Origin of the sequence: Larkinella sp., assembly GCF_965227735.1 — a bacterium.
In the GTDB taxonomy this organism is placed as follows: Bacteria; Bacteroidota; Bacteroidia; order Cytophagales; family Spirosomataceae; genus Larkinella.
In genome coordinates, this window is the sequence record NZ_OZ245776.1 from 3171676 (window position 1) to 3402361 (window position 230686).

A 230686-nucleotide genomic window follows, 5' to 3' on the forward strand; every position below is an offset into this window, starting at 1 on the left:
GAAACCAACAAGGCCGTTCAAACCTCCTTGAGCATTAACAACCAGGCGGTTGTGGCTTATGTTACCAACGGCACCAGCGGTTTATTCATCAACGGTGCCAAAGTGATCACGCCCGATGTAAAGGCCGCTAACGGCATCATGCATGTCATCGACCACATCCTGTTGCCCCCCCCAACCGGCAGCGGTGGCAGCCTGGTAGGCGTGGTTCAGGCCGATACGAGCCTCTCATTGCTGGGTGTTGCCGCCTTGCGGATCGCCACCGTTAACCCGACGCTGGCGGCCGTGTTGACGGGAACACAACCTTACACGACGTTTGCGCCCACCAACAACGCGTTTCGGGCATTGAAACTCAGCACGGCCGATACGATCAATAAAGTGCCGGTGACAGCCCTAACCGCCATTCTGGCCAATCACGTCGTAGCGGGTCGGCTCTATTCCAATAATTTAACCACGGGTGAGGTAACGGCGTACAGCACCGGCAAACTGACGGTAACCACGACCGGCACGACGGTGACCGTGAAGAGCAAAGGACTGGCGTCGCCGGCCACTGTCACCAGCGCCAACAGAACCGCAACCAACGGCGTTGTTCACAAGATCGATAAGGTGTTGCTGTAATCTGCCCGCCGTATGGTTCCGAAAATTCTGCTGGGTTTACTGGTCTTTATCGTCGTTGCCGTCGCCGTTCTGCTGACGATTGGTTATTTGATTTCCGCACCCGGATACAAAGGACCGGTTACCGACCATTTCGATGGGAAACAATTTCATAATTACAACGGTGCGAAAGCCAAAGGCTTGATGGAAGCCCTCGAGTGGATGTTGTCGGGCAGCGACAAAAAACCGTGGGGTGCTTTCCACAACGAACCGCCCGGCCCTCCCCCACCCGGCCGCGTTGGCGGCTCTCCGGTTCGGGTTACGTTTGTCAATCACTCGACGGTTTTGCTCCAGTTCGACAGCCTGAATGTGCTGACGGATCCGGTTTGGTATGAGCGCACCAGCCCTTTTCAGTGGGTGGGTCCGGCGCGAAACCGCCCGCCCGGCATTCGTTTCGAGGATATTCCCAAAATTGACATCCTGCTGCTGAGTCATAACCACTGGGATCATCTGGACATCGAGACGGTTCAGAAACTTTGTCGGCGCGACCAGCCCAAAGTCTATTGCCCGCTGGGCGTGAAAGCTTTTCTGGAAGAAAAGGGTTGCCAGAACGTGACCGAAATGGACTGGAATGACTCGCTGGCCTACAACGACAGCACCACGATCCACTGCGTTCCGGCGCAGCATTTCTCCGGGCGGGGCATGTTCGACCGTGACGCCACACTCTGGTGCGGTTTTCTGATCGATAGCCGGGCCGCCGGAAAGTTGTATTTTGTCGGAGATACGGGTTACGGTCCGTTTTTCAAAAAAATCGGGGAGCAGTTTGGTCCCATCCGGCTTGCGCTGATTCCGATCGGTGCCTTTCGGCCCACCTGGTTCATGTCGCCCATTCACTGCTCGCCCGCCGAGGCTGTCCGGATTCACGACGATATTCGGTCGCAACAGAGCGTGGCCATTCATTACGGCACCTTTCCGCTGGCCGACGACGGCGAAAACGAACCCGTCGAAGAGCTGCGTAAAGCCCTCACCACCAAGCCTGAACTGGCGACGCGTTTTTGGACCTTACGGGAAGGGGAAGGCCGGTTGGTACCGTAATTTTTACCGGTCGTTGCAACGGTTTTTCAAAAGGTGGGGTCATGGATACAGTTACACCTTATCAATTCAATTTTAATTGCGAGCATGAATTCTAAACATCTGAGTGCGCTTATTGCCTTGTTTCTGGCGGTCGGACTGGTTTCCTGTATGAATAATCTCAACGATCCGAGTGCCGGCACGGTGGAACAAAACATCCAGCAAATCAAGGATCATTTGACAGCTAATCAATTACAGGATCAGGTAACGTCAACCCTTTCAGGGCTATATTATATTATTACGCCCTCGACCTCGACCGCCAAAGTTGCGACGCCGAACGAGGAACTGGAGTTTACCTACACGCTGTCTTACATCGATCCGACCACGAAAAAGGCGATTTTGATTGACAGCGCCAACGCAACCAAACCGGCTTATATTCCTTTTCTGGCCGGCGTGGTCGTTCCAGGCCTGGAAGAAGGCTTTTTGTTGATGAAAGAAGGCCAGACGGGCCGGTTTTTTATGCCTAACAACCTGGCCTTTGGCAGCAATACCCGCGAAAATAAAATGCCGGAGTACAGTGCGGTTATTTTTGACGTCAAGCTCAATCGTTCCCGCTCCCAAATTCAGCAGATGGGCGATTATGCTACGCTTAAAAAGCTGCCGCGCCCGGACACGATCGCATTAGCACAAGGCTCTGATAGTGTTCGGGTCTACCGGCTTTCCAAAGGAACCGGAGCGCGGATCACGGCCGGACAAACCGTTACCGTCGCCTATACCGCTAACACCCTGCGAGGAACGGCTCCTTTTGACAAAAGTGACTCCCTGACAATCAAACTGGGTTCCGGACAATACATCGTTGGTTTTGACAAAGGGATTTCTCTGCTTTCGGTTGGCGACAAAGCCCTGCTGGTTTTCCCGTCCGGAATCGGTTATGGCGCACAGGGTAGCTCCGATTCCAAAGGCTATTACGTCGTGCCTCCCTATGCACCACTGGCCTTTGAAATAACCGTTAAATCGGCCAAGTAAATTGACGGTTTACGGTTTACGGTATTCAGTTTACGGTGGCTGACGCACGCTTATGCCATTTAATGCGTCAGCCACCGTAAACCGAATACCGTAAACCGAATACTGTAAACTGAATACCGTAAACCGAATACCGGTTTTAGGCGTTTTTCTGCCCTTCAACCGCCAGTAAATACAACTGCATGGATTCGCCGGTCGTGGCAATCCACCGATCATAGTCTTCGATGGCGACCGTCCGGTCTTCTTCCGAAATATACCCGTCTCTCACCAGTTGCGGTCCGCGCAGATGGGCCACTTCCGACCAGATTCGGCTGGTTTCCACAAAGGTCGCATCCTCTTTTTTGCTGATTTCAAATTGCGGCTCAATCGTTATTTTTTCGAAACCAATCCGCAGAAACTGGTCTTTCAAGTGGTCGGCAATGGCATTGTCGAAACCGGCTTCCTGCCGCCATTTCAGAAACGCCCCGTAGAATTTCGTCAGGGTTTCGGGCGGTTCGGGCGTCCATTCCACCTTTTCGTGATTGTAGTCCAGCACGGCCAGCACCCCACCCGATTTCACCCATTTTGCCATCCGGGCCAGGGCTTCTTCCGGGCGGGCGAGCCATTGCAACACGCGGGCACAGGTGACCAGGTCGAACTGTTCGTCGGTTTCAAAATCGTATACATCCGCCGTTTGAAAGGTGAGTTGGGGAAAATTGCCAGCCTGTTGGCGGGCCTGCACAATCAGAGTTTCGCTGGGATCGATGCCCACCACGTGACCCTGCGGCCCCACCCGTTCGGCCATACCGCGCGTGATGGCTCCGGAACCGCAGCCCACATCCAGCACCGACAGGCCCGGTTTCAGGTGTTTCAACAAATTCCGGTTGGCATTTTCAACGGTTCGGCGATCCAAAACCGGGTTGGCAGCCTTTGGCATTTCAGCCCGGCTGGTGGCAGTTTGATTTGACATGAGCCGAAAGTACGGATTGGTTTTTATCTTGGATAAATGAACAGATAAAATACAAAATAATACTTGATTATTGCAATAAAAGTCTATACCTTCATTCTACACCATTCCCCGATACGATCATGAAAAAGCTTCTGATTTTATGCGTCGTCATGGCTGGCACGGTTCTTCCCGGATGGGGACAGAACGATCAGGTGGCCATCAAAAAGGTTCTTTACGATGAGACGGAGGGTTTCTTCAAGCGAGACAAAGAAAAATGGGCGGATTGCTGGGCACACACACCTTACATCTATTTTGCGGCTAATTTATACGGCGGAGACTTTACCCTGATCAAAGGGTGGGACAACATGGAAAAGCAGTTCAAGAGCCAGTTCAACAGCTCCAGACCAGCCGACAGCGTGTCCATCTACAATACAAATTACGAGATACATCAGAACGGAAAAATGGCCTTTGTGTGGTATGACCAGATGCTGATCGACAGCCACGGCAAAACCACCTCGAAAGAATCCCGGGTGGTTGAAAAAATCGGTGGAAAATGGAAGATCATTCACGTCTGTGCCCTCACCAATCTGAACAATCAAACGGCGCAATCCGGTAAATAAAGTCAAAACCGTCCCTGATAAAACTTCCTGACGAATCGCGTTGTTATGCTTTTGCCGGTGTCTCTTTTGCCCGGCAACGGGTATGAGCAATGCAGCAAACACGACACAGAACGAATCATTTCATGACATTATCCGGGGCGACAAGCCCGTGCTGGTCGATTTTTACGCCGACTGGTGCGGGCCTTGTAAAGTATTGGCCCCCACGCTGAAGCAACTCGCCGAACGAACCGGCGACAAACTGCGCATCATCAAAGTGGATGTCGACAAAAGCCGCTGGGCTTCCGGCACCTACCAGATTCAGAGCGTTCCGACGATGATTTTGTTCCACAAGGGGAAAATCATCTGGCGGCAATCGGGGGTGCTGCCGCTTCAGAAGCTGGAAGCAATGGTGCGGCAGGTTACGGGTTAACCGGCCGCCGGAAAGTGATGGCAATACCGAGCAGAATGATGATTCCGCCCAGAACCATCTGAAACGTTATTTTCTCGTCGATAAACAGCCAGGCTAGAAAACCGGTCACGATAGCCTGGCTGAGCAGACTCAGCGAAACCCGTTGTGCATCGATTTTCTGGAGCGCATGGCTGACTGCAATCCAGCCCAGAAGCTGGCAAACCACCGCCTGAACCACGAGAGAACCCCAGATCCGGGGTTCGAAGCCCCACAGCGGTTCGCCCAACGCGACGCACAGCAACACTAGATACAGGCTCGACACCGTCATGCTCGAAGCCATGAAGTTCAGAATCGGGACTTTATCCAAAACCGTCTTGCTGACGACAATATACCCGGCATAGAACAGCCCCGACAGAACAGCCAGGAAAAACGCGCGGTCGAACTGCATGGTCAGGAACACGTCGACGCCCATCAAAAGGACGAGTCCAACCAGCGCCGTTGCCGTACCGATCCAGAAGTATTTCGTCGGTTTGTCGGGAAAAAACAGGAACGTGCCGATTCCCACCCAGATGGGCGACAGGTTGGTGAGCAAACTCGCCTGCGTGGCGGTCGATTCCTGAATAGAGAGGTTCCAGACGACGATGTCGGACGCAAAAAACAGCCCGCACACCAGAATGGGTTTCCAGTAGCGCAGTGTTTTAGCCTGCCATTTTCCAGTCAAAAGTACGTAAGGCCAGATCAGCACCGTGGCAATGCTCATGCGGTAGAACGCATCGCTAATGCCGGAAATCGGCGTGGCCCGGATGAGAACCGGGAAAATACTGATGCAAAGAATACCAATAATCAGACTCAGGCGGGAAGACATTACCGGTTTGGGGATAATTTCAGGGGACCGGCAAAGGTAGTCATCGGATTCCGCTCCGGCAATCGAACCGGCGGTCACGGCTGGCGATTCCCCAAAAACCGTCGTTGGTCAGGCTTTCTGCACCAATTCCGTCGAACTGTTCCGAACGTTGATTTTGTGGAGAAAAAACAGCTTCATCGTCCGTTCGAGGAGCAGACTGGGGCTGGGTGTGATGAGGTAATCAGTGGTGGTTTTGATGGCGATGACGATGCCCTCGGCCAGGTGGTCGTCGATGAGTTGCCGGAGCGGAACGCCCTCATAATCTTTCGATAACTTGCCAATTTCCATGACATCGACAATGGAACCGCTTTCGGCATAGCCTGTCAGGTATTCCAGGAAATCCATCACGTCGGGGCGGCTCACGATGCTGGCCATGTGGGCACCCCCAATTTTATCCGGCATCACAACCTTATTGGCCCCGGCTTTGCGCAATTTATTCAGCGCCGAGTGCTGCGACGCCCGGCTGATGATGGTCAGTTTCTCATTCAGACTCCGGGCGCTCAACACGATAAAAACGTTATCGGCGTCGGTGGGCAGAGCGGTCAGCAATGCCTTCGCCCGGTCGATGCCGGCTTTCTGGAGCGTTTCATCTTCGGTAGCATTGCCGATCAGATACAGCAGCGATGCGTTTTTAGTCATATACGACCGAACACGTTCCTCGTTTTGCTCGATGACTACAAACGGCACTTTGTTCTGGCGCAGCGTGATGGCCGCTTCCTGCCCGTTTCGCCCCAGCCCACACAGAATCACGTGGTTGGTGAGTTCATCAATCTGTTTGACCATTTTCCGTTGTCTAAAATAGTTGATCAATTCGCCACTGGCGACGTATTGCGTAATGAGTGCCAGGGCATAAGCGAACGTGGTAAAGCTGGAAATCAGCAGAAAAACCGTGAAAAGCCGTCCGTTGGGCGACAACGGTTTTACCTCTGTGTAGCCCACAGTGGTAATCGAAATAACCGTCATGTACAGGGCATCGATGAAGTTGTACGCTTCAATATACATATACCCGCCAATCCCCATGAACGATATGGCAATAATGATCAGAAAGGGGAAGAGAAGGGAATACCGCTGACGGCCGTTGAACATACTATCCGAAAAGATATATAATTCCAAAAATACTAATTTTTACAGAATATAAACAACACCAATCTATATTCCATAAAATTATATATTGATAAATGTAACCAATACCAACAATACAACTACTTAACAACTCACCTTGGCATCACACAACAATTTTTTTAAGAATTCCCCCTAAACTGCTATATTTCGCCCCATCCCCCGTAACCTTAAAACCATCATGCTTGCCTACATCTTTGCGGTCCTCACGACCGTATTTTTCATCGGTTTAACCTTGTTTACGGCTTCCAAACCATCGCTGGTTGGCGAAAACGCCATGGGTTACGGGCTGGGCCTGTTCTTTTGGGGAGCCGGGTTTGTTCTGACCAGTTTGATTCTAACGATTACCCTAAACGTCCGGGGCGGTTTTGACTGGGTTGCTCAGGCAGGCGCCCGGACTCCGCTGGTTTTCTTTGCCTGGCTGGTGGTGGCATTGGCCACGTTTTTTTGTGCGGCATTCAAATGGGAGTGGCACAGCGATACGCTCTATCCGGCTTTTTTACACGGGTTGGCCGTCCGGCAGGGGCAGTTCTGGATACCGCTGTTGTGGCTGATCCCCTGTCTTCTCTCGCTTCCTTCCGCTGGTTCTTCGCTGGTTCCGGTCACCCTTCTCAAGGGTTCGTTTTGGGTGGGGATGGGCCTCAGTGCCGTATTTTCCGGCGGTTTACTCGTGGGATACTTTCGCGAAGCGGCCCAGTCTGCTGAGGTCGAAATGGCCCAGCGAGCCGAACAGGAAGACCGCCTTCATCGGGAGAATCTGGAGACGATTGCGGCTCAGAAAGTCGATGATCCGATTGTCAACCTGCTGGGGTATTCCGGCCGGTACCAGCCCGATGACGTCAAGCAGGCGGCTCTGGCCAAGATTAAAGCGCATCCGAACTGGGAAGCCGAACTGATTGCGTTGCTGGATAGTGATTGGCGGTATAAGGAGGTCTATTATTTTCTGGATGGCAACGCGGTGGAGCATCCCGAGCAGTTTGTCGGCCCCCTGAACGCAAGCATCGGTCGGCTATCGGACACCATTCGGTCGGACATCAAAGACAGCAACAACCTACAGCATTGGAGCTTCGATATGTACGGCATCGACCAGCTTCTGCGCGCCCTTGACGGGCAATTCCTGAACCGAAGCCTTGATTTTCACCCCAACATCGTCAAGCTCCAGCAAGCTCTGAATACGCCCAAGCCCGAGCGGTTTAAAGACGTCCGGTTTTCGATCACCGGCACCGTAGATCAGTGGCTGGCAGCGCATAAGAAATAAGGGGGCGGTTTTATGGAATACGGTAATAGGTTCGCCAAGTCCAACAGATCGGCCCACGATTTCAATCGTGGGTTTCGGGAAGGCTGAAAATGGAAACCGTTTTAACGGTTTGGAGAAGCGAAACCGTTGAAACGGTCTCATGAATCGTGGATTTCTTCTTGCCCCACGGTTAAAACCGTGGGCTATCAACCGTTACGCTTAAACGGATATGGTTATACCGGATTTACGCTAAATCCGGTATAACAATCACCAAGGTTTTTTTCAGATCTTTATCCCAGCAGTCGGCTTTCTCGACAATGACACCTTTGTACTTTCCTATCGCCAGTTTCAGGTTGGACTTTGGTTTCGGTTTTCCGGGCAGGGCTTTAGTAAATTTGGCCGCAGTTTTCATGATCGTCTCTACCTTCAATTTGCTAAGCTAACGCAAAACTGCAATATCCGGCTGTTTAGCCAATGAGTGAAAATTTTAAAGCCGGCCCCAAACATCGTTAGGACCGGCTTTAATTACTTTAGGAAAATCGGATTCTCAACTCCCACAAGCCTCACAATCATCCTTATTATCAATCGAACACACCATCGCGGCATAGGCGGTTTCGGCGTCGCTGACCAGTTGCGGATGAGCGGCTGCGCCTTCCTGGGCGTATTTTTCGTAGTTCAACGGTTTTTCCATCGTTTCGGCCAGAACCGGCTCCAGTTGCGACTCGGCCTGCTTTTCCACCGTAAACTGGATGGCGTCGGCAGCGGCCTTCGTGCGGAGGTAATACATCCCGGTTTTCAGTCCGCGCTTCCAAGCGTGGAAGTGCATCGACGTCAGCTTGCCGAAGTTGGCATCCACCATGTGAATGTTCAGCGACTGCGACTGGCAGATGAACGCACCGCGATCGGCGGCCATGTCGATGACGGTTTTCTGTTTGATCTCCCAAACGGTTTTGTACAGATCCTTGATGTTCTGTGGAATACCCGGAATGTTCTGCACCGAGCCGTTGGCGGCAATCAGCATGTTTTTCATCCGGTCGTTCCACATGCCGAGTTTCACGAGGTCGCGCAGCAAATACTTGTTGACCACCACGAACTCACCCGACAATACGCGACGGACGTAGATGTTGGACGTAAACGGCTCGAAACACTCGTTGTTGCCCAGAATCTGGCTGGTCGAAGCCGTTGGCATCGGTGCCAGCAGCAGCGAGTTCCGAACGCCGTGCTGAACCACTTCTTTCCGCAGCGATTCCCAATCCCAGCGACCCGAATCCGGCGTAACGCCCCACATGTCGAACTGGAAGATGCCCTGCGAAATCGGCGAGCCTTTCCAGGTTTCATACGGGCCGTGTTGTTTCGCCTGTTCCATCGACGCCGTCATGGCGGCAAAATAAATCGTCTCGAAAATATCCTTGTTCAGCTGCTTCGCTTCCTCCGATTCAAACGGCATCCGCAGCATGATAAACGCATCGGCCAGCCCCTGAACGCCCAGTCCGATGGGGCGGTGGCGCATATTCGACCGACGGGCCTCTTCGACCGGATAGTAGTTGATGTCGATGATCTTGTTGAGGTTCTTGGTCGCAACCCGCGTGATCTCATACAGTTTCTGGTGATCGAAACGCGAAATCCCATCGGCCCCTTTCACAATGTACTTCGGCAACGCAATCGACGCCAGGTTACAAACCGCCACTTCGTCGGGTGCCGTGTACTCGATAATTTCGGTGCACAGGTTCGACGACTTGATGGTACCCAGGTTCTTCTGGTTCGACTTCGAGTTGGCGGCATCCTTGAACAGCATGTAGGGCGTTCCGGTTTCGGTTTGCGATTCCAGAATTTCGTACCACAGATCCTGTGCCTTCACTTGCCGGCGATACCGGCCTTCGCGCTCGTATTGTTCGTAGAGTTCAACAAAAGCCTCCCCGTGGGTATCCGCCAGGCCGGGGCATTCGTGCGGACACATCAGCGACCAGACATCGTTGTCTTCCACGCGTTTCATGAACAAGTCTGGCACCCACAGGGCGTAGAACAGGTCACGGGCGCGGTTTTCTTCCTTGCCGTGGTTTTTCTTCAGTTGCAGGAAATCAAAAATATCGGCATGCCAGGGTTCCAGGTAAACCGCAAAAGAGCCTTTGCGCTTTCCGCCCCCCTGATCGACGTAGCGGGCCGTGTCGTTGAACACGCGGAGCATCGGAATGATCCCGTTCGAGGTTCCGTTCGTTCCTTTAATATACGTACCTGTTGCGCGGATGTTGTGAATGCTCAAACCAATTCCACCCGCCGACTGCGAAATCTTGGCGGTTTGCTTCAGGGTGTCGTAAATACCTTCGATGCTGTCATCCTGCATTGTCAGCAGGAAGCAGCTCGACATCTGCGGTTTGGGCGTTCCGGCGTTGAACAGCGTCGGGGTGGCGTGTGTAAACCACTTTTCCGACAGCAAGTTGTAGGTTTCAACGGCCGCTTCGACGTCGTTCATGTGAATTCCGACGGCCACGCGCATCAGCATGTGCTGCGGACGTTCGGCGATCTTGCCTTCCATCTTCAGCAGATACGATTTTTCGAGCGTTTTATAGCCAAAATAATCGTAGCCGTAATCGCGGTCATAAATGATCGTAGAGTCAAGCAGGGCGGCATTTTTCCGAACCACGTCATACACTTCCTTGGAAATCAGGGCTGCGTTTTCACCGGTTTTGGGGTCAACGTAGTTGTACAGCCGCTTGATGGTTCCCGAGAAGGACTTGTTGGTTTCTTTGTGCAGGTTGGAGATCGCCATGCGGGCGGCCAAAATCGCATAATCCGGGTGGCGGGTGGTCATCGAAGCCGCTGTCTCAGCCGCCAGATTGTCCAGTTCCGTCGTCTTGACGCCGTCATAGATCCCGTTCACCACTTTCATCGATACTTCGATCGGCTGAACATAGGCCGGATCTAAACCGTAGCACAATTTTTCGATCCGTGCGGTGATTTTGTCGAGCTTGACCGATTCCCTGCGGCCGTCACGCTTGAGTACGTACATAATATGATATGGAATGTTGTAAAGTAGATATATAGGATATGATGCCTCTCGATTGATTGCTTAAAGGTACTAAGCAGTACTACAACAAAGCAAAGCGGAATGTTCACTCATGCTCTGTCAACTTGGAATTATTAAAACAGATGGCTGTGTTAAGAAACTGTTAAGACCTTACGCAGAATAACTTATCGAAAGCCTACCGGAAATAGGGTCTAAAAAAGTTGATAGGCTAAAATTAGCAAACGGTATGTACCTGCTGCTAAAACTCTGATTGTTACTGAATTGTTACCCAAATTACCAAAAAAGCAACAAAAATTCAACCAAGAGTAACATACTTTTTTTGATTTAAACAAAAGCGGACGAAGTGGTTGGAATCCAGTCATAAACTCTTTACCTTTGCACTCCTTAAATCCACCGACCTGTTCCGAATGGGCTGGTGGTGAGACCGTTCCAGAACTGATTTATTTTATAATATTACCATTGTCATGAAAAAAGGCATCCATCCGGAATATAGAGACGTCGTATTCTGGGATCTGACCAGCGATCACAAATTTCTGAGCCGCTCGACCATTCAAACGAAGGAAACCATCGAATTTGAAGGCAACACCTACCCGGTTGTGAAAGTCGAAGTAAGTTCGGAATCACACCCGTTTTATACCGGCAAGAACGTTCTGCTCGACACTGCGGGTCGCGTTGATAAATTCCTGAAACGGTACGGTAAGAAGTAATCCTATCGACACCTGAAAAAGCCGCCATCAGACCATTCTGATGGCGGCTTTTTGTTTTCTTTACGTGTAACTTAGCGGTACGATGAAAATATTGATACTCGGTGCCACGGGTCGCACGGGAAAAGAATTGCTCGATCAGGCTTTGAAAGCCGGTATTTCCGTTCACGCGCTGGTTCGGGATATCGATAAAGTGAAAATGACCTCCCGCAACCTCAGGCTGTTCGAAAGCAAGAAGCTCGACCGAACGGCGCTCCGGCTCGCCATGCTCGGCTGTGATGCGGTTCTGAGTACCCTCAACATCTCCCGAACCTCCGATTTTCCGTGGAGCAGTCTGCGAACGCCGAAGGACTTTCTCTCCAGCACGATGCGCAACGTGCTCGAAGTCGCCAATGAACTGCACATCAAACGCATCATTGTCACCACCGCCTGGGGCGTCAACGAAACCAGGAAAGACATTCCCGCCTGGTTCCGGTTCTTCATCAACTACAGCAACGTGGGCGTCGCCTACCGCGACCACGAGCGTCAGGAGCAGCTATTGGCCGCTTCGTTGAGCGACTGGACGGCGGTTCGCCCCGTCGGACTGACGAATTCAAAGAAGCACAAACAAGTCCGGATTACGATTAACAACGATCCCAAACCCAACCTGACCATCAGCCGCTCCAACGTCGCCCGGTTTATGATTGAGATTTACAAAACCGGTGATTATCTGAAAGAAGTGGTTACGATTTCGGAGGTGTAGAAACTCGTACCCCACAAATCAGCGTTCCGGGCTACCTGCGCCTTTGATGCCGGTGTTTTTGACCACAAACAGATAGCCCGCCAGCGGTTGTTCGGCCAGTTCCTGCTGGCTTAATCCGGTTTTGGCGGAGGTGATGTACAAGTCGTCCAGCGACGTGCCCCCGAACGTACAGGACGTAATCCGGGCGGCAGGCAAGTCGATCTGCTGAAGCCGTTCGCCGGTGTTGGGGTTGCAGCGAACCACCTTCCAGCCATCCCAAAGCGCAATCCAGAGCATGCCTTTTTCGTCGATGGTCATGCCATCCGGAAAACCGTCTGCTTCCTCAAACTGAATGACCACCCGTTTATTGGTAATCGTACCCGTGTGTACGTCATAGTCGTAGGCCACCACCTGCCGGGTTGGCGAGTCGATGTAATACAGCAGCCGGTGGTCGAGGCTCCAGGCCAATCCGTTGGAACAGGTGACGTTGTCGACCTTGACCGAAACCGAATGATTTTGATCCAGCATGTACAACGCTCCCGCACCGGGTTCGTCGGCAATCGACATGGTTCCCGCCCAGAACCGTCCAGCCGGGTCGCATTTTCCGTCGTTGAACCGGTTGCCGGGCAAATGACCTTCCGGATCGGCAATTGGAACGACAGTTTCATTTTCCAGCGAAATGGTATGAAAACCGTGTTGAAGCGCGGCAATCCAATCGCCGGAAGGTTGAATGGCAATGGCTCCCACCATCTGCCCGGTTTTGAAAACCCGGTGTTCTCCGCTGCCCGGATCGAAGGAATGGATTTCGCCCGGCAGAATGTCCACCCATAAAATTCGTTGCTTTTCCGCATCCCAAACCGGGCCTTCGCCCAATTGGCAGGAATGATCGAGGACGGTTTCCCAGTTGTTCTGATTCATATTTTCGTTGGGTTTACGGTTTTTTGGGTTTACGGTTTTCAGTATTCGGTTTACGGTGGCTGACGCAAGCCTAAAAAGCACGCGTCAGCCACCGTAAACCGAATACTGAAAACCGTAAACTATTTGCCGTAAACTATTTTAAGCATACCGGATGTAAAAGTATAGAACCATCGCGGTAACTATCGCCCACCAGATAAAAGGATTTCGCAAACCGCGCTGCTGGTCGCGTTCGGCGGGGAGCAGCGAGAGGCTTTCTTTGTTCCAGATCAGGCCCGCCAGTTCGGCCTCAGGCTTGGGTTTAGTCACCAGACTGACGAGCACGCAGAGCAACATGCAGGTCCAGAACACGATGCCGGTGCGGTTGAAAAACGGCATCGTCGGAAAAATCATTTCGAGGGCAATGGAAAGCGGAATGGTCAGAATACCAGCGGTTAGTGCGCCCGCGTGGGTGGTGCGTTTCCAGAGAATACCGAGCAGAAACATCACCGCAATGCCGGGGGTGAACAGCCCGTAGGCATTCATCAGATACAGAAAAACCGGTTTATCGGACTGGGTCATGAACAAACCCGTGCAGAGAATGCCCAGCACGATGATCGTTGCCCCGGCAATTCGGCCAAACCGTACGGCCTGAACGTCCGACGCGTCTTTTCGAAAATAGGTCAGGTACACATCCACCGTCAGAATCGTGGTGCAGGAGTTGATGGCCCCGGAAAGGTGCGACATCACCGCCGAAATCAGGCCCGCCATCACCAGCCCAACCAGGCCCGCCGGGAGCAGGTTCTCGACCAGCGTGGGAAAGAGCAGATCCGGTTTTTCGAGGTTCGGGAATAATTTGGGCGCCACCAGCGCCGGAACGGTAATGATGATCGGAATGAGGAATTTCAGGTAATCGCCAAAAACGACGCCCATCCGTGCATGCCACTCGTTTTTGGCCGCCAGCACCCGCTGAACGATAAACTGATTGGTCGCGCAGTAGAAAATACTGATGCACAATGTGCCACCGAGGTACATCGTCCACGGAAAATCCGGGTCGTTGGCAGGCAGAATGAGATCCCAGTCTTTGGACGTTTCCATGACGGCATCAATCCCGCCAGCCGCGTTGACCGTGGCAACCGTCAGCGCCACCCCGCCCAGCACGAGGACAATCAGTTGCAGCATTTCGGTCCAGATCACCGCCCGTAAACCGCCCGCGATGGTGTAGATACCCGTAAAAACCGCCAGTACTAGGATGCTGGCAATGACCGGAATTCCCAAAAGGGAGTGCAGGGAAAGCGCGCCCAGATACAGAACAGCCGCAATTTCCACGAAAACGTAGGTCAGTAAAATCAACGTGGCATAAGTGGTTCGGGCGGCCGCGCCGAATCGTTTTTGTAAAAATTCGGGGATCGTGTAAAAACCGTTGCGGATGTAAAACGGCAAAAAAATCCAGAGCAAGGCATTGAACCCGATCAGGATGGCCCCCCACTCCATGGCAATGGCGACAAAGCCCCGGCTGTAGGCCACGCCCATCGCACCCACCAAATGGTGGCTGCTGATGTTGGACGCAATGATGCTGCCGCCGATCATCCACCAGGGCAGTTTGTCGCCCGCCAGAAAATAATCGCGCTTGGTTTGTTTGCCCTTGCGGGAGGCATAAATGCCCAATGAAATAACGCCCAGGATGTAAACGCCAAAAATAATCAGGTCAAGCGTCGATAGATTCATGTTGGAGTAATGAACGGGTAATACGGGTAGCTTTTTCGGTCAGCAGTTCCAGCGAGCCTTTTTCAAAGGGAGATTGCCAGACGGGATAAATATCTTCAGCGTATAGATCTTTGGGGGGAAGATAGCCCGTCGAACCGTTCACGATGTTCATCACGGCGACGGCATTCGGGGCCAGTTCTGCCCGCAGTTTCTGCTGAAATTCGGAATAGGCTTCGTTGGGCTGCCCCACCAGAACGGAATCGCCCAGCCGCCAGATCCAGAGCGGCATGTGGGTCGAATCGCCATCGCCGACGGTTTTCCGAATACCGCGTCTTCGCCAGATCCGTTCTTTCAGCACGTTGTCCTGACATTCGGCCCATTCCGTTTCGATTTCCGCCAGCGACGGCAGCGGTTTTAACGGCAGTTCCACCTCGATCATCTCAACCGAAAGGGCCGTAGAAGGCTCATAGGCTTCTTTCTTCCAGACCGCCAGGGGTGCGCCCGACTCGACGATGCCTGCAAACGAAAGTTGTTTTTTGGGTGGTAAAATCGCTTCCAATGCAGACAAAACCGCATACCCCAACTGCCGCCCGTAAGCATCCGCAATACTGACATCGCCGACGTATTGCTCGCGCGGAGCCAGTTCTCCGCAGGCACCCAGCAGAAACAACATTGGTGCGTCGGTGGTCTTCTCCACGACTTCGCGCAGGGCACCGATGTAGTCGGGCGAAATCAGGCGGTTTTCCCAGGCCAGTGTTGTCGGATGGCAGGCGTAATTGACGAGCGTTCCCAGCGTTTGATTGTTCTCATTGGCGATTTGCCCGACAAGCAGCGTGTCGTCGGCATCTTTTTCGGGATTCCAACCGCAGATAAACCGGTCTTGATCGGCGTCTGGCAAATCCCGGTTGCTGGCTAGATTGCATTTCCCATAGTTCCAGGTCAGCGTGGCCGATTCTGCATTGGACAACGCCGTTTGGATGGCCTGAATCGCGTTCGTCTGAATAAACCGAAGGTACGGTTCCACAAGGTGACCACCCGTTTTCGACGCATCATCGCGGCTGAGGCTCGGCCCGGCATGGGTGTGCGACAGGCAGAACATCAGCCGTGACGGATCAAGTGATACGGCTTCCAGAATCCCGTTCCGCAAAAACCGCTCGTCGTCGGAACTGCGCCACCAGCCCAAATCGGCCCCAATCAACACCAGCGGTTTCTCCTCGCTGGAAGTCTGGAACGTCACGCAGGTCAACATGAGCGGGCGGTGAATGCCCTCGGCGGCTTCGTGCGTAGCGGCTCCCCAGTTGCGGGCGTAAATGCCGACTGGTGGCGTAATATCTTCCTGCGCCACACCGATCAAACCGGTGAAGGAGGATTGCTTATAATCAGGGTATTTTTGCGATTCCATTCAACAAGAATTTAATGCATTTTATAATTGTCAGCCCACGGTTTTAACCGTGGGGCCAGAAACGAAATTGGCGAATTAACGATAACCGTTTTAACGGTTTGAAAATCCTGAAACCGTTAAAACGGTTAATGCACGTCGATTTTCATTCGCGATCCCACGGTTAAAACCGTGGGCTGTTATTTCAATTATTGACATTGCAATCAGGTTTTACGGGTTAATGACCGTTCGATTTCTTCCAACGATTTTCCTTTCGTTTCGGGAACAGTCAGGAGGATGAATACGAAATAAATCAGCAGTAAAACCGCATAGATTCCGAACGTAAGCGGCATTCCAAACTGCGATTTCATGACCGGAAACGAACCGATCACGACAAAATTGGCCATCCACAATGACAGGGTTGCCAGCGACATTGCACTGCCCCGAATGCGATTGGGAAAGATTTCGGAAAGAATCACCCACGTAACCGGGCCGATGGTGGCGGCATAACCGGCAATGAACAGCAGAATAAAAAGCAAAGCCCAAAAGCCGGGAAGCTGAAAATAGAAGGCGAAAGCCAGGGCCAGAATATCGGCGGCCAAAAAAGCTGATCCCATCAACAGCAGTTTTTTGCGACCCATTTTATCGATGGTGGCAATGGCGACGAAGGTGAATAAACAGAGGATAATGCCTAACAAAACTGATTGCAGAAAAGCCGAATCTTCGGCGATCCCGACTTGCTTAAAAACTTCGGGTGCGTAGGCGACGAGTGGCCCGCCAATCTGGGAAAAGAACGCAACAACGATTCCGATCAGGACAATAACAAAAACGTCTTTCCGGAATAAATAGCGGAGATCTTCCTTCCTGATCGCAGAAAAACTGGTGCGGATGGTTTTGCTTTCGGCTTCGGCATACGCACTGCCGCCAATCTGAGCCAACACCGTCCGGGCTTCATTCTCCCGGTTTTTACGGATCAACCAGCGCGGACTTTCGGACACGAAAAACAAACCGAGAAAGAACAACAACGCGGGGACGGACTGCGACGAAAACATCCAGCGCCAGTTATCATCGCCCGTGGAAAGCAGCAGATAATTGGCAAGATAAGCCAGCAAAACGCCGATCGTTACGGCCAGTTGATAGAACGAAACCAGCCGCCCGCGCCAGGGAGCCGGGGCCATTTCGGCAATGTAGATCGGGCAGACCAGAGCGGCACAGCCGATGGCGATGCCGCTTGCGATTCGGAATGCGACAAAAACCGGAAAAGTCGTGGCCCAGCCGGTGCCGACGCCGGTGATGGCAAACAGAAAGGCACTGACTAACAGCATCTTTTTCCGCCCGGCCAGATCGCTCAATCGCCCGGAGAACAACGCTCCGATGGCGGCCCCAACGCTGATGCAACCCACCGCCCAGCCGGTTTGCAGGTCGTTCAGTTGAAAATGTCGACTGAAAAAATGAATCGTTCCCGAAATGATGGCCGTATCGAACCCGAACAGGATTCCACCCAAAGCCGCTATCGCATTGATTCGGTAGATATAGACTTTATTATACGCAAAATCGCCGGAAGAAAACGCGTCGGTTGCCGTGAGTACCAAAGCCATCGTTAGTGTCTGGTTTATGGTTTATCGTCTATGGTTTTCGCCGTTTTTCTCCCAACCAGACCCATTAATTTTTCGCCTTGGCATTTTCTACGCTCAGAAACTGCGTCGTATTTTCGAGAATACCGGACGCATCATCATGGTGAAGTAAAGCATCATCCGGCACCGTTTGCAAAGGCGTAATGCTGGAAGGTGTTTCGGTGATATAGGGCGGATTGGTTTGCCGGTTATACGCCGAAATGAGCGACCAGCGGGCGGTATCGGACAAATTCGCTTCCGATCGGTGAAGAATATTGCTGTGGAAAAAGAGCAAATCGCCCGGTTTTAATTCGACATACACCAATTCCATCGTTTGCAAGGCGAACTCCACATATGGCATGGAAGCCCCGACCTGTTCGCCGGAAAAACCGTGTTCGACGCGGCCCATTTTGTGCGACTTTTTAATGACCTGCAAACAGCCATTTTCCTTCGTCGCTTCCGTTACGGCCACCATCACCGAAATCATCTGATCCGGGAATAAATAACCGTTTTTGTACCAGTAGCCGTAATCCTGGTGCCATTCCCAGGCGCCACCGACCTTCGGTTCTTTCTGCATCAGTTTAGAATGAAAATGACAAACCGGCGCCTTTCCATCCAGCAGTTTATGTACGGAATCGACTATGCGCTCGCTGCGGGTCAGCAGGCCATAGACATCATTTCCCGGCGTAAACCACAAGGCCAGTTTCGTTTTTTTACCGGCTTTATCGTCCAGGTCAAAACTGTTTTTTCGGATCGCTTCATCTTCCACCGCAACCCGGTATAGTTTCGCCACTTCGTCGGCGTTTAAAAAACCGGGAATGATCAAATAGCCATTTTCCTGATAAGCGTCAACCTGTTCGTCGGTCAATCTAAAGGCCATAGTCGTAGAGTTTAAGTCAATAAGGAAAGTCCGCCATCCATCAGCAATGTGCTGCCCGTCATGTGCTCATTATCCGGGTGGCAAAGCTGAACGATCTGTCTGGCAACCGCTTCGGCACTGATCAGTTTTTTTACCGGAACCTGATTCCGGGCCACCTCGCTCGACGCCGGATCTTCTTCCCAAAACCGCGCGCTCAAACCGGCATTGACGTAACCGGGCGCGATTTCGTTCACCAGAATCTGGTGCGGGGCCAGTTCCAGCGCCAGACACTGGCAGAGCATCCGGAGACCGGCTTTAGAAACACAGTAGGCCGGAATGTGCGGATGCACCGCGTGGGCGGCCCAACTCCCGACGAACACCACCCGCCCCGGAAGCTGGTGGGCCAGCAACCGGGCGGTGGCACTTTGGGTTAGGTAAAAAGCTCCGTTCAGATTGACATTCAGCTCGTTGACCCACTGACTCGGTGTGATCTCGTGAATACCGGCTGGTGTAACCGTGGCGGCATTGGCAATGACGAGATCCGCCACGCCAAGGGTATTTTCGACCGCCAGCACCCAGTTCTGCACGGCGCTGGCGTCCGTCACATCGACCTGCGTGTAGTGGCTGATTATGTCAAATTGCCTCAGTTCGGCCAGAAATGCTTCCGCCTTCGTCGGTGGAGCGATGTCGCCGATGGCAATGGCGGCCCCGTTCCGGGCAAACTCCAGCGCGGTCGCCCGGCCAATGTCGCCCAGTCCGCCACTGATCAAGACGGTTCGGTTTGTAAATACTTTGTCCACGCTACCTACCTACGGTTTAAATCTTTCACGTAACGTCATGCTTTCATTCGGCTAACCCTGTCTGTTTCCTGTCTGTTTTTGTTTACCCCGGAGGGGTAGCCTGTTAATAGCTGGAGTTAAGCCACCAAATTTAAGCCCCGGCAGGGGCGCCCTAAAGGGATTCTTGTATGTATTTAGGACGCCCCTGCCGGGGCTTAGATAGCGCCTTGTAAACGATTTTTCTATTAACAGGCTACCCCTCCGGGGTAAAACAAAAGCATATAGGATTAGCCTATCCTCAAAACTGCCCTTTGGGAATTTCAGGGTGGTCAATTTTTACCAATCGCCCACGCTGCCGTCTTTGTAAAAAGTCCGCTGCAGCACTTCCTGCTGGAACGGATGTTTTTTCACTTCGTCTTCGTCGATTTCGATGCCCAGCCCCGGACGCTGATTCGGAAAGACAATCCGGCCTTTTTCCTGAACGGTGAACCCTTCGCTGACCACATCGACCCGCCAGGGAACGTCGTTGTGGACACTTTCGCAAATGATGTAAGATGGTGTGGAAAAGCCGAATTCGATGGAGGCTGCGGTGCTGACCGGCCCTTGTGGATTGTGCGGGGCGATGGAAACCCGGTAAGCTTCGGCCAGGGCCGCAATCCGGCGCACCTCGCTCAAACCGCCACAGTGCGTAATATCGGGTTGAATGACGCTGACGGCCCGTTTTTCGAGCATTTCGCGGAACGCGTGAACGCCAATCAATCGTTCGCCACTGGCAATCGGTGTTTTAACAGCCCGCTGAATCAGCGCAATATCGTCCATCGTTTCGGGCCAGCACGGTTCTTCGAAAAAGTATAACCCGTACGGTTCCAGCGCTTTGGCAAACTGCATCCCCATGCGCGGAGACGGGCGGGCGTGGCAATCGACCATGATGTCGATTTCGCTGCCGACGGCTTCGCGCATGGCTTTGACGCAGGCTTCGGCGTAATGAACGGGTTTCAAACCTTCCAGCGACATGGTTTCGGGAACCGCCATCGACTTAAACGCCGTAAAGCCGTCGGCTACCGCCTGTTGCGCCAGCTCGCCAAACCGGTTGGCATCGTCGGGTTTGGTCTGGTAGAAATCTTCCATTTTTCCGCCCCCCAGGTGGCAATACAGCCGGATGTAGTCCCGAACGCGGCCGCCCCAGAGTTCATGACACGGAACCCCGTGGATTTTGCCGAGAATATCCCAGAGCGCAATATCGATGCCGCTGATGGCGGTGCCGCGCACAATGCCGTTGCCGTGCCAGAAATGCTGGCGGTACATCATCTGCCAGAGGTGTTCGATGCGCCGGGGATCTTCGCCGATCAGCAGTTGCGACAGGTCTTCGATCGCCCCCACCACCGAGCGCGTGTGCCACTCGAGCGTCGCTTCGCCCCAGCCCCACAAACCGGGTTGATCGGTAATCACTTTCACAAAAATCCAATTCCGCATCCGGGCATGGCAAACCTGTGTTTCAATGGCCGTAATCTTCATTTTATTCGGTACTGTTAATCAGGCGATTTGGGTGGACAGCGTTTTTTTGAACAGGTGGTTGACCACATCCTCGGTTCGTTCCAGGGTTTCCTCAATGTCCTGAACCGTGTGGGCAAACGAAATGCTACCCTGTTTGATCGGCAGCGGAAAGTTGAAAACGCCTTTCTCGATCAGTTTCACGCGGTACGTTTTATCCAGCACGAAATCATGGTGTTCGGCAATATCGTGAAAATCGACGGGGGCATGATCCATGAAATACAGACAATAGGCCGATCCCTGCCGCGCCAGGTGGAAAGGCCGTCCCGTCGATGCGAAGATCGTATTCAAACCGTCTTCCAGCATCTGACCGAGCATATTGACGTGTTTGTAGACGTTATGCACCGGCGAAAGCAGTTTTTTGAGGGTGGCAATGGCGGCTACGGTGGTCAGCGGAAAGGCATTGTAGGTTCCCGCAATCAGCACCCGTTTGGCTTTGTCGGGATGAATAAAGTAGTCCAGGTATTCTTTTTTACCGCCAATCACGCCCAGCGGATAGCCATTGGCAACGGCTTTTCCGAACGTACTTAAATCCGGTTGTATGCCACAAAGGCTCTGGTAACCACCGATGGCGTGGCGAAAACCGGTTTTTACTTCGTCAAAAATGAGCAAAAACCCGTCTTCATCGGCCAGTTGCCGCAGTCCTTCCAGATAACCGGGTTGCGGTTTGACGATGCCGACATTCTGCAAAATGGGTTCAATAATCAGACAGGCCACCGGATGCCGCTTCAACACGTAGCGGACGGAGTCGAGGTCGTTGTAGTTAATGATGTGGACGAGCGATTTATGAACCTCCGGAATCCCCGCCGAAAGCGCATCGAACGGATACTCACCGGGGCTGACGCGCGGCCCCACGTCGGCGAGGCTGCTGATGACGTTGCAGGCCACGTCGTTGTGCCAGCCGTTGTAGCCGCCCTGAATCACGATGACGTGATCGCGGCCCGTGACGGCGCGGGCAATCCGCATGGCGTGGTAAGTAGCTTCGGAGCCGGTGGACGTGATCTGGAGACTTTCGACGGAAGGCACGCTATTGCAGAACAACTCCGCAAACTGCCCTTCCAGATCGGTTGGTCCCGCGCCCATCAAAACCGTCTGTTCGCCCAGCGCCTGCCGAACGGCTTCGTTGATGTCCGGATCGTTGTGACCGAGGAACGTAGCCGCAAAACCAGCCTGATAATCAATGTATTCATTTCCTTCGATATCCCACACCCGGCTACCCGACCCTTTGGTAAAGCAGATATTGGGGTCCGATTTCCGGTTGAGCGATACGACTCCACCGGGTATCCACTGCTCATTGGTTTTGAGAATTTCCTGCGATTTCGGCCACTTGTTCATTGTCAATTCAGGTTGATACAGTTGATGTTTTTATGTTTACGGTTTACAGTTTTCGGTGGCTGACGCATTCCATGCTCGTCATTCAACATTCGATATTCATTATTCGATATTGAAAAATGCGTCAGCCACCGTATACCGTAAACCGAATACCCCTTTAATCGAAACTCGGGATTTTCAAATATTCGCCATCTTTCAGAGCCGATTGGTGGGCGACGATTCCGGGCGCGGTGTAGGCCAGGGCTTCGTGAATGTTGACCAAGGGCGAGCGGTTGTTGACGATGGCGTCGATGAATTCGTGGGTGATAAACGTGTGCGAACCGCCGTGACCGCTGTCGTGCCGCATGGGGGCCGGTAGCATGTCGGTTTCCCACCACTTTGGCTGTTTAAACGTCTCGGTGGTGTTTTTGGCCACCTGAAATCCGCCGTGATCCAGCCCTTCTTTGGCATCTGACCGAACAATAATCGATTCGCCGGGTTCGGCCTGGGGCATGAAAAAGCTCATTTTTTCGCCCCGCCATTCGCCCCGTTCCACGTTCCGCAACGCCCCCCGCCAGTTCACTTCCACCCGAAACGGCGTATCCTTATTGGTTTTGAAAAAAGCGGTTTCGTTCCAGAACGGGTTTTTGTAGGGATTTCCTTTCAGAACCGGGCTGTTGTCGCCCCAACCCATGCCGCTAACGTGCGTCAGGCGCTCGCCGGTGACCGAAATCAAAAACGAGGTGCAGTGCGTCGGGTACAACATCGGCGGCAGGCCGTGACGCCAGGTCGGTTTGCCGTTTTCAAAATACAGAACTTCCAGACCGGGGTGGTTGTATTCGGCAGCCGCACTAAACAAGGCTCCGAACTCCCCGGCTTTATACATTTTCCGAACCGAAATCGTGCTCTGCATGAAGGCGCTGGTTTCGGCCATCATGTAGGTCAGCCCGGATTTCTTGACGGCATCCCGCAGTTTGGCGCAATCTTCCAGGTTCAAAGCCGCCGGAACGGCGCAGAGAACGTGTTTCCCGGCTTTCAGCGATGCCAGCACGTGACTGGCGTGATCGGGTGCGGGTGTGGCCAGAAAAACCGCTTCGACTTTAGGGTCCTGCAGCAGCTTGTCCAGCGATTCGTAGCTTTTTGTACACTTGTACGTTTTCATCAGCGCATCCCGACGGTCGGAACGCAGGTCGCTGACGGCTTCGACGGTACAGTTCGGATGTTCGTGGAAATAAAAACCGAGACCAAACCGACCACCGATAATGCCAATCCGTACTTTCCGATCCGCTGACAATGGGCCCGCGAACGCAAACCGGGATGACACCGACAGCGCGGCTGCCGAGGTTCCGGCTATACTCAGGAATTTGCGACGATTGAGAGAATTATTCATACAGTAAAGAATAAATTTGCCCCTAATCCCCTGAAGGGGACTTTCAGATCCGGATGCGTCGGCGTCCAAGTCCCCTTTAGGGCCGGGCCGTCGATACGGATTAGGGGCGTTAAGGGTTAGTCAAACTTTACACATTCCAAAGCTTATACTGCGGAATTTTCAGCGTTTCCCCATTTTTCAGGGCCGACTGGTGGGCGACGATGCCCGAAACCGTCAGGTTCAGCGCCATGACGATGTTGACAAGCGGGTGACGATCCTGCAAAATAGCCGTCAGAAATTCGTCCGTCAGCCGTCCGTGCGAGCCACCGTGACCGCCGGATTCGACACCGGGAGGCAAGGCGGGCCGAACCAGATCGGGCAGATTTTTCTCCAGCCCTTCGTATTTGCCGTAAAACGATCCTTTCTGTCCGCGAACACGGCCCCGTTCGCCGTGGTCGCCGGGCGTGTCCCAACTCACCGCCATCCGCGACGAACCGCCTTCGCTGGTGCGGAACATCGCGATTTCGGAGCCAAACGGGTTGTTATACCGGTTGCTGCCGGGCTGCATTTGCCTGGAAATACTCGGCATACCCAGGCAGGAAACTTCGGTGAAACTGCCGTTGGTGACGCCCACATAATACGCGTTGGAGTGGGTCGGATAATACTGCGGAGGCAAACCGACGCGCCACTCTTTGTAGGATGGCAGTGGATCATCCATGTAGTGATAATATTCACCTTCCGAATAAACCAGTTTGCCCAAACCGCCCGCGTTATATATCTGGCGCATGGCGTACAGATCTTCGTGGAAACAGGACGTTTCGAACATCATGTATTTTTTGCCGCTGGCCTTCACCGCTTCATACAGCCGGTCGGCATCTTCCAGCGAACCAAAAACCGCCGGAACCGCCGTGGCTACATGTTTGCCGTGCTGAAGGGCCAGAATGGCGTGTTTAGCGTGGCTCGGCGCATCGGTGGCAATGAAAACCGCTTCGATGCTGTCGTCTTTGACGAGTTCTTCGAGCGACGGATACGTTTTCGAGCAATTACACGCCTTCGCCAACTGAGCGCAGCGATCGGGAAACAGATCGCTCACGGCGACAATCTCGACGTTGGGATGGTTCTGGAAACCAAACTCCGCTCCGAATTTACAGAGACCGTAGCCGACAATGCCGACCCGGATTTTGCGGTCCGAAACCGGCACCCACTTTTTGGTTGCGCTGGCGGTTTCCTGCGTCCGTTCAAATCCCTGAATAGCCGGTTTTCCGGCAGCGGCCTGCACGGGTTGCTTACCGGTCGAACAGCCGGGCAAAATGCCCAGGGCGGTAACACCCAGCCCAAGCGATTGCAGAAACGAACGGCGGTTGAAAGGGCTGGTTTCCTTTGGGTTCAGTGACGTCCCGTCCGATGCTCCGGACGAAGCCTGCGGGTTGTTGTTAGGGTTAATCATAGCGGAAATAGTCAGAATAAATCAGAAATTAATACCCCGGATTTTGTTTGAGTGTCGGTTTCCCTTCTGTTGTGCTCAAATCGATCTGGGCCTGCGGAATGGGATAAAGTTCGTTCTTTCCTTTTGTGAAAAAAGCCCCTTTCATGTAATCCTGATTAAAGTACTTCGGAACAGCCGCTTCGTACTTCAGGTAGTTGTTCAAAAGCGTCGCCATGTAGCCTGTGCCGTTGTCGTAGCGTTGCAGATCGAAAAACCGGTGGTGTTCCAGCGCCAGTTCAAGTTTCCGTTCAAACCGGACGGCCTCCCGGGCAAACTCCTTGCCTTTCTGAACGAACTGCCCGGTATAGAGTCCCACCTTGTAGTTCGCTGCCGGTTCGTTGGTAAATCCTTTCAACGGGGCCGCATTGTCAATGTATTTCTTCACAAAACCGGCCGGATTGGCTGCCCGCGCCCGAATCTGGTTGACGTAGGCTTCCGCCTGTGCCAGACTCCCGATTTCCACTTCGACCTCAGCCGCCCAGAGCAGCACATCCGCAAAACGAATCAGGCTGTAGGGGTTGTTGGTGTTCGCATTTTCGCGATCGGTGGCGATGCGGGCCTGCCAGGCAATGTTCTTGATGACGCTATACGGCCCACCGGTATTCTGCTGCCGAATCCAGGCCATGCCCGGGTGGATGCCCCAATCCAGATACGGTATGCCCCGGCGGCCTACCACCCAGTCCAGCCGCGCGTCGAGCGTACCGGCGTAGGGTGTAAACGCTGCCGACGATTGCAACCCCTGGTCGTTGGTAACCAGGTTTTTATTGTACGAATCGATCAGCGGCAATCCGTTGGCATCGGTTTGGTAGGCATTCACCAGGTCGAACGAAGGCTGCAACCAGCCGTAGCAACACGACGGCGGACCGCCAAATGGGCCGTTATACATATCGGCGGCATTGCCGTTAGAACCGTTGGCACCGTCATAAACCGACATCTGAACGGTAAAAACCGCTTCGGGTCCGTGTTTTTTATCGGTTCTGAAATTGTCGAAATACTGTTCGGCCAGCGCGTACTTCTTGCCATTGGATGTTACGCCACTGGCGATGATTTCGGCCAGCAACGGTTTGGCTTCCGTGAATTTCTGCTGGAATAGATACACCTTCGCCAGAAAAGCTTTGGCCGCCCATTTGTTGGCCCGCCCGACATCGGATTTGGTCGGTGTCAGGTTGTCAGCCGCGTATTTAAAATCCGCTTCAATTTTAGGCCAGATCGGGTCGGTATTCGAGACGTTGTAATTCCCGGCGTCATAGCCAATCGACTCATCCACAAACGGTACATTGCGCCACAGTTTGGCCGCTTCAAAATGGTACACACCCCGCAAAAAGATGGCTTCGGCCTTGGTCTGGGCCGCTTCGTCGGCCGTTAGTTCGGTAACCTTGGGTAGTAAACGCAGGACATCGTTGGTTCGCTGAACGGCAGCATACAGAAACTGCCAGCGTTCGTTGGTCGACGAACTGGTCGGATCGTGGGTATAGGCTTCGTAGGAAGCCAGTAAACCGTTCGGCTCCGTTCCCACGTGTGCATCGTCGGACGCCATACTCGACAAAACCGTCGGGCTGCTCCAGAAACTCCCGCCCGTGGCGCCTACGCCGTCGAGCAGTGAATAAGCGCCAATCAGAACCCCTTTAATGCCCGACTTATTCGCCAGGGTACTTTCGCTGATCGAACCGATGGGTTGTTTTTCCAGATACTCTTCCGTACAGGCTGACAACGACAAGAGCGATACCAGACAGCCTGTTAAAATCGGTTTTAGATAATTTCTTTTCATGATTTCTATTTTTTAACAGGAGGTGTTTTAAAAGGATAGATTGACGCCGAAAAGAAAATTCCGCTGGTTGTTCGGGTAATTCCCAAAATCGACCCCAAAAGCCGAACTACTGCCGCCTAACTCCGGATCGAGTCCGGTATATTTTGTAATCGTAAACAGGTTAGCCGCCTGCGCATAGACCCTCAGTTTACCAATGCCTGCTTTTTGTAAAAGCGTTGGTTTCAGCGTATACCCCAGGATTAACGACCGCATCCGCAAGTAAGAACCGTCCTCCACAAAATAAGAATTTAACGCGCCGGATGTGCTTAACGATGTACCGGTTTCGATGATGGGGACCGTGGTGTTGGTATTCTGCGGTGTCCACGCATTCAACAATACGTTGCTTTTATTTCCGACATAACCGGCATAAAAATGGGTATACGAGCGAATGGTGTTGACGATTTCATTGCCCTGTGAGCCGTAAAAAATAGTGGACAGATCAAATCCTTTGTAATTTAGTCCCAGGTTGATTCCGTACGTAAAATCCGGATTTGGACTACCCAGAAAGGTGCGATCGGCGGGTGTAATCACGCCATCGCCGTTGACATCCCGGTATTTAAAACGGCCGGGAGCCGCACCACTTTGTGCGGGCGATTCCGACACTTCGCTTGCTGAATTGAACAGGCCCAGAACGTCATAGCCGAAGAAAGAACTGACGGCCTGCCCCTCCTGATTCCGAACCAGATTGCCCATCCCCTGCAAACTCGATACCTCAAAATAGCCCGGATTCGGAATGTCGACCACCATGTTTTTATACGAAGTGATATTGGCTCCAACCGAAAACTGCAGTGCGTTGGCAATCGTACCGCGGTAGGTCAATGACGCGTCGACCCCCTTGTTTTGAATATCGCCAATATTGACCACGGGCGCTGTTGCACCGCCAACCGTGGCCGGCAGCGGCTGCGTGAAAAGCAAGCCATTGATGGATTTCTTGTAATATTCGACCGAAACGTCCAGTTTGTTGTTGAATAGACTGGCGTCAAAACCCAGATTGGAGACGATGTTTTCTTCCCAGCCCGCATTCGGGTTGCCAATCCGGGTTTGGATAAATCCTTGTTGAACCGTATTGCTGGTTCCGGCGATGTCGTAGTAGGCCGTGCCATAACCGCCACCGTACAAGCTGAAGGCATTTTCGGGTGCCACGTTGTTCTGAGAACCCAGAATACCGTAACTTCCCCTGATTTTCAGGTCACTCAGCCAACTGATGTCTTTCATAAAGGCTTCGTTGGAAACCCGCCAGCCCAGCGAAACGGATGGGAACACGCCATACCGTTTTTCGCTACCGAAGCGAGAAGAACCGTCCCGGCGAATGGTGGCACCAATAAGATACTTGTCGTTGTAAGCGTAATCGACCCGACCGAAAATAGAAAACAGGCTGTTGATGTAGGCGTTGCTGAAATTGGTAACCCCGGTGGTTCCGTTCCCCAGAATCAGGTAGTCATAATTCGTGGAGAAAAACCGCTGCGAACTCCCGCCAACACCCCGACCGGAGCTTTTAATGGCTTCCGATCCCACCAACGCCTGAATCGAATGTTTGCCAAGCTGGGTCTCGTATTTGAGCGTGTTGGTCCACGTTAGGGTGCTGTTAAAACTGGCATTCTCCGAATAACTGTTCGGACTGCTGTTGCCCTGTTTATTCTCGTATTGTGTAAAATTAAAACTCTGACCGTAGTTGTTATCGATCGTTGCACCAAAGCTCGTACGGGCCGTAAAATTTTTCAGAAAATCTACTTCGGCATACGCATTGCCGACGATATTCCACGAATTGGAACGGTTGTTAATATTCCGTTTCTGCATGGCTACCGGGTTCTGGTTACTTCCCAGGCCCGGTCCGGCAAATGTACCTCCGTAATTGCCTTTAATGTCGTAAACCGGGATGATGGGCATCATTTTATAAACCGCCGAGAGCGTACCAAATTCGGACTGATTTCCAAACCCGGGGCTATCCCGGTAAAATACGTTGGCATTCTGACCAATCCGGATATTTTTTCCCACTTTAAAAGCCGTGTTGACCCGCGCCGAATACCGTTTCATGTACGTTTCAATCAGCGTTCCCTGCTGGTTGATATAACCAAGTGAAAGCAAATAGTTCGATTTGTCGGTCCCTCCGCTGGCGGTCAGGTTATGGCTCGTCATGGGTGCGGGTTTAAAGAGTTCATGAAACCAGTCAGTACCGGTTTTATTGACTTGCTGAATCAGATAATTATTGGCGGTATTAATCGGGTCGTAACTGTATTTGGACGGATCAACGGCCGGGTCCCCGGCTTTGGCAACCCCGGCAACACCCGGTCCTGCATACAAATAGTCCGGCATTCCGTTAGCAAAAAGAATATTATTGGGTGTGGCAATGTTCACCACTTTCATAAAATCCTGGGCGTTCAACAGGTCGAAGGGATTGCCGGGCAGAGGCATCTGCATCCCGTAATAGGCATCATACGTGATGGTGGGCTTACCGGATTTACCCTTTTTCGTGGTTACGATCAACACCCCGTTGGAACCCCGAACCCCGTAAATAGCGGCCGCACCGGCGTCCTTTAACACCTGAATCGACTCGACATCGTCGGCGCTGATGTTGTTCAGATCGGCCTGAATCCCGTCGACCAGCACCAGCGGCTGCGTATTACCGAAGGACGTGACGCCCCGAACAAAGATGTTGCTGCTCGCGCCCGGAACTCCCGACGTGATCACATTGACCCCGGCAGCCTGTCCCTGCAGCGCCTGAACCGCCGAACCGGCCGGAAATGATTTCACGGCTTTCATATCGACCACCGCCACCGAACCCGTAATGTCTTTCTTCCGCTGGCTGGAATATCCGGTAACAACCACTTCGTTAAGCAACTGCAAATCAGACGTTAAACTAACATTTATTATCGTCTGGGAATTCACCGTAACCTCTTTGGTTACGTAGCCGATAAACGAAAAAATCAGAACATCGCTCGGTTTGGCACTGATGGTAAACTGTCCATTGGCACCCGTGGCCGTTCCCCGGCTGGTTCCTTTGATAACGACGTTAACACCGGGCAAGGTCGCCTGACCATTATTGTCTACAACTGTTCCCTGGATTTCCCGGGCATCCTGTGCGGACACCTGCCCGTATGTACCGAGGAAAAAGGCAAGCAGCAGGACAAAGCACGGCCCTATCTGGTAAAACTTTCTTCTTTTCATACACCAATACGTTTTGAGGTTGATTAAGAGGTCTTGACTCACTACTTAGCAATCGTACGCGGGGAAACTCACTAGCTCAGGCCTTTTTTAGCAACTGAATAATGGATACAGACTTACTTCGAAAAGAGAATCGTAAACAAATCCCGCATCAGATGATCCAGGCTTGGTGTAAAGTCGATGGCTTTAACGGGCTTTTATGCCCTGGTAGTTCACCTTCATCCAGTCAGGGCAGAACATAAAAGAAACGTGCATTCGGTTTATTAGAACTCAGTCAGGAAACGAGCCGAGGTACTGAATACCTTAATTATGCTTACAAATATATAGTCAATTTGTTAACAAAAAAATATTCTATTCTTTTTTTTCAGTTTATACGAATTGTGTAGAACTGCCGGACCGATACGCCGGTTTTCCGAAGCGGAGCGTTCAGTGGCAGAAGTTTACAATAAGGGCTTCAGAAAGGGCAGAAATGCTGGAAGGGAGCGTTTATTGGCAAAACGAAGCAGTCGGATTTGGAGGAGAAAGGGGTAATCGGAAAAAAAAGAGGAACAAAAAAATAGACCTCAGTCGAGGTCCAGCGTAGCGACTTCACCGCGGATGAGGTGTCGGGTGAGCGTTTCTTCGGCGAGTTTGAGGTCTTTTTCTTTCAGGGCTTTCAGAATCTGCCGGTGTTCCATGTCCGTAAGTTCATAGTCGTCCATGTGGGTCTGGGCTTGCCCTAACTTCTGATGAAAAAGGGGAATATTGCCGGATTGGTACAGATTCCGGAGTTTTTCGTTGTCGGCACTATCGATTAAGGTTTCGTGGAATTTCACGTCGGCTTCGCAGGCTCCACCGAAATAACCGCGCTGAATCATGGACGTAAAGTCCTCACAAATTCGCTCCAGTTCGTCGATGTGTTGCTGGTCTATTTTTTGAATGGCCAACCGGATCGCACCCAGTTCCAGAATTTCCCGCAACTCCCGAATCTGCTGAATGTCGGCAGCAATGAGAGACTTCACAAAAAAACCGCCTTTTTCACCCAAAACCACCAACTGCTCGCCCAGAAGCCGGGTGAGGGCTTCCCGAATGGCCATGCGGTTTACTTCCAGTTTGCCAGCCCAGACATCTTCTTTGAGCCGCATTCCGGATACAAGCTGGTTAGACAGGATTTTTCTTCTTAGTTCAGTATATGCTTTATTGGCCAGTGAATCTTCTTTCATTCGATTTTCAATGTAAACGAGATCAGTACCCTAAAGTAAACAAAAATACATTTATTGTAAAGTTAACCAATAATTTGAGAGCCGCAAACACGATAAAAGAAAGGCCTTGATGGCAGAATAACGGGAATGGAAGGTCCTATTTAATACCTCAGTGCTGGCTCAACCACTCAAAATAATCTTTTTCAACCGCGGCCCCGTTGTAGAATTTGTCAATAACCTTGCCACCGGAACCGTAGGTCAGCTTGTGGAACGTGTGATCGTGGTTCGGATAAGCCCGGAGCGTCAGGTTGGTCTTACCCCGCCGGGCAAACGCCAGCGGTAAAACATCATTGGAAGTAGCCCCGACGTCGGCGGTGCCATACAGAATGCAGATCGGGATGGTCAAGGCCAGCAAAAAATCCGGGTTGTGGCCGTGAGAAAACGAGTACATGGTTCGGTTGGGATCGCCTTCCACTGCGCTGGTGTTCAGAGAATCACGGCAAAGAGCCGCCCATTCGTTTTGCAGGGCTTCGACCCGGCGCTGCGCTTCCTCCTGCGTGTATTCTCCCGTATACCCTTTCATTCGCTCGGTGCGCAAAATGGATTGAAAACGACCCTCCAGATTGCCCGAAAAACCAATCAGCTGCGTGACCTGCGGGTTGGTATAAGCGGTTTTGATGGCCACATGATAGCCTTCCGAACCACCGGCAATAACGACCCTTTTCGGATCGGCCCAGGACTGGCTCAGCACAAACCGCAGGACGGCGTTCGTCTGATCGACGTAATAGTCAAGATAGTTACGGCTTTGATAGGCCGCCGGATACATGCCGGTTTTGGGAGCAGACCGGCGGCTGAACAAGGTATCCAGGTACGCGTCGTCAACGACCAGCGGAATACCGGGTTTGGCAATCATGATGCTGTAATAGTCCGCTTCGTGGTCGTAACAGGTCCGGGGCAGTTCCGTTAAAGCCGGTCGGTTCGTCTTCGGATTGATCGTGAACAACGGAATGGGTAACGACCCCTGCCGAAAGAGAAAAATGGGCTTCCGTTTGTTCAGTTCTCCCTTTTTAGCGACGACGGCAAACGTGATGGAATCGCCCTTGAAAGGAATGGTAAAAACCGTGTAGTCGCCCAGCGAGCGTTGCGTGGGCTGGGAAAAAGCCGGACTGGTCAGCAGGGCAACCAGAAGAAAAGGAAGAAAATGGTTCAAGGCCAAGTCGAATTTCATAAGCTGGCAAAGATAAAAGGAGCCTCCAGCCTTCTCCAAGTTAAGGTTTGTTAAATGAATAAGTTCGTCTGATAACTCTGCTATCAGGTGCGTAAACGGTAGTTGATAATCCGGGCCTTTATTTCTACCTTAACCATTCCGATTCACCGGAAAATTGTCTATTCCAAACCTGCTGATTGTTTATGCAAAGTCGTACCGGCGAAAGTCAACATCCGCGTCCTGCTTCCACGCTCTACAGCGAAGACCTGGCCCCCATTCCGGTGGACAAACGCACCTGGACGACCTGGAATTACGCGGCCCTGTGGATCAGCATGAGCTTGTGCATTCCAACCTATATGCTCGCCAGCTCGCTCATCGAAGGCGGCATGAACTGGTGGCAGGCCATTCTGACCATTTTTCTGGGCAATACCATTGTGCTGGTTCCGATGGTATTAAACGGACACGCAGGAGCCAAATACGGGATTCCGTTTCCGGTGCTGGCGCGGGCCAGTTTCGGCACCAGCGGGGCCAACATCCCGGCCCTGCTCCGCGCCATCGTGGCCTGTGGCTGGTTTGGCATTCAAACCTGGATCGGCGGTTTTGCGCTTTACCAGATGTTCCGGCTCTGGATACCGGCCCTGGAAACGCTACCCCCGGTTTTCCCGGCGTCTTTCGGGCTCCAAACCGGCCCCGCAATCTGCTTCTTTCTGTTCTGGCTGCTCAATATGTACGTTATTTACCTCGGTGTCGAAAGCATCAAGAAGTTGCTCGTTTTCAAAGCTTTCTTTCTTCCGGTGGCCGCGCTGGCGTTGTTGTTCTGGGCGATTTCGGCCGGAAACGGGTTGGGTCCTATTCTGGAACAGCCTTCCAAATTTGTCAATACCGCCGATTTCTTCGCGTTTTTCTTTCCGGCCTTAACCGGCATGGTCGGTTTCTGGGCCACGTTGTCGCTGAATATTCCCGACTTTACGCGCTATGCCAAAAGCCAGCAGGCGCAGATCAAAGGGCAGATTATCGGACTGCCGCCGTCGATGACACTGTTCTCGTTCATCGGCGTGGTGGTCACCTCGGCCACGACGATTATTTACGGCAGCACGATCTGGGACCCGCTCGTACTGGCGGGGAAATTCGAGAACAAACTCATCGTCAGCCTGGCCATGATTGCGGTGGCAATTTCGACCCTGGCCACCAACATTGCCGCCAACATGGTGAGTCCCGCCAACGATTTTGCTAACCTGGCGCCCGCCAAAATCAACTTCCGAACGGGTGGTTACATCACCGGCGTCATCGGGATTCTGATTTTTCCGTGGAAACTCATCGCCGATCCGAGCGGCTATATTTTTACCTGGCTGGTCGGTTATTCAAGTCTGCTCGGGCCAGTTGGCGGCATCATGATCGCGGATTATTTCTTTGTCCGAAAACAGCAATTAATCACTTCTGAATTGTACAGCGCGACCGGTATGTATAGCTATAAAACCGGTTTTAACCCGGCCGCTCTGGTCGCTTTACTGCTGGGAATTTTGCCCAACGTACCCGGTTTTCTGACCACGATCCAACTAATTCCGGCCGACAGCGTTCCGGCCTGGATTTCGCACCTGTACAATTATGCCTGGTTTGTCGGTTTTCTGGTCAGCGGCCTGGTTTATCTGGTCATGATGCGCTCATACCAACCTCTCCCTTCTAACGAACTCCCGCATGTCGCTTTTGATTAAAAACGGACGGATTATCACGGCGACCGACGCGTATGTCGCTGATCTACTGGTGGAAGGTGAAACCATCCGCGCCATCGGAAAGGACTTGTCGTTTCCGGCCGACGAAACCATCGACGCCACCGGCCTGCTGGTTTTCCCCGGCGGCATCGACCCGCACGTCCACCTGGACATGCCATTCATGGGCACGTTTTCGAGCGATACCCACGAAACCGGAACCCGCGCGGCACTCCACGGCGGCACCACGACCGTCATCGATTTTGTCCTGCAAAAACAGGGGCATTCCCTGAAAGACGCCCTGGCCGACTGGAATTCGAGAGCCGAAGGAACCGCCGTGGGCGACTACAGTTTTCACATGGCCGTCACCGACTTCAACGAAAACACCCGCGCCGAAATCCAACAGATGATTGAAAATGAAGGCATTACGTCATTCAAAACCTTCATGGCGTATAAAGGTGCGCTGATGATCGACGACCGGCAGATGGTGGCCCTGATGCAGGAAGTGAAAAAACAGGGCGGCATGGTAACCGTTCACGCGACCAACGGCGACGTGATCGACTACCTTGTGGCCAAACACCGGGCGGAAGGCAAGCTGGCTCCCTTGTATCATTACCTTTCGCAGCCGGAAATGACCGAAGCCGAAGCCAGCGGCCGCTTTGCCGACATGGCCGACTACACCGGTTGCCCCGCCTACATCGTTCACCTGACCTGCGAGGGCGCACTGAACGCCGTTCGGAATGCTACTCGCCGGAACCAGAAACTGTTCGTGGAGACCTGCATTCAGTACCTGATTCTGGACGCGTCGCTCTATGAAAAAGATTTTGAGGGCGCCAAGTGGGTGATGAGTCCGCCCCTGCGGGAGAAAAAAGACCAGACGACGCTCTGGGCCGGTATCAACCAGGGGCTGGTGCAGGTCGTAGCAACGGATCACTGTCCCTTCATGTGGGAGCAGAAATTGATGGGCAAAGACGACTTTTCAAAAATTCCCAACGGCCACCCCGCCATCGAAAACCGAATGGAGTTACTCTACAGCGAGGGGGTTCATACCGGAAAAATTACGGAGAATAAATACATCGAAGTAGCCTGCACCAATCCGGCAAAAATCTTCGGTTTATTCCCGAAAAAAGGCACGATTGCGGTCGGAAGTGACGCCGATCTCGTCCTGTTCGACCCGACTGAAAAACATACGATTTCGGCACAAACGCACCACATGCATGTCGATTATTCGGCGTATGAAGGCTGGGAAATAACCGGAAAAGTAAAAACCGTCCTGCTACGCGGGAAAGTAGTTATTGACAACGGGAACTGTCTCGTTGAAAAAGGATACGGGCAATTCATCAAACGAAATAAAGTCAGCGGAACGATTTAAATCACACCATTATGCCACGAATGATCCGATCGGGATTGATCCAGATGAGTCTGCCGCTGACGGAAGGCGAAGGCACGATTGCAGAAATTAAAGAAGCGATGGTGCAAAAACACCTGCCGCTAATCGACGAAGCCGGGCAGAAAGGCGTCCAGATTCTATGCCTTCAGGAAATCTTCAATACGCCCTATTTCTGTCCCGGACAGGACCGGGAATGGTACAAATCGGCGGAAACCATTCCGGGGCCGACCATCGACCAAATGGCGGAGTACGCCAGAAAATACAGCATGGTGATGATCGTTCCCATTTTCGAGAAAGAGCAGGCCGGTGTCCTGTACAACACGGCGGCTGTGATCGACGCCGACGGAACGTATCTGGGCAAATACCGCAAGAACCACATTCCGCACACCTCCGGTTTTTGGGAGAAATTCTTCTTTAAACCGGGCAATTTGGGCTATCCGGTTTTTCAGACCCGCTACGCCAAAGTTGGCGTTTACATCTGTTACGATCGTCATTTTCCCGATGGAGCCCGGTGTCTGGGATTAAATGGCGCAGAAATTGTATACAATCCATCGGCAACGGTGGCAGGTTTGTCGCAGTATTTGTGGAAGCTCGAACAACCCGCCCACGCGGCTGCCAACGGCTATTTCATGGGCTGCATCAACCGGGTGGGCGAAGAAAAGCCCTGGAATCTCGGCCGGTTTTATGGCTCGTCGTATTTCGTGGATCCGCGCGGGCAAATCTTCGCGACGGCTTCGGAAGATCAGGACGAATTGCTGATCGCCGATTTTGATCTCGATCTGATCGAAGAAGTCCGCAGCGTCTGGCAGTTCTTCCGCGACCGACGACCGGAGACGTACAACAAATTGGTTGAACTTTAACGAAATGATGGATTATGAATGATGAACGATGAATGGCCGACGCGTAAAATTCATCGTTCATCATTCATAATCCATCATTAAAAAACATGTCAATCGTCAATAACCGCTTAACGGCAGAAAAATACGGGGAGAATTTCAGTGATATTCATCCGCCGTTCGAAACGCGCGATGCGGCTTTGGTGGAAGCCAACCGCTGCCTGTTTTGCTACGATGCACCGTGTATTAAAAGCTGTCCGACAAGTATCGATATTCCAAAATTTATCCGGCAGATTACGACCGATAATCTCAAAGGATCGGCTCATACCATTCTCAGTGCCAACATCCTGGGTGGTGGCTGTTCAAAAGTCTGCCCGGTCGAGAAGTTATGCGAGGGTTCGTGCGTCTACAACCTAATGGACGAACCGCCCATTCCAATTGCCAAACTCCAGCGGTTTTCTACCGAAAAAGCCATTGCGGAAAAGTGGCCGCTGTTTCAGCGAAAACCGTCTACAAGTAAGCGAGTCGCCGTGGTTGGAGCGGGTCCGGCGGGCTTGAGCTGCGCCCACGTACTGAGCCGCGAAGGCATCGACGTGACGGTTTTCGAAAAGGAAAGCAAAGGCGGGGGGCTGATGACGTACGGCATTGCGGCTTATAAGGTAACGCCCCAGTTCTGCGAGGATGAGGTCGATTTCATCACGTCGCTGGGCGGTATTGCGATCCACTACAACGCCGAACTGGGCAAAACCGTCTCGCTGGCCGACTTACAGCAAACCTACGACGCGGTTTATCTGGGCATTGGCGTCGGACTGGCCCGGCAACTGGACATTCCCGGCGAAACCCTCAACGGCGTCGAAGATGCGATCCGGTTTATCTACGACATCCGGACCAATGGGTATTCCTCCGTGCCGGTGGGAGATAAAGTAGCCGTGATTGGCCTGGGCATGACCGCTATTGATGCCGCAACGCAAGCTAAACGACTGGGAGCCAGCGAGGTGACCATCGTCTACCGCCGAACACAGGCCGAAATGCCCTGCACGGAAGCCGAGTTGAATCTGGCGAAACTGGACGGCTGTCGGATCGTCTGGCTGGCCGCTCCGCAGGAAATCATCGGCGAAAACGGGCAGGTTACACAACTGATTTGCAGCCTGATGCAACTGGGCGAACCCGACGCCAGCGGCCGCCGGTCGCCCATAGAAACCGGAGAAACAATAACACTGGACGTTGACATGGTGATCAAAGCCGCCGGACAAATGCCGTTTGAAGCCTTAGTCAGCGCGAATCACCTGGAGAACTGGAAAGGCAAAATTACGATTAACGACGCGTGTGCCACCAACCTCCGGGGCGTTTTTGCGGGCGGTGACTGCGTCAATGGTGGCAAGGAAGTCGTCGACGCGGTTCAGGCCGGGAAAGACGGCGCTAAAGCGATTCTGGAATTCTTAAAATAGTTTACGGTTTTCCGTATTCGGTTTACGGTGCGGTTCCCCGCCGGGACTGACGCGCGCTTTCCAACAGATTATCATTGCGTTCGCTGGAATGCGTCAGTCCCGGCGGGGAACCGCACCGTAAACCGAATACGGAAAACCGTAAACCCATAAACTCAACCAACTCCTCCTATGGCGGATTTATCGGCAAATTTCCTCGGCATCAAATCGCCCAACCCGTACTGGCTGGCGAGCGCTCCACCGACGGACAAAAAATACAACGTGCTGCGGGCGTTTGAAGCCGGCTGGGGTGGCGTGGTGTGGAAAACACTGGGCAGCCAGATCAAAAACGTGTCGTCGCGCTATTCTTCCGTCGATTACAACGGTAACCGGATGATGGGGTTCAACAACATCGAGCTGATTTCGGACCGGCCGCTGGCCATCAACCTCCGCGAAATTGCCGAATGCGTGCGCCTTTTCCCCGACCGGGCGATGGTGGTTTCGCTCATGGCCGACAACAGCCGGGAAAAATGGCACGAGCTGATTGCGCAGGTGGAAGACACCGGCGCCCACGGTCTGGAGCTTAATTTTGGCTGTCCGCACGGCATGAACGAACGCGGCATGGGCGCGGCCGTTGGGCAGGACCCCGAAATTGCCCGGATGGTGGTGGAATGGGTGATGGAAAAAGCCACAATTCCGGTGATTACCAAACTGACGCCCAATGTCCATTCGGTGGTGCCATCGGGCCGGGCATCGGTGGAGGGCGGCACCAACGGGCTTTCGCTGATCAACACCATTCAATCGATCACCGGTGTCGATCTCGACACGCTGGTGCCCAATCCGTACGTTGCGGGGCAATCCGTTTTTGGCGGTTATTGCGGCCCGGCCATCAAACCGATTGCGTTGAAAATGCTCACCACCATCAGCCAGGATCCGATCACGTCGCGGGTGCCGGTTTCGGGCATTGGCGGCATCAGCACCTGGAAAGATGCCGCCGAGTTTCTGCTGCTGGGGGCTACGACGGTGCAGGTGTGCACGGCGGTGATGAAACACGGTTTTCGGATTATCGAAGACCTGTGCGAGGGGCTCAGCAACTGGATGGACGAAAAGGGCTTTAAAACGTTGAATGATTTTATTGGCAAATCCGTACCCACCATTACGCATTGGGAAGATCTGGACATCAACTACCACATCGTGGCGAAAATTAACCCCGATAAGTGCATTCATTGCGGGCTGTGTTACATCGCCTGCGAGGATACGTCCCACCAGTCGATCAGCCTGGCCTATGGCAAACCGTATAATACATATTCCGTCATCGAGGAAGAATGTGTCGGCTGCAATCTCTGCAAACTGGTTTGCCCGGTCGATGATTGCATCACGATGGTGGAGCAACGGAAGGGTGATGAATACGTCAACTGGAAAGAATTTCAACGGCGCGGCCTCCCTTTGAACGATCATTAACGACTAAAAAGCGGACTATTCCGCCAAAAAATAATCCAACAATTGCCGCAAAGAGCCCGCAAAATCGGTCTTTGCGGCTTTTTTTTCATTCTTCGCATATTTTTTTACCCTCAGAGTGAAAACTACCGGGAAGAAACCGTTACTTTACAACTCAATTTTTATTCTTGAAAATCATGCCAACGGGTACAGTTAAGTTTTTTAATGAGAACAAAGGATTCGGGTTTATTGTACCTGATGACTCAAGTGGAGACATTTTCGTTCACGTGTCTGCCTGCCAGGACCAACTGCGGGAGCAAGACAAAGTCACTTACGAAGTAGAGCGCGGCCCGAAAGGGTTGAATGCAACGAACGTTAAGCGGGCCCGGTAACCAACGGCCGGTTAGCTTTCAGGGATTATTATTTTTAAAGGCTAACCGGCTTTCTCCTCTTCTTTCCCAGCAAAGTGGCACGCGAGCATTCATTGCTTTCATATTTTCTTGTGTCCACTCCCACCGAAATCATTTAGCGGCTTTTTGACTTTGTCAGCGTAGTTTTTGCGTTGGTCAAATTGGCATGTCCATTCTTTTTCATTTTGAATCGAATGCCTGCAATAGCAATCATCCCTACGGGATGGATGATCAAATCCACCAATCCGTAGGGATGATTCCTATTGTAGATGAAGAAGGATTATCAATCCCAATAATCCCGTGCCGGTTCAAGCAGAAAACGATGGGTCACCATCAGGCCGTTGTCCGGCTCACCTTCGACTTGATGAATTGGAAAATAATCGGAGCAATCGACAAACCGATGATGCCAAAAATGACCAGCTCAAAGTTATTTTTTATAATCGGCAAATTACCAAACAGATAGCCGAGCATACTCACGCCCACGACCCATAAAATGGCACCGGCTACGCAATAGCTGATGTATTTGCCATAGTTCATACTTCCTGCACCAGCGACGAATGGCGCGATCGTGCGAACGATGGGAATAAACCGGGCCATGATGACGGTTTTTCCGCCGTGTTTCTGGTAAAAATTCTCGGTTTCAGTGATGTATTCCCGCTTGAAGAAGAGAATTCGTTCGCGCATTTTGATCTGGTTACCAAGGACTTTTCCAACGAAATAATTGACATTATCGCCCAGCAAGGCCGCCACAATCAGCAACGGAATCATGATTTTCATGTCCAGCGAACCGGTCGAAGCCGCGAGGGCTCCGGCGGCAAACAGCAGCGAGTCGCCCGGCAGCAGCGGCATAACGATCAATCCGGTTTCTACGAAAATGATCAGAAACAGAATCGCATAGGTCAACGTGCCGTATTCATTGATGATGTCGGCAAGGTGTTTGTCCAAATGCAAAAAAAAGTCGAGAACCGACTGGAGGAATTCCATAGGGGTGATTTCTTGGTTGATTAATGCGACGGTTCCTGGCCGGTTTTCAGCCCGAGTCCGTTCAGAAAATGAGAAAAAGTATCCCCACGAAGACCTAACCGAATGGTTTCCAATGGAATGGCTTCATTGGGGGAAATATTACCAAGATTGACATTGGCACCCAGCAGCTTCACAAACCACACCTGCTGTTCTTTCTGGGGGGCTTCCCAGATGATTCGGTCGGACGGAATTTGTGTCAGGATTTCTTCCACCAGCCCCTGCCGAACTTCCCCGCTGGCCCGAAACAGGCCGACGGTGCCGCCTTCGCGGGCTTCACCGATTACTTTCCAGGCACCTGCTTCCAGTTCGGCCCGCATCAACTGAATCCATTTGTAAGGCGGGATGATCTTGGCCTCGTCTTTCGACCCTACTTCCGACAAAACCGTTACCTGGGTAGCCAACTGACGAATGTACGCACATTTGTCGTCCTGGTTCATCTCGATGGAGCCATCTGATACTTCGGCATACTGTAAATCGAAGGTATCGAGCAATCGCCGGTAGTCGTCGAACTGGTTTCGGATCACAAAAGCTTCAAACAGCGTTCCGCCAAAATAGGCCGGGATGCCGGCATCTTTATAAACCTGCAGTTTCTCTTTCAGATTGGGCGTTACGAATGACGTAGCCCAGCCTAACTTCACAATGTCGACGTGGGCGGCCGATGTGGATAAAAAATCTTCGACCTGTCTGATACTAAGCCCCTTGTCCATAACCATCGTCAGGCCGTCCTGCCGGGGTTTAACGGTCCGTTCCGGAATGTGGGAAAGCGTATAATTCATTTTGAGGGGAAAAGCGTGTTAGCGCAAAAAACGCCCAAAAGTAACACAAGTCCGGCTACCTCCCAAGAAAATCCACGGAATATAGTTCATTAAACCGTTTTCTACTTGGTTAAATGCTATTTTTGTAAAAATAGTCCCGCTTATGTCGACTCCCGAAACCAACCCCCGGCTGCAATTCTTCCGCTCCATGATCGGCCAGGCTATGGCCCAGAGCCCCTCGCCCCTCGGTCGCTGGCTGAACGGCACGCTGCTGGCTGCCGAAGAAGGATCCCTAACGGTGGAATACGAAGTCCGGGAGGACATGACCAATCCGATGCGGATTCTGCACGGTGGAGCCGCTTCGGCCATCATCGACGAACTGATTGGCACGACGGTTTACGCCCTGGGCCGGGAAAATCTGTATACGTCGGTGAATCTGAACGTCGATTTTCTGCACAGCGCCCGGCTGGGCGAAACCGTCACGGCCCGGACTCAGGTGGTGCGGGCGGGTAAAAACATCGTTCATGCCGAATGCCAGATCACGGCGGCCGATGGCAAAATCATCGCCAAAGCATCTTCAAATTTGATTCAGACCTCGGTGAAGCATTAACTTCAATATTCGTTATTCGGAATTCAATATTCGTTGTTAAGATTCATGAATATCGAATATTGAATAACGAATATTGAATAACGAATAGCGAATATTGAATACCGAATAACGAAATCAGAATAACGAACCCCATAAACCGTAACTACACCGGCAGCGGATTCAGATCCGGGTTTTTGCGCTGGTGCCAGTACGGATAAATCGGCTCCTTATTGCTGGCAGCATCCAGCCGGGCCACCTGCTCCTTCGATAGGTTCCAGCCAATGGCGCCCAGATTCTGAGTCAGTTGTTCTTCCGTTCGGGCACCGATCACGATGCTCGAAACCGTCGGGCGTTGCAGCAACCAGTTCAGGGCCACCTGGGCGACGGTTTTACCGGTTTCGGCCGCCAGTTCGTCCAGCGTATCGACAATCGTAAACCAGTAGTCTTCCGGAATCACCGGACCCTCGCCCCCTCCCTGCGCAATCCGGCTGTCGGCGGGTGCGGGATTGCTCCGGCGGTATTTGCCCCCCAATCGTCCGGCCGCCAGCGGACTCCAGACCACCGTTCCAACCTTCTGATCCAGCGCGAGCGGCATCAATTCCCACTCAAATTCACGACTCAGCAGCGAGTAATACGCCTGGTGTGTCACGTATTTCGACCAGCCGTAGCGTTCGGAAACCGACAGCGATTTCATCAGATGCCAGCCGGAGAAGTTGGAACAGCCGATGTAGCGCACTTTTCCGCTCTGCACCAGATTGTTCAGCGCACTCAGCGTTTCCTCCACGGGCGTGTTGCCGTCAAAACCGTGCATGTAATAGATGTCGATGTGATCGGTTTTTAACCGGCGCAGGCTGTCTTCGCAGGATTTGACCAGGTGAAACCGCGACGAACCAAAGTCATTTGGCCCATCGCTCATTTTAAAAGTCGCTTTGGTCGAAATCAGGGCCTTATCGCGCAAACCGCTCAGGGCCTTGCCGAGAATTTCTTCGGACATCCCTTTTGAATACACGTCGGCGGTGTCGAACAGCGTCAGACCGGCATCCAGACAACGATTGACCATCCGGGTGGCTTCTTCGACCTGCGTGCTGCCCCAGGCTTTAAAAAATTCGGTGCCGCCCCCGAACGTGCCCGTTCCAAAACTCAATACCGGAACCTTCAGCCCCGATGCGCCTAATTGTCTGTATTCCATAGCAATGAAGAATTAAAAAAAAATAAAGGTTATTTCGCGGAGATCAGCAGAGAAAACAGGGAGGTGCGCAGAGATTTTTAATATACTCCGCTTAACTCCTTTTTCTCTGCGTAGTTCTGCGAAATAACGATTCCCATTCCGTCAATTTAATAAACGAAACAAATATATCACGATTTGCATCACCCGGTTTCTTTCCCACAACGGCTGTCTTACAAATAGAAATTGTAAGTCTACCCCGGAACGCTTAATTTGAGGAGCCAAACCACCCTTTGCCCCACTGCTGCCCGATTTCTATGGAAATAGCTTCTTTTCTGATTGTCTTTTTTATGGTGCGGTACATCCGGACTTCACTCCAGACAGCCGTGCGGTTTCCGGAGTGGGAAAGAATCCTGGTGATCGTCCAATACGCGGCATCCGGTTTGTTGGCGGCCGATGTCTTTCTCGATTCCAGCATTACCAAATGGCTCTGGCATGTGATGTTGCTCGGCATGGTTGGAGCGGCTTATCTCCTGAAAGATTTCCGGCCGGTTCGCAACGTCTGGCTGGCGGTTGGCCCCTACATCCTGGTTTCGCTGTTCAAAGACATTGCAAAATTAATCGATTCGGATTTTTACGAATCCATTAGTACGGTTGTCGAGATCGCCGAGGTCTTTACGCTGGTGTGGCTAATTGCGACCTGGGTCAGTACGCAACGGCAGCAGAAAGCCCTCGAAAAAGAACGTCTGAAACGACTCCAGGAAGAAGAACAAAGTCGGATTATTGCCGGTCAGAACGTGATGCTCGAACAGCTTGTGGCAGAACGGACGGCCGAACTGACCCGCCAGAAAGAAGAACTCGAACAAACCCTGACCGAACTGAAAGCCACGCAGGATCAACTGATTCAGCGCGAAAAAATGGCCTCGCTGGGGGAACTGACCGCCGGCATCGCCCACGAAATTCAGAACCCGCTCAACTTCGTCAACAACTTTTCGGAAGTGTCGGTGGAGTTGATCGAAGAGTTGAAGGAAGAACGCAGACGGGAAGACCGGGACATCGAACTGGAAGAAGAACTGCTGACCGACCTGACGCAAAACCTGCAAAAAATTACGCACCACGGCAAACGGGCCGACTCGATTGTGAAGGGGATGCTGCAACACTCGCGCACCAGCACACCCCAGCGGGAACCCACCGACCTCAACAACCTGGCCGACGAATACCTGCGGCTGGCATACCACGGTTTGCGGGCCAGCGACAAGTCCTTCAATGCCACGCTGATCATGGATTTCGACGAGCACCTGGGCAAGGTTTCCGTGGTGCCGCAGGATATGGGCCGGGTGCTGCTCAATCTGTTTACGAATGCCTTTTATGCCACGGAACAAAAACGAAAAACCGGTCTGGCGGGCTATCAGCCCACGGTGCAGGTCAGCACGAAACGCCTGTCCGATGAGCAGATCGAAATCCGGGTGCGCGACAATGGCTGCGGGATTCCGAAAACCGTTCTGACTAAAATTTACCAGCCGTTTTTTACAACCAAACCCACGGGTCAGGGAACCGGTCTGGGCCTGTCGCTGAGCTACGACATCGTTACCAAAGGCCACGGCGGAGAACTGACCGTCGAAACCGAAGAAGGTGAGTTTACGGAGTTCATCATTCAGTTACCGACATAAAGGCCGAGTTTGCGTACCTTTGAGAATAAACCCTTTTTATTTTTTTTACTAAATACGCCTGAGATGAAAGTACTGGTGGTAGATGACGAAACGGACGTACAGATACTTTTTGAACAACGCTTTCGGCGCGAGATCCGCGCGGGTGAACTCCTGTTCGCTTTTGCCCATTCGGGCGAGAAAGCCCTCGCTTACCTGAACGAACATCCTTCTGAATATGTACTGATTTTGTCGGACATCAACATGCCCGGCATGAGCGGTCTGGAATTGCTGCGCCTGATTAAAACCACGTATCCGGCCCCTCCGCCCGTTGTGATGATGATCACGGCGTATGGCGATAGTGAAAGCCACGACCAGGCGATGCAGCTCGGAGCCGATGCGTTTCTGACCAAACCGCTTGACTTTAACAACCTGAAAGAAAAACTCAAAAGCGCCCTATGAAGTCTAAAATTCTGGTCGTGGATGACGAAACCGATCTGGAACTGCTGATCCGGCAAAAGTTTCGCCGGCAAATCCGCGAACTGCAATATGAGTTTGTTTTTGCTTTCAATGGCGTTGATGCGCTGGTCAAACTCCAGCAGCATCCCGACATTGATGTCGTGTTGAGTGATATCAATATGCCCGAGATGGATGGTCTGACGCTGCTGGAAAAACTCGGCGAGGTCAGCCCGTTGACCAAAACCGTGATCGTCTCGGCGTATAGCGACATGGCCAACATCCGGACGGCCATGAACCGGGGCGCGTTCGATTTTATCTGTAAACCGGTCAATTTTGAAGACCTGGACGTGACGATGCAAAAAACCATCCGGCACGTAGCGCAACTACGGGATACGCTGAAAGCCATCAAGGAAAACAACATTCTGCGGATGTACGTCGATGAATCGGTGCTCAACTTCATGGACCGCCGGGAGTTTGAATCGTCGCTGATGGTAAATGAAACGGTTCAGGCGACGGCGGTTTTTATCGACATCTGCGGGTTTACGGCCATCACGGAGCGCGAAAGTGCCGATACCGTTGTGAAGCTGATCAATCTGTATTTCGACGTGATGGTGAAGGAAATCATCGCCCAGGGCGGTTTTGTCGATAAATTTATGGGCGACGCCATCATGGCGGTTTTCCGGGGCGACTACCACCTCGACCGGGCCATCGAAGCCGCACTGGCCGTCCGGAACCACATCGAATCGATGGAGGAAACGCTTCCCGACGAACCCATTTATACGCCCAAAGTGGCCATCGGCATCAATACGGGTGAAGTGATTTCGGGCAACATCGGCTCCGCCACGCTCCGGCGGCTCGATTACACCGTCATTGGCGATGTGGTCAATACTGCCCAAAGGCTCCAGTCGTATGCCCAGGAAGGGCAAATCATCATCAGCGATGCCGCCTACCAGTTGGTCAAAAATTCCTTTCGCTGTGAGCCGCTGGGCGAAGTTTTGCTAAAAAATAAAGCGAATCCGGTGGCGGTTTATGCGGTGATCGAATAACTGCGAATTTTATTCACGTCGATTTTGAACCGGTTGGCACCCGGATTCTAACCCTTCATCCCCTTTTTTTTCCTCTTCGATTAAACAGCACTTGTTTACTAAACGCTGTTCAGTACATTTGTAACGTTAATTAACAACTATGGGAATTGTTGAGCGGAAAGAGCGCGAGAAAGAGGAAATGCGGAAACTGATTCTGGAAGCAGCCCAAAAGCTGTTTTTAGAAACCGGTTTCGAAAAGGTAAGCATTCGGAACATTGCGGATGCCATTGAATACAGTCCGGCGACGATTTATCTGTATTTCAAGGATAAAAATGACCTGCTGTATGCCATTCATAACATCGGTTTTCAAAAAATGATCGAAGAATTTCAGCCAGCACTTCGTCTGGCCGATCCCTTTGATCGGCTGGTTGAAATGGGTCGCCGGTATTTTCGGTTTGCGTTCGAAAATCCGGAGTTTTTTGACCTGATGTTTATTATGACAGCTCCAATTGAAGCGATGGCCTGCCGCGACGATATTTGGGATGAAGGAAAAATTGCCTTTGGGCTGGTCGTGAAATGCGTTCAGGATTGCATCGATACGGGTGTATTTAAAACCCGTGATGCTGAAGTTGCCTCCATGATGATCTGGAGCATGGTGCACGGTAATACGGCACTTTTCCTGAGGAAACGCCTGGAAATGTTTGAGGAAGACCGGCGGAAAGAAATAATGGAAGAAGCCTTTAACCTCTTTGTCGAAACGATCCGGAAGGGACTATAAAAAAATTTGCCACTCTGGTGAACAGTGTTAATTATATAATATATGGTCAAAAAAATACGAATCGGCTACTTGCTGACTCTCATTCTGACAACCACTTCGCTGCTCAGTTCTGCCCAGACGGCAGAAATCCCTTCGGCCATTCTGAACGCTTACATTCAGGAAGGTTTACAAAGCAACCTCGCGCTGAAACAGGAATCCCTGGAAATCAGCCGCGTAACGGAATCGATTAACCAGGCAAAAGCCCTCTTTTATCCCCGGCTGACGTTCAACCCGACCTATTCGCTGGCGGCTGGCGGTCGGCGGCTGCAGTTTCCGGTCGGCGATTTGCTCAACCCGGTGTATGCTACGCTCAATCAGCTCGCCGGTTCCGACCGCTTTCCCACCAACATCCCGAATGTCAACGAACTGCTGGCGCCCAACAATTTCCACGACACCAAACTCAGCGTTCAGTACGCGGTTTTCAACACCGACATTCAGTATAACTACCTGATTCAAAAAGATTTACTATCCGCCCAGGAAGCCCGCAAGCGCGTGGTCGAAAACGAGTTGCGGTATACCATCGCCACGGCCTATTACCAGTATTTACAAACACTCGACGCGTTCCGGATCTACGACAACAACCGGGCGGTGTTGCGTGAACTGGGAAGACTGAACGAAAAACTGGTCGCCAACAATGTGGCCACCAAAGACGTTGTGACCTCGACACGCTACGAAATCAGCAAGATTGATCAGCAACTGGCCGTTGCCGACAAAAACCGCCAGAGCGCCAAAGCATATTTCAATTTTCTGCTCAACCGCGACCTGACCGCCGACATTCAGGTCGATTCGCTGCTGACCAGAACCTTGCCCCCGGCTCCTCCCGCGCTGGGTGAGTTGCAGCAAACCGCCCTGCAAAGCCGCCAGGAATTGAAGCAACTCGGTGGCTCGCTCCGGGCTTCGCAAAATGCCATTAAAATGAACGAAGCTTCCCTCAAATTACCCAATGTGTACGTTGGTGGAAATGCTGGTTTTCAGGGATTTGGCTACACCTTTAGTAACCAGGCCTATGTGGTGGGGCAGGTGGGTTTGTCCTGGGATTTGTTCAAGGGCTACGAAAAACGTTCGAAAGTACAGCAGGCCAAAATCCAGACGGAGCTCGTGCAAACGAAGATGACGGAAGTTGAAAAACAGATTCAGTTGCAGGTCTTGCAGGCCTATTATGAACTGGATGCGGCCAACGAAAGCCTGAATGCCACCCAAACCGGCCTTGCCAATGCCGAACAGACCTTCCGGCTTGTCGACAGCAAATACCGCAACGGGCAGGCGCTGCTGGTGGAATACCTGCGGTTCCAGAACGACCGGTTAACGGCTCAGATTCAGCAGGTTCTGACGCGCTATGATGTCTTGTTAAAACGGGCCGCGCTGGATCGGGTAACGGCCATTCAATAACACCCGCTTTAACTTCCCATTCGCCATTTACACGATTACTGCACCGATTATAAACTTACTTATTCCAATGAAAGTCATTCAGTATTTTCTAATCATGCTTCTGGCGGGTGGGCTGTTGGCCTGCGGCACCAAAGCCGAAGAAAGCCGGGAAAAGAAACCGACGACACAAACCGACGATATGGCTATACCGGTCAAACTGACCAAAGTCGAGTCGGTGATTCGTTCCGAGCCGGTGGTGGCATCGGGGCTGGTTTCGTCGTCGGAAGAAGCTAAACTGTCGTTTAAAATTGGCGGTATTATTCAAAAAATGTACGTCGATGAAGGCCAGCCTGTTCGGAAAGGGCAACTGCTGGCGACGCTCAACCTAACGGAAATCAACGCCCAGGTGAGCCAGGCGCAGTTTTCGAACGAAAAAGCCGAACGCGACCTCAACCGCGTCAAAGCCTTGTATGCCGACACAGCCGCCACCCTCGAACAATTGCAGAATGCCACGACGGGCCACGAAGTTGCCAAACAGAACCTGACCATCGCGCAGTTCAACCAGAATTACGCCCAGATCCGGTCGACGGTGGATGGCACAGTGACGCGCAAACTGATGAACGAAGGCGAATTTGCCCCGGCGGGTGGGGCGGTTTTCATGATCTCGTCGACCCGGAAAAACGACTGGATCGTGCGGGTGGGCGTGGCCGACAAGGACTGGGCGCGGCTGAAAGTGGGCAATCGTGCCACCATCACGCTGGAAGCCTATCCCGACCAGACGTTTGTGGGTACCGTGAGCGAAATGGCCCAGGCCGCCGATCCACAGAACAAGCTCTACGATGTAGAAATCCGCATCAACCCCGGCGCGGTCAAGTTTGCACCCGGTTTGTTCGCCAAAGTGAGCCTGCAACCCGCCCAGAGCCGCAGTTACGCGCTGGTCCCGATTGAAGCCATCGTGGAAGGCAACGGCAAAGACGGTTTCGTTTTCGTCTTGTCTGATGATCAGAAGCACGTCCGCAAAATACCGGTGCAGATCGGCTTCATCGACAACGACAAAGTTTTGTTAACGAACGGCTTATCGGGAATATCAAATGTGGTAACGGCCGGTTCAGCCTATCTCACCGAAACTTCAACCGTCGTTCTCCAATAACCCCTCTGATCAACTCTGATTTCCTCTGATCAACTCTGTGTAACAGCAAAATTATTACACAGAGTTGATCAGAGATCATCGGAGGTTATCGGAGAAAACACTTCCACTATGAACTTATCCGAATTTTCCGTCAAAAACTGGCAGTTCATGCTGGTGCTGTTCATCGCCGTGGTGGCGCTGGGCGTCAACTCGCTGTTCAACATGCCACGGGGCGAAGACCCCGAATTTACGGCTCCCTCGTTTGCCGTGGTGATCGTGTATCCCGGCACCGACGCGCAGGATATGGAAGAACTGGTGGTCGATCCGGCCGAAGCGCGTTTTAACTCCCTGGACGACATCAGCCACGTTATCACCACCATCGACGACGGTCTGGCGGTTTTGCGGGTGGAGTATGACTACAGCGTCGATCCGGATGAGAAATACCAGGAGATGGTGCGCGAAGTCAATGCGCTCCGGGCGCAACTGCCAACGGACATTTTCAACATCGAAATCCGCAAATTTTCACCAACCGACGTCAGTATCGTTCAGGTGGCTTTGCAGTCGGAAGTGGCTTCCAACAAAGAACTGGGCGACTATGCCGACGCGCTGAAAGAACGGCTGGAAAAAGTCAAAAGTCTGAAAGGCGTCGAAGACTGGGGGTATCCGGCCAGCACCGTCCGCATTTCGCTGAATATCGAGCGGATGGCGCAGGAAGGCATTGCGGTGAATCGGCTGATTGGCGCGTTGCAGGCCGAAAACCTGAACATTCCGGGCGGCAGCCTTCAGGCCGGTACACGAAAATTCAATGTCAAAACCAGCGGGGATTACCAGTCGCTGGACGAAATCAAAAATACCGTGGTTTCGACCAACGGACAGAAAATCATTTACCTCCGCGACATTGCCGACGTCGATTTCAATTACGAAGACGAAACCCACATCACCCGCCTGAACGGACACCGGGCGGTTTTGGTCACAGCCGGTCAGAAGCTCGGCGAAAACATCGCGAAAGTGGGCGAACAATTGAACCCGGTCATCGAGGATTTCGCGAAAACCCTGCCGACCCACATCAAGCTCGTCAAAAACTTCGATCAGGCTGCCAGCGTTAACGCCCGGCTGAGCCGGTTTGCCAAAGATTTCGGCATCGCCATTTTGCTGGTTGCCCTGACGCTGCTACCGCTCGGCATCCGGGCAGCCATCGTCGTCATGATTTCGATTCCGCTTTCATTGTCCATCGGCCTTTCGCTGCTGAACATGTTCGGCTTCAGCATCAACCAGTTAAGCATTGTCGGATTGATCGTCGCGCTGGGTATTCTGGTCGATGATTCGATTGTGGTGGTCGAGAACATCGAGCGGTATCTGCGCGACGGTTTTTCCCGGCGGGAAGCCGCGATCAAGGCAACCAAACAGATTACGCTGGCCGTCATTGGCTGTACGGTTACGTTGATCTTGGCTTTTCTGCCACTCATGTTTTTGCCCGAAGCATCCGGCGATTTCATCCGTTCGCTGCCCACTGCTGTGGTCACCACCATTCTGGCATCATTGCTGGTTTCGCTGACCATTGTCCCGTTTCTCTCCAGCCGAATCCTGAAAGAAGAGCACAATCCGGAAGGTAATATTTTCATGCGGGCCTTGAAAAAACTCATCAGTGGCTCATACAGTCGCCTGTTGCACAGGGCCTTGCGTCATCCGGTTATCACGCTGCTGGGCGCACTGGCGATTTTTGGTGGTGCTTTGTCGCTGGTTCCGAAAGTCGGTTTTGCGCTTTTTCCGGCGTCCGAAAAACCGCAGTTTCTGATCAACATCGAAACGCCCGAAGGCACCAGTTTGCAGGAAACCAACCGCGTGGCCCGCTACGTCGAGAGTCAGTTGGGTAACGAACCGGAGGTCAAGTATTTTACGACCAACGTCGGCAAGGGCAACCCGCGGATTTACTACAACATCATTCAACGGAACGAGGCTACCAATTTCTCCCAGTTTTTTGTTCAACTGCACGATATGCCGCCAGTTCAAAAACGCCGACTGATCGACAAGCTGCGGGAGAAATTCAAGTTCTATGCCAATGCCAAAATTGAGGTCAAGGATTTTGAGCAGGGTCCCGACCAGGAAGCGCCGGTGGCCATCCGGGTGTTTGGCGAAAACCTGGACACGCTCCGAACCGTGGCCGCCGATGTGGAGAAAGTGCTGAAAACCACGCCCGGTTTAATTTACATCAACAATCCGCTGGCGACCCGTAAAACCGACCTGCGCGTCAAAATCAACAAGGAAAAAGCCGGGATGCTCGGCATGTCGGTGGCCGACATTAACCGCACCATCCGGCTGGCCATTGCGGGCTTGAATGTGGGTGTGTTCAAAGACGAAGCGGGCGACGATTTCCTGATCAACGTCACGTTGCCCAAAGGAAAGGTAGCAGACGTACGCGTACTTAATAACCTCTATGTGAATACACTAACGGGTGGATCTGTCCCCCTGCGCCAGATTGCCGACCTGCAATTCGAGACCTCGACCAACCAGATCCGGCACTACGACAAGGACCGCTACGTTACGGTTACCGGTTTTGTCAAAAGTGGTTATCTGGTCGATAATGTCTACAACGAAGTCATTAAGAAACTGGATGCCCTGAAGTTTCCCAGCGATTTTCGCTACAAAGCGGCTGGGGAGCTGGAAAGCCGGGAAAAATCGTTCGGCGGTTTGGGAACGATCATTCTGATTACGGTTTTCGGTTTTCTGGCGGTCTTGATTCTGGAATTTGGCACCTTCAAAAGTACGCTGATCGTGTTGTCGGTCATTCCGCTGGGCATCATTGGGGCCATTGCGGCCCTGTTGCTGTCGGGCAATCCGTTCTCATTCGTGGCCGTCATCGGTCTGATTGCGCTGATCGGTATCGAGGTCAAAAACTCCATTCTGCTGGTCGATTTCACCAACCAACTCCGGGAGCAGGGAATGCCGCTGATCGAAGCCATCGAGCAGGCGGGTGAAATTCGCTTCGTACCCATCGTTCTGACCTCGCTCACGGCCATCGGTGGTCTGATTCCGCTGGCCATCGAGGGGAACCCGCTTTATTCGCCCCTGGCATTGGTATTGATTGGCGGGTTAATTAGCTCAACCCTTCTCTCGCGGATTGTGACACCGGTATTGTATAAATTGCTACCGCCCCGGGTTGATATAAAAGCACCCGCGGTTGCAGAAGAAGCAGAATTAATTTAATAATTAACCAAACAGAATAAGAAGTAACATTCCTATTTTAATCTATCGAAAATCTAAAAATGGTAAACGATAAGTTACCGTTTTTAGATTTTCGCTTTTAAAAGTGTAATTTTAAATTCTTTTTGAAAGAATTCTTTGCAAGAATTATGAAAATATTTTTGCGGCTTTATTGCAGTTCACGGAATATTTACTAATCTTTGTCATAATCAATAGGGCTTATCATAAAAATAAAGACTATCACCAGTAGCGATAGTCTTTATGGCCTTTGTAGTTATTACTTAAAACACCTTGATTAAAAAAAATGAGGCTGTCATATTTTATTTAATCCAAGCGAAGCAAATATACGGTTCAGCTATTGATTTATAGTTGCTAAAAAGCAATTTATTCGCCAAAAAACTTTTTTCCTAGCACTCTTTATTCAACAATCCGGTCTTTATTTTCTGTCCCCTCACTCTGCTTAGGGTAAACCGGGACAGACCCAGATATGAAGCAATATGCTTCAGGGGCATCTTGGCGCAGATTGTGGGGTACTGCTCACAGAATTGATAATAGCGTTCTTCAGCGTTGAGCATCCTCAGAGACCGGATTCGCTCGTCAAAAATAACAAGATATTTCTCGCAAATAATTCTTCCGATCACATTCGTAACCGGGTATTTATAATACAACCGCTGTAAATCGGGATAGGACAAAAAAACAAGTTCTGAATCTTCCATCAACTCGATTGTTTCTGAGGACGGAATTTGGTTTAAAAAGCTCGGGATCGATAACACCATATCGCCCTCAGCCGCAAGCCCGGATGTTACTTCTTTTCCATCTAAGTAATAATAGCTACGCGCAAGTCCTTTTCCAATGTAAAATAACTTGTCGGCCGTTTTTCCGATCGATAGAAGATGAGTTCCTTTGGGAAATTTTTTTACCAATAGATATTGGCGGATAAACCGTATTATTTCTTCATTTATCGGATAGGCTTCCAGTAAAGACGCAATAAATCGGTCGTAGAGTTCTTCTTTCATGGAGCCAGGGAATAATAGTAAAAAAGTTACTCGTCGCAGAAGTAGACGTAAGTACGGGAATGAAGTCACACGTTTCATAAGAAAAAATGGCTCATATTCTATATTTATTGAGTATTCGGTCATATAAATATTCAGTTGAAATTAAACGGTAACAATTCTCTGCCTCTTTTTCAGCAAGACGCGAAACAAGGATCTAGAATTTGCGTTAACTAGACAATCAAATTACCCACTGCATGTTCCTTTTTTTTGCACTCCGGTTCCTGGTATTTCATTCTTTTTCAGCGGAAACGAAACTGGTGGTTGATGTTCAGAATATCAGACACCCTACCGGACAAATCCGGGTTGGCCTATACAAGCCCTGCACCGACTTTCCGACCGGCTGCAAACCCCTTGTTAGTCATCAGGTTGACGTAACCGGAAACACCGCCCGCATCACGTTTAACGTGAAACCCGGCGACTATGCCGTTGCCCTTTTCCACGACGTAAACGGCAACGGCCAGTTGGATAAAAAGATGTTTGGCATTCCGAAAGAGCCCTATGGATTCAGCAACAATTTCCGTCCAAGCCTGTCAGGACCTGCATTTGACGACTGTCGGGTCCGTGTCGAGGAGTCGGAAAAAAAGATTTCAATAAAATTAATCTGAGTTCGAAAGTTTTTTTTAGTAACTTTACCCGGCAAATAACCTATCGTGTTTATTTGCTATGAGCTTAGACTCCTCGAAATTTCTCTACGAAGCGCTTACTTACGACGACGTTCTTCTTTTGCCTGCTTTTTCGGAGGTTCTCCCCCGCGATACACAGACAACTACCCAACTTACCCGCAACATCCGGCTGAACATTCCGCTCATTTCGGCGGCCATGGACACCGTTACGGAATCCGATCTCGCCATTGCGATGGCGCAGGAAGGCGGTATCGGGATCATCCACAAAAACATGAGCATCGAGCTACAGGCGGAGCAGGTTCGGAAAGTAAAACGCTCGGAAAGTGGCATGATTATCGACCCGATCACGCTCATGGAAGGCGCCACGCTCGCCGATGCGCACCAGATTATGCGTGAATTCAAAATCGGTGGCATTCCCGTCGTCGATGCGTCCAATAAACTCATCGGGATTCTGACCAACCGCGATCTTCGCTTCCAGACGGAACTCTCGAAACCCGTTACGGATATCATGACCCGGGAAAATCTGATTACGGCCCGGGAAAAAATCACGCTCGAAGAAGCCGAAAGCATTCTGCAACAGTATAAGATTGAGAAACTGCCGATCATCGACGATCAAAATCACCTCGTCGGCCTGATTACCTACAAGGATATTCTGAAAAAGAAAAGTCACCCCAATGCCTGCAAGGACGAGCTGGGCCGGTTGCGCGTGGGGGCCGCCGTGGGCGTTACGCACGACCTGATCAAGCGCATCGAGGCCCTGGTGAAAGCCGGGGTGGATGTCATCAGCGTCGATACGGCGCACGGTCATTCGCAGGGCGTTATCGACGCCGTCCGGGGCATCAAAGAACGGTTTCCGAAACTGGAAGTGATTGCGGGCAACGTGGCTACGGGCGCGGGTGCCAAAGCACTGGCCGATGCCGGTGCCGATGCCGTTAAGGTGGGCGTTGGGCCGGGAAGTATCTGCACGACCCGGATCATTGCCGGTATCGGGATGCCGCAGTTGACGGCGGTTTACGAATCGGCGAAAGCGTTGAAAGGCACCGGTGTTCCGGTGATTGCCGACGGCGGTATTCGCTTTTCGGGTGATATTACGAAAGCCATCGCGGGTGGTGCCTACACCGTCATGGTGGGTTCGCTGCTGGCCGGAACCGAAGAAGCGCCGGGCGAAGTGGTGCTGTACGAAGGACGCCGGTTTAAAACCTACCGCGGCATGGGCTCCGTCGAAGCCATGGAAGAAGGGTCGAAAGACCGGTATTTTCAGGATGCCGAAGACGATATCAAGAAGCTCGTGCCGGAAGGTATCGTGGGGCGGGTTCCCATCAAAGGCCGGGTAGCCGAAATCATCTACCAACTGGTGGGTGGTTTGAAAGCCGGTATGGGCTACTGCGGAGCGAAAGACATCGAAACGCTGCAAGACGCCAAGTTCGTCAAAATCACGTCGGCCGGGGTTCGCGAAAGCCACCCGCACGACATTCAGATTCAGAAAGAAGCACCGAATTATTCATCCCGGTAAGCATGGCCCCTACAGACTCGTGTCTGTAGGGGTCTTTTTTTGAAATACTACCCCGCAGTTTTTCAAGGCAGACAATAAAAACCGGGTTCGCCCGTTATGAGAAAACAATCCCAGACGATCTACGAAGTCACAATTCTGTATATTGGCTCCCTCAATGCGCTCCGCCAGCGCGATCCTTTCATCGTTTTCTTCTCGAATCTTAAAAAAGCCGTTGAAACCATCATTGGTCAATTAGCCTTGAATGGCTGGCCGATCAAGGTGAATTATACCGCCGTTTACCGCAGTTTGAAGCAACGCGGCAGTTATCAGTGTGATTTCGACGTGGCCGGTGCCAAAGTATTCCGCATCCGCATCGTCCCCCAAACGCTGAATCCGGTGCTGACCACCATGGGTATTGACGAAAAACCGGCGGAACCAACGCGAAAAAAGTAGTGCCGATCACGGCTGCGAGCTCATACGCGGGGAATACGAAGGAAAATCTGACGCTAATTTAGTGGGTTACGGGTCGGCTTCCGTTCCAGACAAAAAACCGTCTATGGTGCCATTAAGCTACTTTATACCCCAATAGAGTCGCTTTTCCGAAAACTCCCGGTTCACCGCAATGAAACTGATTCAGAAATTGTTACTATTCTATGGCGCAAACCCCTAATTTTGCGTTACGTATTGAAACATTCGTTTAATAGACATTTAGAATGATTAACCTCATAACCAAGAGCATTACGAAACTCTTCGGTACCAAGTCGGATCGGGACATGCGCGACCTGCTCCCGTATGTCGACAAGGTGAACGCCGAGTTTCAGAAATTACAGTCTTTATCCAACGACGAACTCAGGAATGTGACCACTGAGCTGAAGCAGATCATCGCGCAGCGGTTACAGCCTATCGATACCCAGCTAGCCGATCTTCATCAGCAGGTTACAGACCAGCCCGACATGGACGTGGATGCGAAGCAACGCATCTTCAACCAGGTCGACAAGCTGGAAACCGACCGGAACAAGGAACTGGAAGTGGTGCTGCTCGATATTCTTCCCCAGGCGTTTGCGGTCGTGAAAGAAACCGCCAAACGATTGAAAGAGAATGAACAACTGGAAGTAACGGCCACGGAGTTCGACCGCGAATTTGCTACCCGCAAAAAACACATTACCATTCAGGGCGACAAAGCCTACTGGGCCAATAGCTGGGATGCCGCCGGAACGCTCGTAAAGTGGGATATGGTTCACTACGATGTGCAGATCATCGGGGGGACGGTTTTGCACCAGGGCAAAATTTCGGAAATGGCCACCGGGGAAGGAAAAACGCTGGTCGCTACCTTCCCGGCTTATCTGAACGCCCTGGCCGGACGCGGGGTCCACATTGTAACGGTCAACGATTATCTGGCCAAACGCGACTCCGAGTGGATGGCGCCTTTGTTCGAATTCCACGGCATGCGCGTCGATTGCATCGATAAGCACCAACCCAATTCCTTTTCGCGGAAACAGGCCTATCTGGCCGATATTACCTACGGTACGAACAACGAATTTGGCTTCGATTACCTGCGCGACAACATGGCGCGTGGTACCGACGAGCTGGTTCAGCGGAAACACCACTACGCGATGGTCGATGAGGTCGATTCGGTGTTGATCGATGATGCCCGGACGCCGTTGATTATTTCCGGCCCGGTGCCGCGCGGTGACGAACAGGATTTTGCCGAACTCAAACCGCGCGTGGCCCGTGTGGCCGAGGTGCAGCGGAAACTGGTGCAGGACTTTCTGAACGAAGCGAAGAAGAAAATTGCCGCCGGCGACGAAAAAGAAGGCGGGCTGGCCTTGTTCCGCGCCCACCGGGGTCTGCCCAAATACAAACCGCTGATCAAATACCTCAGCGAAACCGGTATCAAGGCGGTTTTGCAGAAAACCGAGTCGATTTACCTGGCTGAAAACCAGAAATTGATGCCCGAAGCCGACAAACCGTTGTATTTCACGATCGACGAGCGGCACAACAGCATCGATCTGACGGAAAAAGGCATCGACTACATCACCGGTTCCGGCGAAGATCCCAACTTCTTCATCCTGCCCGATTTGTCGATTGACATCAACAACATCGAGAAAAGTACTGAACTGGACGAAAAGGAGAAGATTCTCCACAAAGAAGCCCTGATTCGCGATTATTCGGTCAAAACCCAGCGGATCAATACCGTCAACCAGTTGCTGAAAGCCTACAGCCTGTTCGAAATCAACGTCGATTACGTCATCATGGATGGCAAAATCAAGATTGTCGATGAGCAGACGGGCCGGATCATGGAAGGTCGGCGGTGGTCGGACGGTTTACACCAGGCCGTTGAAGCCAAAGAAGGTGTAAAAGTAGAAGACGCTACCCAGACGTATGCGACGGTTACGCTCCAGAATTACTTCCGGATGTATCACAAGCTGGCCGGGATGACCGGTACGGCCGAAACCGAAGCGTCGGAATTCTGGACGATCTACAAACTGGACGTGGTGGTGATTCCGACGAACCGGAGCATCGTTCGGAAAGATGAAGAAGATAAAGTCTACCGCTCGGTTCGGGAAAAATACAACGCCGTGGTTGACGAGATCGTCGCACTCGTTGAGAAAGGCCGCCCGGTGCTGGTCGGAACGACCTCGGTTGAAAACTCGGAGTTGTTAAGCCGGATGCTGTCGCTGCGCAAAATTGCGCACCAGGTTCTGAACGCCAAGCAACACCAGCGGGAGGCCGAAATTGTAGCCGAAGCCGGAAAACCGGGAACCGTAACGATTGCTACCAACATGGCCGGTCGGGGAACAGACATCAAGCTGACGCCGGAGTCACGTGCGGCAGGCGGTTTAGCGATTGTCGGTACGGAACGGCACGAATCCCGGCGCGTCGACCGCCAGTTGCGCGGTCGGTCGGGTCGTCAGGGCGATCCCGGAACCACGCAGTTTTTCGTGTCGCTGGAAGATAGTTTGATGCGGCTTTTCGGGTCCGACCGGATTGCCAAAGTGATGGACCGCATGGGTCTGGAAGAAGGCGAAGTGATTCAGCACTCGATGATTACGAAGTCCATCGAACGGGCGCAGAAAAAAGTCGAAGAAAACAACTTCGGGATTCGGAAGCGGTTGCTGGAATACGATGACGTGATGAACTACCAACGCGAGGCCATCTACAAACGCCGTCGGAACGCCCTGTTTGGCGACCGGCTGGCGCTGGACATTGCCAACACGATGTATGACGTCTGCGAAGATCTGGCCAACAACACCGAAGGCAACTACGACGAACTGGCCCTGCAAACGCTGACGGCACTCGGTTTTGAGGTCAGCATGAGCCGCGAAGAGTTCAGTCGACTGAAACCGAAGGAACTGGCGCAGAAGTTATACGAAGAAGCCGACAAGCACTACCACGAAAAAAACAACGCCATTCGGCAGAAAGCGCAGCCGGTTCTGCAATCCATTCTGGCCGAGCGGGGTGCCACCATTCAGGACATTGTGGTGCCGTTCTCCGACGGTCTGCGCGAACTGACGGTGGTCAACAACCTCCGCCGAACCGTCGAAACGGAAGGTCGCGAGTTGATCACGGAAATGGAAAAAGCGGTTTCGCTGTCCATCATCGATCAGGAGTGGAAAGAACACCTGCGCGAAATGGACGACCTGAAGCAGTCGGTACAGAACGCGGTTTTTGAACAGAAAGACCCGTTGCTGGTCTATAAATTTGAGTCGGTCGAGTTGTTCAAGCGGTTTTTGAGCAAGGTCAATTTCGACACGATCAGTTTCCTGACGAAAACCGACATTCCGGGTCAGGAAGCCGAAGAGGTGCAGCAGGAAGTTCGGCAGGCGCCCAAAAACCCGCGTCCGGAGCCGCAGCCGGAACTGCACACCAACAAAGAAGATCACGAAGAACCCGTAGCCGGAGGGCCGGAAGAATACGCCCGCAAGATGGCCACGGCAGAGAAACAGGCACCGGTTCGGGCCGTCAAAATTGCCAACCGCAACGAGAAAGTGAGCGTTCAGTACATGGACGGCACCATCAAGCGGGACGTCAAATACAAGGTCGTCGAGAACGACGTGCAAAGCGGCCGGGCGGTTTTGATTGAATAAAAGTTTTCGGTATTCGGTTTACGGTTTTCAGTGGCTGACGCACGCAATCAGAACGCGTCAGCCACCGTAAACTGAAAACCGAATACCGTAAACCTAAAAAATATGTTAGCCCAGCCAAAACCGTATTACGACCGGGGCGGCAAATTTATGTTGTACCGCAATTTTTCCACTTTTCAGGAATACATTCTGGTGGACTCCGAGCAGATTCGGGTGGAAGCCTGGTATAAACCGGAAAACGGCTTCTGGACGTTGCGGCAGGAAACCGGCGCGGTAGATGATTCCCTGACCATTCAGACGCTCGATCTGACCCTCCCACTACGGGACATTTACGAACAAACCGTTGGTTTGCAGAGTTAAGAATACCGCAGATGCCCCCTTTTCAGGTGCAAATTCGTGTAGTTACAATAAACTTTTAAAATATTTTACAAATCCAATAAAGAAAGAAAGATTTTGTAGTATTGTTCCAATTTTCAATACTACGCTTTCCCGGAAATACTTAATTTTCGGTGTGGAATCGCTAAAGTTGATTCCCTTCTTTACTTTCGTATGATGTATATTCATGCAGTTAGCCATTACTTTCCCAGCGAAGTAGTTGGCAACGAACACTTTACCCGGCTCAATGGATTATCGAGCGAGTGGATTACCGAACGTACCGGCATTCGGGAACGTCGCAAAGCGGCACCCGACGAAAATACAAACACGATGGCCCTGGAAGCCGTCCGGCGGCTGTTCGACCAAACGGCGATTGACCCTTCTCAAATAGACCTCATTGTAGGTGCGACTTATACGCCATACGATACCATCGTCACCCTGGCTCACGTTGTCCAGCACAATCTGGGCGTTCCCGATATTCCCGTCATTTCGGTGTCGACGGCCTGCTCCTCGCTGATCAACGCCGTCGAGGTTGTTGAGGGGTATTTTGCAATGAATAAAGCAACATTGGCTGTGGTGGTGGTTTCGGAACACAACACGGCCTACAACAACGAGACGGATACCGTATCGGGGCATTTGTGGGGCGATGGCGCGGCTGCCTTGTTGATCTCGAAAGAACGGATCAGCGACGAAGACATGACGATCCACACCATCATTACGGGCGGAGCAGCCACCAGCGGCAAGGCAACGACCGGCGTGATGCTGAAACCACTCGAGCAGGGCGTTCTGATGCCCCACGGTCGTGACGTCTTCATCAATGCCTGCCTCTATATGCCCAAAGTCAGTTTGCAGGTGCTGGAGAAACACAACCTGACCATCGACAATGTGGATTACCTGATTCCGCACCAGGCCAATCTTCGCATCAGTCTGAATGTCATCAATACCCTGAAACTCCCCGAAGCGAAGCTACTTTCCAACATTCAGAAGCTGGGGAATACCGGCTGTGCGGGTTGCGCCATCGCACTATCCGAAAACCGGGCTCTTTTCAAAAAAGGGCAGAACATTGTGCTGACGGTTTTCGGAGGAGGCTACTCGTTCGGAGCCATGCTGGTGGAAGTGTAATAGATAGAATGAAAAATATTAAATGATGAATGTTAAATGCAAAAGTGCTGGCCTGGAAAACACTTTTACATTTAACATTCATCATTTAATATTTTTCATTCCTTTTCCTCCTCCTAATTCGCCGTTGAAGACGACGGAGCCGAATTGTTTTTCCAGGTATTGTTCCGTGGATTAATATCCGGCATTTGCTCATCCGGATCGATGGTCACCGAGCGGATGGGAGCCGTGGTCGGTTGTTTGAAACTCCAGCTACCACCGCGCTGCCAGATTTCGACCGGCAGATTGACCCGTGTTTTATTTCCGCCCACTTCTTCTACTTCAATAATAACCGGCATGGCCCACTTTTCCAGATTTTCGATGGTGATCACCGCGCCTTTCTGCGGGTCTTGCTCCACATACCGGACGTCTTTCACCGACTGATCCAGCTTCCAGTTTTCATAAAAATACCCGCGCCAGAACCAGCCCAAATCTTCGCCGGACGCATCCTCCATCGTCCGGAAAAAATCATAGGGCGTCGGGTGCTTGAAGGCCCAGCGGTGTACGTAGGTTTTGAAGGCATAATCGAAGCGCTTCGGCCCCAGCACCACATCACGCAGCAGTTTCAGGCCCATTCCCGGTTTATAGTATCCCATAATGCCTAAACTCATCGGTTGCAGCACATCGGGCGTGGTCATAATGGGCTCGTCGATGTTGAACAGAGCCGGGGCAATGTCGTGCATCGTTCCTTTCGGTCGATTGTATTCTCCTTTGTTGAATTTCTCGGTGGAAAGCATATTGATGAAGGTATCGAACCCTTCGTCCATCCAGGCAAACTTTCGCTCGTTGTTGCCCACGATCATCGGAAACCAGTTATGCCCAAATTCGTGGTCGGTAACGCCCCAGAGGGCATCTTTCCGGTCGCGCCGGTCGCAAAAAATAATACCGGGATACTCCATACCGCCCACAATACCGGCGACGTTGGTGGCCACCGGATACGAGTACTCAAAGAGGTAATCCGAGTAAAATTCAATACTGCCTTTGACGTATTCCGTCGAACGGTTCCAGGAATCGTCGGTGGCACTTTCAACGGGGTAAACCGACATGGCCAAAGCTTTTTTTCCACTCGGCAGATTGATCCGGGCAGCATCCCACACAAACGCCTTCGACGTTGCCCAGGCCACATCCCGGGCGTTCTGGCAGCGGAACCGCCACGTCAGCCGTCCCGCTTGCTTCGGTCGGCTTTGCGGATCATTCACCTCGTCTTTCGACCGCAGCAAGACGGTTTTATCACTGTTCCGGGCCTGCGCCAGTCGTCGCTGCTGATCGGGCGTCAGCACCTCCTGCGCGTTCAGCAACTCGCCGGAACCAACCACAATGTGATTCCACGGCACGTCGATGGCGTATTCGTAATCCCCGTATTCCAGATAAAACTCCCCGGCCCCGAGGTAGGGCAACACATTCCAGCCTTCGATGTCGTCATACACGCACATCCGCGGATACCACTGCGCCATTTCGTAAATCAACCCGTTGCGGGTCGGCTGGGTACCCATGCGGTCGGAACCGTAGGCCGGGATTTTGAAGGAATACGCTATTTTGATTTTCACCACATCACCGCCGGGTTTCAGCGGTTCGGCCAGCCGCACCTGCATCCGCGTGTCGGTAATCAGATAGTCGACGGTTTTGGTTTTTCCCTGATCGATCGTGACGGACTGAATGGCATACCCGCCGGAGAAGCCCGCATTTCCGTAGCGACCACCGCGGAGGGGCGTTGTTTTGGCAGCCCGGGAAGTGTCCGAAAACGCGTTCTGATCGAGCTGAAGCCAGAGGAACGGCAACGCTTCGGGGCTGTTGTTTTTGTAGGTGATTTCGACTTCTCCACTCAGAACATTCTTCTCATCGTCCAGACGAACGTTAATTTTGTAATCGGCCCGGTTTTGCCAGTAACGCGGCCCGGGCGCTCCGCTTCCCGCCCGATAATCGTTTCCGGGCTGCATATTGAACAGCGGATGAAAGAGTTCGTGGGCGTCGTAAGTTGAGTTTGTCTTCGACTGGGCATGGACTTCTGCAATCGAAATCAGGATGCCAATAAAAAAAAGGAGTTTGTTCATGAAGTTGATTCGAATGTGTTCCCGGCTTACGCAGTAACACGGGGTAATAGATAATAACGAGACGAGTGCGACTGTCCTGATGTGCTTTCCGAGATTAATTCTCCAGCAAGGCCGAAACCGTCGGTGGTTTCGACAGCAATTCCGGGCGAACCAGCAAATAGCTGCCCGGCTCCGGGGCTTCCAGACGAACAAACTGACTGGCATCTGCTCCAGACATGAAGGCCGCAAAACCGCGATCGCCGGCAAAATATGCTTGCATGTCTTTTGTCATCAGGATGAAATTGACGTTCTTCTCATTTAAAAACTGTCCAAAGTCGGTATTAGGTTGGTAAAATTCTACCGGAACCCAGCGCGGTTTCTGTTCCTGGCTATACAGGAACACCCGATACCAGTCCCGCTCCAACGTTGATACCGGCCCATTCATAGAAAGCGACTGAATAAACCGGATGTTGTCAGCCACCGGCGTAGGGCGGAGTTCTTCCTGCTGCCGAACAGTCTGGTAAATCACCCAAATCATCATCAGACTCACCAGGCTTCCCATCCAGACCCATGGCTGAACAATGCGTAATTTGATGTATCCCAATAAAAAAGCAACGATAATAATCAACCCGAAGGCGTGGAAATACAGGTAATGATTTCGCGGAAAAACCAGCACCACGGATGCTATCGAAGGGAAAAGCAAAATAAAAAGAGCCAGTTCCTTGCTGTTCAGCCGAATGGATTTGGTAGCCAGTCGCCGGAACGTGCCCGACAAATCGAGCAGACCGAATACAACAACGACCAGCAAACCCAACAACCACCATTTCCGGTAGGGCGAGTTCAGGTTCATCAAGGGTGTTTTGAAAAACAAACCGTTCAACATTCGGAACTCCGCGGTCGCCGTGTTGACAACATTCGTCCATAAATGCCTCAAAACCAAGTCAGGATGGACAAAAAAAGCCGCACTCATCGACTTGACATCACGCCCGAACACACGCTCAACCAATTTGAACTGTTCCGAAATCGGAATGTCTATGGGCCGGTTGTTCCAGGTGTTGTAATTGATGCTGAAGTGTTGAGCGAACGCGTCAAAACTGCGATTGGAACCCTCCTGGCTCTGCGCTAATGGATTGCCAAAAAGCAATCGCATGGCAATTACCAACACAGCGAAGCTCAAAAGGCCGGAAAACGAATTCAGGGTCAGCTCCCGGCTGCGGTATTTCCGGGGAAAATACGTTTCAATGGCTACAACGACCGCGGTCATCATGGAAATATAAAACTCCGGCCGAACATAGGAACATACGAGAGCCGTTAAGGCAGTAATCAGCAACACATTCCTCGTCGACCACTCCCAGGCCTGCACCACACACAAACCGCCCAGAATCAGACAGAGCGTAAAAGCCGAAATCCGGGGATCAAGCTGTACATTCAGGGCTGAAAACTGAAAGCAGAGCGCGCAGAAGAGGCTGACGATAAATCCCGACTTCCGCAGGTAAAGATACAAAAACAGCAAGGACCCGGTCATGAGGATCAACAACCGCCAGTTGAGGTAAAACAAAACCAGGGTATCATTGGTAAACGCCTGCAGGGTCTTCAGCCAGGCCGCATAAAAGGTTCCCCACTGCGCCAGATAGGGGGCAGGCGGAAAGGTGTAGGTCAGGCTGGAAGCCAGGTAAGTCATTTCGTCGCCGAAGGTTACATCATACCGCAACGGGAGGTCGTAGGTAAGCGCCAGGCCGGAACCAATCATCAGGAAAATCCCCGTTAACGGCCACAGGAGTCGACTTTTCATGACTTCATCGCTAAAGCTTCGTAGAGTATTTCGGCCGGATGTTTGGCCTTGCGCCCCGTTCCATCCTTAATCTGGTGGCGGCAACTGGTTCCGGCTGCGGCAATGATGACTTCCTCCGTTTGCTGGCGAACCGTCGGAAACAAGACCAGTTCTCCGATTTTCATCGATACGTCGTAATGCTCCGCTTCGTAACCGAACGACCCGGCCATGCCGCAGCAGCCCGACGGAATCAGGTGGACGGTATAATTTTCGGGCAGCGACAGCATTTTTTTCGACGGCACCAGCGACGATACCGCTTTCTGCTGACAGTGTCCGTGCAGTTTGATCAACCGTTTTTCAGTCGTGAACGCACTTTTCGAAATGGCTCCTTTGTCGATTTCGCGGGCAATAAACTCCTCAAAAGTCAGCGCACTTTCGGCAATCCGCCGGGCATCGGCCACCATCGACTCATCGACCAGATCCGGATATTCATCCCGAAACGTCAGAATCGCCGACGGTTCGATGCCTACCAACGGCGTTTCGATCGTAATCAACGCCTTCAGCAGCTCAACATTCTTTTCGGCCAGCCTTTTAGCCTGCCGCAACAAACCTTTCGACAAAGCCGCCCGTCCGCTTTCGCCGTGTTCGGGAATGATCACCTCATAACCCAGTTTTTTCAACAGCAAAACCGCTTTTTTACCTACTTCTACGTCGTTGTAGTTTGTAAACTCATCGCAGAAAAGGTAAACTTTCCCAGCCGTTCCCACGCTTTTCTCAGTGCCTTTCGCCCACCTCCGTAACGTTGTGCTATGGAGCAGCGGCATCGTCCGGTCGGGGTGGAACCCGATCACCCGGTTGGCCACCCGCCGAAGCGATTCCGTGCCCAGCACCGCGTTATACGCCCACGGAACCAGCGACGCCAGCCCCGACAGGCTTGCAAAATTGGCAATCAGCCGACTGCGCACCGGCACGCCGTTGGCATCGTGGTAATGCTGGAGGAACTCCATTTTCAGCTTGGCCACATCCACATTCGACGGACATTCGGCCTTGCAGCCCTTACAGGCGAGGCAGAGGTCATACACCTCTTTAATCTCTTTGTTGTCGAAGCGGTTTTCTTTCGGCGACAGCGTCAGCATTTCCCGCAGAATATTGGCCCGCGCCCGGGTCGTTTCCTTTTCGTTGCGGGTTGCCATGTAGCTCGGACACATCGTTCCGCCCGAGATTTCGGTTTTCCGGCAATCGCCGGAGCCGTTGCACTGCTCGGCGTGTTGCAAAACCGTCTGATCCTGAAACCGGAAAAACGTCTTGAAATCCGGGGTTTGCTGCCCGGCTTCATACCGCAGAAACGTATCCATCGGGGGCGTTTCCACGATTTTACCGGGATTAAAAATACCGTACGGGTCCCAGGCCTGCTTGAGTTCCCGCATCAGCTCGTAGTTTTTTGGCCCCACCATGAGCGGAATAAACTCGCCCCGGAGTCGTCCGTCGCCGTGTTCGCCCGAGAGCGAACCGTCATATTTTTTCACCAGCCGGGCAATTTCTTCGGCAATCAGCCGGTATTGCCGGTGGCCTTCTTCGGTTTTGAGGTTAATAATCGGGCGCAGGTGAATTTCGCCCGAACCGGCGTGGGCGTAATGCACCGCCGACATGCTGTGTTTGGTCAGAATCGCGTTGAAATCACGGATGTAGTCGGGCAAATCGTGTACATCGATGGCCGTATCTTCGATCACGGCAACGGCTTTGGCGTCGCCCGGCAGGTTCGCCAGCAACCCCAGCCCCGCCTTCCGCAAGGTCCAGATTTTTTTACCATCCTCGCCGTACAAAACCGGAAAGTGGTAGCCCAAACCGGCCGCCCGCATCTCCGCTTCCATTTCAACCGCCCGCTGTGCAATGTCTTCCCGATTGGCCGCCCCCAGTTCTACCACCAGGATCGCCCCCGGATCGCCCTGAACGAAGAAACGGTTTTTGCGCTGCTCGATGTTGTCTTTCGTACATTCCAGAATGTAGTGATCGATCAGCTCGACGGCGCGGGGCTGGTATTTGAGCGCAATCAAATTGGCCCGCAACGACTCATCGACGTTGTTGAAATGCACGCATACCAGCCCCAGTTCTTTGGGAGGCAGCGGCACCACATTCAGCTTGATTTCGGTCAGAAAACAGAGGGTTCCTTCCGAACCGGCAATGAGTTTGCAGAAGTTGAACGGCTCGGATCCTTCCGTGAAAGGGGCCGTTTCCAGCAGTTCATCCAGCGCATAACCCGTATTCCGCCGTTCGATGCTGCGTTTTGGAAACTGCCGCCGGATTTCGGCCTGGTTGTCCGGATTCGCCAGGATCTCGTTGGTTTTCAGGTAAATTTTATCCAGCAGCGACGCACTGCCATTTTTGTGCATACCGGCATCGATCCGTTGGGTAAACGCAGCAGTTTCCAACGGGCCAAATTCGGCTTCGCTCCCATCGGCCAGCAGCGCTTTAACGGACAGGACATGTTCCCGCGTCGAGCGGTAGACCACCGAGTTGGAACCACAGGAATTATTCCCAACCATGCCCCCGATCATCGCCCGGTTGGCCGTTGAGGTTTCCGGACCGAAAAACAGGCCGTACGGTTTCAGAAAGAAATTCAATTCGTCACGAACCACGCCCGGCTGCACGCGCACCCAACGTTCCTGCTCGTTAATTTCGAGAATTTTAGTAAAGTTTTTGGAAACATCGACGATAATTCCGTTGCCGACTACCTGCCCGGCCAGTGAGGTGCCAGCCGTACGCGGAATGAGCGAAGTGCGGTTTTCACGGGCAAAGGCAATCAGCGTTTTCAGATCATCGACCGACTTCGGAATGGCGACCGCCAGCGGCATTTCGCGGTAGGCCGATGCATCGGTAGCATATAACGTCCGTTGGGTGGTATCGGTGTAAAATTCACCGTCTAACTGGGCAGAAAGTTGTTGTAGCGTCTCCTGATTGACCATAAGAGTCTTCGTCCAAAACCGGACAAAGTTAATTTGCAAAAAAAATCGGGTTCCCGACCTTAAAGGTACAAATTTTTCCAGTATGGAGTCCGAAACCGGTAAATACCAGACAGTAATCCATATTTAAATAGTGCTATTTAATCCCCGGCCCGGCCTACCGGGAAACGCTTCATAGCGAACCCTTTACCGTATTCAACTACGGACCGCTATGCAATTTAGGCTACCGCTTCTGCTGGATGCCTGCCGAAGGGAATTCCTGTAGTCCGTTACCGTAACAATTCAGTAGATAATTTTCAGCTTTTATCCATTGTATTATAAAGATTATTTATTGTAATTTGCTTAATCAGTTCAGAAATATGTTCTATAAAATCTCACCACGGTACTATATACGTAAAAAATGACAGAGACCCGGTCGAACAGTAACCCTACTGATTGATTGGGTTTTACTCATTTGTGCTGCGCTGAAATTTCATTGTATCATGGTTCTGCATCTGCTTACCAATTTCATTTCACCTATTCTAATTTGTTAACCTATGATGGATCACTTTATCAGATTCAATCATGAACGTAAAGAAGTAAACGGCCCTGAAAATGCAAGGGTGTTTCAAGTCAGACAACAGGGTTTGTTACCAGCCTTTTTGTTATCATTTGCGTTCATTCTCTGCCTGGGATTCAGCCAGGCATTTGCTCAGGAGCGGACGGTCACCGGAACCGTTACGTCATCGGAAGACAAGGTTTCATTACCGGGTGTTACCGTTCAGATCAAAGGAACAACCCGCGGCACCAATACCGATGCCGAAGGAAAGTATTCCCTCACGAATGTTCCCGACAACGCCACGCTGGTTTTTAGCTTCATTGGGCTGCAAAACCAGGAAATCGCGGTGGGCAACCGCTCCGTTGTCGATGCCATTCTGACTTCCGACACCAAATCGCTGGAGGAAGTGGTCGTCGTTGGCTACGGTACGGCCAAGCGCAAAGACCTGACCGGCTCGGTTCAGCAGGTAACCGCCAAGGAGTTCAACCCCGGTATTGTTCCGAATCCGTTGCAGGCCATTCAGGGCAAAGTGGCCGGTTTGGTGATTACGATGCCTTCGGGTGACCCCAACCAGGCACCGACCGTTCGTTTGCGGGGCTACACCTCGCTGGCGGGTGGCAGCGATCCGCTGTATGTGGTCGATGGTGTGATCGGCGTTCCCATTCAGACGGTTTCTCCGACCGATATTGAGTCGATGGACGTTCTGAAAGATGCTTCCGCAGCCGCTATTTACGGTTCACGGGCGGCCAACGGCGTCATTATCGTGACGACCAAACGCGGTAAGTCCGGCAAGACTACGATCACGTTCAACAATTATGTCGGCGTTGAAACCATCTCGAACCGGTTGGATTTGCTGGATGGCCCGGGCTATCGGGATGCTGTTACGCAGCTCAAGGGGGCCAGTGCGCTGACCGCAGACCGAATCCGGTTTCCAGCGGGCAACTACAACACCGACTGGGTAAAGGAAATCACCCGGACGGGCGTGACGACCAACCACGATCTGGCCATTTCGGGCGGATCACCGGCCTTCAGTTACCGGGGATCGCTCAACTACATTGGCCGCGACGGGATCATCAAAAACACGGGTTTTGATCGGGTAACGGCCCGCATCAACCTGGATCAGAAGGCCCTCGATAACCGCCTGAACATCCAGTATAACCTGTCGGTGACCAACACCAACTCCAAACTGAACGACGATGCCATCATCGCCCGGGCGGTTACGTTCCTGCCCACCCTGCCCGTTACCGATCCGACGGGCGCCAACAACGTGGGTGGTTATTACGAAGTAGGCGGTAGTTTCGACCTCTTCAACCCCGTTGCCATGCTCAACAACCAGCGTTTCGATCAGCAAAAGCGGTTATTGATCGGTGGGGTCAACCTGCGCTACGAGATCATCGACGGGCTGACGCTGGGCGTCAACGGCGCTTTCCAGAACGAGAATACCGACGAAAGCCGCTCACGCGACCGCAGCATCAAGGCCTTCCAGACGACCAATGGCGAAGCCTACCGGAAGATGGATCAGGTCAACAACAAACTGCTGGAACTGACCGCGACGTATACCAAAGCCTTCGGCCAGAACAACAGCAACTTCAATGTACTGGGCGGTTATTCTTACCAGAACATTATTTATGACGGTTTTCAGGCCCGTAACGCCCAGTTTCTGACCAACACGCTGTCGTACGACAACCTAGGGCTGGGAGCCGGTACGTTGCTGAGTCCGGCGTCCAACTACGCGACCTCCTACCGGAATGCCACCACGCTGGCGTCTTTCTTTGCCCGGGCTACGGTGAACATGAACGACAAATACAACCTGACGGCCACCATACGGCGCGATGGTAGCTCGAAATTTGGGGCCAACAACAAATGGGGTCTTTTCCCATCGGTGGGCGCGGGCTGGACGCTGACAAACGAGGATTTCTTCCCGAAATCGACCACCCTGAACTACCTGAAGCTGCGCCTGGGCTGGGGACAAACCGGGAACTCGGAAGGCTTGAAACCGTATCAGTCGCTCCAGTTGTATGGCCAGAAAGGCACGTATTACGATGGTGGGGTGGCCGACTTCCTGCCGGGCTACGGGATTACCCAGAATGCCAATCCGAACCTGAAATGGGAAGTGCTGACCACGTCCAACGCCGGGTTGGATTTTCAGTTGTTGAATGGCCGTTTCTCGGGTACGCTGGAGTTCTACAGCAAGACGACCAAAGACATGCTGTACCGGTATTCGGTGCCAGCCGATGGGGTTAAATACTTCACCAACTTCATCTGGGCCAACGTAGGCACCATGCGGAACCGGGGTATCGAGCTGTCGTTCGGGGGCGACCTCATCCAGAAAGACAACTTTAGCTGGACTTCCCGCATCGTGGGGGCGTATAACAAAAACACGATTGTCAACCTGAAAAGCGACGAATTCGACTCCGGTCTGATCCGTTTCAATGCCTTTGGTGGCCGGGGTCTGTCGGATGTATTTGCTTCGTACCTCTGGCCGGGCCGTCCGCTGGGTGAATTCAACAACGTTCCGACGTTCGTGAATTACACCGCCGACGGCAAGGTGTTGCTGAAACCGGGTACGGGCGATCAACCCACCACCGACGTCAGCAAGGCCGATGCGGCTACAGGAATCAACACGCAGAACCCCATTGCTCAGGGCAACCCGCAACCGTTCCTGACCGGTTCGTTCATCAACTCGTTTACGTACAAAGGATTCGACCTGAACTTCCAGATTCGGGGTTCGTTTGGCAACAAAATTCTGAACAACCTGCGCTCGAACCTGATGATTCCGGGATCGATCCTGGAAACCAACATGCTGAACGGCGTAGCGGATCTGCCAAAAGATTATGGTACCAATGTGCTGTCGACTTACTGGCTCGAAAACGGAACCTATGCCCGTCTGGATAACTGGCAAATCGGGTACAACATCCGGACTGGAGGCAAATACCTGTCGGCTGCCCGGGTCTACCTCGGTGGGAATAACCTGTTTACCCTGACGAGCTACAAAGGGGTCGATCCTGAACTTCAGGTGAAAGCGGATTTGCAGAACGAAAGCCAGGCACCCAACAACATCGGGATGGATTTTAGCAATATCTATCCCAAAACCCGTTCGTTCCAACTGGGTGTTAACCTGACGTTTTGACCGTTGTTAATCAACTAACTACTACGAAAATGTTTAATTCAACCATACGAGTTTGGGGCGTTTGCCTGGCTCTGCTGCTGGCAGGCCAGGCCTGTACGAACCTCGACGAAAAAACCTACGACGTTATTCCGACCGACCAGTTTGGCCAAACGGCGGCCCAGCAAGCCGCGCTGATCGGTCCGCTCTACAGTGGTCTGGCTGATTATTACGGCAACAGTGCCGGTTTGAACGCGGTAACGGACGAACAGATTGTTCCAACCCGGGGTGGTGACTGGAAAGACGGCGATAACTGGAAACGGCTTTATCAGCACACCTGGGACCCGACGACCGACAACGGCCAGTTCAACGGCCCCTGGACCTGGTGTTACAACAACATCACGTCCATCAACCAGCAACTGGGTTCCATTACGGACGAAAACGTGAAAGCAGAGCTTCGGGCGCTGCGGGCTTTTTTCCACTACAAGGCAATGGATATGTTCGGTAATGTCATCATTGCCGATCAGGTGGGAACCTCAACACCGGCTCAGAAAACCCGGACCGAGGTGTTTACCTGGATTGAGAAAGAGCTGCTGGAGGTATACCCCAAATTGAGTTCAACCGTGGGCGGTGTCTATTATGGCCGTTTCAACAGACCGGTGGTGAACATGATTCTGGCGAAGATGTATCTCAACGCGCAGGTCTATACCGGTACGGCCCGCTGGGCGGATGCCGTTACGCGTTGCGATAGCATTATTATGTCGGGTAAATTTTCCCTGACGGCTGATTTGCTGGACAACTTCAAAGTACAAAACCAGAACTCGCCCGAAATTATCCTGGCAACGCCGTTTGATAACTCGAAACGGGGTGGTTTTAATGTCCACATGGCAACCCTGCACTACAAGCACCAGTTGACCTATAACCTCCCGGCCTCTCCCTGGAATGGCTACGCAACCGTGGTTGAGTTTTACAACTCGTTCACGGCGCAGGATTTGCGCAAAAAAATGTGGATCGTTGGTCAGCAGTATGACGCCAGTGGAAAAGCGCTGGATGACGATGGTATTCCCCTGGTCATTACGCCGGACATCCCTGCCTTCGAAATGCCGGCGGGACCGGCTGGTCGGCTGGCCGGAGCCCGGAGCCAGAAATACGAGATTCAGAAAAACAACACCACCAATGACATGAGTAACGATTTCGTTATTTTCCGCTTGGGTGATGTCTATCTGATGCGTGGAGAAGCCAACTTCCGGCTGGGCAGAACGGCCAACGCGCTGGCAGATTTCAACGTGATCCGCAAACGGGCGGGCGTTCCCGACTACACAGCCGCTCAACTCACGCTGGATGAAATTCTGGCCGAGCGGGGCCGCGAACTGGCCTGGGAATACCACCGCCGTCAGGATCTGATCCGGTTCGGGCAGTTCACCAAAGCGTGGCGTTTCAAACCCGCTTCGGAAAAATACCGGGAGTTGTTCCCGATTCCGAGGGATCAGATTTCGCTGAACCCCAACTTAAAGCAAAATCCAGGTTACAATTAGTGAAAAGCCTTTTCCTGTAAAAAGCCCGGGGTTTCCGGGCTTTTTCTGTTTTGCTCAATTGCGGTTTTGGGGCGGTTTTGCCTCTGAACTCTGCCTTGCGCCTTTTGCCCCCGACCCCTAAAGGGGCACGGACGCTGAACAATCCGGATGAAAATTCGTTCCGTGCCCCTTTAGGGGTCGGGGGCAAAAAGTGCAAGGCAGAGTTCGGAGGCAAAATCAGAGGGTGTTTGGCTGGATAAAACCGCCAGCTAAAAGCAATTTATTGAGTACCTTTAAGTCGTCATTCGACAGTTCGCTACGGTTCATGCGCTATCTGGTTTTCTTTTTAGTAGTAGGATTTCTTGTCGGTTGTGGTGCTGCGGATCCGCCATCGGAAGAGCGGCTTTTTGAAAAACTACCGCCGGAAACAACCCGCATCAATTTCACCAATTCGGTCGTCGACGATCCGGATTTCAACATTTTCAATTACCGGAATTTCTACAACGGCGGGGGCGTCGCCATCGGCGATGTCAACAACGACGGGTTTCCGGACGTTTTCCTGATTGCCAACATGGGCGAAAACCGCCTGTATCTCAACCAGGGAAAACCGGGTGCCGCTTCGCTGGCATTTGAAGACATTACGGCCCAAGCCGGTGTCGCCGGCAAACGGGCCTGGAGTACGGGCGCAACCTTTGCCGATGTCAATGGCGACGGCTGGCTCGATTTGTACGTCTGCAACGCCGGCATTCGCCCCGGCGACGACCGGGGCAATGAGCTGTTTATCAACAACGGGATTGGTAAAAACGGTACGGTGACCTTCACCGAAAAAGCCGCCGACTACGGCCTGAATGACCACGGTTTTTCGACCCACGCGGCTTTTTTCGACTACGACCGCGACGGCGATCTGGATATGTATCTGCTTAACAACAGCTTCATGCCCGTCGGGAAATTGGGCTATGCCAACATCCGTTCCGAACGCGATTCGCTCGGCGGTCATAAGTTGTTTCGGAACGATGGCACCCGCTTTGCCGACGTCAGCGAGAAAGCCGGGATTTATGGTAGCCTGATCGGTTTTGGCCTCGGCATCACCATTGGCGATGTGAACGACGACAACTGGCTGGACATTTACATTTCCAACGATTTTTACGAACGGGATTACCTCTACCTCAACAACCACGACGGCACCTTTCGGGAGTCGGTGAAAGACGCCATGCCGCACCTGAGCCTGTCGTCGATGGGCGCCGATGTGGCCGATATCAACAACGACGGCCGATTGGATATTTTCGTGACGGATATGCTGCCGGGCAACGATGTACGGTTGAAAAAGAATTCCTCTTTCGAGAATTACGACTTGCAGGAAATCAAACTGTCGCGGGATTTCCATTACCAGTATATGCAGAACATGCTGCACCTGAATCAGGGCAATGAGCCGGGGAAAACCGCCATTCCGATGTTCAGCGACATTGCCCGGTTTTCCGGCGTTCACGCCACCGACTGGAGTTGGGGCGCCCTGATTTTCGACATGGACAACGACGGCCGGAAAGACATTTTTGTCGCCAACGGCATTGCCAAAGAAGTGACCGATCAGGACTTCATTCACTTTCTGGCCGACCGGGAAAACATGGCCCAGATTGCCCGCCAGCGCGCTTTCAACTTCAAGGAGTTTCTGGATAAAGCCCCCTCCGAACCCATTCCCAATTACGCCTTCCGAAACGATGGCGACCTGAGCTTTTCCAACCAGGCCGCCAGCTGGGGATTGGGCGAACCGGGTTTTTCGAATGGCGCGGCTTACGGCGATCTCGACAACGACGGCGATCTGGATCTGGTGGTTAACAACGTCAACTCGCCGGTATCGGTTTTCAAAAATTTATCGGTCGAGAACCAGAAAACCAACTTCCTGCGGGTGAAACTAGTCGGTGAGGCCCAAAACCGCAATGCCATCGGTGCGAAGGTGTTCTTGTATCAGAAAGGCCAGATGCAAGTGTTGCAACAGATGCCCAACCGCGGTTTTCAGTCCTCCGTTGATCTGAATCTGCTGTTTGGCCTGGGAACCGACAACGCAATCGACTCCGTGACGGTGGTCTGGCCGAACGACCGGATGCAAACTATCCGACAGCCCAAAGCCAATCAACTTCTCACGCTAAAACAAGCGGAAGCTACTGCCATTTGGAAAACCAAGACACCCCCTCCGGCTCTTTTTCAGGACATTACCACGGTTTCCGGTCTGAATTATATTCACGAAGAAAGTCCTTTTGTGGATTACAACCGCGACCCGTTGCTGAAACAAATGCTCTCGACCGGAGGCCCGGCGATGGCCACGGGCGACGTCAACGGCGACGGGCTGGAGGATGTATTTTTTGGCGGGGCCTTCGGAAAACCGCATCACCTGTTTTATCAACAGCCCAACGGCCGGTTTGTGGATAAAACCCCGGCGGTTTTGCGACAGGATTTAACGATTGAAGCCGTCGATGCGGTTTTCTTCGATGCCGATGGCGACAAAGACCTGGATCTCTACGTCGTTTCGGGCAGCAACGAGTTTGAAGCCGAAGCCGGCGAATTGCTCGACCGGCTGTATTTAAACGACGGCAAAGGCGGTTTTGTCCGCGACGACCGTTTGCCGAACCTGAAAGCGAGTGGCTCCTGCGTCGCGGCTGCCGATTATGACCGCGACGGCGACATTGATCTGTTTGTCGGAACGCGGTTGATTCCGGGAAAATACGGTTTCAATCCGGCGAGTTATCTGTTGACCAACGACGGCACCGGCAATTTCAAGAATTACACCCGGCGCTACCTGCCAAACGCCGAACAGTTGGGCATGGTGACGGATGCAACCTGGAGCGATCTGAACGGCGATGGTTATCCTGAACTGATCGTCGTGGGCGACTGGATGCCGATTACGGTTTTTCAAAACCAGCGCGGGAAACTTGCCACTTCTGAAACGCCGAAACTGGCAGATTCGACCACTCCGGCTTCCGGCTGGTGGAATTGCGTCAAAGCCGGGGATGTGGATGGCGATGGGGATGTTGATCTCGCGGTCGGCAATCTGGGACTTAATTCCCGGATCAAGGCGACCCCTCAACTACCGGCGGAACTCTACACGGCTGATTTTGACCAAAATGGCAGCCTGGAGCAAATCATCAACTGCGCCGACGAAACCGGAACCTTGTATCCGATGATCTTGAAGCAGGATTTGCAGAAAGAAATGCCGGGCATCAAGAAAAAATACCTCAAGTTTACGGATTACGCGGGCAAGAAACTGAACGAGATTCTGGATGAAAAGCAATTGCAAAGTGCTGTCGTGCAACGGGCATACACGGGCGAATCGGCGGTTTTGCTGAACGATGGAAAAGGAAAGTTCACCATTCAGCCGCTGCCAAAAGAAGCGCAGTTTTCACCGGTTTGCGGCATTGAAATCGCGGACGTCGATGGCGATAAGCGAATGGATCTGGTGCTGACCGGAAATTTTTACGACGTTCTGCCGGAAATTGGCCGGTATGATGCCAGTTACGGATTGGTGCTGCTCGGAAAAGGCAAGGGCGTCTGGAAGCCCCTCGACCCGGCAGTTTCCGGCTTCATCGTCCACGGGCAGGTCCGGCAGCTCGCGCGGCTGAAGCAGGGGCAATTTGTATTGGGGAAAAATAAGGATAAAGTGCAAGTCTATGACCGGAATTAAGCTGATTTTTCTGATTAATTCCGGTTCAGAAATCAACCTATGAAACGAATTAGTATCTTTTTTGCGGCCGTAACACTGTTCGTTACGGGCTGTAAACAACTGAATATTTCTTCAGAAAAACCGCTGTTCCAGGTTCTGGATTCGACCCGGACGGGCGTCGGTTTCGTCAATCAGGTTCGCAATACGGACCAGTTCAACATCATCGACTACCTGTATTTCTACAACGGGGCGGGTGTGGCGGCTGGCGACCTCAACAACGACGGCCTGACGGATTTGTATTTCGTCTCGAATCAGGGGAAAAACAAGTTGTATCTGAATAAGGGAAGTTTCAAATTTGAAGACATTACGAAAAAAGCCGGTGTGGAGGGCTTTTCAGATTGGCAAACCGGCGTCACGATGGCGGATGTCAACGGCGATGGCTGGCTGGACATTTATATGTGTGCGGTCGGAAACTTTAAAGGGCTCGAAGGCTCCAATGAACTGTATATCAATAATCAGGACGGCACCTTTACCGAGAAAGCCGCCGAATACGGTTTGGACTTTACTGGTTTCTCGACCCAGGCGGCTTTCTTCGACTACGACCACGACGGCGATCTGGACCTGTATCTGCTCAACCACGCCGTGCATACCTCCCGGAGCTACGATCGCGTTACGACCCGGAATCTGCGGCAAAACGAATCGGGCGACTACCTATATCGGAATGAATTGATCAGCAACGGTATGAAAAACCCGAAGGCTCGTTTCACGAATATCAGCGAGCAGGCCGGGATTTTTGGCGCGGCCATGGGCTACGGCCTGGGCATCTCGGTGGCGGATCTGAACAACGACGGCTGGGAAGATATTTACGTTTCCAACGATTTTCACGAAGACGATTATTATTACCTCAACAACGGCAAAGGCGGTTTTACGGAAAGCATCCGGAAAGCATTTGCCCACGCCAGCCGGTTTTCGATGGGGAACGATGTGGCGGATGTCAACAACGACGGTTACCCGGATGTGGTCACGCTCGACATGTATCCCGAAGACGAACGGGTCGAAAAAATGTCGCTGGGAGAAGATCCGCTGGACATTTACCTCTACAAACTGAGTTTTGGCTACATGAATCAGTATAGCCGCAACTGTTTGCAGATCAGCCAGTCGGGCCAGAAATTCATGGAAATTGGGGCGATGGCCGGGATTGCCGCCACCGACTGGAGCTGGTCGCCCCTGCTGGCCGATTACGACAACGACGGCATCAAGGACCTGTTCATCTCCAACGGCATCGTCCGGCGGCCCAACGACCTCGACTACGTGAAGTATGCGTCCGACGATTCGCTGCGGTATGCGATGGAAACATCCAAAGCCATCGATCAAAAAGCGATTTCGCTGATGCCCGAAGGCAAGGTGCATAATTACCTGTATCAGGGGTCGAAAGAGCTGAAATTTGCGGATAAATCACTGGCGTGGGGGTTCGAAAAACCGACATTTTCGAGTGGCGCGGTGTATGCCGACCTGGACAACGACGGCGATCTGGACCTGGTGACCAACGACATCAACGATCCGGCGGGGGTCTACCAGAATCAGGCGAATGAGGTATTTCCAACCCACACCTATCTAAAAATCAAGCTTCAGGGCGAGTCGGCGAACACGTTTGGCGTGGGAGCCAGAGTCGTATTGAAAACGAAAAACGGGCTGCAACTCCAGCAATTGATGCCGACACGCGGTTTTCAATCGTCCGTGGAGCCGGTGTTGACGTTTGGATTAGGCGAAACCGCCACGGTTGATTCGCTGATTGTGATCTGGCCGAACCAGAAGATGGAAATTCAGACTGGCGTGAAATCCAACCAAACGCTGACGTTGAAGCAATCGGCGGCTCAGCAGGACGTTGGCAGTTTCCGGTTCACGGCTCCTGATCCAAAACCCTTATTTGAAGACATCACCAGCCAGTCGCCGATGGCGTACCAACACCAGGAAAACACGTATTTTGATTTTGTTCGGGAATCGCTGATGCCCTTCAAGGTGTCGATGGAAGGGCCAAAGCTGGCGGTCGGCGATGTCAATGGCGACGGTTTAGACGATTTTTACGCGGGTGGTGCCAAATGGCAGGCCGGCAGTTTGCAGATTCAGCAACCCAATGGACGGTTTTTGCCGAGCAGCCAACCGGCTTTTCGGGCCGATTCGACGTACGAAGATGTGGATGCGGTTTTCTTCGACGCCGATGGCGATAAGGATCTGGATTTGTATGTTGTTTCGGGCGGCAATGAGTTTTTCGAGAAAATGCCCGAGCAGTTCGACCGGCTGTATCTGAACGATGGCAAAGGAAACTTCGCCCGCTCGAATGGATTGCCGCCAATGTATGACAACAAAAGCTGCGTTCGGCCGGTCGATCTGGATCAGGATGGCGATCTGGATCTGTTTGTGGGGGGCCGGGTTATTCCTTTTGCCTACGGGAAGATTCCGAACTCGTATCTTTTGATCAACGATGGGAAAGGGCATTTTACGGACAAAACCGACCAGCTTGCCCCCAAACTCCGCAAAGCCGGGATGGTGACCGATGCCCTTTGGATGGATTATGATCAGGATAAAGACCTGGATCTGGTGGTGGCTGGCGACTGGATGCCCATTCGGATATTCGCCAATCAGAACGGTAAATTGGAAGCGGTTCAACGCATTACCGACGAAAAGACAGCCCTGAGCGGTTTCTGGCAGTGTCTGACTGCCGCTGACTTCGACCGCGACGGCGATCTGGATCTGGTAGCCGGAAATTTGGGCCTGAACACCAAATTCATCAAACAGGCCGAACCCCGACTCAAAATGTGGGTGAAGGATTTTGACAACAACAGCAGCGTTGAGCAGCTTCTGGCCTACCAACGCGACGGAAAAGGCTGGTATCCCGTCAATTTCAAAGATGAACTGGGCAAACAGATGCCCGGCATTATCAACAAACGGTTTACCAACTATACTTCATTCGCCGGAAAACCGGTTGAGGATTTGTTTGAGAAAAAAGAACTGGACGGAGCCGAAGCATACGAAGTCAACCAGTTTGCCTCGGTCTATCTGGAAAACACCGGCGACGGACGTTTTGTGGTTCACCCACTGCCGATGCTGGCGCAGGTTTCCAAACTGTTTGCGCTCCGAACCGACGACATCGACAACGACGGCTATCCTGATATTCTGGCGGGTGGCAATTTCTATGGCGTCAGCACCTACCAGGGCCGTTACGATGCCAACTACGGGTTAGTTCTCAAAAACAAAGGCAAAACGGCCAGCAATGCCGCACGGTTTGCCGCACTTTCGCCGGTTGCCAGCGGTTTTCGGCTCGACGGCGAAGTGCGCGACATCAAGCCAATTCGGGCAGCGGGGACGCTGCGCTGGCTGGTGGCCCGCAACGACACGACGATTCAGGTGTTCCATAAGAAATGATGGATTATGAATGCTGAATTACTTGCGCCAGTTCATTCATCGTCCATCATTCATAATCCATCATTGAAGAGACGGAAATCATAGGATCTGTGCATCAGATATACTTTTTTTAAGGTAAATTTGTAGTCCTCTTGTACCATTAACGACTAGAGCTAGTCATGAAAAATCGAATTCTGTGGGTTTTATTGATTGGCGGCCTATGGAGTTTTGCCGGTTGCCAGCCCAAAGCCACTCCGGAAGAATACAATGCCAAAGCCGCTGAACCGGAGCGTTATCACCAGTGTGTCAAGCAATTGACCGATGTGATTATTCACGATATTTTCTCACCACCGGTAGCCAGCCGGATTTATGGGTATGCTAATCTGGCGGGTTATGAAGCTATGGTACCGGGACAACCCGGTTATGAATCGCTGGCGGGCAAACTTCGGAAATTTACCGCTCCACCCAAACCGGAACCGGGTCAGGAATATTGCTTTCCGCTGGCCAGCGCGCGGGCGTTTCTGACGGTTGGTCGCAATCTGACCTTTTCCGGGGACATGTTCGACGGTTTTGAAAAAGACTTTTACGAGCAATACAAGGCCATTGGCGTTCCCGAGGAAGTGATCGAGCGTTCGATGGCGTATGGTGAAGCGGTGGCCAAACACATCATGGAGTTTGCGGGGAAGGATTCGTATAAACAGACGCGCGGATTCAAGCATACGGTTACCAACGCCGAAGGAACCTGGGTACCAACGCCCCCGGCCTATATGGAAGCCGCCGAGCCGAAATGGATGCAAATTCGCTGCTGGGTGATGGATACCTGCTCGCAGTTTATTCCTCCGCCGGCCGTTCCGTATAACATGACCAAGGGAAGTCCTTTTTATAAACTCGCCGATGAAGTCTATCAAATGAGCCTTCGCCAAACCGAAGAAGAACGGAAAATTGCTTTTTTCTGGGATGACAATGCCTTTGTGATGAACGTCGCCGGTCACGTTTCGTACGCATCCAAAAAAATGACGCCGGGCGGTCACTGGCTGGCCATCGCAGCCACGGTGTCCCGCCAGCAGAAGGCTAGTTTTGCCCAAACCGTACAGGCCTATACGTTGACCTCCTTTGCGCTTGCCGACGGTTTTATCAGTTGCTGGGACGAAAAATACCGCAGCAACCGCATCCGGCCGGAAACCGTCATCAACAAATTTATCGATCCGAAGTGGACGCCGTATTTGCAAACGCCCCCGTTTCCGGAGTATACCAGCGGACACAGTGTCATTTCGGCCGCAGCCGCCGAGGTGTTAACCATTCTCTACGGCGACAACATCGCGTTCACCGATTCGACCGAAAATCCGTACGGCCACGGCGTCCGTTCTTTTAAATCGTTCCGGGAGGCCGCTCTCGAAGCCTCTTACAGCCGGTTATACGGTGGTATTCACTTCCGGGATGCGCTCGAACTTGGCAATACACAGGGTCGGAAGGTGGGCGAATACGTGGTGGAAAAGCTGGCTTCGAAAAAAGAGGTGGCTGTGGCACCGAAGTAATCCGGACGATATGCTCACCGTCCGAAATTTCCGCAAAGAATACCACAACCGGCTGGTCCTGGCGATTCCACAGACGGATTTTCCTGCGGGCATTCACTGGCTGAAGGGCCGCAATGGCTCGGGGAAAACGACCTTTTTTCGGTCGGTAGCCGGGTTACTGCCCTTCGAAGGGAATCTGGTGCTGGACGAAAAATACGACATTCGGCAGCAACCGGTCGCCTATCGGCTTCGGGTCAATTATGGAGAAGCCGAACCGCTGTATCCCCAATTTCTGACGGCCTGGGAATTGATTCGGTGGGTGGCCACAACCAAACAAGCGCCGACGCAACAAATCGATGAATTGATCGATCTGTTTGGAATCCGGGATTTCATCAAAACCCCCATCGGGACGTATTCGAGCGGGATGCTCAAAAAGACATCGCTGGTGCTGGCCTTTCTGGGAAAACCCAGCCTGATTTTGCTCGATGAACCCTTGATTACCCTCGATCACGCGACCACCAAAGCCGTGATTGACCGCATTCGGCAAAGCCGGGAACAAGGCATCAGCTTTTTGCTGTCATCGCACCAGGACGTCGACGCGTCTGAACTGCCGGTCGATTCCGTCTGGATCGTTCAGAATCAGACGCTGGAACCCATCTCCCAACCGGCCGGTTTATGAGTGCTTTGTGGACCGTACCGGAAAAGCTGATTGTCAGGCAATTCTATTTGCAAAATACCGGTCTGTTTCTGGTCGTGATGATGCTTTCCTTCGGATTTCTGAGTTCAGCCGAGCACATCGCACTGGCGAGCTACGCCTTGCACGACCGGGCCTTTCTGGCTGCTTACGGCCTGGTTTGGGGAATTTATTCGATTCACACGATCCGGTTCAGCCTGCAGGTTTTCCAGAAAACTGATCTGCTCCAGCTTTTCCGGCTCATTCCGCCTTTCAAACGGGTCGCCATTCTGTATTTCCTGCACCTCCAGTTGCTGGCTCCTGTTGTTTTGTACGGCGGTTTTATGCTCTGGGTCGGCCATCAGCAGGGCACAACAACTGCCAATGTCGAGCTGGTGGTGTTCATTGCTTTGCTGTCGGTTTTGCCGCTTCCGTTTGTGGAACGGGCGTTGCGACATCCCAATCCGGAGCAGTTTGCGGGCCACATTGGTGCCTGGCTTCGGCAGCGGTTCACGACGCCCTACGTCCTCTTTTTTATCCGCTATCTTTTCCGCGAACAACCGGCCACGCTCTTTCTAACCAAGGTTGGCTCCTGTCTGGTAACGATTGGTGTTCTGGCTGTGTATCCTACCGACGAGTATGACATCCGGCTGCTGTCGTTGGGCATGTTGCTGTCAGCGGTTTTACACGCCGGGATGATCTTCGAACTATACCGGTTTGAAGCAACGCGGTTGCTACTGCTCCGGAATTTACCATTCTCTCTTTCCAGCCGGTTTCTACGCTATACCGGAATCCTTGCTTTGGTAATCAGCCCGGAAGCGGTTTTGCTACTTAAAAATCACCCGGCTGACGTCACAGTTCCGGCGATAGTTGGCGTGTGGTTTTGGGGCCTCAGTCTGCTTTTCCTGCAATATGCCGCACTGCTGTCCCGCCATCAGCCCCGCGACCGGTTTATGTCACAGCTCTTCTGGCCCCTCATTGGGTGCTTTCTCCTGACAATGTATCGCATACCAGTTTGGGGATTGGCCGCCACCGGTTTGGTGGCGGCTGCGGTTTTGTTCATTCGCTCGTATTACCGTTCGTCCTGGGAAGAGTAATGTCCCAACGAACTTAGTCCGTTAGTACGTTTTACCAGAAATTAGTAGGAATGCCGGTTTGATGCACTTCAAGCGATACCTTCTCCGATTGGACGGCCATCCGGTTCAGAGCGGTATAGATGATTCGTACGGCATCCTCAACCCGATTCCAGCCCTCTTCGGTACTTAAATTGATGCCAACGATGGTGCGGTTATTTTTCGACAGCAACGTCAGATACGACATCGCGCCAGCCATGATGGCCGAAACCGCCTGGTAGTCGGCCCCTTTGATGTACGCCAGTTGCCCCACCATACGCGACAGCTCTTCATCATAAGCCGCACTGGCTTCGTCAGCCATTGGACTGGTTTCGGCCACGGTTGCTTTCAATACCTCAAAAGCCGCCGGAAATTGCCGGAAAAACCGGTAGGTATGGATGAGTTGTTTGTACCAGAGTTTGGATAAATCATGTTCATGAACCGGGCGCAGTTGCTCCAGCGTGGCCGGGCTGAGTAATGGGAATAAGCGCCCCATTTTGATGTAATGCGTCAGCAAGCCATCCAACCCACCAAAATAGCGGTAGATCAGTACTTTGCTGACACCCGCTTTTTCAGAAATCCGGTTGATTCCGATTCCGTCAATGCCTTTTTCAGCGATAACATCTTCCAGGGCATTGATGATTCTCTGCGAAGTCTGCGCACGATTGCGTTTGATTTTTTCCATTGGTAAAGATTGTTAGCTTTCAGTCACTAATCAGACGCAGGACGTCGGGAAAAGTCACATAGTAGTTACAGAAATCTTCCGATCCGAATAAAATAAACCGATCAGCTATTCTGTCTGCTTTTGAAGAAAGCCACAATACCCAGAATCACCAGCGCTCCCAGGAAAGCCGTCAGGATACGGGCGAGCAGGTCGGGCAGGCCGAACATGACCTGCAAGTCATTGCCCAACACCCAACTGCCGACAAAACTCCCGGCGATACCAATTACAATCTGGAGCCAGATTGAAAACGAAAACCGTTTGAAAACCAGGTCGGCCAGCCAGCCGGCAACGGCACCCACTAAAATTGTAACGAGGATTCCCATGACTTCAGAGCGATGTGTATAGTTACGGTGAATTACTTGCGTCCACTCAGCCGAGTGGCTTATGTAATCCAGACGCAGAATCCGCCCCGAAGTCACATATTATGTTATAATTTACCCGAATTGGTAACAAAAAAACGCCCGACCATGACAGCCGGGCGTTTGCATTTTACTTTTAAATCGAAATCTATGCGTTATTCGAGGCCAGTTTGGCGCCCAGGTATTCGCGGTTCAGCCGGGCGATGTGATCCAGTGAAATTGATTTCGGACATTCTACCGAACAGGCACCTGTGAATGAACAGGCACCAAATCCTTCGGCATCCATCTGGGCAACCATGCGCTCAGCGCGCAGTTGATGCTCGGCCTGGCCTTGCGGCAAAACCGCCAGATGCGACACTTTCGCGGCTACGAACAACATCGCCGATGCATTCTTGCAGGCTGCTACACAGGCTCCGCAACCAATGCACTGGGCCGCATCCATGGCTTCGTCGGCCACTTCGCGCGGAATCAGAATCTCGTTGGCATCCGGGGCCGAACCCGTGTTGACCGACACATAGCCGCCAGCCTGCACAATGCGGTCGAAGGCGTCGCGATCCACAATCAGGTCTTTCAGAACCGGGAAAGCCCGCGCCCGCCAGGGTTCCACCACAATAGTGTCGCCGTCGTTGAAGCTCCGCATATGCAACTGGCAGGTCGTCGTGCCGGTTTGCGGACCGTGGGGCCGGCCGTTGATGTACATGGAACAGGATCCGCAGATCCCTTCCCGACAGTCATGATCGAACGCAACCGGTTCTTCGCCTTTGTGCGACAGGTCTTCGTTCAACACATCGAACATTTCCAGGAAAGACATATCCGGCGAAATATCCGACAATTTATAATCCACCATTTTGCCTGGTGTTTGGCTATTTTTTTGTCTCCAGACTTTTAAGGCAATATCCATTTCTTTTTATGTCTGAGGTTTAAGGTTTAAGGTTTAAAAAGGATGCCTGTCGGATCGATCTTTAAACGTTAAACCTCAAACGTTAAAACCTTATTTATAACTCCGCTGTGTCAGCTTGACAGTTTCAAACTTCAGCGCTTCCTTGTGCAGCTTTTCAGGCTGATTCGGGCCTTTGTATTCCCAGGCGGCTACGTAGGTGTAGTTTTCATCATCCCGCTTGGCTTCCCCGTCTTCAGTCGAATATTCTTCCCGGAAGTGTCCTCCGCAGGATTCGTTCCGGTTCAGCGCATCGTCGACCATCAGTTCCCCCAGTTCGATGAAATCAGCCACGCGGGAAGCCTGTTCCAGCGCCGGATTCAGTTCCAGATCGGTGCCGGTGACGCGCAGATTGCTCCAGAATTCTTTTTTCAACTCCTGAATCATCTTCTTGGCCTTTTCCAACCCTTCGGCATTCCGCGCCATTCCGCAGTATTCCCACATGATGTGACCCAACTGCCGGTGGAATTCTTCGGCGGTTTTCTCGCCTTTGATGGCCAACATACGGGCAATCGTGTCCTGCACATTCTGCTCAGCCTCCTTGAAAGCCGGGTGCGTGACCGCGATTTTATCCGCCGGACCGATCGTCGCCAGGTAGTCGCCCAGGGTATACGGAATAACGAAATAACCGTCGGCCAGCCCCTGCATCAGCGCCGATGCGCCCAGGCGGTTGGCACCGTGGTCGGAGAAGTTGGCTTCGCCCAGGGCGTAGAGGCCCGGAACGTTCGTCATCAGGTTGTAATCGACCCACAAACCGCCCATCGTGTAGTGAACGGCGGGGTAAATTTTCATCGGCGTTTCGTACGGATCGTCGTCCACGATTTTCTCGTACATCTCGAACAGGTTGCCGTATTTGGCTTCAATCACCTTCCGGCCGTCCCGTTTGATCGCGTCGGCAAAATCGAGGTAAACCGCCAGACCCGTCGGTGCAACGCCCCGCCCTTCGTCGCAAACATTTTTCGCGTTGCGGGAAGCAACGTCGCGCGGCACGAGGTTTCCGAACGACGGATACCGTCGTTCCAGAAAATAGTCGCGGTCTTCTTCCTTGATATCTTTCGCCTTGATTTCGCCCTTACGGACTTTCTCGGCCATCTCTTTCGTTTTCGGCACCCAAACCCGGCCATCGTTCCGCAGCGATTCCGACATCAGCGTCAGTTTCGACTGGTAGTTTCCCTTCACCGGAATACAGGTCGGGTGAATCTGGGTGAAGCACGGATTGGCCATCAAGGCTCCCTTTTTGTGGGCCCGCCAGGCTGCCGTTACGTTGGAACCCATGGCGTTGGTCGACAGGTAAAAGACGTTGCCGTAGCCGCCCGTACAGAGCAACACCGCGTGCGCTGAATGCGATTCGATTTTGCCCGTAACCAGATTCCGGGTGATGATTCCGCGCGCTTTACCGCCCTCAATCACCACATCGAGCATTTCGGTACGCGGATACAGTTTCACTTTTCCGTTGGCAACTTGCCGGCTCAGGGCGCTATAGGCTCCCAGCAGCAATTGCTGCCCGGTTTGGCCCCGCGCATAGAACGTCCGGGACACCTGCGACCCACCGAATGAGCGGTTGGCCAGGGCGCCACCGTATTCGCGGGCGAAGGGAACACCCTGCGCAACGCACTGGTCGATGATGTTGACACTGACTTCGGCCAGCCGGTGAACGTTGCCTTCGCGGGCGCGGTAGTCACCGCCTTTGATGGTGTCGTAGAACAGCCGGAAAACGCTGTCGCCGTCGTTCTGGTAGTTTTTAGCCGCGTTGATACCACCCTGAGCCGCAATACTGTGCGCCCGGCGGGGGCTGTCCTGGAAGCAAAACGCTTTGACGTTGTAGCCCAGTTCGGCCAGAGCGGCCGCTGCTGAGGCTCCGGCCAAACCGGTGCCGACCACGATAACCTCGTATTTTCGTTTGTTGGCCGGATTGACCAGCTTCAGATTAAATTTATGCTTCGCCCACTTTTCAGCGAGGGGGCCTTCCGGAACTTTAGACTCCAGCTTCATTCCGGTTTCTTTCTCTTCTAATACGTCTAACATAGACAGATACGGTTCAATACTTGTACGATAAAACCCTGTTCTAATTAAAAAAGAATATGGTGCGCTTTCAGATAAATGTAAACCGGCATGGCGGCAAACAAAGCCGGAATGACGATCCCAAATCCGTACGTACCCAAAAATTCAATAAGCGGAGAATATTTCTTGTGGCGAAGGCCCAGCGTCTGGAAACCACTTTGAAAACCGTGCACCAGGTGGAACGACAGGGCGATCATCGACACCACATACAATGCGACATACCACAGGTAAGAAAAGGCAAAGACGGTTACGGCGTAAAGATCCTTGATGGGCTCTCCGTCGTACGTTACCTGCGGAATGCTTCCGGCCGTAATCGTTTCACCGTTCAGCACCACCGGCCCGAAGTGCATTGTATACCAGAACGTCCGCATGTGGATGATGATAAAAACCAGAATGATCGTTCCCAGAATACCCATGTTGCGGGAGGTCCAGGGGCTGTTGGCTTCCGGTTTTGCGTAGGCATACTTGACGGGACGCGAAGCCTGGTTGTGGCGCGTCAGCACCAGTGCCATCAGGGCATGAACGATGATCGAACTGTACAGTAAGTAGGAAATGGTCTTTATGATCGGATTGTGGGTCATAAAGTAGCTGTACTCATTGAAGGCCCGGCCTTCGTCGCCTTTGAACAATTGCAGGTTCCCAACCAAATGGACAATCAGAAACGAGCACAAAAACAGCCCCGTCAGCGACATGACAACTTTGCGACCGAGGGTGCTGGAAAGTGTTGTTGTTACCCAAGACATATAGCGTGTAAAGAAATTTTTGTTTAGTAAACCGGCTTGAAAATTAACCGATTCGTAGAGGTCAAAACTACAGCACAAAGCGATTCGAACCAAAAAAACCCCGTATTTTTACGCTTATTTGGAATTAATAAAAGGTCGTTGTTCCGTTTCTCCGGCTAACGGGTTGTAAACCGATTTTGTTTTGTTATTCGGCGATCCGAATAGGATTATTTTAAGCCCCTGAAGCGTATAGCCCCTTTCTAAGCAGCGTATATTCATCCTGCCCTCCTCGTTGATTTTGAACTTTTTCGATTACCCGATCCCTTCCCGCTCCGGCGGTAAAAGCGCGGCTTTTGGAATAATTACCGGAAGGCTGTTACTTTTGCCCTGAACTGGATTTTACAGATTACAGCGGTAAGCGGATTAATTGGCAAAACCGTTCAATCCGCTTACCGCTGTAATTCCTGTAATCCCCGTTCCAGACGACCTTATTTCGATCATGAAAAAAGCATACATTTTCCCCGGCCAGGGGGCACAATTTCCCGGAATGGGACTGGGTTTATACCAGCAATCCGAAAAAGCGAAATACCTGTTCGAGCAGGCTAACCACATTCTGGGTTTCGAGATCACGAAGATCATGTTTGAAGGCACCGACGAGGAGCTGAAACAAACGAGCGTGACCCAACCCGCCATTTTTCTGCACTCCGTCATTCTGGCCCAAACCGTCGAGGATTTTGCCCCTGATCGGTTCGACGTTTCGATGGTGGCCGGGCATTCGCTGGGTGAGTTTTCGGCGTTGGTGGCCGCTGGCGGCTTATCCTTCGAAGACGGTTTGCGGCTGGTTTCGCAACGGGCGAGTGCCATGCAGAAAGCCTGTGAACTCAACCCGTCGACGATGGCCGCCGTGCTGGGGCTCGACGATGCTACCATCGAACGGATTTGTCTGGAAGTGGCCGCCGGGTCCGGGTTTAAGGAAGTGGTGATTCCGGCCAATTATAACTGCCCCGGTCAGGTCGTCATTTCGGGATCGCTCGAAGGCGTCCGGATGGCGGGTGAAAAACTGAAAGAAGCTGGTGCCAAACGCGTGCTGCCGTTGCAGGTGGGCGGAGCGTTTCACTCGCCCCTGATGGAACCGGCCCGCGAAGAACTGGCTCAGGCCATTCAGACGACGCCATTCAGTCAGCCACGCTGCCCGATTTACCAGAACGTCAATGCCAAACCGGCCACGGATGTGGAAGTGATCAAAGCCAACCTGATCGCCCAATTGACGGCCCCCGTCCGCTGGACGCAATCGGTTGAAGCAATGGGTGCCGACGGCGCAACGGTTTTCGTGGAATGCGGCCCCGGTAAAGTGCTTCAGGGTCTGGTGAAGAAAATTATTCCATCCGCCGAAACGCAAGGTGTAACTAGTTAAGAATTAAGCGTGAAGAGTGAAGAATTAAAAAAGCGCGTCAGCCCACTCTTCATTCTTAAGTCATAACTCTTAACTTTTTTCAAAAGCCTCTTGCTTTTTTGAGTGCAGAACCGCTATCTTTGCACTCGCAATTGCCGGGTCGTCTAAGGGTAGGACGACAGATTTTGGTTCTGTTTGTGAGGGTTCGAATCCTTCCCCGGCAACTGACAATAAATGTAGACCGCTAACGATCATCCCGTTAGCGGTCTTTTTATTTTTGCGTTAACGAAATGGTTAACGAGATTGGATGGATCAAGTGCAAAAGTTGTGGAGGGCGTAGGATTTTTTTAGGTTTGTGTTTTTAATCAAACCTGACCGTCTTGGAGAGTTTCTTACCTTTAGTCGAATACCTGTTACCTGATTTTATCGTAGCCTATTATGAACTGACCCGTGTCGAGAAGTCTTCGGATCTGCTTCATGTTTATCTGGAAGAGAAAAACTACCCGGAGTCCGATCCCGCTAAAGCATTTCTTTTATCGAAGGGTTTCTTACCTGAAATTACCATCCAGGACTTCCCCATCCGTGATAAACGGGTTTTTCTTCATATTAAACGTCGTCGCTGGCCACCGTGGCGCGGCTCAATACCCAGACCGGTCACATCCAGCAAAGAGATTGGTCACAGGTAGCAGAGGGAACGCGAATGACGAAAGAATTCGCGCTTTTTTTAAACCAGCTTGACGGATTTATTCCCCCACAGTACCAATAGCCTGGGTCGTTTATATGGCGTTGACGGAAAACGTTTGTCCCGCCAGTATCGGACCCATTTGAGCCATTTTCAGAACTGGTCCCAGCTAAAACATGCTAAACAGTGGCTGTTATATCCCCAAAATATAGGAACGCATTTGTCAATTGATGAGACTAGCCTTTCGCATGGCGAGTTATATACGATTCTGACCAATAAAGCAGCCAAAGGCCAAAAGGGCAGTATTGTAGCCATTATCGCCGGTACAAAAGCGGAAACCGTGATCGCTATTCTCCGGAAAATTCCCGAAAAGCTCCGCAAAAAGGTCACCGAAATCACCCTGGACATGGCGGGTAACATGGCTTTGATTGCCAAAAAATGCTTTCCACGAGCTACTCAGGTCACCGACCGATTCCATGTCCAGCAATTAGCGTTGGAAGCCGTTCAGGAAATGCGCGTCGAGTACCGGTGGGAAGCCCTGGATGCCGAAAACGAAGCCCTTGAACAAGCCAAAGCCACTCAGAGTGAGTACGAGTCCCCAGTGCTTTCCAATGGCGATACCCTTAAACAATTGCTGGCCCGCAGCCGGTATGTGCTTTATAAAAAATCGGGTGATTGGACTGAAAGCCAACGGGAACGGGCTACGCTGCTTTTTGATCGGTACCCTGATCTGAAAAAAGCCTATGATCTCAGTCAAGCCCTAAGCCAGATCTTTGAGAATACGACCGATAAACTTTATGGCTTGGCTCGTCTGGCTAAATGGCATGAAAAGGTCCGGCAGTGCGGTTTTAAGGCCTTCAACACCGTGGCCCGTTCGATTCAAAACCACTATGAGACAATCCTGAATTATTTTGACAACCGCAGCACCAATGCGTCGGCCGAATCTTTCAATGCTAAAATCAAAGCGTTCCGAGCCCAGTTCAGAGGGGTAAAAAATGTGGAATTCTTTCTTTACCGATTGACGCAGTTATATGCTTAATCCAAGATGCTCCACAACTTTTGCTCTTGATCCGATTGGATTTCCCCCACAATTATCTTTCCCTTACCTGATTTGTGATTTCTACCGGAACCGAAGCGGTTCAAAAGATTCTGGCTATTCAACACCCCAGGACCTTGGAACGAAATTATCTGCTCATCTTTTAGTGAGTTGGCCGATGAGAATATGACCGAATAATAAGTTAGCATAACCAACTGAGATCGAGGAGCGTTCTATACTCTAAGACCTGGCTGGTAAACGTGTACCAGCCAGCTTACACTTGTGGTACAGATTGTGGAAGAGAAAATAAACCGGAAACCGAAAATACTCATTGTCGATGACGATGCAACGTACCGCCAGCTCCTAACGCTTCACCTATCCAAAGCAGGTTACGAGGTCTTTCTGGCCAGGGATGGACACGAAGCCTTGAATTGGCTTCGACCTGAACAGCAGCCCGATTTGATTTTGCTGGATCTGTTAATGCCCCGTTTTAGTGGTCTGGATGTTCTGACGAAACTGAAAACGTCAACCAGCAGGACGCCAGTTATCTTAATTTCAGGTGCCGAATGGCCGATTGCCCGTCAGGGGGCCAATGAAGCTTCCCCGGATGCGTTTCTGATGAAGCCATTTGCCATGAAGTCATTATTGGAAAAAATAGAATCATTATTATCTCCCGCATCCCAGGCAAACCCTGTTTGATAGGGCCTGAACGGACCGGTAGCGGCATTCCTGATCAGACTTTGCCGGCCGGATGGTATCAGAGAAAACCATCCACTTTTTACAAAATATCTTCGTATAACAGCCTTGAATTCAGCGGTTGGACAGGCCGGGCATTGTGATCATAATGCGCTTTAAACTGATCAATTTGTGCGCTTGAGACCTCAATCGGTGTTTTTACAATAAAAAACATTACCCCTTGCGAACAGGGCGGAGTGGTCAGCGACCCCATGTAGGTGTAGTAGCGTTTATCGGAAGGCAGTATGCTATTCAGGTCAATGGAGGTAGTTGTACTCACCTCCGTTTCTTTTTGTTTTGGCCAATTACTCAACACGGATTCAAAGAGCGAATTAGCAACTCCTTTTTTAAGAAAATAACCCACTACCAGTAGTGCCCCGGAGGAGGGGTCCTGATGCACCAGATGTAGTTCCATATCGCTGGCTACGCCATCAAGCAAGTGTTCGCTGTGGTAATGAAAATGAAACTGCTTGAAGTCATACGTTTTTTTATTGTAAACAACTCGATTGGTACCGTTATTATTGACTTGGAGCGTATGACCATTGTCTAGTATTTTAATTGGAAAAGCGCTGTAGTTAAAATCCAGATTGGGCAGATCGACTTTAATGGTGCTATTCGTTTGAATATCCACCGGCGATTGAATCGTGCCTGCGCATTCCGAAAACCCCTGTGTTTGCCAATCAGGGTGTTCGTAATTCCAATGGATAACATCGGGCTGTACGATGTCTTCGGTTTTAGAACACGAACCTACAGCGATCGCCAGTATAATACTAGATACCTTGATAATGGAAAACTGATTCATAAGCTCTTAAGGGTTAAAAGATTAGGAAGTTCACTTAAGAGAAAATGTAACAATTATTATGCCTATACGTCTGAAGTAGTGACTACGTTCGCAATTGTTCCCGTTTTTCGGGAGGAGGTCACATTGAATCTGGGGGCTTTTTTTGTGGGTTGACAAATTGGGAAAAAAGAACAAGCCCAAAAGTCGCTACGTCTTGATCAGATGCTGGTCATACCCGGCGGCCACCAGGGTTTCATAGGCATCCCAGACGTCTTGTGGTATCTCCTGCGGAATCTGAAATCCTTTTTGGGGATATTCCCTGATCCGTTGTAAATCCCCCACCATGATGTGAATCACCTGCTCCGGCGACAGCTCGGGATTCGAGTACGTTTCCAGGTATTCCTCGTAGGAAGCCTGCGGGGACGTAACGCGCACCTGTTTTTGGGGCCAAACCTTCCGAAACGTAGCGTAGCTCCGGCGTTCCATATACGGTTTTTGAACCAGCAGAAAACGAGTTGGGTCAAGGTTGCGCTCTGCAAGCCGTTGTTGGGTAAACAGGACATTTTCCCCGGTATTGGTGGATTGGTTTTCAATAAGCATGGCCTCGTCCGGAACGCCCATGTTCCGGGCAATTTCGGCAAACTGATCCGCTTCGGGTTCGGTCCAGAGGTTTCGGGTAATCACGCCCAGGCCACCGGAAAAAATCAGGAGCGGAGCCCAGCCGTCCAGCCAGAGCTGCGCACCCCGTTCTGCGACCCGTTTATCGTAGCTACACAGGACGAAAATGGCGTCGGCAGGCTGGAGCGACTGGTTGAGCCGGTGGTAGTCCCATAGTTTTTTAGCCAAACGATGAATGGAAGCAGGAATTTGATTCATAGAAAGAGCCGGGCGAAAAGATGAGCGGAGTAATTTCTAGTTCTTAACACCCTTGCCAGTCTTTTTCACCGTCGACCAGGCGGTTTTTCTCAACTGAGCGGCAAAATCGGCGGGAACCGATTCGGGAACGAATTTCAGGTCGACGGGCGATTCATTGAACAGAAAACCGTACCAGACCAGCGACCCCAAATAACAACCGGCGGCACTGGCATGGTGCGAATCGAAACCCAGTTTGTTGTCTTTCCAGCTATACCCTACGTGCAGGGAATGGTCCTGATTCGGCAGATTGGGTGCCTGCGGTTTAGCAAAATCATACTTGGCGTCTTTTCGGTATGCCCAGTTGGGGTCTGAACTGATCCGCCAGAAGGCATCGCCAACGGGAATGACGGACGCGCCCACTTCACGGGCGATGGTGCGGTAGGCCGCCCGTGATTTCTCCCACATTTCCTTTTCGCTCCGGGCCATTTTTCCGGCGGCAACCTGCCCGAAACCGTCGGCATCGGAGCGATAGGCCCACGTTTGATGAAACACAATTTTGGCCGAAGGCTGCAGCTTTCGAATGTAGTCGACCAGCTTCTTCGCGTAGGGCTGGTAGGTGTCCACATCGCCCGACAGCATGGAATATTGTTGCAGCGTCACCACATCCCAGACGCCCTCCGCCAGCAGCATTTTCAGCGATTTGCCGTTGTAGGCTTTTCCTTTCGGATCGTCCGGATTGGCCTCGGCGGCTTCCGCAATTTCCCAATGCCGTTGCAGCGAACAACCGCCTAATTCGGCCCGGCCGAGGGTCAATGCATGACCGCCTTCGTCGCTCAGCTCCCGCAGGTATTTGGCTGCGTTGCCCGAAAAACTGTTCCCGATGATGAACAGATGGAGCGGTTTTTCATTCTTTTTCGCGTCGGAAGACGTCGGAGCACTGGTTTGGGAAACCGCGACCCGACCGACGAAGAGCAGCAGAAAGAATACGAAGGTACGAACCCGAAATACGGCGGTATTGACAAGCATAGCTGGCGGATTAAATAACCAAAAGCAGAGGGTCCGGTTCGCTTTACTCTCTTTGCAACCATTTTAGTGCCATGAAAGCCCGCGATCGGGCCAGCAAAGGCATTTTGTGGACAACAATCCTTATTTTCCGGGGAATAAATACTTGGTTACAATCACAAAAAAAGCGGTTACGTTAACCGTCGTAGAACCGATCAACGCGATGGTGACAGCCTGCGGAATGTCCAGATAATGAAGCCCTTCGGCAATGATAATTCCCAGAATCACGACCAGCCAGAAAACCACCATCCAGAAAATCCATTGGGCGAATTTCTTCCGCTCCTGAATGTCCTGCGCCAGCCCTACCAGACGCGTCCGGCGTTCTTCCTTGTCATATTGCTCGAACTCGTTTTGGGAAAGTCCGCTGTTGAGTGGATTGCTCGACGACGATTCGATCAGTTTCCGGAAGTTCTCTTTCGCCTTCTCGCTGCCTTCATTCTCCGACATCGCGTCTGATAATTTCGGTGAAATAGTCTTTAATCAAGTCGTTATCGATGGGTTCCTGCTCCAGTGTGCCATCCCCGCTGCGGCTAACCGACATATACCAGGGCGATCCTTCGACGTGGGTCCAGTTGGAAAGCTGAATGGCGTTGTAATCTTTGGCAATGTCCCAGGCAAAATTGATGGAATCCTGCGCCTGCGGATCCAGTTCTTCATCCCAGTCACTGCTGGGGATCGGGGTTGTAATCGGGTTATTCCCAAACCGTTTGAAGCGGGTATAGACGTCGGGAATGACGGGGCCATATGACCACGCCTGTACTTTTTCGGCAATCAGCGGTTTTTCGTGCCGGGCTAAGTGCAGCCCGTGCGCCATGTAAATGAGCTTCTGCAGCTTCATCGGCGTCAGGGGACGGCCTTCGGCAATGCCCTTGTTTATAAACTGTCTGGCAATTAGCAATGCCGGGTACATAGATTCGTATTTTTGTTTACCTGGTAACCGGGTGCCGTTCATTCGATCGGCAAAGCAATCCTCATCTCCTGAAAATCAACCAGTAAAGATACAACGAAGCGGGTTAATTTCCACCCTTTTTTAGGGTGAATCAGTGTGGTTCATCGTGTTCCAGAACCACTTTTTCTACTGGTTTCCGCCCGCCTTTCATCTGCCGGGCCAGCGTATACGCACGACTCAGATACGTGACAATATCGGTGCCATCGTCGCTCGGAAAATTCCCACGCGAATGGTGCAGCGCATTGACAAACAGAACCACCGTGACCTGGTTGGGAAACGTCATCCAGACCGTGCGGACGCCCTGGTATTGAGCCAGTTTCAGATACCACCATCCATCGTGATAATGGATGGCCCCGTCCGGAATCTTACCAGCATACGTTCCCAGCCGGTGCGTCAGCAAGGTGTCTTTCCAGGCGGTTGTCAGCACGCTCTGGTCGGTAGTCGACAAAACCGTGGCAAACAATTTACCGGCTTCGGTGGGTGTCATATACCAGCCATACGCTCCGACGGTATTGGTAAAACTCCCCGGGTTCCAGCCCGTTATGCCCGGAATCAAATAGGAATACGTATACGTCGGATCACCGGTCGGATGGTTGGCCAGGATGTTGGTAAGGCCGACTTTCTCAAACACATTTTTCTGGACGTAGTCGATGTACCGCTGCTGCGTTTGCTGATCGTCGATGCTGTCGTCCCCGGTAAACGAATAGCCCAAAATGCCGGGAATCAGAACCCGAAACAAACCAAAATTGGCATTCTGGTAACAATAATTCCTCCGGTTAGCGGTTTTGACGCCCTGCTGCACGAGTTGCTTGAGCCCCGGCCAGATGTTTTCGGAAAAAGCCCCATTGACGCAATTGTTGCCCAGCCCAATAATGCCGCTGCGGTGCGTCATCAGATCCCGGAACGTAATCTGATCGATGTTCTCGCCTTTCGGCCAGGACGGCGGCAGGTAGGGGGCAATTTTATCGGTGGTTTTCAGGCCTTTCTCCGTGGCCAGGTGCAGAAATGCCATCGTCGTGACAGTTTTGCTCATGCTGGCCATGTGCATTTTGGTATCCAGCGTAAAGGCTTTCTCTCCTTCCGATTCCGTCGTTCGGGATTTCAAACCGCCACGGCCCGACGCCCGCACCTCGCCTTTTTCCAGAATCACAAAACCGTAGCCGATCTGTTTGGTTTTCAGGGAATCATCGAGGGCTTTTGCAAACGTGTCAAACCAGGTCAGGGGTTTGTCCGGCGCAACGTCCTGATCGCCTTTTCGACAGCCCGTTACCAGCAAACCCAGCAACACCAACCAACAGAAGCCTTTCATCCAATGTGTCATTCCGGTTCGTAGTAAAATCGATTGTTGAGCAAATCCGGTGTCAAAAATAACAGCCTTGCGTGAACACTTCATTTTCAGAACCGGGTTTCGTGCTATCTTTGCCAATTCTACTGAAATACCATACCCTCTATGTTCCTCGCCGTCGACGCAGGCAATTCCGATACCGTCTTTGGTTTATACGATCAGCAGCAATGGCGACACGTCTGGCGGACGCGTTCGTTGCTCGAAGAACCCATGGCTTTTCACATCAGTGACCGACCCTTTGGCGATGCGGATGCCGTTCCGGCTGAGCGCGACCGGTATGAGCGACTGCTGCGTTTGTGGTTTCTGGAAGCCAATATTCCCCTCAGTGCCATTCAGTCGATTGTCATTAGCAGCGTGGTGCCGGAACTCACTCCCACACTGAAAACCACACTCGCCCGGCTTTTTGGTCTGGAACCGGTGGTGGTTGGCCCGGCGATCTACCACGCCCTGCCGCTCCAGATTCTGCGGCCCTACGCCATCGGAACCGATCTGGTGGCCAATGCGCTGGCCGCTCACTTGCGCTACCAACAGAATTGTGTCGTCGTCGATTTCGGAACGGCGCTAACCTTCACGACGGTTTCGGCGGCTGGTCAAATGCTCGGCGTCGCCATTGCTCCGGGGCTGAAAACCGCCGTACGGTCGCTGTTTTCCACCACGGCGCAGTTGCCCGAAGTACCGCTGGTGATGCCCGAATCGGCCCTGGGCACCAGCACCGCCCACGCCATTCAGGCGGGTGTAGTCCTGGGCTATGAAGGCCTGGTCCGCTCACTCCTCAATCGCATCCGGGCCGAACTGAACGGCGATTGCATCGCCATTGCCACGGGTGGCATGGCCACCGCTATTCCAACTTTAGAAGCTGATTTTGCGGCTATTGTTCCGAATTTGACCCTGGACGGTATTCGGGAAGTGGGGCTACGGGTTTAGCCCACCTCCGGATCGGCGTCGGGATTGGGGCCGGAATTCGAACCTTTCTTTCGTTTTTTCAACGCTTCATTGAGGATATACTCGATCTGGCCGTTCACGCTGCGAAACTCTTCCTGCGCCCAGCGCTCGAGTTCCTTCAGCGTTTCGGGATTGATCCGTAACACAAATGCTTTTTTCTCCGCAGCCATTCTTTAGTGATGAATTAAGAGTTAAGAGTTAAGAGTTGGCTGACGCAAGCAGAAACAAGTGCGTCAGCCAACTCTTAACTCTTAACTCATCACTCTTAATTGTAAAGGGTTCCAGCATTGACGACTGGGCTAACGGATTTTTCTCCGCACAAAACCACAAGTAAGTTGCTGACCATAGCGGCTTTGCGTTCCTCATCCAGGTGTACAACCCCTTTTTCGGCGAGTCGCGCCAGGGCCATTTCAACCATGCCGACGGCCCCTTCTACAATCTGCTTGCGCGCCGATACGACCGCCGTGGCCTGCTGGCGTTGCAACATCGCACCGGCAATTTCGGGCGCATAAGCCAGGTGGCTAATCCGGGCTTCGAGCACATCGACCCCGGCCCGTTCCAGCCGTTCGTTCAGTTCCTGTTCCAATAGGATGTTGATCTGCCCGGTGCTGTCGCGGAGCGTAACCGGAGCGTCCTCGTCTTCGATGCTGTCGTAGGCACAGGTGCTCGCGAGGTGCCGGACAGCCGCTTCCGACTGAATTTGCACGAATAGTGTGTAATCATCCACTTCAAACAGCGCTTTGGCGCTGTCGGCCACCTGCCACACCACGACGGCAGCAATTTCGATGGGATTTCCCATTTTGTCGTTCACTTTCAGCGTTTGGCCGTTCAGGTTGCGGGCGCGCAGGCTGATTTTTTTCTTGCTATACAGCGGATTGACCCACCGAAGACCGGTTTGTTTCATCGTTCCCGTGTAATCGCCAAAAAACGTGGTCACGACCGCTTCTTTCGGATTGATCACGGCGAGTCCGCTCATCAGAACCATGGAAACAAAGAAGGAAAGACCACCGAGCCAAAACGCGCGTAAAAAAAATCCGTAGGCCGAAACACCGAGTAAAATCAGGGCTATGAGCAGCAGAACATAGCCGGAAAGGGAAGTAAGGTTCTTTTCATTCATGGCAGTTTGTGATAGTATTTTGATATCACAATAGTAGCAATTATTTTGAATAGATTTTTCTATTTTTTGGATAAACGGCCAGATATTGATGGGAACGCGGATTTAACGGATTAGACGGATTTTCACGGATGAAATGATCTGTTCAAATCTGTTAAATCCGTTGAATCCGCGTTCCCATCAATTTTATTTAAACTGATTTTCAAAAACTTTCCGGCGAAACTCCGGCTTTTTCCCAAAATTGAGAAGCAGGCCTACTTCCATTCGGGTAGCTTTCAGATAATTTAGCAATTGACACTCATGTTCAAGGATTAACACTTCCGCAGCTTTCAGCTCAAGGATAACGGCATTATTTACGACGATATCAGCAAAGTAAGAACCCACTTCGGTCTTCTGATAGTAAACTTTGATCAATTGCTGGCTGACACAATCAAGTTTCTGCCGCCTTAATTCAATCAGCATCGCATTTTCGTAAACTTTTTCCAGGAAGCCATATCCGAGTGTATTGTACACATTGAAATAAGCCTTCAGAATAGCGTCGGTTAGGTTTTTATGAAGTAGCATAGCGGATTGGAACACGGATTTAACAGATTAGACGGATTTCAACGGATAAAGTAATCCGCCCGAATCGGTTCAATCTGCTGAATCCGCGTTCCAATCAAACTGATTGCAACGGATTTCACGGATAAAGTAATCCGTTCGAATCGGTTCAATCCGCTGAATCCGTGTTCCAATCCCCTATATTTGCAAATCTTTTTTATTTCAAGATGATACTGAGCGAACAGGAGATAAACCGGCGCAACAAGCGCGAGGAACTGATGCGGATGGGCATTGACCCGTATCCTGCCGAATTATTCGAAGTCAACGTCACGGCGGCCGACATCCATAAAAACTACGAACGCAACAAAACCGACTATAAAAGCATTGCCATTGCTGGCCGATTGATGGGCTTCCGCATCATGGGTTCGGCTTCGTTCGCGGAATTGCAGGACGCCACGGGCCGGATTCAGTTGTATTTCCGGCGCGACGATCTCTGCCCCGACGACGACAAAACGCTCTACAACACGGTTTTCAAGAAATTGCTGGACATTGGTGACATCATCGGCGTGCAAGGGTATGTGTTTACGACCCAAACCGGTGAAATTTCCATCCACGTAACGGAGTTCAAACTACTGACCAAATCGCTGCGGCCATTGCCGGTAGTAAAGGAAGTCGTTGATGAACAGGGTAATAAGCAGACGTATGATGCCTTCTCGGACCCGGAACAACGCTACCGCCAGCGGTACGTCGATCTGATTGTGAACCCCGAAGTGCGGAACGCCTTCGTTCAGCGGACGCAACTGGTCAACTCGATCCGGACGTTTCTGAGCAACCACGGTTATCTGGAAGTGGAAACGCCGATTCTGCAACCGATTCATGGGGGCGCAGCGGCCCGGCCCTTCCGGACGCACCACAATACGCTCGACATGACACTGTATTTGCGGATTGCCAACGAGCTGTATCTGAAGCGGTTGATCGTCGGCGGATACGACGGCGTGTTCGAGTTTGCGAAGGATTTCCGGAACGAAGGCATGAGCCGGTTTCACAACCCGGAGTTCACGCAGGTCGAGTTGTATGTCGCCTATAAAGACTACAACTGGATGATGGATCTGATCGAAGAGATGGTTGAGAAGATTGCGCTGGATCTCCACGGAACAACCGAATTGCCGGTGGGCGATAAACTCATCAATTTCCAGCGCCCCTGGAAACGGTTCACCATGTTCGAAGCCATTCAGGAATATACCGGCGTCGATGTGTCGGCGATGGGCGAAGACGAACTGCGGGCCGTGGCCGAAGGCCGGGGCATCAAAACCGACAGCACGATGGGCAAATCGAAGCTCATCGACGAGTTGTTTGGCGAGGCCGTGGAAGGCAATCTGATTCAGCCGACATTCATCACGGATTACCCGGTCGAAATGTCGCCGTTGACCAAAAAACACCGGAGCAAACCGGGTCTGGTGGAACGGTTTGAAGCCATTTGCAACGGAAAAGAAATTGCCAACGCCTATTCGGAGCTGAATGATCCGCTCGACCAGCGCGCCCGGTTTGAGGAGCAACTCGAACTGGCGAAACGCGGTGATGAGGAAGCCATGGCCATGGACGAAGATTTTCTGCGCGCGCTCGAATACGGGATGCCCCCCACGGCGGGTGTGGGTTTGGGCATCGACCGGCTGGCGATGATCATGACCAACCAGCCGTCGATTCAGGATGTGCTGTTTTTCCCGCAAATGCGTCCCGAGAAGAAAATTGAGCTTTCGACCGACGCCGACTACGAGCAATTGGGGATTCCGGCAGGCTGGATTCCGGCCTTGCAGAAGATGGGTTTTCAGCACGTCAGCCAGTTGAATGGTGCCAATGCCAACAAGATTTTCAACGATCTGGGCGGGATGCGGAAGAAACTGAAGCTGGACGTGACCATGCCAACGCTCGATCAGGTGAAAAGCTGGACGGGTCAATGATTCAAAACCGCCGATGATCGATTCCGCCACCCTTAAGCACACGCTTTTTGACCATTGCCGCCAGTATGTAGACCAGCGCATCGAAACGGCCAGAACCGCGATGGAAGCCGCGCAGGCGGCCGCCAACGAGGAGTCGAAAAGCAGCGCGGGCGACAAATACGAAACCGGTCGGGCGATGGCGCAGATCGAGCGCGACCGCCACGCCCAGCAATTGGCCGAAGCCCGGAAGCTGGAGCAGGAACTGGCTCGCATCGACGCGGGCAAAATCCATTCCGTCGTTCAGCCGGGGAGCCTGGTGCTGACGAGTCAGGGGAATTATTTTATCGCCATCAGCGCTGGCAAAATGACCGTGGACCAAACCGATTACTTCGCGGTTTCGGCCGCTTCGCCCATCGGCGTCCGACTGATTCACGCAAAAGCCGGTGACGAAGTGGTTTTCAACGGCAAGCCGATCCGGATTCTTGCGGTACAATGAAGGTGCGTAGTCAGGAGAAGTTAGACAAGAGATGGGTAACGTTTAGTCTTCATTCTCTTGTTTATGCTCTCACATCTCTCCTAAAACAACAAAAACCCCGGTCATACGATCGGGGTTTTTATGTTTGTGAAGGAGTGGTTTATCAATAGGCTCCTTCAATTTTTTTAACCTTCACAGCATTAAGGCCTTTTTTTCCTTCGATTACTTCGAAAGAGACCCGGTCTGTTTCCCGAATAGTGGTACCATTCAGGCCAGTAATGTGTACGAAAATGTCACGGTTCGTATCATCTTCGACGATGAACCCGTAGCCTTTGCTCTCGTTGAAAAATTTGACAACACCTGTTTGCATAAAACTTAAAAAATTAAAAATAAAACATTACTGACTGGAGTATTCTTAACAAAAGTCTTCAAACAGGTTCCAGGTTAACACACGAAATGGGCGATACGGATGGAACACACCGTCTATGCATTGACTTTGTTGAATAGCAAAAAAATCTTAACTTTTATAAGACAACGCCTTAGTAAACACAAAGTAACAAAATTTGTTACGAATTTTTAAACAATTTTTTTCGATTTTAATTGCCTTATTTAAAGAGATAATTGCACGAAATAGGATAACCGCTAAATAAGTCGCACAAACAATTCGTTACTGGAATTGTTGATCAAGTTGGTTCCGTGTATCTTTGGTAAACGAAGCAAGCTATGAAGCGGGTATGACAGACACCCTTTTCTCTTTATGGCTAAGAACTGATTATCAGGAGCGTTACTACTATGAATAAACTCAGGTATTTCGTCGAAAGTCAGGCATTTGGCGTTTGCACCAAACTAGGCGAGATGATGAACATTTCGGCCAGTAGCATTCGTCTCTATTTTATCTATACCTCGTGTCTCACGCTGGGATCGCCCGTTGTGCTATACCTGATTATGGCCTTCTGGATGGAAATGAGAAAACACCTCCGGCGGCACAATCACCCGACCATCTGGGAGTTGTAATTTGAAGAAAGAAGAGGTTAGAAGAAAGAGCAGAGATAATCTTTGAATGAGTCGTTAGTATTCTTTCCCTCCCAACAGTTCCCGAAAGGTTTTCCGGCCTTTGACAAAATACTGCCAGATGATGCTGTGCGGATAAATCTGTGGGTGCGTAATGCGGTTTTTACGCAGATCGGCCAGCGCATTCCGTTGCTTCCGAAGGTAGGGCAACCAACTGTAAAAGATGAAGTGGGCCTGCAAAATCGCCAGCGTATCCCGCCAGTTCCCGGCGACCAGAAGCCTCACCCCGGATATACCGTCTAAAATCAGCCGAATCAGAATGTTGAGAAAGACGTGACCCGTCGGCAAATTCTTGTAAAGCATCGCCAGACTATTGCGGTAATTCAGGAACGTCTTGCGCGGATTGGATTTGTGAAGGGTTCCGCCCCCAACGTGATACACCGTGGATTCGGGGCAATACCAGATCTGGTAACCGGCATTTTTAGCCCGCCAGCACCAGTCGATCTCTTCCATGTGGGCAAAAAACCGGGGATCAAACCCGCCCAAACGCAGAAAAACATCCGACCGAACAAGCAGGCAAGCCCCTGTTGCCCAGAAAATTTCCCGCGCATCGTCATACTGGTTCCGGTCTTCTTCGACCGTGTCGAACACGCGGCCCCGGCAAAACGGATACCCCAGATAATCGATGTAGCCCCCGGCTGCACCCGCGTATTCAAACAACTGCGTTTTTTTGAAGGCCCGGATTTTGGGCTGACAGGCCGCAATCCGGGGATTGGCTTTCATGCGTTCCACAAGTGGTGCCAGCCAGCCCGGACTGACTTCCACGTCGGAATTGAGCAAAAGAAGATAGGTGGCATCGATCTGCGTCAACGCCATGTTATAACCGCCCGCATACCCAAAATTGGCCACCAGACGGATCAGGCGAACGGACGGAAACTTTCCCTCCAGCAACGCCAGCGAATCGTCGGTAGAATGATTATCGGCAACGTAAACCGGGCAACCTTCCGAGTGCGTTAAAACGGAAGGCAAAAACTGATCAAGAAAGGATTTTCCGTTGTAATTCAGAATCACGATGGCCACCTCGTCCATTCCCTACGACATCAGGTTGCCCAGGTCGAAACCGGGAATATTGGGCAACAACCCCTCGGTTGCTTTCTGAAGATGCGCCTTGATTTTCGGTTCTACGTTTTCAAGAGCCTTATTGGTGGCCGCCACAACCAGATCCTGCAACATCTCCCGGTCGTCGGGACGAATCAAATCCTGATCGATGTTCAGCCGCACAATTTGTTTCAGCCCGTTAACGGTCACCTGGACCATTCCGGCCCCCGATTCTCCCGATTCGGTAATGGTATTCAGGCTGGCCTGCGCTTCTTTCATGCGGGCCTGAAACTCCTTTACCTTGCCGAACATATCCATCATATTGAACATAGCTTACGAAAAAAGAAGTGAGATAATAGACAAGAGAAAAGCAACAACGCAATCGGATTGTCTAAACAAAGGTAGCAAGGAATGAACAGCCCGCCCCTGCTTTCTGCATTCTTTTGTCGTTTGTCTTTTCTCTGGAGTCTACCGAATCAGTAACACCTGGCCGGTCTTTTCTGTTTTCAAACCGTTTTGATCGGTTGCACTGACCCGATAGGCGTAGGTGCCGGCCGGAGCAGCCTGGCCGCTGATCTTCCCATCCCAGCCTTCGCGACTTTCGGAACGAAACACAACCTCCCCCCAGCGGTTATAGACCGTTAGTTGAATCGACGCCAGATACGTACTGCCTTTTACTTCCAGCAGATCATTGACGCCGTCGTCGTTGGGGCTGAACGCATCGGGAACAAATACCCGCGACGCCTGGACGAAGGTGTAGAAATTAGAATAACTGATGGAACCGGATTTGGAAACCGCCTTGACCCGAAACCGGAAACGCTGGCTATCCGGCTCGTTGGCAGGGCGGTAGGAGGTTTGCAGACCAACGGACACTTCTTCCCACACCACCCCGCTGTCGTCGATTTTTTCAATTACATAGCGGTCGATTGCTTCATCCGCAAACGGCGAATCGGACGTCCAGTCGATGGTGGACGCAGAATGGGAAGTCAGGAAAATCGTGCAGACCATTTTGGACGGCTCCGACGATACCCCGCAGGCATTCTGATACACCAACTGGTAGCAGTACGACTGCTGCTGGGGCTGCACGCCACCATCCTGGTGAATATTCCGGTCGACTTCTTCGCCGGTTTGCACAAACGAACCGCCCGGACTATCCCGGCGGAAAACAATCATTTTGTAGCTCGGACTCTGCGAAGTTGGAACGGGCGGCAACCCCCGCAAATCGACCCGGTTATCGCCATTGACCGACACCTGCACCGTTGAAAAAGCCGGTGGGATGGCCGACGAGCGAACCGTTACGCATTTCCGGTCGGAGATGATTTCGGTCGTACCCACCAGCGCCGTTACCTGATAGCAGTACGCTTCGTTGCAGTTCAGCCCTTCCGAATCCGTGACAGAACTGGTGCCGACGCTGGTGAACGTGCGGAAGACGTCATCGTTTTTAGAAACCGTATATTTCTGAAAATTGGCCGGGCTTCCGGGAACCGTCCAGACCACGGCATTCTGCTGATCTTTTGCTTCCACCTCCAGCCCGATGCTGCACACTTCGTCCGACGCCACGGTGTTGCCGCAGCCATCCTGCGATACCACTTTAAAGCAGGTCGGATGGCTGGTTACGTTGGTAAGGCTGACCGAACCACTGCCGGTTCGGGTGGTGGTGGTGTTCTCGAACGTACCCGATGCATTTTTTTTCTGGATGACAACCACCTGATTAGCCGCCACCTGAATTTGTAGCGTAACCGTGGTTCCGGTGGTTTTCAGGCTGGATACGGTGGGCTGCATGATGGTGCCGCCGGGTGTTACCGACTGTTGGGTCTTGCCACCGCAGGAAATATCCCGGTAATTGCCCTGAACGTTGATCGTCCGCGTGGCCTGCGACGAATAGGTATGAATCAGTCCCGAAATGGCGGTTTTCTGAACGGTTTGCCGAGGACTTCCGTCCCCCCAGTCAATGATGAATTCGTCGTACTGGCTGGCCACAGCATCGTTGACGATATCGACCAGCACCCGGCGGTCGGAACAGGTAAAAGCCCGAAAATTGGGCGGTGTGGCATCCAGAACCTCGATTTCCTGACAGGCCACGGAGCCAGTTCCGACACTGCCTAACTGCAATATTTTGTATATACCCGGTTTCGTAAAGGTGTAAGTCGTGGCGGCAACGCCCGATTTGGTAGCAACCGGATCGCCACCTTTGTAGTCGTATACGTAAAGAAAAATGTTATCCGGGATTCCGGTGGTATTACTCACCGTCACGGTCATGGGAGCGCACCCTTTCTTCGCCGATACATTAAAACTGCCTTTTCCCGCATTGGTCGGGGGCGCTACACACCAGTCGGTTGTTTGAGCAAACGTATGTAGACTCAGAACAAAACAGGCTCCCAGCAGGAAAAACCGGGCCTGATGCCGGACCATTCCTACCAAACCGGCTGACCATTTCCTGACTGCTCTCACAAGGGTAAATTTTTTTCGTAACTACAGGTGCTATTTCAGATAAAAACGCGCAAAACACAAATTTAGCGTATCGAACGTATCTTTGTGGAACAATGTTCTAAAAGACGTGAGAATAAAGAAGTGAGACAAGAGATAGAAACCGTAAAATGGACTCACGCCCCTTGTCTGTCATCTCTTGTCTCACTTCTATTTTCTCAAGTCATTTCACTGTATGATGAGCAATAATAATACCAATCCCGGGAGTCTGCTGGATCGGATTGAAGACGCGATTCAGGATATTCGCGATGGAAAAATCATTATCGTCGTGGACGATGAGGACCGGGAAAATGAGGGTGACATGATCTGCGCTGCGGAGAAAATCACGCCCGAAATGGTCAATTTCATGGTCAAAGAAGGCCGCGGTTTGATGTGCGCTCCCCTCACCGAAGCACGTTGTCAGGAACTGGGCCTGGAAATGATGGTGGGCAACAACACCTCCGTTCATACGACGCCGTTTACGGTATCCGTTGATTTGCTGGGCAACGGCTGCACGACAGGCATCTCGGCCAGCGACCGCGCCAAAACGATCCGTGCGCTCGTCGATCCGGAAACCAAACCGGAAGATCTGGGTCGTCCGGGGCATATTTTCCCGCTGCGGGCCGTCGATGGGGGCGTCATCCGCCGGGCGGGGCATACAGAAGCCGCCATTGATTTTGCCGAACTCGCGGGTTTACAACCGGCGGGGGTGCTAATCGAGGTGCTGAACGAAGACGGCACGATGGCGCGGCTTCCCGAACTGCGGACGATGGCCGACAAATTTGGCATGAGGCTGGTCAGTATTCAGGATTTGATCGAATACCGGTTGCAGCAGGAAAGCCTGATCAAACGCGAGATTGGGGTGAACATGCCCACCACGTACGGCGATTTCGAACTGATTGCCTACAAACAACTCAACACCGACGACACGCACCTGGCCCTGATCAAAGGCACCTGGGAGAAAAACGAACCCGTGCTGGTGCGCGTCCACTCGTCCTGTGTGACGGGCGACATCTTTGGCTCGTGTCGCTGCGATTGCGGGGAACAGCTTCATGCCGCCATGAAAATGGTGGAACAGGAAGGCAAAGGCCTGGTGCTTTACATGTTTCAGGAGGGACGCGGCATTGGGCTGATGAACAAACTGAAGGCGTATAAATTGCAGGAAATGGGCCGCGATACCGTCGAAGCCAACCTGGAACTGGGCCTGCCGATGGACGCCCGGGACTATGGCGTCGGTGCGCAGATTCTGCGGGATCTGGGCATCACCAAGCTCCGCCTGATTTCCAATAATCCCAAAAAACGGGCGGGATTAATGGGCTACGGACTCGAAATTGTCGAAACCGTCCCCATCAATATTCGTCCCAACCCGCATAACGAAGTGTATTTACGAACCAAGCGGGACAAAATGGGTCACGAACTCAGCCATTTTACCGATCAGGTCGGTTAACAATCCCCATCGTTTAGTGTAGCCCGTCATGACTGACGGGCTTTTTTTTGCCCTTTTTTACCGGACACGCAACCCTTTCCCAGCCGCTGTCGTACTGCCATCGAATCGATTCGACAGGTACCATTTCATTTGTAATTCTAATCTTTCTATCTATTTGCTATGAAATCAAGATGGATGGCGACCCCTGTGGCCGCCCTGTTGCTTATTGTCGGTTCGATAACCCAGTCCTGTGACAACGATTCGGAGGAGACCACGCCAACGCCCCCGGAACCCGCCATCAACCTGACCAGCACCTCGCTGGGCAACGTGATGACCGATGAAACCGGCCGGACACTCTATTTCTTTTCCAACGATTACGACAGCACCGGCGCGTCGACCTGCACCGGCGGCTGTTTGACCAACTGGCCGGTATTTTACCGCGCAACCCCCAAACTGGCTTCCGGTCTGACGGCCACCGATTTCGGCACCCTTACCCGGGCCGATGGCGCGAAGCAAACCACCTACAAAGGATGGCCGCTCTACTACTTCAAGGATGACGCCAAATCGGGCGATGTGAAAGGCGAAAACGTGAGCAACGTCTGGTTTGTTGCCAAACCGACCTACTCCATCATGATCGCCAGTGCTCAGTTGGTGGGCCACAATGGCAAATCGTATACGGCTGATTACAAAGAAGGCACCGGAAAAACGATTTATTTTACCGACGGGATGGGTCGAACCCTGTACGGTTTTAAAAACGACAAAAACATGAAGAACAACTACACCAAGTCCGACTTCAGCAACAACGCCCTCTGGCCTTTGTACGAAGAAACGCTGAAAGAAGTGCCTTCTACGATCGACAAAACGCTGTTTGGCAGCATCACGGTTTTCGGACGCCAGCAGTTGACGTTCAAAGGCTGGCCATTGTACTATTTTCAGCAGGACAACGGAAAACGCGGTCTGAACAAAGGCATCAGTTTTCCACAACCCGGCGTGTGGCCCATCATCAATAAAGACACTCCGGTTGCCCCGGCGCCCTGATTGGTTGCGGTCTTCGGTGAGTCAGTTCTCGCTTTTTTTGTATCTTGCTCTGTCCTGCCAATCTATGTGAAATGAGAACTGCTCACTGAAGATCGCCACTATTTTGCCCGATTGACGCAACCCATTTGCGTTGATCAACGTACTGAGATTGAAAACCGACGTATGACCGTTCCCTCCCCAGATATCGCCGGACTCTTGAAGGAATGCCAGAATGGCAATCGCAGAAGCCAGGAGCAGCTTTACCGGCAGTTCTATGGGTATGCGATGGGAATTTGTGTGCGATATTCATATAGCCGGGACGAGGCTGTGGAGATTTTGAACGATGGCTTTATGAAAGTGTTTACCCGCTCGGATCAATACCGCACCGAAGTGCCTTTCAAGATGTGGTTGCGCCGGATCATGATCAATACCGCTCTTGATTATTACCGGCTGAATCTGAAACACCGGTACCACGAAGACATCGATCAGGCGGGTCAATTACCCGACGTTGAGGCCAGTGCTCTCGACCAACTGAGCTATGAAGAATTGATGGAAGTCGTCCAGTTGCTGACACCGGCCTACCGAATGGTTTTTAATTTATACGCCATCGATGGCTACACCCACGAGGAGATTGCCGGCCAGTTGAACATCTCGGTTGGGACGTCCAAATCAAATCTGGCGCGTGCCCGTGAACAATTGAAACAATTATTAAAACGTAGATGCCATGGCGAGTTTGCAAGAACTTCCCGATGACGAACTGGATAAGCTCTTCCGGTCGTCAGCCGAGGAGTTTGAACCGCCTTACAATGCTGACGACTGGAACAGCCTGCGCCAACGTCTTGACGAAGACGATCGGTCGCGGTTTCTCTACCGGTTTATTTATTGGGGCCTGCCGCTGTTATTGCTGTTGCTGACCACGGTTTCGCTGGTGGTGCAGCCGGACGAAGTGCGGCCACCCGCGTCAAAAACAGGACCCCGGACAGAGTCGGTTTCGACACCGGGAACCGGACGGCCCCCGGCTGTTGCTACGGAAAAGGTGAATCCGGCAAAAGCTACCGAAAACCGGCTACCGGAAAAACCGGCTGAAAAAATCGCTTCGGCCCGGACGGAATCGACGCCGGAAACCGGGGTGAGTCCCACGCTGCGGCCATCCGTTTCGGAAGTATCCGGCAGTAAGACGATGGCAACGCCATCTCTGAAGCCCACGAATGAAAACCGTTCTGTTCTGAAAAACCGCTCGGAGAAAACGGCACGCGTGATACGGAAACGATCTGGAGCAACGGTTTCGCGTAACCCAACGAACGCTGATCAGACGGTTTCGACAGTTTCTGAAACTGAAAGTAAGAACCTGACCCGAACCCAATTACCCAGAACCGCTGACTATGCCGCCGTTCCGTCGATCGTAAAAAACCGTCGGACGCAACCAGTTTCTGATTTAAATGGCCCGGCTTATTCGGTAGTTGTTCCCAGCGAAACATCGTTGGCAGAGCCAACGGAAACCAGGACTCCGGTTTTGGAAAATGAACCACTCGACTGGATGGGAAATTTGACCTACATCCCAGCCCGGCCACCGGCAAAACCGGTTTTGCCGTCGCTGCCTGAACTGGATCTGGAACCCGTTCGGCCACCGGTTGGAGCCAAAATCGTTGCGCCAGCGATTCCGGTCATTGGGTATCCTGCCTTATCGGTTCGGTTCGTTGCGGCTCCTGATCTGAATTTTGTGGGACACAGTCGAAAAGCTGCCGGGGATTTTGAAATGGGCGTAGTAGCCGAATACCGCTTTTTACGGCGGTTTACAATCCAAAGCGGTGTTTTACGATCCGTCAAAAAATACACGGCTCCGGCGTCGGACTACGCCAAACCGGCTCACTGGTATGGACCAAAATACGAAAGTGTCGGGGCAGTGTGCACGGTTCTCGACATTCCGGTCAATCTGCGGTTCGATGTGATGCTGAACGACCGGCGACGGTGGTTTATCAGTTCGGGGGTTTCGTCGTACATCATGCAGAAAGAATATTACGAATACAATTACCCAGCCGGTGTTGTCCCCGGTAATTCAAAATATGTCGAATGGTCGGGCAGCACCGGTTTTCACCGATTTAGCCATTTGAATATTTCCATTGGCTACGAACGCAACTTCCGTTCCGACGGCCTGCTGCGCCGGTTTTCCTGGCAGGTTGAACCTTTCCTGAAAAGCCCGCTGTCCAAACTGGGCTACGGCCAAATCCGGTTGACGAGTACCGGCGTATTTTTCTCGTTGCGCTACCGGCTTTGATCAACACTTTTTGTGGTTGCCAGATCGTTAGTCGTAAATACTGTATGTACATTAATTAACAACCTACTCATTAATTTATGGAGACCAACCAACAAGAACCGATCAAACGAAGTGAGTTCCTTCGGAGCCTGGGATTGAGCAGTGCGGCATTGATGGCGTTTTACTGCATGGGAACACTGACTTCCTGTTCAAAAGGTTCTGACGATCCGGATCCAACGCCCACCCCCACCGGTAAAGTTGATTTTACGATTGACCTGAATAGCAGTACGTATGCGGATTTGAAAGATGCCACCAAGAAGTTTGTGTATAAAGACGATGTTCTGATTGCCCAGATCAAGACGGGTGACTACATTGCTCTCTCAAAAATCTGTACGCACGAAGGAAATCTGGTTACCTACCGTCCCACCGTTGATAATTTTTATTGTCCCAACCACGGTTCGGTGTTCGACACGACGGGTAAGGTTACCGTTCCGGCCGTAGCCAACCAGGCCAGCCTGAAAAAATACAGTACAACCCTGACCGGTACCAGTCTGCGCGTATTTGAAGCCTGATCATCTATGAAGCATTTGTTGATTGTTTGCCTGCTTACCATTCTCTATTGGCCACTTCGGGCTCAGGACTCGACGCGCGTAAGAACGTCGGCTGATACCACTATTAAACCGTCCGACGCCAACGACCTGCTGGCGGAGCTGGGCGACAGTACAGCGGATGCACAGGAGTTGTTACCCAAAAAGATGGTTTTCACCCAACGGGCGTTTTGGGGGCCGAAGGGACTGCTTCGGCTCACCAACATTGCCCCGCTGACGCCCCAGGGTCGTGAGAAAGAGTTGAAAATCCGCCGGGCGTTTCTGGTGAGCCATCAGGTTCTGGGGTTTGTCACCCTGGCCGGTTTTGTGGCCCAGGGCATTCTGGGATCGAAACTCTATAAGGCCAAAGGACTGGATTATTCCCGGATCAAGGAGCAGCACGAAACGATGGCCACCGTCATCAACTTTTCGTATGGCACCACGGCTTTGCTGTCGCTGACCTCGCCACCGGGGTTGCCCACCGCCAGCCGGAAACGTGGATTCAGTTCGATCAAGCTGCACCGCGCCCTGGCCGTTGTTCACCTGACGGGCATGGTGGCCACCAACATCCTGGCTCGTAAAGTAAGCAGCAACGCCGATTTGAAGCCCTACCACCGGGCGGCCGCCTACACCACGTTTGGAGCGTATGCGGCCGCAATCATCGCCATCAAACTCAAGTAAGTTCACTCATTTCACGCCGGATTACTACGATGACTGCTTTTTCATACCAAAAGCTGACGGGTTGGCTATTGCTTGTCAGCACCGGACTGGTGGCGTTTCACCAACCGGATCATGCGCCCGCACCGGCCAAACGGAAGCTGATGGCCGACCGGACCAAATCGACAATCACCTACGCCATGTCGCACCCCATGCACAGTTTTGAAGGCGTCAGCCGCGATGTAGCGTGCGTGATGGTGATCGACGACGCCAACAAGATCGAGAGCGTAGCGGCTGCCACCAAAGTGTCCAGCTTCGACAGCGATAACACCAACCGCGACTCCCACGCGCTGGAAAAAATGGAAGCGTTGAAATACCCCAAAGTGACCTTCACCAGCAACGATGTGCAGCAGCAGGGGAACAATCTGACCGTTAAAGGCAATCTGACCTTCCACGGCGTCACCAAACCGGTCGTTATTCTGGGAACCCGCCAGGACGACAATGCGCAGGTGACCATCAAAGGGGAGTTCGACATCAATTTGTCCGATTACAAAGTAGAAAAACCGTCATTGATGATGGTCCCGGTCGATGAAAAGGTCAAATTGAAATTGTTGATGGTTTTTAAAAATACGGATTCGTAACGCTGCGCTCCGCTGAAGAAGTTCTTTTCTTAAAAAAAACACCCTGACAGCGGCCGAAAGACCCTGTCAGGGTGTTTTTTTTAACCCCGTCAGGTGTTCGACAGCGCAGCGTCGGTAGCAACCGAAATCCAATCACGAAAACCAGTCTTATAGCCCCAGTCGACCCCGGTTTTGGATTGGGTGAATTTACACGCCGTGGTGATACAGTAAAAACAGAAAAAGGCACAGCCACAGCACATCCACAAAATGCCAGAACAGCGTAAACAACTTGATTTTTAGCAAATTGGGCGGATTAACGCTATAAACAAAGGCTTCGACATACGGGATTCGGCGCATCGCTTCGGCAAACGCAATGGACAGAAAAATTAAGCCTACTACAATGTGCAGCAGATGCAGCCCGGACAACACAAACAGAAAGCTGCCGGACGGAGTGGTTTGCAAATAAACGCCCTTCAGCATCAATTCCCGCCACCCCAGCACCTGTAGCACCACGAACAGGGCCCCCAGAAAAACCGTCGTGCCCAGATACAGCCGGTATTGCGTAAACCGCTCATGTCGAAAGGCCCCGTTGGCAATGTGCAACGTCAGGCTACTGGCCAGAATAACGCCCGTGCTGGCTAGAAAAACCGTGGGCAGCGGAACAGCACGCCAGTCGGAACCCACTTTTCGGGCGATGTAAGCCAGCAGCAGAACGGTGAAACTAAAAATACTGGCGGCAATGCACAGCCACAGCATGAAGCGCTTGGGCTCCCGGCGACGCGTCATAAAGTTATTCTGGCGACGGGTTTCCATCGGGCGACACCACCACGGTTTTAAGGTTTGTTTGCCAAACGCAAACCGGCCAAAAATGGTTTGGCGCATTTGGCAGTTCGTAAAAATACAACACGATTCGGGATGGATAAAGTCCTTTACTACCCAATTTAAAGCATGTTACTACACTGCCATTAAATCGCTCGACAATACATGAAAAAACCGCCTTTTATCTTTATAAAATCCAGTAATACAGCCAATTTCAGCTTAAAACATAATTATATTGAGGTGATTATGGATAACCGGATACTAAGTTAAAGTAACTTCAAGTTTTGCGGCCCAATTTTTGTTAGCTATCTTTCCAAAATATTAAGATTCTTCTATTTGTCCCGCTTTCTGCTGAGGTGCCTATTGGTATTTATTAACTCATCTTTCTATGCTCAACTCCTTTACTTCACGTACCTGTGCTGCTCTGATATTGTCTGTATTCCTGTCTCTGATCGGGTACGGACAAGTGGGAATAAATATGGAAGACAAGGATTACATTAACTCCGTTACCCCCGCTCCGAATCCCGCTGTCAGTTTCAAAGCCGCCACCAATTTGGTCTTCGATAAAGCCGGCAACCTGTATGTTGCGTGCCGGTATGGACTGGTCTACCGGGTCAAAAGGGGCGAGACCAAGGCCACGGTTATTCTGGATATTCAGGAAGAAGTGGCCGGGTATGGCGACCACGGCCTGCTGGGATTTACGCTGGACCGCGATTTTTTGACGAATGGCCGGTTTTTCGTTTACTATACCGTCGATATATACTGGTACGATAATGTCGGCAAGCCGGATTATCAGCCCAATAAATCAACGGATAATGTGGCAACCATCGGGCGGCTGGTCCGGTATACCGTCAATCCCAACAATGAGTATAAGGCCGATCCGGCCAGCCGGAAAATCCTGATCGGTGAAACCATGGAGGACGGCGTCCCGATTGTTACCGCTTCGCACGCGGGCGGTGGGCTAACCACCGGGACCGATGGCAGCATTCTGTTGGGCACGGGCGATGCCGCCAGCTTTGTGGAGGTAGACATCGGCTGTAACAATACGACCTGGTACCTACAGGCCATCGACCGAAAAATCATTAAAACCATTCCGTCGGACGGATACGGGGGCTGTAACACCTATAGCCCGGACCGGATTACGGAGAACATCGGCGCATACCGCTCGCAGGCCCTGTTTTCACTTTGCGGTAAGATTCTGCGAATCAATCCGGAAAACGGAGAAGGCTACCCTTCCAACCCCTTCTACAAAGGTGCCGGTTCGGATCTGAAACTGGCCCAGAACCGGGTGTATGCGCTCGGTTTCCGGCAGGCCTTTAAAATGTCGGTACGACCCAATACGGGCAATCCTGACCCATCCGGCGGAAATCCGGGCGTTCTTTACGTCGGTGACGTAGGCTTTTCGTCCTGGGAAGAGCTGAACGTGGTGTCGGCACCGGGCCAGAACTTTGGCTGGCCCTACTACGAAGGCCATGCTCAGGGCCGGATCGGCTATTGGAAATCGGAAGCTTTCAAACCGGCGAATCCCATCAAACCCCGCATCCAGTACCGGGAGAATAAGAACACGGAAATCATTCAGGGCAACACCGTCGTTAGCTCCGACAAACGGCCGCTCGAAGGAAACTGCATCATCGGTGGCGTCTGGCACGAAGGTGGCGGAAATTACCCGAAAGAATTTCAGGACACGTATTACTTTGCCGACTACGGAACCGGCTGGATTGCGGGTGCCAAATTTGGCCATGACGAAAACCCGGAAGCGGGGAGTCTCTTTAAAATGGCCACGAAAATGACCGTCACCCCCTTTTCGGAAAGGATTGTGGGGATGGCATTCAACCCCTATGACCGGAACATTTATTACGTCACCCTGGGCGAAAAATCGCTGGTTCGTCAGTTTGCCTTTACCACCAACCAGCCGCCAACCGCCGTCATTACCCAGGATAAAACGTTTGGTAACAGTCCATTGGTCGTTAATTTCTCCGCCAACGATTCGTATGACCCGGAAGGAACCGATCTGAGTTATGAATGGAATTTTGGCGACGGCAGTTCCAAGAATCTGACTAAAAACCCGCCCGCCAAAACCTTCACTTTCGGCGGCCAGAAGTCTTACACCGTTTCGCTGAAAGTGACGGATGCAGCGGGAAAAAGCAACACCACGCAGACGGTTATTTCACTCAACAACACCCCCCCAACCATTCAAACCACCAGTGTCGACGGCTACAACTCGATTTCGCTGCCGCAAACGATCAACCTGAATGCGACGGCGACAGACAGCCAGACACCGGCGGATCAGTTAAAATACCAGTGGAACGTGTATCTCTACCACAATGACCACCGGCATTCGGTGTCTATCTTCAACGGCCCAACCGGAACGGTGACGCTGACGGAAGGCGACTGTGATGGCGAAGCCAGCTACTGGTATGGCCTGGTTCTGGACGTTACCGACGGGGGTGGTCTGACAACCACATACACCAAATACGTTTACCTGAACTGTGCGGGTCAGCAACAATCCATCACCTTTGATCCGATTGGCGACAAAGCTCCCACCGCCCCGTCGTTCAGGCCCCCGGTTTCGGCCACGTCCGGTTTGCCGATTTCCCTGTATGTGGCCGATGGCCCCGCCGTCATCGAAAATGGCCAGGTTCGGTTAACGGGCGGGATTGGCCGGGTTACGATCCGCGCCACCCAACACGGAAACGGTCAATACAAATACGCACAGCCGGTCGAGCGGTCTTTCATGGTAACCAACAATGCCCCCTCGACGCCGGATACGCAGAACCCTTCAGCTCCCTCCGGTCTGGCCGCTTCCAACATTACGGCCACGTCGCTGCAACTGAACTGGAACGCGTCGTCGGATAATGTGGGTGTAACCGGCTATGATGTCTACCAGGGTGGGACAAAAATCAATACCAACCTGGTCTCGGGCACCACGTTTGCCGTTACGGGACTGAGCCCCAGCACCGCTTATGCCTTCCATGTGATAGCCCGGGATGCCGCTTCAAACAGTTCCGGCAACAGCAACACGGCCAATGCAACCACCTCGGCCGCTCCGTCCGGCAACCAGCCTCCGGTGGTTCCCGGCACACTTTCGCTTAATGCGGCCACGGTGAATGTCCTTTATACATCCAATGCGCTCACGGCTTTTACCGATCCGGAAGGCGATGCGCTGACTTATTCGCTGGCGGGTTTGCCCGGCACGTTGAATTTCAATGCCACCAACCGAACCATTACGGGCACCCCAACCGCTACGGCAACGTACTCGCTCACGTATTCGGCCACGGATAACCAGCACCCGGCGGTGACCACCCTGGTGACACTGACGGTCAATGGAACATCCACCATACCGACTGCCAATCTGGACGGGTATCTGACGCAGGAAGTCAATTGCAACACGCTTTCGGGCTGGGCCTGGGACCGTACGGCCCCCAATACACCCGTTACGATTGAGTTTTTCGATGGAGCTTCCATTGCCGCCGGTACTCCGCTGGGGTCTGTGGTGGCTAACGTCTACCAGCAGCATTTGAAAGATGCGGGCAAAGGAAACGGCGAACACTGGTACAACTTCCCGATCCCGGAAAGCGTTAAAACCAGCACGAACCGCACCATCTGGGCACGGGTACAGAATTCCGAGTTCACCCTCAAGTGGGCTCCCAAAACCATCAACTGTGCCGGTAGCGGAGTTCCGCCTGCCAACCTGCCACCGACTCCGCCCTCGGTGTCGTCCTTGTCGGCCTTCGTAAACACCGCCTTTACGTCCGCAGCACTGGCCGCGTTCACCGACCCGGAAAGCACTCCCCTGACTTATGAACTTCAGGGACTGCCCCAAAACCTGACCTTCAATGCCTCGACACGGGTCGTCAACGGGACACCGGCCACTACCGGCACGTTTAGCCTGACCTACACTGCCACCGATCAGCCGGGGGCTAAAACCAGCGTTGTCTTTTCGCTCATCGTCAACGAAACCAATAACCCGCCCGCCAATGTGCCACCGGCAGCGCCAACCGTTTCGCCCCTGTCGGCAACCGTCAACGCGGCTTACTCAATGACCCTGCCCGCCTTCACCGATACCGATCCGCTCAGCTACACCCTCACCGGATTGCCATCAGGACTCGGTTTCAACGCCAGCACCCGCGTCATTTCCGGAGCGCCTACCCAGCAGGGTACTTTCACGCTCACCTACGCGGCCAATGATGGAAAAGTCACCGAAAGCACAACCATCAGCCTGGCCGTAGCCGCCGGAACCGGCAACCCGCCCCCGGTGGTCACCGGTAGCTTTGAAGGCTACCTCGATGTCGTCAATTGTTCGACGTTCTCGGGCTGGATATGGGACCGCGACAAACCCAACACGCCCATTACCATCGAGTTTATGGACGGACCAACCGTAGCCGGTTCAACGGTGATCGACCAGACCGTGGCCAATATTTTCCGGCAGGATCTGAAAAATGCCAATAAAGGCAATGGCGCTCATGGCTATAGCTTTGTGGTGCCGGAACAACTCAAGGACAACCAGACGCACACGATCTGGGCCCGGGTGGTCGGCTCTGAATTTATTCTCAAGTGGGCTCCCAAAACGATTACATGTGTGGGAACCGGAACACCACCCGCCAATGCAGCCCCGGTAGCCCCGGCGGTTTCGCCCCTCTCGGCGACAGTAAACGTGGGATTCACGGCCAGTGCGCTACCGGTTTTCACCGATGCCGAGAACGATGCACTGACCTACACCCTGACGGGCTTACCCGGCAATCTGTCGTTTGATGCCAATACGCGCGTGATTTCCGGAACGCCGACACAACAGGGAACCTTCACGCTGACCTATTCGGCGAAGGACAGCCAACATGCCCCGGTGCCGACCACACTGACACTGACCGTCAACGCGGGAGGAGACACACCACCGGCCAACGTTCCTCCGGCGGCCCCGGCGGTTTCGCCCCTCTCGGCCACCGTCAATGCCGCCTATTCGTCCACCTTACCGGCTTTCACCGATACCGATCCGCTGTCTTATACCCTCACCGGGTTGCCATCGGGACTCGGTTTCAATGCCAGTACGCGCGTCATTTCCGGAACGCCTACGCAGCAGGGAACTTTCTCGCTGACGTATGCCGCCAACGATGGGAAAGTCACCGAAAGCACAACCATCAGCCTGGCTGTTGCGGCTGGCGGCACCGCGCCCCCACCGGCTCCGGCGGCTAACTTCGACGGATACCTGGCGAAGGAAGTCAGTTGCAGCACGATTTCGGGTTGGGCCTGGGAGCGGGCCAAAGGCAATGCGGTGGTCACGGTCGAGTTTTTCGTCGGTGCTTCGATTGCTAACGGTACGTCACTGGGTTCCATTCCCGCCGACGTTTTCAAACAGCACTTGCTGGATGCCGGCAAAGGAAACGGGATACACTGGTTTGATTTCCCCATGCCGGAAAGTATTAAAAACGGTCAGAATCAGACCATCTGGGCGCGGGTGGTCGGATCCGATTTTACCCTGAAAGATTCGCCGAAAATTATCAATTGTGCGGGAAGCGGAACACCACCAGCCAATGCGGCTCCGGTGGCTCCTGCGAGCATCTCACCCTTGTCGGCCACCATCAATGTCGCCTTCACGGCCAGTGCGCTGCCAGTTTTCACCGATGCCGAAAATGATCCGCTGACCTACACCCTGACGGGGTTGCCCAATGGCGTTAACTTCGATGTCAATACGCGTGTGATCTCCGGTACACCGACCGCCAGCGGCCCCTTTACGCTGACTTACTCAGCCAAAGACAGCCAGAATTCGCCGGTTTCAACCACGCTAACCCTGACGGTCAATACCGGTGGTGGCACTACGCCCCCGCCCACCAGTGGCGGCAGTGGACCGGGCAATTACGAAGGGTACCTTGATGTGGTCAATTGCACCAGCATTCAGGGCTGGCTTTGGGATCGCAACCGCCCGAACACACCCATTACCGTTGAATTCCTGGATGGGAATACGGTGGTAGGCGCGGTCGATGCCAATATTTTCCGGCAGGATCTGAAAAATGCCAACAAAGGCAACGGGATTCACGGGTACAGTTTCACGGTACCGGCCTCACTCAAGGATGGGCAGAATCACTCGATCAGTGGTCGGGTGCCGGGTGGTAATTTCACTCTGAAATGGTCGCCCAAAATCCTGAATTGCCCCAATGGCAGTCGGCAGGGAATAGACGAGCGCGTCGAGTTAAGCATGGAGCTGACGGTCAGTCCAAACCCCAGCCGGGGCAAGGTCGAAATCAAGTACATGGTGGAGGCCGATCGCTGGGCTGATTTGCAGGTGGTAGACATGATGGGTCGTTCGATCTGGCAAAAAGCGACCATTGGCACAGGCAAAATGGAGCGCGAAACCATCGATCTGAGTTCGGAGGGAGCCAATTTGTACTTAATTCAGTTGCAGACTGCCAAACAGATTGTTACCAGACGCTTGCTAATTAATCGCTAAAAAAGTCTGCTTCCTTCAAAAAAAAGAACCCGTCGGTGAAAACTGACGGGTTCTTTACATTCGCATCGTTTTTGTTTTCAATAAGCGCTCATACGGTTTTCTGCCAGACCTGATAGGGATGAAAAAAATCCGGTAATGATACCGCTTGCTCGAAAATACCGTAAATAGTGGAGCCCGAACCACTCATACTGGCATAGACAGCCCCCGCTTGGTATAGTTCTTGTTTCACTGTATCCAGAATCGGATAGACCGGGAAAAGGCTGGTTTCAAAATCATTTCGGATGGTATTTCGCCAGGTTTCCACCGGATTTTGCAACAACGCACGCAGCGATGCAACGGGTTTTTGAGGTCGGACGCCGGCGTAGGCTTCGGCCGTTGAAATGGCCAGATTGGGATATACCAGAACGATGGTGTAGCCACGGAGTGAGACGTCAATATCCTGAAAACGATCTCCCTTTTCGAAGCAATACAAGGGCCGATTCTGAATAAAAAAGGCACAATCACTGCCTAACCGGCGTGCATACGTTTCTAATTGCTCTTTTGACAAGGCCAGGTTGAATTGCTCGTTGAGCAGGATCAGCGTAAAGGCGGCATCGGCCGAACCTCCGCCCAGACCTGCTCCGATCGGGATGAGTTTATGCAGATACATCTGAACGGGCGGCAATTCAAAATCGACCTTCAGACTTTCATATGCCCGCAGGCAAAGGTTGGTAGCGGGGTCGCCCGGAATGTCGGTTCCACTGATTTCAAACGACGTTTTCGAGGCCGGAATGATTTCCAGCAGGTCGTTCAGCGGAACCGGGTAGAAGCACGATTCCAGATTATGAAAGCCATCCGGCCGTTTCTCCATGATCTGCAAACCGATGTTGATTTTGGCATTAGGGAAGCGTATCATTCAAAAAGAAGTATGACCTTTTAATAATTTAATCAAAGCAATTGACTCGCAGCTATGTTACCGATACGCTGATTATCAAAACATTAAGTTTACCGCTTAGTAAATTAGATTTCTACTAACATTGGACTTATTTGGATTTTTCTTATATTTCCATCCAGTTTTCCATCTGAATTTCAAAATTTCAGAGCCTAAATATACAGTACTTAGCGCTGCTAACTCCTTTTTATCGCCCTTAATGGATTTTTCCCATCTCATTTTACCCCAATTGTGAAGCACGATCTGCGCTGAATGACAACACTTAAGTAAATTTTAATGTATGACAAACCTCTGTACTAAACTCAACAACTTACTCCTGGCCCTTACACTGGTTGCTGTTTTTGCCTCGAATGGATACAGCCAAAGTCCGGCTTTTCAGAAGAAGTTTACGCCGGCGACCTGTCTGGTGCTGTTGGCTTTACGTTCGACAAAAACGGGGCCATGTACGTGTGGGGAATTGATGGCCGGATTACCCGGGTAGACCCTCAGACGAAGCAGAAAACGCAATTGCTGGATATATCATCTGAAATAGGACGATATGATGATTACGGGTTGCTGGGTATGACGCTTGACAACAACTTTCTGACCAATGGCCGGTTTTATTTGTTCTATGTCATCAAATATGCTTCCGTCAAATGGCAGGGGACATATGCCCGGGTTACGCGCTATGAAGCCAACAAAGATGACGGATTCAAATCGATTAAGGCCAATAGCCGCAAGGTACTGATTGGCGAACCCGACCCCAATAATCCGAGTAAAGGCGTTCCCGGCGACTGTATTCCACTGACATCCAGCTCACACGCCGGGGGCGGTATTTCGATGGGTGAAGACGGTTCGCTGCTGATTCCAACGGGTGACGGAGCCGCGCCAGCCTTCGACCAGGGCTCGTATTCCGAATCCTACTACAGTCAATCTATTCAAAACGGATTTATCACGTCTGCGGAAAACATCGGCAGCTATCGTTCTCAGGTCGACTATTCATTATCAGGTAAAATCCTTCGGATCAATCCCGAAAACGGGGATGGCGTGCCGGGCAATCCCGACTACAATCCCAGCGCTCCGCGTTCGATCAAAAGCCGGATTTTTGCTTCCGGTCTTCGCCAGCCCTTCCGGTCTTCGGTTCGTCCCAACACGGGGAGTGGCGACATCAACGCCGGAAATCCGGGCGCTTTGTACGTGGGCGATGTTGGCTTTACGGACTGGGAAGAAATCAACGTGGTGAAGAAAGGTGCCAATTTTGGCTGGCCTTTCGAAGAAGGTCAATATGCTTCCAAGCGCGCCTACAACAAAACGGAATACAAACCGGCGGGTGTAACGTTTACCAAACCGGTGATTGCCTGGCGTTCAGGGCCTGGGCAGGTCAACAACAACGGAACCCTGACCAATGTCAATGCAACACCAGCCAGCCTTTTGCCGGGCTATTGCGCCATTGGCGGTAGTTGGCATCCCGGTGGCGGAAACTACCCGGCCGAATACCAGAACTCGTATTATTTTGCCGATTTTAACGGGGGATGGATTTCCAAAATGGCTTTCGACAGCGACAATCAGCCCCAACCGGCAACGTTGACCAAACTGTTGGATGGGGGTAGCTCGTACCAGTATATCACCTGCATCGCTTTCAACCCGGTCGATAAAAACATGTACTACCTGCGCTATCCGGAAGATGGCGGTGAGCGCGTGCGTCGGGTCATTTACAACGGAGCGGCCGGTGGCAGCCCGCCGGTGGCCATCATTCTATCGGACAAAAGCAATGGATCGAGCCCACTTACGGTTAAATTTACCGGAAACACCTCCTATGATCCGGAAGGAAAAGCACTGACCTATGCCTGGGATTTTGGCGACAATACGAGCAGTACGTCCGCTAACCCCGAACATACCTTCACCACCACGTCGACCTCGACAGTTTATACCGTTAAGCTGACGGTTACGGACCCCGATGGAAAAACCCATCAGACCACGAAAGCGATCACCGTCAGCAGTGCCAATAATTCAGCACCGGTTATTGTCAGCACCAGTATCGACGGACTGACCCAAATGAACCTGGATGAAATCCGGAACATCAATCTGTCGGCAGTGATCACCGATGAAACCCCCGCCAATCAGTTGAGCTACAAATGGACGGTTTCGCTGTTCCACAACGATCACCAGCACGACGACTTTATAACCACCAGCCAGACCTCCTCGGCTTCCCTGCCGCCGATTGGCTGCGACGGAACCCTGACCTTCTGGTATGGCGTGAAACTGGAAGTGACGGATGCGGGTGGCCTGAAAACGGAAACGATTCGGTATATCTACCCCGATTGTGCCGGAACTTCGCAAACCATCACACTCAACGACATTGCCGACCGGGCTCCTAATTCAGCGGCCTTTACGCCGGCAGCCTCTGCTTCGTCGGGAAAACCCATTGTTTTCTACGTCATTGCCGGACCTGCAGTGATTGCGGAAGGCAAAGTGTTTTTGACAGGCCGCCTGGGCAAAGTAACCATTCGGGCTGCACAACACGGTGGGGACGGTTTTAAACCCGCCCGCCCGGTGGAGAAGTCGTTCAACGTCGTCTCCGATGCCGCCGACAAGCAACCGCCAACGGCACCGACATCTCTGGCACTCAGCAACATTACGCAGAATTCCATGCGGTTAACCTGGAACGCATCGACGGATAATGCCAGCGTAGCCAGTTACGAAGTGTATCGAAACAACGTTAAAATTGGCGACGTTACTTCCGGCACCAGTTACAACGCAACGGGACTGACGGCGGGTACGGAATATTATTTCTTCGTTCGGGCCATCGACCCGACCGGCAACGTGTCGGCCAATAGCAACACCGCAACGGGCACAACCACCGGAACCTCAACGCCACCGGCCAATTCGCCCCCAACAGCCCCATCGGTAGGAGCCTTGACGGCCACCGTTAATACGAGCTACACGTCGAGCCAGCTCCCGCCGTTCAACGATACGGATGGCGATGCCCTGACCTATACCCTGACCGGACTGCCCGGCACCTTGAACTTCAATGCCAGCACCCGCATCATCTCCGGAACGCCGACCCAGGCGACCTCCTACAACCTGACCTACAGCGCAACGGATGGCAAGAGCAGCGCAGTCAATACGACGGTTACGCTGACGGTTAACACGTCGGGTACCGGCAACCCGCCCCCAACGGTTACCGGAAACTTTGAAGGCTATCTGGATGTAGTCAATTGCAACACGATTTCGGGCTGGGTATTCAACTACGATAGTCCCAATGCGCCGTATACCGTCGAATTTCTGGCCGCAACCGGCGCCAATCCGTCGATCGAATCGGCCACCTCATTCGGCACCACGGTGGCCAGTAACTTCCGCCAGGATTTGCTGAATGCCGGCAAGGGAAATGGCGCGCATGGCTACAGTTTTGCGGTACCGAACAGCATCAAAACCAACCAGCAACAGACCATCTGGGGCCGCGTTCAGGGATCAACGTACGTGCTCATGTGGTCGCCCAAAACCCTGACCTGCGAAGGAACGGGAACGCCCGTGAATCCGCCCCCGGTTAAACCATCGGTTTCAGCCTTGGCGGCCACGGTTGGTGTCGCGTACAATTCCGGCCAGCTCCCGGCTTTCACGGATAGTGAACCGCTCACCTACACCATGACCGGCTTACCCTCCGGGCTGAATTTCGATGGCGGAACCCGCGTAATCTCCGGAACACCCACCCAGCAGGGAACCTTTACGATTACGTACTCAGCCGCCGACAGCCAGACTAAAACCGACCTCTCTATTACCCTGGTCGTTGCACCTGGCGGAACACCAACGAACCCGCCCCCGGTCAAACCCTCGGTATCAGCCCTGACGGCTACCATCAATGTAGCCTATACGTATACCCTGCCGGTTTTCACGGATAGCGAACCGCTGACTTATACCCTGACCGGTCTACCTACCAATCTCACGTTCAACCCATCGACCCGGGTGATTAGCGGAACACCGACGCAGCAGGGAACGTTTGCCCTGACGTATTCAGCCAGTGATAGTCAGAATAAAACCGATCTGGCGATTTCGCTGGTGGTTTCGGCGGGTGGCGTGGTGACCGGAAACTTTGAAGGCTATCTGGATGGCGTCAATTGTTCGACGTTTTCGGGATGGGTCTGGGATCGGGACAAACCCAATACTCCCATCACGGTCGAGTTTCTGGATGGGGCCACGGCCGCAACCGCGGTGTCCATCGGTTCCATTTCGGCCGACATTTTCCGCCAGGATCTGAAAAATGCCAACAAAGGCAATGGCGCCCACGGTTACGTTTTCACCGTTCCCGAAAGTGTGAAAGACAACCAGACGCACACCATCTGGGGCCGGGTACAGGGAGCAACCTATATTCTGAACTGGTCACCCAAAACGATCAATTGCGTCGGAACCGGAACGCCACCGGTCAATGCAGCTCCGGTAGCCCCCGCGAGCATCTCGCCCTTGTCGGCCACCATCAATGCTGCCTTCACGGCCAGTGCGCTGCCCGCCTTTACCGATGCCGAAAACGATCCGCTGACCTACACTCTGACGGGGTTGCCCAACGGCGTCAACTTCGATGTCAACACGCGTGTGATTTCCGGTACACCGACCGTCAGTGGCACCTTTAGTCTGACGTATTCCGCCAAGGACAGTCAGCATGCTCCGGTGCCAACCACGCTGACACTAACGGTTAACACTGGAGGCAGCACGCCACCAGTGAACGCAGCTCCGGTGGCCCCCGCGAACATAACGCCCCTGTCGGCCACCATCAATGCCGCCTTCACGGCCAGTGCACTGCCTGTATTTACCGATGCTGAAAACGATCCACTGACCTACACCCTGACGGGTTTGCCCAATGGCGTCAACTTCGATGTCAACACGCGTGTGATCTCCGGTACACCAACCGCGAGTGGTCCTTTTAGCCTGACGTATTCCGCTAAAGACAGCCAGAATTCACCGGTTTCGACCACGCTAACCCTGACGGTTGCCAATTCGTCGACACCTCCGCCGACTGGCGCGTACGAAGGTTTCCTGGATGTGATCAACTGCGAAGGAGATATTTTCGGGTGGGTTTGGGATGCCAATCAACCCAACACTCCGCTGAACATTGAAATCCGGGATGATGGCAACCTCATTGCGACCATAACCGCTTCGCTGGCCCGGCCTGATCTGGTGAGTGCCGGGAAAGGCAACGGACAACACGGTTATTCCTTCATTATTCCGGCAACGCTGAAAAATGGACAAAACCACAGCATCGGAATGCGAGTTCAGGGAACATCGTACGAATTGATGGGCTCTCCGAAAACGCTTAACTGCCCCGGCGACGGAAGTCCGCTGCCCAACGATCCGAGCAACCAGCCACCGACCGGCCCTACCCTGGCGATTCAAAACCGCGAAATTGGCGTAGCGACAACGTATACAATTCCGGAGTTTACCGATCCCGAAGCCGGGGCGCTAACCTATGCCCTCAACGGTTCGGTTCCGGGTCTAAGCTACTCGGTGGCAAGCCGAACGCTGAGTGGTTCGCCCACAACGTTGGGGACGTTTACGACCAGCCTGATCGTGACGGACCCCAAAGGAAAAACAGCCTCGGCTCTGCTGACCTTCGTCATCACGAATGCTGGCCCACCGGCCAACGTTCCTCCGGCAGCCCCGGCGGTTTCGCCCCTGTCGGCCACGGTCAACGTCGCCTATTCGTCCACCTTACCGGCTTTCACCGATACCGATCCGCTGACCTATACCCTCACCGGGTTGCCATCGGGATTGGGTTTCAACACCGGCACCCGCGTCATTTCCGGAACGCCTACGCAGCAGGGTACGTTCTCACTGACGTATGCCGCCAACGACGGAAAAGTCACGGAAGACATGACAATTACGCTGACCGTTGCGGCTGGCGGTACCGCGCCCCCACCGGCTCCGGCGGGTAATTTCGACGGATACCTGACGCAGGAAGTCAATTGCAATACGCTTTCAGGCTGGGCCTACGACCGCACGAGTGTCAACCGGGTGGTCACGGTCGAGTTCTTCGATGGTGCTTCGATTGCAACGGGTCGGCTCATCGGGTCGATTGCGGCCGATGTCTTTAAACAACACCTACTGGATGCCGGTAAAGGAAACGGAGTTCACTGGTACGACTTCCCCATACCGGAAAGCATCAAAGACGGCCAGAACCATACGATCTGGGCACGGGTGCAGGGATCGGAATTTACGCTCAAATGGGCTCCTAAAACCATCCGATGCGTCGGTTCCGGAACCCCGACGAATGCCGCGCCGGTTGCGCCGTCTGTTTCGGGCCTGTCGGCTACCATCAATGTCGCCTTCACGGCCAGTGCATTGCCGGTCTTTACCGATGCCGAAAACGATCCGTTGACGTATACCCTGACGGGATTGCCCAATGGCGTCAACTTCGATGTTAATACGCGTGTGATTTCCGGAACACCAACGGCGAGCGGTACCTTTACGCTGACCTACTCGGCCAAAGACAGCCAGAATGCCCCGGTTCCAACCACCCTGACGCTGACCGTCGGCGGAGGAGGAACACCAACGAATGCGGCCCCCGTAGCCCCCGCGAGCATCTCACCCCTGTCGGCCACCATCAATGTCGCTTTCACGGCCAGTGCGCTGCCGGTTTTCACCGATGCCGAAAATGATCCGCTGACCTACACCCTGACGGGGTTGCCCAACGGCGTCAACTTCGATGTCAATACGCGTGTGATCTCCGGTACACCGACCGCCAGCGGCCCCTTCACGCTGACTTACTCAGCCAAAGACAGCCAGAATTCGCCGGTTTCAACCACGCTAACCCTGACGGTCAATACCGGTGGTGGCACTACGCCCCCGCCCACCAGTGGCGGCAGTGGACCGGGCAGTTACGAAGGGTACCTCGATGTGGTCAATTGCAGCACCATTCAGGGTTGGGTTTGGGATCGAAACCGACCCAACACCCCGATTGCGCTGGAATTCCTGGATGGGAATACGGTGGTAGGCGCGGTCGATGCCAATATTTTCCGGCAGGATCTGAAAAATGCCAACAAAGGCAACGGGATTCACGGGTATATCTTCACGGTACCGGCTTCACTCAAGGATGGGCAGAATCACTCGATCAGTGGTCGGGTGCCGGGTGGTAATTTCACCCTGAAATGGTCGCCCAAAATTCTGAACTGCCCCAATGGTGGTCGTGAGGGCGTTGCCACGGCAGAATTCACCTCCGATCTGTCGGTTAGTCCGAACCCCAGCAGCGGCCGGGTGGTCATCAGCTTCCGGCTGGCGGCCCAAAAAACCGCCCAACTGCAGGTGGTGGATGTGCTGGGCCGGGTTACGTGGCAGCAGGCCGTCGTTGGCAATGGCAAAGTGCAACACCAAACGGTGGATTTGAGCCAGGGCGGAACCGGTCTTCACTTTGTTCAGTTGAAAACCGGCGAACAGCAACTTATTAAACGTCTGCTGATTACCCAGTAAAAAATAGTTTTGAGTTGGAAAAGCCGCAGATCAATCGTCTGCGGCTTTTTTGTGTTCGCTTTTTTTACTAAAAACCAGTCCGAACGGCTACTTGATCGACAACACTTTGAATTCGGTTCGGCGGTTTCGCTGGTGTTCGGCCTCCGTACAATTCACTTCATTGGTGCAATTGTTGAGCAGAACCGATTCGCCATAACCGGCTGCAACCATTCGTTTGCGGCTAATCCCTTTCGACGCCAGGTAGCTGACCACCGAATTGGCCCGTTGCGCCGATAGATACCGGTTGTAAGCCGCATCGCCCCGGCTGTCGGTGTGCGATCGGAGTTCGACCGTGAGCAAGGGATATTTCTGCATGGTAGCCACCAGTTTATCCAGTTCCCGGGACGCATCCGACCGAATCGTCCACTTATCGAGGTCGTAATAAATGTTGTCCAACTGAACAATGTCGCCCACGCGAAGCATGTTCAAATCTGCCGACAGCACTTTGGTGGTCGCCCTGGATGTCAGTTTTTTAATCCGGTTGGTATTGGTGCCATATCGTTCCTTCGAGGCACTGAGGGTATAGTCGCAGCCTTCCGTCAGTTCAAATTCATACCGGCCATCGACGCCGGTGGTGATTTGCCGGATGGCGCCGTCGCAGTCGTTTTTCAAATTGACCGTAACACCTTCGATCGGCTTCCGGTCCTTTTCGCTCATGACCGTACCCCGTACTTTGGCTTTCTGAGAATCGACAATATCCCAGCCGTCGTTCACCGGAAGCGGTATATACTGCACGGTATCGATTATTTTCGGGGGTTGATTCAGCGCAATTTCCAGCCGGGAAGGCGAATCGTCGGTAAGTGAATTGGTTGAGAAACCAACCGTGCTGGTCACGTAACTATCTTTGGAAGCCCGAAAAATAAAATCGTTGTTAGACTCCAGACACAACTGCACCAAACCATCTTTTTTGGTCACCACCGTCCGGTCTTTGCGTCCTTCGCCCCGGGCTTTTATGTCGATCAGCACACTGTCGATGGGCTGCTTCGTTACCTCGTCGTAAAACCGGAGCGTCAGGTTCCGGCATCCGTAGAGCGAACTTTCCCGGACAAACCGGAAAATGTCGTCGTTGCCTTTTTGCCGGTTGGTGCTGAAATAACCGCCCTTTCGGTTTCCGTCGGTAATCATTCCAAAATCGTCCTGATCGGAATTGATCGGCGCATCGAGGTGTTCGACCGGCCCCACGGGTGCTCCATTAACGAGTGGAGCGTAGTAAATATCGAGGCCACCCAGCCCTTTTCGGCCATCCGAGGCAAAATACAGATTGCCCCTTTCGTCGATAAACGGGAATAAATCGTTGCCTTTCGTATTGATTTCTTTGCCCAGATTGACCGGTTTCGACCACTGGCCGTTTTCATTCCGGGCGACATACAAATCCGTCCCGCCGACGCCCCCCGGCATATCGGAAGCAAAAAACAGCAAGCGGTCGTCTTTGCTCATGGCCGGATGCCCAACCGAGTAATCGTCGCTGTTGAACGGCAATTCCTGAATATTGATCCAGGTGCCGTTTTGCTGAACGGCAGTATAGAGCTTGAGGTTTGTAACCCCTTCCGTACTTTGGCGTACCCGCCGACCATCGTAGTTATTCCGGGTAAAAACGACCTGATAGCCATCGCTGAAAAATGTAACCGGCCCTTCGTGGTAGCGGCTATTGAGCGAACGGCTGAAAGGCTGGACGGTTTTCGAAAACCGCAATCCTTCCGAAATATTGATCCCGCCATCGTATCCGCCAATGGTACGGGAATCGTTGGCTGAAGCGCGGCTGCGCGAATTGCCGCCGGACCGTTGGGCCTTACGAGTCTTTGTCGACACCGGTTTCGAAACCGTGCCATCGGCTTTAATCAACTGCGTGGCCTTCAACTGCTGCCGGTCCTGGACGTAAAAGAGGTCGAGATAACTGCCTCCCCCGCCTTTTCCGGCCGTTTCGATGGCGGCACTCGCTTTTTTTCCGGACACGAACACCAACCCGTCTCGGTAATACATCGGACTGAATTCAGCGTTCGAGGTGTTGAGCGCGAGGACTTCCAGCCGGTATCGAGTCGGTGTTTTTTTGCCGATCACACCCGTCGTTGGGTCTAAAAACGGCGAGGACTCTGCTTGGACTGCTTTTTCTTTCAGCTTGTTGTATCGGTCATACTGCTTCTGCGATTCGCTGTATTTTCCATTGGCCGCCAGGGTTTGGGCATAGTGCAGATAACTTTCAATGTGGTTTCCAGTCAACTCGGTTGCGGTGGTTAACGCCTGGTAAGCACGCTCGGCTTTTTTCAAATCACCCGCCAGTTGATAGGAATGTGCCAGATTAGCCTGCGCCGTCGTGCGTTGTTCAGCCGTCAACTTGTCCGGCAAATCGTCCAATAATTGATTGTAAATCTCAATGGCCCGCCCGTAGGCTTTCAGGGTATACTGCCGGTTTGCCTGCTGCAATAGCGTATCGGATTGTGCATAGCCGACAGCCACCGCACAGAAAAACAATCCGCAGGTGAACCAGAACTTATGCCAACGTTTCAAAATACAAGTGCCCATACTTGATCGTGCCAAAACCATTTACTATGCCAAAGCTGTCCTTTTTTTGACAGGCTGCATTTTATTGTTTGACAAAGCAACTAAAAATAAGCTACGGATTTGCTCCATCAACACGATTAGACCAATAAAATCCACGGATTGGTAACAAATCTGATGGTGCATAAATCATGCCAGCCAAAAACTGGCGGAGTTGATACCAATTTTCGGTTCGCCTGGAAAAGCAAACGCTTCCAACGAATTATTAGCTAAATTCGCTACCTCAATCCTGATCCTTTATTTTTATATACCATGCCCTCCTTTTTCTATCTGGTGCTGTACGGGTTTGCCATTCTCCTGACTGGCCCGGTAGCCGACTCTGATCATCTGGTAGCACCCGGCCATTTGCCGGTGGTGGTGGCCGAACCCAGCGGCAAACTGCATCTGACTTTTGGTCAGGATTCGGCGATTTATTACGCGACCACATCCACTAAAACCGCGTCATTCGGTACACCTACCGTGGTAGCGGTTCTGCCAAACCTGGTGGCAGGTGCCAAGCGAGGCCCCCAAATCGCGGTTACGGCCCAATACGTCGTTATCAGTGCCGTCAACCGGGCGGGTGATCTTTTTGCCTATTCACTGGACCGGGCAACGGGCCGGTGGTCATCCGCCGTGCGGATGAATGATGTGCCTCAGATTGCCAAGGAGGGGTTTCAGGCCGTCGCCGGGGCGTCGCGCGGAGTGTTTCATGCCGCCTGGCTCGACCTTCGGGACGATAAGAAGAACAAGATTGTGGGCACCACCTCCCGCGACGGGGGCCGAACCTGGTCGGCCAATCACGTGATTTATCGCTCCCCCGACGGCACGGTTTGCGAATGTTGCCGGGTTTCGATGGCGGCAAAAAACAATGACGTGTATGTGCAGTTCCGCAACTGGCTCGACGGCTCCCGGAATTTATACCTGGCCCACTCGACCGACGGCGGAAAAACGTATGCCCCGGCTCAAAAACTGGGAACCGGCACCTGGCCCTTAAAAGCCTGCCCGATGGACGGCGGTGCCGTGGCGGTTTCGGCTGCGGGCCAACCCTTTACCGCCTGGCGACGCGAAAACACGCTGTATACCTGCCAGCCCGGCGAACCGGAGCAAGCCATCGCTACCGGCCGCAACGTAACGCTCACCGCCGGATCAACGGGACCACTCCTGGCCTGGGACGATGCCGGGACGGTTTGGGTGAAATCCGGGAACAAGCCTGCGGTTTCGGTCGGAAAGGGTCAGATGCCCAGTGTGGCCGTGGCTGGCAAAACCGCCGTCTGCGTTTGGGAATTGGAGGGAAAGGTGATGACGGGGACGGTGGGGTTATAGGATTAATCCAGTGTAAATAGTTTAGGCCATTCTACGGAACCATTAATCAGAATATGGAGCAAAACGGACCATATCAATCCGTTGTTAATTCGAATGGTGCTGGCAATCAAGCCCATAAAAAATTGAGGCAGGACGTAAATGGGATATAGATACCATACCGAGTAATGGATCGGATCAAAATTGGTAATGTGAGCCAGGCTGAAAATAGCAGAGGAAACGATGATCCATCTGGAAGAGCTTACAGATGAATAGACATCTAAAACTTTCTTTTCAAACCGACGTAGTACTAAAAAAATACTTAGGCAACCCAACATTCTGATGTAGTAAGAAAACCCATCAATATAGTAAACGTCGCCTGTAAAGTAAAAAAGTAATAAAGACACTGAAATAGCGATTGTAAAACCCGAGGGCTTCAAAAATAACCTAAAGGCTAGTTCTTCAAAAATTGGAATCAAAATTGTAACCAGAAACACGCCGTAAAATAGACCTATATCTTTAAGAAGATCATCGACCCTAAAACGTGTAGACTTAATTGAAGGCTCACCGAGCCAGGGAAGAATTTTATTATCAACGATTAAAATAAAAATGATGGATAATAAAGCAAAAGTAATATAGAGCAACCATCCTTTAAATACAGATTTAAAGTTATCCTTAGAAGTGTTACCTGCGTATAATATTTCATTAAAAAAATCTAATAATCTATACATTAGGACTTACGTCTGATAATTATTACACTTTCGCTTTTGCCCCTAAATCCCCTAAAGAGGACTTGGACGCAGCTAAATCCGGATGCAGAAAGTCCCCTTTAGGGGATTTAGGGGCAAAAGCGAAAGTCCTATTCATATAACGCTTTTTTAAGCGTTAATAACTGAATCAATTTTAGGTTTATCTTTAAATGTGTTCAGTGTTTCGTACCCTCTGATAACAGGTCCAAATTTTATAGTAACAGATACATTTTCAATAATATCTTGCCTACTGTCAAGTAAAAATAAAATGAAACTTTATCTGGCAAATTCTTTCCCGATGTCAAAAAAATACCTTAGAATCGCCAATGAAATCATGCACATCCCTATCATGTAGAGAAATAAATTGATGGTCTTCTCAGCATCTGAATCTAATTTATTCATCTGAATAGCGTTAATCAATCTGGATTAGACGGCTTTAACACTAAAAACACAGCTCACTACGGACATTTCCCACACAGTCTACCTAAGAAATACGCCAATTGGCCTGCCAGTAAAATGAAAAAGCAAACAGCCATTACCAACATAAAGATTTTCTCGATATCTAACGTATCGGTGTCTAATCCACGCTTTAGGTCGCGTTTGATCAGCCTGTATAAATTGGTAATAGTTGTCATATTCTTGAGCGTTATTTAAAGCGGTTTTTTCGCGAGACCTAATGATACGTTCTTTGGCATAGTCATATCCCAAATGAAACAACCTGAACAAGGTTAGTATTAACACCGTTAACCAGGCTAGTTTTACTAGTTTTGACGCGATATGCATTCGGTTTTTCTTACCTTAGACGCACCGAGGACCAAAAAGTAACGCTTACCCTACCGCTTTCTTCATAACTGAAAAACCAGTAGGCTTGAAACAAAAAAGCCGCCCTGATCCTCAGACCAGAGCGGCTTTTGCAACGCTCTCCAAAATTAATTGCCCGGCTTCACCTCCGCAACGACTTTGATCTTGTTGTAATACAAGGTCGTTAGTCCTTCGAAACCGGAATCCGTGCCGACCAGCAACCACAACTCCCCGGCGTCGTTGGTTTTGGCCGTAATCGGCTGTGCCGTGCTGCGCTGAATGAGTTTATACTGCGTTGCGTCATCGCCGGCACCGACGTTGCCCAACACCGGCACGGCATCGCTGCCCGTAGCCTGGTTGCCTTTGTCGATGTTCAGGCGGTAATCGTCGCCTTCCTTCACCTTCTTTGGTTCTGTGGCCAAAACTCCGGCTTTCAGGTAGACACTGCCCCCCGGCGAACCGCCGATCCCGACGCTGTTTGTGGCGTATTTCGACGCTAATTCTATCTCAAAATCGATCGAATACGTCTGATTTGGTTTCAAACCCGTCACTTTCTTTTTCAGAAACATGAACAGATCGTCGCTGCGGTTGTGGCCCGAAATCATGAACGACTTTTTGGAAACATCCAGCGGCTCGGGCAACGCCTTGTGGCCCGACTGAAACTCAATAATATCCTCCTGCGCCGTCGAATAATCTGTCACTTCGGCAACCCAGCCGTCGGTATTGGCCCGAAAATCAGAGTTGGTCAAGGTTACCGGCCCATTGGGATCCACTTCACTATCCTGACAAGCCGCGCCCATGAATAACCAGATGGCGGCAAACGTCCATTTTACAAACTTCATACGGGTACTTTTTCGTGAAAAATAAACAAACGGTGTGATAGCTACCGGTTGAATGACCCCGGCTTGGAAGGCACCGTTGGAACGTTCGTTTATTTTTCGGCGGTTTTCTTCGCCACTTCCGACCCATTCGACAGAGAATGAGCCAGTTTCACCAGCCGAATAAATTCACTCCGGTAGCCTTCCGGGTCACGGCCCAGCGCCTGTTTTGCCAATGTTTCGACCTGATTATACTGCGCATTGCCCTTGAATTCCGAGTCCCGGAGCAGCAGCCCGAATTCGGCGACGGAAGCCGAAAACCGGAAGTCGGCGGAGGTGTTGCCCCACTTTTGCGGCTCGTACGTTACGACCTGTTTCATCAACTGGCTGGTTTCGTCATCCGGTTTTTTGTAGCGGATTTTCAGTGTCAGCAATTCATTCGGGTTGCCCGTCGAAGTTGCCTGCTGCCGGTATTTCAGTGGGTCCACTTTCTGCAAATACCGGCTTTCGATGCCCGCCGGAATGATTTCGTATAAAGCCGTCACGGTGTGCCCCGATCCCATTTCACCGGCGTCTTTCTTGTCGTCGTGGAAATCTTCGTTGTTCAGCATCCGGTTTTCGTAGCCAATCAGCCGATAACCCTGTACCCGCGCCGGGTTGAATTCCAATTGGAGTTTCACGTCTTTCGCGACCGTGAAGAGCGTCCCCCCGAACTCTTTGCCAAACACCTTCTGTGCTTCCTGCAAATTGTCGATGTACGCGTAATTACCGTTGCCTTTGTCTGACAATACTTCCAGTTTGTTGTCTTTGTAGTTGCCCATTCCGAAACCCAGCACACTCAGAAAAACGCCCGACTTCCGCTTTTCCTCCACCAGCCGCTGCATGTCACCGTCGCTCGAAACGCCCACGTTGAAATCGCCGTCGGTGGCCAGAATCACGCGGTTGTTGCCATCTTTTCGGAAATTTTCCTGCGCCACCTGATACGCCAGCCGGATGCCTTCGCCCCCCGCCGTGGAACCTCCCGCCGACAACTGACTGATCGCATCCTTGATTTTTTGCGGCTCATTGCCCGGCGTCGAAGGCAAAACCAGCCCGGCGGCTCCGGCATAGACGACAATCGCAACCCGATCCTGCGGACGAAGTTGATCGACCAGCAAGCCCAGGGCGGTTTTGACAAGCGGCAGTTTGTTGTTAGATTCCATCGAACCCGATACGTCGATCAGAAAAACCAAATTGGAGGCAGGCAGGTTGCCGGTCGGAATGCTTTTGGCCTGTAACCCGATGCGGAGCAGTTGCAAACCCGGATTCCAGGGGGAGTCGGACAACTCGGTTTTAACCGCCACCGGATCAGTCCCGGTCGGTTGCGGATCGTCGTATTCGAAGTAATTGACCATTTCCTCGATCCGGACGGCGTCTTTGGGCGGCAAGTTTCCGCCGTTCAAAAACCGCCGGATGTTGCCGTAAGCAGCCCGGTCTACATCGACCGAAAACGTGGTAACGGACTGGCTCTGAGCCATTCGAAAGCCGGTTTCATCAATTTTGTTGTAATCTTCGGTGTTAAAAACAGGAACGACTACGTGTTCAACCGCGTAGGAAGTGGCCGACCGCATACCCACACCCATCGGCCTCGGCATACTTTGTTGATGAACCGTACCATATCCGACCACCACCGATTCCTGCAACCCCCGGACATCGGTATTCAGTTTGACATCGACAACGGTTTGCGTCGTAATTTTCACTTCGGCTCGCTGAAAACCGATCGAATTGAAGATCAGCAATTGGGGACCGTCCGGCACAGCGATGGTGTAGCGGCCGTCGGCGTTGGTGGTTGTACCGGCCAGAGCGCCCCGGAAAGCGACATTCACGCCCGGCAGTGGCTGGTTCGTGAGGGCATCCGTCACGCGGCCCGTAATGGTACGACTGGATCGAACGGTCGATACGAAAAGCAGTCCGAGCATCAGAATTGAAAAAATAGTGCGCATGGTCGTATGGAATTGAGGAGTCTTTTTTCTCCTATGGATGCAAACCGGTTTTGAATTCCATACGGCACCGAAACTTTTTTTTGTAAGTTGCATAGCAGCCGTATCCAGCGTATGTTTTTCAGGCAGTTCCGAAAACCCAAACCCGTTACCGACGCAGACTACCTTTCGGCTTATAAAACTACGGGCGACCTGGAACTGCTTGGGGCATTGTATGAACGGTATATGGACCTGGTGTATGCGGTGTGTTACAAGTACTTGCGCGACGAAGACGAAAGCAAAGACGCGGTGATGCAGTTATTTGAACAACTGATTACGGATTTGCGGAAATACGAGATTCAGAACTTTAAAAGCTGGCTTCATTCAACCGCTCGGAACCACTGCCTGATGCACTTGCGGCAACGGAAAATGATCGCGGGGGAGGTGAATGACGAGACCGAAAGCAGGGCGATGCCGCTGACGGTTTGGCCGGAAACCGACGGTCTGGAACTGGAAACGAAGTTGAACCAACTGGACGATTGCCTGAAAACGCTGTCGGAGGAACAACGCACCAGCATTTCCCTGTTTTATCTGAACCAGAAAACCTATGCCGACATTGCCGAACTGACCGGCTACGATCCCAAGCACGTGAAAAGCCATCTGCAAAATGGCCGACGAAACCTGAAAATCTGCCTGGACCGGAACACCGACGCAACCCATGACTGATGCCAACCGACATAACGACCTCCTGACCGCCGACGACCTGCGCAACTACCGGGCCGGTACGCTTTCTGCGGCCGACCAGCACCGGGTGGAACGGCTGTTGCTGGAAAATCCGCTGTATGCCGACGCGCTGGAAGGGCTGGAAACCGCTGAACAGGAAGGCGTTGCGCTCAGTACGGCGTCGAATGCGTTGCGCAAACGGTTGCAAAACCGCATAGGCGACCCAAAAATCCGGCGATGGCCGGTTTGGATCCCGGCGGCCGCGGCTTCGGTGGTGCTGGCGTTGAGCATTGGGCTATATTTTCAGTTTCAGGAAAAACCAGAATCCGAGAAGGCGATTAGTCTGCCAGCACCAGAAATTTCAGCGTCAGAAGAGACCGCTTCGCCAGTCTTTCCTACCGAAATCCCTCGTTCGGAACGGATTGCGAAAAAGGTTGTGCCGCCGAAACCTGCACTGGCAGCCCCAAAAGTGGCACAGAACCCTCCCAAAGACAGCCTGATTTTTCCGAAGAATTATTTAATTGCCTCTTCGTCAGAACGGAGGGCAGCACCCGGATCGTTTCGTTCAGCATCCGAAGAAATCGTGGTTTACAACACGGCTGGTCTTGATAATCCGGGATTGAGCGGTCAAGTGACGGACGAAGCGAACCAACCCCTGGCGGGTGTTTCGATTGTTGCCAAAAATGCCCGACGTAGCAGCAGTAGCGATTCGTTGGGACGGTTCCGGTTGGGGAATGTCGAGAAAAATGATTCCTTACAAATCATGTCCGTCGGTTTTGAAACGCAAACCGTTCGGGTTGCTGACCTTGAAACCACCAAAATCCAGCTAAAACCGGATTCAAGGGCCCTGTCAGAAGTCGTTGCAATCGGATATGGTCAACATACGCCTGCAGCGAGACGGGTATCCTCGCTGGCCCTGGCGAACTCTGGCGCACCCTCCGCCCCGGCCAACTTCAAAACCTATCTCGAAGAAAACCGCCGGATGCCGCCCGAAGCAAAGGCGAAAAACATTGTCGGCACGGTTCGAGTCCGGTTTCAGGTCGCTGCCGACGGTTCGGTCAGCCAGTTCACGATTGTGCAATCGCTCGGGTACGGCTGCGATGCAGAAGCCATTCGACTCATCCGCGAAGGCCCGCGCTGGAAACCGGCTTTCCGGAATGGCCAACCATTCATCCAGTTTGTGGAACAGGACATTGCGTTCTGAAACCGTCTAACCGTCAGGGCTGTTTTCGGCGAAAATTCCCGGTAACTTGCCGGACTGATGTTCTACCCAAACCGGTCATCTGCTTCGGAAAAGACATGCTTCAATCCAAAAAAAAGGCACAACTACAGGAGACCCACGGCAAACCCAAATCAGAGTCGTTCGAATTTTTCAGGATTGAGCAATTCTTCGCCAACCGACCGAAAGAAAGCACGGATCACCTCATTTCCGACAAAACCTATCAGGATCTGGATTTTGACGAGGTCTTCATGTTCGTAGACCGGACGGTTTCGAAAGTGGGCCAGCAATATTTATACGCCAGGCTGCGAACCATCGATTTTTTAGAGGCTAAAAACCAGTCCTTCGAACGTCTCATCAAAACCTTTCAGGACGATGGCAGATTACGGGAAGATGCGGGAATTCAGCTCGCCAGTCTTTCGCACCAGAACGCCTATTACATTCCGTCGTTGTTTTTAAAATCCCATCTTCAGCCTCCAGACTGGTTTTGGGTGGTGAAGGTGCTGCCCTTTATCAGCGTTTTTCTACTGTTGCTGCTTCCTTTTTACCCGCCCGCATTTCTGTGGTTATTTGGCATTCTGGCGATTAATTATGCCATTCATTACTGGAACAAAAACAATGTATACCAGTACATTGCCTCCATTCCGCAACTGCTTCGTTTGAACCAGGTTGCGAAAGAACTGCGCCAGCATGAAGCCTTAAAACCGGAAACCGACCACGTCAATCAGGCGATTGAAATCCTCGATGAAATGGGCTATTCGATGTCTTTTTTCAAACTGGAGTCCAAATTGCAGAGCGAAGTGGGTATGATCGTGGAAGTGCTTACGGAACTTTTCAAAGCCCTATTTCTCATCGAACCGCTGTTGCTGTTTCGGGTTCTCCACCAAATCGACGCGAAAAGGGCGCAGATCGACGCGGTTTTTCAGTACGTCGGCAGGATCGATACGGCCCTATCCATTGCCTCGCTGCGGAAAGGTGTAACGCACTATTGCCAGCCGGAAATCACGGAAAAAGCGAAAAAACTCAGTGCGACGGATTTGTATCATCCGCTGATTCCCAATCCCGTTGCAAATTCCATTACCCTCGTCGATAAATCGGTTTTGCTGACGGGGTCGAACATGTCGGGAAAAACCACCTTTATCCGAACGATCGGGATCAATTGCATTTTGGCCCAAACCATTCATACTTGTTTCGCCAGGGAATTCAAGCTCCCGCCGATGCGCGTTTTGTCCGCCATTCGCATCGCCGACGATCTGCTCAGCGAAAAGAGTTATTATTTCGAGGAAGTGCTGACCATCAAAGGGATGATTGACGAAAGCCAATCTGAAATCCAAACCTTATTTCTGCTGGATGAACTTTTCAAAGGAACCAATACCGTCGAGCGAATCGCGGCCGGAAAAGCCGTGCTGACGTATCTGAACAAAGGGCCACACCTGGTTTTTGTTTCTACGCACGACATCGAACTCACTGATTATCTAAAAGATACGTTTGATTTATACCACTTTACCGAAATCGTGGAAGAAGACCGGATCGCTTTTGATTTCAAGCTCCGGGAAGGCAATCTCAAGACCCGGAACGCCATTCGGATTCTGGAACTGAATGCCTACCCGGCGGAGGTGATTCGCGAAGCCAATGCTTTATCGGAGAAAATGAGCAATGTGAATGGCTGAAATCCGTTGCCTTTTAAAAGCACTGCCAAAACCGGGACAACCAATGGCTCGTTTTCGTTCAGTGGATTCGGTCTTTTTAAAGCAGCACCGTTTTACGGAAACCTTTATCTTTGCGCCCTTCGAAAAAATGTCAAACATTTAATGACAGGAACAGTTGTAATGAATGCAAATCAAACTCACCTCACGCGAATGAATCGATTACATTGCACAATGAAAAGAAGTATAGTATTGGGAATGATGTTATTAGTAGCCAGCTCGTCTACCCTGCTGGCCCAGCAACGCTGGAGTGCCGGCCCCCGTCTGGGCGTCAATATCTCGAGCCTGTACGGCAAGAGCAGTTATTACAATGCCAAAGTCGGTTTAGTGGCGGGTGGCTTTGTCAGCTACAGTTCGATCAATCACTTTGGTATTTCGGCAGACGTTCTGTATTCGCAACGGGGTGGTAAATACGATCAACCCAGCGACCGAAGCAGCCATACGCAGTACCTCAACTATCTGGAGATTCCGGTGGTTGCCCGGTATTATCTGAACCTGAGCGGCAATTTCCGCCCTAATCTGTTCATCGGGCCCTCTTTAGGCATTTTGCTGAACTCCAAGCGCACGGATTCTATTTACCAGGGGCAGTCCTTCCCTGATGCGAAAACCGATGAAGAATTTGAACCCCTCGACCTGGGTGGAACGGCTGGTTTTCAGGCTAATTTTAAAGTCAAAAATCGCCAGCGTTTCCTGATCGATGCGCGGTATACCCTCGGCCTTACGAACGTCAGAACGAACCCATCGCCCTGGCTCGGTAATTCAACCGTGTCACTCACCCTCGGTTACAGCTTCGGCATTGGCCGAAACTATTAACATGTATTTCAGACTTTCGCTTTCTGCCCCTAAATCCCCTAAAGGGGACTTTAGCATCCGGATTAAGCTGCCGTACAAGTCCCCTTTAGGGGATTTAGGGGCAGAAAGCGAAAGTGTAACAAAATTATCAGACATAAGTCCTACGTAGATACGTATATCACTGTCCGTATAACGCTTTCGAAGCGGCTTCGTATTTATCACCGGCAACCCATTGGGGCCGGGCGGGTTTGTTGGCAATCAACCGGGCGGCATACGAAAAGGCTTGGCTGAACTTGAGCAAATACCCGAAATCAATTGTTTCCGGGTTGTCAGCCGCCTGGTGGTAATACTTCATAAGTTCCTCATCAAACTTCTTGAAACCGGCCGAGAACGTCGGGGCCGGGATTCCTTTCACCGCAAAATTGACGTTATCAGAGCGATCGAACAGATTTTGTTCGGGAGCTGGATCGGCAAAAACGCTCAATCCTAAGGCTTTGCCGGCGGTTTCTATCTCGGTTTTTGCGCCCGTTCGCTCCAGACCAACCACTGAAATGAGCGTGGTGTCGTTATAACCTGCGCCGTCGCTGTTCAGGTTAAAAATCGTTTGTTTCAACGGAATCAGCGGGTGTTCGGCGTAATACCGACTGCCCAGTAACCCCATTTCTTCGGCCGTTAAGGCCAGAATCAGAATCGACCGTTTGGGCCGTTGCGCCTGCAAGGCCTTCGCCGACGCCAACAATGCCACGGTTCCGAAGGCGTTGTCGCGCGCGCCGTTGAAGATGCTATCGGCCGGCGTATACGGCTGACCGCCTTGCTTGCCAATGCCCACATGATCGAAATGGGCCGACAGTAACACGTATTCGTCCTTCAGTTTCGGGTCGCTTCCTTCGATAACCCCCGCCACATTCACCGCATTGACAAGCTGCTGCGAACGACCCGACGTCTGAACCGTCACCGTTTGAGCGGCATCTTTCAGTCCGGCCAACTGGTTTTTTCCGTTATCGACCCAAAGGTGCAACAGCGTCGGCAATTCGGTGGACGTGGCCAGCGTCATTTGCTCACCCTGAAACGCCCGGGTTACAATCGGCCACGGATACGTTCCGCTCGTGTAGAGTTCAATCAGCCCAGCGGCTCCTTTCTCGGCCGCTAGTTTCCGCTTCTGTTCTGAAGCCGCCAGCAAGCCCCGGTTGGTGGTAACTTCGGGCGAACCGACCTGAGCCACCACGATTTTCCCCCGCACGTCACGCCCGTTGTAGCCATCGGCGGTTTCCGTCAGACCATAGCCGACGTATACGGTTTCCGCTTTCAAATTCGTCTCCTTTCCACCGATCACCACAAACTGTTTTCCCGCTTGCAGCGAATCGTTGCCGATTTGCAGTTTGGCGTAAGCAGCCGGTTTTGACCGGAGAAAGGGCACTTTCTGAAAATAATCCGCTTGCCCGGCCACCGGTTTTAGCCCCAGCGTCCGAAATTGTTCGGCAATGTAGCGGGCGGCCACAAAATTGCCCGGATCGCCCGTCCGGCGGCCCTGGAGTTCGTCGGCGGCCAGAAAGCGCATGTGCGCTTCGAGTTCGGTGCGACTGAGTTTGGATTCGGGAAGTTTGGCTACCGGCTGCGCCACCGCCAGGGCGGAAAGGAAAAAACCGGTTAACAAAAAGCCGTACGATTTCTGCATGATTGTGAAGTGTATAATTTAATTGGGTTGTTCAAAACGGCTGTTCCCCTGTTCGGCCTTGTCGCGCAGGTTTTGGGTGGGGCGAAACCGCTCTCCGCAGGCATCGGCCAGCCGGTCGGCTTCCTGCACAAAGGTTTTTATACCCACAAAATCGACAAACGACAGCGTGCCGCCCGTGTAGGCCGGAAAACCCCAGCCCAGAATGGAGCCAATGTCGGCGTCCAGTTGGGTTCGAATCACGCCTTCTTCAAAACAGCGTACGGTTTCGATCACCTGCCGGTACAACAACCGCTTTTTAATTTCGTCAATCGAAGGCTGATTTTCGGCCAGCGGGAAGAGTTCCGACAAACCCGGCCAGAGGTGTTTCTTTTCGCCCTCGGGATAGTCGTAAAAACCGGCTTTCGATTTTTTCCCCAACCGGCCCAGGGCCACAAATTTTCCGGCTACCTGATACGCCGTATCGTCGTCGGACATCACGCCATCCCGGATGCTCTGACCGGAAATTTTGCTGATCAAATCCAGCGCGACTTCGTCGGAAACGGCCAGCGGTCCCACCGGCATCCCGGCATTTTTTCCCGCGTTTTCGATCAAAACCGGATTCACGCCTTCTTTGAGCAACTCCATCCCTTCCGACGTGTAGGTCGTAAACACCCGCGACGTGTAGAAACCGTGGGAGTCGTTAACCACAATCGGCGTTTTGCGGATCTTTTTCACAAAATCCAGGGCGAAAGCGAGCGCATAGTCCGACGTTTGTTTTCCCACGATCACTTCCACCAACTGCATCTTATCGACCGGCGAAAAGAAATGCAGACCGATGAAATTTTCGGGTTTGGCCGATGCCTGCGCCAGTCCGCTGATCGGCAGGGTCGAGGTGTTCGACGCAAAAACGCCCGATTCAACCAGCATTGGTTCAGCTTCTTTCGTGACCTGTGCTTTCAAATCACGGTTTTCAAAAACCGCTTCGATAATAAGGTCACAGCCCCGCAAATCTTCGGCTTCGGCGGTGGTTTTGATCAGATTCAAGGTGGCTTCGGCCTTTTCGGGCGTTCCTTTCCCCCGCTCGATGGCTTTTTTGAAGACCGTCCGCGAATAGGCTTTGCCTTTTTCGGCCGCTTCGACCGACACATCTTTCAAAACCACTTCCAGACCGGCCAGTGCGGCTGCGTACGCAATGCCCGATCCCATCATACCAGCTCCCAGAATACCGACTTTTTTGACGTCTGTCGCCGGAATCGTCTTCGGACGGCTGATGCCTTTGTTGACTTCGTTCAAACCCAGAAACATCGTTTGGATCAACCCTTTGGCCACTTTCGAGGTCGCGACCTGCACAAAATACCGGGCTTCGATCACCAGCCCGCGGTCGATGTTCACCTGCAACCCTTCGTAAACGCACGACAGGATGGCGAGGGGGGCCGGGTAGTTTCCGCGCGTTTTTTCCATCAGCATCGCTGTTCCTGCACTGAACACCCGCGCCCCCGTCGGGCTTTGCACCGCTCCACCCGGCACCTTGAAATGCTCTTTTCCGACAATCCGACCGGTTTTTCGGTCACGCTCGTCCCACGGTTGCAAGGGTTCGGGATGGGCAGCAAGCCACGCAAAGGCTTTTTCCAGCAATTCGTCGCGGGACGTCGCCAGCTCATCGACCAGACCCAGGGCCAGGGCTTCTTTCGGACTCACGCGTTTGCCTTCCAGTAACAATGGCAGGGCCGCTTCCATCCCGAGCATTCGGGGCAACCGCTGGGTTCCGCCCCCGCCGGGCAGCAAACCCAGCGTCACTTCAGGCAAGCCAATGACGGCTTTCGGGTTATCGAGTGCAATCCGGTGGTGACAGGCCAGACAGGCTTCGTAACCGCCACCCAGCGCCGTACCGTTGATAGCAGCGACCACCGGTTTTCCCGATGTTTCGATGCCCCGGAAAACCCGGTTCAGTTCCGCCGAAACCTTCAACATGTCCCCCGGCTCTTTGTCATTATTGCGGAGAATCATTTTCAGATCGGCGCCGGCAATGAATTCATTTTTCTCCGACGTAATGATGATGCCTTTGACCTCCGCGTCGTCGTAAGCCCGTTGCAGCGCAGCCTCGAACGCAGGTAAAGAATCGTCGTTGAGCACGTTCATGGGCGAGCTGGTCATGTTCCAGCTCAGCATAGCGACGTTTCGATCGATGGTGTAGTTAATCATGGTCAATGGCTTAGTTGATTCGTTCAAAAACCGTGGCAACACCCATTCCTCCGCCCACGCAGAGCGTTGCCAGCCCCGTTTGCCGACCGGTTCGTTCCAGTTCGTCCAAGAGTGTCGCCGAAAGAATGGCCCCGGTTGCGCCCAGCGGATGCCCCAATGCAATGGCTCCGCCGTTCACATTCAACCGGCTGTGATCGACGCCCAATTGGTCCATATACAGCAACGGAACGGCCGCAAACGCTTCGTTTACTTCAAACAGGTCGATGTCGCTGAGCTGCATACCGGCTTTCTTCAGCACTTTCTGCGTGGCCGGAACCACGCCGGTGAGCATGATCGTCGGTTCGGTTCCAATAACGGCAAAAGCCCGGATGCGGGCGCGGGGTTTCAGACCGGTTTTTTCACCAAATTCTTTCGAACCAATCAACAGTCCGGCGGCTCCGTCGACAATCTGTGAGGAATTTCCCGCGTGGTGAATGTGGTTGATTTGGGCCAGATCGGCGTATTTCAGTAGGGCCAGCGCATCGAAACCGGCTTTCCCGATGGCTTCAAAGGCGGGTTTTAGTTTCGACAGACTTTCGGCGGTGGTGCCCGGACGAACACCTTCATCGCGATCAAGCAGGGTAGCGCCTAGCTCGTCTTTGATGGCAACCAGTGTCCGGCCAAACCGGTTTTCCTGCTGGGCCACCGTAGCGCGTCGGTACGATTCGGCCGCAAAGGCGTCGGCATCGGCGCGGCTAAAACCGTATTTGGTCGCAATTAAATCGGCGGAAATACCCTGCGGAATGATGTTGTGCCGGGCCACAATCTGCGGATTCATGAAAAGCGCCCCGCCGTCGGAACCGATGGGAACGCGGGACATCGACTCCACACCACCGGCCACAACGGCTTCAAACTGCCCCGACAGGACATAAGCTGCCGCCATGTTGATGGCTTCGAGTCCGGACGAGCAAAAGCGGTTTAGTTGCACCCCGGCGACGGTTTCGGCGTAGCCCGCTTCGATGACAGCGGTACGGGCGATGTCGGCGCCCTGTTCGCCAATGGGCGTTACGCAGCCCATGATGACGTCGTCGAGAAGAGCGGTATCGAGTTGATTCCGGTTCTTGAGTTCGCGCAGAACGCTGGTCAGTAATTGAATGGGCTGGACGTCGTGGAGGGAGCCGTCACTTTTTCCCCGGCCACGGGGTGTGCGAACAGCGTCATAAACAAAGGCCTGGGTCATAGGAATGGTTGCTTATCGGATTTCACAACCGTATGCGGACATACGATCACCGAAAAACAAACTTACCGGTATGCCCAATAGGCCGCAAGCAAATACCTTAAAATCGACAGGCTGAATTGGTGATTTTCCTGAACTCGTGGAAAATTAGAGTTCAACCGCTTCCGGTTTTTGGGAATCCAATGCGGTAAAAATGGAGTTTTTACTAATGTATTCCGGGATGACCAGTTTGATAATCCGCACCAGTTTCGTGGCATCGCCCTCGACCAGGCGATACCGCAGTTCTTCCAGAACAGCTTTTATCTCGTTCACGTCCGGCGTATTGACCCGGGCAACCATGATTTTCGGATGGTGGGTCGGCAAGGTCTCTTCGTTGTTGTTCAAGAGTTCTTCAAACAGTTTTTCGCCCGGACGTAACCCGCTGTATATCATCTGGATTTCTTTTCCCACAGTATACCCGGAAAGGTGAATCATTTTTCGGGCCAGTTCGGCGATTCGTACGGGTTCGCCCATATCGAACACGAACACTTCGCCCCCTTTGCCCATCGTTCCGGCTTCGAGCACCAACTGGCAGGCTTCGGGAATGGTCATGAAATAGCGGATGATGTCCGGATGCGTTACTGTTACCGGCCCACCGGCCTGGATTTGCTGCCGGAAAACCGTTACGACCGACCCATTGGAACCCAGCACGTTACCGAACCGCGTGGCAATAAACCGGGTCTGGCGCAGCTTGCCAGGCTGCCGATTCAGGCTCTGCACGTACATTTCGGCCAGGCGTTTGGTAGCTCCCATCACGTTGGTGGGGTTCACCGCCTTGTCCGTCGAAATCATGACAAATTTCCGAACACCGAATTGAATTGCTAAATCGGCCACAATCTGAGTTCCCAGCACATTGACCCGAACGGCTTCGTAGGGGTGCTCTTCCATCAACGGAACGTGTTTGTAGGCAGCCGCGTGAAAGACGAAATCGGGTTTGACATCCCGGAAAATATGGTGCATTCGCACTTCATCGGCCACATCACCAATTTTCAGAGTCAGGTGGGTGGTGGCCAGCACGTTTTTATATTCCCGGCGCAAATTAAATTCCAGATCGAACAAGGCCGACTCGGCCTGATCCAGCAATACAATCGTATGCGGTCTATGACTGATCACTTGCCGAACCAGCTCGCTCCCGATAGACCCGGCGGCTCCGGTAACGAGCACCACCTGATTGCGCAGTTGTTCGCCGGTAACCGGATTGACGACCTGAATGGGAGCCCGTCCCAGCAAATCTTCAATCCGAACGTCCCGAATCTGCGAAGATTTTAATTCGCCGTCGATCCACTGCCCCACCGTCGGAATGGTTTTCACACTGACGTGATGTTGTAGAAAAAACTCGGTTATTTCGTTTTTCTGACGCAGATCGGCGGTTCCCATCGCCAAAATCACCTGCGGCAGAATGGCCTGATTCCGTACATACCGCTCATAGGCCTCCTGGCGCGAGATGACTTTTATGCCCTGAATTACTTTTTGAATTTTGTACGGATTATCGTCAATAAATGCCAGAATGGTGTAGCGCTGGATGGAGTCCTGGGCAAGGGCCTTGCGCGTCAACAGGCCCGTTTCGCCCGCGCCATAAATCAACACCGGTTGTCGGACTCCTCCGTTCCCGGCCCGCAAGGTCCAGTAAAATGCTTTGGCCATAAACCGGCTGACGGATAGCAGTACGAGGCAGGAAAAATAGTCGATCAGTAAGATGGACACCGGAATATAAACCGAAACCCGCCCGGTCAGTTGCCAGAAAAGAAACGAACCCACCGCCGTGACAACTGCGCTGAGCGTAACGGCATAAACCAGCAAGGTGACATCTTCCAGACTCGTGTGCCGGATAATGCCCTGATAAGGCCGAAACAGCAAAAAAAACAGAAACCGAATACCGACAATGACCTGTAAACAATATAAAAAGTCGGCCCGGTTAAGACCACTGGTTTCAAAATTAAACCGCAGAAGATAAGCGACGGAAAACGATACAATACAGATGATTACATCGATACTCAGCACGAGATAACTGGACACGAAGCGTGTTGCACTCGTTTTTAGTAGTTTTTCAATCATTTTTTCACAGGTCGGTAAATACTGGTTATCTAACTGCCGGTTATTGCTGCGCGTGTTCTGCAAAATTGCTTTTACAAACAAGTATAAGAATATTAAAACAAACTTTCACTATCGGTGTAAAACGGCTAGGCTAATAACGCCCGCAGGGCTGGCAACAAGTCTGGGAATTGATACTCAAATGCAGTTTCTTCCCGGATCCGTTTATTCAACACATAGTTGCCTCCCAGTACCACAATCGCCATTTCACCAAAAAGCAACCGAATGGCAAAGGCCGGTACGCGGGGTAAAAGATGCGGCTTGTTGAGTAAATCTATTATTTGACGCGTAAAAGTCTCATTAGTCACAGGCCGGGCGGCAACGGCGTTATAAATTCCCCGCCAACGCTCATCGGTAGCCGCCTGAACATACATCCGGCAGAGGTCATCAATGTGAATCCACGACATGTATTGTTGCCCCGACCCCAGCGGAGCACCGGCTCCCAGGCGAATGGGCTGCACGAGTTTGGGCAAAGCACCGCCCTCCATCGTCAGCACAATTCCCGTCCGGAGTTTAACGGTCCGAATGCCTAAGGCGGCCACTTCGTCGACCGAACGCTCCCAGGCCCGAACCACCTGCGCCAGAAAATCACTTCCGCCTTCGCTGATTTCCGTCAGCGGGCGGTCGCCGGTATCTCCGCCGTAATAGCCGATGGCCGAAGACGAGACAAACGACTGAACGTGGTGTTTGCCCGAACGCAGGGCATTGGCCAGTAATTGGGTGGATTTGGTGCGGCTTTCAATGATTTGCTGTTTACGCTGGTCGGTCCAGCGTTCGTCGGCAATGCCGGTCCCGGCCAGGTGAATAATGTGGTCAGCCGTCAGGATGGCCTGCGGATCGATATGCCCTTTGTCGATGTCCCACTGATAAACTGTGACATTCGGAGTATCTTTTTTGGATGCAGAACGACTCAGCAACGATACCTGAAAGCCCTGCTGAAGCAACATTTGGGTAAGTCGGCGGCCGATGGTGCCGGTGCCGCCGGTAATCAGAATAGTTTTTGCCATGACGATAGAGGATGGTCATGGTTTAACCAACCGTAGAATGAATTTGTTGCCTTCCCGGCTTATTTCAAAGCCGATAATTGCTCCTGATTGGGCAGTGACGAACGGACCGCGACGGTTTGCGGGGCGGCAAAAACCGTCTTGCCTTCATCCAGAAAACCGGCGAAATTATTGACATCCAAGTCATAATTCTTCGGCTTGACCAGTAGTTTTCCCGTTTGATCCACGATGCAGTAGTGAGGCTGGGCGTTGTTGTTGTAACGAACAATCTGCAAATCGGCATTTTGCGCCCCGATGGTTTTCTTTTGCTTTTTGTCGTAGGTCGAAGTATACCAGGCGGATTCCGGCAATTCGGTTTTGTCATCGACATATAAGGCCAGAATGACGTAGTCGTTTTGCAACCGGCGCAGAATCGGCTCTTCCGACCACACGCGGGCTTCCATTTCCCGGCAATTCACGCAGCCGTGGCCCGTGAAGTCAATGAAAACGGGCTTGTTCACTTTGGCCGCGTAGGCCAGCGCCTGTTTGTAGTCGAAAAAACCCTGCAGTCCGTGCGGCAACCGGAATAATTCGCTGTATTTTGGTTTTTCGCCCAACGTATTTTGTTCCGGCGTAGCGTTGCTGGCACCCCGGAAGCCAAAATCCTGGGTCGTTTCGGGTGGCAGATAACCGGCCAGGGCTTTCAAGGGGGCGCCCCACAAACCGGGAATCATGTACACCACAAACGCGAAGGTAACGATAGCCAGCAGCAGACGCGGCACACTGACGGTTTTGGTTTCGCTGTCGTGCGGCAGCCGGACTTTTCCGAGCAGGTAAAAACCGATGAGGGCAAAAATGACGATCCAGAAAGCCAGGTACACTTCACGGTCGAGCAAATTCCAGTGATAAACCTGGTCGGCAATGCTCAGGAATTTCAACGCCAGCGCTAGTTCCAGAAAGCCCAGCACCACCTTCACCGCGTTCAGCCAGCCGCCTGATTTCGGCAGGCTTTTAAGCCACTGCGGAAAAGCAGCAAACAGCGTAAACGGAATGGCGAAAGCCGCCGAAAAAGCCGCCATGCCGACAATCGGTTTCAACACTTCGCCCCCCGCGGAGGCCACCAGCAAACTGCCGACAATCGGCCCCGTACAGGAAAACGACACCAGTACCAGCGTGAAGGCCATGAACAGAATCCCGGCTATACCGCCTTTTTCGGACTTGGCATCAATGGAATTGACCAGCGAATTCGGCAAAACAATTTCGAACAAGCCCAAAAACGACAGCCCAAAAATGAAGAAAATGGCGAAAAACAGGACGTTGGGAAGCCAGTGGGTACTGACGAAATTGGCAAATGCCGGGCCGTTGATCCGCGAAACCACGGTGCCAATCAGCACGTAAATAAAAATAATGGACAAACCGTACAAAACCGCTTTCCATAATCCGTGGTCTTGTTTGGTAAAGTAGCTGACCGTCATCGGAATGATCGGAAATACGCAGGGCGTCAGCAAAGCCAGCAGACCCGACAGAAAAGCGGCAATCATAAATCCGATCAGCGACTCTTCCGGTTTTTCCGCCGACGCATCGGTCAGTTGGGGTGTAGCAACCGGCGCTTCGGCGGTGGTTACGGTTTCCGAATCCGGGCTGGCGGCTCCGGTTGGAGGGGCAACGGCAACGCGGGAATTTGTATCTGACGTGATTGAAGTGGATGCGGGTTCGCCTGTTGCGACGGCTTCCGAAGTTGGTTTGACGGGCGCTGGTGCCGCAGCCGCGCCCACGGTTTTTACCGAAACCGAAAACTCGTGTTCGGCAGGTGGCAGGCAGTTGGTGCCGGAGCAGGTTTGGTATTCCAACGTTCCGGCAATAACCGGATTGGCTTTCAGAATTTTAACCTTTTGAATGAGCGTCGCTTTGTTCTCAAAAAACCGCACTTTGCTGTTCCAGACTTCTTCAAACTCCTCTTTCGGAGCTACAGAAACGAACGAGCCGACTTTTTCAAAGCTGCCGTTTTCCTTTAACTTCAAGGTCGTCGGAATCGGGCCAATGTCCGGATTCAGGTCCGAAGCATACATATGCCAGCCTTTATCGATGGTCGCATTCATGCGGATCTCAATCACCTCACCGACTTTGGCTTCGGTTTTCGATGCGGTGAACGTCCAATGCGTCGGATCAGGCTGAATTTGCGCTGTCGCCGTCAGCGTTACGAAAAATACCGTCAGAAAAGAGAAAAAATGACCAACTTGTTTCATATCAATGGCTTACTAAATTGCCCAACCTTACAACACGATTTCTGCAAAAATATCTCCAATCCACGCACAAATCATCCGGACACCAAAAAAAACACCCTGCCGGAGCTCCAGCGGGGTGTTCTGCACAACCAACCTATATTTTGTTTTAGTAAGGACGAAAGAGCAGAGACAAGAGAATAAAGAGAAACCATTTAACCACAAAGCAGTCAGTCTTTATTCTCTCGTCTATCCTCTCTTGTCTTTATTCTCTATTCTTTACTCTCTTTTAAACAGCAACGGATTCAGCTCGCCTTCGGGTTTGCTACCGATGGGGTAACTCCCCAACCACGTCGTCCAGTCAGCTTCCTGATAGGTATTTTGGGGCTGCGTAATGGTCTGTTCGGCATCCATGTAAATCATCGTCATCACCTTGCGCGGGGTGCTGGAGGTGTTGGGCCCCGCCCGGTGGAACGTCCAACCGGCGTGGTAGCTCACCTCGCCCAGCTCGAAAGGTGTGTCGTTGATGGTAAAATTCTGGTTGGCCAGTTCCTCGGCCAGCAACCGCTCGCTTTCGTCGCTGATCTCGATGTTGCGGCCAATTTCCACCTGCTGGCTCTGCTCGGCGAAGGCCAGCGGCCCCATTTCCATCGGGGTGTCCTGCAACGGTATCCAGACAGTAACGGTTTTGGGAGACGAAAGAGGCCAGTAGAACTGGTCGGCGTGCCAGGGCGTAAAACCGCCCGACGGTTCTTTGTACAGCGCCTGATCGTGGTAAAGCCGAACGGCATCGACGCCCATCAGATCGGCCGCGATTTGGGCCAGCCGACGGGAGAATACGAACTCTCTGGCGGTTTTGTCTTCCCGCCAGAGGTTCATAATCTGGAGGAACGCGCGCTCGTAGGTCGTACGCTCTTCCATGGATTTAGTCAGGGTATTCAGCCTGATTACCAGATCGGTAATTACTTCTCCGTAGTGCTTGAGAACGTCCGGGCTGAGCACATTTTTTAATTTGACGTAACCGTTTTTTTGATAAAACGCGATTGCTTCCGGACTGACGGTATAGGCTTCGTTCAGTTCGTCGAGCAAAGAAGTGTTGTCAACGGTCACGGGCATACGATTAATGGGTTTAGGAAAAATCAGTGACACAAATTTGATTCAATTGTTTCTTGTAAAAATTTAATTATTATGCCAATAAGTGTATAATTGTGACTTTTTGTTCCCCATATTACCCGTAGAGAGTAAAAATACAACATGTTGTGAAAGCTTTATTTGAAAAAATTGAGTTGGGAGATCATAATTCCCTGCGGGTGATGCACGTCGACTTGCCGTATTTCGACGCTCCCTGGCATTTTCATCCCGAATACGAATTGACGTATATCGCCCGAAGCCACGGCAACCGGTTTGTCGGCGATCATGTCGAGCCCTTCGATGCCGGTGACCTGGTGCTGCTGGGGCCGGGGTTACCGCACTTCTGGCGCAACGACGATGAATATTACCAGCCGGATTCCGACCGCCGGGCCGAATCCATCGTGGTGCAGTTTTCCCAGTCGCTGGGCGACACCCTCCTCCCCCAGTTGCCGGAAACCCAGCCGTTGATGGCCTTGCTGAATCGGGCCCGCTACGGCGTGCGGTTTGGAAAAGCGAAAGTGGCCGAAGTGACCCCCGCCCTCGAAACCTTGTTGAAATGCCAGGGACTCGAACGGTTGCTTCGCCTGCTCTTCCTGCTCCAGCAACTGGCCAGCGACGCCGACGCCGTGATGCTGGCCAGCGACAATTATGAACTGAAAGCCAGCGAAGCCGAAACCGAGCGAATGAAACGGGTGCTGGATTTTATGCTGGCCCATTTTCGGGAAGAAATCCGGGTCGACGACATGGCTTCCGTGGCCGGTATGGCACCGGCCGCTTTTTGCCGGTATTTCCGGAAGCGAACCCGCAAATCGTTTATCGAATACCTGAACGAACTGAGGATCAGCCACGCCCGTAAATTGCTGGTGCAGTCGGACCTCAGCATCAGCCAGGTTGGACTGGAGTGCGGTTTCAATAATATCTCGCATTTTCACCGGCAATTCAAGCTGCACAACGGCACTACACCCCTGAAATACCAGTCCCTTCAACATAATAAGTAGAAGACAACAAGAATGCTGTTTTTCTCCGTACTTTTGTACCAGTATTGTTAATTTGTTATCCAACTACGAATAGCCATTCGCTCCGGCGAACCGTTTAGCATGTCGACACTAGTTACTCCCATCACCCGTGATACGCAGGTATTTGAGCTTATCGCCAAAGAACAGCACCGTCAGGAATCCGGTATCGAATTGATCGCTTCCGAAAACTTCGTTTCCAAGCAAGTCATGGAAGCCGCCGGAACCGTACTGACCAACAAATACGCCGAAGGCCTACCGGGCAAACGGTATTACGGCGGTTGCGAAGTGGTGGATGAAATCGAGCAGTTGGCAATCGACCGCGTGAAGGAATTGTTTGGTGCTTCGTGGGCCAACGTGCAACCGCACTCGGGTGCACAAGCCAACACGGCGGTTTTTCTGGCCTGCCTGAAACCGGGCGACACCATTCTCGGTTTCGACCTGTCGCACGGCGGTCACCTCACCCACGGTTCGGCCGTGAACATTTCGGGAAAATATTTCCGGCCGACGTTTTACGGCGTTGAGCAGGAAACCGGCGTCATCAACTACGACAAGGTCGAAGAAACCGCCCAGCGCGAACGCCCGAAGCTGTTGATCTGTGGTGCTTCGGCCTACAGCCGCGACTGGGATTACGTTCGGCTCCGCGCCATTGCCGATTCGGTGGGCGCGTTGTTGCTGGCTGATATTTCGCACCCGGCTGGTCTGATTGCCAAAGGCTTGCTGAACGACCCGATGGATCATTGCCACATCGTGACCACGACCACGCACAAAACCCTGCGCGGCCCCCGTGGCGGAATGATCATGCTGCGGAACGATTTTGAAAACCCATTTGGCATCAAAACGCCGAAAGGGGACCTCCGGATGATGTCGTCTCTGCTGGACTCGGGGGTTTTTCCGGGAACGCAGGGCGGGCCGTTGGAACATATTATTGCCGCCAAAGCGATTGCGTTTGGAGAAGCGTTGTCCGACGAATTTGGTGACTATGCCAACCAGATCCAGCGGAATGCGCAGGCGATGGCTGCAGCTTTTGTGTCGCGCGGGTATCAAATTATTTCGGGCGGAACGGATAACCACCTGATGCTGATCGACTTGCGCTCGAAAGGTTTGTCGGGAAAACTGGCAGAAAACACGCTCATCAAGGCCGACATTACCATCAACAAAAACATGGTTCCGTTCGATGACAAGTCGCCGGTGGTGACGTCGGGGATGCGGGTTGGCACGGCGGCCGTCACAACACGCGGCATGAAAGAATCTGATATGGAGCAAATTGTCGTATATATTGACGACGTGCTGATGAATCACGATAACGACGCCAAAATTCAGGTCGTAAAAGAAGAAATCAATTCCTGGATGAAAGCGTTTCCACTTTATAATTAATTGTGAATGAGTGAATGAGCGAATGAGTGAATAGGATCAAAGATCACGCTTTTAATCGCGGCAGCTATTCACTCATTCGCTCATTTACTCATTCACTCATTTACTTCAATGAAGCCCATAGACCAAGAGTTTGATAGCGAGAGTGAGGTTGAAGAAGCCGGGGAAATGACCTTCCTCGAGCATCTGGAGGAACTTCGGTGGCACCTGGTTCGGGCCATTGGATCGATTGCGGTATTTTCGCTCCTGAGTTTCATCTACATTCGTGAAATATACGACAAGGTGATTCTGGGACCGTCAAGCCCCACCTTCTGGACCTACCGGATGATGTGTAAGCTGTCGGAAAAAACCGGCTTCACGGACTTATGCGTTGAAAAGCTGAATTTTACGCTCCAAAGTCGTGAGGTGGGTGGTCAGTTTACAATGGCACTGACAGCCTCGCTGATGATTGGCCTGCTGTTTGCTTTTCCCTACGCTTTCTGGGAACTGTGGCGGTTTATCATGCCAGGTTTGAAATCGTCAGAACGCCGGGCTGCGCGGGGTGCCGTTTTTTTCGTAACGTCGCTGTTTTTCTCGGGTGTTCTCTTCGGTTATTACATTGTTTCCCCGCTGGCGCTCAACTTCCTGGCCAATTTCCAGCTTGATCCGCGCATTGTCAATGAGTTCGACATTACTTCGTACATTTCAACGCTCGCGACGCTGACGCTGGGCTGCGGCTTGACGTTCCAGATGCCGATTGCGGCTTTTGTCCTGTCTAAAATTGGTATTCTGACCCCCCAGTTCATGCGCGCCTACCGCCGTCATGCGCTGGTCGTCATTCTGGTGGTTGCGGCCATCATTACTCCCTCGCCGGATGTATACAGCCAGATTCTGGTGGCCATTCCGCTGGTGCTGCTCTATGAAGTAAGTATCTGGGTATCGGGCTACGTGCAACGGCTGCGGCTAAAAGAAGAGCAGGAACTGATGAAGAGCGACGGATATGAAGATTAAGCAGCCGTATCTGCGAACCGCTTTAAGTAAAATGATAAATGTAAAATGATGAATGGTAAATGTAAAAGGGTGCGGTATTGATGCCCTTTTACATTTACCATTCATCATTTTACATTTATCATTCCTGTTGTTTTTCTAACAGTTGGACAACCTACCTGGAAGAGGTCGTCTTAGAATTTCCCGGTGATTCCCAATCGGATGGGGGATATCCCCAGGCCCACTTCGGCAAAACCGCCGATTTTCTGGCTAAACCGGTAGAAGCCCCCGAGGTGTATACCCGGAAAAATGCCTTTGGGGCGGGGTTTAAAATAGCCCGCATGATCTTCCTTATCACGGCGCATGGTGCTGCGTGTGCCAACGGCCAGACCGGCATACGGATCAAATTTATCATCCCCGATGGCCAGCAGGTTGGCCAGGTGGTAGGAACTGCGGAGGCCGATGCTCACAAACTGCGATTTCCACTGGCGGTCTCCGAATTTGGTGCCGTACAGGGCATAATCGAAAAAACCGCCCACGCTGACCTGATCCGTAAAGCCGAGTTCGAAAGAGGCTCCGTTGCACAATCCCCCCAAAGCATACGTCTGCATCCCCAACCCCATGTTGAGCATGAGGTTCACTTTTCGGGCTATTTGCGAAAAGCCGGGCGTTGCCGCCGTGGAGAACCAGAGAAAGATATACAGTATTTTTAGCTTCACAACGGGTTGATAGTTACGCTCTTCTAGTTGTTTACTGTTCCGGAAAGAGGTCATTCGCGCCTGCATCCATCACGATACGACAAAAGTGGTAACCAAACGACGGGAATCAAATCGGTAAAAGGTTCAACTGGGAAAACCACAAACTGAAACGTGTAAAACGACCCTTCAGTGGTGAACGCCGGTGTTGGTTCAGCGGCAAACCTACAACGGAAAAAGCAGAATTAAATTTTACGGGCGAAGAAAGACCCGCAACGGTTTATGTCTTTTTTCTCTTGTCTTACTTCTTTTCTCTCGAAACGGTTTTGCGAAACCCTATAAAACCGCCCAGAGCGTCCTCATACAATTGCCCCGCATCGGCCGACAGAGCGGCTGTCAGATAGGATCCACCAAGCCAGCGCAACGGAAAACCAGCCTGCACCCAGGTCGACACCTGCGTGGGAGGTCCCGCCAGAAAAACCTCCGGAATCCCGTAATTGCGGCTGTAGGAAACCTTGGCACGCAGGTCGATTTGCCGGGCCACCGTCGCCCGCAGGGCCGCATGAAACACCTGAACCCGGTTGTTGACAAAGGCCCAGTCGCTGGTGTTTTGATAAGCCGCCTGAATGTCCTGTCGGCGGGTCAGAAAAGGTGTCCCGATTACCCGGTTCTGGTAAGTCCAGCCTTCCCGATATTGCGAATTATTGAAGTAATTATCGGCTCCTTTCCAGGCTTTGTCGGTTTGGTATAAGGTAGGTCCGCTCTGGCTCAGCGTGGTCAGAAATTCCAAGAGAACTTCATTCAACTGAAAACCGGAAGCACCCGGACGGTTGTTGCGCAGCCGAATACCGCTCAATCCATCGGGAAGATTCTTGAAAAACATGCCCGTCACATCGTCGAAAGCATGTTGGTGATACACGAAAAGGTTCACGGCCGGAAACCGGAGTTCGCCGGCAAAGTCGATGGAACCCAAGTGATTACCGTATAAATTCACGTAATCGAATGAGGTGAGCCGGTCGTTGTTCAGGCCATTGGTGCGGATGGCAAACAGCACGTTCGGGAAGTCCTCCAGGCGGCCGGGCAGCTTGCCATTGACGGCAAATTTCGGGTCGATGTAGTCGGATTGTCCACCCCACTGCGCATTGTGGTTGATTCCGGCATACAATCGAAGCGTTGATGTGGGCTTGCCGATTCGGAAAATCAGCGATTTCTGGTGCAGAAACGAGTGACGCAAATACCAGGTTTTGGCATACCAGCCGTGGGCAATAAAACCGTTGATCGACAGCCAGCCCCGCCGTCCGAGCGGCACAAAACCACGCGTTCCAAACTGCACCTTCGGCAGCGGCAGGGCGTTTCCCGACCAGGCATACGAACCCGACGAAAGCGTGGAATCCACCAGACCAATCACCTCACGCCGACGGCCCAGCACCAACTCAATTCCCCGGTGTGCCAGTTTTACGTAGGCTTCCGGCAACAAAAGCTGGCTCGATTTCCCGGCATTGGCCACCGCTTCGGCCTGGTATTCCAACCGCCACGCCCGGTTGGGGCGGATCTGGTAGCGGCCCGTTGTTGTGTCGCTGAGCAACAGGGCTCCAGCCCCGCCAAGCCGAAATGTGCCAAATGGGGCTGTCAGCGGTATAATGCCGTACTGATTGGACCGAAGCCAGAAAGGCGTTCGATCGGTGGAAGAGGCCAAAGCCCCGATTTCCGCATAAATCCGATTTTGCGGTTGTGAAGGCAATTGGGCAAAAACCGGATGAAAAGAAAAGAGTCCGATCAGGCTAATCAGGTAGCGTTGCTTCATGCAGGACGAGTTTGACAGATATACGAGTAAATATACGATGTAAAATCCGTTATCTTTCGCATGGCCGCACTGATGGTAACCACTTGAAAAACAAAACCCCGGCAAATACCGGGGCCTGTAATTCTAACCTTTTTATCTATACCTGACGATACGCGGTGGGGTCGGGAAGTGTTGCATAAAAACAGGGTATTTAAGGCTTCCTTCATTAATTTTACCTTCTGGTAATGTACATCTATTGTTCCCGCTTTGTCTAATGAGAAACCATTCCATCTGGATCAGCCTGTTGCTGCTCTCTTTTTCGCTGGTCGAGTGTAAAACAAGCCGGATCCCGACCGGAAAAACCGTGCCGGTTCTGAGTGCGGCAATTGAAACGGAAAGCCTGCTGACCTGCTGCAATTCCGGCACAAAAATGCCCGACGGAAACCCGGTCTGGTGCGAGGCATCAGCAGTTTTGTTCGATAATGGAACGGTGTACGTCGCCAACGACAAAGACATGCCCGCCGGTCTCAGTTCGGTATTTACCAAACCCTGGAAAAACTTCGCCGACACCACCGTCCGGCCCACGCCCCTGCTGGCAAGCGCGTTTCGGGAAGCCCGGAAATACGAAGACTTTGCGACCAACGGCGACTATGTTTTTCTGACCACCGCCTTCGACCGCGTCAAGGCGGGTTCGACCGACTGGGACGGTTACAACACCATTCTGTACTGGAAAAAAGGCAACGAAGCGAATCCGCAGGTGCTGGCACCGCAGCGGGGGGCAAAAAACTCCGTGGCTTACCGGGAGCAACTCAGCAAAATTTTAGCCCAAAACCGCCCGGCTTTTCCGAACGGGATGCCTTATTTTAAAGTGGAAGGGCTGGCGGTGATGGATTCGCTGCTGCTGTTCGGAATTCGGGAGGAAGGCGAAAAATATGATAAGTTCGACTACCGGGTTCGCATCGTCACCGTGCCGTTTTTTGTAGAGAAAACCGCCGGAGGAGAACGGCTGGCGCTGCGCGACAACTGGCGTATCGTAGCCGACTTCGACCCGGCGACGGTAGCCGATTTACCAAAACCACTGGCCTTGTCGAGCATCGAATACGACCGCAACCGCAAACTGTTCTGGCTGCTGACGTCCATTGAAACCAACGGGCAGTTAGACGCCTATCTCTGGACGGCAACGCCCGACGAACTGCTGAACAACCGACCCTTCAAGCCGGTGCGCGATGCCGCTGGTCAGCCCATTCACTTCAACCACAAAGCTGAAGATCTGACGCTGATCGATGCCAATCACCTGCTCGTCATTCACGACGATGACCGCGCGAACACGACCGTGGGGACGAAAACCCGCCAGCCCAATCAGGCCGCGTATACGGTTTTGAAAATCAACTGAGATGTCCCATTCGCCCGCTCTGATAGTCAGAAACCGCCTGCCGGATTTCCTGTTCGGTGTTCATCACAAACGGGCCGTAGGACACGACGGGTTCGTTGATCGGTTCGGCAGATCCCAGTAAAATGCGGGAATCTTCGGTTGCGCGGACCTCAAGTTCATCGCCGTCATTGTCAAAAACCACCAGCGTCCGGCCCGTAATTTCCTGACCATTAACAACGACGGAACCGTTTAACAAATAAAATAGAATCGTGCGCGATGCTTCGATCCGGCGCGTAAACGAACCACCCGGCAACAGGGTTACGTTTGCCAGTTCGACATCGTAAACCGGCTGAACAGGTCCGGTCGTTTCTTCCCAGACACCGGACGTTACGGCCACCGACCCGTTGCCCCCCGCCAGCGTCACGACCGGAATAGCCTCTTTCTGCAACCCGACATAATGCGGTTTTACCATTTTGAACCGGGCTGGCAAATTCGTCCAGAGTTGAATGAGTTCGACCGGGCCACCTTTTTCCCTGAATTCTGCGGACGAGCTTTCTGAATGGACGAGGCCGCTACCGGTGGTCATCCATTGAATGCCGCCATTTTGAATTGTGCTGGAAAAACCGCTGCTATCGCGGTGCTGCACATCACCCTCATAGATAAAAGTCACGGTTTCGAAGCCCCGGTGCGGGTGCGGCCCGAACGGCAACCCGCTGTTGTGCGCCGGAAACACCGTTGGCCCGTGGTGGTGCAACAGCAGAAACGGATCGAGATGGTCGATGCCGTTGGCTGGCAAGGGCTGGTGCATGGTTAAAGGCCCCATTTTCTGGGCTTGAGGTTTGATAACGGTTTTTACGGATCGTTGTGCCATCGCTATTTCATGTCGATACATTTAAATTCATAAGGAAATTTAGCGACAACGGGTTCCTTATTACTTATAGCTTCAGCCATTCCGCCCGCACCGGTTTTCCCCAGAACAACCCGGCTTTCTGTTCGAATTCTTCCGCCGAATCTGTGGTATAAAAGTGTAGCGTCCGGCCTTTGCTGCATTGGGCGTCGATTTCCGGATGGCGGTGTAAGTAATCCTGCAAACTGTTGGCCACGATATCGCCCTGACTCAAAATCGTCAGATTTTGGGGAACGAACTGCCGGATTTTGGGGAGTAAAAGCGGATAATGCGTGCAGGCCAGCAAAACCGTATCGATTTCCGGCGATTGTTGCAAAAGCCGGTCGAGGTGTTTCTGAACGAAATAATCGGCACCGGGACCGTTGTGTTCACCATTTTCCACCAGCGGCACCCACATCGGACACGCTTCCTGGTAGACCTTCAGGTCCGGAAAAAACTTTTCGATTTCCACCACATATGACTCCGACGTCACCGTCCCGCGCGTGGCCAGAATCCCGATGTGACCGGTTTTGGAATACGTTCCAATGATCTCCGTTGTAGGCCGGATGACGCCCAGTACCCGGCGGTCGGGCGCCAGGGTTGGCAAATCGAGCTGCTGAATGTTGCGCAACGCCTTGGCCGAAGCCGTGTTGCAGGCCAGAATGACCAGTCGGCACCCTTTATCAAACAGGTGCTGAACGCATTCCAGCGTGTAATGGTAAACGGTTTCGAACGAGCGTGTGCCGTAGGGCGTGCGGGCGTTGTCGCCCAGATAAATATAATCGTACTGCGGCAGTTGCTGAACAATCGACTTGAGAACCGTCAGGCCCCCGTAGCCGGAGTCGAACACGCCAATGGGTTGGGTTGCTACCATGACCCAAAGATACGGTTTCCGTCCCGTTACTTCCGCACGCTCGTGTCGGGTGTAATGGTGGCGGCTGTTGCAGCCGCTTCTTTTTGTTTGGCCTGCTCTTTGGCCCGGCGCCGGAAAAAACCACGCAGCAGGAAGTTGTGCTGCAAGGCTTCCAGGTTTTCATCAAGTTTGTAGCTGCTGCTTTCCAGATTCTGGATCGTATTTTTCAGGTTCTTATTCACGGCCCGATCGTTGAGCAGAATTCCGATGGCGTTGTCGCTGCTGTTGAGTTTGTCACTTGCCCGCTTCACATTCTCCGTTGCTTCGGCCGCCGTGCCCGATACCTGCCGTAGTTTGGCCGACGACATCCGCAGGTCGTGGAAAATAACCGTGTCGGACACCAAATCGCTGGCCAATGTTCCTTTCGTGTTCAGTTTACCGGCATACTGGTTCAAAGAATTCGATACCTGACTCAGCGATTTGGTAGCCTGAGCCGCTCCATTCGAAGCAATCTGAAGATTAGCCATTGTATTTTTAAAGCGATTGGCCACCGTAGAGTCCCGCAAAACCGCCCCCGCCATGCCTTTTCCTTTCAATACTTCGTCCAGAATTTTTTTGGCATCGGACGTTACGCGCAACAGGTTGTTGTTGTTTTGCTGGAGCGTCGCCATGATTTCGTCCGTGTTCAGGGCGGCTTTGGCGTGCAAAATATCGCCGTCTTCTACGGTTCCTGCTTTCATGCTGCCACCAACAATTTCCACGATTTTATTCCCGATCAACCCGTCGGTGCTCAGGGCGGCCAGCGCATCTTTGCGGATATATTGCTGACTCGATTCCTCGATGTTCATGGTCACTTCGACCTGCGAATTTCCGTAGAACTGAATCCGGCGAACGGTTCCGATTTTCACACCGGAAAACCAGACATTTGCACCGGCCTGCAACCCGCCGACGTTGTCAAAGATTGCGTTCACACGGATGCTCTTGACAAACCGCTTTTGCTGCCCGCCCAGCACCATGATTCCCGTAACCAGAATGACAATGCCGATTAACACAAAAATCCCGACGGTGATGGCCCGCTTATTTTCTGCCGCTTTCATTGATTCTCTTTTTTGAGGTATGGATTAACGTGTTGTTAGCTCCTAAGTGCTTAATTAACAAAGTTGTATTCATAGAACTGTTTTGCGCGCTCATCGTTCGAATCCGAGAAAACTTCCTCGAACGTGCCCTGCCGTTCAAACCGGCCATCGAGCAACATCGCAATGCGATCGCCGACGGTTTTGGCGCAGGTCAGGTCGTGGGTGATGATGATCGACGAGGTATTGTGGCGCTCCTGAACCTCGTTGATGAGGTTGTTGATTTCGTTGGACGTAATGGGATCCAGCCCCGCCGTGGGTTCGTCGTAAAGCATAATTTCCGGTTTCAGAATCAGCGTCCGGGCAATGCCGATCCGCTTGCGCTGCCCACCCGACAGTTGTGACGGCATCTGGTTGATGGTTTGGCTCAGCCCAACATCCTCCAGAGCTTCCTCGACGGCTTTGTCAATATCGCTGCGACTCAGATTCCGCACGTTCCGGATCAGCGGAAATTCGAGGTTCTCGCGAACGGTCATGCTGTCGTAGAGCGCGCTGTTTTGAAAGGAAAACCCCAGCTTCAGCCGCAGCGCATCCAGTTCCCGCTTGTTGAGTTTGGCCACATCTTCGCCCAGCACATTCACCGACCCTTCATCCGGCTCCAGCAAACCGGCGATGATCTTGATCAGAACCGACTTGCCCGTTCCTGAGCGACCCAGTACCACCAGGTTTTCGCCCTGATACAAATCCAGATCGACTCCGCGCAGGACGTGCAAATCGCCGAACGAAATTTTCAGGTCCCGAATCACAATGACGGACTCTTTCGGGTGATTAACCGATTTTTTCGTGTTCATGCGTTACGCAGCGCGAATGGCATTAATGATTTGGAGAAACAGCAGTTCTTCGATAAAAACCAGAAACATCGATGTAACCACCGACGCGTTAGCCGCTTTTCCGACGCCTTCCGTCCCTTTCGATGAATTGTAGCCTTTGTAACAGCCAACAATGCCGATGGTAAACCCGAAAATAAGCGCTTTCACTACAGTGGAGTTGATGTCCAGAAAAGTAATCGAACTGAAAAAGGTTTCGATGAACGACATGAAACTGGTTTTTTCGTTCTGGGCGACATTGACATAGGACCCCATTACGCCCAGAAAAACGAAGAACATTGCCAAAACCGGTATCATGAACGTAGTAGCCAGAACCCGGGTAACGACCAGAAATTTAAACGGATTGGTACCCGAAACTTCCATCGCTTCGATCTGCTCCGTTACGCGCATGGAACCCAGCTCGGCCCCGATGTTGGAGCCCACCCGCCCGGAGGCAATCAGGGCCGTTACCAGCGGAGCCAGCGCCCGAACCAGCGCAATGGAAATCAGCGAGGGAAGCCAGGAAGTGGCCCCAAAGGTAGCCAGCGAGGGTCGAGACTGGTTGGTAAACACAATGCCGGTGATGAAACCGGTCAGCGAAATCAGCGGCAGCGAACGAACGCCCACCTCGTAACATTGCCTGACAATTTCCTTCCCTTCGTAGGGCGGAACAAAAACTTCCTTAAAAAATTGCCCGACAAACGACGCGACGTCGCTGAGAGCAAGAAACATGCGGTCGAGCCGCCGGGAAACGACCGGTTTAGGGGTGGTATCCGTTTTCGATGGGGTTGTGCTGGCTTGCATCCGTAAAAATAATCACCTGTCGTGTTAAACGGGTTTATCGGTTAAAATTTATGGTTTTACACGGTTGAACGCACTGGAAATCAGGAAAATAATTTAACCGTACCGGGTACCCATATTTACTAAACGATAAACTAATTTTAGCTATTAACTGGATTTGAGGATACAAGGTTAGATTTTGTTAGATTTGGGCTTCAAAAATCATGAAATACTTCCGTATCTTCTTCAAAGTGCTGTTGGGTCTGGTTGCGGCCATTCTCCTGTTTTTAGCTGTCAGCCTGGCCCCGGTCGATGATCAGCCGTACCGAAAAACCGACTATTACCGGTATACGCGGCAACAACTGCTGGATCTGGCTCCCCCGCCTAATCCGTCTGCGGGTCTGCAGGCTGGCTGGGCGAAGGCCAATCTAACGCCTTCGTTCACCACGCCGACGGGTGGTTATGGTGCCCGAAGAGGCCAGCACTGGACCACCGTCGGCGATTCCATTTATGTCCGAACCATCGTTCTCAGCAACGGCGGCACCAAAGTAGCCATTATTGCGCTGGATTTACTCATTACGCCCCCCACCGTAACCGAGCAACTGAAAAAAAGATTGCCGGAGATCGGTTTTCAATGGGATCAGGTGTTCACGGGTGCCATTCACAGCCACAATAGCCTGGGCGGCTGGGCACCCGGTTTAGTAGGTGAGCTGTTTGCGGGCGATTTTGACCAGCGCGTCGTCGATCACATTACGGATACCATTCTGAAATCCATTGTGCTGGCGGAGAAGCAACTGGCACCGGTAGAAGTCGGTTTTTCGCAGTTCGATGCCCCCGATCTGGTGTATAACCGGATGAACCAGGAGGGAAAAGTGGATGCCAATGTGCGGCTTTTGAAGCTCCAAAAAAAGACCGGCGAGTCGGCCCTCCTCTGTACGTTCGGAGCACACGCTACAATTTTCCGGGCGGCCGATTACCAATACCTCAGCCGCGATTATCCGGGTGCATTGGTAGACCGGCTGGAAAAGCAAACCGGGAGCTTTGTGGCCTTCATGGCCGGTTCGGTGGGTAGCACCGGGTCGAAAACCACACCGGGGAAAGACGAATTTGCCACCATCCGAACCTACGCAGACACATTGACCGCGCGGATTTTGCCAACCTTGCCGCAAATCAAAACGCAGCCCGACAGCACACTGGAAATTCTGACCTTACCCCTGCAACTGCGTGAACCCCAGGCCCGTGTAATCGAAGACTGGCGGGTACGCGGCTGGCTGTTTCATTCGGTTTACGGCGACTATCCTTCCGACCTGAAGGCGTTACGCATCGGTCAGACGGTTTTGCTCGGTACGCCCTGCGATTTTTCGGGCGAGCTGGTGGCCGAACTTCGGCAGGAAGCCGACCGGAAAGGCTTTCAGTTGATGGTCACGAGTTTCAACGGCGGCTATGTCGGTTACATTACGCCTGATCAATATTACCACAAGAATTCGTACGAGACCAGGACGATGAACTGGTTCGGGCCGGAAAACGGGGCGTATTTTGTGGAAATGATGAAGGGACTGGTCGATCGGTTGTAGCAACTACGGCATGGTTTCCCACCACCGCCCGGTCGGAACCGTCGAACCCAGAACGACCACTTCGCCAATCCGGGGCGTGGCGACTTTGGTGCCTAGTTCGGCCGACTTTTTCATCAACCGCTGAATGGGATCGCGCCAGGTGTGCAGGGCCAGATTAAATTTCCCCCAGTGAATCGGAATCAACAGGTCGCCTTTAACATCCAACTGAGCCTGAGCCGTTTGTTCCGGCATCATGTGAATATCGATCCAGTCTTCGTTGTAGGCGCCACACTCCAGCAAAGCAATGTCGAACGGGCCGTATTTTTCGCCGATGTTTTTCAGACCCGGATAATAGCCCGTGTCGCCCCCGTAATACACCCGTTTCTGCGTTCCCAACAACGCCCAGGAACACCATAATGTGCCGTTTCGGTTGGTCAGGCTGCGACCGGAAAAATGCCGCGCCGGGGCACAAACCAACGTCAGATCACCGAATTTTGCGGATTCATGCCAGTCCAGTTCCGTAATCTGATTCGGCGCGATGCCCCATTTTTCCAGATGCGCACCGACGCCCAGCGGCACAAAAAACCGGCTGACTTTTCCCTTCAGCTTTGTAAAAGTCTCGTAATCCAGGTGATCGTAATGGTCGTGTGACAGCACAACGGCGTCTACGGGCGGCAGTTCATCGACGTTCATGTAGTGGTCGAACGGAAACCGCTTTGGGCCACTGAAAGATGCAAATGACGCCCGTTCGCTAAAAACCGGGTCGGTCAGCAAGGTTTTTCCCTGAATCCGAATCAACAAAGATGAATGTCCGAACCAGCTAATGGCAACCTGTTCCGGTCCGCCGTTGCCTTCAAACTGTTTTACGTCAAACGGCACGGTTTGGATGGTATCGGTTGGCTCGGCCCCCGGCACGCCCGTCAGCATTTTCCAGGTGGCCGACACCATTTTCCCCGCCGACATATCGAGGCTGGTCGGCACCAGATTCTGAAACGTACCGTCTTTAAAATTCGGCGAAGCCTGGATGCGTTTCAACCGCTCACCCGCCGGATTTTCGCCGAATTGGGGGGCAAAATTCACAAACGCAACGGCGGCAATAACCAGGAGAATGAGGAGGGAAACGAGAATCAGGGCCATTCTTTTTAAGACTTTTTTCATGCGGTGGGTGTTGCCCGGTATACGGGCTTCACGTCACAACACCCCGGCCCTTTACCGAGTTCCTCACTTCACCCGGTCAAAAACAAACAAATCGGCGAAAACCCACTTGCCGTCTTTCTGATTGCCGCGTTGAATCACCAGCTGGTTGTCCGAGCGTTTTTCGTAGATAATCCGGATCGAGCCGTCCGATTTCTCAAATAAGGCCTGGTTTTTTTTGGCCTCGACGAACGAATACCGGTCGGATACGTCTTTTTCTTCCGACCCGATCAAACCGGGTTTGAAGTGTTTGACCAGCACAATCGGCCCTTTTTCGGTTTGCTCAAAGATCAACAGTTCATACATCGTCACTTTGTTGTCTTTCATCATGCGCATAAAACCGGCCAGGTTGTCGCCCTGCGGAGCGGCCCAGGCCGCATCGATCGGCCCGCCGTTGAAGGTTCCTTTCCAGCGACCTTCCATAAAGCTGACATCGGCCAGCGAGCCGGTTTGAGCCTGAGCCGCCTGGTTTACGACTAAATAAAGGGCAATCAGAATAGCAAAAGGAATAGACTCGCGCAGAGTGCCGAAGCGGAAATTTCTAAATCGGTTCATGGGAATAGGTTTTGTTGGACGGCAAGATACGCATCGCGGCTTAAAGAGAAAAGACGGGCGAAAAAAGACCATTCGCTACCCACCCAACTGGTCTTCACTCTTTCGTCTCACTTCTTATATCTCATTTGCTTTTTTGCGTACACCTGTAGACCTTGCCTTCTGTAAAATACCGCCCTCTACCCTTTTATGATCACAACTACCATCCGTGCGAATCAAATTCGTTCATTTTTGACAGGAATCGCCTGCTGGTTTCTGTTAGGCCCTCAGCCGACTACTGCGCAACCGCTCAAAGTCAGCCCGCAGGATCTACGGTTTTCGCAACTCCCCACCCGCTGGGACGAAGCACTGCCGTTGGGAAACGGGGTGCTGGGGGCACTGATCTGGCAGAAAAACGACCGTCTCCGGCTTTCGCTGGATCGCGTGGATTTGTGGGATTTACGACCCATGAAAGGGATCGACCGGCCCGAATTCAGCTATAAATGGGTTCAGGGGCAGGTCATGAAAAAAGACTACAAGATCGTCCAGCAGTATTTCGATAAACCGTATGATGAAGAACCCGGCCCAACCAAAATCCCGGGGGCGGCTCTCGAATTCAACACGGCCGCCCTCGGTTCCGTGCAGTCGGCCCGGCTGCTCATTCAGGAGGCCGTTGCGGAAGTGACCTGGCGGAACGGGGCGGTTTTGCGTTCGTTCGTCCACGCAACCGAACCGGTTGGCTGGTTTCGTTTCGAGAAGGCCCCGGCCCACTTTTCGCTGGAACTAATTCCCCCGGCTTACGGAAAATCGATTCAGGAAAAAGCCGAAAATGCCGTGGTTGATGGCGACGATCTGGTGCGATTGGGTTATAAACAGGGAACCGTTTTGCAACAAAAAAACAAGATTACGTATCACCAGACCGGCTGGGGCGGTTTTTCGTACGACGTCACGGTGCAATGGACGCAGAAAGGCAGCACGCTGGAAGGAACCTGGACGATTGCGTCGGTGTATCCCGAAAAAAAGAAAACCGCCAGTTTGGCAAAAACCGCATCGACTCCCCGAACGTATGCCGCTGATCTGGCTGCGCACCGAAGCTGGTGGCAGCGGTTCTGGTCGAAATCGTCGGTTCAGGTGCCGGATTCGCTGTTGCAAAAACAATGGTATCTGGAAACCTACAAGTTTGGGGCCACGGCCCGCGCCGATGCGCCACCGATTTCCCTGCAAGCCGTCTGGACCGCCGATAATGGCCGGATTCCACCCTGGAAAGGGGATTATCACCACGATCTGAATACGCAACTGAGCTACTGGCCGAGCTACAGCGGAAACCATCTGGAAGAGAGCATTGGTTACATCAATCACCTGGAAGAGAATTTGCCGACGTATCGCGATTACACGAAGCGGTTTTTCGGAACCGACGGAATTGCCGTTCCGGGCGTCACCACACTGACAGGCAAGGAGATGGGTGGCTGGATTCAGTATTCGCTCTCGCCCACGGTTTCGGCCTGGCTGGCGCAGCACTATTATTGGCAGTGGCGGTATAGCGAGGATGCGGTTTTTCTGCGTCAGAAAGCCTATCCGTGGCTGAAAGGCGTGGCCCAACACCTGGAACAACTGACGGTTTTGGACCCAACCGGGAAGCGGAAACTGCCCATCAGTTCGAGTCCGGAAATTAAGGATAATAAACTGGAAGCCTGGTTTCCGACCAATACCAACTACGATCTGTCCCTGATGAAGTTTGTGTTTAAAACCGCAGCCGAAATGGCGACGGCTTTGGGCAACGAAGCGGACACCCGGCATTGGCAGGCTATTCAAAACCAGTTTGGCGATTTTGCGTTGAGCGACCAAAACGAACTGATGTTTGCCGCCAGTTTGCCCTACAATGAGTCCCACCGCCATTTTTCGCACCTCATGGCGATTCATCCGCTGGGGCTGATTCGGTGGGAAGACGGTGAAAAGTCGCAGCAGATTATTCGGAATTCACTGGCGTTGCTCGACCGCGTCGGGCCGGATTGGTGGTGTGGCTATTCCTACGCCTGGCTGGGCAGTCTGAAAGCGCGGGCGAAAGACGGATCGGGAGCCGCCGAAGCCCTGCATACCTTTGCCTCGGCCTTTTGTTCGGTTAATTCGTTTCACCTGAACGGCGATCAGACCAAATCCGGAAAATCGAAGTTTACGTACCGACCGTTCACGCTGGAAGGAAACTTTGCATTTGCTGCCGGTTTGCAGGAAATGCTGATCCAGAGTTACGCCGGTTTTATCGAAATTTTCCCGGCCATTCCCGCCACCTGGAACGACGCTGGTTTTACGGATTTACGAACGGAAGGGGCTTTTCTGGTCAGTGCTCAAAAACGCGCCGGAATCGTGAAAGAGATTACGGTAAAAACCGATCCAGGCGGAACAGTCCGTCTGAAACTGCCTTTCAACACCTACATTGCCAAAACATCACAAAAGGCAGCTATTGAAAAAGCAGAACCCGGTTTTGTGACGCTGAAGATACAAGCGGGCGGTTCGATCACCTTGCAAAATCAATAGATTAATTGTCCTTCCGCCGGGTGGTATCACGTTTTTCCAGGGTTGCTCCCACGCCAAAGGCATTGGGATCACTCGGCGGAACGACTCTGACTTTGCGTTTGCCCCTTCCCTCGCGCGGACTGATGACCTTGCCGGGCGTTGATACCGGTTCAGCGGCCGGACTGGTCAAGGGCGCGCTGTTCGAAGGCGTCACTACGGGCGCAATTGTGGTGGGCAATTGTTGCGGTTTTTGCCGAACCGTATCGCTTTGGCTCCAACAAACACTGGCTGACAAGCTGAGACCTAGAAAAATCAGAATCGAGCGCATAACAATAACATCATTTGTTCAATGAAACGAATTGCAACCGGTTTTGTTAGAATGAACGGTATAACGCTTCCCAAAGCAACCTGAAGCGGTGCCGAAAAACCCAAAATCATCACACACTATGAAATATAACCTATTGGGGGACACCGGTTTGCTGGTTTCCGAGCTTTGTTTAGGCACCATGACCTTCGGCGGAAGCGGCTCGGGCATGTGGGCAGCCATTGGAAAACTGGAGCAGGAACCGGTCGATGAGCTTCTGAAACGCTCGGTCGATGCGGGCATTAATTTCATCGACACCGCCAATGTCTACGCCGAAGGCGTGTCGGAACAGCTCACCGGCCAGGCCATCCGAAACTTGGGTCTCAACCGCGATGATCTGGTCATTGCCACCAAAGTTCGGGGTAAAATGGGCGAAGGCCCCAATCAGATCGGCTTGAGCCGGAAACACATTGTGCAACAGGCCGAGGAAAGTCTGCGCCGACTGAACACCGACTACATCGACCTCTACCAGATCCACGGTTTCGATTTTTTGACCCCGCTGGAAGAAACGCTCCGGGCGTTGGACGATCTGGTGAAGAGTGGGAAAGTCCGCTACATCGGTTGCAGCAACCTGGCAGCCTGGCATCTGATGAAAGCGTTGTCGTATTCTGAACACAAGGATCTGGCCAAATTCGTGTCCCTGCAAGCATATTACACCATTGCCGGTCGGGATCTGGAGCGCGAAATCATTCCGCTGCTGCTGGATCAGAAGGTGGGCCTGATGGTCTGGAGTCCGCTGGCGGGTGGTTTGCTGAGCGGCAAGTATGGTCGCAACAAGCAACCGGAAGATTCCCGCCGGGTGAGTTTTGATTTTCCGCCGGTCAACAAGGAAAAAGCGTACGATATTCTGGACGTGATGGAGCCGATGGCCGAAGAAAAAGGCGTTTCGGTAGCCCAGATCGCACTGGCGTGGCTGTTGCACCAACCCGCAGTAACCACGGTTATTATCGGAGCTAAAAAACCGGAACAACTCGAAGACAACCTCAAGGCAATCGACGTCGTTCTGAGTGCCGACGATCTGAAAAAGCTCGATAACATCAGCAAACTGGCTCCCGAATATCCGGGCTGGATGGTGGACCGGCAGGCAAATGATCGGAAAAAGTACGTACAGTAAATCATAAAAAAGGCCAGGAGCGACCTGGCCTTTTTTATGATTTAGATACCCGAAGTTGTTAGTTCATGACCACCAGTCGTGTTGGTGCTTCAATCGGCTCCGAACCCAGGTTCACCTCTTTGACAATGCTGCCTTCTTTCGATTTTACTTCCAGTTCATACTTGCCATCGGGCAACTCCGCAACGTTCAGCTTGACGGCGTACTTCTGTTCTTTCTTGCCCACAAATTGCTGAAACATCACCCGGTTGTTTTTGTCACGCAGCAGAACGACCACCGGTTCCAGAGCGGTTTTTTCGACCGCAACCCGGATTTGGTTGTTGATGGTCACGTAGGCACTGGCATCGAACGTGAGGGTTTTGGGAGCCGTTCCGTTGTCAACTGGGGTAGTACTCAGGATAGCGGTGCAAATCAGGTTACTCAGTAAATTCATCATGGTATTTGTTGTTTAGTATGGTGTTGTTTATGTCTTAGAATTGTTGTTTCCTGTTCGATGATCTATAATGCCAACGCCGTGCCAAGGCAATACCAATTTTATAACTAATTGATAATCAGAAAACAAAAATTTGTATTTACTTTTCAAGTGTACGAAGCCGGACAATCTCTGTTCAAATGCGGACAAAAGTGTACGCCCAGCGACCGGTTTTCCAAAAAACTAAACGAAGTCACATTACCGTTCATGTTTGTAAAAGCATTAACTTTCTGCGTGCCTATCAGGCTAGCCCAATTCGCTTGAAAAAACGCTAAAAACCATGCTACTATGAAGAAAATCCTTTTCTGTTTTGCGGCTTCGATCGCAGCCATCACTTATGCGTCAACCGCATCGGCCGCAGCACCGGCCCGGGGTGCCACCATAATGCTTCAAATCAGCTCCGACTCCACGGCGGCCCTGCTTGATAAAGCCGTAGCAGCCAATGCCAAAGGCGACAAAACCGGCACCGTGAAAGCGTTGCAAGCCGGCACCACGGCCCTCGAAACCGAAGCCAAAAGCAGCACCGGAAGTATGAAAGACAAATTGCTGGGACAGGTCGGAAACCTGAAAAAATTGATTCCGCTGGCGCAAAGCGGTTTGCTGAAAGGCGATATTTTGCAAAAAGCAGTAAGCCTGGCCAAAATGGCCCTCGGTGCAAACCAAGTCGAAAAGCTGATGGGGGGCGGAAACCTGCTCTCGAAAGTTACCGGGCTAACCAGCAACCTGAATCTGGTCAAAACCGGCCTCTCCGCGCTCGGCGGAAGCAATGCCAGCACGGGTAACTCACTCATCACAACGGCCCTTGGCGGCCTCTCAAAACTGAGTAAAGGGGGCGTTGCCGCAAAAGCGGCCGAACCCGCCGTGAAGGGCCAGTTGGATAGCGTTCTCGGCTTTGTAAAAGGTGTTCTCTAGTCCGAAATGGCACCGAACCATTGCAAAAAAGCCCGGCGCAAACGCACCGGGCTTTTCCAATTCAACTCTAACCCTTAAACACACACAAACTGTCTTATATTGAATTAATATCAAATAATGAATACTGAATAACGAACATCGAGGTGTTCATCACTTTGCCATTTCCCTAATTCAATGTTCGTTATTTGATATTCAGTATTCGATATTAGCTCATTCTTCCTTCACTGCCCTATCGCAAACGAGTAGCCAATCGACGCGCTGAGTCCGCGGTTGCGGATGGGAAGCAGAAGGAAAGGCAGATCATATTGCCGCGAAAAACCGTGTTCATAGCGCGCTTCGACGAAGAATTTTCCTGGTCCGGCTTCGGCACTAAGGCCCAGTCCGCCAATGGCACTGAAATCCCAGCGGTTATAGCCCAGCGTATTCATATTCATGTCGACATCCATGGGCTGGCTCCGGAAAATACCGCTGGTCCGGGTGCGAATCCGACCGTTGACGGCGTAACCGGCGGCAGCTCCCGCCAGCATGTAGACTTGAACCGGTCCTTCGTTCAGGTTGATTTTGGCCAAAACCGGCAGCTCCACATAGCGCGTCTGGTAGGCAACACGGGCTCCCAACGGCAAATCCCAATTCCCAATCGACAGATCGAAGCCTTCGTTGACTGCGAATCCTTTCTGTACGTACGCAATTTCGGGGCGGATGCTCACACGGTCACTCACCGGAACTTCGAGAAACAACGCGCCGGTTGGGCCGGGCGACAGGCGAAACGTGGGTGAAAAGCTGTCTAAAAATTCGGGTTTGGAAACCGCCCCCCAATTGGCTCCTGCCCGAAAGCCGACCTGAACCTGGGCCGATGCCGTTTGAATAAGAGAGATGGTCAGCGCAGCGAGTGCTGCCAGTGTAAAACGTTTCATGGTCGATCAAAAGATTGGTTGGTTGTTCGATGGCAAACCGCTAGCTTACGTTCTGATCTCAAAAGGGCCGGTTGGTTTTGCAATCTGATGCTTGGACAGGCGTCGGCGACAATGGATTAATGACCCGGGGCATTTTGTTCAGAATTAGTTAAAATCATGGATCTTTTAGTACTTTATACTGAAAACATTGCATTGCTTTTGTCGCTTTAGTACCTGTTCAACCACGCCAACGCTTTTGAATAATGACGGAGAAAAAACCAACCCGCTACAGCTTTTTACCAAAACCGCTTGACAGGCTGGATTTTTTGGGGTTTTTCGAAAAAGACCCCTTCGGTAACTCGTTGTTCATCAAGCGAATGATGATTGCCATCGTCGGCTGGATTACCTACCTCCGGTATACGGTTTATAACAAAATTACCATTGAGGGGACTGAGCATTTGAAGGATTTACCGATCAACAACGTGGTATTTTTGTCCAACCATCAGACGTATTTTGCCGATGTCATTGCGTTTTACCACATTTTCTGTAGCGTCAAATGGGGGCTTACCAACACGATTGTGCCGCCCGTGTACCTGTTCTGGCCCCGCGCCCGCAACTATTACATTGCTGCCAGCGAAACCATGAAGGGCGGTCTGGTACCGCGTATTTTTTCGTTGGGAGGAGCCATTCAGGTCGAGCGTTCCTGGCGGGCGAAGGGGCAGGATGTGAAACGGGAAGTCGATAACACGGCCAATGACCGCATTGCTGCGGCCCTCGAACACGGCTGGGTGGTTAGTTTTCCACAGGGGACCACGAGCCCTTATGCGCCGATTCGGAAAGGCACGGCACACATCCTTAAAAACAACCATCCGATTGTAATTCCGGTGGTAATCAACGGTTTTCGGCGGGCTTTCGACAAGAAAGGATTACGGATCAAGAAGCGGAATACCCAGTTGAGCGTGCGCTTCAAACCGCCTTTGCACTACCGGGAAGATGAACCCGTTGACGCGCTGATCGATCGAGTGCGGGATGCCATCGAGCAGGACATTCCGAAAGAGAAACTGACGTGGTTGTAGCAAAAAACCGGCTTTAATCCAAAATCCAGCGGAAAAGCAGGTAAAGGGTGAACGACAGCGTTACGGAAACCGGCAGCGTCATCAGCCAGGCGAGGGCGATGTTCCGAACCGTTCCGCCCTGCAGGTTTTTGATCCCTTTGCTGGCCACCATACTCCCGGCAATCCCCGACGACAGCATGTGGGTCGTGCTGACTGGCGCTTTATAAAGCGTGGCAAGGGCGATGGTCGTAGCGGCTACCAACTCTGCCGAAGCACCCTGCGCGTAGGTTAAATGCTGTTTCCCGATTTTCTCGCCGATCGTGACTACAATCCGCTTCCAGCCCACCATTGTACCCAGGCCGAGCGACAGGGCGATCATCAGAATGACCCAAAACGGTGCATAATCCGTAAACCGGCGCAAGCCTACTTTCTCGTTCAGGTTCGTCGTCAGCGTGTTGATGTCGGTCGCACTCAGGTCGACATCTTCACTTTCCATCAACTTTTTGACGTTATTGTTGATCAGCAGCAAGTCCCGGCGAATCTGCAACCGCTCTTCGGCTTTGAACTTCCCATCCACCAGTGGCAGACTAATCACACGCTGCAAATCAACAATCTCGGCTTTTGTACCGGCTATCCGGCCCCGATCGGTGTCGGACAGCCCCGTGGTATCAATTTTATTGACGATTTGTGAAATCTGCACCAGATTCCCGCGCATCGTGGTCGGGTCGATGGTGTTGTTGAGGGCAAAATAAGCCGGGGTAATCCCAATCAGAATCAGCATGATCAGCCCGACGCCTTTCTGCCCGTCGTTCGACCCGTGGAAAAAACTAACGCCCGTGCAGGTAATGATCAGAATGGAACGAATCCAGGTCGGCGGGGGCGTGTTTTTTTTGGGTTCTTTAAAAAGGTCTTTGTTGCTCACCAACCGGCGCAACAGAAACATCAGGATAATGGCGAGGCTAAAACCGATCAGCGGAGAAAGCAGCAGGGCCTTCCCGATTTTCGTGGCTTCTTCCCAGTTGACCCCCCCTGGCTCACCCGCCCGACCCATCGTTGAAAAAGCCAGTCCTACGCCCAGAATCGAGCCAATCAGGGTGTGTGAACTCGAACTGGGCAGACCAAAATACCAGGTTCCCAAATTCCAGATAATGGCACTGAACAGGAGCGCCAGCACCATCGCAATGCTATGATAGACATTCTGATCGACCAGCAATTCGACGGGCAGGAGATTGACAATTCCCATGGCCACGCCAATACCGCCCAACAGAACACCGATAAAGTTCCAGATGCCCGACCAGACCACGGCCACATTGGGTTTCAGGGAGTTTGTATAAATAACCGTGGCCACGGCGTTGGCCGTATCGTGAAATCCATTGACAAATTCAAAAGCGCAGGCAGCGAAGAGACAAAGTGCGAGGAGGATAAAAATATCCGTTTCTAATCCGAACATGCAGATACAAGTCTGTGAAACTGAGTCTTAGTAAAAACTCAACAAATCAATTTGGCTCAAAAGTACGGTAAACTTTTGATCGCAATGTTACCTAAATGTTAAGCAATAGACCTGCAAGGTTTTCAAAACCTTACAGGTCTGGCTAAAGTGATACCCTTCATTGAAATCGCAAAACCTGAAAGGTATGAGTAAATTAACGCAAACTGTGAGATTTGCTATTAACATTACGTGCCGCTGGCACTTAAGCAAGGGCATCATCTCATAGTTGGCGTTAAGTTACTGCTTCCCGGCCAATTGTCCGCAGGCGGCATCGATGTCTTTGCCCCGGCTCCGGCGAATGTTGACGATGACACCCCGGTCTTCCAGAAAACCGGCGAACCGGTCAAGCGTCTGGGGGTCGGTATTTTTATAATCGGCTTCCGAAATCGGATTATACTCGATGATATTGACTTTTGCCGGCACTTTCTTCGTAAACTGCCACAGCTCTTTGGCATCCTCCAGCGTATCGTTGACGTTGTTGAAAACGATGTATTCAAACGTAACCCGCGTACCGGTTTTCTGGTAAAAATACGTCAGCGCTTCGGCCAGTGCGGGCAGCGAATTGCTCTCGTTGATGGGCATAATCTGATTACGCTTTTCGTCGTTGGCGGCATGAAGCGAAAGCGCCAGGTTGAATTTCACCTGATCGTCCCCCAGTTTTTTAATCATTTTGGCAATCCCGGCGGTCGAAACCGTAATCCGTTTGGCCGCCATGCCCAGGCCGTTGGGCGACGTAATCCGCTCGACCGACTCCAGCATGTTGGCGTAGTTCAGCAGCGGTTCGCCCATACCCATGTAGACAATGTTGGTCAGACCGGTTCCGTAGGCTTCTTTCGCCTGCTGGTCGATGGCCACCACCTGATCCACCATTTCGCTGGCTTCCAGGTTGCGCTTGCGGTCCATGTAGCCCGTTGCACAGAATTTGCAGGTCAGCGAACACCCCACCTGCGACGAAATACAGGCCGTCATCCGGTCGTCCTCTGTTTTCCGCAGCGACGGAATCAGCACGCCCTCCACCAGATTGCCGTCGAAGAGCCGGAACGACGATTTGATGGTACCGTCGGCACTTTGCTGCTGTTTCGAAACCGCCAGCGTCCGAACCTCAAAATGTTCCGCCAGCAATTGCCGCGTTTTCAGCGACAGGTTAGTCATTTCCTCAAACGTCCGTACCGAATGTTTCCAGAGCCACTCCTGAATTTGTTTCGCCCGAAACCCCTGCTCGCCGTGGCTGGTCAGCCAGGTTTTCAGTTGGTCGTCACTGAGTTTGCGTATATCCTGCTTCGTCGTAATCATCCTTTTTTATGCAGTCTTTCCACGCCGGAGTCCTCCGAATCGGTGTTGCCGTCGGACCAGTTGCGCGAGAATTCTTCCTTTTGTTTTCGAATCCAGTTCGTTCCTACGGGAATCCAGCCGGAGGTTACATCCATCACGATGGGTGCGATGGGTTTTACGACCGGATAGAGATACGTTTCCTGCGTGTGTTTCAGGGGCATACGGATTCCCATCCACGTTAACAACCAGAGCATTACACTAATTCCGAAAACCCAGGTAAAAATTCCGACGGCCGCTCCGGCTAAACTGTCGAACGTGCCCAGAAGCGTGTATTTGAGCGATTGGCGCAGGGAAAAACCGATGCGGTTGATCAGAAAAACAGTCGGAAAAAAAATAATGGAGAAGCCCAGCCACGGCAACAACCGCCGGGCCACTTCCATGCTGATGTACGGCGCCAGCAGGTCGATGCCAAAACCCAGAAACTTGAATCCCACGATCATCGCCACGATAAACGCCACAATGGCCACAATTTCCACCAGCAAACCCTTGCGGTAGCCATTGAACGCGCCATAGAGCAACGTAATCAGGATGATGATGTCGAGGATTTTCAAGTTTTAAATGGTTGGATGGTTAAATGGCTGAAAAATGGTTTTGATGGTTAGAAAATGGTTGAATGGTTGAAAAATGGTTAAATGGCTCGTCGTAATTTTAACCATCCAACCATTTTTAACCATGATAACCATCAAAACCATTTTTCAACCATTTAAGCAGTAAGCAAATTCTTCACCAACGCTGAAATGGCTTTCCCTTCGGCCTGACCGGCCAGTTCTTTGGTGGCCACGCCCATTACTTTACCCAGATCCGACGGCCCGGTGGCACCAACGCGGGCGATGATGTCCTGCACGCGGGTTTTCAGTTCGGCTTCCGAAAGCTGTTGGGGTAGATAATGTTCGATGATGGCGATTTCCGCCAGTTCGGCCTGCAAAAGATCGTCGCGGCCCTGCGTGCGGTAAATATCAGCCGAATCCCGCCGTTGTTTCACGGCTTTGGTCAGCAGTTTCAGTTCATCTTCGGGCTTGATGTCGCCCCCGGCCGAACCGTCTTTGGTTTCTTCCAGTAAAATCAGCGACTTGATCGCCCGCAAAGCCCGCAACCGATCCTGCTCCCTGGCTTTCATAGCCTCCTTGATGTCAGCATCGATTTGTTGTTTCAGCGCCATAATGTCAGTTAAAAATTAAAAGTTATGAGTTAAGAGTTACTTTAACTCCGGAACCAATAAAAGTTTGGCAAAGTTACGAAAACAGGATGGGCTTGTTTGCAACTCATAACTCTTAACTGCTAACTCTTCATTAAAAAATGACTCGTTTGAGTGTTAATATCAATAAAATTGCCACGTTGCGGAATTCACGGGGCGGCAATAACCCGAATGTGGTTAATGTGGCCCTCGATTGCGAACGATTCGGAGCGCAGGGCATAACGGTTCATCCACGCCCCGACGAACGGCACATCCGCTATACCGATGTGTTGCAGTTGAAAGAGGTAGTCACGACCGAGTTTAACATTGAAGGCAATCCCGACGAGCGGTTTATTGAACTGGTGACGCGCGTCCGGCCCGAGCAGGTAACGCTCGTTCCCGACGCGGTCGACGCCATTACGTCCAACGCGGGCTGGAATACGGTTTTGCACCGGGATTACCTGACGGAACTGGTCAAGCGGTTTAAAGACCTGGGAATCCGGGTTTCGATCTTCGTGGATGCCGACGAGCAGATGGTTCAGGGTGCCAAAGAAGTCGGTACCGACCGGATTGAGTTGTATACCGAACCCTATGCGGCTCACTATGCCGAAGACCGGGAAGCCGCTATCACTCCGTTCGTTCAGGCGGCCAAACTGGCCAACGAGCTGGGATTGGGACTCAACGCGGGGCATGATTTAAGTCTGGAAAACCTGCGGTATTTTCACCAGAACATCCCCGGTTTGCTCGAAGTCTCCATCGGTCATGCGCTCATCAGCGACGCGCTGTATCTGGGCCTGGAAAATACCATTCAATTGTATTTAAAAGAATTGGAATAAAGATGATAGACAAGAGAATAAAGACATACTAAACTGGCTACCAGCCTTTTGTCTCTATTCTCTTGTCTATCTTCTCTTGTCTATCTTCTCTTGTCTACACCATGATTTCATCCGTCGAAACCCCCAACGCTCCGCTTCCTGCCGGGCATTATGCCCAAGCCACGGTCTGGAACGACCTGATTTTCGTATCTGGTCAGTTGCCCATTCATCCCATCACGAAGGAGAAATTCACCGGCCCGATCGACGTACAAACCCGGCAGGTGCTGGAAAATGTCAAAGCCATTCTGGAAGCCGCCGGGAGCGATCTGGCCCGCGTCCTGAAAACGACGGTTTACATCGCCGACATTTCCCTCTGGGACCAGGTTAACGCGGTTTACGCGGATTTTTTCGGCGACCACAAACCCGCCCGCGCCGTGGTACCGACGAAGGAACTGCACTACGGTTTTCTGATCGAGATTGAAGCGGTAGCCGTGCGGACACCCTGACAGCGGTCGAAGACCCTGTCAGCGGTATCCGTACGGCCATCACTAACAGGGTCTCCGACCCAGCAGTGGTAAGCTATAAAATCCACCGCTGACAGGGTCTCCGACCGCTGTCAGGGTGTTACAACGCATAATTACCCCGGTATTGCCGTTTCACAAACTGATTGGCGTAGTCGAAGTTGGTGATTTTCATGTTCACGCCGTCCCAAAAAAGCTTCTTGCGACCCGGAAAAGTGAAGCCTCCACCGGTTTTCGGCTCCCGATACAGGTAACTGCGTGTGGCCAGGTTTCCCATCAGGACGGTTTCTGTCAGCGGCCCGGATTCATCGAACGACGAACTGGTATAGGCCCCATAGCCCTGCTTACAGGCTTTGACCCACTGCTGCTGATGGCCGTCGGTTTTGCCCTCGACCAGCGGTTTTTCGGCATCCGGCATTTTTTTATCGCCAAACTTCTCTTCCGGAAACAAACGCGGGTTGTTTCCAAACAGCTCGGCAACCAGAATGCCTTTGGTGCCGATGAACATCATGCCGCCGTCAATGTTCGTAAATACTTTCTCGTACGGAATGCCGTCCGGTACTTGCGGGCGAATCCCGCCGTCATACCACGAAAACTTGATTTCTTTCACCTTCCTGTCGTCCGACGGAAAGGTCAGGTGAATGGCCGATGAGGGTGGACAGACATCGTCGTAAAACGCTTCTTTGAAAAAATCGGAATAGACCGAACCCACGCTACACTCCACCGAAGTCGGGTATTTCAGTTTCAACGCCCGGAACGGTACATCCATGAAGTGGCAGCCCATGTCGCCAAGTGCGCCCGTACCGAAGTCCCAATAGCCCCGCCAGCGGGTCGGCATGTAGGCTTCGTGATAGTCGCGTGCGGGGGCTGTGCCGAGCCACAAATCCCAGTCGACCTCCGACGGAACCGGCTGCGACTCGCCTTTGTCTTTCGGCGACCGGACGCCCTGCGGCCACACCGGGCGGTTGGTCCAGCAGTTGACGGTATGCACGTGCCCGATGACGCCTTTCTGAATCCAGGTTTCTATTTTGCGCGTATCGTCACCGCTACTGCCCTGATTGCCCATTTGCGTCACGACCTTGTATTTCCGGGCCGCTTCGGTCAGCATTCGGGCCTCATAAATATCGTGCGTCAGCGGTTTTTCGCAATAAACGTGTTTGCCCAACTGCATGGCGGCCATCGCAATCGGCGCGTGCATGTGGTCGGGTGTCGAGACAATCACGGCTTCGAAATTCTTCGCTTCCTTGTCGAACAATTGGCGGTAATCTTTGAAATACGGCGCCTTGGGAAACTGGGCGCGGAATTTCTTCGCCTGCCGGTCGTCGACATCGCACAGCGCGACCATGTTGTCCGAGCCGTTGTTATAGGCCATCCGAATGTTCACATCCGCTTTACCACCGCAACCCACGGCCGCAATGTTGAGCTTATCGCTGGGAGCCGTAAAGCCGGGACCACCCAGCACGTGACGGGGTACAATCGTAAAACCGGCGGCAGCCAGGGCACTACCCTGAATGAATTTCCGGCGGGAAAGGGAGGTGAATTTCATAGGGATTTAGGTTTAGGGATTGAAAAAGGGAGAGCGACCGAGCCGTTAGCTCAGTTTTTGACCAATCTTCATGGCCAGACCCATATCGCCCTGAACTTTGAGTTTACCAAACATAAACGCGGTCATGGGGTTCAAGTCGCCGGTGCCTAATTTTTGTAAATCACTCAGTGACACCTTGATCGTGCAATCCGCGTCGGTGTCTTCGTTGGAAACAACGGCGGGCACCTGCCGTCCGTCGATGTAGATAACGCCCTGATCGGTAGCCAGTTTAACGGTGGCATCTAACCCACTGTCGGTACCAAGGCGTTGCCGGATCTGCTCCGTAAATTCCTGTAAATTCATGCGTGTGGTTCGTTTATGACTCGAAATAGGACAAAAACCGCTAAAACTAGGCGGTTTTTTCGGTAAAAGTAGAAACAATACCGAAATTTTTAGTAAGTTCAGACCCGTTAATAACGCCCTGAACTAATCTGAATTTCTCTGCACTGATGGAAAGACCCTCCACAGCAGCGGTTTATTTAACGGTAAACCCATTTTCTGCAATTCTGACAATTCTGTGTATCTTTACCCTCTCAATCTGTCCGATCAAAATAGATAATAACCTCCCCGTGATTTCACCGATGGCAGGTACTACTTTGGTCTGCCGGGAGATTCTCACTAACGCCAGAGCGCAAATCCGTGACCAGAGTATTCGGAGTTTGTTAACGAACCGGTGGAGTTCTGCGTCTGATAACTAAGACCGATCAGGCTGCTATAAAAAACGTGTATTAGGATGCAAGCTGAACAAACCCTACTCCGACAACTGCGGAACGCCGACCCAACAGCCTTCAGGCGGGTCTACGACCGGTATGTTCAACGGATTTATTATTTTACAGTTAGCTTTCTAAAATCACCGGAAACCGCCCAGCAAATTGTACGTGACGTCTTTACCACGCTTTGGGAACGACGCAGTACGCTCGATGAAGACATTCCCCTGAACGGGTATTTGTTCACCATGACGTATGGATTGGTGCTTTCGGCTTTTCGTGAACGGCACAGCCAGTGCCAGCCGCAGGAAATTCTGCAGCGACTGACCACGCAGTCCGGCACCGATACCGAGGAGCAAGTGCTGTATCAGGAACTGGAGTTACTGTATCAACAGGCTGTTGGGCAGCTTCCCCCGCGCCGGCGTGAAATCTATTTGCTTAGTCGTCACGAGGGATATACGTCACAGCAAATCGCTGATCGCATGAACCTCTCCACCCGAACCATCGAAGATCATCTGGCCCAGGCTTACGACACACTGGGCAGTTATTTTCAAAGACATACCTATTGAATTTTGAATGAGTGAATGATAGAATGACCGGGCCGCCGGAGCGGTCATTCTATCATTCACTCATTCACTCATTGAAAATGGAGGAATTGCTGGTTAAATACGTCCGGAATGAATGCAGCCCTGAGGAAGAGCAGTGGGTCATTGGCTGGCTGCAGAACCCGGACAACGAATCACGCTTGCGCGGATTGATGCGGAAACAATGGAGCAATCCGTCGGTTTCCGGGGTCGAATCGCCCGACTGGCAACAGATGTGGATGGGTATTGCCCGGCAAACCAAAGACCTGCCTATGGAATCGGAGCCCCCTCTATACCGTACGGTATGGCGTCAGATTGCCCGCATTGCAATCTGGATTGGTTGCATTATTGCTTTTGGACTCGGCATCCGGTTTCTGCGGGAGGCCCAGTTGCCCGCCGACGTCATCTACCAGTCCGGAGCCGATCAATCCATGCGAGTGGAATTAACGGACCATTCGTCCGTTATCCTCAATAAAAACTCAACCTTGACGGTTTCTTCCGACTGGTCAGGGCCCAACCGCAGCATCTGGCTCGATGGCGAAGCGATTGTTGACGTGGCAGAACAGCCCATCGGGTTCCGGTTGCTGATTCATACCGCCGACCACGTGGTGACCGAAGCACAAAAAGCCCGGATTTTCGTAGCCCGAAAAGACAAAAAAGTGCGGGTCGTGGTAGAACACGGCCTGGCTAACTTCGTCATTCACTATTCAGGCATGTTGGGCGAAATGAAGAAATATGCCCTGCAACGGGGCGGCATGGCCGAATACGACGAGAAATCAACCCAACTGATCAGACGCCAGGTTAACCCGCTGACCTATACCTCCTGGGCACAGCCTGAATGAGTGAATGCTCGAATAATTGACTACATTCCCGTCTGCGGCTCCACAACCGGAACGACCGTCAGCAACCGTTGCGTTGAACGCTGCTCGATTCCGGACGACTTTACCTGAAAAACTTTTTCGATCGTTTCATCCCCATTGGTGATCTGGAACGTATACGCTCCGTCGGCCATTGCACTCATGTCAAACCGCTGGCGGTATTTATCCAGATTCCGGGGCATGGTTTCCGCAAAGAGGACCCGATTGTTCTGATCACGTAAACGAACAATAATTTTACTTTTGGGATCATTCTTTTGGATGGTTACCCACAATTTCAGCGGGTTAGCCGACGGATATGTAGCGGCTAAAAAAGGCTTCTCTTCCGTAGTGGTTTGAGCGAAGGAGGACAGGCCGACCAGGAAAAAGGCACCCAGCAGAAGGGCACCAAGGGGGCGAATGAGCTTTTTCATGTGTGTTCGTATTTGTTGCTTACTGTTCAATTGCAGACCAAAGACAACACCACAGACAGGCCGGCACCGACGGCTGGGAAAAGCGGCAGAAAAAAAGGATGAGTGGTTGTGAGTCGGGAAGAACTGTCGAAAAAGCCCGTAGCTTACTTAATTAACGGCACTTCAAAGGTTGAAACCGTCGCACGGCGGTCCGTGGAAGCTCCCGCCATAAACCGGTCTTTCAGACGCAGGAAAGGTTTCTCAAAGTAGGTATAGGAAAGGTATGACAACAGAGTCGTGAGCAGGAGTATCAAGGCATACGCCTGCAAATTAAATGCTATAGAATGAAGAAGCTCCGGACTGGAACTCCGACCGGCAAGTAGATTAAGTACCAGGGTAATCGCAACCGGATGGTAGATATACAGTCCGTACGAAATGCTTCCCATGAACTTCATCAATGGATTTTCGAACTGCACAATGGATTGCGGATTAGACGCCAAATTGATCAATAAAAAACAAAAGAATACCGCGTAAAATTCATAATTAATGCCCGGCACCCGAAAACCGGTTGCTATAAAAGCAATTAGAAATAAATACATGATAATCTGAACTGATTTGCGGTGTAAAACTTCTAGAACCGGGTGGTTTATAAAAACTAAATAAGCGCCTAATCCACCAATGGCCATGCAGCCAATTCTGAATTGTGCCATGAACATCGATACAAAAAATAAAACCGGATGAGTCTGCTCTTTGGCAATGTGATATGGATTAAGAACGAACCGGTAATAGAAAAAAATCCCTGCCAAAACAAGACCGACTGTCCCGATTATAACCAATGTTCTTTTGAAATGACGACTCAGTAGTAGCCAGGGCCAGAACAAATAAAATTGCTCTTCAACCCCGATCGACCAAACGTGCCCCGAGAGCGGCATGGGCTCATAAAGTCCCACGACGAGGTTGGGCAGCACGAGCAGATAGAGCGTTAATTTCTCGTAAAAGTGATGAAAAGTGGTCTCTGACCAGATCGGCATTTGAAGAATCCCGATCGTGGGAAAAACGAAGAAACTGAGCAGAACAATCAGGAAATAGAGCGGCCAGATACGGAGCATGCGTCGAATGTAGAATTTTGCAATATCGACCGTACCGGTTTTCTGTTTTTCAGCCAATAGTAAATAGGTAATTAAAAAACCACTCAGCACGAAGAACAGAGCGACTCCAAATTTACCAAGTTGGTAAATGACTGGCCGGTCATTTAAATTATCGATACCAAGAAAAAAAACCGATTTATATTCTTCGATATGATGAATAATGACAGCGGCAGCAGCAATAAAACGAATACCATTAAACCCCTTGAAGTAAACGGAATCGGTCTTAGCAGGAAGCATACGGAGAACAGAGTAGAGCGTATATTACATAGATAATCCAGTTAATCGTAAATATATTATTTATATAGATAATTTATAGAATACGACGGTATTAATCTTCAATGTAGTTTAAATCTTTACCATATGTTTCATCTAATGTAAATAAAGACCAGAAACTAATGATAAAACAAATCAATCCAACCAGGGCGGCTGCGCCGATCACGCCAACCGAAAGTTTGAGCGTTTGAAAGAGTGGAATGGTTAATAAGGTTGTAGCCCGGACGTTGTTTGCAATGGAGGTTGTAGCGGTGGCGCGCAGGTTGGTGCCAAAATGTTCGGCCGAAACGGTTAAAAACAGGGCGATGTAGCCAATCGAGAATCCCAGCCCCACGCAAACGGCATAAAACAGCGGGACGGACGAAATACCGCCAAAAAGATAAATGCCCACGAACACCAGATTCATCGTCATCAATGCCCCAATGGCCCGTCGGCGGGACCGAAACCACTGGCTCAGGGCACCGCTGATTAAATCGCCTACCGCCATACCGATATACGTAAACATGACGGTTCGGCCCGGCGCGATGGGCTCGGCAATGCCCAGGGCTTTCCCGAACTCGTTGCTGAAGGTGGCCAGAATACCGATGACAAAATAGGTGGGAACAGCCAGCCCCATACACCGCAGGTAGGTCAGAAAGCGTTTTTGATTGGAGAACAGCGACCAGAAATTACCACGCCGGACGGTTTGCTCCCTGATTTTGAGAAACATCCCCGACTCGAAAACCGATACACGCAACAGCAACAACAACAGGCCCAGGCCGCCCCCGATGAAATACGTGGTACGCCAGTCGAACAGCACGACGGTGAAATATGCTACTACGGCCCCAAACAGGCCCACACCCGCGATCAGTGAGGTTCCGTAGCCCCGGAGTTCTTTCGGCAGGATTTCGGACACGAGCGTAATGCCCGCGCCCAGTTCGCCGGCCAGCCCCAGCCCGGCCACAAAACGCAAAACCGCATACGTATCCGCGTCCTGCACAAAACCGCAGGCAATGTTGGCGAGTGAATAGGTAATGATGGACCCGAAAAGCACCGAAAGCCGCCCCCGCTTATCGCCCAGAACACCCCAGAAAACACCGCCCAGCAACAAACCGGCCTGCTGCCAGTTCAAAACTGTTCCCCCAATGACCGACACCTGTTTTTCGTCGAGCCCCAAATCTTTCAGACTCGGCACGCGAACGATGTTGAACAGCAACAGATCGTAGACATCCACGAAATAGCCCAAAGCGGCCACAATAACCGGCAACGTAAACAGCGGGCGGAAGGTTACGGAAGGCGAAGAAGAAGTCATGCCAAAGGAGAATGAGTTAATTTTAAAAGAATGATAAATGTAAAATGATGAATATCAAATGTAAAAGTAGGTTGGGCGCTTCTGGAACCCTTTTACATTTGATATTCATCATTTTACATTTATCATTTTCAGCAACTTATCCTTTATTCCTCCAAGTAGTTAAGATCTTTCCCATGTGTTTCGGGAATGGTCAGAATGGAATAGAAGCCGATCGCAAAGCTGATAATTCCAACGGCCACGCCCGCATTGACGATGTCGAGAGACGGTTTAAGATACGCATAGAGACTGGTCATGAGAATAACCGTTCCGCGTACCATGTTCGGCACGGTGGTGGCGGCAGTGGCCCGGAGGTTCGTACCAAATTGTTCGGCACCGATGGTGACAAACATGGCCCAGTAGCCGATGCCGAAGCCCATCGCCAGAAAATACATGTAAAGCCCCATGACGGTTTTCGGTGCTACGTACACGTAAATCAGACTAACAACCAGGGTGAAGCCCATCAACAGTGAAACCGCCTGCTTGCGCGATTTGAGGCCCTGACTGATGACACCACTCGCCAGGTCGCCAATGGCCAGGCCGATGTAACACCACATGATGGTCAGACCCGGTTTAACCGGTTCGGCGATGCCAAACGCCAGGCCAAATTCATTGCTGAACGTCGCGAGAATACCGATTACAAACCAGGTTGGCAGACCGATGCCGATGCATTTCATGTATTTCGAAAACCGCTCCCAGTTGGTGAAAAATGCGAAGAAATTGCCTTTCTGAACGTGTTTCTGTTCAGACACCTGCGTAAACATGCCGGACTCAATGACCCCGATCCGGAGCAGAAGTAAGCCGATTCCCATGGCGCCACCGATCAGAAACGCATTTTGCCAGTTGAACAGTTCGACGGTGAAATACGCGACAACCGCACCAAACAACCCGACCCCGGCCACCAGCGACGTGCCGATGGCACGCAGTTGTTTGGGCAACACTTCGGAAACGAGCGTGATGCCCGCGCCCAGTTCGCCCGCCAGCCCGACACCCGCCACAAACCGCATGGCTGCGTAATAATCGGTCGGGTCCATGAACGTGACACGGTCGATGAAACCGCAGGCGATGTTGGCAATGGAATAGGTAATGATGGACCCGAAAAGTACGGAAAGCCGCCCGCGTTTATCGCCCAGAACGCCCCAAAGAATACCGCCGATGAGCAACCCGCCCATTTGCCAGTTCAGAATGTTGGCCCCAACGCGGGAAATCTGCTCGTCGTTCAACCCCAAATCTTTGAGGCTCGGAACGCGGACAATGCCAAATAGTAACAAATCGTAGATGTCGACAAAGTAGCCCAGTGCAGCGACAATGACCGGAAGGCCAAACAGGGATTTGTACGATACCTTTGGCGGGGGAGGAACTGTAGAATGCATTCGTTTGGTAAAAGGATGTTAGGAAAATAGAATGAATGGCAAGTTACCGATTTAGCCACATTTGACCAACTTATCCGCAAAGGTAGTGCCAGACCGGTGGTTTAAATCGGTTGATATGGAGTCGGTTGCGCTTCGTGGTGGACGATCACCTGCATGGCGGTTGCCAGGGTCCAGACTTTCAGCGCTACTCTTGAAAAGATGAAGAGTTGCTGAACGATGAACAGCAGAATAATCGGGAGCCAGCCGCTGGTGACAATCCAGGACTCGATCAGGAAGTAGATAGCAAAACAACCTGCTCCTATACTCATCAGGAGCAGATAATAACCAAAAATTGTTCGGAAATGGGCCAAAACAAACCGCAATGCCTGACCGAACGCCAGAAATACCCGGGTGTCATCCTGACGAAACAGTAGAATTTTGGCGTAATCTCCCAGGCAAAGCACCAGCAACGCGAAGAATGCAAATACAAAAAAACAGGCCATCAGGAGATAAATCATGCTTTGCTCATTCAGCAGATCGCTCAGGCTGTAGGCCAGCAAGCCGGCGAAAAGCATACCGACAAAAGCCAACGCCAACAGGATGCTGGCGATGCTGAAAAATAATCGAAAAAACCGCCCGAAGCACTCAACACTGGCCGCTAGAAACCAGCTCAGCCGGAACGCCTGCCGAAGGTGTTCGGCCGAGGGTGATACATACAGCAACATACCGCCCGAAAAAAACACACTGAGAATCAGATACAAAACACCCAGCCAACTCCCGACGGCCAGCAACGGATCGATAGCGGATTCGCTGTTTTGCATGAAATCGCTGTAAACCGTATAATCGAAGCTATTCAGTAATTCCAAATACGCCAGGGAAGAACCGGCTTCACTTTGGAGCGTTGCGTAGGCCGGAAGTAAGACCAGCAAACCCACTAGAAAATGAACAAAATACACCCAAAAAACCATACGCCACGAACGAACGACGACGTTTAAGGCACTAAAAATCACCATTTTGATTCAATAACAATACATAAAAAGACTAGGGTCGCGTTCATTAGTCCGTGTTCAAATCAAGCAAGCCACGCCAGCCACTGCATCCAGTTTTGCGCCCAGAACATCAGTTTTGCGGCATATTTAGCGGCCGGGCTGGCGGGTGGACGGGTCGTAAAGCTGTTGTTGTTCAGGTTACTATCAATGTAAATTTTCTGCTGCGGATCGACTTTGGCCCAGTCGGCGCGGGTCGGCTGCGTCAGCGTAAAGGTGTGGGAGCGGGCCTTTCCGTCCCAATGCAGAAGTTCTTCTTTTCCGTTTGCGAAATGCACCAGCACCTCCACCGGCAATTGCGCATCGCCTTTCCGGTATACCGTAATGGCGGATCGGTACATACTCCCCTGCTTCGTACTGCGTACGGCGTGCAATTCATAGTCACAAACCTGATTACCGTAGAGTACCTGATCGAAAAACCAGCTCATATCCGGCCCGAACCGGTTGCCCAGCCGTTTCTGAACGATCTCATTCACAATCGCAATGAAGTTACCGGCGTTAGGGTGTTTGAATTGCCACCGGTTAAAATACGTCCGCATGATTTCGTCCATCACCGGGCGGCCCACCAGCCCGTCGAGCGTCCGCATCCAGGTGGCGGGTTTGAAGTAGGTCAGTTCGCCATAATAGTCGTCGGGCAGTTGCCAGACATTGCCGAAAGAAGGCGCAATCGCCGGATGGTCGAGGTGAACATAGGATGTGCGCGACAACTCCAGATTGCCCATTCGGTAGCCGAACAGATCGATCACTGACGATTTCGGGCCGTAAGTTTCGTCCATGATCCGGCCTTCGTAATACTGGTTGAAGCCCTCGTCCATCCACGCTTCCTCAAATTCGTTGGTCGCCAGCAATTGCATAAAGTACTGATGCCCAAACTCATGGATGGTTACCTGTTCCGGTAGCCGCATTCCGGTGGGCATTCCCCAGCTTGTTCCGGCGGTGATAAAAGTGGGGTATTCCATTCCCGACGCGCCCAGCGCCCACACGGGCGGGTCCACGATGGTGAGCGTGGCAAACGGATACCGCCCCAGGTGTTTATCAAAATAGGCGAGCGCAACTTTGGCCGCATCGATGTGCCGTTGCGCCTGACTGGCGTGTTCGGGTTGCATCAGGGCACGAATCGAAACGTGCCGCCAGCGGTCGTCAAACACGTCAAAATCCGGGGAAGCCGTCCAGGCAAAATCCACCACATCTTCGGCATACCAGCGCTGGGTTTTGGTGCCATTCGGATTTCGTCGCTCACTTTTCAACTGACCGGTCGCACCAACGCGGAAGGTTGCCGGTATGGTCATGGCGACGTCGTAGACCCCAAAATCGGCGTAGAACTCCGAATGGGCGTGAAATTGATGGCAATTCCATTGCCCTTGTGTGGCGTAGCGGGTTCCGGCCGGTTCATACACCCCGATCTTGGGAAACCACTGCCCAATCAGGAAAAAATCGCGGCTGTAGCCGGTTCGGGCAAAAATTTTAGGCAATTTGGCCCGAAACGCAATGTCGAGCGTGATGCTTTCGCCGGGCGCAACCGGTTTGCTGAGCGGTACGCGGATCACGGTCTGGTCGTCGGCATTCGCATCGTCGGGCTGGATAAACCGGTAGTTACCCGTCAGGTTTTCGGCTTCACCCGATGCTCCGGCCCGAGTTTTCATCGACACGATATCGATCGATCCGAAGGCTTCCGGGTCGTTTTTATCGATAAACTCACCCCGCAACTGCCCCCCCGATTCGCGCATGAAGGTAGATTGAAGGTTCCGGAAAGCATTCAGATACAAATGAAACTGTAGGTCACGAACGAACTCGTTCGACGGGTTTTTCCAGACCAGCGTCTCTTTTCCTTCCAGCCGCTTCGTTTCGGTGTTGAGTTCAACCTGAATCTGGTAATTCGCAATGCGCGGACTGAGTGGCACCGCAGAAATGGTTTTCTGCGCGTACACACTCCGGCCAAACCAGAAAATACTGAAAACAATTACAAAATAGTTCATGCCCCGTTCGGACCCGGTTTCAACGAATTGATCACACAATCCGCTCTCTATTGATTTTCGCGGAGCCGAATCGGCACAATGGCCTCAGTTTGATCCCAGGCCAGCAGCATGTCGCTCCCGCCCGCCTGGGGCGCAAAACTAATGTAGAACTGTTCGGCCACCGCATTGCGTTTCCGGGCTGCCACCGGCACCCGCAAAACATCTTTGGTCTGGTCGTAACTGGTTCCCCACTGCCCGGTTTCCCGGTTGAAAATAACCATCCAACTGCCTTCCGACGGGATGGTCCAGAGCGAATATTCGCCTTCATCCAGCGGTTGCCCGGCCACGGTGACGTTCTGATCGATCGTAATGATCGTCGCTTCGTTTGCGCCCGTCCGCCAGACTTCGCCGTACGGTACCAAACCGCCAAAAATTTTGCGCCCTTTTTTATACGGCTGGCAATATTCTACTTTCACCTGAACGCCATTCTGGTCACTGGTCGCAACCGCTTCCGGGCTGGACGACTTGGTAAACGAACGAAGTCCAAAAAAACCGATGAGTACTAAAACCGCAAGGCCGCCGACGATCCATAAGACTTTTTTCATAAAACAGGAATTTTGTTTAGCAAGCAGGAAAGTTATGAAAATTTGTTTGGTTGCAGGTTTCTAACTTATTATAACTTGCAGATAAACCGGCATGTCATTTGTGCGGATGCCCACACAAACCGCTTGTCAAGTGGCAGGAAATAAACCCATACCGTTTGAAACCGAACAAATACCTTCTTTTTCTGATTACAACCATCGTTGCGTATGGGCTGTTCGAATTTTATCGCCCGAAACCCATCGACTGGAATCCCACCTACACGAACAAAGATAAAATTCCGTTCGGTACCCGGGTGTTGTTCGACCTGTTGCCGGACGTTATGAACCAGCAACCCGTAAAAAGTCTGCGCCTGCCGGTTTACAACCACCTCTCGGATAGCACCTTACCCGCCCGTAGCAACTATATCTTCGTTTGTCATACGCTGAAATTGAGCGGTTTTGATCGGAAGAAGCTGCTGGAATATGCCAATCAGGGCAATACGGTTTTTATTTCAGCCTACGAATTCCCGGATTCACTGGCAAGGCTGCTCGGTTTTCGCGCCGATCTGAAAAGGCCCACCTTGCGCGATACGACCCTGGGCATGAATTTCACCAATCCGGAGCTGAAAAACCGGATCGATTACCACTTCCGGCACGACGACGGACGAAATTTTCTGGTCACCACGAAAGCCTCCCAAACGACGGTTTTGGGCCGCAATGCCCGAAACGAGCCTATTTTCATCAAAATTCAATATGGCAAAGGCGCTTTTTTCATCCACAACCTGCCGCTGGCGTTTACCAATTTCTACGTTCTCGACTCATCTACCGCCGATTATGCCTACAAAGCCCTGTCCTATCTGCCCGCCCGGCCGACTTTCTGGGATGAATACCAGAAACTGGGGCGTTTCGATGAGGATGAGCAGTCGCTTCTGCGGTATATTCTGACGCAGCCACCCTTGACCTGGGCTTATTACCTCACCATTCTGGGTTTGCTGCTGTACGTTATTTTTGCGGGAAAACGAACCCAGCGCGTCATTCCGCTGGTCGAACCGCTGAAGAATACCTCACTGGCATTTGTGCAAAACGTGGGCCGTTTGTATTTCCAGCGTGCCGACCACGGGAATCTGGCCCAGAAGAAGATTCAGTATTTTCTGGCGTATGTTCGGGAACAATTTGGGCTGAATACCGCCATGCCTGACGAAGAGTTCAAGCTGGCCCTGGCGCGGAAAAGTGGCGTTTCGGAGCCGGATGTTCAGGCCTTATTCCGCCAAATTGCTTTTTCGCAACAGCAGATCATGAGCGAGTACGATTTGATTCGATTGAATGAGTTGATTGAAAATTTTTATATACAGGCGAAAGCGTAACTGCGAATTCACACCATGTCTCTCTACGAAAACCGCTTAGATTTAACCGAACTTAAAACCGCCGTCGATGCCATTCGGGCCGAAATCGGCAAGGTCATCGTCGGGCAACACCAAACCATCGATTTGCTCCTGACGGCCTTGCTCGCCGATGGCCACGTGCTGATCGAAGGCGTTCCAGGCGTAGCCAAAACGCTGATTGCCAAGCTACTGGCCAAAACCATTTCGGTCGATTTCAGCCGGATTCAGTTTACGCCCGACCTGATGCCGTCCGATGTTTTGGGAACGTCCATTTTCAACCCCAAAACCACGGATTTTGAATACCGCCGGGGGCCGATTTTCTCCAACATCGTGCTGATCGACGAAATCAACCGCGCTCCGGCCAAAACCCAGGCGGCTTTGTTTGAGGTGATGGAAGAGCGGCAGGCCACCAACGACGGCATTACGTATCTGCTGGCCGACCCGTTTCTGGTGCTGGCGACCCAGAATCCCGTCGAGCAGGAAGGCACTTACCGGCTGCCCGAAGCCCAGCTCGACCGTTTTTTGTTCAAAGTCGTCGTCGGGTATCCCAACGTGCTGGAAGAAGTGAACATCCTGAAAGGCCACCACGAACGCCGGAATCTGGCCGACGCGGTCGAAGCCGTTCAGTCGTCTCTCACGGCGGATCAGTTGCAGGCGTTGCGGGCTCAGGTTCACCGGGTTCACATCGAAGATAAACTGTTTGAATACATCGCCCAGATCGTGCAGAGTACGCGTACGCACAAATCGCTGTTTCTGGGAGCCTCGCCCCGGGCGTCGGTGGCGCTCCTGAACAGTTCCAAAGCCCTCGCCACACTCCGGGGCCGCGATTTTGTCACACCCGAAGACGTGCAGGAACTGGCCGCGCCGGTGTTGCGCCACCGCGTGTTACTCACCCCCGAACGCGAAATGGAAGGCGGCACAGCGGATGAGGTGATTGGTCAGGTGGTGCAGAAGATTGAGGTGCCGCGATGATCCTTTTCCGCGCACTCTACGTTTCCACCCGCGTCTGGCTCCTGCTGATCGCGTTCGTATTGCTGTTCATTCTGGCGTACGTATTTCCGGTACTGTTCCCGTTTGTCAAACTGCTGCTGGCGGTTTTGGTAGCGTTGTGCCTGCTGGACGGCATTCTGCTGTTCCGAAACCCAACCCAACGGGCGGCTTTTTTTGCGCGACGCGAACTCCCCGACCGGCTCTCGAACGGCGACGAAAACCCGGTGACCATTTACCTCGAAAACCGCTATTCCTTTCCGGCCCAGGTCGAAATTATCGATGAAATCCCGTTCCAGTTCCAGAAACGGGATGTGCTGTTTACGGCCACGCTAAAGCCCAACGAAACCAAAACGCTGCGCTACGAACTGCGGCCAACCAGGCGGGGAGAATATAATTTCGGCGCCGTGAATGTCTACGCAATGACGCCCCTGCGGTTATTGAAACGGCGGTATCAATTTTCACAGAACAAGATGGTGGCGGTTTTTCCGTCGTTCCTGCAAATGCGGCAGTATGAATTGCTGGCCATTTCGAACCGGCTGAGTGAGGTGGGGATCAAAAAAGTCCGCCGGATCGGGCACAGCATGGAATTTGAACAGGTGCGGGCCTACAACCGGGGCGACGACGTCCGGACGATCAACTGGAAAGCCACCGCCCGCCGGAGTGATCTGATGGTGAACGCGTTCCGGGACGAAAAATCGCAGGCCATCTATTGCCTCATCGACAAAGGCCGCGTCATGAAATCGCCGTTTGAAGGACTCAGTTTGCTGGATTATGCCATCAACGCGACGCTCGTTTTGAGCAACATCGCCCTGCTTAAACAGGACCGTGCCGGGCTGCTGACCTTCTCGGAACAAATCGGACAACTCGTGACCGCCGAGCGACGGCCGGGCCACATGCAGAAAATTCTGGAAGTGTTGTACCGGCAGAAAACCCGGTTTCTGGAATCGGATTACGAAGCCCTGTATACCAACCTCCGCCGACACATTCGCCAGCGGAGTTTATTGCTCTTATTTACTAATTTTGAGACGGTTAACGCCATGCGTCGGCAACTGCCGTACCTGCGCCGGATGGCCAAAGACCACCTGCTGATCGTCGTTTTTTTTGAAAATACCGAATTAAAAACGTTATTGAACAACCCGGCCAGTACCACGGAAGAAATCTATCAGAAAACCATTGCCGAGAAGTTTTATTACGAGAAAAAACTGATCGTCAAAGAATTACAACAATACGGTATTCAGGCCATTCTGACCGCTCCGCAGAACCTGACCGCCGACACCGTCAATAAATACCTGGAACTGAAAGCACGGGGCATGATTTAGAAAAATGAAAAGACTCCGCTGGCTCCTGATTGGATTGGCTGTCCTGCTGCTTGTTCTGCTGGTCAATACCCTCCGCTTTTCCTCAAAGCAACTGAGCGATGTTCCCCCCGTTGCCGCCGTTGCGGTGGGCGATTCAGCCGTGAACCGGCTGGTGGCGGCATTGCGGCTGCGAACAGTTTCGTATTCCGATGAGTCGCTGACGGACACGACCCAGTTTGAGAAATTTCTCAGCCTGCTCCAGCAATCCTTCCCCCGGATTCATAGCCAGCTCAAACGCGAGACGTTTAACCGGTACGGTTTACTCTACGAATGGAAAGGCAAAAATCCGGCGCTGAAACCGGCGTTGCTGACGGGGCACTACGACGTCGTCCCGGTGATTCAGGGAACCCAGAAAATGTGGAAACGACCACCGTTCGACGGGTTGTTGGAAGGCGGTTTTCTGTATGGCCGGGGCACGCTGGACGACAAAAGCAGCGTTATGGCGCAACTCGAAGCCGTGGAAGGGCTGCTGGCCACCGGTTTTCAGCCCGAACGGACGATCATGCTGGCCTACGGACAGGACGAAGAAGTGACCGGTTTTCGGGGTGCTCAAACCATGGCCGCCGAACTGGAACGGCGGAAAATTACGCTGGAATACGTACTGGACGAAGGTGGGGTGATTAAAACCGACGGCATTCCGGGCCTTCCCAAACCGGTCGCTCTCATCGGAATCGGCGAAAAAGGCTACGCCAGCATTGAGCTGACGACCGTTAGCAAGGGTGGGCATTCGTCGATGCCACCGAAACAGACCAGCATCGGGCTGGTGGCCGAAGCGGTGAGCAAGCTGGAAAAGAACCCGTTTCCGGCACGGCTGGATGCGGGGCTGGATCAGATGTTTACCTACATCGGTCCCGAAATGCCGTTCGGGCAGCGGATCGTGTTTGCCAACCAGTGGTTGTTTGCGCCCCTCATCACCCGCATCATGGCGCAGTCGAATTCCGGCAATGCGACGCTGCGGACCACCACCGCACCCACGATTTTTCAGGCGGGGGTGAAAGACAACGTGCTGCCGATTGAAGCCACGGCCACCATCAACTTCCGGATTCTGCCCGGCGAAACGGTGGAGACCGTTGCCGAACGTGTAAAGGAAGTCATTGACGATGAGCGAATTCAGGTCAATGTACTGAAAAAATTCATCAGCCAGCCTTCACCGGTTTCCGATCCGGATGCACTCGGTTTCGAGCGGATACACCGAACGATCAAGGGCGTTTTTCCCGAAACCATCGTCACACCGTATCTAACGCTGGGCGGCACAGACTCCCGGTTTTACGCCCGGATTTGTCCGCAAATCTACCGGTTTTCGCCCACGCCCATGAACGACGAAGACACCCAGCGGGTTCACGGCACCAACGAACGAATCAGCCTGAAAGACTACCGGAACATGATCCGGTTCTACGCTACGCTGATCAGGAACAGCCAGCCGTGAAAGGCGGTTTTACGGTTTTTATTTTATGGTTTATGATAATAGGTTTATAGTTTACAGAATTTGTACTTTTATAAACTTCTTATCCAACCCTATGCCCAAAACCGGTGTCTTGCAGGTATGGCAGCCCTTCTCCTAAACCGACGAATTTCGAGCGCAAAAAGCAGCGGTTTTCAACGCTTCATGCTTTGCAGTTTCTTCCTCCTTGCTGGCGCGTCTTTGGCCTTCGGTCAATCCACTTCCATCCACTTCGATCCGAACGGTTTTTACCAAATCAAGTCAACGGCGAATTCGCGAACGGCTAACACCCGCAAGGTCCAGAATGCCACGATGGCTATTTCAACGGACGGCAGAAGACCCGGTGACGCGGTTTCTGTGCTGGTTACTTTTGGGACAGAAGTGAGCCTGAAAAGTCCCACCTGGTTTACACTGGTCCTGAAAACATCACCGGATGTTCAGGCTCCCAATCGGATTGTGTTTATTTCCAATACGGCGGTCAATCAGGCGGCCCGAACGCTGCAGATCCCCATCGGGGGGTTGAAAGAAAATACCAGTTACTACTTCACCCTTACTAAGTGGACAGGATGCGACGGGGAGGAACTGGCTCAAGTGCAATACCAAACCGGCTCTTTCCCGAAAAAACCCAAAAAGGTGTTGCTGATTCTCGATAAATCATACGAAAATGATCCGCAGATCGACCAGGCCATCTCGACGTATAAAGCCGACGCCATCCGCGCTGATCCAGAACTGGTTTTCGAGCCGTTTTATCTCGGCAATAACCAGCCGGAGCGCGGAAAGCTCTACGAGCACATCCAAAACCGGTATTTCGATGCAGCGACGCCCTTGCATTACTTGTTTTTCATCGGGCAAAATGCCAGTACCTACATTCGGTCGTACCGCCTGAACCCCGCAACCAATCAGGCCGGGCCGGGCGACGTTTTTAGCTTACCCGGTATCGGTGTCTACGCCAAGATTTTGAATCAGGACTTCCCGTATGATAGCCAGCAAAATGCCTTCATCAACCGACGGTATGATTGCCAGGCGGTGGGCACCAACCCGATTCCCAATGACATCGCGACCCCATTTTTTCAATCCTCCACCACCGATATTTCCTACGGTGCCCTCGTGCCCACCCGTTCCGAAGAAGGCAAAGACTACATTTTGCGGTACTTTGAAAAGCTACACCGGTTTAAAACCGGTCAGTTTAAATTCGACCGGAAAGTCCTCATCGCCGACACGTTTCGTTACGACGGCAGTTTCCCCTCTCTCATTGAACAGATGACCGGCCGCTGGCGCAACAACGATACCATCAACGTCCCCCAAAAATACGGTTCGGATTTTCACGGCGACGATCCGATCTGGCGCGATGATTACCTCAAAAAGTTGGGTAGTCAATCGTACGAAATTGTCACCTATAACGGCCACGGATCACCCGGCCTCCATTACTTTGGTATTACGCCAACCCATATTCAGAATCTGGAAAAACTCAACACGCTGATTTTTGACTTTGTCTCCTGCTCATTGGGCGGGATTGACGTGCGGGATTATATGGCGGGAACGTATCTGGCAAAAGGGAACACGCTTTTTGTGAACGCCTATTCGGTGCCGATCTTCGTCTTCGCTCCTGAAAACCAGTCGCCCCTGCTGGAAAAATTCAAGGAAAATCAGACCTTTCGGCTTCTTGCCAACGGTGCGTACACCAGCGATGCCTATCGACACAGCTACACGTTTAATGATAGCCAGTATCTCTTCGGCGACCCGCTCCTGCTGCTCGATCCGCCCCTGTGCAACACCGCTGAACCACTGACTATTTCCACTACCGGCGCCACCGAACTTTGTCCGGGCGATACGGCGACGCTCCGGCTTTCGACCAATTTCACGGATGTTCGCTGGTTCCGGAATGAGCAGGAAATCAGTGGTGCCAAAGGCCATACGCTGGCCGTGACACAGGGCGGTTTGTATACGGCGAAAGCCAAACGATGCGAGCAGGAAGTGAGTAGCGTTCAAGGGGTTACCGTCACATTAAAACCGGGTCCCGAAATACCGGTTATTACCGTTGAAACCTTCCCGGATCGATTCCGGCTGCGGGTCACGCCAGCGGGAAAATTCACGAGCTTTAACTGGCTCATTAACGGAGAACGCTGGACCGAAACCACGCGTGACACCGCCGTCGCGGCCTTTTTGGGCGATTATACCGTTCGGGTTTCCCAGGATGGTTGTTCGGCCCTGTCAAAACCGGTTTCGGTTCGCATCGAAAAACCGGCGTTATCCGTCACTACCCCCGTCCCCCTTTGCACGGGCGACAGCGTCGCGCTGAAAGCGCCCGATAATTTCAGTTCGTATACGTGGCTGACCAAAGACGGACCCTCGGTGACGACCACCAGCAGCACCCGGTTCATCAAGCAGAGCGCTTCCGTGGCGGTGACGCCCAAACGGGGCAATCTGGAAGGGCCGACCTCCGATTATGTCACCATGAACTTCTCCCCTAAACCGCCCAAGCCAACCGTGACCCCGGAAAGCAATGGTTTTCGATCAAGCAGTGCGACGGGGAATCAGTGGTACCGAGATGGTCAGCCGCTGCCGGATTCGACGCGCCAGGTTCTGCGCAATCCGGGTGCCGGAACCTATACCGTCCGCGTGACCGGACAAGGTGGCTGCTACAACGACTCGGACCCGATGATCATTACGGCGGTAGAGCCGACGCCAGGCACCTTGAATGTGTACCCGAATCCCGGCAACGGAACGTTCTGGGTGGAGTGGCCCGACGCCTTCCGGTCGGGGGATCTGGACGTGGTGGATAACCTGGGCCGCAAAGTCTACAGCCGTTCCTACGCCAGCAAACCGACTGGCCCGGTGCCGGTCAGGCTGAAAACCGCGCCGGGCCTGTACCTGTTGCGGCTTTCGAATGCCGGACAAATTCACACGGTCAAGGTAGTCATTGAAACCGATTGATGGATCTAGCTCAAAAACCGCTGCCATGACCCGTCTGTGGTGTATCATTCTCTTGTTCAGTTGCTCATTGAGCGTGTGGAGCCATGCTCAGACGGCCCGCCAGCTCCGCTTCGAACACCTGGGCATCAGCGAGGGGCTGGCGAATAATGTGGTGTATGCCCTGCTTCAGGACCGCGAGGGGTACATGTGGTTTGCGACCGACAATGGCCTCAGCAAATACGACGGCTACACGGTTACGACCTACAAAAAGATTCCCGGAGATACCACCTCGCTCGCGGGCAATTCCGTGATTCAGTTAATGGAAGACCGGGATGGCTGCCTCTGGCTCGGCCTGATGGGGCAGGGCATTTGTAAATTTGATAAACAGACTGAAACCTTTACCTGTTACGGCCCCACTCCCCAAACCCTCCATTATGGAACGATAAACACCCTTGTGGAAGACCGGGAAGGTGATTTGTGGGTAGCGAACGGCACGCCCGAACTCCGGAAATTCGACAAAAAAACCGGTACCTATTCCCGCTTCAACTATGCGACCTTGCTGGCCGAAAAGGCTTCCACCGGGAAAATCCCGGAAGTCAACACGATTTATCGTGATAAAACCGGGACGTTGTGGGTGGGCAGTCAACAGGGGCTGCACCGGATGAGTCGCAACCCGGCCGGAGCCGGAAAAACCGCTTCCGTTCACTTTACAACCTACCGGCACGACCCCGCCAATTCCCGTAGTCTGAGCCACGATGAGGTGCGGGAACTGTATGAAGACCATGTGGGTATGTTGTGGATCAGCACCGAAAACGGCCTGAACCAGTTTGACCGGCAAAGCGGGACGTTCCGGCATTACCCCTACACGCTGAGCCCGTCGCCGGCCATCAATGCCATCATCAACCGAAAGTTCAGGCACTTTGCCGAAGATCAGCAGGGGAACCTTTGGATTGGCACCAATACGCAGGGTTTGTTTCAGCTCAATCCCGAACGCACCCGCTTCACGCAGGTGCAGCACGACCCGGAAAATCCGCTGAGCTTGCGCGGTTCTTTCGTCAACGCCCTCCTGGTGGACCGATCCGGTTTGTTGTGGGTCAGCATTTGGGGTGAGGGCGTTGACCGGGCGCATCCCCGCCAGCAACCGTTCCAGCATTACCGACCGCTTTCCGCTCCGGTTTCGTCCTTGAGCAATAAATATGTCGATGCCATTCTGGAAGACCGAACCGGCATCGTCTGGCTGGCCACCGGAGCCGGACTGGACCGGTTCGACCAACGAACGGGCCGCTTTAAGACGTACCAATTCGCCCCTAACCAGCCCAGGGGGCAGCCGAAACGCCATGTGAATGCCCTGCTCGAAGACCGGGACGGCAACCTGTGGGTGGGTAGCCAGGGCGACCTGGCGCTGTTCAACCGGCAAACGGAAACCTTCATTCCGTTTACGCAGGACACCCTCCGCTATCCGGGACTCGGCGGCAATGGCGCGATCTTCACCCTTTACGAAGATCGACAGGGTCTGCTTTGGCTGGGTACCAACAACGGGATCAAAAGCTTCGACCGAAAAACGGGTCACGTAACCCACTATGCGTATGATCCAAAAAATGCGAATGGCATCAGCGATGCCTGGGCAATTTCGATCTGCGAAGACAAGCGGGGAAACCTCTGGATTGGCACGGGCAGCGTAGCCCTTAATCGGCTCGACCGGAAAACCGGGCGGTTTACGCACTACCGTCCGGATCGTCGCAAACCGGGCAGCCTGCCTTCGGATGCCGTTCCCAGCATCTTTCAGGATTCAAAAGGGGACCTGTGGCTGGGGACTGCCGGTGGAGGGCTGTGCCGATTTGAGAATGAAACCGAAACGTTTCAGGTCTTTACGCAGGCCGACGGGCTGGCCGATCATTCTATTTTTTCCATTCAGGAAGACAATCAGGGGCAGTTGTGGCTGGGAACGGCCAAGGGCCTCTCCCGGTTTTCGTTTGCCGACAAGACCTTTATCAATTACGATGTCAGTGACGGTTTGCCCGGCGACGGGTTCAAAAAGGCCCATTTCAAGGGGAAAAGCGGTGTGCTGTACTTCGGCGGTGAGAATGGATTCGTTACGTTCGATCCCCGGCAGCTAACGACCAACCGCCATGTTCCACCGGTGGTGATTACGCAGGCCAAATTGTTCGACAAACCCATCGCCGGTCAAATAGAAGCCCGAACCCTGCACCTGAACTACGATGAAAACTTTTTCTCCTTTGAATTTGCGGCCCTGAATTACGTGAATCCTGCCAAAAACCAGTACGCCTACCAACTGGCAGGTCTGGAAAAAGACTGGGTGTACAGTGGCTCGCGACGGTATGTGAGCTATACCAACCTGGATCCCGGAACGTACGTTTTCCGGGTCAAGGGGTCGAACAACGATGGGGTCTGGAATGAAAAGGGAACGTCGATTCAGGTCATCATTCATCCACCGTGGTGGCAAACGACCGGGTTTCGGCTGGTGGCCATCCTGAGTCTGCTCCTGCTGGCCGGGAGTGCCGTCCGGCTTTATACCCAAATGAAACTGAGTCGGCAACGGCACGAGATGAAACAGGTATTGCAGGCGCAGGAGGGCGAACGACAACGGCTGGCGGCCGATTTACACGACGACCTTGGATCGACGCTGGCGGCCGTTAAGGTACAACTCGAAATCGTTCACGAACCCGACGATGCCTTGTTGCAGCCAATCAGGCTGATGGAAAAAGCGATTCGCGACCTTCGGCACATTTCCCACAACCTGATGCCGCCGGAGTTTGTCCGGCTCGGCCTGACCGAAGCCCTGCACGAAACCGTAAACCGGGTCGAAGCCAATTCCGGGATTTACTTTCTGTTCATCTCCTTTGGCCCGGAGCGACGGCTCGACAATGAAGTAGAGCTGACCATTTACCGGATTGCGGTTGAACTCATTCAGAATGCCATCCGGCATGCCAGAGCAAAGCAGATCACGATTCAGTTGCTTTTTTATCCACAACAGGTATCTTTATTGGTCGAAGACGACGGTCGGGGGTATTCGGCAACCGTGCCTAACAAACCCGCCGGAATCGGGCTGCGCAATATTCGCTCCCGGGTTACGTATCTGAAGTCGAAGTTACTGGTCGATTCCGGCGAACGCGGAACAACCATCATTCTGGAGGTGCCTATTGATTCGTAAATGCATGACTTCTGCTGTTAAACCAACCACCATTCTGATTGCCGACGACCATCAGGTGTTTAACGACGGCCTGCACAGCCTGCTCCGGTCGGTCGACTCCCGCTATCAGGTGGTCGATCAGGTATATACCGGAACGGACGTTGTGCCGGCCATTCAGAATGTACACCCTGATCTGGTTCTGCTGGACATCAACCTGCCCAACCGAAATGGGCTGAACAGAGCCCGCGAGGTCGTTCAGGCGTTTCCGCGGGTTCGGGTCATCATTATGTCGATGTACAGTTACCAGACGTTTGTCGATGAACTGAAGGCCATCGGTGTTGCCGGTTACCTCCTGAAAAGTGCCTCCCAGCAAGAGTTGTTCACCTGCCTGCAAAACGTTGTCGACGGTATTCCGTACTTCGATCCGAAATCGGGCAGCAAGGCCGGAACGCAACACCCCGAAGATGATCTTCTGAAACGGTTTAAACTATCGCCCCGAGAGCTGGAAATTATCGCCCTCCTGAAACAGGGAATCGACACATCTGAAATTGCCAAGCAGCTTTTTCTATTGACCGAAACCGTTAAAATCCACCGCAAGAATATCTATTACAAGCTGTCGGTCAATAATCTGGCCGAATTGATTCAGTTTGCCGATGAACAGGGTTTATGAGCGTTGATAAATTTTCATGGTTTGAGTGAAAAGTGTTATTATTGGAAAAAATAAGATTAAATCCACATATTTTCATGAAAACACTTTTTACCTTCATCATCGGCGTTCTACCCTTCCTTTCTCAGGCTCAGGAGATTCCGGCAGACCGAACTGCCAAAGCCATTTATGTCGAAGCACTGGGCAGTGGGTTGGGGCTGTCCATCAATTTTGATACGAGGTTTCAGAAAGGCCGCCTTGACGGTCTGGGCATTCGGGGCGGCATAGGCGGCATCAGTGCCTCGGCTTCGGATGGAACGACCTCGGCTTCAATCGGGGTGCTTTCTCTGCCCATTCTGGTCAATTATGTAGTTGGCAATAGTCGCGCGTCCTTCGAAGCCGGGGGCGGACTAACGCTTTTTCGAGCCAGCGCATCGGGCACCGACGCCGTCAATGGCGATCTGTCTTTCCACGGCACCAGCGTATTCGGGGCCTTTAATCTCGGCCTTCGGCTTCAACCCAAGCGAACCGGTGCCCATTTTCGGCTCTATTGGAATCCGATCATTGCCAACAATCGCTTTCAGGCTTCCTGGTTTGGGCTGTCCCTGGGAGTCGGATTCAAGTAGCAGGGCAATTACGGGCCTTAAGATCAACCCAGTGAATCCGCTCACTTGCCTTGCGAAACCGTCCCCGTCAACTTCCCTTCCAGCACCGGGCGCGGGTCTTTGGTGTTTGACAAAACCGCCAGGCTTTTCCGGAATTCAAGCCGCAGATCGTCGCCCGAAAACCGGCAGGTTACGTTCTCGTAATGGGCCGTTTCGATAAACCGCCACGTCATCGTAAACGTATTTTCGTCACTCCAGGCACCACTCCCGGCCAGTTTCGTTTTGGTTTCTTTCGGCACTGCCGTCGGAACGAGTTTCAGCGGAACGGTCGATAAATCGGATTCCGCTTCTTTCCAGTTTCCCAAACCGCAAACCACCCGGTGTTCGCCCTGGTCGTCGTGCAGCGTGCAGACGCAGGACCCATTCTGAAAAGCCAGCGAAACCCGTTTGATGTTCAGCGAATTGTCGGCCATCTGATACGGTTTTCCCGTCACCCGCGCCACCGTCGGTGACGTAGCTTGTCCGGCTGGCAGCGGCAACGCCAGCGCGGCTAGTTTCTGTTTCAGCGGAACCGCCGGTTTGGCCGCGATGGCCTCCGGCTGAATGCCGGGCAGAATGTGCTTCCAGACCTGATCCAGAATGCCCTGCATATCACTCGTTTCGCTCGTAATGGCAATTACCGTATCTTTCTCCGGCATCACAATGCAATATTGACCGTAGGCCCCATCCCCCCGGTACGCGCCGTTGCGGCACCGCCAGAACTGGTAGCCGTAGCCTTGCAGCCAGTCGTTTTCTTCCTTCGGGCGCGAGCCGCCCTTTGATTGAATCTGGAATTTGGTAGCGTCTTCGATCCAGGCTTCGGGCAAAATCCGCTTGCCGTTCCAGAGGCCTTTTTTCAGGTATAACTGGCCAAACTTCGCAATGTCCTCGGTGCGCACGCGAAGCCCCCAACCGCCGGTCGCGATGCCTTTCGGATCGGTTTCCCAATCAGCTCCCTCGATGCCCAGCGGATCGAAAAGCCGGGGTTTCAGGTAAACCAGCAACGGCTGACCCGTCACTTTCTGAATAATGGCCGACAGCATGTAGGTAGCTCCGCTGTTGTAGACGAAAAACGTGCCGGGTTCGTGTTCGACCGGCTGGGCCAGAAACGCTTTCACCCAGTTCTGATCGGGATCGGACCGAAGTGCGCCCGTCGAATCCTTGTCGTGACCCGTTGCCATCGTCAGCAAATCCTTCACCCGCATGGCCGCCAGGTTGGCGCTGACCGTAGCCGGAACCTCGTTCGGAAAAAATGAAACCACCTTGTCGTCGACCGTCAACCGCTTTTCGGCCACCGCCAGGCCAATGGCCGACGATGTAAAGCTCTTGCTAAGCGAATACAGCGTGTGTTTGAGATCGGGGGCGTAGGGCGCCCACCAGCCTTCCGCCACCACCTGACCATGCCGCACCACCATTAGACTGTGCAGATTGAGCTTCGCGGCTTCAACGGCATTGACAAAATCCAGCAAACCCGCCGACGAAACGCCCTGCGCTTCGGGCAGGCTGCGGGGTAGCCGGAACGAACGCAACGGAGCCGCCTGGAGCGTCGTCGGCAGGGAGCCGATCAGACCCAGGCCTGCAACGCCCAAGCCCAGTTGATGGAGGAAAACGCGACGATTTAAGGTCATGTTTTTAGGAATAATATGATTTTATCCAGTGATTCTGCCAAAATACACAGAAATTGGCAATCTTTAGACTCACGGTTCCCCATTTAACAACTAAACCCTTTCATGAAAAGAACATTTATCCGGACCATCTGTCTGGTTAGCGCACTGGCAGGCTTTCATCCCGTCTGGGCCACCGGCGACACGCCTGCTTCGTCAACCCAAAAAAGCAAAACCGTCGAGCCTTCGGCAATCAAACTACCGGCCGGTTTTTCGGCTTCCATCGTCGCGACCGACCTGTTGGCTGCCCGACATATGGCTGTCAGCAAAAACGGCGACATCTACGTCAAATTGGGGAAACTGAAAGACGGCAAAGGCATTTACCGGCTTCGGGATACCAACAAAGACGGCGTGATCGACGAACAAACCGGTTTTGGCGATTATCCCGGAACGGGCATTTTTATCAAGGATGACTACCTGTACGCGTCGTCCAACAGTGGCGTTTACCGGTATCAGTTGAATGAAAAAGGCGAGGTGATGCAGCCGGACCAGCCGGAAAAAATTGTGGAAGGTCTGCGGTTGAAAGAACGCGATCAGTCCAAGTCGATTGCGGTCGATAACCAGTCGATGATTTATGTCAACGTGGCCTCCGACAACGACGCCTGCCGCGAAGCCGGAACGGGCAAAGGCCTGATGCCGTGCCCGTTGCTGGATTCAGCCGCTGGCATCTGGCAGTTTAAAACCAACCGACTCAACCAGTCCTACAGCGATGGCGTCCGGTTTGCAACGGGTTTGAAAAACACCGTCGGCCTGGATTGGAACACCAAAACGAACTCGTTGTTCGTCGTTCAGCACGGTCGCGGCAAGTTCCACGATTTCTATCCGGAATATTATACGCCTAAGCACAGCGCGGAATTACCGGCGGAAACCATGTACGAAGTGAAAAAAGGATCGGATGGCGGCTGGCCCTATGTGTATTACGACCACATTCAGAAGAAGAAAATTCTGGCGCCCGAATACGGCGGGGATGGCAAAAAAACCGGTGGCGAAAAAGCCATGAACCCCGTGGTGGCCTTCCCGGCGCATTTGGCCCCAAACGGGTTGTTGTTTTACACCGGAACGATGTTTCCCGAAAAATACCGCAATGGTGCGTTCGTGGCCTTCCACAGCCAGTCGGCGGAATTGCAAAAAGGCTATTTAGTCGCGTTTGTGCCGTTTAAAAACGGAAAACCGTCGGGAGCCTGGGAGATTTTTGCCGACAATTTTGCCGGTATCGACTTAGCCAAACCCACCGGCCCCGTTCAGCACCGCCCCTGTGGACTGGCCCAGGGGCCTGACGGCTCGCTGTACGTCTCCGACGATCTGGGCGGAACGGTTTTCCGGATTGCGTATAAGAAGAAATAGGGCTACAGTTCCTTTTTTCACTTCGTTATTCGATATTTCGTATTCATTATTCGATATTGAATGTACAAAATCATGTAACATCGAATGTTGAATAACGAACATCGAATAACGAAGTGAGGAAACCGCTTGATCAAGCGACTACACTCTTCAGCTCAAACACCTCCGACAGCAGCCGGTACGACTCCAGCCGCTCTTCAAATTCGGAGGCCACGTTGACCAGCATCAGTTCATCGACTTCGTACTGATCGGCATACCTCAGCAGTTGTTTTTTCACTTCTTCGGAATTGCCCATAATCATCCGCTGCCGGTTGTGCTGAATGCGCGCTTCCTCGCCCGGCGAATACGCGATGGTTTTCAGATCGTTGTAGTCGAACGGATCCACTTTGCCCCGGGTTTCGTATTGCAAAAACCGGTAGTCGATCATGGCCTGTTGCCGGTGTACGGTTTCGGGATCGTTGGAACAGAACACAAAAAACGCGACGTTGGTCTGGGGTTCTTCCAGGTTCTCGGACGGCTGAAACCGCGCCCGATACTGCTGCATGGCCTCCGGTCCGCCGTGTGGGTTGATGAAATGGGCGAACGAAAATCCCATGCCGAAATGAGCCGCCAGCAAGCCGCTGTGACCACTCGAGCTTAACATCCACTGCTCCGGCACCGACGGCGGAATCGGCATGGCCCGCACTTTGGCCTGAACGCTGCCCGGCGCATACCGATCGTTCAAATAATTCTGCAAATCAAACAGTTGCTGCACCAGATCCTGCTCACTGAAGGTGTTGGTCGAGTTCAGAATACTGGCCGTAACGCGATCTCCGCCCGGTGCGCGGCCCATGCCGAGGTCGATGCGGCCAGGGAAAAGCGTTTCCAGCATCCGGAAATTCTCGGCGATTTTCAGCGCACTGTAATGCGGAATCATCACCCCGCCCGAACCCACGCGGATGGATTGCGTTTGTCCGGCCAGGTGAGCAATCAGGATCTCCGGCGTTGTGCCGGCCAGCGAGGTCACATTGTGGTGTTCGGACACCCAAAACCGGGTATACCCCAGTTCTTCCGTTAGCTGGGCGAGTGCCACGGTTTCCAGCAAGGCTTCCCGCGCATTGCTCCCTTTGCGAATGGGCGACTGATCTAAAACGCTTAATTTCATCTCTACTTTGGATTAGCAAACATAAGTTCTATTGTTCTAGAACAACAAACGAACAAAAAAAGGTGCCATTCCTGCTCTAAACCTTATTGAACCGGCAAGTGACGGAAACCGGATCGTGGTTTTGAGGGAACGGTCTTGCTTTTGCGAATGCATTCTGGTAAATCGACTGGCGATTCCTGTATCCTTTCCTGATCGATCATGAAATCCATCCTGCTGCTTGCCTTTTTCGGCCTTACGCTGAACGCCTTCGCCCAATCATCCTCGCAGGCCCGCGTCGATACGGGAACTCTTGGCGGAGCCCGCTACCGCATCGACTTTCCCGCCAACTGGGGCCAGGCCGGTTCGCCCAAACGCCTGTTGATGTATGCCCACGGCTACGAAACGATCGGCAACAAACGGGGCAATCTGAGTGGCGGATGGATGTCTCCTTTCCTGAAAAAAGGCTTTGCCGTGGCCCAGTCGGCTTACCGTCGGCAGGGCTGGGCGGTTTCGGAAGGCGTGGACGATACGGAAGCCCTGCGGCAGCATTTTGTCAAAAAATACGGCCAGCCCGACAGTACATTCGTCACCGGACACTCGATGGGTGGCATGATCACGCTGGCAACCATCGAAAAATTCCCGCAGCACTACCAGGGAGCCCTACCCTTTTGCCCCATCTCCGGCCATCTGTACCAATCGTTGCAGCGACACCTTTTTGCGGTTCTGGTCACCTTCGACGGCCTTTTCCCCAACACGCTGGCATTGGAAAAGCTGGCAAACGGAACCGCAACTCCTACCGATGGAGACGTAATCAAGCAGAAACTGGAAGCCGATTCGCTGACCGGTCAGCAATTCGCCCGCCGGTTTTCTATTAAATATAAAGACCTGCCGGGTGTCCTCTGGTTTTTTCAGGAAATCTACCGCGACATCAGCCAGCAGGCGGGTGGTAACCCGTTCGACAATACGAATCTGTTATACAGCGGTTTTCCGGATGATGTGCTCGTCAACCGCCAGGCCACCCGGCTGACGGCCCAACCCAAAGCCCGGAAGTTCCTGGGGCCTTACACCACGTTTAGCGGCAAAATCAGCGACCCGGTTTTGCTGGTTCATACGACCTATGACGAGTTGATTCCGCCCGAAGAAGCCACGGCCTACGACGCCATTGCCCGGCAAGCGGGTAACGACCGGCTTTTTGTCATGAAATTTACCGACGGACAGGGCCACTGCCGGTTTACGCCCCAACAAACCGAAGCGGTTTTCGATCAACTGCGAAACTGGGCGAAGGCGGGGCAACAGCCGGTGGCGGGGGAAGTGAAGTAATATGAACCAGTAAAATCTGTCCTCAATGGTATCAGCCCACGGTTTTAACCGTGGGCTTAAAGTTTTTATTTACATTCTGGAACCGTTTCAAAGGTTTCCTCATTGGCTTTCCACAACATCTCACGGTTAAAACCGGAGGCTAGTTTTAATGTCTCCATTCCCCCAATAACCCAACAAAAACATTTTTTCCAACAAAAAACTAATATGTTAGTTTTAAAACTAAACCATTAGTCATATATTTGATTTAAGATCGTAATCAACCTGATGCCGTATGCAAGTTCGCGAATTGACCAATGCCGAGGAAGAAATCATGAAGGTGTTGTGGAAACTGGAAAAAGGGTTTGTCAAGGATGTTCTGGCCGAACTCCCGGAGCCCAAACCCGCCTACAACACCGTCTCGACCATCATCCGCATTCTAGAAAAAAAGGGGCTGGTGGGTTACCGGGCCTACGGCAAAACGCATGAATACTATCCGCTGATCACGGAAGAGGAGTACAAACGCTTCGAAATGGAGCAGCTCATGTCCGGTTATTTCGACAATTCGCTGAAAAAGCTGGTGTCGTTTTTTGTCAAAGACCGCAACCTGAGCCTGAAAGAAGCCAACGAAATTATTGACCTTCTAAACCGCCAGAAAGACTCATGAACGCGGCCCTCGAATACCTGCTGAAAGCCAATCTGTTTCTCGTATTGTTTTACGCCTGTTACTGGATCTGGCTCCGAAAACATACCTTTTTTCGGCTCAACCGGGCCTACCTGATCATGTCGGTGCTGCTTTCGCTCACCCTGCCGCTGGTGGAATTGCCCGCCGACGCGGCCGAAACCCTGCCCGTTCCGGTGGTTGCGTTTTCGCTGCCGGTCGTTATTCAAACGGCGGAACAGCCGACCGGGCCGAATTGGGAAACCATCGCCTACTGGGTATACGGGCTGGTCGCCGGGGCACTGTTTCTGCGGTTGCTGGTGCAGATAACGGGCGTGGGGCGGCTGATCAAGCGCTCGGAACGGCACAATCTGGACGATTACACGCTGGTGCTGCCCGCCGATGAGCGCGTTCCGACGTTCTCGTTCTTCCGGTATCTGGTGCTGTGTCGCCGGGATGCGCAAACGGCCAACACGCCGATCGTCGCCCACGAACTGGTTCACATCCGCCAGGGACACAGTTTCGATGTGCTGCTGCTGGAAGTAGTCCAGCTTTTCTTCTGGATGAACCCGATTCTGATTCTCTACAAACAGGCAATTCAGCAAGTCCACGAGTTTCTGGCCGACGCCCAGGCAGAAGACAAACATGAATACGCCACCTTCCTGATCAGCTATGCATTTGGCGTTCAGCCCAATACGCTGACCAACGGTTTTTTCAAACCGGCCTTGTTGAAAGAACGCATCAAAATGCTGCAACGCCGGGCTACCAGCCACTGGGCGCTGGGAAAATACATGCTGGTGTTGCCGCTCCTGCTGAGTTTGGTGGCGATGACGGCCGCCCGCGAGCAACTTACGGAACTGGTGACGCCGGTTTCGGATGAAAAAGGAACGGTTTCGGGAAAAGTTATCGATAACGACGGACAGCCACTGCCGGGGGCGACGCTCATTGTCCGCAACACGACAAGTGGTGCGCAAACCGACATACAGGGCCGCTACGAGTTGAAGAATGTTCCGTCTGACGCCAAAATCGTGGCCAGTTTCGTCGGCTACGTATCGCAGGTGAAGGACGTAGCCGGCAAAAAAACGCTTGATTTTACGCTGGTTCCTAAAGTCGATTCGCTGCACCCCGTGGTCGTGGTGGGCTACGGTTCTACCACAAAACCAGCTCCGACGAATCCTTCATCAAACACCCTCTCCGCAAAAGGGGAAACGTTTTCGGTGGTGGAACAAAATCCGGCATTTCCGGGCGGCATCCCCGCTTTGGGAGCCTATCTCTCCCAAAGTATCCGGTATCCAGCCGAAGCCCGGCAAAACGGCACCCAGGGAACGGTTTTTGTACAGTTCACCGTCAACAAGAACGGCGACATTCAGGGACTGCGGGTGAAAAAAGGCATTGGCTCGGGCTGCGACGAAGAAGCGGTTCGGGTGGTCAGCCAAATGCCGCGCTGGACACCAGGCATTCAGAATGGAAACCCGGTTATGACTCAGTATGTCCTGCCCATCCAGTTTGCTCTGGAAAAAGAAGACAAACGAAGCGGTCAGGTGATAGACAGCAAACCCGATACTCCCAATGTCATCCTCAGGGGTTCTGCCCTTTCCGACCCGGATAAAAAACCGCTGTTTGTCGTTGACGGAAAACGCCGGACTGCTTCTTCACTAAAACCAGAGCCTTTGGCTGATGTAAATCCGAATGACATCCATTCCATCAATGTCCTGAAAGGCGAATCGGCTACTACCCTGTATGGCGATGAAGGCAAAAATGGGGTAATTCAGGTGAAAACCAAACAAGGCGCAATCGGCGAGCAGATTCAGCAGGCTGGCCGGATCGATTACGACGGAAAACCGCCGGTTTATATGCTGGACGATAAAACGATCACGCGGGAAGAATTCCAAAAACTGAACCCCGGCAATCTGCAAAGTGTCGAGGTCGATCCTACCAAATCCACTTACACCATCAAGGCCACGACCAAAAACTAAACCCGTTATGAAGCCTTCCTATTCTGTTTCTGCCCGGCTCCGCTTCTGCCAGCGCCGGATGGACAACCGACTCATTGCCTACACGTTCGGGCCGAAACCGTCGGCTTTTGTAACGCCTTTCTTCCAATCTTCCACCTTAAAACAGCGCATTCTCATGCTTCAGAAATCCGAAACCAACCGCTGGGCAGTCGTTAAATACGGCTTTGTGGCCCTGCTCACCTTTTCTCTCTTCATTTTCGTGGCGGCTTGCGAGGACCAGGCGAAGCAGGAGGTTGTCAACAACAAAGAAATAACAGTTTCCGGTCAGATTCTTGCTAATGACGGAAAACCGCTTCCAGGTGCCAACATCGTTGTAAATAACGTCGAAAGGGGGACAACCACCGATGTAAAGGGCCGCTATAAAATCACGGTACCCGCTAATGGAACCTTACTGATTAGCTTCGCTGGTCACAAAAGCCAGGAAATTGCGGTCGGCGGAAAAACCGTTGTGAATGCCCGGCTGGTTGAAGGTTCTGACGAAACAGCGGGGCGGTTTTCGGGCCAGACCACGGCCCCCAACCGCACCGCTGAAAAACTGACAGCGGAGCAGGATAAGGAACACATTTTCACTGTGGTTGAAAAACATCCTGAATTTCCGGGAGGGATGATTGGGTTGACCCGTTTTATCCATGAAAACCTGCGTTACCCGGAAGCCGCCCAAAAAGCACATGTGAGCGGGAAGGTCTTTCTTTCGTTTGTGATCAACACGGACGGCAGTTTTCAGGACATTCAGGTCCTAAAAGGCTTTGGTTTTGGTGCCGACGAAGAAGCGATTCGGGTGCTCAAAGCCATGCCGCGCTGGAAACCAGCCATGCAGAATGGGAAACTGGTGCGTGTGAAATACAACCTGCCGATTAAATTTGAGTTGGAAGACAACTAAATCAAAAAGCCCCGGTACGTTGCGTATCGGGGCTTTTCTGGAGTTACTTTCTCCGGTTTTTAGGGAACAGTTCCATGAATTGATCATAAAACTGTTCGTACTCATCCGGGGCTTTTCGTTTTTCCCAGCCCACGGCAAACTCGGTTTTGGCCCGCTTCCAGGTGACAGTCACCGCCGGATTTTCCGGATTTTCCAGTTTGGTGGTTTTGATCTTACACGTCTGCTCCAGCCTTGCGAATACCTTCTGGGTGGTATCCTTTTTCTGCTGGCCCAACTGCGTAAATCCTCCCTCCGATCCTTCCCGGTAATACATCAGCCCATTGTCCAATAGCCGGTATTCGGGCCGGTCGGTATCGTTGCCAAGTGTTACCACAATCTGGCGACCGGTAAACCGGTTCGGAAACGTTGATCCGGTCGACACCGGTGTTTGGCCTTTGACAAGGCCTGTTTCAAGCAAATACGTCAGACAAAAAACAAAGAACAATCTTACCACTCGCAAACTCATTAAACAGATTCAATTTGGGTTAGTACTCTCTATTCTAACTGCCTAAACGACAAAAAATTGCCCGATTTTTTGTCGCCTGGTATTCACATTTCCCCGAAAGCAAGCGGATCAAGGTTCTGTCGGCTTGCCGTACGTTTCTTCCTGCAAGCTGACCGACGTGCCAAAAATGCCATTCTTGATGGTTACAATCAGCAAGTTATCGTGATCGCCCGATTCGATTTTGGTTTTTGTCGGTTTGGTATCCAGCCCTTTTGCAATCTCCAGAATTGTGTTGCTGTGGCCGACCACCAGGCTATTTTTACCCTTCGTTTTCTGGATCAGTTCCACCACCGCGCCGACCGGTTTTGCCGGATAGGAGTCGATGGGCAGGTTGAGTCGCTGCGACAGGGGCCGGGCCGTTTCCTGCGTCCGGCGGTAGGGCGTGGTCAGAATCTGGCTAATCCGCTCGTCCTCCAGCCGGTCGGCCAGGGCCTGGGCGCGTTCCAGCCCAACGGCGGTCAAACCGCTGCTGTCGGCTTCGTTGATTTTCTCCGCGTGCCGGACAATGTAAACCGTAGACGTCGAACAGCCCGTCAGGCCGAGCACCAGAAACAAAACCGGAAGTAGTTTATAGATCCTCATCGCAGCGTTGTAAAACTCTTAATTCTTCACTCTCAACTCCTCCAGCGCCAGCCAGCTCATCAAACCGGCACCAATTTCCAGGGCTGATTCGTCGATGTCGAATGTGGGCGTGTGAACGCCGGAAATGATGCCCCTTTCTTCGTTGCGCGTTCCGAGCCGGTAGAAACACGAATCGACCACCTGCGAATAGAAGGCAAAATCTTCCCCCGCCATCCACAAATCGAGGTTTACGACGTTGTCGGCACCCATGTATTCCGTGGCTGCCGAGCGCATTCGCCGGGTCAGTTCGGGGTGGTTTTTCAGGAAAGGATAGCCGCGGACCACCGTAAATTCGCAAACGGCACCCATCGCTTCGGCCATGCCCTCGGCCATTTTTTTCATCCGGCGCAGGCCGTCTTCCCGCCATTCTTCGTCCATGCAGCGAAAGGTGCCTTCAATTTTCACCTCGTTGGGAATCACGTTCGTGACGCCGTCGGCAATAAACCGCCCGAACGACAACACCGAGGGATTGGCCGGTTTTCGGTTGCGGCTGATGATCTGCTGCAAAGCCACGATGATGTGCGAAGCAATCAACACCGGATCGATGAGCTGGTCGGGCATGGCACCGTGGCCGCCTTTTCCGATCACCGTCAGGTAGAGTTCGTCGGTGCTGGCCATGTACATGCCTTCGCGGAAGCCAATTTTGCCAACCGGCACGTTCGGAGCCACGTGCTGGCCGAGCATGCTGGCCGGAGCCGGGTTTTCCAAAACGCCATCTTTGATCATCAGCGACGCCCCACCGGGAGCTTTCTCTTCCGCCGGTTGGAAAACCAGTTTCACCGTTCCTTCAAACTGGTCGCGAAGTTGCTGCAAAATGCGGGCGGTTCCCAACAACGACGACGTGTGCACATCGTGTCCACAGGCGTGCATGACGCCCTCGACGGTCGATTTGTAGGGAACATCGTTGGCTTCGTGAATCGGCAGTGCATCCATGTCGGCCCGCAGCCCCACAACCCGGTTTTCGGACGAACGACCTGCGCGTCCTTCGATGAGCGCGACCAAACCCGTGTTGGCAACGCCTTCCTGCGGAGTGAGGCCAATGGCTTTAAGCTGATCGGCAACGAATTTTGCGGTTTTGAACTCATTGAACGACAACTCCGGGTTGGCGTGCAGGTGACGGCGGTTGGCAATCAAATCGGCCGCATAGTCGCGCGCTAGTGTTTTGATTTGTTCTTTCATATGGGTAGATCCCTGCGGACCGGGCCGCGCAGGCTTAAGAGGCTAAAAATTGATAATCATTGATCAAGGTCCGAAGAAACGTGGTATCGTCCAGTTCCGACCGAACCCCGATGACTTGCTTGACTTTTTCGGCGGCTAAACCGCTGATTTCGGGATTGTTCATCCGCAACGCTTCCCGGACAATGTTCAAATCCCGGTCGGAAAGCTGGGCCACTTCCGGAAACCGCACCTGGTAATCGTCGGGTAAGGCCCGGTAGGTAATCTGCGCCAGCGTAACGGGGCGGGTCAGTTTCACCACCGTGGTTCCGGCGGCAATGTCGCCAATTCGCTGGCCCCGGCCGTTGGCCGCAATGGTAATGACGGCCACCATTCCGCCAAAAAACATCGGTGATTCGATGAGCCGGAGCAGCCAGCGGAGCAGATAAGCCCCCAAACCGGGTTGCGATCCGTCAAGCATTACCACCCGGATTTTCATCGCGATTTTCCCCAGACTCTGCCCGTTCAGAAACGTTTCGCACAGCAGATCGTAGAGCATGAACGGCAGCAACAAAAACAGGCCCGTCCAGAAAGGACTCCGAAATGCGCCGGGGAGCAGTTTGGTCAGCACAAAATACAGAATCAGCCATCCCAGCAGAATCAGGTAATCGAGCAACAACGCCAGAATCCGGTCGCCCAAACTGGCGGGTTCGTATTCCAGCGTAACGTTTTGGGAAGTCTGAATCGAAACGGTCATAATAATCTGGTTTTCCTGGCAAGACTTTCGACCATTTGATTTGTTTTCCGCCTGACCCTGTCAGGGTCTTTGACCGCTGACAGGGTCAGGCGGGAAACAAAAATCAAAGATGATTAAAAATCGTTTCTGCAAAATAAACGTTCGAATTGCGATCGGCTAACTTTTGCAGATTTGTTTTCGAATACGGGATTTCTTCCGTCAAAATCCGTTCCAGAAGCCCCCGGATCGCATCCGGCGAGGTCGCATCGGTCACCGCACCCAATTGCTCGGTTTGCACCAGATGTCCCAGATAGCCGTAATCCGACGCCAACACCGGTTTTCCGGAAACCGCAGCCCGCACCACAACCGACGCCATGCCGATGTGATTCTGGTATAACGCCAAAACATAGTCCGACAACTCGAAATAAACCTGAATTTGCCGTCCTTTTATTTCGTCAAACACCCGCACCATCTGCATGTCGCTCCCGACTTCAGCCATGCTGCTTTCGACTTTTTCCCGAAAACCGGGTTGAATTGGCCCGGCCAGCACCAGACACAACGCCCGTTGCTGCTCCGGTTTCAGGAGTTTCAGGGCATCGAGCAGCGGTTCGATGCCTTTGCGGTCGTCCAGATGCCCGAAAAGCAGCAGAATCCGGCGGTTGGGCGAAATCTGAAGTTTCGTCCGCAGTTGTTCTACCTCGGCGGGCGTAATGGCATACGATTCGACCGGATCGGCCAGCGGCCAGATTTTGACGTGCGGACTCAACGCCCGTAATCCTTCCACCGCCGAATGATCCAGGCAAAACAGATTCGTCAGGCCTTTCCGGTTCAGAACCCCGTTCAGCGTAACTTTTTTTCGGATTCCGTTCAGCCGGGCTTTGATGCCGGGCCGGGTTTTGTAATGGAAATCCGGCCGAAAATAAATACCGGAAACGGCAAAGGGCGCCGACCGCCCCAGCCAGGTTGCCAGCATAAACAGATCGAAATACATCAGCAAAACGTGCGATGGTTGATGCGTCTGTCCGTATTTCAACACCAGATTCCACTCCTTGAACGAACGGGTCGCCATCGACGCTCCGTGTACGGTTTCAATGTCTTCCTCCGAAATGGGCACGAACCGGATGTTTTCGACACCCGGTTTGGCTTCGAGCAAGGCCTCAAATTGCTTCCCGAACGATGGCTGGGTAACGACGATTAGCTCACCTTCGGGGCGGTTTTGCACCCAATAGGCGATCAGATGCGTCAGATAATCAGCATGATGGCCGTCGATGATCGTATCAAAAAGCAGGATTTTATTCGCTCTGTTCACTTATGCAATACGTTGGTAAACCTGAAGTGTTTGACTCGCCGTTTTTTCCAGCGAAAAGAACTGCCCCCGCTCGCGTCCTTTCCGGATCAGCGATTGGCGCAGGGAGTCGTCCAGAATGATTTTTTCAATTTGCTGCTGCATCTCCGACGCCGATTCCGGATCGAAATACAACGCGGCTTCCTGCGCCACTTCCGGAAAACACGACGCCCGACTCAACACCACCGGGCAACCAGCCGCAAAAGCCTCCAGAATTGGAATGCCGAAGCCTTCGTAGAGCGACGGATAGACAAACGCCAGCGCGTTCTGGTACAACCGATACAGCGTAAAATCGTCGATGTTGCGCTGGCTGATCCGGTCGGTCAGCCCCAGTTGCTGAATCCACTGCGTTTCTTCCGGACTGAACGAACCGCCCCCCGCGCAAATCAGTTGGACGTGACGGTATTTTTTGAGCGTCGGCGCAATCGCCTTTAAAAAAGAAATGAAATTTTTGTAATCGTTGCGGGCGCCGACATACAGCAAATATGCTTCCGGAACCTCGATTTGAACGGTTTCGGGCACTTTCAGCGTCTGAAAAGCCGTCGCGTGGTAAACGACGGTGATCTTTTCCGGTTTGATGTTGAATAGTTCGATCAGATCGGTTTTGGTGTTTTCCGAAACCGCAATGATCTGGGCGCTCCGGTCGAACAACTTTTGCTTTAGGTCTTTCGACGCATTATCGATATGACCGAATTCGGCCCCAAACTTGTCTTTGATGGCATCGTGATACGTTAGTACCACCGGTTTTTTCGTGTGCTTCAGAAAGTACGGGTGAAAAAAAGTAGGATGAAAAACGTCGTAGTTATTCTGCATCAACCGGGTCACGCTCCACAATCGGTTCACCTGCGAAAAGAGCATGTTGGTGGGCATAAAACCCAGAAAATACGAAAAAGACTGTACCCGAAACGCGTCACTTTCCAGCAGGTAGGCATTGTTGGAAAACAAAAGCGACAACTGGGTTTCGACGCCTTTTTTTTGCAGCGATACCATCAGATCATAAAAATACCGGGACACTCCGCCATACCGCACCCCCGTAAAGGCCTGATGGTCAAACAATACTTTCATAAAATAGCCAAATACACACAGAAACTACAAACTTACGGAGAAACCCTTTGACAACGGCTATTTGTTGCCGAAATCGACCGTATTGTCCCCGTTCGTACGAGCGGCTTTGAAATATGGCATTTGATTTGCAATTTATCCGACCCAATGGGTTTTGGCCCATAACCCGGTTTTTTCATGCGCGAAGCGGCTTTTATCAAACAGAATACGGAAAAGTGGAAAGAGATCGAGAGCGAACCCGTGACCGCCAACGACCGCTCCAACCCCGATGTGCTGACCGACCACTTCATCGAGCTGACCGATGATCTGTCGTATGCCCGGACGTTTTATCCGACTTCGCCCGTCACCCGGTATCTCAACGGTCTGGCGGCCACAATGCACCGGCGGCTGATGGGCAACAAACGGGAGGAACGCAGCCGTTTTGTCCAGTTCTGGGCGGTAGAATTGCCGTTGCTGTTCCGAAAATCGCACCGGCTTTTGCTGGTGTCGTTCGTCATTTTTCTGGTAGCGGCTGCGCTGGGCTGGGTGTCGGCGGCCAACGACGAGTTGTTTGTCCGGCTGATTCTGGGCGACGATTACGTCAACATGACGCTCGAAAACATCCGGAAAGGCGATCCGCTGGCGGTTTATAAAGGCAGCGGACAAGCCGATATGTTCATGGGCATCACCGTCAACAACATCCGGGTTTCGTTCATCGCGTTCATTCTGGGCTTGTTTGCGTCCTTCGGAACGATTGCCGTCATGTTTCAGAACGGCGTGATGCTCGGAGCCTTCCAGTATTTTTTCTACGAACGCGGTTTGCTACTTCCGTCGGTCTTGACAATCTGGATTCACGGAACGCTGGAGATTTCGGCGATTGTGATTGCGGGGAGTGCCGGTCTGACGCTCGGCAACAGTTTGTTGTTTCCGGGCACCTGGTCGCGGCTGGAGTCGTTCAAACGCGGGGCCAAACAGGGACTCAAAATTGTGATCGGGCTGGTGCCGGTTTTCGTCACGGCGGGTTTTCTGGAGAGTTTCGTCACGCGGTTACCGCTGCATCCGGTGGTGAGTTCCGCCATCATTCTGGCGTCGGCCGCGTTCATTATCTGGTACTTTATTCTGTATCCCATTCAACTGGAGAGGAAGTTTGATGGGAACGCAGATTGAACGGATGTAACGGATTTCCACGGATAAAATCTGTTTAAATCCGCTCAATCGATTTAATCCGTGTTCCCATCCATTAAACAAATAACAACCTATGAACCTGTACCAAACGCGCGATTTCGGCGAAAAAATCAACGCCACGATTCAATATGCCGTCAAGCAAATCCGCAGTCTTAGCACGGCTTTGTTGTACATTGCCGGGGCTCCGGCGCTGATTGCGGGAATTGCGTCGGGTATGGCATCGGCGTCGATGCTGTCGACGCAACCAACCGGGGTGAATCCCCCCCGCATGAACGACTGGATGATTCAGCAGTTATCTAGCCCCTATTACCTGGTGGCCATTGTGTTTGCGTTGTTCATCCCGCTGCTGGTCAACCTCACCGTCTACGGCCATTTGAAAGTCTACAACCGCAACCCAGCCGAACCCGTCACCGTCGAAGCGGTTTGGGCGGAGGTGCAGAATGCGTTCGGACGGGCTGTTATTACGTGGCTGGTAGTTGGGATTCTCGTCATTGCAGCCACGCTCTTTTTCCTGATTCCGGGTATTTATCTGGGCGTGGTTTTTTCGTTGGCACTGGCGGTCGTGGTCCTGGAAGGGGGTTCGGCCAGCACATTTATGGGGCGGTGTTTCGACCTGATCCGCGATCACTGGTGGTCGACCTTCGGGCTGATCATCATCATCAGTTTTATCGCCTACATTCTCAGTTTCGCGTTCAATGTGCCCGCAGCCGGTGTCAGCATGATGGTCGCCCTGAAACTCGTCCCGAGTATGCCGGTTTACGTGACGATTCTGACCAGCATCCTCAGCACGGTCGGCAGTGTGGTGGTCTCGTCACTCATCGCCCTGGGCATCGCTTTTCAGTATTTCAACCTGGTTGAATTGCGGGATGGTCGCAGCATTCTGTCGGCCATCGACAGCATCGGATCGACCACGCCCCCGCCCATTCCCCGCTCCAGCGATGAAGGTGATTATTAACCGTAGGATAAAAAACCGCCTGACCGGTTTGCTGCTCCTGATGACCCTGACCGGTTTTCCAGCGATGGCCCAACTGCCCGTTCCCCAGGCCAAAGACACGGCGCAGGCGCAACCGGCTCCCGACGACCGCAGTTCGATTCGGGTGCGAAAACCGTCGACCGCCAAGTTGAACGACTACCGCAACGACCGCGATTACCAGTATGGCCAGGACTTTAAACCGGGCAACAACCTGTGGTCCAAGTTCTGGAGCTGGTTCTGGCAGAAAGTGGGCGAATTTTTGACGAGCAAATCCTACCAGAATTTCTGGCAATATGTGCTTCTGGCGGCTGCTGCGGGTTTGGTAGTCTGGCTGGTCATCAAAGCCGAAATCATGGGATTCATTTTCAGTAAAAAATCACAGGGAGCAGCCTTGACTTATGAAACGCTGACCGAAAATATTCACGAAATCGACTTCGAGCAACAGATCAATGCGGCCATCGCCCAGCGAAACTACCGGCTGGCGGTTCGGTTACTGTATCTGCAAACGCTGAAACACCTGAGTAACCACAACCTGATCGACTGGAAACCGAATAAAACCAACCGCAGCTACGTCTACGAACTGGCGCAATCGCCCCTGCAACCGGCGTTTGAAACCCTGACAACCCAGTTTGAATACATCTGGTACGGCGATTTTCCGATTACCGAGGAACGGTTTAAGCCGCTGCAGGAGTCGTTTGAACGGTTTAACCGGTAATCATAAACCGCCTGTCTTTCCGCCATCCACCGGCACGTTGATTCCGTTGATCGAAGCCGCTGCGGGTGTGCAGAGAAAGGCCACGGCTGCCGCTACTTCTTCCGCTTCCGCAAACCGCCGACTCGGAATTTCGGCCTGCATTTGGGCTTCAATTTCATCCAGCGATTTATCCTGCGCGCTCGCCCGCATGTTCAATACGGCATCCAGACGGGCCGTACGCGTATAACCGGGCAACACGTTGTTAACCGTAATTCCGAATTGAGCCATTTCCAGCGACAGGGTTTTGGCCCACTGCGCCACCGCCCCGCGAATGGTGTTGGAAACGCCCAGCCCAACAATAGGTTGTTTCACCGACGTGGAAATAATGTTGACAATCCGGCCATACCCCGCCCGCTTCATGGATGGGATCACTGCCTGTGCTAAAATCTGGTTGTTGAGCAAATGCGCGGCAAAGGTTTTGGTAAACTCCTCCAGTTTGGCGTCGATCAACGCCCCACCCGCCGGGCCACCGGTATTGTTGATCAGAATGTGAACATCCGGAAATTCTTGCAGGTAGGTTTCAATCACGGTTTTTACTTCTTCCGGATTGGCAAAATCGGCCACCTGATACCGGTGTTTCTGCCCCTGCTGCGTGTCTAATGAGCCGATGGCCTCTTTCAATTTTTCTTCATTGCGAGCCAGCAGCGTAACATTTGCGCCCAATAGCGCCAGTTCAACGGCGGTCGCGTAGCCAATTCCCTGCGTGCTTCCACAGACAATGGCGGTTTTTCCGGTAAGCGAAAGATTCATCGTAAAGTCGGTTTAATCCGGGCCGTTTTTAGCTGGTACAACCCATTCATTTGTGTAAAATGCTAAATAACGGCATTGCGGCAATATTTTTACTAATTTACCAATCAATTAGTATCCGTAATCAGTTATTCACCCGAATCACCTGCCACCCGTCCGCACCGGTTTCCAATCATCAACCCCGGCGGATGGGTTACGGTCGAAAGCGTCCGGCCGTGTAATTTATTGGGATACGGATCCGGTTTTAACGAACTTTGCTAACAAATTAATCGATAAAAAACATGTCTAAAGGTCTTATTATTGGCATCGTCCTGGTTCTGATTTTTGGTTTTTTCGGATGCAGTACATATAACGGTATCGTCGGGAAAGACGCGAATGTGGGTGAAAAATGGGCCCAGGTCCAAACGCAGTACCAACGCCGGGCCGACCTGGTTCCGAACCTGGTGAACACCGTAAAAGGAGCCGCCAATTTCGAGAAAAGTACACTGACAGCGGTGATGGAAGCTCGTTCGAAAGCCACCAGCGTTCAACTGACCGCCGACCAACTGACGCCCGAAAATGTTCAGAAATTTCAGGCCGCTCAGGACCAGTTAGGAGGTACGCTGTCGCGTCTGTTGGCCGTGTCCGAAAACTATCCGCAGTTGAGAGCCACCCAGAATTTCTCTGAACTCCAGTCGCAACTGGAAGGCACCGAAAACCGTATCAGTGTAGCGCGGAACGATTTCAACGCGGCTGTGAAAGACTATAACGTCTCCGTTCGCACGTTCCCGGCCAATATTTTCGCCGGCATTTTCGGTTTCTCGCCGAAAGGGTTCTTCGAAGCGTCGCAAGCCGCCCAGAACGCGCCAGCCGTCCAGTTTTAAATGATGAATTATGAATGATGAATGAGTTTAACTTTCCACTCATCATTCATAATTCATCGTTTCTTATTTCATACATGTCCGCAATCAATCTTTTCACGTCCGAGGAGCAGCAGCAGATCATTCAGGCGATTCGATCGGCTGAACTGGAAACGTCGGGCGAAATCCGGGTTCATCTCGAGTTGCATTGTCCAACACCCGACGTCATCGAACGGGCGGTGCAGGTTTTCCGGCAACTGAGCATGGACCAGACCGCCCAGCGCAACGGCGTTTTGTTTTATCTGGCGACAGAAGACCACAAATTTGCGGTATTGGGCGATGAAGGCATCAACAAAGTTGTGCCCAACGACTTTTGGGTAACTACCAAAGACATTATGCGTGAAAATTTTCGCGCCGGTCGGTTTACGCAAGGGTTTTGTCTGGGAATTGAACGGGCAGGGCAGCAGTTACGACAGTATTTTCCTCGTCTGGACAATGACTCTAACGAGCTTTCCGACGAAATTTCGCACTAAATGAAACTTCACTTTGTCACATATCGCTTTGCACTACCGGTTCGAATTCTGTTGATTCTTCTGCTGGCTGTAGTTTCCTTTCGGACCTACGCCCAGGACGATGTCATTCCGCCCCGACCCAATCCACCGCGTCTGGTCAATGATTTTGTGGGAATTCTGAAAGCGGACGAACGGGCGAGACTGGAGGAAAAGCTACGAGTTTACAACGACTCGACATCCACCCAAATCGTCATTGTGATTGCCAAAACCACTGAACCTTACCCGATTGGCGACTACAGTTTTCAGATCGGTCGCAAGTGGGGAGTGGGACAAAAAGGGCAGAACAACGGTCTGGTAATGACCTGGGTACCGTCTACCCGCAAGGTGTTCATCGCCACGGGTTACGGCCTGGAAGGAGCGATCCCGGATGCCATTGCCAAGCGGATTGTCAGTCAGATTATTGTCCCGCGTTTCAAAAGCGAACAATGGTACGCCGGTTTGGACGAAGCGACCGACGAAATCATTCGCCGGGCCAGTGGCGAATACAAAGCTGACCCTGCGGACGACAGCGGTGGCGGTGACGGCATCCTCTTCTTCATCATCATTTTTGTCGTGATCATCGTCATCATCTGGATCAGCCGGAACCGGGGCGGGGGTGGTAGCAACCGAAACCGGGGCGGAGGTTTCTTTCCGGTTCCTTTCCCGACCTCAACGTTCTCGGGCTGGGGCAGTTCGTCCGGCAATTGGGGTGGCGGAGGTGGTGGCGGCAGCAGTTTCGGCGGCTTCGGGGGCGGCAGCTTCGGCGGTGGCGGTGCTGGCGGGGATTATTGAGTGAAGAGTTAAGAGTTATCAGACAAACGTTTTAACTCTTCACTATCAATTCTTAACTAATTCGCCATCAATCAAAAACCGCTTCTCATCCAGCCACGCCAGTTGCTGAAATCCTTCCATGTGGTAGCGTTTGACCGCGCCTTTCTCGCTTTCCAGCCAAACGTTCCGTTCCGATTCGTAGAGTGAATTCTTCGTTCGCAAAGTCGCTTTAACCAGCCGGGGCTGGCGGGTGACCGCGTCCAGTTCGATGCGCAGAACCTGAACGGGGAGTTTTTCGCCCGGTTTCAGGGTGTATTCATACGTGAGTGAATCCGGATGGTTTTTCAGGTAACTGGCCTGATACGCCTGCTTGTTAATGTCCGCTTGCAAAAACAAATCGAGTTCGCGGCTCCAGTCAATGTCTTTCGTCGTTTGTTGCTCCCGGTCGTCGCCAAAACCGGCCTGTTTCAAAACCGTCGGCTGCTGGCTTTGTAACTGGCTGATCTGCTGCTCGATATACGATTTCAGATCGTAGTACGTTCCGGCGGGGGCTTCTTTGGTGGGATTGCTGCAAGCGGCTAACGCCAGAATAAAAACAAGTCCGTAACTAAATTTCATCATCCTAAAAAATACCCCCTGACTTTCCAATCAGGGGGAGTGCAGTAGTCGTTAGTTGGCGAACACCAAGCTGCGCCGAAAAGTTTTTTGTCGAGAAAAGAGAAAAGACGATTGGCCATTGACGATCGACAATGGCCAATCGTCATTTTACCCCCGCAATTAGGCTATGACCCGTCATGACGGCGGGTTGCGCGATGCCCATCAGGTGCAGAATCGTCGGGGCAATATCCGCCAGGACACCGTTGTTCAATTTCGGATGAAAGTCATTATCGACCAAAATACACGGAACCGGGTTGGTTGTGTGGGCCGTATTGGGTGAACCATCTTCGTTGATCATAAAATCCGCGTTGCCGTGGTCGGCAATCACAATGGTCGTATACCCGTGGGCCAGCGCCGCGGTGATCACTGCCTGAGCGCATTGATCCACGGTTTCGGCGGCTTTTACAACGGCTGAGAACACACCCGTATGGCCTACCATGTCGGTATTGGCGAAATTCAGACAGACAAAATCAACCTGCTCCCGTTCCAGTTCCGGAATGATTGCGTCGCGGATGTCCCTGGCGCTCATCTCCGGTTGCAGGTCGTAGGTCGCGACTTTGGGCGATGGACACAACAGGCGACTTTCACCCTCGAACACATCCTCACGACCGCCGGAAAAGAAGAACGTCACGTGCGGATACTTCTCGGTTTCGGCAATCCGGATCTGTTTCTTACCTGCTTTGGAAACTACTTCTCCGAGCGTATTCGTCAGATTATCTTTATCGTAAATGACCTTCACGCCCACAAAGTCATTGTCATAATTGGTCAGTGTGACGTAATACAGATTCAACTTCTTCATGTCCTGCTCCGGATAATCCCGCTGACTGAGTGCCAGCGTAATTTCGCGGCCCCGGTCGGTGCGGAAGTTGAAGCAAAGCACCACATCGCCCTCCTGAATCGTCGCCAACGGACTTCCGTCGGGATTTGTCACGATGATGGGTTTGATAAACTCGTCCGTTACACCCTCTTCGTAGGAGTGATGAACCGCCGACAACTCACCGCCGACTTCGCAGGTTGTGTGACCAATGCCCTTCACCATCGCATCATAGGCCAGTTTAACGCGTTCCCAGCGGTTATCCCGGTCCATCGCAAAATACCGCCCGGTGATGCTGGCAATCTGCCCCGTTGTCGTTTTCAGATGCGCTTCCAGATCGGCCAGAAAACCGTAACCGCTTTTCGGGTCCGTGTCGCGACCATCGGTAAATGCGTGGATGAAGACATCCGTCAAGCCTTGCTCGTGCGCGACTGTACATAGGCCTTTCAGGTGTTCGATGTGGGAGTGAACCCCACCGTCGGATACCAGCCCAATAAAATGGACTTTCTTACCGTTGGTTTTGGCGTAATGCAGCGCGTCCAGCAAAACCGGTTCTTTGTCCAGCGTGTGTTGTTCAACGGCTAAATTGATTTTCACCAAATCCTGATACACAATTCGCCCCGCACCGAGGTTCATGTGTCCCACTTCCGAGTTGCCCATCTGACCCGCCGGTAAACCAACGGCCAAACCCGAAGCCTCCAACTGGCTGTGTGAATAATTCGTATACAACGAGTCCACAAAGGGCGTATTAGCGGCATCAATCGCCGATACATCGATCTTTCGGGCAATTCCCCAGCCGTCCAGAATCATTAATATGACTTTCTTATTCATGCTTCGAAATTAACAACTTTTTTGATAGGAACGCGGATTGAACGGATCAGACGGATTTTAACAGATAAAGTAATTCGTTCGAATCCGTCTGATCCGTTCAATCCGCGCTCCCATCAAACCTCAAATGTACCCAAACCGGCAATGTAGTCTTTGCTGCCGTCGGTGACCCAGGCATCCAACTGGGCCGGATCTTTCATTTGTTGCCCGCGCATCCGCGGAACCGCAATGTAACCGCATTGAACGTCGGTCAATGCCGACATATCGCTCCATAATTTCTCGATCTGCGCCACCGGGTAAATATCCTCCTGACCGTGTCCCCAGCGGTATTTGACGTCTTTGGTCGTTACATAGGTTGGAATCCGGTGAGCAACGCTCCGAACGGCTTTGGCGAGTTTGGCTTCGTCGCCGTCCTGCAAATCCTGCCGCGTCAGACCAAACAGCGCCAGCAACGGATCGATCTGAATCCAGGTCGTCATCGAGTTGTAATAACTCAGATTCAGTTCGTCCTCCTCGCGCGGTTGCGCCAGTCCTTCCAGCAGCCGCAGGTTTCCGTTGACCCGCGCCAGTCCTCCCCCACGGTCTTCGATCCGGCGGGGAACCACCTCAAATGTTAGCACATTGCCCGATTCCAGGTGATGCCCCAGAGCCGCCGGGTTCACATCCGCACCCAGCGTATCGATGTTGTGCAACATGACGGTTTCCAACTGCGGGTGTTCGGCCAGCAAACGCGCTAAGGTTCCGTTGCGGAGCAAATTGGAGACTTCATACCAGTGTCCCAGGGGCGAAAACCGCTGAGCGGCAATGTTATCGACGTAATCCGAGCCTTCGCCCTTCGATTTGGCCCAGCCAATCATCGTCTGGCGAACGGCATCGCGCACTTTCTGCTTGTTTTCGTCGAGCGTTTCCTGCGGCATTTCTTCCCACATAAACCGCAAATCGCGCTCCATCGGCACAAACCGCTGCCCAATCGAACGGCCCGGCGACAGATAGGTGGTGCCGGAATACCCAAAATTCCGGGTTTCCTCCAGCGTCCGGCGAATTGGTTCGTGCGTCAGATAGCTGGTGGCCACCAGATGCGGAATCAGGCCACCGTAAGTTTCGGCCACTTTGCGGGTTTTCGCCAGATGGATTTCCAGAAAGCTCCGGTGTCGACCGTCGATTTCTACAAACGGATTCAGCGCTTTGATTACCCCCGCGCCTTTTGTCCAGCGACTGCCTACGCCCGCTGCCAGACTCAAAACCGCTACTTTTCCGGCGCGAATGGCCGCTTCACCGGTTTTGACGGATGCCGTCAGTTCATCAAATTGAACAATGTCATCCGGCTGTACATCTTCAATTGTCGTTTCAGCCGCTAACCGATTGCGTGACAGACCAATACGGCCTTTTTGCAAATCTTCCCGAATTTCCTCGTGCTGGATGTAATCGAAGCCGTTTTCTTTCTTGATGCGTTCGGCTTTTTCGTTTTCAACACTGCGGTTGCTCTGCGAAGTCGGGTCTGACACTTTGAACAGATTGCTGATAATCGTTCGCAGAAGCGGATAGGCAAGGTTATTTTTCTCGCAATAGGTCGTAAACAAATCGATTTCCGCCCGGCGGCTATACGAAATCGAAGCGGGGTCTTTCCGAACCAGTTCCGACACGTGAATACCGTAATATTGTTCCGGCATCAGGGCTTCGGTTCCGGCCTGCAAAGTCGCCCAGGTTCCTTTGTAATTGATGCTCCAGTTATAGACCACCGGTTCCATCGCAAACGGCAGCGACGCCGACAATTCCGCTTTCGTTTTCCGTAGAATGTCCAGCACCTTCATTTTGTAGTCTTCGTACCCCGCCGGATTGACAAACATCCCCATGCCGCCCCCAGACATCCCGCCCAACATCAAAAAACCGTAGTAATCGTCGCCAAAGGCGGTTTTTGCTTTGGAAATGATTTGTTCGGTAAAATAGGTGGATGCCCACGGAATAATCGTTTTGATCGGACCTTCCCAGTTTTGGGCCGTATTGGCACCCAATTTACGGATGTCTCCTTCTTTGATAGCCGCCAGAATGTTATCGAAAACCTGATTGGTTTGTTGCCGGGCGTTCCACTCATTGTCGCCCCGGAGCAGGTATTTTTCGGTCACCATTTCCAGAATCGGGCCAACGTTGGAAGCCATCCCACCGTGCATCAGCACCAGCGATTTCATAATTTTCTCGCCCATTTCCGGGTGAATTTCCTCACCCTGCAACACCCGGTGACGCGGCAGTAAGGTTCCGCGACTGATGCCGGATTCGGGGTCGCCTTCCTGCGCAAACGTGCCCTGAATGGCTTTGATACCGGGCCACACCCCGCCCGAATCCTGCCAGCCTCCGCCCGAACCGCCGATCCACTCACCCAGAATGGCCCGCGATGCCACCAGCCGTCGTTCACTTTCTTCCAAACCGCCTTCCAGCTTTTGGGTTTGACCGGTCGCCCGCATGAGCAGGCTGATGATCGAACCCAGGAGGTTGGTGGAAACCGCAAACCGGGAGCCTTTCGGAATGTCGTTCACTTTGGTCACCAGCTCG

183 protein-coding genes and 1 tRNA gene (2 of these 184 running past the window's edge) are annotated in these 230686 nt (G+C 52.4%); 90 read left to right on the forward strand and 94 right to left on the reverse strand.

What is annotated here, in order from left to right; translation table 11 throughout:
- From ACO064_RS12120 to ACO064_RS12130, 3 genes are all read left to right on the forward strand, one after another.
- Positions 1-615: the 3' portion of a fasciclin domain-containing protein gene (locus tag ACO064_RS12120; RefSeq protein WP_421827618.1), read on the forward strand. It extends 369 nt beyond the left edge of the window; only the last 615 of its 984 coding nucleotides appear in the window; its start codon lies beyond the left edge, outside the window; the stop codon is at positions 613-615.
- Positions 616-627: 12 nt separating this feature from the next.
- Positions 628-1686 (forward strand): MBL fold metallo-hydrolase, encoded by a 1059-nt coding sequence (locus ACO064_RS12125; RefSeq protein ID WP_421827619.1) that lies wholly within the window; start codon positions 628-630, stop codon positions 1684-1686.
- A gap of 84 nt (positions 1687-1770) precedes the next feature.
- Entirely contained in the window at positions 1771-2688 is a 918-nt protein-coding gene (locus ACO064_RS12130; protein ID WP_421827620.1) for an FKBP-type peptidyl-prolyl cis-trans isomerase, read from the forward strand.
- A 136-nt stretch (positions 2689-2824) separates the two neighbouring features.
- Here the strand turns inward: ACO064_RS12130 and ACO064_RS12135 are convergent, their stop codons facing one another.
- Entirely contained in the window at positions 2825-3721 is an 897-nt protein-coding gene (locus ACO064_RS12135) for a class I SAM-dependent methyltransferase (RefSeq protein WP_421831015.1), read from the reverse strand.
- A gap of 32 nt (positions 3722-3753) precedes the next feature.
- Between ACO064_RS12135 and ACO064_RS12140 the strand changes: the two genes are divergently transcribed.
- Both ACO064_RS12140 and trxA read left to right on the forward strand, forming a co-directional pair.
- Entirely contained in the window at positions 3754-4233 is a 480-nt protein-coding gene (locus tag ACO064_RS12140) for a hypothetical protein (protein WP_150876868.1), read from the forward strand.
- Between the two features lie 82 nt (positions 4234-4315).
- On the forward strand, positions 4316-4642 hold the full coding sequence (gene trxA, locus ACO064_RS12145; RefSeq protein ID WP_150876870.1) for a thioredoxin: 327 nt from the start codon (positions 4316-4318) through the stop codon (positions 4640-4642).
- On the opposite strand, the gene ACO064_RS12150 is transcribed toward trxA, so the two are convergent.
- The gene (locus tag ACO064_RS12150) at positions 4632-5486 is read right to left on the reverse strand and encodes a DMT family transporter (RefSeq protein ID WP_421827621.1); all 855 of its coding nucleotides are present in this window, start codon (positions 5484-5486) and stop codon (positions 4632-4634) included. The genes trxA and ACO064_RS12150 overlap by 11 nt on opposite strands.
- 108 nt (positions 5487-5594) lie before the next feature.
- Positions 5595-6638 carry a potassium channel family protein gene (locus tag ACO064_RS12155; protein ID WP_421827622.1) on the reverse strand — a complete coding sequence of 348 codons (1044 nt, stop codon included), beginning with the start codon at positions 6636-6638 and terminating at the stop codon, positions 5595-5597.
- Positions 6639-6825: 187 nt separating this feature from the next.
- Between ACO064_RS12155 and ACO064_RS12160 the strand changes: the two genes are divergently transcribed.
- Positions 6826-7902 carry a hypothetical protein gene (locus tag ACO064_RS12160; protein ID WP_421827623.1) on the forward strand — a complete coding sequence of 359 codons (1077 nt, stop codon included), beginning with the start codon at positions 6826-6828 and terminating at the stop codon, positions 7900-7902.
- A gap of 223 nt (positions 7903-8125) precedes the next feature.
- Here ACO064_RS12160 and ACO064_RS12165 read toward each other — a convergent pair whose 3' ends face one another.
- Positions 8126-8293 carry a hypothetical protein gene (locus ACO064_RS12165; protein WP_421827624.1) on the reverse strand — a complete coding sequence of 56 codons (168 nt, stop codon included), beginning with the start codon at positions 8291-8293 and terminating at the stop codon, positions 8126-8128.
- 135 nt (positions 8294-8428) lie between these two features.
- Positions 8429-10888 (reverse strand): ribonucleoside-diphosphate reductase subunit alpha, encoded by a 2460-nt coding sequence (locus tag ACO064_RS12170; protein ID WP_421827625.1) that lies wholly within the window; start codon positions 10886-10888, stop codon positions 8429-8431.
- A gap of 482 nt (positions 10889-11370) precedes the next feature.
- Between ACO064_RS12170 and ACO064_RS12175 the strand changes: the two genes are divergently transcribed.
- Positions 11371-11613, forward strand: a complete 243-nt coding sequence (locus ACO064_RS12175; RefSeq protein ID WP_114406759.1) for a type B 50S ribosomal protein L31 — start codon at positions 11371-11373, stop codon at positions 11611-11613.
- Positions 11614-11695: 82 nt separating this feature from the next.
- Entirely contained in the window at positions 11696-12352 is a 657-nt protein-coding gene (locus ACO064_RS12180; protein WP_421827626.1) for an NAD(P)-dependent oxidoreductase, read from the forward strand.
- Positions 12353-12370: 18 nt separating this feature from the next.
- Here the strand turns inward: ACO064_RS12180 and ACO064_RS12185 are convergent, their stop codons facing one another.
- The 14 genes from ACO064_RS12185 to ACO064_RS12250 form a co-directional block, all read right to left on the reverse strand.
- Positions 12371-13249, reverse strand: coding sequence for an SMP-30/gluconolactonase/LRE family protein (locus ACO064_RS12185; protein WP_421827627.1), 879 nt, complete (start codon positions 13247-13249; stop codon positions 12371-12373).
- A gap of 138 nt (positions 13250-13387) precedes the next feature.
- Positions 13388-14953 (reverse strand): SLC5 family protein, encoded by a 1566-nt coding sequence (locus ACO064_RS12190; protein WP_421827628.1) that lies wholly within the window; start codon positions 14951-14953, stop codon positions 13388-13390.
- Positions 14934-16334 carry a neutral/alkaline non-lysosomal ceramidase N-terminal domain-containing protein gene (locus ACO064_RS12195; RefSeq protein WP_421827629.1) on the reverse strand — a complete coding sequence of 467 codons (1401 nt, stop codon included), beginning with the start codon at positions 16332-16334 and terminating at the stop codon, positions 14934-14936. The genes ACO064_RS12190 and ACO064_RS12195 overlap by 20 nt, the downstream gene beginning before the upstream one ends.
- A gap of 200 nt (positions 16335-16534) precedes the next feature.
- Entirely contained in the window at positions 16535-17908 is a 1374-nt protein-coding gene (locus ACO064_RS12200; RefSeq protein WP_421827630.1) for a sugar porter family MFS transporter, read from the reverse strand.
- Between the two features lie 64 nt (positions 17909-17972).
- The gene (locus ACO064_RS12205; RefSeq protein WP_421827631.1) at positions 17973-18803 is read right to left on the reverse strand and encodes a phytanoyl-CoA dioxygenase family protein; all 831 of its coding nucleotides are present in this window, start codon (positions 18801-18803) and stop codon (positions 17973-17975) included.
- 11 nt (positions 18804-18814) lie between these two features.
- Positions 18815-19582 (reverse strand): SDR family NAD(P)-dependent oxidoreductase, encoded by a 768-nt coding sequence (locus tag ACO064_RS12210; RefSeq protein WP_421827632.1) that lies wholly within the window; start codon positions 19580-19582, stop codon positions 18815-18817.
- 315 nt (positions 19583-19897) lie between these two features.
- A complete protein-coding gene (dgoD, locus tag ACO064_RS12215) occupies positions 19898-21076 on the reverse strand; it encodes a galactonate dehydratase (protein WP_421827633.1) in 1179 nt (392 codons plus the stop codon).
- 18 nt (positions 21077-21094) lie between these two features.
- Positions 21095-22447 (reverse strand): aspartate aminotransferase family protein, encoded by a 1353-nt coding sequence (locus tag ACO064_RS12220; RefSeq protein ID WP_421827634.1) that lies wholly within the window; start codon positions 22445-22447, stop codon positions 21095-21097.
- A 154-nt stretch (positions 22448-22601) separates the two neighbouring features.
- A complete protein-coding gene (locus ACO064_RS12225; RefSeq protein WP_421827635.1) occupies positions 22602-23813 on the reverse strand; it encodes a Gfo/Idh/MocA family protein in 1212 nt (403 codons plus the stop codon).
- A 127-nt stretch (positions 23814-23940) separates the two neighbouring features.
- Positions 23941-25239, reverse strand: coding sequence for a Gfo/Idh/MocA family protein (locus tag ACO064_RS12230; protein WP_421827636.1), 1299 nt, complete (start codon positions 25237-25239; stop codon positions 23941-23943).
- Between the two features lie 28 nt (positions 25240-25267).
- Positions 25268-27046: a RagB/SusD family nutrient uptake outer membrane protein gene (locus tag ACO064_RS12235; protein WP_421827637.1), complete on the reverse strand. Its 1779-nt coding sequence runs from the start codon at positions 27044-27046 to the stop codon at positions 25268-25270.
- A gap of 27 nt (positions 27047-27073) precedes the next feature.
- Positions 27074-30250, reverse strand: coding sequence for a SusC/RagA family TonB-linked outer membrane protein (locus ACO064_RS12240; RefSeq protein WP_421827638.1), 3177 nt, complete (start codon positions 30248-30250; stop codon positions 27074-27076).
- A gap of 560 nt (positions 30251-30810) precedes the next feature.
- Complete coding sequence (locus ACO064_RS12245; protein ID WP_114406746.1) at positions 30811-31449, reverse strand: GntR family transcriptional regulator; 639 nt, start codon at positions 31447-31449, stop codon at positions 30811-30813.
- Positions 31450-31597: 148 nt separating this feature from the next.
- Positions 31598-32656 (reverse strand): hypothetical protein, encoded by a 1059-nt coding sequence (locus ACO064_RS12250; RefSeq protein ID WP_421827639.1) that lies wholly within the window; start codon positions 32654-32656, stop codon positions 31598-31600.
- A gap of 182 nt (positions 32657-32838) precedes the next feature.
- On the opposite strand from ACO064_RS12250, the gene ACO064_RS12255 reads away from it, so the two are divergent.
- The 6 genes from ACO064_RS12255 to ACO064_RS12280 all read left to right on the forward strand — a co-directional run bounded on the left by ACO064_RS12255 (position 32839) and on the right by ACO064_RS12280 (position 39820).
- Positions 32839-34347: an NCS1 family nucleobase:cation symporter-1 gene (locus ACO064_RS12255; protein WP_421827640.1), complete on the forward strand. Its 1509-nt coding sequence runs from the start codon at positions 32839-32841 to the stop codon at positions 34345-34347.
- A complete protein-coding gene (gene hydA / locus ACO064_RS12260) occupies positions 34331-35713 on the forward strand; it encodes a dihydropyrimidinase (protein ID WP_421827641.1) in 1383 nt (460 codons plus the stop codon). The genes ACO064_RS12255 and hydA overlap by 17 nt, the downstream gene beginning before the upstream one ends.
- Positions 35714-35724: 11 nt before the next feature.
- A complete protein-coding gene (locus ACO064_RS12265; RefSeq protein ID WP_421827642.1) occupies positions 35725-36591 on the forward strand; it encodes a nitrilase-related carbon-nitrogen hydrolase in 867 nt (288 codons plus the stop codon).
- An 86-nt stretch (positions 36592-36677) separates the two neighbouring features.
- A complete protein-coding gene (locus ACO064_RS12270) occupies positions 36678-38015 on the forward strand; it encodes an NAD(P)-dependent oxidoreductase (RefSeq protein WP_421827643.1) in 1338 nt (445 codons plus the stop codon).
- Positions 38016-38183: 168 nt separating this feature from the next.
- Positions 38184-39452 (forward strand): NAD-dependent dihydropyrimidine dehydrogenase subunit PreA, encoded by a 1269-nt coding sequence (gene preA / locus ACO064_RS12275; RefSeq protein WP_421827644.1) that lies wholly within the window; start codon positions 38184-38186, stop codon positions 39450-39452.
- Between the two features lie 173 nt (positions 39453-39625).
- Complete coding sequence (locus ACO064_RS12280) at positions 39626-39820, forward strand: cold-shock protein (protein WP_114406921.1); 195 nt, start codon at positions 39626-39628, stop codon at positions 39818-39820.
- Positions 39821-40171: 351 nt separating this feature from the next.
- Here the strand turns inward: ACO064_RS12280 and ACO064_RS12285 are convergent, their stop codons facing one another.
- Entirely contained in the window at positions 40172-40822 is a 651-nt protein-coding gene (locus tag ACO064_RS12285; protein WP_421827645.1) for a DedA family protein, read from the reverse strand.
- A gap of 20 nt (positions 40823-40842) precedes the next feature.
- Positions 40843-41637 (reverse strand): phosphosulfolactate synthase, encoded by a 795-nt coding sequence (locus ACO064_RS12290; protein WP_421827646.1) that lies wholly within the window; start codon positions 41635-41637, stop codon positions 40843-40845.
- A gap of 142 nt (positions 41638-41779) precedes the next feature.
- Between ACO064_RS12290 and ACO064_RS12295 the strand changes: the two genes are divergently transcribed.
- A complete protein-coding gene (locus ACO064_RS12295; RefSeq protein WP_421827647.1) occupies positions 41780-42226 on the forward strand; it encodes a PaaI family thioesterase in 447 nt (148 codons plus the stop codon).
- 142 nt (positions 42227-42368) lie between these two features.
- On the opposite strand, the gene ACO064_RS12300 is transcribed toward ACO064_RS12295, so the two are convergent.
- Positions 42369-43394: an aldo/keto reductase gene (locus ACO064_RS12300; protein ID WP_421827648.1), complete on the reverse strand. Its 1026-nt coding sequence runs from the start codon at positions 43392-43394 to the stop codon at positions 42369-42371.
- Positions 43395-43687: 293 nt separating this feature from the next.
- On the opposite strand from ACO064_RS12300, the gene ACO064_RS12305 reads away from it, so the two are divergent.
- The 7 genes from ACO064_RS12305 (at position 43688) to ACO064_RS12335 (ending at position 53018) form a co-directional block, all read left to right on the forward strand.
- Entirely contained in the window at positions 43688-45040 is a 1353-nt protein-coding gene (locus tag ACO064_RS12305; protein WP_421827649.1) for a sensor histidine kinase, read from the forward strand.
- 63 nt (positions 45041-45103) lie between these two features.
- Complete coding sequence (locus ACO064_RS12310) at positions 45104-45478, forward strand: response regulator (RefSeq protein WP_421827650.1); 375 nt, start codon at positions 45104-45106, stop codon at positions 45476-45478.
- Positions 45475-46521, forward strand: coding sequence for an adenylate/guanylate cyclase domain-containing protein (locus ACO064_RS12315; RefSeq protein WP_421827651.1), 1047 nt, complete (start codon positions 45475-45477; stop codon positions 46519-46521). The genes ACO064_RS12310 and ACO064_RS12315 overlap by 4 nt, the downstream gene beginning before the upstream one ends.
- Positions 46522-46660: 139 nt before the next feature.
- Positions 46661-47278, forward strand: coding sequence for a TetR/AcrR family transcriptional regulator (locus tag ACO064_RS12320; protein ID WP_421827652.1), 618 nt, complete (start codon positions 46661-46663; stop codon positions 47276-47278).
- Between the two features lie 69 nt (positions 47279-47347).
- Positions 47348-48706 (forward strand): TolC family protein, encoded by a 1359-nt coding sequence (locus ACO064_RS12325; protein WP_421827653.1) that lies wholly within the window; start codon positions 47348-47350, stop codon positions 48704-48706.
- A 67-nt stretch (positions 48707-48773) separates the two neighbouring features.
- Positions 48774-49835, forward strand: a complete 1062-nt coding sequence (locus tag ACO064_RS12330; RefSeq protein ID WP_421827654.1) for an efflux RND transporter periplasmic adaptor subunit — start codon at positions 48774-48776, stop codon at positions 49833-49835.
- 108 nt (positions 49836-49943) lie between these two features.
- Positions 49944-53018, forward strand: coding sequence for an efflux RND transporter permease subunit (locus ACO064_RS12335; protein ID WP_421827655.1), 3075 nt, complete (start codon positions 49944-49946; stop codon positions 53016-53018).
- Between the two features lie 404 nt (positions 53019-53422).
- Here the strand turns inward: ACO064_RS12335 and ACO064_RS12340 are convergent, their stop codons facing one another.
- Entirely contained in the window at positions 53423-54031 is a 609-nt protein-coding gene (locus ACO064_RS12340; RefSeq protein ID WP_421827656.1) for a Crp/Fnr family transcriptional regulator, read from the reverse strand.
- A gap of 233 nt (positions 54032-54264) precedes the next feature.
- Here ACO064_RS12340 and ACO064_RS12345 point away from each other — a divergent pair, with 233 nt between their 5' ends.
- The 6 genes from ACO064_RS12345 to ACO064_RS12370 all read left to right on the forward strand — a co-directional run bounded on the left by ACO064_RS12345 (position 54265) and on the right by ACO064_RS12370 (position 61767).
- Complete coding sequence (locus ACO064_RS12345) at positions 54265-54675, forward strand: DUF2141 domain-containing protein (RefSeq protein ID WP_421827657.1); 411 nt, start codon at positions 54265-54267, stop codon at positions 54673-54675.
- Between the two features lie 58 nt (positions 54676-54733).
- Positions 54734-56206, forward strand: a complete 1473-nt coding sequence (gene guaB, locus ACO064_RS12350; protein WP_114409957.1) for an IMP dehydrogenase — start codon at positions 54734-54736, stop codon at positions 56204-56206.
- A 96-nt stretch (positions 56207-56302) separates the two neighbouring features.
- Positions 56303-56638: a hypothetical protein gene (locus ACO064_RS12355; RefSeq protein ID WP_421827658.1), complete on the forward strand. Its 336-nt coding sequence runs from the start codon at positions 56303-56305 to the stop codon at positions 56636-56638.
- 260 nt (positions 56639-56898) lie between these two features.
- A complete protein-coding gene (gene secA / locus ACO064_RS12360; protein ID WP_421827659.1) occupies positions 56899-60273 on the forward strand; it encodes a preprotein translocase subunit SecA in 3375 nt (1124 codons plus the stop codon).
- A gap of 102 nt (positions 60274-60375) precedes the next feature.
- On the forward strand, positions 60376-60630 hold the full coding sequence (locus tag ACO064_RS12365; protein ID WP_421827660.1) for a hypothetical protein: 255 nt from the start codon (positions 60376-60378) through the stop codon (positions 60628-60630).
- A 192-nt stretch (positions 60631-60822) separates the two neighbouring features.
- A complete protein-coding gene (locus ACO064_RS12370; RefSeq protein WP_421831016.1) occupies positions 60823-61767 on the forward strand; it encodes a 3-oxoacyl-ACP synthase III family protein in 945 nt (314 codons plus the stop codon).
- A 113-nt stretch (positions 61768-61880) separates the two neighbouring features.
- On the opposite strand, the gene ACO064_RS12375 is transcribed toward ACO064_RS12370, so the two are convergent.
- The 3 genes from ACO064_RS12375 to ACO064_RS12385 all read right to left on the reverse strand — a co-directional run bounded on the left by ACO064_RS12375 (position 61881) and on the right by ACO064_RS12385 (position 68567).
- Complete coding sequence (locus tag ACO064_RS12375; RefSeq protein ID WP_421827661.1) at positions 61881-63854, reverse strand: M1 family metallopeptidase; 1974 nt, start codon at positions 63852-63854, stop codon at positions 61881-61883.
- A gap of 94 nt (positions 63855-63948) precedes the next feature.
- Positions 63949-65625, reverse strand: a complete 1677-nt coding sequence (locus ACO064_RS12380) for a hypothetical protein (RefSeq protein ID WP_421827662.1) — start codon at positions 65623-65625, stop codon at positions 63949-63951.
- The gene (locus tag ACO064_RS12385; RefSeq protein ID WP_421827663.1) at positions 65622-68567 is read right to left on the reverse strand and encodes an FAD-binding and (Fe-S)-binding domain-containing protein; all 2946 of its coding nucleotides are present in this window, start codon (positions 68565-68567) and stop codon (positions 65622-65624) included. The genes ACO064_RS12380 and ACO064_RS12385 overlap by 4 nt, the downstream gene beginning before the upstream one ends.
- 638 nt (positions 68568-69205) lie before the next feature.
- Here ACO064_RS12385 and ACO064_RS12390 point away from each other — a divergent pair.
- From ACO064_RS12390 to ACO064_RS12420, 7 genes are all read left to right on the forward strand, one after another.
- Entirely contained in the window at positions 69206-72232 is a 3027-nt protein-coding gene (locus ACO064_RS12390) for a SusC/RagA family TonB-linked outer membrane protein (RefSeq protein WP_421827664.1), read from the forward strand.
- A gap of 29 nt (positions 72233-72261) precedes the next feature.
- Complete coding sequence (locus ACO064_RS12395; protein WP_421827665.1) at positions 72262-73743, forward strand: RagB/SusD family nutrient uptake outer membrane protein; 1482 nt, start codon at positions 72262-72264, stop codon at positions 73741-73743.
- A 304-nt stretch (positions 73744-74047) separates the two neighbouring features.
- Complete coding sequence (locus ACO064_RS12400; protein ID WP_421831017.1) at positions 74048-77395, forward strand: VCBS repeat-containing protein; 3348 nt, start codon at positions 74048-74050, stop codon at positions 77393-77395.
- A gap of 39 nt (positions 77396-77434) precedes the next feature.
- Positions 77435-80797, forward strand: a complete 3363-nt coding sequence (locus ACO064_RS12405; protein WP_421827666.1) for a VCBS repeat-containing protein — start codon at positions 77435-77437, stop codon at positions 80795-80797.
- A 158-nt stretch (positions 80798-80955) separates the two neighbouring features.
- Positions 80956-82311 carry a vanadium-dependent haloperoxidase gene (locus tag ACO064_RS12410; protein WP_421827667.1) on the forward strand — a complete coding sequence of 452 codons (1356 nt, stop codon included), beginning with the start codon at positions 80956-80958 and terminating at the stop codon, positions 82309-82311.
- 10 nt (positions 82312-82321) lie between these two features.
- Positions 82322-82969, forward strand: coding sequence for an ABC transporter ATP-binding protein (locus tag ACO064_RS12415; protein ID WP_421827668.1), 648 nt, complete (start codon positions 82322-82324; stop codon positions 82967-82969).
- On the forward strand, positions 82966-84060 hold the full coding sequence (locus tag ACO064_RS12420) for a hypothetical protein (RefSeq protein WP_421827669.1): 1095 nt from the start codon (positions 82966-82968) through the stop codon (positions 84058-84060). The genes ACO064_RS12415 and ACO064_RS12420 overlap by 4 nt, the downstream gene beginning before the upstream one ends.
- A 31-nt stretch (positions 84061-84091) precedes the next feature.
- On the opposite strand, the gene ACO064_RS12425 is transcribed toward ACO064_RS12420, so the two are convergent.
- From ACO064_RS12425 to ACO064_RS12445, 5 genes are all read right to left on the reverse strand, one after another.
- The gene (locus ACO064_RS12425; RefSeq protein WP_421827670.1) at positions 84092-84760 is read right to left on the reverse strand and encodes a TetR/AcrR family transcriptional regulator; all 669 of its coding nucleotides are present in this window, start codon (positions 84758-84760) and stop codon (positions 84092-84094) included.
- Positions 84761-84861: 101 nt separating this feature from the next.
- A complete protein-coding gene (locus ACO064_RS12430) occupies positions 84862-85122 on the reverse strand; it encodes a GlsB/YeaQ/YmgE family stress response membrane protein (RefSeq protein WP_421827671.1) in 261 nt (86 codons plus the stop codon).
- Between the two features lie 184 nt (positions 85123-85306).
- Entirely contained in the window at positions 85307-86059 is a 753-nt protein-coding gene (locus ACO064_RS12435; RefSeq protein WP_150876924.1) for a succinate dehydrogenase/fumarate reductase iron-sulfur subunit, read from the reverse strand.
- 90 nt (positions 86060-86149) lie between these two features.
- On the reverse strand, positions 86150-88087 hold the full coding sequence (locus tag ACO064_RS12440) for a fumarate reductase/succinate dehydrogenase flavoprotein subunit (protein ID WP_421831018.1): 1938 nt from the start codon (positions 88085-88087) through the stop codon (positions 86150-86152).
- Positions 88088-88164: 77 nt separating this feature from the next.
- On the reverse strand, positions 88165-88899 hold the full coding sequence (locus ACO064_RS12445) for a succinate dehydrogenase cytochrome b subunit (RefSeq protein WP_114409977.1): 735 nt from the start codon (positions 88897-88899) through the stop codon (positions 88165-88167).
- 478 nt (positions 88900-89377) lie between these two features.
- Between ACO064_RS12445 and fabD the strand changes: the two genes are divergently transcribed.
- From fabD to ACO064_RS12470, 5 genes are all read left to right on the forward strand, one after another.
- The gene (fabD, locus tag ACO064_RS12450; RefSeq protein WP_421827672.1) at positions 89378-90292 is read left to right on the forward strand and encodes an ACP S-malonyltransferase; all 915 of its coding nucleotides are present in this window, start codon (positions 89378-89380) and stop codon (positions 90290-90292) included.
- 132 nt (positions 90293-90424) lie between these two features.
- Positions 90425-90495 (forward strand) — tRNA-Gln (locus tag ACO064_RS12455).
- Between the two features lie 156 nt (positions 90496-90651).
- Complete coding sequence (locus ACO064_RS12460; RefSeq protein ID WP_421825547.1) at positions 90652-90957, forward strand: ISAon1 family transposase N-terminal region protein; 306 nt, start codon at positions 90652-90654, stop codon at positions 90955-90957.
- Positions 90958-91005: 48 nt separating this feature from the next.
- Positions 91006-91992 (forward strand): ISAon1 family transposase, encoded by a 987-nt coding sequence (locus tag ACO064_RS12465; RefSeq protein WP_421827673.1) that lies wholly within the window; start codon positions 91006-91008, stop codon positions 91990-91992.
- Positions 91993-92283: 291 nt separating this feature from the next.
- Positions 92284-92688 (forward strand): response regulator transcription factor, encoded by a 405-nt coding sequence (locus tag ACO064_RS12470; protein ID WP_421827674.1) that lies wholly within the window; start codon positions 92284-92286, stop codon positions 92686-92688.
- Positions 92689-92767: 79 nt separating this feature from the next.
- On the opposite strand, the gene ACO064_RS12475 is transcribed toward ACO064_RS12470, so the two are convergent.
- From ACO064_RS12475 to ACO064_RS12500, 6 genes are all read right to left on the reverse strand, one after another.
- Positions 92768-93526: a carbonic anhydrase gene (locus ACO064_RS12475; RefSeq protein ID WP_421827675.1), complete on the reverse strand. Its 759-nt coding sequence runs from the start codon at positions 93524-93526 to the stop codon at positions 92768-92770.
- Positions 93527-93712: 186 nt separating this feature from the next.
- On the reverse strand, positions 93713-94381 hold the full coding sequence (locus ACO064_RS12480) for a YdcF family protein (protein WP_421827676.1): 669 nt from the start codon (positions 94379-94381) through the stop codon (positions 93713-93715).
- 36 nt (positions 94382-94417) lie between these two features.
- Entirely contained in the window at positions 94418-95386 is a 969-nt protein-coding gene (locus ACO064_RS12485; protein ID WP_421827677.1) for a DUF4886 domain-containing protein, read from the reverse strand.
- A gap of 120 nt (positions 95387-95506) precedes the next feature.
- The gene (locus tag ACO064_RS12490; protein ID WP_421827678.1) at positions 95507-95869 is read right to left on the reverse strand and encodes a hypothetical protein; all 363 of its coding nucleotides are present in this window, start codon (positions 95867-95869) and stop codon (positions 95507-95509) included.
- Positions 95856-96332: a Panacea domain-containing protein gene (locus ACO064_RS12495; RefSeq protein WP_421827679.1), complete on the reverse strand. Its 477-nt coding sequence runs from the start codon at positions 96330-96332 to the stop codon at positions 95856-95858. Before ACO064_RS12495 ends, ACO064_RS12490 begins: the two co-directional genes overlap by 14 nt.
- 130 nt (positions 96333-96462) lie before the next feature.
- A complete protein-coding gene (locus ACO064_RS12500) occupies positions 96463-97680 on the reverse strand; it encodes a serine hydrolase domain-containing protein (protein WP_421827680.1) in 1218 nt (405 codons plus the stop codon).
- Between the two features lie 141 nt (positions 97681-97821).
- Here ACO064_RS12500 and ACO064_RS12505 point away from each other — a divergent pair, with 141 nt between their 5' ends.
- Positions 97822-98640, forward strand: a complete 819-nt coding sequence (locus ACO064_RS12505; RefSeq protein WP_421827681.1) for a type III pantothenate kinase — start codon at positions 97822-97824, stop codon at positions 98638-98640.
- Here ACO064_RS12505 and ACO064_RS12510 read toward each other — a convergent pair.
- The 3 genes from ACO064_RS12510 to ACO064_RS12520 all read right to left on the reverse strand — a co-directional run bounded on the left by ACO064_RS12510 (position 98637) and on the right by ACO064_RS12520 (position 100336).
- Positions 98637-98828 carry a ribbon-helix-helix domain-containing protein gene (locus tag ACO064_RS12510; RefSeq protein WP_421827682.1) on the reverse strand — a complete coding sequence of 64 codons (192 nt, stop codon included), beginning with the start codon at positions 98826-98828 and terminating at the stop codon, positions 98637-98639. The two genes, ACO064_RS12505 and ACO064_RS12510, sit on opposite strands and share 4 nt — an antisense overlap.
- Before the next feature lie 95 nt (positions 98829-98923).
- Positions 98924-99775: an SPFH domain-containing protein gene (locus ACO064_RS12515; protein ID WP_421827683.1), complete on the reverse strand. Its 852-nt coding sequence runs from the start codon at positions 99773-99775 to the stop codon at positions 98924-98926.
- Positions 99776-99958: 183 nt separating this feature from the next.
- Positions 99959-100336 carry a GxxExxY protein gene (locus tag ACO064_RS12520; protein WP_421827684.1) on the reverse strand — a complete coding sequence of 126 codons (378 nt, stop codon included), beginning with the start codon at positions 100334-100336 and terminating at the stop codon, positions 99959-99961.
- A gap of 203 nt (positions 100337-100539) precedes the next feature.
- Between ACO064_RS12520 and lysS the strand changes: the two genes are divergently transcribed.
- Complete coding sequence (gene lysS, locus ACO064_RS12525; RefSeq protein ID WP_421827685.1) at positions 100540-102270, forward strand: lysine--tRNA ligase; 1731 nt, start codon at positions 100540-100542, stop codon at positions 102268-102270.
- Between the two features lie 13 nt (positions 102271-102283).
- On the forward strand, positions 102284-102745 hold the full coding sequence (locus ACO064_RS12530) for a 3-oxoacyl-ACP synthase (protein WP_421827686.1): 462 nt from the start codon (positions 102284-102286) through the stop codon (positions 102743-102745).
- 142 nt (positions 102746-102887) lie between these two features.
- Here ACO064_RS12530 and ACO064_RS12535 read toward each other — a convergent pair whose 3' ends face one another.
- Entirely contained in the window at positions 102888-103094 is a 207-nt protein-coding gene (locus ACO064_RS12535) for a cold-shock protein (protein WP_114410025.1), read from the reverse strand.
- Positions 103095-103516: 422 nt separating this feature from the next.
- Between ACO064_RS12535 and ACO064_RS12540 the strand changes: the two genes are divergently transcribed.
- The gene (locus ACO064_RS12540; protein WP_421827687.1) at positions 103517-103738 is read left to right on the forward strand and encodes a PspC domain-containing protein; all 222 of its coding nucleotides are present in this window, start codon (positions 103517-103519) and stop codon (positions 103736-103738) included.
- A 54-nt stretch (positions 103739-103792) separates the two neighbouring features.
- Here the strand turns inward: ACO064_RS12540 and ACO064_RS12545 are convergent, their stop codons facing one another.
- From ACO064_RS12545 to ACO064_RS12555, 3 genes are all read right to left on the reverse strand, one after another.
- Positions 103793-104824, reverse strand: coding sequence for a glycosyltransferase family 2 protein (locus tag ACO064_RS12545; protein WP_421827688.1), 1032 nt, complete (start codon positions 104822-104824; stop codon positions 103793-103795).
- 3 nt (positions 104825-104827) lie between these two features.
- Positions 104828-105163 carry a YbaB/EbfC family nucleoid-associated protein gene (locus tag ACO064_RS12550; protein WP_421827689.1) on the reverse strand — a complete coding sequence of 112 codons (336 nt, stop codon included), beginning with the start codon at positions 105161-105163 and terminating at the stop codon, positions 104828-104830.
- Between the two features lie 138 nt (positions 105164-105301).
- A complete protein-coding gene (locus ACO064_RS12555) occupies positions 105302-107284 on the reverse strand; it encodes a gliding motility-associated C-terminal domain-containing protein (RefSeq protein WP_421827690.1) in 1983 nt (660 codons plus the stop codon).
- A gap of 214 nt (positions 107285-107498) precedes the next feature.
- Here ACO064_RS12555 and ACO064_RS12560 point away from each other — a divergent pair, with 214 nt between their 5' ends.
- The 7 genes from ACO064_RS12560 to ACO064_RS12590 all read left to right on the forward strand — a co-directional run bounded on the left by ACO064_RS12560 (position 107499) and on the right by ACO064_RS12590 (position 113881).
- Positions 107499-108746 (forward strand): bifunctional 3,4-dihydroxy-2-butanone-4-phosphate synthase/GTP cyclohydrolase II, encoded by a 1248-nt coding sequence (locus ACO064_RS12560; RefSeq protein ID WP_421831019.1) that lies wholly within the window; start codon positions 107499-107501, stop codon positions 108744-108746.
- Positions 108747-108905: 159 nt separating this feature from the next.
- A complete protein-coding gene (locus tag ACO064_RS12565; RefSeq protein ID WP_421827691.1) occupies positions 108906-109763 on the forward strand; it encodes a hypothetical protein in 858 nt (285 codons plus the stop codon).
- Between the two features lie 162 nt (positions 109764-109925).
- A complete protein-coding gene (locus tag ACO064_RS12570; protein WP_421827692.1) occupies positions 109926-110495 on the forward strand; it encodes an RNA polymerase sigma factor in 570 nt (189 codons plus the stop codon).
- Entirely contained in the window at positions 110467-112017 is a 1551-nt protein-coding gene (locus ACO064_RS12575; RefSeq protein WP_421827693.1) for a hypothetical protein, read from the forward strand. Before ACO064_RS12570 ends, ACO064_RS12575 begins: the two co-directional genes overlap by 29 nt.
- Positions 112018-112094: 77 nt before the next feature.
- Positions 112095-112568: a ubiquinol-cytochrome c reductase iron-sulfur subunit gene (locus ACO064_RS12580; protein ID WP_114410016.1), complete on the forward strand. Its 474-nt coding sequence runs from the start codon at positions 112095-112097 to the stop codon at positions 112566-112568.
- A 6-nt stretch (positions 112569-112574) separates the two neighbouring features.
- The gene (locus tag ACO064_RS12585; RefSeq protein ID WP_421827694.1) at positions 112575-113264 is read left to right on the forward strand and encodes a hypothetical protein; all 690 of its coding nucleotides are present in this window, start codon (positions 112575-112577) and stop codon (positions 113262-113264) included.
- Positions 113265-113293: 29 nt separating this feature from the next.
- Positions 113294-113881 carry a YceI family protein gene (locus ACO064_RS12590; protein ID WP_421827695.1) on the forward strand — a complete coding sequence of 196 codons (588 nt, stop codon included), beginning with the start codon at positions 113294-113296 and terminating at the stop codon, positions 113879-113881.
- Between the two features lie 186 nt (positions 113882-114067).
- On the opposite strand, the gene ACO064_RS12595 is transcribed toward ACO064_RS12590, so the two are convergent.
- The gene (locus ACO064_RS12595; protein ID WP_421827696.1) at positions 114068-114742 is read right to left on the reverse strand and encodes a cytochrome c oxidase subunit 3; all 675 of its coding nucleotides are present in this window, start codon (positions 114740-114742) and stop codon (positions 114068-114070) included.
- A 415-nt stretch (positions 114743-115157) separates the two neighbouring features.
- On the opposite strand from ACO064_RS12595, the gene ACO064_RS12600 reads away from it, so the two are divergent.
- On the forward strand, positions 115158-121118 hold the full coding sequence (locus ACO064_RS12600) for a putative Ig domain-containing protein (RefSeq protein ID WP_421827697.1): 5961 nt from the start codon (positions 115158-115160) through the stop codon (positions 121116-121118).
- A gap of 88 nt (positions 121119-121206) precedes the next feature.
- Here ACO064_RS12600 and ispE read toward each other — a convergent pair whose 3' ends face one another.
- Positions 121207-122013, reverse strand: a complete 807-nt coding sequence (gene ispE / locus ACO064_RS12605) for a 4-(cytidine 5'-diphospho)-2-C-methyl-D-erythritol kinase (RefSeq protein WP_421827698.1) — start codon at positions 122011-122013, stop codon at positions 121207-121209.
- A 435-nt stretch (positions 122014-122448) separates the two neighbouring features.
- On the opposite strand from ispE, the gene ACO064_RS12610 reads away from it, so the two are divergent.
- Positions 122449-129483, forward strand: coding sequence for a putative Ig domain-containing protein (locus ACO064_RS12610; protein WP_421831020.1), 7035 nt, complete (start codon positions 122449-122451; stop codon positions 129481-129483).
- An 87-nt stretch (positions 129484-129570) separates the two neighbouring features.
- Here the strand turns inward: ACO064_RS12610 and ACO064_RS12615 are convergent, their stop codons facing one another.
- Complete coding sequence (locus ACO064_RS12615) at positions 129571-132042, reverse strand: OmpA family protein (protein ID WP_421827699.1); 2472 nt, start codon at positions 132040-132042, stop codon at positions 129571-129573.
- Between the two features lie 288 nt (positions 132043-132330).
- On the opposite strand from ACO064_RS12615, the gene ACO064_RS12620 reads away from it, so the two are divergent.
- Positions 132331-133380, forward strand: a complete 1050-nt coding sequence (locus tag ACO064_RS12620) for a sialidase family protein (protein ID WP_421827700.1) — start codon at positions 132331-132333, stop codon at positions 133378-133380.
- A gap of 2 nt (positions 133381-133382) precedes the next feature.
- On the opposite strand, the gene ACO064_RS12625 is transcribed toward ACO064_RS12620, so the two are convergent.
- The 3 genes from ACO064_RS12625 to ACO064_RS12635 form a co-directional block, all read right to left on the reverse strand.
- Positions 133383-134087: a type II CAAX prenyl endopeptidase Rce1 family protein gene (locus ACO064_RS12625; protein WP_421827701.1), complete on the reverse strand. Its 705-nt coding sequence runs from the start codon at positions 134085-134087 to the stop codon at positions 133383-133385.
- Positions 134088-135034: 947 nt separating this feature from the next.
- On the reverse strand, positions 135035-135748 hold the full coding sequence (locus ACO064_RS12630) for a hypothetical protein (protein ID WP_421827702.1): 714 nt from the start codon (positions 135746-135748) through the stop codon (positions 135035-135037).
- A gap of 89 nt (positions 135749-135837) precedes the next feature.
- The gene (locus tag ACO064_RS12635) at positions 135838-137706 is read right to left on the reverse strand and encodes a YfbK domain-containing protein (RefSeq protein ID WP_421827703.1); all 1869 of its coding nucleotides are present in this window, start codon (positions 137704-137706) and stop codon (positions 135838-135840) included.
- 111 nt (positions 137707-137817) lie between these two features.
- Between ACO064_RS12635 and ACO064_RS12640 the strand changes: the two genes are divergently transcribed.
- From ACO064_RS12640 to ACO064_RS12655, 4 genes are all read left to right on the forward strand, one after another.
- Positions 137818-138408: an RNA polymerase sigma factor gene (locus ACO064_RS12640; protein ID WP_421827704.1), complete on the forward strand. Its 591-nt coding sequence runs from the start codon at positions 137818-137820 to the stop codon at positions 138406-138408.
- The gene (locus ACO064_RS12645; protein ID WP_421827705.1) at positions 138401-139609 is read left to right on the forward strand and encodes a TonB family protein; all 1209 of its coding nucleotides are present in this window, start codon (positions 138401-138403) and stop codon (positions 139607-139609) included. The genes ACO064_RS12640 and ACO064_RS12645 overlap by 8 nt, the downstream gene beginning before the upstream one ends.
- A 95-nt stretch (positions 139610-139704) precedes the next feature.
- Positions 139705-141294, forward strand: a complete 1590-nt coding sequence (locus tag ACO064_RS12650) for a MutS-related protein (protein WP_421827706.1) — start codon at positions 139705-139707, stop codon at positions 141292-141294.
- 210 nt (positions 141295-141504) lie between these two features.
- On the forward strand, positions 141505-142143 hold the full coding sequence (locus tag ACO064_RS12655) for a porin family protein (protein ID WP_421827707.1): 639 nt from the start codon (positions 141505-141507) through the stop codon (positions 142141-142143).
- A gap of 157 nt (positions 142144-142300) precedes the next feature.
- Here the strand turns inward: ACO064_RS12655 and ACO064_RS12660 are convergent, their stop codons facing one another.
- The 7 genes from ACO064_RS12660 to ACO064_RS12690 form a co-directional block, all read right to left on the reverse strand.
- On the reverse strand, positions 142301-143797 hold the full coding sequence (locus ACO064_RS12660; RefSeq protein WP_421827708.1) for a M28 family peptidase: 1497 nt from the start codon (positions 143795-143797) through the stop codon (positions 142301-142303).
- A gap of 18 nt (positions 143798-143815) precedes the next feature.
- Positions 143816-145978 carry a 3-hydroxyacyl-CoA dehydrogenase NAD-binding domain-containing protein gene (locus ACO064_RS12665; RefSeq protein ID WP_421827709.1) on the reverse strand — a complete coding sequence of 721 codons (2163 nt, stop codon included), beginning with the start codon at positions 145976-145978 and terminating at the stop codon, positions 143816-143818.
- Between the two features lie 10 nt (positions 145979-145988).
- The gene (locus ACO064_RS12670) at positions 145989-147197 is read right to left on the reverse strand and encodes an acetyl-CoA C-acetyltransferase (RefSeq protein ID WP_421827710.1); all 1209 of its coding nucleotides are present in this window, start codon (positions 147195-147197) and stop codon (positions 145989-145991) included.
- 144 nt (positions 147198-147341) lie between these two features.
- Positions 147342-149288, reverse strand: coding sequence for a polysaccharide biosynthesis protein (locus tag ACO064_RS12675; protein ID WP_421827711.1), 1947 nt, complete (start codon positions 149286-149288; stop codon positions 147342-147344).
- A 125-nt stretch (positions 149289-149413) separates the two neighbouring features.
- Positions 149414-150331 carry a TIGR01777 family oxidoreductase gene (locus ACO064_RS12680; RefSeq protein WP_421827712.1) on the reverse strand — a complete coding sequence of 306 codons (918 nt, stop codon included), beginning with the start codon at positions 150329-150331 and terminating at the stop codon, positions 149414-149416.
- A 59-nt stretch (positions 150332-150390) separates the two neighbouring features.
- A complete protein-coding gene (locus ACO064_RS12685; RefSeq protein WP_421827713.1) occupies positions 150391-152553 on the reverse strand; it encodes a protein-disulfide reductase DsbD family protein in 2163 nt (720 codons plus the stop codon).
- 255 nt (positions 152554-152808) lie between these two features.
- Positions 152809-153645 (reverse strand): phytanoyl-CoA dioxygenase family protein, encoded by an 837-nt coding sequence (locus tag ACO064_RS12690; protein ID WP_421827714.1) that lies wholly within the window; start codon positions 153643-153645, stop codon positions 152809-152811.
- A 143-nt stretch (positions 153646-153788) separates the two neighbouring features.
- On the opposite strand from ACO064_RS12690, the gene ACO064_RS12695 reads away from it, so the two are divergent.
- The 3 genes from ACO064_RS12695 to tatC all read left to right on the forward strand — a co-directional run bounded on the left by ACO064_RS12695 (position 153789) and on the right by tatC (position 157037).
- A complete protein-coding gene (locus ACO064_RS12695; RefSeq protein WP_421827715.1) occupies positions 153789-154658 on the forward strand; it encodes a helix-turn-helix domain-containing protein in 870 nt (289 codons plus the stop codon).
- 99 nt (positions 154659-154757) lie between these two features.
- Positions 154758-156050, forward strand: coding sequence for a serine hydroxymethyltransferase (glyA, locus tag ACO064_RS12700; protein WP_421827716.1), 1293 nt, complete (start codon positions 154758-154760; stop codon positions 156048-156050).
- A gap of 108 nt (positions 156051-156158) precedes the next feature.
- Entirely contained in the window at positions 156159-157037 is an 879-nt protein-coding gene (gene tatC / locus ACO064_RS12705) for a twin-arginine translocase subunit TatC (protein WP_114406291.1), read from the forward strand.
- 170 nt (positions 157038-157207) lie between these two features.
- Here the strand turns inward: tatC and ACO064_RS12710 are convergent, their stop codons facing one another.
- Positions 157208-157732 (reverse strand): hypothetical protein, encoded by a 525-nt coding sequence (locus ACO064_RS12710; RefSeq protein WP_421827717.1) that lies wholly within the window; start codon positions 157730-157732, stop codon positions 157208-157210.
- A 277-nt stretch (positions 157733-158009) separates the two neighbouring features.
- On the reverse strand, positions 158010-159512 hold the full coding sequence (locus ACO064_RS12715; protein ID WP_421827718.1) for a capsule assembly Wzi family protein: 1503 nt from the start codon (positions 159510-159512) through the stop codon (positions 158010-158012).
- A 253-nt stretch (positions 159513-159765) separates the two neighbouring features.
- Between ACO064_RS12715 and ACO064_RS12720 the strand changes: the two genes are divergently transcribed.
- Positions 159766-160884: a hypothetical protein gene (locus ACO064_RS12720; protein ID WP_421827719.1), complete on the forward strand. Its 1119-nt coding sequence runs from the start codon at positions 159766-159768 to the stop codon at positions 160882-160884.
- Here ACO064_RS12720 and ACO064_RS12725 read toward each other — a convergent pair.
- The 5 genes from ACO064_RS12725 to ACO064_RS12745 form a co-directional block, all read right to left on the reverse strand.
- Positions 160877-161734: a pirin family protein gene (locus tag ACO064_RS12725; RefSeq protein WP_421827720.1), complete on the reverse strand. Its 858-nt coding sequence runs from the start codon at positions 161732-161734 to the stop codon at positions 160877-160879. The two genes, ACO064_RS12720 and ACO064_RS12725, sit on opposite strands and share 8 nt — an antisense overlap.
- Positions 161735-161798: 64 nt before the next feature.
- Positions 161799-162623, reverse strand: coding sequence for a glutamate racemase (murI, locus tag ACO064_RS12730; RefSeq protein ID WP_421827721.1), 825 nt, complete (start codon positions 162621-162623; stop codon positions 161799-161801).
- 26 nt (positions 162624-162649) lie between these two features.
- The gene (locus ACO064_RS12735; protein ID WP_421827722.1) at positions 162650-163699 is read right to left on the reverse strand and encodes an MlaD family protein; all 1050 of its coding nucleotides are present in this window, start codon (positions 163697-163699) and stop codon (positions 162650-162652) included.
- 50 nt (positions 163700-163749) lie between these two features.
- Entirely contained in the window at positions 163750-164526 is a 777-nt protein-coding gene (locus ACO064_RS12740) for an ABC transporter ATP-binding protein (RefSeq protein ID WP_421827723.1), read from the reverse strand.
- Positions 164527-164529: 3 nt separating this feature from the next.
- A complete protein-coding gene (locus ACO064_RS12745) occupies positions 164530-165345 on the reverse strand; it encodes an MlaE family ABC transporter permease (RefSeq protein WP_421827724.1) in 816 nt (271 codons plus the stop codon).
- A gap of 200 nt (positions 165346-165545) precedes the next feature.
- Here ACO064_RS12745 and ACO064_RS12750 point away from each other — a divergent pair, with 200 nt between their 5' ends.
- Positions 165546-166895: a neutral/alkaline non-lysosomal ceramidase N-terminal domain-containing protein gene (locus ACO064_RS12750; protein ID WP_421827725.1), complete on the forward strand. Its 1350-nt coding sequence runs from the start codon at positions 165546-165548 to the stop codon at positions 166893-166895.
- Between the two features lie 3 nt (positions 166896-166898).
- Here ACO064_RS12750 and ACO064_RS12755 read toward each other — a convergent pair whose 3' ends face one another.
- The gene (locus tag ACO064_RS12755) at positions 166899-168032 is read right to left on the reverse strand and encodes an MBL fold metallo-hydrolase (protein WP_421827726.1); all 1134 of its coding nucleotides are present in this window, start codon (positions 168030-168032) and stop codon (positions 166899-166901) included.
- Between the two features lie 63 nt (positions 168033-168095).
- Positions 168096-168623 (reverse strand): DUF6265 family protein, encoded by a 528-nt coding sequence (locus ACO064_RS12760; protein ID WP_421827727.1) that lies wholly within the window; start codon positions 168621-168623, stop codon positions 168096-168098.
- Positions 168624-168851: 228 nt separating this feature from the next.
- Between ACO064_RS12760 and ACO064_RS12765 the strand changes: the two genes are divergently transcribed.
- Positions 168852-171131, forward strand: coding sequence for a glycosyl hydrolase family 95 catalytic domain-containing protein (locus ACO064_RS12765; protein WP_421827728.1), 2280 nt, complete (start codon positions 168852-168854; stop codon positions 171129-171131).
- A 1-nt stretch (position 171132) separates the two neighbouring features.
- On the opposite strand, the gene ACO064_RS12770 is transcribed toward ACO064_RS12765, so the two are convergent.
- Positions 171133-171348, reverse strand: a complete 216-nt coding sequence (locus tag ACO064_RS12770; RefSeq protein WP_421827729.1) for a hypothetical protein — start codon at positions 171346-171348, stop codon at positions 171133-171135.
- Between the two features lie 208 nt (positions 171349-171556).
- Here ACO064_RS12770 and ACO064_RS12775 point away from each other — a divergent pair, with 208 nt between their 5' ends.
- Positions 171557-172588, forward strand: coding sequence for an aldo/keto reductase (locus ACO064_RS12775; protein ID WP_421827730.1), 1032 nt, complete (start codon positions 171557-171559; stop codon positions 172586-172588).
- A gap of 58 nt (positions 172589-172646) precedes the next feature.
- Here the strand turns inward: ACO064_RS12775 and ACO064_RS12780 are convergent, their stop codons facing one another.
- Positions 172647-173021, reverse strand: a complete 375-nt coding sequence (locus tag ACO064_RS12780; RefSeq protein ID WP_421827731.1) for a hypothetical protein — start codon at positions 173019-173021, stop codon at positions 172647-172649.
- A gap of 324 nt (positions 173022-173345) precedes the next feature.
- Here ACO064_RS12780 and ACO064_RS12785 point away from each other — a divergent pair, with 324 nt between their 5' ends.
- Positions 173346-173969 carry a hypothetical protein gene (locus ACO064_RS12785; protein ID WP_421827732.1) on the forward strand — a complete coding sequence of 208 codons (624 nt, stop codon included), beginning with the start codon at positions 173346-173348 and terminating at the stop codon, positions 173967-173969.
- A 221-nt stretch (positions 173970-174190) separates the two neighbouring features.
- On the opposite strand, the gene ACO064_RS12790 is transcribed toward ACO064_RS12785, so the two are convergent.
- Positions 174191-174883: a porin family protein gene (locus ACO064_RS12790; protein WP_421827733.1), complete on the reverse strand. Its 693-nt coding sequence runs from the start codon at positions 174881-174883 to the stop codon at positions 174191-174193.
- A gap of 242 nt (positions 174884-175125) precedes the next feature.
- Here ACO064_RS12790 and ACO064_RS12795 point away from each other — a divergent pair, with 242 nt between their 5' ends.
- Positions 175126-175938, forward strand: a complete 813-nt coding sequence (locus ACO064_RS12795) for a lysophospholipid acyltransferase family protein (protein WP_421827735.1) — start codon at positions 175126-175128, stop codon at positions 175936-175938.
- Positions 175939-175951: 13 nt separating this feature from the next.
- On the opposite strand, the gene ACO064_RS12800 is transcribed toward ACO064_RS12795, so the two are convergent.
- From ACO064_RS12800 to ACO064_RS12815, 4 genes are all read right to left on the reverse strand, one after another.
- Complete coding sequence (locus tag ACO064_RS12800; protein WP_421827736.1) at positions 175952-177367, reverse strand: inorganic phosphate transporter; 1416 nt, start codon at positions 177365-177367, stop codon at positions 175952-175954.
- A gap of 276 nt (positions 177368-177643) precedes the next feature.
- Positions 177644-178699: a 23S rRNA (adenine(2503)-C(2))-methyltransferase RlmN gene (gene rlmN, locus ACO064_RS12805; RefSeq protein WP_421827737.1), complete on the reverse strand. Its 1056-nt coding sequence runs from the start codon at positions 178697-178699 to the stop codon at positions 177644-177646.
- Complete coding sequence (locus ACO064_RS12810) at positions 178696-179289, reverse strand: CvpA family protein (RefSeq protein ID WP_421827738.1); 594 nt, start codon at positions 179287-179289, stop codon at positions 178696-178698. Before ACO064_RS12810 ends, rlmN begins: the two co-directional genes overlap by 4 nt.
- A gap of 152 nt (positions 179290-179441) precedes the next feature.
- The gene (locus tag ACO064_RS12815) at positions 179442-179897 is read right to left on the reverse strand and encodes a GatB/YqeY domain-containing protein (protein ID WP_138994686.1); all 456 of its coding nucleotides are present in this window, start codon (positions 179895-179897) and stop codon (positions 179442-179444) included.
- Positions 179898-180034: 137 nt separating this feature from the next.
- On the opposite strand from ACO064_RS12815, the gene ACO064_RS12820 reads away from it, so the two are divergent.
- Both ACO064_RS12820 and ACO064_RS12825 read left to right on the forward strand, forming a co-directional pair.
- Positions 180035-180748, forward strand: a complete 714-nt coding sequence (locus ACO064_RS12820) for a pyridoxine 5'-phosphate synthase (protein WP_421827739.1) — start codon at positions 180035-180037, stop codon at positions 180746-180748.
- Between the two features lie 101 nt (positions 180749-180849).
- A complete protein-coding gene (locus ACO064_RS12825) occupies positions 180850-181233 on the forward strand; it encodes a RidA family protein (RefSeq protein WP_421827740.1) in 384 nt (127 codons plus the stop codon).
- 118 nt (positions 181234-181351) lie between these two features.
- On the opposite strand, the gene ACO064_RS12830 is transcribed toward ACO064_RS12825, so the two are convergent.
- Together ACO064_RS12830 and ACO064_RS12835 are read right to left on the reverse strand one after the other, a co-directional pair.
- Entirely contained in the window at positions 181352-182794 is a 1443-nt protein-coding gene (locus tag ACO064_RS12830; protein ID WP_421827741.1) for a Gfo/Idh/MocA family oxidoreductase, read from the reverse strand.
- Between the two features lie 45 nt (positions 182795-182839).
- Positions 182840-183136, reverse strand: a complete 297-nt coding sequence (locus ACO064_RS12835; RefSeq protein WP_421827742.1) for an SCP2 sterol-binding domain-containing protein — start codon at positions 183134-183136, stop codon at positions 182840-182842.
- Between the two features lie 430 nt (positions 183137-183566).
- Between ACO064_RS12835 and ACO064_RS12840 the strand changes: the two genes are divergently transcribed.
- Complete coding sequence (locus ACO064_RS12840) at positions 183567-184109, forward strand: RNA polymerase sigma-70 factor (protein ID WP_114406319.1); 543 nt, start codon at positions 183567-183569, stop codon at positions 184107-184109.
- 77 nt (positions 184110-184186) lie between these two features.
- A complete protein-coding gene (locus tag ACO064_RS12845; RefSeq protein ID WP_165840927.1) occupies positions 184187-184966 on the forward strand; it encodes a FecR domain-containing protein in 780 nt (259 codons plus the stop codon).
- Positions 184967-184986: 20 nt separating this feature from the next.
- On the opposite strand, the gene ACO064_RS12850 is transcribed toward ACO064_RS12845, so the two are convergent.
- From ACO064_RS12850 to ACO064_RS12880, 7 genes are all read right to left on the reverse strand, one after another.
- Positions 184987-185412: a hypothetical protein gene (locus ACO064_RS12850; protein ID WP_421827743.1), complete on the reverse strand. Its 426-nt coding sequence runs from the start codon at positions 185410-185412 to the stop codon at positions 184987-184989.
- Positions 185413-185555: 143 nt separating this feature from the next.
- The gene (locus ACO064_RS12855) at positions 185556-186776 is read right to left on the reverse strand and encodes an acyltransferase family protein (RefSeq protein ID WP_421827744.1); all 1221 of its coding nucleotides are present in this window, start codon (positions 186774-186776) and stop codon (positions 185556-185558) included.
- A gap of 91 nt (positions 186777-186867) precedes the next feature.
- Positions 186868-188103 (reverse strand): MFS transporter, encoded by a 1236-nt coding sequence (locus ACO064_RS12860; RefSeq protein WP_421827745.1) that lies wholly within the window; start codon positions 188101-188103, stop codon positions 186868-186870.
- A 143-nt stretch (positions 188104-188246) separates the two neighbouring features.
- Complete coding sequence (locus tag ACO064_RS12865) at positions 188247-189512, reverse strand: MFS transporter (protein ID WP_421827746.1); 1266 nt, start codon at positions 189510-189512, stop codon at positions 188247-188249.
- Positions 189513-189613: 101 nt separating this feature from the next.
- Positions 189614-190504 (reverse strand): hypothetical protein, encoded by an 891-nt coding sequence (locus ACO064_RS12870; protein ID WP_421827747.1) that lies wholly within the window; start codon positions 190502-190504, stop codon positions 189614-189616.
- Positions 190505-190563: 59 nt separating this feature from the next.
- Positions 190564-192513 (reverse strand): M1 family metallopeptidase, encoded by a 1950-nt coding sequence (locus tag ACO064_RS12875; RefSeq protein WP_421827748.1) that lies wholly within the window; start codon positions 192511-192513, stop codon positions 190564-190566.
- A gap of 47 nt (positions 192514-192560) precedes the next feature.
- Positions 192561-193097: a DUF2911 domain-containing protein gene (locus ACO064_RS12880; RefSeq protein WP_150877005.1), complete on the reverse strand. Its 537-nt coding sequence runs from the start codon at positions 193095-193097 to the stop codon at positions 192561-192563.
- A 155-nt stretch (positions 193098-193252) separates the two neighbouring features.
- Between ACO064_RS12880 and ACO064_RS12885 the strand changes: the two genes are divergently transcribed.
- The 8 genes from ACO064_RS12885 (at position 193253) to ACO064_RS12920 (ending at position 205580) form a co-directional block, all read left to right on the forward strand.
- A complete protein-coding gene (locus ACO064_RS12885; protein WP_421827749.1) occupies positions 193253-194437 on the forward strand; it encodes a DUF4350 domain-containing protein in 1185 nt (394 codons plus the stop codon).
- A gap of 15 nt (positions 194438-194452) precedes the next feature.
- The gene (locus tag ACO064_RS12890; protein WP_421827750.1) at positions 194453-195427 is read left to right on the forward strand and encodes an AAA family ATPase; all 975 of its coding nucleotides are present in this window, start codon (positions 194453-194455) and stop codon (positions 195425-195427) included.
- Positions 195424-196764: a DUF58 domain-containing protein gene (locus ACO064_RS12895; protein WP_421827751.1), complete on the forward strand. Its 1341-nt coding sequence runs from the start codon at positions 195424-195426 to the stop codon at positions 196762-196764. The genes ACO064_RS12890 and ACO064_RS12895 overlap by 4 nt, the downstream gene beginning before the upstream one ends.
- A 4-nt stretch (positions 196765-196768) precedes the next feature.
- Entirely contained in the window at positions 196769-198229 is a 1461-nt protein-coding gene (locus tag ACO064_RS12900) for a M20 family peptidase (RefSeq protein ID WP_421827752.1), read from the forward strand.
- A gap of 117 nt (positions 198230-198346) precedes the next feature.
- Positions 198347-201178, forward strand: coding sequence for a T9SS type A sorting domain-containing protein (locus ACO064_RS12905; protein WP_421827753.1), 2832 nt, complete (start codon positions 198347-198349; stop codon positions 201176-201178).
- A gap of 25 nt (positions 201179-201203) precedes the next feature.
- On the forward strand, positions 201204-204329 hold the full coding sequence (locus ACO064_RS12910; protein WP_421827754.1) for a sensor histidine kinase: 3126 nt from the start codon (positions 201204-201206) through the stop codon (positions 204327-204329).
- Positions 204330-204333: 4 nt separating this feature from the next.
- A complete protein-coding gene (locus tag ACO064_RS12915) occupies positions 204334-204978 on the forward strand; it encodes a response regulator (protein WP_421827755.1) in 645 nt (214 codons plus the stop codon).
- Between the two features lie 74 nt (positions 204979-205052).
- Positions 205053-205580, forward strand: a complete 528-nt coding sequence (locus tag ACO064_RS12920) for a hypothetical protein (protein WP_421827756.1) — start codon at positions 205053-205055, stop codon at positions 205578-205580.
- A gap of 41 nt (positions 205581-205621) precedes the next feature.
- Here the strand turns inward: ACO064_RS12920 and ACO064_RS12925 are convergent, their stop codons facing one another.
- Positions 205622-207226, reverse strand: a complete 1605-nt coding sequence (locus ACO064_RS12925) for a serine hydrolase domain-containing protein (RefSeq protein ID WP_421827757.1) — start codon at positions 207224-207226, stop codon at positions 205622-205624.
- Positions 207227-207328: 102 nt separating this feature from the next.
- On the opposite strand from ACO064_RS12925, the gene ACO064_RS12930 reads away from it, so the two are divergent.
- Positions 207329-208606 carry a PQQ-dependent sugar dehydrogenase gene (locus tag ACO064_RS12930; RefSeq protein ID WP_421827758.1) on the forward strand — a complete coding sequence of 426 codons (1278 nt, stop codon included), beginning with the start codon at positions 207329-207331 and terminating at the stop codon, positions 208604-208606.
- Positions 208607-208736: 130 nt separating this feature from the next.
- Here the strand turns inward: ACO064_RS12930 and ACO064_RS12935 are convergent, their stop codons facing one another.
- Complete coding sequence (locus ACO064_RS12935) at positions 208737-209747, reverse strand: LLM class flavin-dependent oxidoreductase (RefSeq protein WP_421827759.1); 1011 nt, start codon at positions 209745-209747, stop codon at positions 208737-208739.
- 198 nt (positions 209748-209945) lie between these two features.
- Between ACO064_RS12935 and ACO064_RS12940 the strand changes: the two genes are divergently transcribed.
- The 4 genes from ACO064_RS12940 (at position 209946) to ACO064_RS12955 (ending at position 214578) form a co-directional block, all read left to right on the forward strand.
- On the forward strand, positions 209946-211046 hold the full coding sequence (locus ACO064_RS12940; protein ID WP_421827760.1) for a DUF6351 family protein: 1101 nt from the start codon (positions 209946-209948) through the stop codon (positions 211044-211046).
- Positions 211047-211317: 271 nt separating this feature from the next.
- A complete protein-coding gene (locus ACO064_RS12945; RefSeq protein ID WP_421827761.1) occupies positions 211318-211689 on the forward strand; it encodes a BlaI/MecI/CopY family transcriptional regulator in 372 nt (123 codons plus the stop codon).
- Positions 211686-213659 carry a TonB family protein gene (locus tag ACO064_RS12950; protein ID WP_421827762.1) on the forward strand — a complete coding sequence of 658 codons (1974 nt, stop codon included), beginning with the start codon at positions 211686-211688 and terminating at the stop codon, positions 213657-213659. The genes ACO064_RS12945 and ACO064_RS12950 overlap by 4 nt, the downstream gene beginning before the upstream one ends.
- 7 nt (positions 213660-213666) lie before the next feature.
- The gene (locus ACO064_RS12955) at positions 213667-214578 is read left to right on the forward strand and encodes a TonB family protein (protein WP_421827763.1); all 912 of its coding nucleotides are present in this window, start codon (positions 213667-213669) and stop codon (positions 214576-214578) included.
- A 43-nt stretch (positions 214579-214621) separates the two neighbouring features.
- Here the strand turns inward: ACO064_RS12955 and ACO064_RS12960 are convergent, their stop codons facing one another.
- The 6 genes from ACO064_RS12960 to ACO064_RS12985 form a co-directional block, all read right to left on the reverse strand.
- The gene (locus tag ACO064_RS12960; protein WP_421827764.1) at positions 214622-214999 is read right to left on the reverse strand and encodes a hypothetical protein; all 378 of its coding nucleotides are present in this window, start codon (positions 214997-214999) and stop codon (positions 214622-214624) included.
- 192 nt (positions 215000-215191) lie between these two features.
- Positions 215192-215704 carry a phosphoglycerate mutase family protein gene (locus ACO064_RS12965; protein ID WP_421827765.1) on the reverse strand — a complete coding sequence of 171 codons (513 nt, stop codon included), beginning with the start codon at positions 215702-215704 and terminating at the stop codon, positions 215192-215194.
- A gap of 18 nt (positions 215705-215722) precedes the next feature.
- A complete protein-coding gene (locus ACO064_RS12970) occupies positions 215723-216922 on the reverse strand; it encodes a M20 metallopeptidase family protein (RefSeq protein ID WP_421827766.1) in 1200 nt (399 codons plus the stop codon).
- Positions 216923-216956: 34 nt separating this feature from the next.
- Positions 216957-217655, reverse strand: coding sequence for an RDD family protein (locus ACO064_RS12975; protein WP_421827767.1), 699 nt, complete (start codon positions 217653-217655; stop codon positions 216957-216959).
- A gap of 103 nt (positions 217656-217758) precedes the next feature.
- Entirely contained in the window at positions 217759-218943 is a 1185-nt protein-coding gene (locus ACO064_RS12980; protein ID WP_421827768.1) for a glycosyltransferase, read from the reverse strand.
- The gene (locus ACO064_RS12985) at positions 218944-220044 is read right to left on the reverse strand and encodes a glycosyltransferase family 4 protein (protein ID WP_421827769.1); all 1101 of its coding nucleotides are present in this window, start codon (positions 220042-220044) and stop codon (positions 218944-218946) included. It abuts the gene before it with no gap.
- 174 nt (positions 220045-220218) lie between these two features.
- Between ACO064_RS12985 and ACO064_RS12990 the strand changes: the two genes are divergently transcribed.
- The 3 genes from ACO064_RS12990 to ACO064_RS13000 all read left to right on the forward strand — a co-directional run bounded on the left by ACO064_RS12990 (position 220219) and on the right by ACO064_RS13000 (position 222893).
- Positions 220219-221187, forward strand: a complete 969-nt coding sequence (locus ACO064_RS12990; RefSeq protein WP_421827770.1) for a stage II sporulation protein M — start codon at positions 220219-220221, stop codon at positions 221185-221187.
- A 91-nt stretch (positions 221188-221278) separates the two neighbouring features.
- Positions 221279-222160, forward strand: a complete 882-nt coding sequence (locus ACO064_RS12995) for a hypothetical protein (protein ID WP_421827771.1) — start codon at positions 221279-221281, stop codon at positions 222158-222160.
- Positions 222144-222893 carry a DUF4129 domain-containing protein gene (locus ACO064_RS13000; protein WP_421827772.1) on the forward strand — a complete coding sequence of 250 codons (750 nt, stop codon included), beginning with the start codon at positions 222144-222146 and terminating at the stop codon, positions 222891-222893. Before ACO064_RS12995 ends, ACO064_RS13000 begins: the two co-directional genes overlap by 17 nt.
- On the opposite strand, the gene ACO064_RS13005 is transcribed toward ACO064_RS13000, so the two are convergent.
- The gene (locus tag ACO064_RS13005) at positions 222894-223682 is read right to left on the reverse strand and encodes an SDR family oxidoreductase (protein WP_421827773.1); all 789 of its coding nucleotides are present in this window, start codon (positions 223680-223682) and stop codon (positions 222894-222896) included.
- A 278-nt stretch (positions 223683-223960) separates the two neighbouring features.
- Between ACO064_RS13005 and ACO064_RS13010 the strand changes: the two genes are divergently transcribed.
- From ACO064_RS13010 to ACO064_RS13020, 3 genes are all read left to right on the forward strand, one after another.
- Positions 223961-224542: a LemA family protein gene (locus ACO064_RS13010; protein WP_114406352.1), complete on the forward strand. Its 582-nt coding sequence runs from the start codon at positions 223961-223963 to the stop codon at positions 224540-224542.
- A 74-nt stretch (positions 224543-224616) separates the two neighbouring features.
- Positions 224617-225051, forward strand: coding sequence for a TPM domain-containing protein (locus tag ACO064_RS13015; protein WP_421827774.1), 435 nt, complete (start codon positions 224617-224619; stop codon positions 225049-225051).
- Positions 225052-225861 (forward strand): TPM domain-containing protein, encoded by an 810-nt coding sequence (locus ACO064_RS13020; protein WP_421827775.1) that lies wholly within the window; start codon positions 225052-225054, stop codon positions 225859-225861.
- 45 nt (positions 225862-225906) lie between these two features.
- On the opposite strand, the gene ACO064_RS13025 is transcribed toward ACO064_RS13020, so the two are convergent.
- The 3 genes from ACO064_RS13025 to ACO064_RS13035 all read right to left on the reverse strand — a co-directional run.
- Positions 225907-226461 (reverse strand): hypothetical protein, encoded by a 555-nt coding sequence (locus ACO064_RS13025; protein ID WP_421827776.1) that lies wholly within the window; start codon positions 226459-226461, stop codon positions 225907-225909.
- A 139-nt stretch (positions 226462-226600) separates the two neighbouring features.
- Positions 226601-228142 carry a 2,3-bisphosphoglycerate-independent phosphoglycerate mutase gene (gene gpmI / locus ACO064_RS13030; RefSeq protein ID WP_421827777.1) on the reverse strand — a complete coding sequence of 514 codons (1542 nt, stop codon included), beginning with the start codon at positions 228140-228142 and terminating at the stop codon, positions 226601-226603.
- Between the two features lie 113 nt (positions 228143-228255).
- Positions 228256-230686 carry the 3' portion of a UTP--glucose-1-phosphate uridylyltransferase gene (locus tag ACO064_RS13035; protein WP_421827778.1) on the reverse strand. The gene runs 908 nt beyond the window's last position, so 2431 of the gene's 3339 nt are visible here — the last part of the coding sequence; its start codon lies off the right edge, out of view; it ends in the stop codon at positions 228256-228258.

Coding starts and splice junctions, on each gene's coding strand:
- ACO064_RS12190 (WP_421827628.1), bottom strand. CDS start 14,953: ATGAATCTATCGACGCTTGACCTGATTATTTTTGGCGTTTACATCCTG.
- ACO064_RS12200 (WP_421827630.1), bottom strand. CDS start 17,908: ATGGCTTTGGTACTCACGGCAACCGACGCGTTTTCTTCCGGCGATTTT.
- ACO064_RS12320 (WP_421827652.1), top strand. CDS start 46,661: ATGGGAATTGTTGAGCGGAAAGAGCGCGAGAAAGAGGAAATGCGGAAA.
- ACO064_RS12855 (WP_421827744.1), bottom strand. CDS start 186,776: ATGCTTCCTGCTAAGACCGATTCCGTTTACTTCAAGGGGTTTAATGGT.
- ACO064_RS12265 (WP_421827642.1), top strand. CDS start 35,725: ATGCCACGAATGATCCGATCGGGATTGATCCAGATGAGTCTGCCGCTG.
- ACO064_RS12565 (WP_421827691.1), top strand. CDS start 108,906: ATGAAATCAAGATGGATGGCGACCCCTGTGGCCGCCCTGTTGCTTATT.
- ACO064_RS12400 (WP_421831017.1), top strand. CDS start 74,048: ATGCGCTATCTGGTTTTCTTTTTAGTAGTAGGATTTCTTGTCGGTTGT.
- ACO064_RS12280 (WP_114406921.1), top strand. CDS start 39,626: ATGCCAACGGGTACAGTTAAGTTTTTTAATGAGAACAAAGGATTCGGG.
- ACO064_RS12940 (WP_421827760.1), top strand. CDS start 209,946: ATGAAATCCATCCTGCTGCTTGCCTTTTTCGGCCTTACGCTGAACGCC.
- gpmI (WP_421827777.1), bottom strand. CDS start 228,142: ATGAATAAGAAAGTCATATTAATGATTCTGGACGGCTGGGGAATTGCC.
- ACO064_RS12395 (WP_421827665.1), top strand. CDS start 72,262: ATGTTTAATTCAACCATACGAGTTTGGGGCGTTTGCCTGGCTCTGCTG.
- ACO064_RS12535 (WP_114410025.1), bottom strand. CDS start 103,094: ATGCAAACAGGTGTTGTCAAATTTTTCAACGAGAGCAAAGGCTACGGG.
- rlmN (WP_421827737.1), bottom strand. CDS start 178,699: ATGATTACGACGAAGCAGGATATACGCAAACTCAGTGACGACCAACTG.
- ACO064_RS12735 (WP_421827722.1), bottom strand. CDS start 163,699: ATGAAAGCGGCAGAAAATAAGCGGGCCATCACCGTCGGGATTTTTGTG.
- ACO064_RS12820 (WP_421827739.1), top strand. CDS start 180,035: ATGACTCGTTTGAGTGTTAATATCAATAAAATTGCCACGTTGCGGAAT.
- ACO064_RS12330 (WP_421827654.1), top strand. CDS start 48,774: ATGAAAGTCATTCAGTATTTTCTAATCATGCTTCTGGCGGGTGGGCTG.
- ACO064_RS12620 (WP_421827700.1), top strand. CDS start 132,331: ATGCCCTCCTTTTTCTATCTGGTGCTGTACGGGTTTGCCATTCTCCTG.
- ACO064_RS12970 (WP_421827766.1), bottom strand. CDS start 216,922: ATGAAAGAACAAATCAAAACACTAGCGCGCGACTATGCGGCCGATTTG.
- ACO064_RS12475 (WP_421827675.1), bottom strand. CDS start 93,526: ATGAATCAGTTTTCCATTATCAAGGTATCTAGTATTATACTGGCGATC.
- ACO064_RS12420 (WP_421827669.1), top strand. CDS start 82,966: ATGAGTGCTTTGTGGACCGTACCGGAAAAGCTGATTGTCAGGCAATTC.
- ACO064_RS12150 (WP_421827621.1), bottom strand. CDS start 5,486: ATGTCTTCCCGCCTGAGTCTGATTATTGGTATTCTTTGCATCAGTATT.
- ACO064_RS12795 (WP_421827735.1), top strand. CDS start 175,126: ATGACGGAGAAAAAACCAACCCGCTACAGCTTTTTACCAAAACCGCTT.
- ACO064_RS12170 (WP_421827625.1), bottom strand. CDS start 10,888: ATGTACGTACTCAAGCGTGACGGCCGCAGGGAATCGGTCAAGCTCGAC.
- ACO064_RS12835 (WP_421827742.1), bottom strand. CDS start 183,136: ATGAATTTACAGGAATTTACGGAGCAGATCCGGCAACGCCTTGGTACC.
- ACO064_RS12865 (WP_421827746.1), bottom strand. CDS start 189,512: ATGCATTCTACAGTTCCTCCCCCGCCAAAGGTATCGTACAAATCCCTG.
- ACO064_RS13005 (WP_421827773.1), bottom strand. CDS start 223,682: ATGAATCTTTCGCTTACCGGAAAAACCGCCATTGTCTGTGGAAGCACG.
- ACO064_RS12740 (WP_421827723.1), bottom strand. CDS start 164,526: ATGAACACGAAAAAATCGGTTAATCACCCGAAAGAGTCCGTCATTGTG.
- ACO064_RS12915 (WP_421827755.1), top strand. CDS start 204,334: ATGACTTCTGCTGTTAAACCAACCACCATTCTGATTGCCGACGACCAT.
- ACO064_RS12965 (WP_421827765.1), bottom strand. CDS start 215,704: ATGAGGATCTATAAACTACTTCCGGTTTTGTTTCTGGTGCTCGGCCTG.
- ACO064_RS12285 (WP_421827645.1), bottom strand. CDS start 40,822: ATGGAATTCCTCCAGTCGGTTCTCGACTTTTTTTTGCATTTGGACAAA.
- ACO064_RS12530 (WP_421827686.1), top strand. CDS start 102,284: ATGATCGATTCCGCCACCCTTAAGCACACGCTTTTTGACCATTGCCGC.
- ispE (WP_421827698.1), bottom strand. CDS start 122,013: ATGATACGCTTCCCTAATGCCAAAATCAACATCGGTTTGCAGATCATG.
- ACO064_RS12800 (WP_421827736.1), bottom strand. CDS start 177,367: ATGTTCGGATTAGAAACGGATATTTTTATCCTCCTCGCACTTTGTCTC.
- ACO064_RS12880 (WP_150877005.1), bottom strand. CDS start 193,097: ATGAAAAAAGTCTTATGGATCGTCGGCGGCCTTGCGGTTTTAGTACTC.
- ACO064_RS12295 (WP_421827647.1), top strand. CDS start 41,780: ATGTCGACTCCCGAAACCAACCCCCGGCTGCAATTCTTCCGCTCCATG.
- ACO064_RS12175 (WP_114406759.1), top strand. CDS start 11,371: ATGAAAAAAGGCATCCATCCGGAATATAGAGACGTCGTATTCTGGGAT.
- ACO064_RS12290 (WP_421827646.1), bottom strand. CDS start 41,637: ATGAATTATACGCTTTCCCACATTCCGGAACGGACCGTTAAACCCCGG.
- ACO064_RS12245 (WP_114406746.1), bottom strand. CDS start 31,449: ATGAAAGAAGATTCACTGGCCAATAAAGCATATACTGAACTAAGAAGA.
- ACO064_RS12195 (WP_421827629.1), bottom strand. CDS start 16,334: ATGGAATCGCAAAAATACCCTGATTATAAGCAATCCTCCTTCACCGGT.
- ACO064_RS12775 (WP_421827730.1), top strand. CDS start 171,557: ATGAAATATAACCTATTGGGGGACACCGGTTTGCTGGTTTCCGAGCTT.
- ACO064_RS12830 (WP_421827741.1), bottom strand. CDS start 182,794: ATGAAATTCACCTCCCTTTCCCGCCGGAAATTCATTCAGGGTAGTGCC.
- ACO064_RS12550 (WP_421827689.1), bottom strand. CDS start 105,163: ATGTTCAATATGATGGATATGTTCGGCAAGGTAAAGGAGTTTCAGGCC.
- ACO064_RS12900 (WP_421827752.1), top strand. CDS start 196,769: ATGAAAAGACTCCGCTGGCTCCTGATTGGATTGGCTGTCCTGCTGCTT.
- ACO064_RS12335 (WP_421827655.1), top strand. CDS start 49,944: ATGAACTTATCCGAATTTTCCGTCAAAAACTGGCAGTTCATGCTGGTG.
- ACO064_RS12920 (WP_421827756.1), top strand. CDS start 205,053: ATGAAAACACTTTTTACCTTCATCATCGGCGTTCTACCCTTCCTTTCT.
- ACO064_RS12950 (WP_421827762.1), top strand. CDS start 211,686: ATGAACGCGGCCCTCGAATACCTGCTGAAAGCCAATCTGTTTCTCGTA.
- ACO064_RS12415 (WP_421827668.1), top strand. CDS start 82,322: ATGCTCACCGTCCGAAATTTCCGCAAAGAATACCACAACCGGCTGGTC.
- ACO064_RS12845 (WP_165840927.1), top strand. CDS start 184,187: ATGGAGGAATTGCTGGTTAAATACGTCCGGAATGAATGCAGCCCTGAG.
- ACO064_RS12520 (WP_421827684.1), bottom strand. CDS start 100,336: ATGCTACTTCATAAAAACCTAACCGACGCTATTCTGAAGGCTTATTTC.
- ACO064_RS12505 (WP_421827681.1), top strand. CDS start 97,822: ATGTTCCTCGCCGTCGACGCAGGCAATTCCGATACCGTCTTTGGTTTA.
- ACO064_RS12225 (WP_421827635.1), bottom strand. CDS start 23,813: ATGAATAATTCTCTCAATCGTCGCAAATTCCTGAGTATAGCCGGAACC.
- ACO064_RS12925 (WP_421827757.1), bottom strand. CDS start 207,226: ATGACCTTAAATCGTCGCGTTTTCCTCCATCAACTGGGCTTGGGCGTT.
- ACO064_RS12825 (WP_421827740.1), top strand. CDS start 180,850: ATGATTTCATCCGTCGAAACCCCCAACGCTCCGCTTCCTGCCGGGCAT.
- ACO064_RS12675 (WP_421827711.1), bottom strand. CDS start 149,288: ATGATTGAAAAACTACTAAAAACGAGTGCAACACGCTTCGTGTCCAGT.
- ACO064_RS12445 (WP_114409977.1), bottom strand. CDS start 88,899: ATGTCTTGGGTAACAACAACACTTTCCAGCACCCTCGGTCGCAAAGTT.
- ACO064_RS12680 (WP_421827712.1), bottom strand. CDS start 150,331: ATGGCAAAAACTATTCTGATTACCGGCGGCACCGGCACCATCGGCCGC.
- ACO064_RS12185 (WP_421827627.1), bottom strand. CDS start 13,249: ATGAATCAGAACAACTGGGAAACCGTCCTCGATCATTCCTGCCAATTG.
- ACO064_RS12975 (WP_421827767.1), bottom strand. CDS start 217,655: ATGACCGTTTCGATTCAGACTTCCCAAAACGTTACGCTGGAATACGAA.
- ACO064_RS12410 (WP_421827667.1), top strand. CDS start 80,956: ATGAAAAATCGAATTCTGTGGGTTTTATTGATTGGCGGCCTATGGAGT.
- ACO064_RS12715 (WP_421827718.1), bottom strand. CDS start 159,512: ATGAAGCAACGCTACCTGATTAGCCTGATCGGACTCTTTTCTTTTCAT.
- murI (WP_421827721.1), bottom strand. CDS start 162,623: ATGGTAGCAACCCAACCCATTGGCGTGTTCGACTCCGGCTACGGGGGC.
- ACO064_RS12995 (WP_421827771.1), top strand. CDS start 221,279: ATGAACCTGTACCAAACGCGCGATTTCGGCGAAAAAATCAACGCCACG.
- ACO064_RS12720 (WP_421827719.1), top strand. CDS start 159,766: ATGAGAAACCATTCCATCTGGATCAGCCTGTTGCTGCTCTCTTTTTCG.
- preA (WP_421827644.1), top strand. CDS start 38,184: ATGGCGGATTTATCGGCAAATTTCCTCGGCATCAAATCGCCCAACCCG.
- ACO064_RS12760 (WP_421827727.1), bottom strand. CDS start 168,623: ATGAACCGATTTAGAAATTTCCGCTTCGGCACTCTGCGCGAGTCTATT.
- ACO064_RS12670 (WP_421827710.1), bottom strand. CDS start 147,197: ATGACCCAGGCCTTTGTTTATGACGCTGTTCGCACACCCCGTGGCCGG.
- ACO064_RS12375 (WP_421827661.1), bottom strand. CDS start 63,854: ATGAACAAACTCCTTTTTTTTATTGGCATCCTGATTTCGATTGCAGAA.
- ACO064_RS12165 (WP_421827624.1), bottom strand. CDS start 8,293: ATGAAAACTGCGGCCAAATTTACTAAAGCCCTGCCCGGAAAACCGAAA.
- ACO064_RS12230 (WP_421827636.1), bottom strand. CDS start 25,239: ATGATTAACCCTAACAACAACCCGCAGGCTTCGTCCGGAGCATCGGAC.
- secA (WP_421827659.1), top strand. CDS start 56,899: ATGATTAACCTCATAACCAAGAGCATTACGAAACTCTTCGGTACCAAG.
- ACO064_RS12745 (WP_421827724.1), bottom strand. CDS start 165,345: ATGCAAGCCAGCACAACCCCATCGAAAACGGATACCACCCCTAAACCG.
- ACO064_RS12660 (WP_421827708.1), bottom strand. CDS start 143,797: ATGCAGAAATCGTACGGCTTTTTGTTAACCGGTTTTTTCCTTTCCGCC.
- ACO064_RS12515 (WP_421827683.1), bottom strand. CDS start 99,775: ATGAATGAAAAGAACCTTACTTCCCTTTCCGGCTATGTTCTGCTGCTC.
- ACO064_RS12690 (WP_421827714.1), bottom strand. CDS start 153,645: ATGCCCGTGACCGTTGACAACACTTCTTTGCTCGACGAACTGAACGAA.
- ACO064_RS12435 (WP_150876924.1), bottom strand. CDS start 86,059: ATGGATATTGCCTTAAAAGTCTGGAGACAAAAAAATAGCCAAACACCA.
- ACO064_RS12790 (WP_421827733.1), bottom strand. CDS start 174,883: ATGAAACGTTTTACACTGGCAGCACTCGCTGCGCTGACCATCTCTCTT.
- ACO064_RS12125 (WP_421827619.1), top strand. CDS start 628: ATGGTTCCGAAAATTCTGCTGGGTTTACTGGTCTTTATCGTCGTTGCC.
- ACO064_RS13025 (WP_421827776.1), bottom strand. CDS start 226,461: ATGATGAAATTTAGTTACGGACTTGTTTTTATTCTGGCGTTAGCCGCT.
- ACO064_RS12600 (WP_421827697.1), top strand. CDS start 115,158: ATGGAAGACAAGGATTACATTAACTCCGTTACCCCCGCTCCGAATCCC.
- ACO064_RS12990 (WP_421827770.1), top strand. CDS start 220,219: ATGCGCGAAGCGGCTTTTATCAAACAGAATACGGAAAAGTGGAAAGAG.
- ACO064_RS12315 (WP_421827651.1), top strand. CDS start 45,475: ATGAAGTCTAAAATTCTGGTCGTGGATGACGAAACCGATCTGGAACTG.
- ACO064_RS12985 (WP_421827769.1), bottom strand. CDS start 220,044: ATGAAAGTATTGTTTGACCATCAGGCCTTTACGGGGGTGCGGTATGGC.
- ACO064_RS13015 (WP_421827774.1), top strand. CDS start 224,617: ATGTCCGCAATCAATCTTTTCACGTCCGAGGAGCAGCAGCAGATCATT.
- ACO064_RS12910 (WP_421827754.1), top strand. CDS start 201,204: ATGACCCGTCTGTGGTGTATCATTCTCTTGTTCAGTTGCTCATTGAGC.
- ACO064_RS12440 (WP_421831018.1), bottom strand. CDS start 88,087: ATGAAGCTGGAGTCTAAAGTTCCGGAAGGCCCCCTCGCTGAAAAGTGG.
- ACO064_RS12955 (WP_421827763.1), top strand. CDS start 213,667: ATGAAGCCTTCCTATTCTGTTTCTGCCCGGCTCCGCTTCTGCCAGCGC.
- ACO064_RS12595 (WP_421827696.1), bottom strand. CDS start 114,742: ATGCGCCAAACCATTTTTGGCCGGTTTGCGTTTGGCAAACAAACCTTA.
- ACO064_RS12510 (WP_421827682.1), bottom strand. CDS start 98,828: ATGGCTGCGGAGAAAAAAGCATTTGTGTTACGGATCAATCCCGAAACG.
- ACO064_RS12725 (WP_421827720.1), bottom strand. CDS start 161,734: ATGGCACAACGATCCGTAAAAACCGTTATCAAACCTCAAGCCCAGAAA.
- lysS (WP_421827685.1), top strand. CDS start 100,540: ATGATACTGAGCGAACAGGAGATAAACCGGCGCAACAAGCGCGAGGAA.
- ACO064_RS12270 (WP_421827643.1), top strand. CDS start 36,678: ATGTCAATCGTCAATAACCGCTTAACGGCAGAAAAATACGGGGAGAAT.
- ACO064_RS12345 (WP_421827657.1), top strand. CDS start 54,265: ATGTTCCTTTTTTTTGCACTCCGGTTCCTGGTATTTCATTCTTTTTCA.
- ACO064_RS12780 (WP_421827731.1), bottom strand. CDS start 173,021: ATGATGAATTTACTGAGTAACCTGATTTGCACCGCTATCCTGAGTACT.
- ACO064_RS12480 (WP_421827676.1), bottom strand. CDS start 94,381: ATGAATCAAATTCCTGCTTCCATTCATCGTTTGGCTAAAAAACTATGG.
- fabD (WP_421827672.1), top strand. CDS start 89,378: ATGAAAAAAGCATACATTTTCCCCGGCCAGGGGGCACAATTTCCCGGA.
- ACO064_RS12590 (WP_421827695.1), top strand. CDS start 113,294: ATGACTGCTTTTTCATACCAAAAGCTGACGGGTTGGCTATTGCTTGTC.
- ACO064_RS12255 (WP_421827640.1), top strand. CDS start 32,839: ATGCAAAGTCGTACCGGCGAAAGTCAACATCCGCGTCCTGCTTCCACG.
- ACO064_RS12560 (WP_421831019.1), top strand. CDS start 107,499: ATGAGCAATAATAATACCAATCCCGGGAGTCTGCTGGATCGGATTGAA.
- ACO064_RS13020 (WP_421827775.1), top strand. CDS start 225,052: ATGAAACTTCACTTTGTCACATATCGCTTTGCACTACCGGTTCGAATT.
- ACO064_RS12355 (WP_421827658.1), top strand. CDS start 56,303: ATGAGAAAACAATCCCAGACGATCTACGAAGTCACAATTCTGTATATT.
- ACO064_RS12180 (WP_421827626.1), top strand. CDS start 11,696: ATGAAAATATTGATACTCGGTGCCACGGGTCGCACGGGAAAAGAATTG.
- ACO064_RS12385 (WP_421827663.1), bottom strand. CDS start 68,567: ATGGTCAATCAGGAGACGCTACAACAACTTTCTGCCCAGTTAGACGGT.
- ACO064_RS12495 (WP_421827679.1), bottom strand. CDS start 96,332: ATGTACCCGGCATTGCTAATTGCCAGACAGTTTATAAACAAGGGCATT.
- ACO064_RS12815 (WP_138994686.1), bottom strand. CDS start 179,897: ATGGCGCTGAAACAACAAATCGATGCTGACATCAAGGAGGCTATGAAA.
- ACO064_RS12850 (WP_421827743.1), bottom strand. CDS start 185,412: ATGAAAAAGCTCATTCGCCCCCTTGGTGCCCTTCTGCTGGGTGCCTTT.
- ACO064_RS12130 (WP_421827620.1), top strand. CDS start 1,771: ATGAATTCTAAACATCTGAGTGCGCTTATTGCCTTGTTTCTGGCGGTC.
- ACO064_RS12205 (WP_421827631.1), bottom strand. CDS start 18,803: ATGGCCTTTAGATTGACCGACGAACAGGTTGACGCTTATCAGGAAAAT.
- ACO064_RS12655 (WP_421827707.1), top strand. CDS start 141,505: ATGAAAAGAAGTATAGTATTGGGAATGATGTTATTAGTAGCCAGCTCG.
- ACO064_RS12635 (WP_421827703.1), bottom strand. CDS start 137,706: ATGCGCACTATTTTTTCAATTCTGATGCTCGGACTGCTTTTCGTATCG.
- ACO064_RS12430 (WP_421827671.1), bottom strand. CDS start 85,122: ATGGGAATCCTCGTTACAATTTTAGTGGGTGCCGTTGCCGGCTGGCTG.
- tatC (WP_114406291.1), top strand. CDS start 156,159: ATGAAGCCCATAGACCAAGAGTTTGATAGCGAGAGTGAGGTTGAAGAA.
- ACO064_RS12370 (WP_421831016.1), top strand. CDS start 60,823: ATGTATATTCATGCAGTTAGCCATTACTTTCCCAGCGAAGTAGTTGGC.
- dgoD (WP_421827633.1), bottom strand. CDS start 21,076: ATGAAGATTACGGCCATTGAAACACAGGTTTGCCATGCCCGGATGCGG.
- ACO064_RS12750 (WP_421827725.1), top strand. CDS start 165,546: ATGAAATACTTCCGTATCTTCTTCAAAGTGCTGTTGGGTCTGGTTGCG.
- ACO064_RS12685 (WP_421827713.1), bottom strand. CDS start 152,553: ATGAAACAAGTTGGTCATTTTTTCTCTTTTCTGACGGTATTTTTCGTA.
- ACO064_RS12640 (WP_421827704.1), top strand. CDS start 137,818: ATGTTTTTCAGGCAGTTCCGAAAACCCAAACCCGTTACCGACGCAGAC.
- ACO064_RS12540 (WP_421827687.1), top strand. CDS start 103,517: ATGAATAAACTCAGGTATTTCGTCGAAAGTCAGGCATTTGGCGTTTGC.
- ACO064_RS12905 (WP_421827753.1), top strand. CDS start 198,347: ATGGCAGCCCTTCTCCTAAACCGACGAATTTCGAGCGCAAAAAGCAGC.
- ACO064_RS12240 (WP_421827638.1), bottom strand. CDS start 30,250: ATGAAAAGAAGAAAGTTTTACCAGATAGGGCCGTGCTTTGTCCTGCTG.
- ACO064_RS12665 (WP_421827709.1), bottom strand. CDS start 145,978: ATGATTAACTACACCATCGATCGAAACGTCGCTATGCTGAGCTGGAAC.
- ACO064_RS12615 (WP_421827699.1), bottom strand. CDS start 132,042: ATGGGCACTTGTATTTTGAAACGTTGGCATAAGTTCTGGTTCACCTGC.
- ACO064_RS12645 (WP_421827705.1), top strand. CDS start 138,401: ATGACTGATGCCAACCGACATAACGACCTCCTGACCGCCGACGACCTG.
- glyA (WP_421827716.1), top strand. CDS start 154,758: ATGTCGACACTAGTTACTCCCATCACCCGTGATACGCAGGTATTTGAG.
- ACO064_RS12860 (WP_421827745.1), bottom strand. CDS start 188,103: ATGACTTCTTCTTCGCCTTCCGTAACCTTCCGCCCGCTGTTTACGTTG.
- ACO064_RS13010 (WP_114406352.1), top strand. CDS start 223,961: ATGTCTAAAGGTCTTATTATTGGCATCGTCCTGGTTCTGATTTTTGGT.
- ACO064_RS12160 (WP_421827623.1), top strand. CDS start 6,826: ATGCTTGCCTACATCTTTGCGGTCCTCACGACCGTATTTTTCATCGGT.
- ACO064_RS12625 (WP_421827701.1), bottom strand. CDS start 134,087: ATGTATAGATTATTAGATTTTTTTAATGAAATATTATACGCAGGTAAC.
- guaB (WP_114409957.1), top strand. CDS start 54,734: ATGAGCTTAGACTCCTCGAAATTTCTCTACGAAGCGCTTACTTACGAC.
- ACO064_RS12405 (WP_421827666.1), top strand. CDS start 77,435: ATGAAACGAATTAGTATCTTTTTTGCGGCCGTAACACTGTTCGTTACG.
- ACO064_RS12340 (WP_421827656.1), bottom strand. CDS start 54,031: ATGAAAGAAGAACTCTACGACCGATTTATTGCGTCTTTACTGGAAGCC.
- ACO064_RS12490 (WP_421827678.1), bottom strand. CDS start 95,869: ATGTCGGAGAATGAAGGCAGCGAGAAGGCGAAAGAGAACTTCCGGAAA.
- ACO064_RS12875 (WP_421827748.1), bottom strand. CDS start 192,513: ATGAACTATTTTGTAATTGTTTTCAGTATTTTCTGGTTTGGCCGGAGT.
- ACO064_RS12870 (WP_421827747.1), bottom strand. CDS start 190,504: ATGGTGATTTTTAGTGCCTTAAACGTCGTCGTTCGTTCGTGGCGTATG.
- ACO064_RS12570 (WP_421827692.1), top strand. CDS start 109,926: ATGACCGTTCCCTCCCCAGATATCGCCGGACTCTTGAAGGAATGCCAG.
- trxA (WP_150876870.1), top strand. CDS start 4,316: ATGAGCAATGCAGCAAACACGACACAGAACGAATCATTTCATGACATT.
- ACO064_RS12305 (WP_421827649.1), top strand. CDS start 43,688: ATGGAAATAGCTTCTTTTCTGATTGTCTTTTTTATGGTGCGGTACATC.
- ACO064_RS12650 (WP_421827706.1), top strand. CDS start 139,705: ATGCTTCAATCCAAAAAAAAGGCACAACTACAGGAGACCCACGGCAAA.
- ACO064_RS12890 (WP_421827750.1), top strand. CDS start 194,453: ATGTCTCTCTACGAAAACCGCTTAGATTTAACCGAACTTAAAACCGCC.
- hydA (WP_421827641.1), top strand. CDS start 34,331: ATGTCGCTTTTGATTAAAAACGGACGGATTATCACGGCGACCGACGCG.
- ACO064_RS12425 (WP_421827670.1), bottom strand. CDS start 84,760: ATGGAAAAAATCAAACGCAATCGTGCGCAGACTTCGCAGAGAATCATC.
- ACO064_RS12755 (WP_421827726.1), bottom strand. CDS start 168,032: ATGAAAAAAGTCTTAAAAAGAATGGCCCTGATTCTCGTTTCCCTCCTC.
- ACO064_RS12300 (WP_421827648.1), bottom strand. CDS start 43,394: ATGGAATACAGACAATTAGGCGCATCGGGGCTGAAGGTTCCGGTATTG.
- ACO064_RS12575 (WP_421827693.1), top strand. CDS start 110,467: ATGGCGAGTTTGCAAGAACTTCCCGATGACGAACTGGATAAGCTCTTC.
- ACO064_RS12220 (WP_421827634.1), bottom strand. CDS start 22,447: ATGAACAAGTGGCCGAAATCGCAGGAAATTCTCAAAACCAATGAGCAG.
- ACO064_RS12895 (WP_421827751.1), top strand. CDS start 195,424: ATGATCCTTTTCCGCGCACTCTACGTTTCCACCCGCGTCTGGCTCCTG.
- ACO064_RS12935 (WP_421827759.1), bottom strand. CDS start 209,747: ATGAAATTAAGCGTTTTAGATCAGTCGCCCATTCGCAAAGGGAGCAAT.
- ACO064_RS13000 (WP_421827772.1), top strand. CDS start 222,144: ATGAAGGTGATTATTAACCGTAGGATAAAAAACCGCCTGACCGGTTTG.
- ACO064_RS12140 (WP_150876868.1), top strand. CDS start 3,754: ATGAAAAAGCTTCTGATTTTATGCGTCGTCATGGCTGGCACGGTTCTT.
- ACO064_RS12380 (WP_421827662.1), bottom strand. CDS start 65,625: ATGAAAAGTCGACTCCTGTGGCCGTTAACGGGGATTTTCCTGATGATT.
- ACO064_RS12485 (WP_421827677.1), bottom strand. CDS start 95,386: ATGCTTGTCAATACCGCCGTATTTCGGGTTCGTACCTTCGTATTCTTT.
- ACO064_RS12840 (WP_114406319.1), top strand. CDS start 183,567: ATGCAAGCTGAACAAACCCTACTCCGACAACTGCGGAACGCCGACCCA.
- ACO064_RS12630 (WP_421827702.1), bottom strand. CDS start 135,748: ATGAAGTTTGTAAAATGGACGTTTGCCGCCATCTGGTTATTCATGGGC.
- ACO064_RS12365 (WP_421827660.1), top strand. CDS start 60,376: ATGTTAGCCCAGCCAAAACCGTATTACGACCGGGGCGGCAAATTTATG.
- ACO064_RS12310 (WP_421827650.1), top strand. CDS start 45,104: ATGAAAGTACTGGTGGTAGATGACGAAACGGACGTACAGATACTTTTT.
- ACO064_RS12930 (WP_421827758.1), top strand. CDS start 207,329: ATGAAAAGAACATTTATCCGGACCATCTGTCTGGTTAGCGCACTGGCA.
- ACO064_RS12235 (WP_421827637.1), bottom strand. CDS start 27,046: ATGAAAAGAAATTATCTAAAACCGATTTTAACAGGCTGTCTGGTATCG.
- ACO064_RS12580 (WP_114410016.1), top strand. CDS start 112,095: ATGGAGACCAACCAACAAGAACCGATCAAACGAAGTGAGTTCCTTCGG.
- ACO064_RS12545 (WP_421827688.1), bottom strand. CDS start 104,824: ATGGACGAGGTGGCCATCGTGATTCTGAATTACAACGGAAAATCCTTT.
- ACO064_RS12945 (WP_421827761.1), top strand. CDS start 211,318: ATGCAAGTTCGCGAATTGACCAATGCCGAGGAAGAAATCATGAAGGTG.
- ACO064_RS12500 (WP_421827680.1), bottom strand. CDS start 97,680: ATGAAAGGCTTCTGTTGGTTGGTGTTGCTGGGTTTGCTGGTAACGGGC.
- ACO064_RS12585 (WP_421827694.1), top strand. CDS start 112,575: ATGAAGCATTTGTTGATTGTTTGCCTGCTTACCATTCTCTATTGGCCA.
- ACO064_RS12250 (WP_421827639.1), bottom strand. CDS start 32,656: ATGAAATTCGACTTGGCCTTGAACCATTTTCTTCCTTTTCTTCTGGTT.
- ACO064_RS12785 (WP_421827732.1), top strand. CDS start 173,346: ATGAAGAAAATCCTTTTCTGTTTTGCGGCTTCGATCGCAGCCATCACT.